This is a genomic window from Rhizobium sp. C1 (genome assembly GCF_021026335.1).
In the GTDB taxonomy this organism is placed as follows: Bacteria; Pseudomonadota; Alphaproteobacteria; order Rhizobiales; family Rhizobiaceae; genus Ensifer_A.
This window is the reverse complement of the sequence record NZ_JAJNCY010000001.1, coordinates 845,531-1,071,005: the sequence shown is the minus strand read 5'-3', so window position 1 is coordinate 1,071,005 and position 225,475 is coordinate 845,531. Positions and strand designations below refer to the sequence as shown.

At 60.6% G+C, this 225,475-nt stretch carries 211 protein-coding genes, 3 tRNA genes, 2 pseudogenes and 1 riboswitch (2 of these 217 cut by a window edge); of the genes and pseudogenes, 128 read left to right on the top strand and 88 right to left on the bottom strand.

What is annotated here, in order from left to right:
• The 6 genes from argC to rplM form a co-directional block, all read right to left on the bottom strand.
• Positions 1-153 carry the 5' end (the start) of an N-acetyl-gamma-glutamyl-phosphate reductase gene (argC, locus tag LQK83_RS05295; RefSeq protein WP_230836186.1) on the bottom strand. Its footprint begins 780 nt before the window's first position, so only the first 153 of its 933 coding nucleotides appear in the window; its start codon is at positions 151-153; its stop codon lies off the left edge, out of view.
• A gap of 130 nt (positions 154-283) precedes the next feature.
• Positions 284-631: a flagellar basal body rod C-terminal domain-containing protein gene (locus tag LQK83_RS05290; protein ID WP_230836185.1), complete on the bottom strand. Its 348-nt coding sequence runs from the start codon at positions 629-631 to the stop codon at positions 284-286.
• Between the two features lie 94 nt (positions 632-725).
• On the bottom strand, positions 726-1,061 hold the full coding sequence (locus tag LQK83_RS05285) for an antibiotic biosynthesis monooxygenase family protein (RefSeq protein ID WP_230836184.1): 336 nt from the start codon (positions 1,059-1,061) through the stop codon (positions 726-728).
• Positions 1,062-1,074: 13 nt separating this feature from the next.
• Positions 1,075-1,698, bottom strand: a complete 624-nt coding sequence (locus LQK83_RS05280) for a hypothetical protein (RefSeq protein WP_230836183.1) — start codon at positions 1,696-1,698, stop codon at positions 1,075-1,077.
• A gap of 138 nt (positions 1,699-1,836) precedes the next feature.
• The gene (rpsI, locus tag LQK83_RS05275) at positions 1,837-2,307 is read right to left on the bottom strand and encodes a 30S ribosomal protein S9 (protein ID WP_112695409.1); all 471 of its coding nucleotides are present in this window, start codon (positions 2,305-2,307) and stop codon (positions 1,837-1,839) included.
• Between the two features lie 2 nt (positions 2,308-2,309).
• The gene (rplM, locus tag LQK83_RS05270; protein ID WP_112695410.1) at positions 2,310-2,774 is read right to left on the bottom strand and encodes a 50S ribosomal protein L13; all 465 of its coding nucleotides are present in this window, start codon (positions 2,772-2,774) and stop codon (positions 2,310-2,312) included.
• Positions 2,775-3,188: 414 nt separating this feature from the next.
• On the opposite strand from rplM, the gene LQK83_RS05265 reads away from it, so the two are divergent.
• Complete coding sequence (locus LQK83_RS05265) at positions 3,189-3,587, top strand: hypothetical protein (protein WP_230836182.1); 399 nt, start codon at positions 3,189-3,191, stop codon at positions 3,585-3,587.
• Positions 3,588-3,626: 39 nt separating this feature from the next.
• On the opposite strand, the gene LQK83_RS05260 is transcribed toward LQK83_RS05265, so the two are convergent.
• On the bottom strand, positions 3,627-4,052 hold the full coding sequence (locus LQK83_RS05260) for a PaaI family thioesterase (RefSeq protein WP_230836181.1): 426 nt from the start codon (positions 4,050-4,052) through the stop codon (positions 3,627-3,629).
• A gap of 79 nt (positions 4,053-4,131) precedes the next feature.
• Here LQK83_RS05260 and LQK83_RS05255 point away from each other — a divergent pair, with 79 nt between their 5' ends.
• Positions 4,132-4,953, top strand: a complete 822-nt coding sequence (locus LQK83_RS05255) for an enoyl-CoA hydratase (RefSeq protein ID WP_230836180.1) — start codon at positions 4,132-4,134, stop codon at positions 4,951-4,953.
• Here LQK83_RS05255 and LQK83_RS05250 read toward each other — a convergent pair.
• The gene (locus LQK83_RS05250) at positions 4,929-5,903 is read right to left on the bottom strand and encodes a helix-turn-helix transcriptional regulator (protein ID WP_230836179.1); all 975 of its coding nucleotides are present in this window, start codon (positions 5,901-5,903) and stop codon (positions 4,929-4,931) included. The genes LQK83_RS05255 and LQK83_RS05250 overlap by 25 nt on opposite strands.
• Before the next feature lie 111 nt (positions 5,904-6,014).
• Between LQK83_RS05250 and LQK83_RS05245 the strand changes: the two genes are divergently transcribed.
• Together LQK83_RS05245 and LQK83_RS05240 are read left to right on the top strand one after the other, a co-directional pair.
• Positions 6,015-6,659 carry a glutathione S-transferase family protein gene (locus tag LQK83_RS05245; RefSeq protein ID WP_230836178.1) on the top strand — a complete coding sequence of 215 codons (645 nt, stop codon included), beginning with the start codon at positions 6,015-6,017 and terminating at the stop codon, positions 6,657-6,659.
• Between the two features lie 117 nt (positions 6,660-6,776).
• Positions 6,777-7,208 carry a VOC family protein gene (locus LQK83_RS05240; protein ID WP_230836177.1) on the top strand — a complete coding sequence of 144 codons (432 nt, stop codon included), beginning with the start codon at positions 6,777-6,779 and terminating at the stop codon, positions 7,206-7,208.
• Positions 7,209-7,210: 2 nt separating this feature from the next.
• Here the strand turns inward: LQK83_RS05240 and LQK83_RS05235 are convergent, their stop codons facing one another.
• Complete coding sequence (locus tag LQK83_RS05235) at positions 7,211-7,549, bottom strand: hypothetical protein (protein ID WP_230836176.1); 339 nt, start codon at positions 7,547-7,549, stop codon at positions 7,211-7,213.
• A gap of 101 nt (positions 7,550-7,650) precedes the next feature.
• On the opposite strand from LQK83_RS05235, the gene LQK83_RS05230 reads away from it, so the two are divergent.
• Positions 7,651-8,079 carry a CoA-binding protein gene (locus tag LQK83_RS05230; protein WP_230836175.1) on the top strand — a complete coding sequence of 143 codons (429 nt, stop codon included), beginning with the start codon at positions 7,651-7,653 and terminating at the stop codon, positions 8,077-8,079.
• A gap of 33 nt (positions 8,080-8,112) precedes the next feature.
• On the opposite strand, the gene LQK83_RS05225 is transcribed toward LQK83_RS05230, so the two are convergent.
• A complete protein-coding gene (locus tag LQK83_RS05225; RefSeq protein ID WP_230836174.1) occupies positions 8,113-8,553 on the bottom strand; it encodes a hypothetical protein in 441 nt (146 codons plus the stop codon).
• Positions 8,554-8,797: 244 nt separating this feature from the next.
• Between LQK83_RS05225 and LQK83_RS05220 the strand changes: the two genes are divergently transcribed.
• From LQK83_RS05220 to LQK83_RS05200, 5 genes are all read left to right on the top strand, one after another.
• Positions 8,798-10,081, top strand: coding sequence for an O-acetylhomoserine aminocarboxypropyltransferase (locus LQK83_RS05220; RefSeq protein ID WP_230836173.1), 1,284 nt, complete (start codon positions 8,798-8,800; stop codon positions 10,079-10,081).
• Positions 10,082-10,106: 25 nt separating this feature from the next.
• Complete coding sequence (locus tag LQK83_RS05215; RefSeq protein WP_230836172.1) at positions 10,107-10,451, top strand: cupin domain-containing protein; 345 nt, start codon at positions 10,107-10,109, stop codon at positions 10,449-10,451.
• A 64-nt stretch (positions 10,452-10,515) separates the two neighbouring features.
• The gene (locus LQK83_RS05210) at positions 10,516-10,917 is read left to right on the top strand and encodes a MarR family winged helix-turn-helix transcriptional regulator (protein WP_230836171.1); all 402 of its coding nucleotides are present in this window, start codon (positions 10,516-10,518) and stop codon (positions 10,915-10,917) included.
• Positions 10,918-10,963: 46 nt separating this feature from the next.
• Positions 10,964-12,259, top strand: a complete 1,296-nt coding sequence (locus LQK83_RS05205; RefSeq protein ID WP_230836170.1) for an MFS transporter — start codon at positions 10,964-10,966, stop codon at positions 12,257-12,259.
• A gap of 72 nt (positions 12,260-12,331) precedes the next feature.
• Complete coding sequence (locus LQK83_RS05200; RefSeq protein WP_230836169.1) at positions 12,332-12,739, top strand: low affinity iron permease family protein; 408 nt, start codon at positions 12,332-12,334, stop codon at positions 12,737-12,739.
• Between the two features lie 10 nt (positions 12,740-12,749).
• On the opposite strand, the gene LQK83_RS05195 is transcribed toward LQK83_RS05200, so the two are convergent.
• Together LQK83_RS05195 and LQK83_RS05190 are read right to left on the bottom strand one after the other, a co-directional pair.
• Entirely contained in the window at positions 12,750-13,451 is a 702-nt protein-coding gene (locus LQK83_RS05195) for an LrgB family protein (RefSeq protein ID WP_230836168.1), read from the bottom strand.
• Positions 13,435-13,857: a CidA/LrgA family protein gene (locus LQK83_RS05190; RefSeq protein WP_230836167.1), complete on the bottom strand. Its 423-nt coding sequence runs from the start codon at positions 13,855-13,857 to the stop codon at positions 13,435-13,437. The genes LQK83_RS05195 and LQK83_RS05190 overlap by 17 nt, the downstream gene beginning before the upstream one ends.
• Before the next feature lie 97 nt (positions 13,858-13,954).
• Here LQK83_RS05190 and LQK83_RS05185 point away from each other — a divergent pair, with 97 nt between their 5' ends.
• Positions 13,955-14,848: a LysR family transcriptional regulator gene (locus tag LQK83_RS05185; RefSeq protein WP_230836166.1), complete on the top strand. Its 894-nt coding sequence runs from the start codon at positions 13,955-13,957 to the stop codon at positions 14,846-14,848.
• Here the strand turns inward: LQK83_RS05185 and LQK83_RS05180 are convergent.
• Both LQK83_RS05180 and LQK83_RS05175 read right to left on the bottom strand, forming a co-directional pair.
• Positions 14,840-16,084, bottom strand: a complete 1,245-nt coding sequence (locus tag LQK83_RS05180; RefSeq protein WP_230836165.1) for a cytochrome P450 — start codon at positions 16,082-16,084, stop codon at positions 14,840-14,842. The genes LQK83_RS05185 and LQK83_RS05180 overlap by 9 nt on opposite strands.
• Positions 16,085-16,087: 3 nt before the next feature.
• Positions 16,088-16,477 (bottom strand): acyl-CoA thioesterase, encoded by a 390-nt coding sequence (locus LQK83_RS05175; protein WP_230836164.1) that lies wholly within the window; start codon positions 16,475-16,477, stop codon positions 16,088-16,090.
• 208 nt (positions 16,478-16,685) lie between these two features.
• Between LQK83_RS05175 and LQK83_RS05170 the strand changes: the two genes are divergently transcribed.
• Together LQK83_RS05170 and LQK83_RS05165 are read left to right on the top strand one after the other, a co-directional pair.
• Positions 16,686-19,124: a beta-glucosidase gene (locus LQK83_RS05170; protein ID WP_230836327.1), complete on the top strand. Its 2,439-nt coding sequence runs from the start codon at positions 16,686-16,688 to the stop codon at positions 19,122-19,124.
• A gap of 285 nt (positions 19,125-19,409) precedes the next feature.
• The gene (locus tag LQK83_RS05165; RefSeq protein ID WP_230836163.1) at positions 19,410-20,603 is read left to right on the top strand and encodes an extensin-like domain-containing protein; all 1,194 of its coding nucleotides are present in this window, start codon (positions 19,410-19,412) and stop codon (positions 20,601-20,603) included.
• Positions 20,604-20,945: 342 nt separating this feature from the next.
• Here LQK83_RS05165 and LQK83_RS05160 read toward each other — a convergent pair whose 3' ends face one another.
• The 3 genes from LQK83_RS05160 to LQK83_RS05150 are packed head-to-tail and all read right to left on the bottom strand — an operon-like array spanning position 20,946 to position 22,687.
• Positions 20,946-21,644, bottom strand: coding sequence for a retropepsin-like aspartic protease family protein (locus LQK83_RS05160; protein WP_230836162.1), 699 nt, complete (start codon positions 21,642-21,644; stop codon positions 20,946-20,948).
• Positions 21,641-21,865, bottom strand: a complete 225-nt coding sequence (locus LQK83_RS05155) for a DUF1289 domain-containing protein (protein ID WP_230836161.1) — start codon at positions 21,863-21,865, stop codon at positions 21,641-21,643. Before LQK83_RS05155 ends, LQK83_RS05160 begins: the two co-directional genes overlap by 4 nt.
• A gap of 39 nt (positions 21,866-21,904) precedes the next feature.
• On the bottom strand, positions 21,905-22,687 hold the full coding sequence (locus LQK83_RS05150) for an adenosylcobinamide-GDP ribazoletransferase (RefSeq protein WP_230836160.1): 783 nt from the start codon (positions 22,685-22,687) through the stop codon (positions 21,905-21,907).
• 131 nt (positions 22,688-22,818) lie between these two features.
• Here LQK83_RS05150 and cobT point away from each other — a divergent pair, with 131 nt between their 5' ends.
• Together cobT and LQK83_RS05140 are read left to right on the top strand one after the other, a co-directional pair.
• A complete protein-coding gene (cobT, locus tag LQK83_RS05145; protein WP_230836159.1) occupies positions 22,819-23,835 on the top strand; it encodes a nicotinate-nucleotide--dimethylbenzimidazole phosphoribosyltransferase in 1,017 nt (338 codons plus the stop codon).
• Between the two features lie 2 nt (positions 23,836-23,837).
• On the top strand, positions 23,838-24,227 hold the full coding sequence (locus LQK83_RS05140; protein WP_230836158.1) for a diacylglycerol kinase: 390 nt from the start codon (positions 23,838-23,840) through the stop codon (positions 24,225-24,227).
• An 8-nt stretch (positions 24,228-24,235) separates the two neighbouring features.
• On the opposite strand, the gene LQK83_RS05135 is transcribed toward LQK83_RS05140, so the two are convergent.
• Positions 24,236-25,702 carry a sensor histidine kinase gene (locus LQK83_RS05135; RefSeq protein ID WP_442966703.1) on the bottom strand — a complete coding sequence of 489 codons (1,467 nt, stop codon included), beginning with the start codon at positions 25,700-25,702 and terminating at the stop codon, positions 24,236-24,238.
• Between the two features lie 255 nt (positions 25,703-25,957).
• Between LQK83_RS05135 and LQK83_RS05130 the strand changes: the two genes are divergently transcribed.
• From LQK83_RS05130 to LQK83_RS05120, 3 genes are all read left to right on the top strand, one after another.
• Positions 25,958-26,569: a glutathione S-transferase gene (locus LQK83_RS05130; protein WP_230836156.1), complete on the top strand. Its 612-nt coding sequence runs from the start codon at positions 25,958-25,960 to the stop codon at positions 26,567-26,569.
• A gap of 9 nt (positions 26,570-26,578) precedes the next feature.
• Positions 26,579-27,208: a uracil-DNA glycosylase family protein gene (locus LQK83_RS05125; RefSeq protein WP_230836155.1), complete on the top strand. Its 630-nt coding sequence runs from the start codon at positions 26,579-26,581 to the stop codon at positions 27,206-27,208.
• Positions 27,209-27,369: 161 nt separating this feature from the next.
• Entirely contained in the window at positions 27,370-27,858 is a 489-nt protein-coding gene (locus LQK83_RS05120) for an Lrp/AsnC family transcriptional regulator (protein ID WP_230836154.1), read from the top strand.
• A gap of 55 nt (positions 27,859-27,913) precedes the next feature.
• On the opposite strand, the gene zigA is transcribed toward LQK83_RS05120, so the two are convergent.
• Positions 27,914-29,113 carry a zinc metallochaperone GTPase ZigA gene (gene zigA / locus LQK83_RS05115; protein ID WP_230836153.1) on the bottom strand — a complete coding sequence of 400 codons (1,200 nt, stop codon included), beginning with the start codon at positions 29,111-29,113 and terminating at the stop codon, positions 27,914-27,916.
• A gap of 232 nt (positions 29,114-29,345) precedes the next feature.
• Here zigA and LQK83_RS05110 point away from each other — a divergent pair, with 232 nt between their 5' ends.
• Positions 29,346-31,169: a hypothetical protein gene (locus LQK83_RS05110; RefSeq protein ID WP_230836152.1), complete on the top strand. Its 1,824-nt coding sequence runs from the start codon at positions 29,346-29,348 to the stop codon at positions 31,167-31,169.
• Between the two features lie 26 nt (positions 31,170-31,195).
• Here LQK83_RS05110 and LQK83_RS05105 read toward each other — a convergent pair whose 3' ends face one another.
• From LQK83_RS05105 to LQK83_RS21820, 5 genes are all read right to left on the bottom strand, one after another.
• On the bottom strand, positions 31,196-31,585 hold the full coding sequence (locus LQK83_RS05105; RefSeq protein WP_230836151.1) for a hypothetical protein: 390 nt from the start codon (positions 31,583-31,585) through the stop codon (positions 31,196-31,198).
• Positions 31,582-32,451, bottom strand: coding sequence for an NAD(P)-dependent oxidoreductase (locus LQK83_RS05100; RefSeq protein WP_230836150.1), 870 nt, complete (start codon positions 32,449-32,451; stop codon positions 31,582-31,584). The genes LQK83_RS05105 and LQK83_RS05100 overlap by 4 nt, the downstream gene beginning before the upstream one ends.
• A gap of 65 nt (positions 32,452-32,516) precedes the next feature.
• Positions 32,517-33,335, bottom strand: a complete 819-nt coding sequence (locus LQK83_RS05095; protein ID WP_230836149.1) for a sugar phosphate isomerase/epimerase family protein — start codon at positions 33,333-33,335, stop codon at positions 32,517-32,519.
• Between the two features lie 109 nt (positions 33,336-33,444).
• A complete protein-coding gene (locus tag LQK83_RS05090; protein ID WP_230836148.1) occupies positions 33,445-35,079 on the bottom strand; it encodes a hypothetical protein in 1,635 nt (544 codons plus the stop codon).
• 36 nt (positions 35,080-35,115) lie between these two features.
• Positions 35,116-35,313, bottom strand: coding sequence for a hypothetical protein (locus LQK83_RS21820; RefSeq protein ID WP_442966702.1), 198 nt, complete (start codon positions 35,311-35,313; stop codon positions 35,116-35,118).
• Positions 35,314-35,505: 192 nt separating this feature from the next.
• On the opposite strand from LQK83_RS21820, the gene ybaL reads away from it, so the two are divergent.
• Positions 35,506-37,284 (top strand): YbaL family putative K(+) efflux transporter, encoded by a 1,779-nt coding sequence (gene ybaL, locus LQK83_RS05080; RefSeq protein WP_230836147.1) that lies wholly within the window; start codon positions 35,506-35,508, stop codon positions 37,282-37,284.
• 7 nt (positions 37,285-37,291) lie between these two features.
• Here ybaL and LQK83_RS05075 read toward each other — a convergent pair whose 3' ends face one another.
• The 5 genes from LQK83_RS05075 to LQK83_RS05055 all read right to left on the bottom strand — a co-directional run bounded on the left by LQK83_RS05075 (position 37,292) and on the right by LQK83_RS05055 (position 41,083).
• Positions 37,292-38,125: a class I SAM-dependent DNA methyltransferase gene (locus LQK83_RS05075; RefSeq protein ID WP_230836146.1), complete on the bottom strand. Its 834-nt coding sequence runs from the start codon at positions 38,123-38,125 to the stop codon at positions 37,292-37,294.
• Positions 38,126-38,175: 50 nt separating this feature from the next.
• Positions 38,176-38,442 (bottom strand): usg protein, encoded by a 267-nt coding sequence (locus LQK83_RS05070; protein ID WP_109857835.1) that lies wholly within the window; start codon positions 38,440-38,442, stop codon positions 38,176-38,178.
• 149 nt (positions 38,443-38,591) lie between these two features.
• The gene (locus tag LQK83_RS05065; protein WP_230836145.1) at positions 38,592-39,422 is read right to left on the bottom strand and encodes an ABC transporter permease; all 831 of its coding nucleotides are present in this window, start codon (positions 39,420-39,422) and stop codon (positions 38,592-38,594) included.
• Entirely contained in the window at positions 39,419-40,201 is a 783-nt protein-coding gene (locus LQK83_RS05060) for an ABC transporter permease (RefSeq protein ID WP_230836144.1), read from the bottom strand. Before LQK83_RS05060 ends, LQK83_RS05065 begins: the two co-directional genes overlap by 4 nt.
• 111 nt (positions 40,202-40,312) lie before the next feature.
• Complete coding sequence (locus tag LQK83_RS05055; RefSeq protein ID WP_230836143.1) at positions 40,313-41,083, bottom strand: lysine/arginine/ornithine ABC transporter substrate-binding protein; 771 nt, start codon at positions 41,081-41,083, stop codon at positions 40,313-40,315.
• A gap of 372 nt (positions 41,084-41,455) precedes the next feature.
• On the opposite strand from LQK83_RS05055, the gene LQK83_RS05050 reads away from it, so the two are divergent.
• A complete protein-coding gene (locus tag LQK83_RS05050; protein ID WP_230836142.1) occupies positions 41,456-43,534 on the top strand; it encodes an OmpA family protein in 2,079 nt (692 codons plus the stop codon).
• 12 nt (positions 43,535-43,546) lie between these two features.
• Here the strand turns inward: LQK83_RS05050 and LQK83_RS21600 are convergent, their stop codons facing one another.
• Together LQK83_RS21600 and LQK83_RS05045 are read right to left on the bottom strand one after the other, a co-directional pair.
• Entirely contained in the window at positions 43,547-43,678 is a 132-nt protein-coding gene (locus LQK83_RS21600) for a hypothetical protein (protein WP_269065230.1), read from the bottom strand.
• Positions 43,679-43,920: 242 nt separating this feature from the next.
• Complete coding sequence (locus tag LQK83_RS05045) at positions 43,921-49,167, bottom strand: hypothetical protein (protein ID WP_230836141.1); 5,247 nt, start codon at positions 49,165-49,167, stop codon at positions 43,921-43,923.
• Positions 49,168-49,882: 715 nt separating this feature from the next.
• On the opposite strand from LQK83_RS05045, the gene LQK83_RS05040 reads away from it, so the two are divergent.
• A complete protein-coding gene (locus LQK83_RS05040; protein ID WP_230836140.1) occupies positions 49,883-50,251 on the top strand; it encodes an Hpt domain-containing protein in 369 nt (122 codons plus the stop codon).
• Between the two features lie 106 nt (positions 50,252-50,357).
• Here the strand turns inward: LQK83_RS05040 and LQK83_RS05035 are convergent, their stop codons facing one another.
• Positions 50,358-51,380, bottom strand: coding sequence for a flagellar biosynthetic protein FliO (locus LQK83_RS05035; protein ID WP_230836139.1), 1,023 nt, complete (start codon positions 51,378-51,380; stop codon positions 50,358-50,360).
• A gap of 453 nt (positions 51,381-51,833) precedes the next feature.
• Here LQK83_RS05035 and cckA point away from each other — a divergent pair, with 453 nt between their 5' ends.
• Entirely contained in the window at positions 51,834-54,455 is a 2,622-nt protein-coding gene (gene cckA / locus LQK83_RS05030; RefSeq protein ID WP_230836138.1) for a cell cycle histidine kinase CckA, read from the top strand.
• A gap of 31 nt (positions 54,456-54,486) precedes the next feature.
• On the opposite strand, the gene xth is transcribed toward cckA, so the two are convergent.
• Positions 54,487-55,272 (bottom strand): exodeoxyribonuclease III, encoded by a 786-nt coding sequence (gene xth, locus LQK83_RS05025; RefSeq protein WP_230836137.1) that lies wholly within the window; start codon positions 55,270-55,272, stop codon positions 54,487-54,489.
• A gap of 27 nt (positions 55,273-55,299) precedes the next feature.
• Positions 55,300-55,632, bottom strand: coding sequence for an iron-sulfur cluster insertion protein ErpA (gene erpA, locus LQK83_RS05020; protein WP_230836136.1), 333 nt, complete (start codon positions 55,630-55,632; stop codon positions 55,300-55,302).
• 202 nt (positions 55,633-55,834) lie between these two features.
• Here erpA and LQK83_RS05015 point away from each other — a divergent pair, with 202 nt between their 5' ends.
• From LQK83_RS05015 to LQK83_RS04865, 30 genes are all read left to right on the top strand, one after another.
• The gene (locus LQK83_RS05015; protein ID WP_230836135.1) at positions 55,835-57,052 is read left to right on the top strand and encodes a deoxyguanosinetriphosphate triphosphohydrolase; all 1,218 of its coding nucleotides are present in this window, start codon (positions 55,835-55,837) and stop codon (positions 57,050-57,052) included.
• A gap of 65 nt (positions 57,053-57,117) precedes the next feature.
• Positions 57,118-58,878, top strand: a complete 1,761-nt coding sequence (argS, locus tag LQK83_RS05010) for an arginine--tRNA ligase (protein ID WP_230836134.1) — start codon at positions 57,118-57,120, stop codon at positions 58,876-58,878.
• A 59-nt stretch (positions 58,879-58,937) separates the two neighbouring features.
• Entirely contained in the window at positions 58,938-62,165 is a 3,228-nt protein-coding gene (locus LQK83_RS05005; RefSeq protein ID WP_230836133.1) for an SPOR domain-containing protein, read from the top strand.
• 85 nt (positions 62,166-62,250) lie between these two features.
• Complete coding sequence (gene nagZ / locus LQK83_RS05000) at positions 62,251-63,267, top strand: beta-N-acetylhexosaminidase (RefSeq protein WP_230836326.1); 1,017 nt, start codon at positions 62,251-62,253, stop codon at positions 63,265-63,267.
• Positions 63,268-63,295: 28 nt separating this feature from the next.
• Positions 63,296-64,132 carry a segregation and condensation protein A gene (locus LQK83_RS04995; protein WP_230836132.1) on the top strand — a complete coding sequence of 279 codons (837 nt, stop codon included), beginning with the start codon at positions 63,296-63,298 and terminating at the stop codon, positions 64,130-64,132.
• 2 nt (positions 64,133-64,134) lie between these two features.
• The gene (gene scpB / locus LQK83_RS04990) at positions 64,135-64,839 is read left to right on the top strand and encodes an SMC-Scp complex subunit ScpB (RefSeq protein ID WP_230836324.1); all 705 of its coding nucleotides are present in this window, start codon (positions 64,135-64,137) and stop codon (positions 64,837-64,839) included.
• A gap of 38 nt (positions 64,840-64,877) precedes the next feature.
• On the top strand, positions 64,878-65,999 hold the full coding sequence (locus tag LQK83_RS04985) for an ABC transporter ATP-binding protein (protein ID WP_442966701.1): 1,122 nt from the start codon (positions 64,878-64,880) through the stop codon (positions 65,997-65,999).
• Positions 66,000-66,065: 66 nt separating this feature from the next.
• The gene (locus tag LQK83_RS04980) at positions 66,066-66,260 is read left to right on the top strand and encodes a twin-arginine translocase TatA/TatE family subunit (RefSeq protein ID WP_230836131.1); all 195 of its coding nucleotides are present in this window, start codon (positions 66,066-66,068) and stop codon (positions 66,258-66,260) included.
• Between the two features lie 35 nt (positions 66,261-66,295).
• Positions 66,296-67,066, top strand: coding sequence for a Sec-independent protein translocase protein TatB (tatB, locus tag LQK83_RS04975; protein ID WP_230836130.1), 771 nt, complete (start codon positions 66,296-66,298; stop codon positions 67,064-67,066).
• Positions 67,063-67,911 (top strand): twin-arginine translocase subunit TatC, encoded by an 849-nt coding sequence (gene tatC / locus LQK83_RS04970; protein WP_230836129.1) that lies wholly within the window; start codon positions 67,063-67,065, stop codon positions 67,909-67,911. The genes tatB and tatC overlap by 4 nt, the downstream gene beginning before the upstream one ends.
• 94 nt (positions 67,912-68,005) lie before the next feature.
• A complete protein-coding gene (gene serS, locus LQK83_RS04965; protein ID WP_230836128.1) occupies positions 68,006-69,289 on the top strand; it encodes a serine--tRNA ligase in 1,284 nt (427 codons plus the stop codon).
• Positions 69,290-69,293: 4 nt separating this feature from the next.
• Positions 69,294-70,055 (top strand): 5'/3'-nucleotidase SurE, encoded by a 762-nt coding sequence (surE, locus tag LQK83_RS04960; RefSeq protein ID WP_230836127.1) that lies wholly within the window; start codon positions 69,294-69,296, stop codon positions 70,053-70,055.
• Entirely contained in the window at positions 70,055-70,714 is a 660-nt protein-coding gene (locus LQK83_RS04955) for a protein-L-isoaspartate(D-aspartate) O-methyltransferase (protein ID WP_269065229.1), read from the top strand. The genes surE and LQK83_RS04955 overlap by 1 nt, the downstream gene beginning before the upstream one ends.
• Before the next feature lie 314 nt (positions 70,715-71,028).
• Positions 71,029-72,279 (top strand): peptidoglycan DD-metalloendopeptidase family protein, encoded by a 1,251-nt coding sequence (locus LQK83_RS04950; protein ID WP_230836126.1) that lies wholly within the window; start codon positions 71,029-71,031, stop codon positions 72,277-72,279.
• A gap of 439 nt (positions 72,280-72,718) precedes the next feature.
• Positions 72,719-73,993, top strand: a complete 1,275-nt coding sequence (gene eno, locus LQK83_RS04945; RefSeq protein WP_230836125.1) for a phosphopyruvate hydratase — start codon at positions 72,719-72,721, stop codon at positions 73,991-73,993.
• Between the two features lie 144 nt (positions 73,994-74,137).
• Positions 74,138-74,446: an FtsB family cell division protein gene (locus LQK83_RS04940; protein WP_230836124.1), complete on the top strand. Its 309-nt coding sequence runs from the start codon at positions 74,138-74,140 to the stop codon at positions 74,444-74,446.
• Between the two features lie 158 nt (positions 74,447-74,604).
• Positions 74,605-75,636, top strand: a complete 1,032-nt coding sequence (gene pdhA / locus LQK83_RS04935; RefSeq protein WP_230836123.1) for a pyruvate dehydrogenase (acetyl-transferring) E1 component subunit alpha — start codon at positions 74,605-74,607, stop codon at positions 75,634-75,636.
• A gap of 117 nt (positions 75,637-75,753) precedes the next feature.
• Positions 75,754-77,136 (top strand): pyruvate dehydrogenase complex E1 component subunit beta, encoded by a 1,383-nt coding sequence (locus LQK83_RS04930; RefSeq protein ID WP_230836122.1) that lies wholly within the window; start codon positions 75,754-75,756, stop codon positions 77,134-77,136.
• A 14-nt stretch (positions 77,137-77,150) separates the two neighbouring features.
• Positions 77,151-78,506, top strand: coding sequence for a pyruvate dehydrogenase complex dihydrolipoamide acetyltransferase (locus tag LQK83_RS04925; RefSeq protein ID WP_230836121.1), 1,356 nt, complete (start codon positions 77,151-77,153; stop codon positions 78,504-78,506).
• 93 nt (positions 78,507-78,599) lie between these two features.
• Positions 78,600-78,854 (top strand): hypothetical protein, encoded by a 255-nt coding sequence (locus LQK83_RS04920; protein ID WP_230836120.1) that lies wholly within the window; start codon positions 78,600-78,602, stop codon positions 78,852-78,854.
• Positions 78,855-78,861: 7 nt separating this feature from the next.
• Entirely contained in the window at positions 78,862-79,500 is a 639-nt protein-coding gene (locus tag LQK83_RS04915) for an SGNH/GDSL hydrolase family protein (RefSeq protein ID WP_230836119.1), read from the top strand.
• 86 nt (positions 79,501-79,586) lie between these two features.
• Positions 79,587-79,847: a YdcH family protein gene (locus LQK83_RS04910; RefSeq protein WP_109857805.1), complete on the top strand. Its 261-nt coding sequence runs from the start codon at positions 79,587-79,589 to the stop codon at positions 79,845-79,847.
• A gap of 47 nt (positions 79,848-79,894) precedes the next feature.
• The gene (gene lpdA, locus LQK83_RS04905; protein ID WP_230836118.1) at positions 79,895-81,340 is read left to right on the top strand and encodes a dihydrolipoyl dehydrogenase; all 1,446 of its coding nucleotides are present in this window, start codon (positions 79,895-79,897) and stop codon (positions 81,338-81,340) included.
• Between the two features lie 143 nt (positions 81,341-81,483).
• Entirely contained in the window at positions 81,484-81,741 is a 258-nt protein-coding gene (locus LQK83_RS04900) for a GlsB/YeaQ/YmgE family stress response membrane protein (protein ID WP_230836117.1), read from the top strand.
• Positions 81,742-81,781: 40 nt separating this feature from the next.
• Positions 81,782-82,750, top strand: coding sequence for a lipoyl synthase (lipA, locus tag LQK83_RS04895; protein WP_230836116.1), 969 nt, complete (start codon positions 81,782-81,784; stop codon positions 82,748-82,750).
• A gap of 26 nt (positions 82,751-82,776) precedes the next feature.
• Positions 82,777-83,058, top strand: a complete 282-nt coding sequence (locus LQK83_RS04890; RefSeq protein WP_230836115.1) for a type II toxin-antitoxin system RelE/ParE family toxin — start codon at positions 82,777-82,779, stop codon at positions 83,056-83,058.
• 8 nt (positions 83,059-83,066) lie between these two features.
• Positions 83,067-83,363 carry a HigA family addiction module antitoxin gene (locus LQK83_RS04885; protein ID WP_269065228.1) on the top strand — a complete coding sequence of 99 codons (297 nt, stop codon included), beginning with the start codon at positions 83,067-83,069 and terminating at the stop codon, positions 83,361-83,363.
• A 59-nt stretch (positions 83,364-83,422) separates the two neighbouring features.
• A complete protein-coding gene (locus LQK83_RS04880; protein ID WP_230836113.1) occupies positions 83,423-83,878 on the top strand; it encodes a type II toxin-antitoxin system RatA family toxin in 456 nt (151 codons plus the stop codon).
• A gap of 27 nt (positions 83,879-83,905) precedes the next feature.
• On the top strand, positions 83,906-84,229 hold the full coding sequence (locus LQK83_RS04875; RefSeq protein WP_230836112.1) for an HlyU family transcriptional regulator: 324 nt from the start codon (positions 83,906-83,908) through the stop codon (positions 84,227-84,229).
• Positions 84,230-84,495: 266 nt separating this feature from the next.
• Positions 84,496-85,250, top strand: a protein-coding gene (locus LQK83_RS04865) for an IS5 family transposase (protein WP_442966710.1) whose coding sequence is annotated in 2 segments (ribosomal slippage) — positions 84,496-84,826 and positions 84,826-85,250 — 756 coding nt in all. Because the reading frame shifts where the segments join, the coding sequence is not laid out codon by codon here.
• Positions 85,251-85,273: 23 nt separating this feature from the next.
• Here the strand turns inward: LQK83_RS04865 and LQK83_RS04860 are convergent.
• On the bottom strand, positions 85,274-87,262 hold the full coding sequence (locus LQK83_RS04860) for a bifunctional 2',3'-cyclic-nucleotide 2'-phosphodiesterase/3'-nucleotidase (protein ID WP_230836110.1): 1,989 nt from the start codon (positions 87,260-87,262) through the stop codon (positions 85,274-85,276).
• 180 nt (positions 87,263-87,442) lie between these two features.
• Complete coding sequence (locus LQK83_RS04855; RefSeq protein WP_230836109.1) at positions 87,443-87,904, bottom strand: Lrp/AsnC family transcriptional regulator; 462 nt, start codon at positions 87,902-87,904, stop codon at positions 87,443-87,445.
• Positions 87,905-88,063: 159 nt separating this feature from the next.
• Here LQK83_RS04855 and ald point away from each other — a divergent pair, with 159 nt between their 5' ends.
• From ald to LQK83_RS04825, 6 genes and pseudogenes are all read left to right on the top strand, one after another.
• Positions 88,064-89,182: an alanine dehydrogenase gene (gene ald / locus LQK83_RS04850; RefSeq protein ID WP_230836108.1), complete on the top strand. Its 1,119-nt coding sequence runs from the start codon at positions 88,064-88,066 to the stop codon at positions 89,180-89,182.
• Between the two features lie 412 nt (positions 89,183-89,594).
• Entirely contained in the window at positions 89,595-90,227 is a 633-nt protein-coding gene (gene clpP / locus LQK83_RS04845) for an ATP-dependent Clp endopeptidase proteolytic subunit ClpP (RefSeq protein WP_109857794.1), read from the top strand.
• Positions 90,228-90,505: 278 nt separating this feature from the next.
• Complete coding sequence (gene clpX / locus LQK83_RS04840; protein WP_230836107.1) at positions 90,506-91,783, top strand: ATP-dependent Clp protease ATP-binding subunit ClpX; 1,278 nt, start codon at positions 90,506-90,508, stop codon at positions 91,781-91,783.
• 372 nt (positions 91,784-92,155) lie between these two features.
• Positions 92,156-94,502, top strand: a pseudogene (gene lon / locus LQK83_RS04835) (endopeptidase La); the annotation flags it as partial.
• 277 nt (positions 94,503-94,779) lie between these two features.
• Complete coding sequence (gene hupB, locus LQK83_RS04830; protein WP_230836105.1) at positions 94,780-95,052, top strand: DNA-binding protein HupB; 273 nt, start codon at positions 94,780-94,782, stop codon at positions 95,050-95,052.
• 172 nt (positions 95,053-95,224) lie between these two features.
• Positions 95,225-95,369: riboswitch (FMN riboswitch) on the top strand.
• A 94-nt stretch (positions 95,370-95,463) separates the two neighbouring features.
• Positions 95,464-96,369, top strand: coding sequence for a DMT family transporter (locus LQK83_RS04825; protein WP_230836104.1), 906 nt, complete (start codon positions 95,464-95,466; stop codon positions 96,367-96,369).
• A gap of 51 nt (positions 96,370-96,420) precedes the next feature.
• On the opposite strand, the gene LQK83_RS04820 is transcribed toward LQK83_RS04825, so the two are convergent.
• Entirely contained in the window at positions 96,421-96,657 is a 237-nt protein-coding gene (locus LQK83_RS04820) for an Lrp/AsnC ligand binding domain-containing protein (RefSeq protein WP_112627460.1), read from the bottom strand.
• A 161-nt stretch (positions 96,658-96,818) separates the two neighbouring features.
• Here LQK83_RS04820 and LQK83_RS04815 point away from each other — a divergent pair, with 161 nt between their 5' ends.
• Both LQK83_RS04815 and LQK83_RS04810 read left to right on the top strand, forming a co-directional pair.
• A complete protein-coding gene (locus LQK83_RS04815) occupies positions 96,819-97,112 on the top strand; it encodes a hypothetical protein (protein WP_230836103.1) in 294 nt (97 codons plus the stop codon).
• 87 nt (positions 97,113-97,199) lie between these two features.
• Positions 97,200-97,772, top strand: a complete 573-nt coding sequence (locus LQK83_RS04810; RefSeq protein ID WP_230836102.1) for a hypothetical protein — start codon at positions 97,200-97,202, stop codon at positions 97,770-97,772.
• A 77-nt stretch (positions 97,773-97,849) separates the two neighbouring features.
• Here LQK83_RS04810 and LQK83_RS04805 read toward each other — a convergent pair.
• Positions 97,850-97,925: transfer RNA gene (locus tag LQK83_RS04805), tRNA-Val, on the bottom strand.
• A 218-nt stretch (positions 97,926-98,143) separates the two neighbouring features.
• Between LQK83_RS04805 and LQK83_RS04800 the strand changes: the two genes are divergently transcribed.
• The 25 genes from LQK83_RS04800 to dnaE all read left to right on the top strand — a co-directional run bounded on the left by LQK83_RS04800 (position 98,144) and on the right by dnaE (position 125,696).
• A tRNA-Asp gene (locus LQK83_RS04800) sits at positions 98,144-98,220 on the top strand.
• 441 nt (positions 98,221-98,661) lie between these two features.
• Positions 98,662-99,027: an NADH-quinone oxidoreductase subunit A gene (locus LQK83_RS04795; RefSeq protein WP_109857788.1), complete on the top strand. Its 366-nt coding sequence runs from the start codon at positions 98,662-98,664 to the stop codon at positions 99,025-99,027.
• Complete coding sequence (locus LQK83_RS04790; protein WP_109857787.1) at positions 99,018-99,602, top strand: NuoB/complex I 20 kDa subunit family protein; 585 nt, start codon at positions 99,018-99,020, stop codon at positions 99,600-99,602. Before LQK83_RS04795 ends, LQK83_RS04790 begins: the two co-directional genes overlap by 10 nt.
• Before the next feature lie 17 nt (positions 99,603-99,619).
• Complete coding sequence (locus tag LQK83_RS04785; RefSeq protein WP_230836101.1) at positions 99,620-100,222, top strand: NADH-quinone oxidoreductase subunit C; 603 nt, start codon at positions 99,620-99,622, stop codon at positions 100,220-100,222.
• A gap of 18 nt (positions 100,223-100,240) precedes the next feature.
• Positions 100,241-101,434 (top strand): NADH-quinone oxidoreductase subunit D, encoded by a 1,194-nt coding sequence (locus LQK83_RS04780; RefSeq protein ID WP_230836318.1) that lies wholly within the window; start codon positions 100,241-100,243, stop codon positions 101,432-101,434.
• A 2-nt stretch (positions 101,435-101,436) separates the two neighbouring features.
• On the top strand, positions 101,437-101,694 hold the full coding sequence (locus LQK83_RS04775; RefSeq protein ID WP_230836316.1) for a hypothetical protein: 258 nt from the start codon (positions 101,437-101,439) through the stop codon (positions 101,692-101,694).
• A gap of 16 nt (positions 101,695-101,710) precedes the next feature.
• Positions 101,711-102,733, top strand: coding sequence for an NADH-quinone oxidoreductase subunit NuoE (nuoE, locus tag LQK83_RS04770; RefSeq protein ID WP_230836100.1), 1,023 nt, complete (start codon positions 101,711-101,713; stop codon positions 102,731-102,733).
• 10 nt (positions 102,734-102,743) lie between these two features.
• Positions 102,744-104,048 carry an NADH-quinone oxidoreductase subunit NuoF gene (nuoF, locus tag LQK83_RS04765; protein ID WP_230836099.1) on the top strand — a complete coding sequence of 435 codons (1,305 nt, stop codon included), beginning with the start codon at positions 102,744-102,746 and terminating at the stop codon, positions 104,046-104,048.
• A 105-nt stretch (positions 104,049-104,153) separates the two neighbouring features.
• Positions 104,154-104,771 carry a helix-hairpin-helix domain-containing protein gene (locus LQK83_RS04760; RefSeq protein WP_230836098.1) on the top strand — a complete coding sequence of 206 codons (618 nt, stop codon included), beginning with the start codon at positions 104,154-104,156 and terminating at the stop codon, positions 104,769-104,771.
• A gap of 120 nt (positions 104,772-104,891) precedes the next feature.
• On the top strand, positions 104,892-106,973 hold the full coding sequence (nuoG, locus tag LQK83_RS04755) for an NADH-quinone oxidoreductase subunit NuoG (RefSeq protein ID WP_230836097.1): 2,082 nt from the start codon (positions 104,892-104,894) through the stop codon (positions 106,971-106,973).
• 11 nt (positions 106,974-106,984) lie between these two features.
• A complete protein-coding gene (nuoH, locus tag LQK83_RS04750; protein ID WP_230836096.1) occupies positions 106,985-108,028 on the top strand; it encodes an NADH-quinone oxidoreductase subunit NuoH in 1,044 nt (347 codons plus the stop codon).
• Positions 108,029-108,030: 2 nt separating this feature from the next.
• A complete protein-coding gene (gene nuoI, locus LQK83_RS04745; RefSeq protein ID WP_112627649.1) occupies positions 108,031-108,522 on the top strand; it encodes an NADH-quinone oxidoreductase subunit NuoI in 492 nt (163 codons plus the stop codon).
• Positions 108,523-108,658: 136 nt separating this feature from the next.
• Positions 108,659-109,273, top strand: a complete 615-nt coding sequence (locus LQK83_RS04740; protein ID WP_230836095.1) for an NADH-quinone oxidoreductase subunit J — start codon at positions 108,659-108,661, stop codon at positions 109,271-109,273.
• Between the two features lie 33 nt (positions 109,274-109,306).
• On the top strand, positions 109,307-109,615 hold the full coding sequence (gene nuoK / locus LQK83_RS04735) for an NADH-quinone oxidoreductase subunit NuoK (RefSeq protein WP_230836094.1): 309 nt from the start codon (positions 109,307-109,309) through the stop codon (positions 109,613-109,615).
• A gap of 7 nt (positions 109,616-109,622) precedes the next feature.
• The gene (gene nuoL, locus LQK83_RS04730; protein WP_230836093.1) at positions 109,623-111,614 is read left to right on the top strand and encodes an NADH-quinone oxidoreductase subunit L; all 1,992 of its coding nucleotides are present in this window, start codon (positions 109,623-109,625) and stop codon (positions 111,612-111,614) included.
• Positions 111,614-113,125, top strand: a complete 1,512-nt coding sequence (locus tag LQK83_RS04725) for an NADH-quinone oxidoreductase subunit M (RefSeq protein WP_230836092.1) — start codon at positions 111,614-111,616, stop codon at positions 113,123-113,125. The genes nuoL and LQK83_RS04725 overlap by 1 nt, the downstream gene beginning before the upstream one ends.
• Before the next feature lie 19 nt (positions 113,126-113,144).
• Positions 113,145-114,587: an NADH-quinone oxidoreductase subunit NuoN gene (nuoN, locus tag LQK83_RS04720; RefSeq protein WP_230836091.1), complete on the top strand. Its 1,443-nt coding sequence runs from the start codon at positions 113,145-113,147 to the stop codon at positions 114,585-114,587.
• Positions 114,587-115,363 carry a biotin--[acetyl-CoA-carboxylase] ligase gene (locus LQK83_RS04715; protein ID WP_230836090.1) on the top strand — a complete coding sequence of 259 codons (777 nt, stop codon included), beginning with the start codon at positions 114,587-114,589 and terminating at the stop codon, positions 115,361-115,363. The genes nuoN and LQK83_RS04715 overlap by 1 nt, the downstream gene beginning before the upstream one ends.
• 2 nt (positions 115,364-115,365) lie before the next feature.
• Positions 115,366-117,036 (top strand): ribonuclease J, encoded by a 1,671-nt coding sequence (locus LQK83_RS04710; protein ID WP_230836089.1) that lies wholly within the window; start codon positions 115,366-115,368, stop codon positions 117,034-117,036.
• A gap of 28 nt (positions 117,037-117,064) precedes the next feature.
• Positions 117,065-117,469, top strand: coding sequence for a methylmalonyl-CoA epimerase (gene mce / locus LQK83_RS04705; protein ID WP_230836088.1), 405 nt, complete (start codon positions 117,065-117,067; stop codon positions 117,467-117,469).
• Between the two features lie 160 nt (positions 117,470-117,629).
• A complete protein-coding gene (locus LQK83_RS04700) occupies positions 117,630-117,905 on the top strand; it encodes a DUF1467 family protein (protein WP_230836087.1) in 276 nt (91 codons plus the stop codon).
• 572 nt (positions 117,906-118,477) lie between these two features.
• Entirely contained in the window at positions 118,478-119,800 is a 1,323-nt protein-coding gene (gene proS / locus LQK83_RS04695; RefSeq protein ID WP_230836086.1) for a proline--tRNA ligase, read from the top strand.
• Between the two features lie 19 nt (positions 119,801-119,819).
• Positions 119,820-121,124, top strand: a complete 1,305-nt coding sequence (locus LQK83_RS04690; protein ID WP_230836085.1) for a lipoprotein-releasing ABC transporter permease subunit — start codon at positions 119,820-119,822, stop codon at positions 121,122-121,124.
• Between the two features lie 16 nt (positions 121,125-121,140).
• Entirely contained in the window at positions 121,141-121,824 is a 684-nt protein-coding gene (locus LQK83_RS04685) for an ABC transporter ATP-binding protein (RefSeq protein WP_230836084.1), read from the top strand.
• A 365-nt stretch (positions 121,825-122,189) separates the two neighbouring features.
• Positions 122,190-125,696: a DNA polymerase III subunit alpha gene (dnaE, locus tag LQK83_RS04680; protein ID WP_230836083.1), complete on the top strand. Its 3,507-nt coding sequence runs from the start codon at positions 122,190-122,192 to the stop codon at positions 125,694-125,696.
• Here dnaE and LQK83_RS04675 read toward each other — a convergent pair.
• The 4 genes from LQK83_RS04675 to LQK83_RS04660 all read right to left on the bottom strand — a co-directional run bounded on the left by LQK83_RS04675 (position 125,624) and on the right by LQK83_RS04660 (position 129,346).
• Positions 125,624-126,961: a L,D-transpeptidase family protein gene (locus tag LQK83_RS04675; RefSeq protein ID WP_230836082.1), complete on the bottom strand. Its 1,338-nt coding sequence runs from the start codon at positions 126,959-126,961 to the stop codon at positions 125,624-125,626. The two genes, dnaE and LQK83_RS04675, sit on opposite strands and share 73 nt — an antisense overlap.
• Before the next feature lie 79 nt (positions 126,962-127,040).
• Complete coding sequence (locus LQK83_RS04670) at positions 127,041-128,336, bottom strand: DNA polymerase IV (protein WP_230836081.1); 1,296 nt, start codon at positions 128,334-128,336, stop codon at positions 127,041-127,043.
• A 55-nt stretch (positions 128,337-128,391) separates the two neighbouring features.
• A complete protein-coding gene (locus LQK83_RS04665; RefSeq protein ID WP_230836080.1) occupies positions 128,392-129,036 on the bottom strand; it encodes a hypothetical protein in 645 nt (214 codons plus the stop codon).
• Between the two features lies 1 nt (position 129,037).
• Positions 129,038-129,346, bottom strand: a complete 309-nt coding sequence (locus LQK83_RS04660; RefSeq protein ID WP_230836079.1) for a DUF3572 domain-containing protein — start codon at positions 129,344-129,346, stop codon at positions 129,038-129,040.
• A 225-nt stretch (positions 129,347-129,571) separates the two neighbouring features.
• Between LQK83_RS04660 and LQK83_RS04655 the strand changes: the two genes are divergently transcribed.
• Both LQK83_RS04655 and LQK83_RS04650 read left to right on the top strand, forming a co-directional pair.
• Entirely contained in the window at positions 129,572-129,943 is a 372-nt protein-coding gene (locus tag LQK83_RS04655) for a response regulator (RefSeq protein WP_230836078.1), read from the top strand.
• Between the two features lie 10 nt (positions 129,944-129,953).
• Positions 129,954-131,327 carry a PleD family two-component system response regulator gene (locus tag LQK83_RS04650; RefSeq protein WP_230836077.1) on the top strand — a complete coding sequence of 458 codons (1,374 nt, stop codon included), beginning with the start codon at positions 129,954-129,956 and terminating at the stop codon, positions 131,325-131,327.
• Positions 131,328-132,166: 839 nt separating this feature from the next.
• Here LQK83_RS04650 and rpmG read toward each other — a convergent pair.
• The 6 genes from rpmG to topA form a co-directional block, all read right to left on the bottom strand.
• Positions 132,167-132,334: a 50S ribosomal protein L33 gene (gene rpmG, locus LQK83_RS04645; protein ID WP_023512792.1), complete on the bottom strand. Its 168-nt coding sequence runs from the start codon at positions 132,332-132,334 to the stop codon at positions 132,167-132,169.
• Between the two features lie 88 nt (positions 132,335-132,422).
• Entirely contained in the window at positions 132,423-133,622 is a 1,200-nt protein-coding gene (locus LQK83_RS04640) for an MFS transporter (RefSeq protein WP_230836076.1), read from the bottom strand.
• Positions 133,623-133,629: 7 nt separating this feature from the next.
• Entirely contained in the window at positions 133,630-134,352 is a 723-nt protein-coding gene (locus LQK83_RS04635; protein WP_230836075.1) for an NUDIX hydrolase, read from the bottom strand.
• Positions 134,349-134,792 carry a DUF983 domain-containing protein gene (locus LQK83_RS04630; RefSeq protein ID WP_230836074.1) on the bottom strand — a complete coding sequence of 148 codons (444 nt, stop codon included), beginning with the start codon at positions 134,790-134,792 and terminating at the stop codon, positions 134,349-134,351. The genes LQK83_RS04635 and LQK83_RS04630 overlap by 4 nt, the downstream gene beginning before the upstream one ends.
• A 36-nt stretch (positions 134,793-134,828) precedes the next feature.
• On the bottom strand, positions 134,829-137,180 hold the full coding sequence (gene rnr, locus LQK83_RS04625; protein ID WP_442966709.1) for a ribonuclease R: 2,352 nt from the start codon (positions 137,178-137,180) through the stop codon (positions 134,829-134,831).
• A 27-nt stretch (positions 137,181-137,207) separates the two neighbouring features.
• The gene (topA, locus tag LQK83_RS04620; protein WP_230836072.1) at positions 137,208-139,886 is read right to left on the bottom strand and encodes a type I DNA topoisomerase; all 2,679 of its coding nucleotides are present in this window, start codon (positions 139,884-139,886) and stop codon (positions 137,208-137,210) included.
• Positions 139,887-140,155: 269 nt separating this feature from the next.
• Between topA and LQK83_RS04615 the strand changes: the two genes are divergently transcribed.
• Positions 140,156-140,371: a hypothetical protein gene (locus tag LQK83_RS04615; protein ID WP_230836071.1), complete on the top strand. Its 216-nt coding sequence runs from the start codon at positions 140,156-140,158 to the stop codon at positions 140,369-140,371.
• Here the strand turns inward: LQK83_RS04615 and dprA are convergent.
• The 4 genes from dprA to LQK83_RS04595 all read right to left on the bottom strand — a co-directional run bounded on the left by dprA (position 140,365) and on the right by LQK83_RS04595 (position 144,080).
• The gene (gene dprA / locus LQK83_RS04610) at positions 140,365-141,504 is read right to left on the bottom strand and encodes a DNA-processing protein DprA (RefSeq protein ID WP_230836070.1); all 1,140 of its coding nucleotides are present in this window, start codon (positions 141,502-141,504) and stop codon (positions 140,365-140,367) included. The genes LQK83_RS04615 and dprA overlap by 7 nt on opposite strands.
• Before the next feature lie 17 nt (positions 141,505-141,521).
• On the bottom strand, positions 141,522-142,160 hold the full coding sequence (gene plsY, locus LQK83_RS04605; protein WP_442966700.1) for a glycerol-3-phosphate 1-O-acyltransferase PlsY: 639 nt from the start codon (positions 142,158-142,160) through the stop codon (positions 141,522-141,524).
• A 99-nt stretch (positions 142,161-142,259) separates the two neighbouring features.
• The gene (gene glnA / locus LQK83_RS04600; protein WP_230836068.1) at positions 142,260-143,669 is read right to left on the bottom strand and encodes a type I glutamate--ammonia ligase; all 1,410 of its coding nucleotides are present in this window, start codon (positions 143,667-143,669) and stop codon (positions 142,260-142,262) included.
• Positions 143,670-143,741: 72 nt separating this feature from the next.
• Positions 143,742-144,080, bottom strand: a complete 339-nt coding sequence (locus tag LQK83_RS04595) for a P-II family nitrogen regulator (RefSeq protein ID WP_109857753.1) — start codon at positions 144,078-144,080, stop codon at positions 143,742-143,744.
• Positions 144,081-144,409: 329 nt separating this feature from the next.
• On the opposite strand from LQK83_RS04595, the gene LQK83_RS04590 reads away from it, so the two are divergent.
• Positions 144,410-145,888 carry an NAD(P)H-hydrate dehydratase gene (locus LQK83_RS04590; protein ID WP_230836067.1) on the top strand — a complete coding sequence of 493 codons (1,479 nt, stop codon included), beginning with the start codon at positions 144,410-144,412 and terminating at the stop codon, positions 145,886-145,888.
• A 33-nt stretch (positions 145,889-145,921) separates the two neighbouring features.
• Here LQK83_RS04590 and LQK83_RS04585 read toward each other — a convergent pair whose 3' ends face one another.
• The 6 genes from LQK83_RS04585 to LQK83_RS04560 form a co-directional block, all read right to left on the bottom strand.
• Complete coding sequence (locus LQK83_RS04585) at positions 145,922-147,145, bottom strand: molybdopterin molybdotransferase MoeA (protein WP_230836066.1); 1,224 nt, start codon at positions 147,143-147,145, stop codon at positions 145,922-145,924.
• Positions 147,126-147,635, bottom strand: a complete 510-nt coding sequence (gene moaC / locus LQK83_RS04580) for a cyclic pyranopterin monophosphate synthase MoaC (protein WP_230836065.1) — start codon at positions 147,633-147,635, stop codon at positions 147,126-147,128. The genes LQK83_RS04585 and moaC overlap by 20 nt, the downstream gene beginning before the upstream one ends.
• Positions 147,632-148,447 (bottom strand): indole-3-glycerol phosphate synthase TrpC, encoded by an 816-nt coding sequence (gene trpC, locus LQK83_RS04575; protein ID WP_230836064.1) that lies wholly within the window; start codon positions 148,445-148,447, stop codon positions 147,632-147,634. Before trpC ends, moaC begins: the two co-directional genes overlap by 4 nt.
• Before the next feature lie 22 nt (positions 148,448-148,469).
• Entirely contained in the window at positions 148,470-149,486 is a 1,017-nt protein-coding gene (trpD, locus tag LQK83_RS04570; protein ID WP_230836063.1) for an anthranilate phosphoribosyltransferase, read from the bottom strand.
• 27 nt (positions 149,487-149,513) lie between these two features.
• Complete coding sequence (locus tag LQK83_RS04565; RefSeq protein WP_230836062.1) at positions 149,514-151,406, bottom strand: SurA N-terminal domain-containing protein; 1,893 nt, start codon at positions 151,404-151,406, stop codon at positions 149,514-149,516.
• Positions 151,407-151,554: 148 nt separating this feature from the next.
• Entirely contained in the window at positions 151,555-153,513 is a 1,959-nt protein-coding gene (locus LQK83_RS04560) for a putative bifunctional diguanylate cyclase/phosphodiesterase (RefSeq protein ID WP_230836061.1), read from the bottom strand.
• Between the two features lie 256 nt (positions 153,514-153,769).
• Here LQK83_RS04560 and LQK83_RS04555 point away from each other — a divergent pair, with 256 nt between their 5' ends.
• The 6 genes from LQK83_RS04555 (at position 153,770) to LQK83_RS04530 (ending at position 158,719) form a co-directional block, all read left to right on the top strand.
• Positions 153,770-153,973, top strand: a complete 204-nt coding sequence (locus tag LQK83_RS04555) for a DUF3126 family protein (RefSeq protein WP_109857746.1) — start codon at positions 153,770-153,772, stop codon at positions 153,971-153,973.
• Between the two features lie 183 nt (positions 153,974-154,156).
• Positions 154,157-154,513 carry a phasin family protein gene (locus LQK83_RS04550; RefSeq protein ID WP_230836060.1) on the top strand — a complete coding sequence of 119 codons (357 nt, stop codon included), beginning with the start codon at positions 154,157-154,159 and terminating at the stop codon, positions 154,511-154,513.
• A gap of 275 nt (positions 154,514-154,788) precedes the next feature.
• Complete coding sequence (gene clpS / locus LQK83_RS04545; protein WP_230836059.1) at positions 154,789-155,145, top strand: ATP-dependent Clp protease adapter ClpS; 357 nt, start codon at positions 154,789-154,791, stop codon at positions 155,143-155,145.
• A gap of 9 nt (positions 155,146-155,154) precedes the next feature.
• Positions 155,155-157,575: an ATP-dependent Clp protease ATP-binding subunit ClpA gene (gene clpA / locus LQK83_RS04540; protein WP_230836058.1), complete on the top strand. Its 2,421-nt coding sequence runs from the start codon at positions 155,155-155,157 to the stop codon at positions 157,573-157,575.
• Between the two features lie 77 nt (positions 157,576-157,652).
• Positions 157,653-158,381, top strand: coding sequence for an AzlC family ABC transporter permease (locus LQK83_RS04535; RefSeq protein WP_230836057.1), 729 nt, complete (start codon positions 157,653-157,655; stop codon positions 158,379-158,381).
• On the top strand, positions 158,378-158,719 hold the full coding sequence (locus tag LQK83_RS04530; protein WP_230836056.1) for an AzlD domain-containing protein: 342 nt from the start codon (positions 158,378-158,380) through the stop codon (positions 158,717-158,719). Before LQK83_RS04535 ends, LQK83_RS04530 begins: the two co-directional genes overlap by 4 nt.
• A 66-nt stretch (positions 158,720-158,785) precedes the next feature.
• Here LQK83_RS04530 and LQK83_RS04525 read toward each other — a convergent pair whose 3' ends face one another.
• Genes LQK83_RS04525 through LQK83_RS04510 form a run of 4 tightly spaced genes read right to left on the bottom strand, consistent with a single transcriptional unit; the run spans position 158,786 to position 161,602 of the window.
• Positions 158,786-159,208 carry an HIT family protein gene (locus tag LQK83_RS04525; RefSeq protein WP_230836055.1) on the bottom strand — a complete coding sequence of 141 codons (423 nt, stop codon included), beginning with the start codon at positions 159,206-159,208 and terminating at the stop codon, positions 158,786-158,788.
• Between the two features lie 29 nt (positions 159,209-159,237).
• Positions 159,238-160,410: a GNAT family N-acetyltransferase gene (locus LQK83_RS04520; protein ID WP_230836054.1), complete on the bottom strand. Its 1,173-nt coding sequence runs from the start codon at positions 160,408-160,410 to the stop codon at positions 159,238-159,240.
• The gene (locus LQK83_RS04515) at positions 160,410-161,135 is read right to left on the bottom strand and encodes a glycerophosphodiester phosphodiesterase (protein ID WP_230836053.1); all 726 of its coding nucleotides are present in this window, start codon (positions 161,133-161,135) and stop codon (positions 160,410-160,412) included. The genes LQK83_RS04520 and LQK83_RS04515 overlap by 1 nt, the downstream gene beginning before the upstream one ends.
• Positions 161,135-161,602 (bottom strand): RidA family protein, encoded by a 468-nt coding sequence (locus LQK83_RS04510; RefSeq protein ID WP_230836052.1) that lies wholly within the window; start codon positions 161,600-161,602, stop codon positions 161,135-161,137. Before LQK83_RS04510 ends, LQK83_RS04515 begins: the two co-directional genes overlap by 1 nt.
• Positions 161,603-161,787: 185 nt before the next feature.
• Here LQK83_RS04510 and LQK83_RS04505 point away from each other — a divergent pair, with 185 nt between their 5' ends.
• The 14 genes from LQK83_RS04505 to lpxB all read left to right on the top strand — a co-directional run bounded on the left by LQK83_RS04505 (position 161,788) and on the right by lpxB (position 175,952).
• Positions 161,788-162,639 carry a cell envelope integrity EipB family protein gene (locus tag LQK83_RS04505; protein ID WP_442966699.1) on the top strand — a complete coding sequence of 284 codons (852 nt, stop codon included), beginning with the start codon at positions 161,788-161,790 and terminating at the stop codon, positions 162,637-162,639.
• Between the two features lie 187 nt (positions 162,640-162,826).
• Positions 162,827-163,597 carry a 30S ribosomal protein S2 gene (rpsB, locus tag LQK83_RS04500; RefSeq protein WP_112695540.1) on the top strand — a complete coding sequence of 257 codons (771 nt, stop codon included), beginning with the start codon at positions 162,827-162,829 and terminating at the stop codon, positions 163,595-163,597.
• A gap of 198 nt (positions 163,598-163,795) precedes the next feature.
• Entirely contained in the window at positions 163,796-164,719 is a 924-nt protein-coding gene (tsf, locus tag LQK83_RS04495; RefSeq protein ID WP_230836050.1) for a translation elongation factor Ts, read from the top strand.
• A 145-nt stretch (positions 164,720-164,864) separates the two neighbouring features.
• Complete coding sequence (gene pyrH, locus LQK83_RS04490) at positions 164,865-165,587, top strand: UMP kinase (protein ID WP_230836049.1); 723 nt, start codon at positions 164,865-164,867, stop codon at positions 165,585-165,587.
• A 58-nt stretch (positions 165,588-165,645) separates the two neighbouring features.
• Positions 165,646-166,206, top strand: coding sequence for a ribosome recycling factor (gene frr, locus LQK83_RS04485; protein ID WP_230836048.1), 561 nt, complete (start codon positions 165,646-165,648; stop codon positions 166,204-166,206).
• Positions 166,207-166,251: 45 nt separating this feature from the next.
• The gene (locus LQK83_RS04480; RefSeq protein WP_230836047.1) at positions 166,252-166,998 is read left to right on the top strand and encodes an isoprenyl transferase; all 747 of its coding nucleotides are present in this window, start codon (positions 166,252-166,254) and stop codon (positions 166,996-166,998) included.
• The gene (locus LQK83_RS04475; RefSeq protein WP_230836046.1) at positions 166,995-167,828 is read left to right on the top strand and encodes a phosphatidate cytidylyltransferase; all 834 of its coding nucleotides are present in this window, start codon (positions 166,995-166,997) and stop codon (positions 167,826-167,828) included. Before LQK83_RS04480 ends, LQK83_RS04475 begins: the two co-directional genes overlap by 4 nt.
• Before the next feature lie 48 nt (positions 167,829-167,876).
• A complete protein-coding gene (gene rseP / locus LQK83_RS04470; RefSeq protein ID WP_230836045.1) occupies positions 167,877-169,010 on the top strand; it encodes an RIP metalloprotease RseP in 1,134 nt (377 codons plus the stop codon).
• Positions 169,011-169,199: 189 nt separating this feature from the next.
• On the top strand, positions 169,200-171,515 hold the full coding sequence (gene bamA, locus LQK83_RS04465) for an outer membrane protein assembly factor BamA (protein ID WP_230836044.1): 2,316 nt from the start codon (positions 169,200-169,202) through the stop codon (positions 171,513-171,515).
• Positions 171,516-171,566: 51 nt separating this feature from the next.
• Positions 171,567-172,625 (top strand): UDP-3-O-(3-hydroxymyristoyl)glucosamine N-acyltransferase, encoded by a 1,059-nt coding sequence (gene lpxD / locus LQK83_RS04460; RefSeq protein ID WP_230836043.1) that lies wholly within the window; start codon positions 171,567-171,569, stop codon positions 172,623-172,625.
• Positions 172,622-173,083 carry a 3-hydroxyacyl-ACP dehydratase FabZ gene (gene fabZ, locus LQK83_RS04455; RefSeq protein ID WP_230836042.1) on the top strand — a complete coding sequence of 154 codons (462 nt, stop codon included), beginning with the start codon at positions 172,622-172,624 and terminating at the stop codon, positions 173,081-173,083. The genes lpxD and fabZ overlap by 4 nt, the downstream gene beginning before the upstream one ends.
• Before the next feature lie 2 nt (positions 173,084-173,085).
• Positions 173,086-173,904: an acyl-ACP--UDP-N-acetylglucosamine O-acyltransferase gene (gene lpxA, locus LQK83_RS04450; protein ID WP_230836041.1), complete on the top strand. Its 819-nt coding sequence runs from the start codon at positions 173,086-173,088 to the stop codon at positions 173,902-173,904.
• A gap of 6 nt (positions 173,905-173,910) precedes the next feature.
• The gene (locus LQK83_RS04445) at positions 173,911-174,792 is read left to right on the top strand and encodes an LpxI family protein (protein WP_230836040.1); all 882 of its coding nucleotides are present in this window, start codon (positions 173,911-173,913) and stop codon (positions 174,790-174,792) included.
• The gene (gene lpxB / locus LQK83_RS04440; protein WP_442966698.1) at positions 174,789-175,952 is read left to right on the top strand and encodes a lipid-A-disaccharide synthase; all 1,164 of its coding nucleotides are present in this window, start codon (positions 174,789-174,791) and stop codon (positions 175,950-175,952) included. Before LQK83_RS04445 ends, lpxB begins: the two co-directional genes overlap by 4 nt.
• Before the next feature lie 123 nt (positions 175,953-176,075).
• On the opposite strand, the gene LQK83_RS04435 is transcribed toward lpxB, so the two are convergent.
• Both LQK83_RS04435 and gltA read right to left on the bottom strand, forming a co-directional pair.
• Complete coding sequence (locus tag LQK83_RS04435; RefSeq protein WP_230836038.1) at positions 176,076-176,528, bottom strand: GNAT family N-acetyltransferase; 453 nt, start codon at positions 176,526-176,528, stop codon at positions 176,076-176,078.
• A 91-nt stretch (positions 176,529-176,619) separates the two neighbouring features.
• The gene (gene gltA, locus LQK83_RS04430) at positions 176,620-177,906 is read right to left on the bottom strand and encodes a citrate synthase (protein WP_230836037.1); all 1,287 of its coding nucleotides are present in this window, start codon (positions 177,904-177,906) and stop codon (positions 176,620-176,622) included.
• Positions 177,907-178,492: 586 nt separating this feature from the next.
• On the opposite strand from gltA, the gene LQK83_RS04425 reads away from it, so the two are divergent.
• A complete protein-coding gene (locus LQK83_RS04425) occupies positions 178,493-180,670 on the top strand; it encodes a ComEC/Rec2 family competence protein (protein ID WP_230836036.1) in 2,178 nt (725 codons plus the stop codon).
• On the opposite strand, the gene lexA is transcribed toward LQK83_RS04425, so the two are convergent.
• The 3 genes from lexA to LQK83_RS04410 form a co-directional block, all read right to left on the bottom strand.
• The gene (gene lexA / locus LQK83_RS04420; protein ID WP_230836035.1) at positions 180,664-181,374 is read right to left on the bottom strand and encodes a transcriptional repressor LexA; all 711 of its coding nucleotides are present in this window, start codon (positions 181,372-181,374) and stop codon (positions 180,664-180,666) included. The genes LQK83_RS04425 and lexA overlap by 7 nt on opposite strands.
• Positions 181,375-181,583: 209 nt before the next feature.
• Positions 181,584-181,673, bottom strand: a tRNA-Ser gene (locus LQK83_RS04415).
• Positions 181,674-181,898: 225 nt separating this feature from the next.
• Positions 181,899-183,164, bottom strand: a complete 1,266-nt coding sequence (locus LQK83_RS04410) for an MFS transporter (RefSeq protein WP_230836034.1) — start codon at positions 183,162-183,164, stop codon at positions 181,899-181,901.
• Between the two features lie 532 nt (positions 183,165-183,696).
• On the opposite strand from LQK83_RS04410, the gene LQK83_RS04405 reads away from it, so the two are divergent.
• Genes LQK83_RS04405 through LQK83_RS04390 form a run of 4 tightly spaced genes read left to right on the top strand, consistent with a single transcriptional unit; the run spans position 183,697 to position 187,722 of the window.
• Positions 183,697-184,743 carry a septal ring lytic transglycosylase RlpA family protein gene (locus tag LQK83_RS04405; protein ID WP_442966697.1) on the top strand — a complete coding sequence of 349 codons (1,047 nt, stop codon included), beginning with the start codon at positions 183,697-183,699 and terminating at the stop codon, positions 184,741-184,743.
• Between the two features lie 49 nt (positions 184,744-184,792).
• Entirely contained in the window at positions 184,793-185,959 is a 1,167-nt protein-coding gene (locus LQK83_RS04400; RefSeq protein WP_230836033.1) for a D-alanyl-D-alanine carboxypeptidase family protein, read from the top strand.
• A 42-nt stretch (positions 185,960-186,001) separates the two neighbouring features.
• The gene (tmk, locus tag LQK83_RS04395; RefSeq protein ID WP_230836032.1) at positions 186,002-186,694 is read left to right on the top strand and encodes a dTMP kinase; all 693 of its coding nucleotides are present in this window, start codon (positions 186,002-186,004) and stop codon (positions 186,692-186,694) included.
• Positions 186,691-187,722: a DNA polymerase III subunit delta' gene (locus LQK83_RS04390; RefSeq protein WP_230836031.1), complete on the top strand. Its 1,032-nt coding sequence runs from the start codon at positions 186,691-186,693 to the stop codon at positions 187,720-187,722. The genes tmk and LQK83_RS04390 overlap by 4 nt, the downstream gene beginning before the upstream one ends.
• Before the next feature lies 1 nt (position 187,723).
• On the opposite strand, the gene LQK83_RS04385 is transcribed toward LQK83_RS04390, so the two are convergent.
• Complete coding sequence (locus LQK83_RS04385) at positions 187,724-188,515, bottom strand: sulfite exporter TauE/SafE family protein (RefSeq protein WP_269065268.1); 792 nt, start codon at positions 188,513-188,515, stop codon at positions 187,724-187,726.
• Between the two features lie 166 nt (positions 188,516-188,681).
• Between LQK83_RS04385 and metG the strand changes: the two are divergent.
• The 3 genes and pseudogenes from metG to LQK83_RS04370 form a co-directional block, all read left to right on the top strand.
• Positions 188,682-190,244: pseudogene (gene metG / locus LQK83_RS04380) on the top strand (methionine--tRNA ligase); the annotation flags it as partial.
• 17 nt (positions 190,245-190,261) lie between these two features.
• Entirely contained in the window at positions 190,262-191,041 is a 780-nt protein-coding gene (locus LQK83_RS04375) for a TatD family hydrolase (RefSeq protein WP_230836028.1), read from the top strand.
• 4 nt (positions 191,042-191,045) lie between these two features.
• Complete coding sequence (locus LQK83_RS04370; RefSeq protein ID WP_230836027.1) at positions 191,046-191,876, top strand: MBL fold metallo-hydrolase; 831 nt, start codon at positions 191,046-191,048, stop codon at positions 191,874-191,876.
• Here the strand turns inward: LQK83_RS04370 and LQK83_RS04365 are convergent.
• From LQK83_RS04365 to uvrA, 3 genes are all read right to left on the bottom strand, one after another.
• Positions 191,866-192,813 (bottom strand): phosphoribosylaminoimidazolesuccinocarboxamide synthase, encoded by a 948-nt coding sequence (locus LQK83_RS04365; RefSeq protein WP_230836314.1) that lies wholly within the window; start codon positions 192,811-192,813, stop codon positions 191,866-191,868. The two genes, LQK83_RS04370 and LQK83_RS04365, sit on opposite strands and share 11 nt — an antisense overlap.
• A 181-nt stretch (positions 192,814-192,994) precedes the next feature.
• Complete coding sequence (locus tag LQK83_RS04360; RefSeq protein WP_230836026.1) at positions 192,995-193,798, bottom strand: DUF72 domain-containing protein; 804 nt, start codon at positions 193,796-193,798, stop codon at positions 192,995-192,997.
• Positions 193,799-193,812: 14 nt separating this feature from the next.
• Positions 193,813-196,734: an excinuclease ABC subunit UvrA gene (uvrA, locus tag LQK83_RS04355; RefSeq protein WP_230836025.1), complete on the bottom strand. Its 2,922-nt coding sequence runs from the start codon at positions 196,732-196,734 to the stop codon at positions 193,813-193,815.
• A gap of 351 nt (positions 196,735-197,085) precedes the next feature.
• Between uvrA and LQK83_RS04350 the strand changes: the two genes are divergently transcribed.
• Positions 197,086-197,604 (top strand): single-stranded DNA-binding protein, encoded by a 519-nt coding sequence (locus LQK83_RS04350; RefSeq protein ID WP_230836312.1) that lies wholly within the window; start codon positions 197,086-197,088, stop codon positions 197,602-197,604.
• Between the two features lie 51 nt (positions 197,605-197,655).
• On the top strand, positions 197,656-198,087 hold the full coding sequence (locus LQK83_RS04345; RefSeq protein WP_230836024.1) for a VOC family protein: 432 nt from the start codon (positions 197,656-197,658) through the stop codon (positions 198,085-198,087).
• A 5-nt stretch (positions 198,088-198,092) separates the two neighbouring features.
• Here LQK83_RS04345 and LQK83_RS04340 read toward each other — a convergent pair whose 3' ends face one another.
• Entirely contained in the window at positions 198,093-198,716 is a 624-nt protein-coding gene (locus LQK83_RS04340; RefSeq protein WP_230836023.1) for a MarC family protein, read from the bottom strand.
• A 192-nt stretch (positions 198,717-198,908) separates the two neighbouring features.
• Between LQK83_RS04340 and gyrA the strand changes: the two genes are divergently transcribed.
• Positions 198,909-201,713, top strand: coding sequence for a DNA gyrase subunit A (gyrA, locus tag LQK83_RS04335; protein WP_442966708.1), 2,805 nt, complete (start codon positions 198,909-198,911; stop codon positions 201,711-201,713).
• A 99-nt stretch (positions 201,714-201,812) separates the two neighbouring features.
• Here gyrA and LQK83_RS04330 read toward each other — a convergent pair whose 3' ends face one another.
• Positions 201,813-202,544, bottom strand: a complete 732-nt coding sequence (locus LQK83_RS04330) for an EF-hand domain-containing protein (RefSeq protein ID WP_230836022.1) — start codon at positions 202,542-202,544, stop codon at positions 201,813-201,815.
• Positions 202,545-202,774: 230 nt separating this feature from the next.
• On the opposite strand from LQK83_RS04330, the gene LQK83_RS04325 reads away from it, so the two are divergent.
• Positions 202,775-202,969 (top strand): YqaE/Pmp3 family membrane protein, encoded by a 195-nt coding sequence (locus LQK83_RS04325; RefSeq protein WP_112627362.1) that lies wholly within the window; start codon positions 202,775-202,777, stop codon positions 202,967-202,969.
• A 93-nt stretch (positions 202,970-203,062) separates the two neighbouring features.
• Here the strand turns inward: LQK83_RS04325 and LQK83_RS04320 are convergent, their stop codons facing one another.
• Positions 203,063-203,725 carry a DsbA family oxidoreductase gene (locus LQK83_RS04320; RefSeq protein WP_230836021.1) on the bottom strand — a complete coding sequence of 221 codons (663 nt, stop codon included), beginning with the start codon at positions 203,723-203,725 and terminating at the stop codon, positions 203,063-203,065.
• 104 nt (positions 203,726-203,829) lie between these two features.
• Positions 203,830-205,629 (bottom strand): extracellular solute-binding protein, encoded by a 1,800-nt coding sequence (locus tag LQK83_RS04315; protein WP_230836308.1) that lies wholly within the window; start codon positions 205,627-205,629, stop codon positions 203,830-203,832.
• 288 nt (positions 205,630-205,917) lie between these two features.
• Between LQK83_RS04315 and LQK83_RS04310 the strand changes: the two genes are divergently transcribed.
• A complete protein-coding gene (locus LQK83_RS04310; RefSeq protein ID WP_442966696.1) occupies positions 205,918-206,556 on the top strand; it encodes an invasion associated locus B family protein in 639 nt (212 codons plus the stop codon).
• Positions 206,557-206,656: 100 nt separating this feature from the next.
• Here LQK83_RS04310 and hspQ read toward each other — a convergent pair whose 3' ends face one another.
• Entirely contained in the window at positions 206,657-206,986 is a 330-nt protein-coding gene (gene hspQ / locus LQK83_RS04305) for a heat shock protein HspQ (RefSeq protein ID WP_230836305.1), read from the bottom strand.
• A 227-nt stretch (positions 206,987-207,213) separates the two neighbouring features.
• Here hspQ and LQK83_RS21815 point away from each other — a divergent pair, with 227 nt between their 5' ends.
• Positions 207,214-207,498 (top strand): helix-turn-helix domain-containing protein, encoded by a 285-nt coding sequence (locus tag LQK83_RS21815; RefSeq protein WP_442966695.1) that lies wholly within the window; start codon positions 207,214-207,216, stop codon positions 207,496-207,498.
• Here the strand turns inward: LQK83_RS21815 and tgt are convergent.
• The 5 genes from tgt to coaD form a co-directional block, all read right to left on the bottom strand.
• The gene (tgt, locus tag LQK83_RS04300; protein ID WP_230836020.1) at positions 207,379-208,509 is read right to left on the bottom strand and encodes a tRNA guanosine(34) transglycosylase Tgt; all 1,131 of its coding nucleotides are present in this window, start codon (positions 208,507-208,509) and stop codon (positions 207,379-207,381) included. The genes LQK83_RS21815 and tgt overlap by 120 nt on opposite strands.
• A complete protein-coding gene (gene queA, locus LQK83_RS04295) occupies positions 208,506-209,588 on the bottom strand; it encodes a tRNA preQ1(34) S-adenosylmethionine ribosyltransferase-isomerase QueA (RefSeq protein WP_230836019.1) in 1,083 nt (360 codons plus the stop codon). Before queA ends, tgt begins: the two co-directional genes overlap by 4 nt.
• Before the next feature lie 98 nt (positions 209,589-209,686).
• Complete coding sequence (locus LQK83_RS04290; RefSeq protein WP_230836018.1) at positions 209,687-210,196, bottom strand: peptidylprolyl isomerase; 510 nt, start codon at positions 210,194-210,196, stop codon at positions 209,687-209,689.
• Between the two features lie 103 nt (positions 210,197-210,299).
• Positions 210,300-210,869, bottom strand: coding sequence for a peptidylprolyl isomerase (locus tag LQK83_RS04285; RefSeq protein WP_230836017.1), 570 nt, complete (start codon positions 210,867-210,869; stop codon positions 210,300-210,302).
• A gap of 21 nt (positions 210,870-210,890) precedes the next feature.
• Positions 210,891-211,388 (bottom strand): pantetheine-phosphate adenylyltransferase, encoded by a 498-nt coding sequence (gene coaD / locus LQK83_RS04280; protein ID WP_230836302.1) that lies wholly within the window; start codon positions 211,386-211,388, stop codon positions 210,891-210,893.
• Between the two features lie 364 nt (positions 211,389-211,752).
• Here coaD and LQK83_RS04275 point away from each other — a divergent pair, with 364 nt between their 5' ends.
• Entirely contained in the window at positions 211,753-211,890 is a 138-nt protein-coding gene (locus tag LQK83_RS04275) for a hypothetical protein (RefSeq protein WP_230836016.1), read from the top strand.
• Positions 211,891-212,154: 264 nt separating this feature from the next.
• Positions 212,155-212,292 carry a hypothetical protein gene (locus tag LQK83_RS04270; protein ID WP_162718473.1) on the top strand — a complete coding sequence of 46 codons (138 nt, stop codon included), beginning with the start codon at positions 212,155-212,157 and terminating at the stop codon, positions 212,290-212,292.
• Between the two features lie 84 nt (positions 212,293-212,376).
• Here the strand turns inward: LQK83_RS04270 and mfd are convergent, their stop codons facing one another.
• Together mfd and LQK83_RS04260 are read right to left on the bottom strand one after the other, a co-directional pair.
• On the bottom strand, positions 212,377-215,880 hold the full coding sequence (mfd, locus tag LQK83_RS04265; protein ID WP_230836015.1) for a transcription-repair coupling factor: 3,504 nt from the start codon (positions 215,878-215,880) through the stop codon (positions 212,377-212,379).
• A 31-nt stretch (positions 215,881-215,911) separates the two neighbouring features.
• The gene (locus LQK83_RS04260) at positions 215,912-216,217 is read right to left on the bottom strand and encodes an FAD assembly factor SdhE (RefSeq protein WP_230836014.1); all 306 of its coding nucleotides are present in this window, start codon (positions 216,215-216,217) and stop codon (positions 215,912-215,914) included.
• A gap of 92 nt (positions 216,218-216,309) precedes the next feature.
• Here LQK83_RS04260 and recG point away from each other — a divergent pair, with 92 nt between their 5' ends.
• Positions 216,310-218,415, top strand: a complete 2,106-nt coding sequence (gene recG, locus LQK83_RS04255; protein WP_230836013.1) for an ATP-dependent DNA helicase RecG — start codon at positions 216,310-216,312, stop codon at positions 218,413-218,415.
• A gap of 16 nt (positions 218,416-218,431) precedes the next feature.
• Here the strand turns inward: recG and LQK83_RS04250 are convergent, their stop codons facing one another.
• The 5 genes from LQK83_RS04250 to pcsA all read right to left on the bottom strand — a co-directional run bounded on the left by LQK83_RS04250 (position 218,432) and on the right by pcsA (position 224,519).
• Positions 218,432-219,115 carry a DUF502 domain-containing protein gene (locus LQK83_RS04250; RefSeq protein WP_230836012.1) on the bottom strand — a complete coding sequence of 228 codons (684 nt, stop codon included), beginning with the start codon at positions 219,113-219,115 and terminating at the stop codon, positions 218,432-218,434.
• Between the two features lie 194 nt (positions 219,116-219,309).
• Positions 219,310-221,136 (bottom strand): glutamine--fructose-6-phosphate transaminase (isomerizing), encoded by a 1,827-nt coding sequence (gene glmS / locus LQK83_RS04245; protein ID WP_230836011.1) that lies wholly within the window; start codon positions 221,134-221,136, stop codon positions 219,310-219,312.
• 104 nt (positions 221,137-221,240) lie between these two features.
• A complete protein-coding gene (gene glmU, locus LQK83_RS04240) occupies positions 221,241-222,605 on the bottom strand; it encodes a bifunctional UDP-N-acetylglucosamine diphosphorylase/glucosamine-1-phosphate N-acetyltransferase GlmU (protein ID WP_230836300.1) in 1,365 nt (454 codons plus the stop codon).
• 85 nt (positions 222,606-222,690) lie between these two features.
• A complete protein-coding gene (locus LQK83_RS04235; protein WP_230836010.1) occupies positions 222,691-223,767 on the bottom strand; it encodes a BMP family ABC transporter substrate-binding protein in 1,077 nt (358 codons plus the stop codon).
• 20 nt (positions 223,768-223,787) lie between these two features.
• Positions 223,788-224,519, bottom strand: coding sequence for a phosphatidylcholine synthase (pcsA, locus tag LQK83_RS04230; protein ID WP_230836009.1), 732 nt, complete (start codon positions 224,517-224,519; stop codon positions 223,788-223,790).
• A gap of 165 nt (positions 224,520-224,684) precedes the next feature.
• On the opposite strand from pcsA, the gene LQK83_RS04225 reads away from it, so the two are divergent.
• A protein-coding gene (locus LQK83_RS04225; RefSeq protein ID WP_230836008.1) for a UbiH/UbiF family hydroxylase crosses the window boundary here: on the top strand, positions 224,685-225,475 show its 5' portion. The gene runs 421 nt beyond the window's last position; only the first 791 of its 1,212 coding nucleotides appear in the window; it begins with the start codon at positions 224,685-224,687; its stop codon lies beyond the right edge, outside the window.

Genomic DNA, 225,475 nt, shown 5'->3' with positions numbered 1-225,475 from the left:
TGCCGAGTTCAGCATGTCCTCGCGCATCGCGGCATTGCGCCGCTCGGCTTCCGGAATGGAGAGCATCTGAAGATCGCGGCGCTCGGCCAGACGCTGGCGGATCTGCAAGCCCGTCGTGCCGTGTTCGCCATCAATGAAGATCTTCGGTGCCATCTTGTCCGTCCTGCGCTTGAAGAAACCGTTGCGGCGCAATAGCACCGCGTCGGCCTGATATATAGCGCCTTCTACAGGGCGACAATGGCGCTCATGTGAATGGATGCATGGCGAATGAGAATGATTGCGGCTACCGGTGGTCGCCGTCGTTGTCGCGTACCATGGTTGAGAGCGCCTCCCACATGTCGGCGCCAGCTTCGAAGACCGAGACATTGGCCTTGTAGGCTGTGGTCGTTTCGATCATGTCCACGGCTTCCTGCGCCAGATCGACATTGGAACTGTCAGGCGAAGTGCCCGTGCCCGACTTTGCCGTCGAAGCAGTGACCCCGCCGCCCGCATTGCTCTTCGTGCTTGTCACCAGCCGGTCATAGCCGGGCGTGAGCGCATTCGCCACGTTGTTCGCGGTCGAGGCGGCGCGCTGCTGCTGTGCGAGCATGCCCGAAAGAGCGGTGTTCATGGCGGCGGAAATGGAACTCATGGCTGACATCCGGAGCTTTGATCCGTATCATGATAGCCAATCTCCGTAAGCAAATACTGAAGCCGATACGAGGCATTTGAGCGAAGCCGGCGTCTCAGTCTGCCCTGCTGAACCCGTAAGCGCGCTCGACCCGGGCGATCCGCATTTCGTATGTTCGATACCAGTCCTGCCGCCCGAGCTTCTGTGCGACGAGATGATCGACATTGCGCTTCCAGGCCCGGATTGAGTCTTCATCCTTCCAGTACGAGTTCGTAATCCCGAACCCATCCGCGCCACGCGCGCTCTCCACGCCGAGAAAACCCGGCTGCTCATGCGCCAGGCGCTCCATGGCATCCGCCATCTCGCCATAGCCACGATCGCCTTCGGTGCGCTGCGAGGAGAAGCAGACCACATAATAGGGCGGCTCGGGAAGCTGGGCGTGATTGGTCATCCGCTCTCGCCGGTCACTTGAGGAAAGCATCGGCCGCCGCGCGTTGCTGCGGCGAGGGCATGACGCCCAGATAGGTCAGCATCTCGTCGCGCAGTTCGGGCTCGCTGCGCAGCCGCTCGTATGGAACGACGAGATAGCCGTAGTTGTTTTCATGCAGCCACGTATAGGTCATGCCATAGACCAGCCGCGCGCCGGCCTCGCCATAGGACTGGGCCCAGTTGCGCCGCGCGCGGGTCGCCTCGATCTTCTCGAAGGGGCGACTCACGACGACGATGCGGCAGTCCGGCTCGATCTTCATGATGACCGGCAGCATGAAGGATTGCAGCGCGTGCTTGAGCACAATGAAGCGGTGCCCCGCTTCTGCGGCCTTCTGCCGCTGCTTGGCGATCCAGCCTGCGAAGAAGGGCTCGAAGGCGCTCGCCCGCGGTGTCGGCTGCAGCGTGTCTTCATCAATGCAAAGGCCGAGCACCTGCTTGTATTCGGCCGGCTCATAGGCATTCGGCGTGCGCTCGTCGACGGTGTGAACATGCGGTGGGCAGGAATAGGCCCCGCATTTGTCGAGATAGCCAGCCACCGATGTGGAGCCCGAACTCCAGGAAGCCAGAACGAGGATGATCTTGACGTCTTCCGCCTGCACGCGTGCGAATCTCCATGGGTACTCATGAGAATTTCGCAGTTGAACCTTTCGTCAGGCCATTCCCGCACAAAGAAAAGGCATAACAAAAAAAGGGCCGCCCTGGGGCAGCCCTTTCGAAAGTCGAATGTTTGAAAGCGATTAGCGCTTGGAGAACTGGAACGAACGGCGGGCCTTGGCCTTACCGTACTTCTTACGTTCAACAACGCGGCTGTCGCGCGTCAGGAAGCCGCCCTTCTTCAGAACCGCGCGCAGGCCCGGTTCGAAGTAGGTGAGCGCCTTAGAGATGCCGTGACGAACGGCACCGGCCTGACCGGAAAGACCACCGCCAGCAACCGTGGCGACGATGTCGATCTGGCCGCCGCGGGCAGCAGCAACGAGCGGCTGCTGCAGGATCATCTGCAGAACCGGACGTGCGAAATAGGCGCTGTAGTCCTTGCCGTTGACGATGATCTTGCCGGAGCCGGCCTTGACCCATACGCGAGCAACAGCGTCCTTACGCTTGCCGGTGGCATAGGAGCGGCCCTGAGCATCGACCTTGCGGACGTGTGCCGGAGCAGCAGCAGCCTCGGAAGAGCCTGCGAGGGACTTGAGAGCAGAAAGGTCAGCCATGATCAGGCGCTCCTGGTGTTCTTGGAATTCAGCGCGGCAACGTCAAGCGTGACGGGCTGCTGTGCTTCGTGCGGATGGTTGGTGCCGGCGTAAACGCGCAGGTTCTTCATCTGGCGACGGCCGAGCGGGCCGCGCGGGATCATGCGCTCAACTGCCTTCTCGATGACGCGTTCCGGGAACTTGCCTTCGATGATCTGGCGAGCCGTACGCTCCTTGATGCCGCCCGGGTAGCCGGTGTGCCAGTAGTACTTCTTGTCGGTGTACTTCTTGCCGGTCAGGACTGCCTTTTCGGCATTGATGACGATGACGTTGTCGCCGTCGTCAACATGGGGGGTATAGGTGGCCTTGGTCTTGCCGCGGAGGTGCATGGCAATGATGGTGGCGAGGCGGCCGACGACAAGCCCTTCGGCGTCGATCAGGATCCACTTCTTCTCCACCTCGGCAGGCTTCTGCATGAAGGTAGACATATCGGGTCTCTTTCGTTCGATCTCCGGAAACCGGAGCGTTTCTTGTTGCTTGAATTGGCAGCAAGCCACCAATAATGAAAGCGGCCCCATTCGGGACCGCGTTTCTGTGCGGGCTTATATCTGTGGGCGGAGGAGGCGTCAACACGGGTTAATCTGAGGAGTGAAAAAATAAATAAATAAAATCAATTGGTTAAATATAAGGTATTATATTACCACATAATTGGTCTGATTTCCCGCTGAATTGCTGACTATTTTGTTCAATTTCAAAGGGCGTAGCAGCCGCATTTTTCATCCAGGTCTGCCGCCCGACGCAGGCCTTTCAAATACAGAATATATTCGAGACGTCAGGTTCAAGAACGGGACTTGATCCGTTAGGAGTTTCTGGCGTTACAGGCGGATATTGGGAGAGTTTTCGTGCCTAGTTCAATCTGGAAGACCTTTCTCATCAGCCTGACGCTCGTCTTCGCGATGAGTTCTGCAGGCCGTGCGGCGCAGCTCTTTACAGGGCGATGGCACAATTCCGAAGGGCAGCCTGTGTCGATTGGAGTTGTCCAAGACGGTGAGACGGTTGCGCTCTTTAGTGAGGCTGGCTGGGCAATGTTATTGCTCGCCCCGGATTCCGGCGGAATGCTGGCGTCAGGCCAAGGCAAATGGAGCTTCAACGATAGCTCGTCCGCCACGGTAGACGTCACAATCGGATATCGCGACGACCGCCTGTATCTCTCCATTGTGTCAAAGGATGAGAGTGGTCACTCCGCGTATAAGATTATTCTGGATCGGATCGAACTGAGGCTTCCCAACCGAAGGATTTGAAGGCTTCTGGACTAACCCCGATTGTGTTCCAGGTTCTGTCTACTTTCCGGGCTGCGAATAGGTCGCCGTGGCGTGCGCGATGAGTTCGCGGGTGTCCACGCGTTCGATGGCGATTTCGATCACCGACAGTCTCTTGCCGATCTTCAGCACGCGGCCCACGCCGTCGAGCGGGACCGGATCGGGGCGGCTGAGGAAGTTGATATTCATGTTCGCCGTCACCGCCATGGCGACCGGACCGATATGGGCGAGCAGCGTGACATAGGCGCCGACATCGGCGAGCGCGAACATGGCCGGTCCGCTCACCGTGCCGCCGGGGCGCAGATGCATTTCGTTCGGCGTGAACCGCAGGGTCGCGGTGCCGGAAGCCACGTTGATGACCTCGAAGATGCGCCCCTGGCTGTGCACCTGCGGGAATTCCCGCTCCAGAAATTCGTTGATCTGCTCGGCCGTCAGCACGGGTGTCATTGCGGTCTCCTCCGGTTTATAACAGAAATGCATAAGCGATTTTTGTTCAACTATAAACAATTATATCCGGAGGAACCCTATGGCAGACGTCGTATCCCTGAAAGCCGATGGCGCTCCGAGCCCGCTGATCATCGAGGAGGCAGACGGGATCTTGCGGCTGACGCTGAATTCGCCGCCGGCCAACGCGCTCTCCATTGCGATGATGGAAACGTTGAAGGCGGAGATCCTTCGGGCAGGGGCCGACAAGGCGGTCCGCGTGATCATCCTCGCCGCACGCGGCAAGGTCTTCTGCGCCGGCCATGACCTGAAGGAAATGACTGCGCATCGCGCCGATGCCGACCGGGGCCGGGCCTTCTTCGAGAAGACCTTCGCACTTTGCGCCGACCTCATGCTGACGATCACCCATTGCCCGAAGCCGGTCATCGCCGAAATCGAGGGACTGGCAACGGCCGCCGGTTGCCAGCTCGTCGCGACCTGTGACCTCGCCATCTGCACCGACAAGGCCACCTTCTGCACGCCGGGCGTCAATATCGGTCTGTTCTGCTCGACGCCGATGGTCGCGGTTTCGCGCGCCGCGCATCGCAAGCAGGCGATGGAAATGCTGCTGACGGGCGAGACGATCGACGCCAGCAACGCCAAGGATTTCGGCCTCGTCAACCGCATCGTGCCGAAGGAATATCTGCGCCAGGTCGTCGACAAATATGCCGCCGTCATCGCCTCCAAATCGCCGCTGACGCTCAAGATCGGCAAGGAAGCCTTCTACCGCCAGATCGATATGCCGCTGGAGGAGGCCTATGCCTATACCGGCCGCGTGATGACGGAAAACATGCTGGCCCGCGATGCGGAGGAGGGCATCGGCGCCTTCCTCGACAAGCGTCACCCGGAATGGACCGGCGAATAAATCGCCACCATCTTCGCGGCCATCTCGGCCACCATCTCACGCAGCTCCTGTGGCTCGAGCACTTCGATCTCGGGCCCCAGCCGCAGGAATTCGGTCGCCGCCTGCCGCGTCGAGCCGGTGGGGACGGTCGCCTCACGCCAGCCGTCGGGGCCCGGCTCGCCCATCTCCATCCGACGGTTCGCATAGCCGCTGTTGAAATAGGGCAGCATCTGCGCGCCCCATTTCGACAGCCGGACACGGGCGACATTCGGATGCATCTCCGCATCCAGCCGCTCGGTGCTTTCGCCCCAGTGGGCGGCCAGATCGAAATCGCGCGGCGGCTCGAAGGTCTCGTCTGTAACGATCAGGTCGAGGATGCGGGCGATGCGATAGTTGAGCATGGCATCCCTGGAGCGTGCGACAAGATACCAGGCGCCGCCTTTCAGCACGAGACCAAGCGGCTGCGTCTCGATCGTCTTTTCCTTGCGCCAGGTCTGATAGCGCATGCGGATAACCTTGTGATTCCACACCGCATCCGTAATCGCTTCCAGATGCGCCGGCTGCTCGCCTTCGCCAAACCACGCCACCGTGTCGAGATGAAACCGGCTGCGCATGGCCGACGCACTCTTGCGCAGGTCTTCGGGCAGGGCGACCGCCAGTTTCTTCTCCGCACTCGCCATCACCGCGCCGAGCCCGAGATCGGCGGCGGGGCCGGGGAGGCCGCTCAGGAACAGCGCCTCCGCCTCCTTGGTCGAAAGCCCGTTCAGCCGCACGCGATAGCCATCGAGCAGCCGATAGCCGCCGTCCGGCCCGCGCTCGCTATAGACCGGAATGCCGGCCAGCGAGAGCTGGTCGATGTCGCGATAGATCGTGCGCAGCGACACACCGTTTTCCTCGCTGAGTTCGGTGGCCGTCACGAGTCCACGCGCCTGCAGCGTTGTGAGGATGTTGATGAGGCGGCTGGCGCGCATGGTTCAGGGCTTCCGATTTTTTGTCATCATGCGCCGACTAATATGACATATTCTGACAGGTATGGGGCGCTAGCCTGACATGATCGTCAATCAAGCGAGGAGAGAGACACCATGACAAGCACCGACCGCGTCACGCTTCACTACATGCCGCAAACCCGCGCCGCCGGCACGCGCATCATTCTGGAAGAACTCGGCGCGCCCTATGACCTGCATGTCATGAATATGAAGGCGGGAGAAAACCGCGAGCCCGGCTATCTGTCGATCAATCCGCTCGGCAAGGTGCCGGCCATCGAGCATCGCGGCAAGCTGGTGACGGAACAGATCGCGATTGCGATTTATCTCGGCGATCTCTTCCCGCAGGCTGGTCTGACGCCGGCCGTGGACGTTCCTGATCGTGGCCCCTATCTGCGCTGGCTCGTCTATTATGCCGCCTGCTTCGAGCCGGCGCTCATGGACAAGTTCCGCAATGTCGATCCCGGCCCGATCACGCAGTCGGTCTATGGAAGCTATGATCTGATGCTCGACACGCTGGAGGGTGCGCTGTCCAACGGACCTTATATTCTGGGCGACCGCCTCAGCCTCGCCGATATCCAGTGGGGCGTAGCGCTTCGATGGACAATGATGTTCGGCATCGTGCCCGAGCGCCCGCGCTTCGTCGAATATCGTGATAGCCTCATCGCGCGTCCGGCCTTCGCCAAGGTCTGGAACGAGGATGCCGTGTTGGCGGAGCAGCATGCGGCCGAGGCGCGGGCCTGACGTGACACAGACGAACAGGGCAGCGGACGATGGCGATCTGCCCGCCGTCGTTCTGCCGTCTTGCAAGATGAGACTCTTCGCTCTATGGTTCACGCATGTGAACAGAAGGAGAACGAATTGTCTCTTGATCCGCGTATTTCCCTCATCACCCTCGGGGTGGAGGATGTTGAGCGCTCGACGGAGTTCTACGAGCGGCTGGGCTGGAAGAAGAGTTCGGCGTCTCAGGATGCCATCACCTTCATCCAGTTGAAGGGGACCGTGCTCGCCCTGTTTTCGCGCGCCTCGCTGGCAGAGGATGCGCATGTGGAGAATACTCCGAAAGGTTTTTCCGGCGTCACGCTCGCCCACAATGTGTCCAGCGAAACCGGTGTGGATGCCGTCTACAAGTTCGCACTGTCCTGCGGCGCCACGCAGGTCAAGCCGCCGGAGAAAGTCTTCTGGGGTGGCTATTCAGGCTATTTCGCCGATCCCGACGGCCATCTTTGGGAAGTCGCCTACAATCCCTTTGTGCAGCAAGACGCGTCTGGCCATCTGGTCCTGGCGGATTGAGCTTAAGGGCGGCAGAAGACGGAAAAGATATCATCGCAGGGGTCCGGTTCATCGATGCAATGCAGAACCGGGCACTGGCCGTTTGCCGAGGGGATGGTGACCTCTTCGGGAACCTGATGCGGGCCGCAATAGGCGCCGCTGCGAACATAGCGGTCATAAAGCGGCAGGTTCGCGACACGCTTGGAAGGGTAACGGAAAATCGCGGCCTTTTCGCGCGCTAGAATCCCTTGAATGCGTTCGCAGCGCATTCCGGTCGAATTATAGCGTGAGATCGCGCCGGCCTCTCCGGCGGCCAGCGATGCGGCAAGGGCGGCGGTCGCGGCAAGCATGAACTTTATCATGGGGCGGCCCTTTCAAAGACAGTCTCGAATTTCGATATGAACGAAATGAGGCGCCAAAGTGTTCCTGAAGCGTGACAGAAACTCCACCGTCAGAGGCAGACATGACCCACGATCATTATCCCGATACGCTCATCCGTGACATCCTGACCTCGACAAGGACCATTGCGCTTGTCGGCGCGTCGCCCAAGCCGGAACGCCCGAGTTATCGCGTGATGGCGACGCTTCTGAAGCATGGCTACACGGTGATCCCGGTCAATCCCGGTCAGGCGGGCAAGGATATTCACGGCCAGACTGTGGTCGCCCGGCTTTCCGATATCGATGTTCCCGTCGACATGATCGACGTCTTTCGTGCACCCGCGGAGATGGACAGCGTGGTGGATGACGTTTTCAGCATGAAAACGCTTCCGAAATATATCTGGGGCCAGCTCGGTGTGCGCAACGACGCGGCTGCCGCGCGCGCTGAGGAGAGGGGCGTGACGGTCATTATGGACAGGTGTCCGGCGATCGAGATCCCCCGGCTTGGTCTGTGAAAGGGGCAGCCCCTGAAAACGGCCGTCTGACGATCAATCTGTCTGGAATTCGGGATGCGCGCGCAGCTCGCTCATCGTTTCATGGTTGGGGCAGAAATGCGTATAGTTCTCGCGCATCGTCCCCGCATTGAGTTCTGAGCGGCATCGCGCCTTGTCCTCGCAAAGCGCGCATGAGGCCTGCAGGCCGCGATAAAGGCCGGGCTCGTCGTAATGAACGGCGTCCGGATCGATATTCAGCGCGCGCATCAGATATTCCATGTCATCTGCGGCGGCGGCACCATTCCGGATGACGGCCAGCAGCATCTGGGTGTTGACGCCGACATCGGTTGCGAGTTCGGATAACCCATGTTCACCCAGCGCAGAAAGCTCGCCGAGTTCGCGCGCGATCTCCTGACGCTCCTGCCACCATGTCCGAACACGGCCCCGCAGACTGTGAAAAACATTGTATTCCTGCTTGGCCATGGTGTGCGGCATAGGCGTCTCCCCGGGATTTTCATTCGGACATGATCCCAGATGCGGAACTGTCCCGCCTTGATCCTGATCAAGATCAGGCATGTTGAACGAGGCGCGGCCGCTCCATTTCAGCAGGGCCGCCCCGACTTGCTGTCGCTTTCCAATTCTGCCGGCTGTTTTAGACAATAAATCCTCGCGACGCGTGAAATGACCTGCTACCCGTTACGCATCGGTTTCAAGAAACGTCTCTTTGGGAGGATCAAGCATGACCGTCACCACTCCGGGATTTTCCACGCTTGCCGTTCACGCCGGGGCCAAACCTGACCCGACCACGGGCGCGCGCACCACACCGATCTACCAGACGACCAGCTTTGTCTTTAACGATGCGGATCATGCCGCAGCGCTCTTCGGGCTGCAGCAGTTCGGCAATATTTACACCCGCATCATGAACCCGACCCAGGCGGTTCTGGAAGAAAAGGTAGCGGCCCTTGAAGGTGGTACCGCGGCACTTGCGACGGCGTCCGGCCATGCCGCGCAGCTTCTGATCTTCCATACGATCATGCAGCCGGGCAAGAATTTCGTCGCGGCCAAGCGCCTCTATGGCGGCTCGATCAACCAGTTCGGCCATGCTTTCAAGAGCTTCGGCTGGCAGGTGCGCTGGGCCGATCCCTTCGATCTCGCCGAACTCGAGCGCCAGATTGATGCCGATACCCGTGCCGTCTTCATCGAAAGCCTTGCCAACCCGGGCGGCACCTTTGTCGATATCGCCGCGATCGCCGAAGTCGCTCACAGGCACGGCCTGCCGCTCATCGTCGACAACACGATGGCGACGCCTTACCTCGTGCGCCCGCTGGAACATGGGGCAGACATCGTCGTGCATTCGCTCACCAAGTTCATGGGCGGCCACGGCAACTCCATGGGTGGTATCCTCGTTGATGGCGGCACGTTTGACTGGTCGAAATCCGGCAACTATCCGATGCTCTCCGAGCCGCGCCCGGAATATAACGGCATGATCCTCCATCAGGTCTTCGGCAATTTCGCCTTCGCGATCGCCGCCCGCGTTCTCGGCCTCCGCGATTTCGGCCCGTCGATCTCGCCCTTCAACGCCTTCCAGCTTCTGACCGGCATCGAGACGCTGCCGCTGCGCATGCAGCGCCATTGCGAAAACGCCCTGCAGGTCGCAAGCTGGCTGAAGGCCCATGAGAAGGTCAGCTGGGTCTCCTATTCCGGCCTGCCGGACGACCCGAACAATGCGCTGCAGAAGCGCTACGCGCCGAAGGGCGCCGGCGCGGTCTTCACCTTCGGCCTGAAGGGTGGTTATGCCGCCGGCAAGACCTTTGTGGAAGGCCTCAAGCTCTTCTCGCATCTCGCCAATATCGGCGACACGCGTTCGCTCGTCATCCACCCGGCTTCGACCACGCACAAGCAGCTGACGGAAGCCCAGCAGATTGCCGCCGGCGCGGGTCCCGATGTCGTTCGCTTGTCGATCGGCATCGAGGACGTCGCCGACATCGTCGCCGACCTCGAACAGTCGCTGGCGGCTGTGTGAAACCACGAAGTCGCCGGAGAGTGACATGACGAAAGCCTATAAGTTCGACCTTTCGACAATCGAGCCGGAGCAGGGCGCACCCACGCCCGACCGGCTCATCTCCGGCGATCCGCGCTTCATGACCTGGAATTTCGAAGAGGCTGACGGCGGCATTTATGCCGGCGTCTGGCAGGCAACGCCCGGGAAGTGGCGCGTCGTCTATGAGGAGTGGGAATATTTCCACATTCTCGAGGGTCATTCGATCCTGACGCAAGAGGGCGGCGAAGCGGTGCATCTCAAGGCCGGCGACAGCATGATCGTTCGCCCAGGCTTCAACGGAACATGGGAAGTCGTCGAGACGACCCGCAAGGACTACGTCATCCGCCTTTAGGCCCCGGCCAGGCCGCGAAATGCCGCGGCTTGCATTCGTTAAATTGCAGGTATATACCCGCATCATGACTCATTCGTGTTACTGCATCGCGTTGCGCAAACTCTCCCGTCGTCTGACCGCTGTCTACGACGAGGCGTTTGCGCCGTTGGGCATCACGGTGTCGCAGTTCAGCCAGTTGCGCCATATCCGGCACAAGCAACCGGTCTCGCTGACGGAACTGGGCGCGCTTCAGGATCTGGATCGTTCGACGGTCGGACGCAACACGAAAGTCCTGCATCGGATGGGCCTCGTGTCCATGGCGGCATCCGAAGAGGATCAGCGTGAAACCGTGCTGTCCTTGACTGACGAGGGCAGGGCGCTCCTGAAGCAGGCAACGCCGATCTGGAATGACGTGCAGGCCCGCATCGAGACCAAGCTCGAAGCTGCGGAATTCGATCGCCTCCTCGGGGCGCTTGGGGACTTGTAATTTTTGCGCAGATGCGGGCATATACCCGCATAACAGGAGAGACGAGATGTCAAAGCGCGCGGCTGCATTTCTGGCGGCAAGAGGCATACACTATGGTTGGCTGGTCATCGGCATCACCTTCCTGACCATGCTGGCCACGGCCGGTGCGATGGGCTCCGCCGGCGTTCTGATCCGCCCGCTGAGCGCCGAATTCGGCTGGACGACGGAACAAATCTCCGCCGCCATGGCGATCCGCCTCGTTCTCTTCGGCCTGCTCGGGCCGTTTGCCGCGGTCTTCATGAACCAGTTCGGCATCCGCGCGGTCGTCGCGACCGCCGCCGGTCTGATTTCGCTCGGCATTCTGTGTTCGCTCTTCATGACGCAGCTCTGGCAGCTTATGCTCTTCTGGGGCCTTTTTGTCGGCATTGGCACGGGCCTTACGGCACTGGTTCTCGGCGCGACGGTCGCCACGCGCTGGTTCGAGGCACGCCGCGGCCTCGTCGTCGGTCTCATGACCGTGAGCAATGCGACGGGGCAGCTTATCTTCCTGCCGGTTCTCGCAAGCCTCACCGAGCATTACGGCTGGCGCACCGCGCTCTCCCTCATGGTGATCGTGCTGGCGCTTTCCATCGTGCTGATGCTCACCTTCATGCGCAACTATCCGGCGGATGTCGGCCTGGCTCCCTTCGGCGGCAAGGCGATCGAACCGCCGCCCGCCCGGGCGGCCTCCTTTGGCGAATTGATCATGTCGCCGCTCGTGGTCCTCAAGGGCGCCATCGGCAAGCCGGTCTTCTGGGCACTGTTCTTCTCGTTCTTCGTCTGCGGCCTCAGCACCAACGGGCTCGTGCAGACGCACTGGATCTCGATCTGCGGCGATTTCGGTATTCTGCCGGTTGCGGCTGCCGGACTGCTGGCAACCATCGGCATTTTCGATTTCATCGGCACGCTGGGCGCCGGCTGGCTCTCCGACCGTTTCGACAATCGCTGGCTGCTCTTCTGGTTCTATGGCCTGCGCGGCCTGTCGCTGATCGCGCTCTCCATGTCCGGCTTCGACTATGTCACGCTGTCGCTCTTTGCCGTCTTCTACGGTCTCGACTGGGTTGCGACCGTCCCGCCGACGGTCAAGCTGACGGTGGCGAATTTCGGTCGCCAGCAGGCCAACATCGTGTTCGGCTGGGTTTTTGCCGCCCACCAGATTGGCGCGGCCACGGCCACCTTCGGCGCGGGCTTTATCCGCACCGACTATGCGACCTTCATGCCGGCCGTCTATATCGCCGGCTTTGCCTGCCTGATTGCGGCGCTCGTGGTTCTCGGCATCAATCGCGGCCGCAAGCCGGGAACGCTATCGAGTCAGCCCGCCTGATACGCTTGCGCATTGGAACAAGCTAATAAACAAAACGTTTCTCCCTGGACCTATACCGGGGAGAAACACAACATGGCTGATGTCACAAAGCTGTTTTCGAAATTCGCAACAAAGACCTCGAAACTTGCCGGCAAGCCAGCGACATTCGTTCTTGCGGTGACGCTGGTCGTTGCTTGGGCGGTCACAGGACCGCTCTTCGGTTTCTCGGATGTGTGGCAGCTCGTTATCAACACCTCGACAACGATCATCACATTTCTCATGATCTTCGTTCTTCAAAACTCCCAGAATCGCGACAGCGAAGCGATTCAGGCAAAGCTCGATGAGCTGATTCTTGTCGGGGCAGCCCATAATCGCCTTATCGGCGCGGAAAAGCTGGATGAGCATGAGCTCGACAAGCTCAAGAAGGAGATCGAGGCGCAGGCCGAAGAGATTGGCGAAGAACCTGAGGAACTTGCTGAAAAGATCGGCCTGCGCCGCTAGCCGCAAAGGCTCAGCGCAGCAGAATGCTGAGTACCGGCGCGAAGAGCACGTTCACCAACCCGACCAGAACCATGACGAGGCTGGCAATCGAGCCTTCTTCGTTGCCGATCTGATTGGCGCGCGCAACGCCTGCACCGTGCGCGCCCATGCCGAAGAGCGCGCCCCGTGCCATCGCGGATTTGAGCGGCAGGACATTCATCAGAAGATCGCCCAAAGCAGCGCCCAGGACGCCGGTGACGACCACGAAGATGGCCGTCAGATCCGGGACGCCGCCGATATCCTTGGAAACGGTCATGGCAAAGGGTGTGCTGAACGAACGCGCCATGAGGCTGAGCCGCAGGGTGCCGTCAATGCTCAGCAGACTTGCAAGTCCCCAGGCGGAGATCATGGCCGTGGTGCTGCCGACGACGACGCCGAAAGCGAGCGCCGGCCAATAGCGTCGGATCGTGGCGCGTTGCTCGTAGATCGGCACGGCAAAGGCGACCGTCGCCGGCCCAAGCATGGCAACCAGCCAATGCGTGACGTGAATATACTGCGTGTAGCTCTGCTTCAGGACCAGCGCGAGCGCGATCAGAACCACCGGAGCGATCAGCAGCGGCGACAGCCAGGGGCTCGGCCAGCGCCGATAGACCTGACGTGCCGCGAGATAGACACCGATCGTGGCGGCAGGCCAGAACATGCTGGCCAGAATGGTTTCAATGAGCGCGGGCATGGCTTTCTCCAAACCGCATCATCAGGCGGTAGCTGACATCGACGGCAAGCGCCGTCACGATCATGACCGTGGCCGCGCCGACCAGAATCACGGCAAAAATCTTCAGGCCGAGCAGGCCGAGGAATTCGCGGTGGTCGAGGACGGCCAGAACCGCCGGAATGAAGAAAAGCAGCATTTCAGCCAGAAGAAATTTCGCGCCGCTGCGCAGGCTGACAATGTTGATGCGGCCGGTTGCAAGCAGAGCCAGAACGAAAAACAGCCCGATGACGCTGCCCGGAACCGGAAGATTGAAAAGATGGACGACGGCTTCGCCGGCCTGCCAGATGAGAATGAGCAGGGCGATCTGCATCACGGCGCTGACATGCATCATCCGGCGGACGGAGAGTGTGATCTGGCGCGTTGTCATCGGGGTGGCTCCTTGTTTCGTGCTGGAAATATATGTTGCACTGCGATATGAGTAAAATGAATTGATGTCATAAAGATAAGTCTTTATTGGAATAGATATGGATCTGCGAGTGCTGCGCATCTTCACCGAGGTCATCCGGCAGGGCGGCTTTTCACAGGCCGGCAAGACGGTCTTCCTCACCCAATCGGCCATCAGTAAGTCCGTGCGGCAACTGGAGGAGGAACTCGGCTTTCCGCTCATCGACAGGTCGGGCCCCAAGCCGGCGCTCACGGATGCGGGGCGGGTGGCCTTTCGCCACGCCCAGACCATGCTCACCCAGCGCGAGGACCTTCTGACGGAGCTTTCGGAACTGAAGGGATTGAAGCGCGGCGCCCTGCGCCTTGGTCTGCCGCCTATCGGCAGCGATATCCTGTTTGCGCCGATCTTCGCGGAATATCGCAGCCGCCACCCGGACATCGAAATTCAACTGGTCGAGCATGGCAGCCGGCGGCTGGAGGAAATGGTGCTGGCAGGCGAAGTTGATCTCGGCGCGTCACTGCTGCCCGTCCCGGGTGCGCTCGACTGGCAGGAGGTCACGCGCGAGCCGCTTCACGTCCTCATCGCCGAAAACCATCCACTGGCCGGACGGCGTGAAATTGCGCTGGCGGAATTGAAGGAGATGCCGCTCATCTTCTTCGACAGCGGCTTTGCGCTCAATCCCATCATCCTGGAGGGCTGTCGCGAGGCGGGGTTCGAACCGGCCATTGCGGCGCGCAGCGGCCAGATCAATTTCATCGTCGAACTGGTCGGCGCGGGCCTCGGCGTCGGCTTCTTGCCGCGCCTGATCGCAGACCTGCGCGTACGCCCGGGCGTGGTCCACATTCCCGTTCATTCGCCCGCAATGAACTGGCATATGGCTTGGGTTTGGCGTCGTGGCGGCTATCTTTCCTTTGCCGCCAAGGCCTGGCTGGATCTCGCGCGCGAGATCACCATGCCCGACGCGTCACCATGAAAGCCGCAAGGTTTCCAGACCGTGGAAGTGATAGACATCCTTGACCTGCGGCTCTTCTGCAAGGCGTAAGCCGGGAAGCCGGTCGAAGAGGATGGGCAGAACTGTGTTCATCTCCAGCCGCGCCAGCGGCGCGCCGATGCAGAAATGGATGCCCGCCCCGAAGGAGAGGTTCTGGCCCTCGTCGCGTTCCGGCTTGAAGCTCAGCGGCTCGCGAAACTTCGCGGGGTCGAGATTGGCAGCGGCGAGAATCAGTCCGATCTTCTCGCCCTTTCTGAAACTCAGCCCCTGTACTTCGACATCCTCCAGCGCCCAGCGCTCGAAGATATGCACCGGCGCCGAGATGCGGAAGCATTCCTCCACCAGCCGCTCGGTCGCGGTCTCGTCACGTGTCAGCGACTTCGGGTCGAGCCCGCTCTGCAGAATGATGTTCACCGCATTGCCGATCTGGTGGACGGTCGCCTCATGGCCGGCATTCAGCAGCACGATGGTCGTGGACACCAGCTCCTCTTCGGTCAGATATTGTCCGTCGCGCGCCGGCTGCAGCATGAGGCTCAACAGATCGTCCTGAGGGTTGGCACGCTTCTCGGCCGCGAGTTTGACGACATAATCGGCGAATTCCTTGGCGGCCCTGTTGGCACGCGCCTCGTCCTCCGCCGTGCGGCCGAACTGGTACATGCGGACATAGTCATGCGACCAGTCGAGCAATTGACGGCACATGTCATCCGGTACGCCAATCATGCGGGCAATCACCGTCACCGGCACGATTTCGGCAAAGGCGGAGAGCAGCTCGACTTCGCCCTTCGGCCCGAACCCCTCGATCAGCTGATGCGCAAGCGCCGCGATCTCCGGACGCAGCTTCTCGATATGGCGCGAGACGAAGGCGCGGTTGACCAGGGTGCGCAGCCGCGTGTGCTCCGGCGGCTCAAGCTCCAGCAGCGATTTCGATTCGGCGCGGTCGAAATCCGCAAGCTTCGGATCTGCCGCCCCGAGCCCTGCGTCTTCGCGGCTCATGATATGTGTGATCTGCCGGCCGAAGCGCCGGTCGCGCAAAAGCGCGTTCACCGCGTCATAGCGCGTGAAGTACCATTGCTTCTGTTCGCGCCAGTAAAACGCCGGACCGATGTCGATCAGCGCAGCGTAGGCCGGATTGGGGTTGCGGTAGAAACCGGGATGACGGGCATCGAGCGAGACTTCGGCGGTTGCCGGATCGATGGACAGAAATTCTTGCACGGTCATGTCTCAGACTTCCGGCGGAACCGGCGTCGGCTTGCCGTCCTTGTCCAGTGCCACCATGATGAAGATGGCATCCGTCACGCGCTCCATCCGGTCACTGAGATAGCGCTGGGCCCAGGCTTCGACCTGCAGGGTGATCGAAGTGCGCCCGACCGACTGGATGTGGGAATAGATGCACAGCGTGTCGCCGATCTTCACCGGCATGGCGAAGGCCATTTCCTTGACGGCGGCGGTGACCACGCGGCCCTTGGCGCGCTCGGCCGCACGAATGCCGCAGGCAAGGTCCATCTGGGCCATCACCCAGCCGCCGAAAATGTCGCCGGCAGCATTGGCATCGCCCGGCATGGCCAGCGTTCTCAGCGTCAATTCACCCTTCGGTCCGACCGTATCCGACATCTCATTCTCCGCGATTCTTCAAGGGTTTGAGCATTGCTTGACACCGCCTCCAAGTCAATTTCGAGGCATCGCCTTCCGCCACAAGATTGAAATGGCAGGTTGATACGGTTAAACAGTCCATCCCTAAAACGTTTCAGCTGAACGCTGGAACCGACAGCCGCGCAAGCGGCAGGAGGTAGCCTTGGCCGTTGATAACCTGCTGGCAAAGATGACACTTGAAGAGCAGGTCGCCCTGCTGTCGGGCGCTGATTTCTGGACCACCGCTGCGATCCCGCGGCTTAAAATTCCGAAGATCAAGGTGACGGACGGCCCCAATGGCGCACGCGGCGCCGGCTCGCTGGTCGGCGGCATCAAATCGGCCTGTTTTCCTTGCGCGATCTCCATCGGTTCGAGCTTTGATCCCGCGCTGGCGCGCGCCATCGGCAAGGCGCTGGCGGAGGAGGCGAAGTCGAAATCCGCGCGCGTACTTCTTGCTCCAACGGTCAACATCCATCGCTCCGGTCTCAATGGCCGCAATTTTGAATGTTATTCCGAAGACCCGTTTCTGACCGCCGAAATGGCTGTCGGTTATATCGAAGGCGTCCAGGGCGAGGGGATCGCCGCAACGATCAAGCATTTCGTCGGAAACGAATCGGAGATCGAGCGCTTCACCATGTCCTCGGACATCGGCGAGCGGGCCTTGCGGGAACTCTATTTTCCGCCGTTTGAAGCGGCGGTCAAGCGCGCAGGTGTGCGCGCCATCATGTCCTCCTACAATCGCCTCAACGGCACCTTCACCAGCGAGCATCACTGGCTGCTGACGCAGGTTCTGCGCGTCGAATGGGGCTTTGACGGCGTCGTCATGTCCGACTGGTTCGGATCTCATTCGACGGTTGCGTCGGTGGCGGCAGGCCTCGATCTCGAAATGCCCGGCCCGACGCGCGATCGTGGCGAAAAGCTTGTGGCGGCAGTCAAGAACGGCGAGATCGACGCCTCCAGGGTGAAGGACTCGGCAGGCCGCATTCTCGACCTGCTCCGCTGGACCGGCGCCTTCACCGACTCCGAAATGCATCCGGAAATTGCCGAGGACCGTCCGGAGCATCGCGCGCTCATCCGGCGCGCCGGCGCCGAAGGCACGGTTCTCCTCAAGAACAACGGTGTTCTGCCGCTCAGCAAGTCCGATCCGGGAACGATTGCCATTCTCGGGCCGAATTCTGCCGAGGCGCGGATCATGGGCGGCGGGTCCGCGCAGATCAATGCGCATTATTCGGTATCGCCCCTTGAGGGAATCAAGAAGGCGCTGACGGGCTCCAACGCGATTTTTCACGTCAAGAGTGTCTCCAACAACCGTCTGGTCACGCTGCACCGCGGTCCTGTCCATATCGATTATTTCAACTCTATCGACCTGTCGGGCCCGCCGGTTCACGCCGAGGATATTGATCTGTCCGAACGCTTCTGGATGGACCCGATCAGCAAGACTTTCGATATCAACGCCTTTTCCGCGCGGATTGTCTTCAGCTACACCCCCGAGGCCGACGGCGAGCATGTCTTCGGGCTCGTGTCCGCCGGCCGCTCGCGGCTGAAAGTGGGCAGCCAGCAGGTGATCGAAAACTGGGACAGCTGGCAACGCGGTTCGAATTATTTCACCGCCGGAAATGATGAGGTTCGCCGCGCCGTGACCCTGGAGGCGGGTGTGCCCGTGCAGGTCGTCGCGGAGTTTCGCTCCCCGGTGCCCGGCGACGGCGGTCTGCGTCTCAACGCAATCCGCATTGGCGTCGAATTGCCGCTGGGCGAGGCGGAGTTTGAAGAGGCGCTGAAAAAGGCGGAAGCCTGTGACACGGCCATCATCTTTGCCGGGCGAGAGGGTGAATGGGACACGGAAGGCAACGATCTGCCGGATCTGCGCCTGCCGGGGCGTCAGGATGAACTGATTGCCCGTGTCGCCGCCGTCAACCCGAAGACAATCGTCGTCCTTCAGACCGGTGGCCCGGTGGAAATGCCGTGGATCGAGGACGTGGCTGCCGTCATGCAATGCTGGTATCCGGGACAGGAGGCCGGCAATGCGATTGCCGACGTGCTTTTCGGCTTCGCCGAGCCCGGCGGACGGCTGCCGCAGACCTTCCCCGTGAAGCTCGAGGACAATTCCGCGATCACCGGCGATCCGCTTGTCTATCCGGGTAAGGATGGTCATGTGGAATACCGTGAAGGCGTGTTCGTCGGATATCGCCATCATGACACGCGCGGGATCAAGACGCTCTTTCCCTTCGGTCACGGTCTTTCCTATACGACCTTCGCCTGGGGCCGCCCGAAGATCAGCGCCGAAACGATCGGTTCCGACGGGGTCAAGGTGACGCTGAACGTGACGAACACTGGCAAGCGGGCAGGGGCGGATGTCGTGCAGCTTTATGTGCGCGCGCTTGCACCCAAGGTCGAGCGGCCCGACAAGGAGCTGCGCGCCTTCCGCAAGGTCAGGATCGGTGCCGGCGAGGCAAAGCAGGTCGATCTGTGCATAACGCTGCGCGATCTCTGCCGCTTCGATGAAGAGGCGCGCTGCTTCGTGGCCGATGCCGGTGAATACGAGGCGGTCATTGCGGCGAGCGCCGAGGATATCCGCCACACCTGCCGCTTCCATCTGGACCATGACTGGAAACTTCCCGTCAGCGGCTGAGACCTGACGCTCCTCCCCGGGCGGGCGTACCGCGCCTGTCCGTCTGCCTGTTCGGCTGTTTCCAAAGGCCCCGACACGCTGCAGTAGCGATGCCGGCAGCAGGCCTTTGCCATTCTCCTCGTTATCTCCGGCCAGTGACAGAAAGGTATCGTTTACCATTCGTTGCTAGCCTTTTTACTCATACGAAGGCGGTATCGGCGAAGACCCGCTGCGCCTGAATGATGCTCGCAAGAACCTCGGTCACAGACATCGGCGGCGTGTTGCGAGCCCGCGTCTGGAAGAGAGATGAGTATGGTGTTCTCGACTTCTATCGCGCGAAACGCGGCGTCTGTGGCGCTGATCTGCCTCGTCCTGCCGGGCTGCTACGATCCCGATCCCATGTCGGTCGCCGATATCGGCGCGCGGGGCAAAACCCACGCCGTCCCATTGGCGCCGGTCAAGTCAGCCTCGCGGACCATGAGCTATCCGGTTCTGGAGGGGCCGGTCGGCAAGCTTCAGCGCAACCAGCAAACCGCTAGCCTCGAGCGGGAGGCTGTCCAGAATCCGGATATGATTTCTTCCGGAGCTCAAGCGGATTCGCAGGCCATGCAGCCCTTGCCAGAGACAAACGCATCGGAGGCGCAGCCCAAGGCGAACGAAGTCGACATGGACAAGCTTTTCGGCTTTTCCGGTCAATCATCCCAAGGTGAGACGACTGAGGAAGGGGAAACTGCCCGGCAGGGACAGGCTCCCCAACTGGTCGAAGGCGATGTCGACGCGCCGGTGGTCGATGGAATAGGAACCGACAATCTCCGTCAGGTCTCATCGAGCCGCAGCCTTCCGGTTGACGAAGCCGTCGCGCGGCCTGCCGAGGTGAAGGAGCAAAAGGTCGCCTATATCCCGCGCTTCAATAACCCGATCTCCGTTCCCGAAAGCCAGGGTGGCATGCCGGTCTCGGAAAAGAGCTGCCGTCAGCTGCTTCAAAAGCTGGGCGTCGGCTATACCGATATTCCGGCGATCCATGATGGCCCAAGCTGCGGCATCGACTATCCGGTTCAGGTCCAATCGATCAACGGCGTTCGCATTCTGCCCGCTGCCAAGCTCAACTGCGGGATGGCTGTCACGTTTGCCCGCTGGGTCCGCGACGACCTGGTGCCGACGGCGCGCATCCGCTATTTTTCCGGGGTCAACACGATCCGGCAGATGTCGTCCTATTCCTGCCGCCCAATGAATTCCAGGCGCGGCAATCCGTGGTCCGAGCATGCCAAGGGCAATGCTATCGATGTGGGGCAGATCATCCTGAACAACGGCGAGGGAATTGATGTGCGCAAGCCGGGCTTCTTTTCCTTCCGGCAGAAGGGCCTGCTGAATTCGGTGCGAGCCGATTCCTGCAAGTATTTTAATACGGTCTTGGGTCCGGGAGACCCTTACCACGGTGACCACTTCCACTTCGATCTGCGCAGCCGCAAGTCCGGCCGGCGTTATTGCAGTCTCGACTGAACCCTCACAAAAAAAGAGGCCGGAAAAACCGGCCTCAAAGTGTGCTTGTGACGATGGGGGCGCCAAAGCGGTGCAAACACCGATTCCGGAGCGGGGCCGGAAGAAAACTCGAAAGCGTTTGCAAGAGTTCAATATTGGCTCAATGCTGCAATTGAATGACAGAGATGACGTTAATAGGTTCAATCTGCGGAAATTTCTTTTTCGATCCCATGTAATGACAGGAGGGACTGTCCCGTTATACCATAGCGCGAAGATGGGTCAGTTCTCTCGCAAAGGGTCCTTCCCCCGGTACAGCACGGAAGTGGCGACCACCGAAGGCCCTGATATCTGCAGGTCTGCAGATCAGTCCATCAGGCGCATTTCGTTGGGTTGAATGCGGACCGCAGACAGTGACGACAGATAGTTCATGCCGAGCAGGCTGGTGTCGAGACGCCCCTCCTGCGCTACGGCAGCCGCGATATTCTTACGCACGATCGGGCCAATCGCCAGCTCCGGAATGGTGACCGGGGCAGCCTCCGCCGTTCCGTTCGCCGTCGTCACGGGCATCGAAAATCGTAGCGTCTCCGGTTTGAGGCCGATCTTTTTCGCGTCTTCCCAGGTCAGCGTAACCTGACTTGCGCCCGTGTCTATCAGCATGGGCAGACGCTTGCCGTCGACTTCGGCATTGACCGCGAAGTGGCCGCCTTCTGTCCTGCGGATCACCACTTCGCTCTCGCCGTTAATGCCTGTCAGCACAACAGAGTGACCGGGCATCAGTTCTGCCAGAATACGTCGCCCGGCATGCTTTGCCTCGTCGCCGTAGACATAGACTCCGACAAAAAACAACGCGATCAGGGTCCAGATAGCGAGATAGGTCAGGTTTCGGCCGATATGTCGCCGTGTGGTGACGATGCCAGCCCCGATCATGATGGCGATGGGCATAAGGTAGATGAAATTCCCGAAGTCGTCGTTGCTCATTCCCAAGATCGGGGCGCCGCCGTGATTGAGCAGCAGCACCGCAAGACCGATCCCCAGAATGGCAAGAACGACGAAGAGCTTCATGATGAGGCAGATCCGCGCTCTGAAAGCATCCGCCGCCGGGTCACCCGTCGCGGCTTGCGCTCGACGGTCTCCAGCCGGCCCGGCAACTGCTCCATCAGGCTTCGCCGTTCAACATCCGTCATCTCGATCCAGCCGGCGATTTCGTCGCGCGTACGCCCGCAGCCGAAACAGTAGCCGGTCTTGTCATCGATGGAGCAGACGAGAATGCAGGGTGATTCCATGAGGGGCTTCTTGATGGCTATAGAACTTATATTGGCGGATCAGGTCGTAATCACAAGAGCGACATAAAGCGCGATCTCGCAGATTTGTTCGCTCGCGCCCAGTGTATCTCCCGTATGTCCCTGAATTTTGCCACGAACAAGGCGAGCCAAAAGCCAGCTCGCAAGCATGGCGGCGAGCGCTCCGGCAAGAGCGACACCCCAGCCATAGGCGTGGATCGTCGCTACACCATAGATAAGCAGTCCGCTCGATAGCGCCACGATCACGGCCGAGCCCGACGGCTGCCCGACGGCGGCAGCAACCCCGCCGACGCGCGCGGGTGCAAGCGCCGACCAGTGCCACACCATGGCGGCGCGCGCCGCGGCGTTCACGGCGACCATGGCCAGTCCCGCCGCAACCGGGCCATGGGGCGCAAGCCCGGCCAGAGCCTCGGTCCGCAAGCCGAGCGACAGGATCAGCGCGAGGCCGCCATACGCTCCGAGCCGGCTGTCCTTCATGATCTCGAGCGCGCGCTCGCGGGTCCGCCCGCCACCAAGTCCATCGGCGCAATCGGCCAACCCGTCCTCATGCAGGCCCCCGGTCAAACCGATCTGCAACGCCAGCGCCAGAAGGGCGGAGAGTTCCGGCTTGACGCCGAGATGCAGCAGCAGGCCAAGGAGCAGGGCAGGCGGCAGGGCGATCAGTGCGCCGGCGATCGCGAAAGCGCCGCTGGTGCGGCGCATGGAGCCGTCATGACCTGCGAAAAAGCGGCCCGGAAACGGTATGCGACTCAAGAAACCGAGCGCGCGGATGATGTCTTTCAGGATGTCCTCCAGTCTGATCAAGCCTTGCTCCCGAAAATCCCCAGTGTGAGCGACGGCGCACGTCGCTTTTGCCGTTGCCTCGCAGCAGCCGGAACAATATGAAAGCGGCATCAATGCCTGCCCGAAACTGAAATGACAAGGATACTGGGTCCATGAGCGTGAGTGGATTGCCGTTCGATGATTTTCGCGAACTTCTCAACAACCTTCCAGGCCCTGATGTCCGCGCGCTGGAGGCAGCCCGCAAGCGCGATGCGCAGCTGACCAAGCCGCTGGGTTCGCTGGGCCGGCTCGAAGAGATCGCCTTCTGGCTCGCCGCCTGGTCGGGCCGTTCGCCGCAGGTCACGCGGCCGCTGGTCGCCATTTTCGCCGGCAATCACGGCGTCACGCGTCAGGGCGTTTCGCCATATCCGCCGGAAGTCACCGAGCAGATGGTGGCGAACTTCACCGCGGGCGGTGCGGCCATCAATCAAATCTGCGTGACGCATGATCTCGGCCTCAAGGTGTTCGACCTCGCGCTGCAGATCCCGACCGGCGACATCACCCAGGAAGCTGCTCTTTCGGAACGCGACTGCGCCGCCACCATGGCCTTCGGCATGGAAGGCATCGCCGGCGGCACCGATCTCCTGTGCATCGGTGAGATGGGGATCGGTAACACGACGATTGCGGCCGCTATCTTCTATGCGCTCTATGGTGGAAAGGCAGAGGATTGGGTCGGCCCGGGCACGGGAGCGGCCGGCGAGGGGCTGCAGCGCAAGATCGATGCGGTCGAACGCGCCATCGCCTTCCACAAGGATCATCTCAGCGATCCGCTCGAGGTTCTGCGCCGCGTCGGCGGCCGCGAGATTGCCGCCATGGCCGGTGCCATCCTGGCAGCCCGCGTACAGAAGATACCCGTCCTGATCGACGGTTATGTGGCGACGTCGGCCGCGGCCATCCTCAAGGCGGCCAATCCGACGGCGCTTGATCACTGCCTCATCGGCCATGTGTCCGCCGAGCCCGGCCATCTGCGCGCCATCGAGCGTCTTGGCAAGACGCCGCTGCTGGCGCTCGGCATGCGGCTGGGCGAAGGCACCGGTGCTGCACTTGCCGCAGGCATAGTCAAGGCGGCCGCCGCCTGTCACTCCGGCATGGCGACCTTCGAAGGCGCCGGCGTTACCAACAAGGCGTAAGGATGCACGGAACCGGCAAGCCGCCTTTCATCAAGGAGACGGGGTTTCGCCACTTCGTCTCGGCGGCGCGCTATTCCTGGCAGGGGTTCCTGCGCCTTCTTCACGAAGCCGCATTCCGTCAGCAGCTGGGCGGTCTCGTCCTGGGCTCCGCCCTCCTGATCGCCATCGGCACCGATTTCAGACAAATTCTGATCTTTGCCGGGCTGATGGTGCTGCTCTTCGCTTTTGAGGCGATCAACACCGCGATCGAAGAACTGGTCGATCATCTGTCGCCGGAGTTCTCCGTTTTCGGCAAGCATGCCAAGGATCTCGGTTCTCTGGCCTGCGCCTGCCTGATCGGGCTCAATGCCGCCTATCTGGTTTATCTGATTGTGGAAGCTTATCTGCGCTGAAGTGCAGATCAGGCGAAGGAGCGTTTGCGCCGATCGTTGGAATGCGCTTCCCGGACAGCAGGGACCGTCTGCAGCACCCGCTTCGGCGGCAGGATGGCAATGACTTCGGTTCCCTCGCGCAGCTTGGAGCGCAAGACAAACTCGCCGTCATGCTTTGAGAGGATGGCCTGAACGATAGGCAGGCCGAGCCCGGTTCCCTGCTCGGCGCTCTTGATGGCGATCGATCCCTGGCCGAAGGCCGAGAGCACGACGGGAATTTCCTCCTCGGGAATGCCGGGACCGTTATCGCGGATCGCCACATACTGTCCGCCGCCAGCCGTCCAGCCAAGCTTGACCGCCACTTCGCCACCCTGCGGCGTAAATTTCACGGCATTGGACAGAAGATTGAGGATCACCTGCCGGATCGACTTCTCGTCAGCCCAGACGGGCGGCAGGCTCGGTTCGAACTGTTCGGTGATGCGGATCTGTTTCGAGCGGGCGCGAAGCTGGACCATGCCGATGCAGTCCTCGGTGATCTCCGCCAGCATCACCGATTCCTCGTGCAGTTCGTAGCGCCCCGCCTCGATGCGGGAGAGATCGAGGATTTCGTTGATCAGGTTGAGCAGATGCTGGCCGGAGCGATGGATGTCGCCGACATATTCCTTGTAGATGGGGTTGGACATCGGGCCGAGAACCTCGTTGTCCATCACTTCCGAAAACCCCAGAATGGCATTCAGCGGCGTCCTCAGTTCGTGCGACATGGAGGCGAGAAATCGCGATTTCGCAAGGTTCGCCTCTTCGGCGCGGCGGCGGGCCTCGTCGGAAATCGCGTTTGCAACCTCAAGCTCTGCTATGAGATTGTCCTTCTCTGACTGGTAGGAGAGCAGCTGTATGCTGGTGCGACGCAGGCGTCCGCTGAAGAAGATGAAGAACACCATGGCCGCGGTGAACATGGCGATCAGGCCGATATCCATCGGCTCGCGGTCGCGCCAATACTGATAGACGATGGCTGCGACCGTTGGAATGAAGGTGGCAAGCACTGCGCCGTTCAGCATTGATGTCGTGAGCGCGGTCGCACTCAAAACGATCAGCAGCGCCGCCCCCTTGAAGGTCAGTGCGGACGCGGGCTCGCAGGTACTGCAGCCCTGGCTCGCGAAAAACGCCCAGCAAAGTCCGATCACGAATTGGAAGCCGAGCAGACGTCGCATCCACCGCGCTGCGGTTTCGTCCGTGACGAGCTGGCGGCTCTTGACCTGCTGGAGCGTAAAGATGTGCAGCGCGTGCAGGATCAGCGTCGCCATCATCCAGACGATGGTGTATTTGCCCATGTCGAAGGCAAGGCTGAAAGCGCCGATGCCACAGGCGAGAATGGGCACGGCTGCCGCACTGTTGAGGCTTGCATCGATGTAGAGGGTCAGGGTCTCGCGCTGGAATTGCGAGGAGCCGGAATCGCCGTTCTGCAGCCTGGCGCGGGTCTCCCGGAGCGTCCTGTTCATGCCTGCGTTGCGGCTCGCCTTGGACAAGTCCACGACGTTTTTGTCCGGAGATGTGCTGACGCGCTCGGGCATGGACTGGTACGACTTCAGACGCAGAAACTATGACCAAATTCTAACCGCAAAGAGTTAAGAAGTTGCTTCTGGAAAGGATTCATTTGCCATCTTTGACCATGCGCGAGCGCCGCCCGACTGGCGCCGTATTCCACGAGATGGCAGTATCCGCATTCGTTTTTACCACAGGAGGAGAAGGTTCCCGTGAGACTGTTTGATGGAGGCAAGGCGCCCAATCCGCGCAGGGTGAGGATGTTTCTGGCCGAGAAGGGCGTCAAGGTGGAGCTTGTGCCGGTGGACATGGGTGCGTTGGGTCACAAGTCGGCGGATATCACCGCGCGCAACCCGTTTCAGCGCCTGCCGGTCCTGGAACTCGATGACGGCTCCAACCTGTCGGAGTCCATCGCCATCTGCCGTTATTTCGAGGAGCTTTATCCCGATCCGCCGCTCTTCGGGCGTGATGCCCGCGAAAAGGCCTTCGTGGAAATGTGGAACCGCCGCGTCGAACTCGGTTACCTCATGTCCGTGGCCGCCGCCTTCCGCCATATCCATCCCGCCATGAAGGACTGGGAAGTGCCGCAGCTGCCCGAATGGGGCGAGATCAACAAGCCGAAGGCGATTGACTTCCTGCGGCTGATGGATCGGGAACTGGAAAGCCGCCCCTTCGTTTCGGGTGAAAACTTTACAGTGGCCGACATCACCATGTTCATTGCCTTCCAGTTCATGAAGCCTGCCCGCATCCAGTGCCCGCCGGAGCTCGGCAACGTCCTGCGCTGGTATGACAGTGTGGCGCAGCGGCCTTCGGCGGACGCATGAGGTCCGTCCTTGAGTGAATGCGAAGTCCAGCGCCTTCTTGACGCCATTGCCGGTTGCCGGATCTGTCGCGACGCGCCGCTTCGTGGCGAGGCCCACCGGCTTCCCCATGAACCGCGGCCGGTCGCGGTTCTGTCTGCAAAGGCCAAGATCCTGATCGCCGGCCAGGCGCCGGGGTTGCGCGTTCATGAGACCGGCATCACCTTCAACGATGCATCCGGCAATCGCCTGCGCGACTGGCTCGGCGTGACGCGTGAGGAGTTCTACGACACCGACCGGTTTTCCATCGTGCCGATGGGCTTCTGCTTCCCGGGCTACGACGTCAATGGCGGCGACCTGCCGCCGCGCAAGGAATGTGCGCCGCACTGGCGCTCCGCCGTCATGGCCGTCATGCCACAGATCGAGCTCATCCTGGCCGTGGGACATCATGCGCAGAGCTGGCATCTTGGCGCGCATGTCAGGGAGAACATGACCGAGACGGTGCGCCACTGGCGCGATTATCTCGAGCCGGACTCCGGCATTACGATCCTGCCATTGCCGCATCCCAGCTGGCGCAACACCGGCTGGATCAAGCGGAACCCCTGGTTCGAGAAAGAACTGTTGCCTGTCCTGAAAGAGCTTGTGCGCCGCAAGATAGGCTGAAACAATCGGTCCATCCATTGCCGGATTCGCTTGTGAGCGGCCTTCCGGCGCCAAAGCGTATCGCGACCGGGCTGTCTGCCGAAGCGTCGCGCGCACCATAATCCTTTCTTTAGCCGATGGTGCTAGTCTGGAAGGATTACGCATGTTGAAAGGAAAGACCATTGGATCGTCTGGATCGCAAAATCCTTCGCCTGTTGCAGGAGGATTCCACGCTTGCCGTTGCAGATATTGCAAAGAAGGTGGGGCTTTCGACGACGCCATGCTGGCGGCGTATCCAGAAGATGGAGGAAGACGGCGTCATCAAGCGCCAGGTTGCCGTTCTTGACCCGGTCAAGGTCAATGCCAAAGTCAATGTCTTCGTGTCGATCCGGACCAACGCCCATTCCATCGAATGGCTGAAGCGCTTTTCCGAAGTGATTGCCGAATTTCCTGAAGTGGTCGAATTCTACCGCATGAGCGGCGATGTCGACTATCTGTTGCGCGTCGTTGTGCCGGACATTGCGGCTTATGACGCGTTCTACAAGCGGATGATCGCCAAGATCGAAATCCGCGATGTCTCTTCAGCCTTCGCGATGGAGCAGATCAAGTACACGACCGAACTGCCGCTCGACTACATGTCGCTGGAGTCCTCGAAGTCCAACGAGGACTGAACCCGAACGAGAAGACGCGGAAGCCTTGCTCCGCGTCATTCAGGCTGATCCGCAATCAGCGCGCATACCAGTCCGCAAAGGGATCGGGCAGCTTTTTCCAGCGCTCCGGCTGATAGGATGTGTCGGGGACAAGGCAGGCGTCGAGCATCTCTGTGATCTCCTCCTCGTCCATCGGGTCGGTGCCGATGAACACAATTTCCTGTCGACGGTCACCCCAGACCGGGTCCATATAGGGCGCCATGCGCTCTTCGAAGCGGCTGTCGCGCGGCCATTGATCCTTGGGTACGGCAGACCACCAGAGCCCCATCTTGCCGGTACGCACCAACGCACCCGCCTGGCTCAGCTCTCCGACATAATGGGGTTTTGTCGCCAGCCAGAAAAACCCTTTCGCGCGCACCACGCCCGGCCATGACCGGTCGAGAAAGGCCATGAACTTGTCCGGATGGAAGGGCCGACGGGCTCGGTAAACAAAGGAGCGTACGCCATATTCTTCGGTCTCCGGAATATGGTCCTTGAAGCCATGCATCTCCTTGAACCAGAGCGGGTTCTGCTCGGCCCGCGCCAGATCGAAGAGGCCGGTTCCCATGATCTCGCCCAGATCGACCTTTGCGAAATCGGTCTCGATGATCCGCGCATCGGCATTGAGCGAGCGGATGATGGCCCGCGCGGCCGCACGTTCGTCCGGACTCGCCGTCCCCACCTTGTTGAGGATGATGACATCGGCGAACTCTATCTGCTCGACCAGCAGGCCAACAAGGGTCCGGTCGTCGCCTTCGCCGGCCGTCTCGCCCCGGTCGGCGAGAAAATCGGCAGAGCCGTAATCCTTCAGAAGATTTGCGGCATCAACCACGGTCACCATCGTGTCGAGCTGCGCCACATCGGCAAGACTTACGCCATTTTCGTCGCGGAATTCGAAGGTCGTGGCGACCGGAAGCGGTTCCGAGATGCCGGAGGATTCGATCAGCAGATAGTCGAAACGACCCTGTTCCGCGAGCGAGCGAACCTCGCGCAAAAGGTCGTCGCGCAGCGTGCAGCAAATACAGCCATTGCTCATCTCGACCAGCTGTTCGTCGGTGCGTGAGAGGTTCGCCCCGCCATCGCGGACCAGCGCGGCGTCGATATTCACCTCACTCATGTCGTTGACAATGACCGCGACCTTGCGGCCCTCGCGATTGTTGAGAATATGATTGAGCAGGGTCGTCTTCCCGGCACCGAGAAAGCCGGAGAGAACAGTGACGGGCAGCTTGTCGTGCATGAGAACCTCAATGGTGGCTGGCTTAGTAATGTTATAATATTACATACAGTCATTATGGGAGCGGCGCAAGCCTGCTTATTTCGGGTTGTAACCCGATGTTAAGGCTTATGCGGCACTTTGCGTCGGAATGTTTCAGGTCAAACGATCTCGCTCCAAGGCGAGGCCGGCTCAGGGCAGGCCGCTCCGCCGATTTTAAACGCGCCTGATGATCAGAATCCCGGAACACATGGACTTGAACGCTGACGTGATTGAAAAATCGGCTTCCGAAGCGATCGTTTCGAAGCGTGCGGTAATCTGGAAGACATTCGCTGTTGTCGCAACGCTGATGCTACTTTCGATTGCTTTTGATGCTATCGATGGCGTGCCGTATCTGCAGGATGTCGATGACCTTCTCAGAGCGGTCCAGATCCGGCAATGGTTTGACGGCAAGGGCTTCTACGATTTGGCGATAAACGGCGTCGCCATGCCAGAGACCTACATTTCGCCGTGGTCGCGGATTGTCGATCTTCCTTATTTCCTCATAGCGCTGGTGATGGAGCGGTTAATGTTGCCTGCCGACGCTCTGAAGGCTGCCTATACGATCTGGCCGCCGGTAATGGCCGTCGGCTTCGCTGGCTCTTCCAGCTATGTCATGGCGCGCTTGTTACCCGATGGCGCGCGCGCCAGATTCTTCGCCCTGCTGGCAGCAGTCCTTTTGATGACCTATGCGGTCCTGGAGTTCGCGCCGCTGCGCATCGACCATCACAACATGCAGCTCCTGGCATTGTCCGCGATGTTGGCCGGAGTGTCAGTCTGGTCGTTTGGTGGTGGCGCGCTTGCTGGCGTGGCCGTCGCCGTATCCCTAAGGATCGGGCTTGAAACTCTGCCGCTGATTGCGGCCTTCTGGGCGGCGCTCGGCCTTCTTTGGATTGCCAGGGCGCCGGGCTCGGTTCCGGTTTTCAGAGCCTATTCTCTTATCGTCGCACTGTCTTCACCGTTGCTCACGCTTGCTCTTGCGGGGCCGTCCGTCTTGCTGAATGTCGAGAGCGACATATTCTCCTTGCCGTATAATGTCGCCGTTTTCGGCTTCGGCATCGTCTCGTTCGCGATGACATACCTATGCCGCGAGAACCGGGGGCCGTTCATTCGCCTGACTGGACTCACTGTCTCCGGTTTGCTTGTCCTATCCGGCGTTATCTATCTGTGGCCATCCTTGCTGGCCGGGCCCTATTCGATGATCGACCCGCTGTCGCGCGAAATGTGGCTGGAGCATGTGACGCAGGAACACAGCATTCTCTATGCCGTCAGGAATGGAGACATGACGATCCTGATGATGATCGTCGAGCAGACCTGCATCGTGATTTTTTCGGCCCTTTATTCAATCCGGCTAGCCCGATCCGGCCGGCCGTTCGCTCTCGTCGTGTTCGCAGTGGGATTGTGCAGTTTTCTGGCCGATTTCTACGCCTTGCGTTTCATACGCTTTCCGGCCGCCACGCTTGCTCTGTTCGTGCCTGCGCTCATCGCCGAGTTCAGCGCCGGCTCCGTCAGCCGGCAGAAGCTCTATATGGGGGTGTTTGCCGCTGGTTTTGCAGTTTTTTCAGCGGCCTATGTCTCCGTTTCACATCTTATGCCGACCAATGTAGAACCGGATCAATATGCTCCAGTCGATTTTCTGATCTATGACAAGTGTCCGGTCAGCGACTACCGGCTGTTACCGGGGCTGCCACCCGGGCGCTACATGACGTCTTCCCGTATCGGGCTGGCGGCGCTCGAGGAGGATGCGCGTTCGATTCAAGTATCGAATATCAGCTATCACCGGGCTGCCCCCGGCATCAGGAAGATGCTTGAGGCATTCTACGGCAGCGATGCTGAGGCCAGAAAGAAGGCGCTTGCTCCTTTTGATTACATCGCATTCTGCGCTTACGTAGAGGAGACCCGCAAATTGTTCACGCCGCCGCCGGGCACTCTTTTCGAGGCAATGGCTGATGGCAAGCCTTGGCCGGGCTTGGAGCCCATTCCCGTCAAAGGTGCTACGCGCTTGCATGTCTATCGGCTCGATCACGCGTCGTTGCGTTAGAAAATAGCACAAAGGGAGCCGGTTCGTCAGTCTTTTCCCGGGCGAAACACGAGACGCAGCGATTTCCAGGCCGGATAGTCCTGGCGATATTGCGTCGCGTTGTCGATCCGCGCACATCGGCTCGCCGCTACCAGAACCGCAGCAACCGTGGCCGAGCGTTTGAGATCGCCGCCCGGCGGATCGCTCAGTTGCGGCGGTCCGTCGAGATTGCCATCCGGGCGAAAGTTCAACAGCAGAGAAACCGCGGGGTAGGGCGGCGCATAGTCCCTGGGAGCCTCGAAGCAACGCGCCATCGCTGCGCTGACCTCACGGGTCAGCCGGTCCGCCAGATCAATGCCGGACGCCGCGGCGTCCGCCGCGCAAGCCATCAAGGCGACGCCCAGCAGGCCGGACCGCAGCGCAGGGTGCCGGGTCATTTTTCCAGCCGCGCCAGCAGCGAGGACGTGTCCCAGCGATGACCACCCATGGCTTGAACATCGCCGTAGAACTGATCGACCAGCGCGGTGATGGGCAGCTTTGCGCCGTTGCGGCGCGCCTCGGACAGGACGATCCCAAGGTCCTTGCGCATCCAGTCGATGGCGAAGCCGAAATCGTAGCGGCCTTCGTTCATCGTCTTGAAGCGGTTCTCCATCTGCCAGGAGCCGGCGGCACCCTTGGAGATGACCTCGATGACCTTTTCGATGTCGAGGCCGGCGCGCTTGCCGAAATGGATGCCCTCTGCAAGCCCCTGAACGACACCTGCAATGCAGATCTGGTTGATCATCTTCGTGAGCTGCCCGGCGCCGGCAGGCCCCATCAGCCCGACCATCCGCGCATAGGCCGAAATCACCGGCTTCGCCTTTTCGAATGTCGCCTCGTCGCCGCCGCACATGACGGTGAGCACGCCATTCTCCGCGCCAGCCTGGCCGCCGGACACCGGAGCGTCGATGAAGCCCAGCCCCTTGTCGAGGCAGGCCGCTTCCAGCTCGCGCGCGACTTCTGCCGATGCGGTCGTGTTGTCGATGAGGGTCGCGCCGGCATTCATGCGCGAAACACAGCCGTTCTCGCCCAATGTCACCGAGCGGAGATCATCGTCATTGCCGACGCAGGTAAAGACGAAATCGGCATCGCGGGCGGCATCTGCCGGCGTGCGAAATGCCGCACCTCCAAACTCGGCCGCCCATTTCTCCGCCTTGGCGAAAGTGCGATTATAGACGGACACGTCGTGCCCGCCCCTGACCTTGAGATGGCCGGCCATGGGATAGCCCATGACACCGAGACCGATGAAAGCGACTTTGGCCATGCGATGCGACTCCGATGCTCAATTTGTGTGAGCACCGTTGTAGAGCATCGCAGGCCGAAATCAAATTACTGAGCAAGCCCTTGCTGCTGGAGCCAGGCCAGCGACGCTTCGATGCGCGACACGTCGCGCAGTTCCAGCATCAGGTGCGGCTGGACGTCGAGCGCTGCGAGCGCGCCGAAGACGGCATGCCAGTGGATCGAACCCTTGCCGATCTCCCAGTGCCGGTCGGCATAGCCATCGGCATCCTGAAGGTGAACATGGCGAAGCATCCCGCCAGCCGCGTGAACATAGTAATCGACCGGCGGCGCGCCCGTCGAACCGTGCGCATAGTGCGCATGTCCGGTATCGATGGAGACCTTCACGGCGTGAGAATTGAAGCTCTCGGCAAGGCGCACACGCGCATGAGGATCCTTGTCTTCGATATTCTCAAGCACCAGCGTCACGCCGAGCTCTTCGGCTCGACGCACCGCCGCGCCGAGCGTTTCGTGCGTCAGCGCGACGACCCTGTCAAAGGCATTGGGATAGTTCGGCAGATTGTTGAAGTCCCAGGTGGTGAAGGGGCTGTGAACCACCATGTAGCATGCGCCGAGCTCCGCACAGGCGTTCAGCCCCTGATCCATGCGCCGGGCTACAAGCGTACGGACGTCCGGGTCCATCGATGCGATTGTGAAGCCCCAGAACGGGCCGTGAATGCCGATCCGCCCCTTGAAGTCGCCGAGTGCGTCCAGAGCCTGCCTGCAAACGGGCATCCAGTCTCCGTTCAGGATCTCGACTTTGGTGAAGTCCTGTATCTCGATGTCGCGATCCTTGTCCTTCAGGAAAGCAAGATGGTTTTGAATATCGGCGATCATCATCGCTGCGCCGATGACGGGAAGTCCAGACATGGGGGGTCTCTGTCGGTTGGTTGCAGGTGGCCGCACCATGGTCGACAAATGTATCGGGAAGATAACAGAACGGCCGGCAGCAGTGCCCGTTCAAGCGTCTGCATCGGTTTCAGCCCGCAGCCACCACCATACCGTCTTTGTCGTCGTCGAGATGCCACGACTCCGGCCCCAGGCTCTTGGAGATATCTTTCCAGAGTAACCTCAGCCTGCGGACATGCAGGTCGTCGCTGATCCAGTTTGCCAGATGTTCCATGGCCTTTGTGTTGATGTCAGCGCTGGCGCCCAGCTTGCTTCGCGCCCAGAGCGAGAATTCTTCGACCGAGCCGGATTTCATCTTGCCGTCGTCGCCAGTAATCAGGGGAGCCAGCTTTGAAATTGTTGCGGCGCCCGTCATCGAGGATGTCGTGGCCAGAAGAATGGCGGCGGCGATCTCGTCAAACTGTTCCGGTGCGTCCTTGCTGCGGATGGCGCGTTCGAGGTCGAAGATCGTTCTGATATTGATTTCCCGGAAAAGCAGGAACTTCTCGATCCCGATAATGTGGCAGAGTTGCGCCTGCGCGATCCAGTCAAAGACCTGATAGAACCCGTAGGGCGTCTCGATGTAAAGCATGATCGGGTTGTAGGTCGCCAGATTCTGGACGTCGAAAATGCCGGCCTGCTCAAGCCGGATACGCGTCCAGAAGTCGATGCCGTCGATGACGTCGAGCGGAACGGAGCGTGTGATTGCGTTAAACCGGTTATCCTCGCTCTTGATCCAGTTCATGAAGGAGCCGGCGCGGATGAAGAGATAGCGTGACGCGCTTTCGGGAAAAAGGCCGAAAAGAGGAGCCATGGCGATCCACGCCCATGAGAGCGTATCCTTTGTATTCTCGTTGCCACCGGTGTTCGTGCTGCCGCAGGTCGTGCTCGCGATTTTCCCTGCGAGAAAATCGCAGCCCTCTCCCAACATATTGCCGGGGTGAGGAAAGGCCCGGAACAGCAACGCCACGAAAACGACCGACGCGAATATCTCCACCGCCTGCTTGAGGAAGGAATAGCCGGTCAGGTCGAACACCGACATGCGCCGCAGGAATTCCCGCATGGCGGACACATATCCACCGATAAACGCCAGCGCCATGACCGTGCGCATTTGCTCCTCGAGCGCGGAAGCCCTGTTCGGAGCCAGGCCCGTGCCTCCGGTGAAGAAAACGCGAATGCAACGCCCCCAATGACACGAAGGCGGGATGCTGCCGGATAGACAGCTCAGGGCAAATAGAAAGCCCAGAAACGCCAGAATTCCGAAGCCGGTCGCCATGATCATCAGGCGCCGATTGGTTTTGAGCTTCAGGAACTTGGGTCGGCTGAAAAGCAAGATGGCGATTTTCTCGCCAGTTTCATCGAGTGTGCCGTCGCCGGTGCGAGATGCTGCATTCGATTTGCCTTTGGCGAGGTGAGCGAATTCTACGTCGTCAATGTCTGAAACATATTTCGACCTGACGAATTCGAAGCTCGGATTATTTCCGAGATTGGTTCTGGTCGCGCGCGACGCACCTGGTTCGCTGCTGGAAAAGGACGCCTCGTAATCCATTAGAAGCCGTAGCCGGCGGAACCGGAGTTCATGCAAGGCATAGACAATGAGGTAAGGCACCCCAAACGCCAGAAGAATCGCCGCGAATGCAACTGTCCCGTTCTGCGACACGAGCTCAAAGACAGACATGATAGCCCCCCGGATATCTAACACGGAGGCTAATGCCAAAATTTGCAATTTTCAAGTTTTATATGTTATTTTTTGCAACTTAAGCTACGTGTTGCTGAAATCCGTTGTTCTGGCGGCGTGGCCGTCCCCGCCACGCCTGACCTGCACCAGCACAAGCCCGCCGTCCTGACGGCTCTCCAGCGTCACGCCGCCGTCCTCCAGAGCCTTGCGCAGCAGGGTCGGCGTCGAGCGGTGGACGGCGTGGGCATCGGCTTCGTAATCCCTGACGGTGCCACGCGACACAGCGGCACGCTCTGCCAGATCTGCCTGCGTCCAATCGAGAAATGCCCGCGCGGCACGGCACATTTCCGGTGTTAGGACCGCGTGTTTTTCGTCATCATGCATGTGGTTGAACTATGTCCAAGAAATACCCATATCTATCGATATAGACCAAAATTATCATTTTTCCAGCCGCCCGCCAAGATGGAGACGCTCATGCCGCACGCCACGCCCCTTATTTCAACCTTGGTCGGGGGCTTCGTGCTGGCGTTTATTCTCGGAGCGATTGCGCATCGCTTCCGTCTTCCGCCGCTGGTGGGCTACCTCGTCGCCGGCATTCTGGTCGGCCCCTATACGCCCGGCTTCGTGGCGGATCAGAACCTTGCGCCAGAGCTTGCCGAAATCGGCGTCATTCTCCTCATGTTCGGCGTCGGTTTGCACTTTTCACTGAAGGATCTCTTGTCCGTGCGGGTCATTGCCGTGCCGGGAGCGATTGTGCAGATCGGCTTCGCCACGCTTCTCGGCTGGGGCATGGGTTATCTCATGGGCTGGCCGACAGGCGGCAGCCTTGTCTTCGGTCTCGCGCTCTCGGTGGCCTCCACGGTTGTTCTCCTCAAGGCGCTGCAGGAGCGGCGCATGGTGGAGACCGCAAAGGGACGCATTGCGGTGGGCTGGCTGATTGTCGAGGACCTGGCGATGGTTCTGGCGCTCGTTCTCATTCCGGCTGTGGCCTCTGTGGGCAGTGGCGAACGTTTGTCCGATCCGCTGGCCGTGGCGCTGGTCGAAATGAGCGGCATGGATATCGGCATTGGCGGGTTAATAGGGCTGACGCTGCTCAAGGTGGCGCTCTTCGTGGCGGTCATGTTGGTGTTCGGACGCAAGGTCATTCCGGCGATTCTCCATCGCATTGCACATACCGGCTCGCGCGAACTGTTCCGCCTTGGCGTCCTGGCCATCGCGCTCGGCGTCGCCTTCGGGGCGTCCCAGCTCTTCGGTGTGTCGCTGGCGTTGGGCGCCTTCTTTGCCGGCATGGTTCTGTCCGAAAGCGAGCTGTCGCACAGTGCCGCGCGCGAAAGCCTGCCGCTGCGCGACGCGTTCTCTGTGCTCTTCTTCGTCTCGGTCGGCATGCTGTTCGATCCGACAATCCTGCTGCGCGAGCCACTGGCGATCCTCGCCACCGTCTTCATCATCGTCATCGGCAAGTCGGCTGCAGCCTTCCTGATCGTGGTCCTGTTCCGAAAGGGTATCTCGACGGCGCTAACCATTTCGGCGAGCCTTGCGCAGATCGGCGAGTTTTCCTTCATTCTGGCCGAACTCGGCGTCGGGCTGAAACTGCTGCCGGAGGAGGGGCGCGACTTCATTCTCGCGGGCGCGATCATCTCGATCGTCCTCAACCCGCTGATGTTCTACCTGACCGAACGCCTGCGCCCGCGCTTTGAGGATGTCGCGGCCCGGCGCGCCGCGCGCAAAACGCCCCAGACCGAGACCGCAGCCCCCGCGGAACCGGTCGAGCAGGCGACCGAAGAGGAGGATACCCGAGCGCCCGTCCAGCACGACGGACACTGCGTCCTGGTCGGCTATGGGCGTGTGGGCCGGATCGTGGCGGCCAACCTCAAGACGGCGAAGATTCCCTTCGTCGTCATCGAGGAGTCTGACACGCTGGTCAGCGACCTGCATGCGGAAGGCATTGACGCGATTGCAGGCCATGCCGCCTCGGCCGGCCTTCTATCGCTTGCCAATATCGCGCGTGCCCGAAGCCTCGTCGTGGCCATCCCCGATGCGTTTGAGGCGGGCTATATCGTGGAAAGCGCCAAGAAGATGAACGGCCGTCTGCTCGTCATTGCCCGCGCCCATTCCGATGCCGAGGTCGAGCATCTGACCAACCTGGGAGCCGACACGGTGATCATGGGCGAGCGCGAGGTCGCCAACGGCATGCTGAAGCGTCTCGACCAGATCCTTCACTCTGAGATGGCAGAGCCCGGACCGGTGGTGTGAGACGGGCTCACTCGCCCTTCAACCGTGCCACCACAAGATGTCCGGGCGAAGGCTCGCCATTTTCCATGCGGACATTGATATCCGTCATCGACACAAGCTCGAAGCCGGTCGCCGAAAGGCGCTCCGTCACATAGCCTTGCGAATGGACAAAGCGCTGGCTCGCGCCGACCTTGTAGCCGAGCGGGCCGACCTCTGCTTCCGGACGGGTCTCCGAGGAAAAGACGAAAAGTCCGCCATCTTCCAGATTTTCAGCGACGCCGAAGAACAGGGGCTCCAGCGCACCGATATAGGGCAGCACATCGGCAGCCGTTACGAGAGCAAACGGACCATCCTCGTTGTCGTCGAGATAGTCGACGCCTTCGGCCACATAAAGCGTTTCGTAGAGATCCTTTTCATGGGCGATTTCGACCATGTTTTCGGAGAGGTCCAGACCGACGATCTCGCCATTGACCATATCGCGCATCGCGCCGCCGGTGAGGCCGGTGCCGCAGCCAAGGTCAAGCATGCTGTCGAATGGACCAAGCCCCAGTTCCTGCAGCTTCTGCCGGATCATCATCGGCACGCAATAGCCGAGCTGGTCGACAAGAATGTCCTCGAAGGCTTCCGCATGCTGATCGAACAGCGTCTCGACATAGGCATCGGGCGCCTTGATCGGCGTCTCGCCGCGACCGATTGCCGCCAGACGCACGGCTGCGCCGCCATGGTCTTCCGGGTCCAGCGCCAGAACCTGCGCGTAAGCCTTTTCGGCTGCGTCCAGGTCGCCGGCTTTCTCGAGCGCGAGTGCGCGGTTATAGGCCTCTGCGAGGGCCTCTTCGTCGATTTTTGCAGGTGCTTTTGCCATGAGGCGCTTTTAGGGCCTGCCTCACGTTCCCGCAACCTGAATTTCACCGATCAGTTGATGATGAACTCGCCGGAGAGTGCCCTCCATTCGGTGGCCGAGATCAGCTTGCGATGGACGTAACGGACGGAGTGCAGCGGTCCGTCCAGTTTTTCCCGCCAGAACTTCAGGAAGTTCTTCATTTCCGGAAAGTCCGGAGCCAGATCGTAATGCTGCCAGAGATAGCTCTGCAGCACGCTCGGGTGGTCGGGCATCCGGTAGAGGATCTCGGCCGTCGTCAGTCCATAGCCTTTCAGTTGCAGTTTCATTTCTTCGTTCATGACAACCCCATGTCTTTGATGACGAAATGATGACGCATCCAGTCTGCGCCTGGATGGTTGACCGCCCCTTAACTGCTTGCTCCCTGTCAAGGTTTTATCGTTATAATTCATGAGGCTAGCAGCCTCATGAAGAGATTGCTGCCAAGGCTTTACCGTTTCAGATGCCGCGTCAGCCGGGCTTCCAGCACGTTCCAGAGGTTGCGCAGAATCTCGACGATGACGAGATAGAAAATCGCCGCCCACAGATAGGTCTGGTAATCGAAGGTTCGCGAAAAGGCATATTTCGTCTCGCCCATCAGATCGTAGACGGTCACGATGGCCACGATGGCGGACGCCTTCACCATGAGGATGATCTCGTTGCCATAGGGACGCAGCGCCACGATGAGCGCCTGCGGCATGATGATCTTCCAGAACGAGATGCGAGTATTGATGCCCAGCGAGGCGGCTGCCTCGCGCTGGCCGCGCGGCACGCTCTCGATCGCTCCGCGCAGGATTTCCGCCTGATAGGCCGCGGTGTTGAGCGCGAAGGAGAAAAAGGCGCAGTTCCACGCATCGCGGAAGAAGGACCACAGACCCACGGCTTCCAGTTGCGGCCTGAAGCTTCCAAGCCCGTAATAGATCAGGAACACCTGTGCCAGCAGCGGTGTGCCCCGGAAAAGATACACATAGACATAGGCGATGCCGGACAGGACCCGGTTCGTCGACATGCGGGCAAAGGCGAGGGGAAACGATAGAACGGCGCCCGCGACGATCGAGGCGGCGACGAGCCCAAGCGTCACCTGCAGGCCGCTGATATAGCGCGGCCCGTATTTGGCGAATTTATCCCAGTCCCAGCCGAAATACATCATCAGGGCAATGCCGCCGAACAGCAGGATCCAGAGGGCCATGAAGAGCATTCCGGCAATCCGCGCTCCACTCAGCGGCTTGGCTGCAGCTGGCGGAGCGGGCAGGGGCGGAAGAAGCGTGGTGATATGACTCATCGCGCGGCCTCCGAACGGCGCGCCCAAATTTCGATGCGCGAGAAGAAGAACGACGAGATGATGGCCAACAAAAGGAAGAGCAGACAGGCAATCCCGAAAAACAAGAACGGTTCCTTTGTCGATTTCGCTGCGACCCCGGTCTCGCGCAGGATATCGCTGAGCCCGATGACCGAAACGAGCGCTGTGTCCTTGAGCAGTGACATCCAGAGATTTCCGAGGCCGGGAAGGGCAATGCGGACCAGCTGCGGGATGATGACGAGCACCATCGTCTTGGCCGGGCGGATGCCCAGCGCCGCGCCTGCCTCATATTGTCCGCGCGGGATGGCCTGAAAGGCAGACAGCAGCACTTCAGAACAATAGGCGGAGAAGACGACGCTGAGCGCGATCATGCCCGCGAAGAAGGCGTTGATTTCAAAGCGCTCGTTCATGCCGGCCGCCGTCAGTCCCTTCTCTATGAGGATTTGCAGCCCGTAATAGACGATGAAGAGCGTCAGCAGCTCCGGCAGCCCGCGGAAGATGGTTGTGTAGATATTGGCGGCAAGCCGTGCATAGGCGTCGTCCGAGCGCTTCCCCAGCGCCACCAGAAACCCGAGCAGCAATCCGAAGGGCAGGGTCAGAAGCGCAAGGCTTGCCGTCACATAGACACCGGAGGCGAGCTTGTCTCCCCATCCGGTATCGCCGCAGGAAAGAATTCCCTTGCCAGCGAAAAGTGTGAAGACGCCCACCGGGCCGCAGAATGGATCAATGACATTTAGGATCGCCGACACCATGTCGCTCATCCGGACTTTCCCCTGCCGCTGCCGTGCAGCGATCTTGTTATCTTTAGGATACTCAAGCAAAACGGGCGGAAGGACAAGCCTCCCGCCCGCTGAATTTCAGATCGTCAACGATCACTGGCCGTATACGTCGAAGTCGAAATACTGGTCCGCAATCTTCTTGTAGGTTCCGTCAGCGCGGATCGCGGCAATCGCCTTGTTCAGCTTTTCACGCAGCGCATCGTCGCCCTTACGCACGGCAATACCCATGCCTTCGCCGATGATCTGCTTGTCATTGGGCAGCCGTTCCAGGATCTTGCAGCAATCTCCGTCCTTGCCCTTGACCCATTCGCCCAGAACGACGGCGTCATCGATGACGGCATCAAGACGGCCCGACGACATGTCGAGCTTGTATTCTTCCGATGTCGGGTAGAGCTTCAGCTGAGCGTCGGGCATATGCTTTTCGGCATAGTTGGCGAATGTCGTCGAGGTCTGTGCGCCGAGCGTCTTGCCCTTCAGATCGGCAGCGCTCTTGATCGGGCTGTTTTTCGGAACGGCCACGGCCGGTGGCGTGTTGAAGATCCTGTCGGAGAAATCGACCAGCTTCTTGCGCTCGTCGGTGATCGACAGCGAGGACATGATCATATCGAATTTCTTGGCCTGGAGCGCGGGGATGATACCGTCGAAGTCCTGGCTGACAAAGGTGCACTCGACCTTCATCTGGGCGCAGATCGCCCGGCCGAGATCCATTTCGAAGCCAAGGAACTTGCCGCTGGCATCCTGATATTCGAAGGGCGGGTAGGTGGAGTCCGTGCCGATGACGAGCTTGTCGGCGGCCTGCGATGCGCCGGCGAAAAGCGTCAGCGCCAGTGCTGCAGCGGTTGCGATTTTGCGGGAAAATGCCATGGTCATCCTCTCTGTTGGTTGGCGTCTTTTGTTATCTCTTTGGACGCCGGATATCTGCGAGGCCGGAATATCGGGCCTGTCGTGCGGCAGCTCTGCCTCGACGAGGGCCCTATCGGTCAGGTGAAAACTTCCTTTCACCTTGCCGGCGATATTCGGACTCTTTCTGAAAAAAATGCAACAGGAATATGCACGCCCGCTGCAAATTGCTCGTGCTTTCTCAGCCGCTTCGCCGACATGGCCCTGCCGAAAGATGAACATTGCGTTCAGCGCCCGTTCATGGCGGCGGCATAGCCTTCACGATCATCTGGAACGAAAACGTCACATTCACGTTCCAGTTTTCGATTGAAATTACCGGCGCCCAAAGGAAAACCGATGAAAGCCAGGAAACACCTTCTCACTCACGTCTTCGTGTCGCTCGCAGCGTTCCCCGTGGCGCTTCCTCCGGCCTACGCGGCAAATTCGCCCGTGTTGGGGGCTTGGTCGCAGCCCAGCGCGCCTGCTGGCGCCGGATTGAACCTTCACGATATGGCGAGCCAGCCGGTTGCCGTCCGGAACGTCGCCCAGGCCGAAGAGCCGAAGCCCGAGCCGCCGCCGGGCGAAGACGGCCAGCCTGAGCGCAAGAAGAAGCCGGAGGCCCCTGGCGAAAAGCCGCTGGCAGAGCCGAAGCCCGAGCCGCCCAAGCCGGAAGCACCGAAACCTGAACCGCCGAAGGCTGAGCCGCCAAAGCCCGAACCCAAGGCTGAAGCGCCGAAGCCCGTAGCGCCAGAGCCGCCAAAGGCAGAGGCCCCCAAGCCTGCCGCGCCGAAGGCAGAGGCACCGGCTCCGGTCGATGAAGCTCCGAAGCCTGAAAAGAAGCGCCCGCCGGAGCCGGACGCGCAAGCCAAGCCTCCAGAGGAAAAGCCCGCCGCTCCGGCTCCCAAGCCTGCAGCCGAGGCCCCTAAACCTGTGCCTGAAGCCAAGCCGGCTGAAAAACCGGCCGCTGAAGCGCCCAAGCCTGCTGAGCCCAAGCCTTTAGAAAACCCGGCCGAGAAGCCTGCGGCCGAGGCTCCCAAGCCGCCTGCCGAGCCGAAACCCGCTGCGCCGAAGCCTGACGCGCAGAAGGCTCCAGCACAGGCAGCACCCGACGCCAAGCCGGCACAGAAGCTGGCACCGGCTGCGGAGACGCCCGCTCAGCCGGGCGACGCGGCGAAGCCTCAGCCTGCTGGCGAAGCCCCTGCACCTGCTGCCACGACCAGACAGGCCCCGGCTGCCGCACCGGCAGGCCAGCAGGCGCCTGCGCCTGACAGTGCCAAGCAGGCTCCCGTGCTCGACAGCGCGAAGCCCGCGCCGACCGTCGCGCCCGCCGCCCAACCGAATGCCGTCCAGCCGCCGGCTCCTGGCAGCGCACCGGCGATCGCTCCGCCACCACCGCCGCCGGCTCCCGGTAGTGCGCCGACGGCCCCGCCGCCGCCGCCGCCGAAGTCTGACGCCGATGCTCAGGCTCCGCTCGGCAAGGCACCGCCGCCGCCCCCGCCGCCGCTTGCGCCCAACTCGGCCGGGTGGGATCGTGGTCAGCGCATGCAGGCCCCACCGCGTTACGATGCGCCGTCCGATGCGCGGCTGGAGGGCCGGGTCGATGGTCGCGATGTTCTCAACATTCTCGGCCAGATGATCGTACGCGGCGGCGACAGCGATCGCTTCAGCCGTGGGGCCGAGGACACCTATTATGACCAGCTGCCCGGCGGCCGGACGCGCGAAACGATCGAGCGCCCCAATGGTGTGATGATCGTGACGATCCGGAACCGTTATGGCGACGTCATCCAGCGTTCGCGCATCGGTCGCGATGGCCGTGAGACGGTGCTGTTCTACGATCCCGATCTGCAGCAGCGGCCCGACCGCGAACGGGTCTTCCGCGATCCGTCGCTCGACCTGCCGCCCATGCAGCTCGACATCCCGGTCGATGAATACATCATCGACACGTCGAATGCCCGCAACCCGGACTACTACGACTTCCTGCGCGAGCCGCCGGTGGAACGGGTCGAACGTGTCTATTCGCTGGATGAGGTCCGCTACTCGGCCCGTATCCGCGACAAAATGCGGCGCATCGACCTCGACACGATCCACTTTGCCACCGGCAGCGCGGATGTATCGATGAACGAAGCAGCTTCCATGAAGCGGATCGCCGATGCGATGAAGAAGATCATCGACAAGAACCCGGGCGAAACCTTCCTCATCGAAGGTCACACCGATGCTGTCGGCGCGGATCAGGCGAATCTCGTTCTCTCCGACCGCCGCGCGGAATCGGTCGCGATCGCCCTGTCCGAGCTTTACAACATCCCGCCGGAAAACCTGGTGACCCAGGGCTATGGCGAGCGGTTCCTCAAGGTTCAGACCAGCGGTCCGTCTGCCGAAAACCGCCGCGTGACGATCCGGCGCATCACGCCGCTCGTCCGCCCGGTTGCCAACCGGTAAAGCAAACCTCTCTCAATCGACATCGATCCCCGGCAGCTGCCCGCTGCCGGGGTTTTTCATGCGTTGCACATAGCGCAGATGAAATGCGCCGGCGGGCGACCTGCCATTGTCTGATTGAAAGTAATCTCCCGGTTTTGTTTCCATGTCAGCGCGCCTCGGGTTGCGTCTGCACCGATGTCTTCCTCGGCCGGAAGTTTGCCCGCCCTCATGCTGATATGCGCGTGAAAGAGCGCGTCTCGACGCATCCCGGATATTGCACCCGAGCGGCTGCCGTTCCCGCGCATGCCCAGGGTTCAAATGAATTGCCCCAGCAAATCGGTCAAAGAAAAACCCCGGTAGCGAGGCCGCTGCCGGGGTTCGATACGTGTTGGGCCTGAAGACCTTGCTTACCGCAGGCGACCCGCAGCGTGGGCCAGCATCGTGTAGACCTTGCCGGTATCGGAGGTCAGGTACGACTGCGTGATGGTCTTGTCCGGATCGTTGCGGGCGACATCGGACAGCAGGTTTTCGAAATCGGCGATGTAGCGGTCCACGGCGGCGCGGAACTCGCCTTCGCGCTCATACTTGTGCTTGATCTCGTCGAACGTCTCCTGACCCTTCAGCGTGTAGAGGCGACGCGTGAAGATGTCGCGCTCGCCGCGCTGGTAGCGACGCCACAGGTCGACGGAGGCGTCATGGTCGATCGCACGGGCGATGTCGACCGAAAGCGAGTTCAGGCTTTCGACGACATGACGCGGGTTGCGGGCGGCCGGTGCCGGCTGGGCGGCTCGACGCTCGAACTGCGCCTCTTCGCGAGCTGCGCCCTTGAGGAGATCGCTGATCCAGCCACCCTGCTGCGGAGCGGGCTGCTGCGCCTGCGGCTGTACGGCGGCGCGCGGTGCCGGCGCGTCAATCACGGCTGCGGGCTGGCGGGCGACCGGCGCTTCCTGGCGCACGGGCTGAGCCGGGGCCGGCTGATAGACAGCGGCCTGCGGCTGGTAGGCCGGAGCGGCAGCGGTTGCGACGGCAGCTGCCGGACGTGAAACGGTCGACAGTTCCTGACCGCGCGAGATGATGCGCGAGAGGTCCTGCAGCGCCTTGATCTGCTCGGACACGGCCTTGCGCATATTGGCCGCGCTTTCCTTGGCTTCTTCCGGAAGATCGAAGGCACCGCGCTTGACTTCGGCGCGGGTCATGTCGAGTTCGCGGCGGATGTCGGTCGCTGCCTTGCGGACTTCTTCCGTCGCGCCCGAGAAGCGGCCGACAGCCTCTTCGACAGCCGACTTCATGGCGTCGCGCATACGCTGGCTAGTCGCCTCCGACTTCATGCCCGTTTCGGCGAGCAGGCGGTCGATGTCCGAAACCGTTCCGGTGATGCCGCCGCGCAGGCTCGCGGCAATCTCGTTGGCGCGGCGTTCGGCTTGGCTGAGCGCGCCGTTGAGGGCACGGCCGGCTTCCTCGGTCGCTTCGGTCAGTGACTGGCGCAGCGTCTGGGCAGCTTCCTGCGAGCGTAGTTCTGCGGCCGAAAGAACGCGATCGGCATCCGCATAGGAGCTGGCAAGGCTGGAGCGCAGATTGGTGGCAATGTGACCCGTCCGCTCTTCGACTTCCGCCATGGCATCGCCCACCAGAGCGCCGAGCGAACGCATGGTGCGCTCGATTTCCTCGGAGCGGCCGATCAGGCCGATGGAGAGATCGCGCAGCGCCTGCTGACGCTCTTCCAGCGTCGAGGCAAGGTTCGACTGGGCGGCCGACACCAGTTCGGAGGCCTGGCTGAGGACGCGGGCATGGTCGTCGAAGCGGCCCGAAATACCGGCGATCTGGCCGAGCGTGTTATTCGACAGATCGACCAGCTTTTCCGACTTGCCTTCGAGAAGGCGGGTCGCGGCTGTCATCACATCCGCAGCCTTGGCGGCTTCGGACCCTATACGGCTTGCCGTCTGATCGAGGCGGCTGTCGGCGGCCGAAAGCGTGGTTGCCGACACGTCGAGAACTTCCGCCAGATTGCGGTTCGATGCCTGCAGCTGGTTGATGAGGCTGGAGACATTGTCGCGCAGGCTGGTTTCGGTCGCGTTGAGGGCTTCGGTCGTTTCCGTCGTGCGCTGGCTGATGGCGTCGAGCGCTTCGCCGGTCCGCGAGGTGAGGGCGGCGATGAGCGCATCGTTTTCCTTGCGGATCTGCGCGGCGCTGTTTTCGGCGGCACTGGAGATGCGTGCAGCGGCGGTCGCGCTGGCATTGGCCAGGAGATCGGCTGCCGGCTGAGCGCGCGTTTCGATGAGCTTCGACATCTCTTCGGCGCGACCGGCGAGCATCGAGTTCAGTTCGCGGGTGCGCTCATCCAGCGTGTTGCGGATGGTTTCGTGGCGGGCGGCCAGCGCGCGCTCGGCATCGCTGAGGCCGCGGGCGATGGACTCGCCGCGCTGGGCAAGTTCCTGGTCGGCCTGAACGACACGACCGGTAAGTTCGTCGGCGCGCTGTGCCGCCTGGCTTGCCAGCGCTTCGGCCCGTTGGGCAGCCTCGCGGGCCAGCTCTTCGGCGCGGGCGACTGCAAGCTGCGCCAGTTCCTCGGCGCGGGCAGCCGTCTCGCTGGTGAAGCGGTTTGTCGTTTCGGCAAGATTGGAGGTAACCTTATAGGCTTCCTGACCGATGATATTGGTCACTTCCGTTGCCGCAGCGGAGAGCGAGGAGACAAGGCCTGACGTTTTCTGATCGATGGTCGAGGCCAGCCGCTCGCCGGCTTCGCTGGCAAGGCTTGCCACCTTTTCGCTTGTGGTGCGGACTCGCCCTTCGAGAGCCGAGAGCGAGGTCTCGATCTTGCCGCCGGATTCACTGAGATGCGACGCGATATTATCGAGAGCGGTATCCATACGCCCGCTGACCGTGGCTGCCAGCTGATCGATTTCGCGCGTTGCATCGGAGAAGCGGCCGGCCACCGTGCCGGTCGTGCCGAGCACACTTTCGTTGAGGCGGGCCGCGCTCTGTTCGACGGCGTCGCGCAGAGCATGTTCGCGCTCTTCCAGCGACATTTCCAGCATGCCGGTCGCCGCGGCGATCGAGGCGCCGATGGCGGTTGCCTGTTCGTTGAGCGTGTCGCCAAGCTGACCGATCCCATTCGAGATCGTGTCGGCGATGTTTCCGTGGCTCGCCGAGAACATGCGGCTCATCTCGTTGATGCCCGAGTTCACGGTGACGTCGAATTGGGCATGGCCGCCCTGCAGCATGGCCGCGAAGCGCTCCTGACCGTTGCTGATAGTGCCGGAAAGCGTGTCTTCGTGATTACGCAGAACGCCTTCGAGATTCTCGATATTGGCCGACATCGTCTGCGCGGAAACGGCAACCGTCTGCGACAGCAGATCTTCCGCCTTGGCATGGCCGGCCGTGAAGATCGTGGCCGTCTTTTCGAGATTGTCGGTAAACATCGCCTCGGCGCGGTCGATGCTCGTCTGGATCGCGCTGGCCGTCTCGTCGAGACCGGACGTGAAGAGCGTTTCCGTACGCGTGATCGTGGCTTCGAAACGGGTGACGGCCTCGCTGGAGCCTTCCGCGAAGGCCGCGTTGACGCGCTCGAGGCCGGCCTCGATTGCGCCCGCCGCACGGCCGGTGCTTTCGGCGAAGGTCGTCTCCATGCTGGCGATGCGGTCGTCAAGCGTACTGCGCAGCGTGTCGGAGGCAATGCCGATAGACAACTGCAGGCTTGCTTCGCCTTCATCCAGCGCGCCGGCAATGCTGTCGGCGCCGCGCGTGATGACGCTTTCGATCGAATTGCGGCGCTCCTCGAAGGCGCGGTCGAAGGCTTCCTCGTGCGCAATCAGCGAGTTGGAAAGCTGCGACGTGCCTTCCGTCATGATCGTGGCGATGCGTTCCTCGCCGCCCATCAGCGCTTCTTCGAGCGATGCAGCGCGGATGTTGAACTCGGTGCTCAGATGGTTGCGCGCCTGGTCGATCCCTGTGAAGATGCGCTGCTGGCCTTCCGAAAGGGCCGTTTCGAGCGACGCTGCACGGGTGCTGAATTCGGAAGTGAACTGGTTGCGGGCTTCGTCGAGGCCGCCGAAGAGGGCAGTCGAGCGTTCGGCGAGAACATTGTCGATCCGGACATGCACCTCGTTGACCGACTGGCTGAGCGACTGGCTGTGCTGGCTGATCGTGTTCTCGATCATCTCCTGGCCCGTGCTGAGCGTGGTGGCCAGCGCGAAGGACTGGTCGGACAAAGCAGAACTCAGCCGCTCAATGCTGGTGCCAAGCAGGCCCTGCATGGCGTCCTGATGCGTTCCGACAGTACTTGTCACGCGTTCCAGGCTGTCGTTCAGCTTGTGGCCCAGCTCGGCCGCGCGGCGGTCGAAGGCTTCGCTGAAGGCCGAGAAGCGGTCATCAAAGGCGGTGCTGACGCTGCCGATGGTCGATTCCAGCTTTTCTTCGAAGAAGCCCGTACGCAGATCCATATCCATGACCGCCTCGTCGGCGGCCGACTTGAGGTTCTGGCGGAAGGATGCGCCCTTTTCGTCCAGCGCGGTGTTGAGCGAGGCAATTAGGTCGTCGAGCCCGGTGACGATCGCGCTCTGCCCGACGGCGAGGCTGTCATTGATTTCCTGCGTGCGGGAGATCAGCGTTTCATTCAGTTGACGCGTCCGTTCGGCCAGCGCCGCATTCAGCTTGGTCGTGTTCTGGTCGAGCGTCGAGGCGCGGGTTTCGAACTGCGACAGGAGCTCATTGCCGCGGTTGGTCAGGGCAAAGCTCAGTTCTTCAAGACGCGTGTCGAACTCGTTGGCCAGCGCAAAGCCGGCGGAGTTCAGCGTTGACAGCAACGTATCCGACTGGGTGGCAAGCATCGTGCCGATCGTGCTTGCAGCCGTTTCGGACTTCTCCATCAGGAGAGCTGCGCGGGTGTCGATCATCGAGGCGAAGGCTTCGCCCGTGATCGCCATCTGCGCCGTCAGTGATTCGGCAGCGCCCCGCATGTCGGAGGCGAGGCTGTCATGCGCGCCGGAAATCGAAGAGCGCAGGCGTTCCGAATGATTGATGATGGCTTCGCGCTCGGCGCTCAGTTCGTTGACGAGCGTCCGCACACGCACCTCGTTTTCCGAATAGCTGCGCTCCAGCGCGTTCACTTCGGAATGGACGAGCGTTTCCAGTTCGGTAGCGCGGGCGATCGTGCGTTCGATGCCTTCGCTCATAGCCGAGACTTCGCGACGAACGGCCTGGCCGATGGTCATGATGCGCTGCGAGGCCATGGTTTCCGGCTCGCTGAGCCGCAGCGCGACTTCAGCCATGGAGCGGGCGGCGGAGCGCATTTCCTGCGCACGGCCCAGAATGAGACCGAAACCGATGATCAGCAGAACCGGGATAATGACGATGCCGGCAAGCGTGAGAAAGCCGGGGCTGGTGATCGTGCTGGCGACATTTTCAGCGCCTGCCTTTGGCGTCGAAAGGGCAAGATAGCCCAGCGCGATCGAAATGACGATCCAGACCGAGGCAAACAGCATGGCGCTGCGGATGACGCTGCGGCCGGCGCGCGTGTCGAGAGAGCGAAGCAGCGACGAGGAGGTACGGCCCGATGGATCGTTGGCGGGAGCGAGGTAAGGCGACTTCGGCGCCGGTTCCGGGCCGAGCTCGCGTGCGAAATCAGGCCGGGCTTCGGAGGCGGACTCTGAGCTCATGGACCTTGCAGATCTCCCTTCACCCGAGCGCGCATAATTGCTCGCCGGCTGCGAAGCGGCCTTCGGCTTGGCGGTCTCGTCAAAGTCGATCTGGAGGGCTTTCTCCAAAGCGTCAAACGCAGCCTGTTCAACAGGTTCGTTGCCCTTTTTTGTCGCCATGCTTTTTACGCCTCGTTACGCACTCTACTCGATGACGGATGAAGAAGCTGCCGCATCCCGATCCGCCAAGCCTTGCACAAGCTTCGATGAATAGCCTTTTCTTGTCTTCGGGTTAACCCGCCTGACCGGCTCTATCCACCGTAACCTGACGTCGCGGTCAGGGTCCTTGGCGCACCTTATCATGTACGCCTTACGCTTGACCACCTGTCATCATTCGGGACAGGGCGGCTAGCGCCTTATCCACGTCCTTCCGACCCTGTCTTCATGCGGGACGCCATGCGCCCGCACTCTACGACCGTATCGTTCCGGCACAATAGCTTAAATGCCGGTCAAGAGAGGAGTCCTTATTAGTGCGGGGCTTTCGCCGTGCGCTGCCGATCCTCGCAGCCGATCACCAATTCTCCACCAATTCCGGACGTTTAGAGGATGTTAACCATGATTTTAGTTTTCCGTCCAGTTTCCGCCCATTTTTAATCCGATGGCGATTTTCCGTTGCTTTCATGCGCTTGCACCCGCGGATCGGGTTCAAACTATAACGATAAAAGGAAAACAGGTCATGGCATCTTATAGCATTGCGTTCGCCGCCCCTGAAGCGCCGAAGGGCTACAGCCCGTCCGCCTCCAAACCGATCGATCTCGTTCACCTGGCGCGCCAGACCATGGGCGATCGCACGGTTGAACTGGAGGTTCTCAAGATTTTCGCCCGCCAGGCCCGTCAGTGCCTCGCCGAACTGTCGTCCGCCGATCAGAATGGTCGCGTCGCAACGGCGCATCGCCTGAAAGGGGCCGCCGAAGCCGTCGGCGCTTTCCCGCTGTCGAAATTCGCCGAAGAGATGGAAGCCGGCGCATGTGATGCAGCCCATCTCGCCAAGATGACGGCGGTCATCACCGAGACCGAGAATTTCATCAACCGGCTTTGCCGCTAAGCCTTCGCCGACAGCCAAGGTCGACTGACAAAAAAGTAAGGGCGCGCTGCGATGGCAACGCGCCCTTCCTGTTTGATCTGATGAGGTCACGCAGCCTGGGGCGAACTCAGGGCGTTTGCTTCTGCTTGCGGCGCGTCTGCAGCTCTTCCAGAATGCGCGCGACTTCCATCTCAAGCGCGGCTTCAGTGCGCGGCTTTTCAGCTGCAACCTCGCGCGCCAGCGGCAATTGCTGTGCGGCGGCGGCGGATGCACGGGCCGAGGCGGGCCCGACACCCGGTGCCGCGGCAGCAACAGTGCGCTGTGCGCTGCGTGGCGTTACTGCCGGCTGGCGGTCATTGGCTTGCATGCGTTCGCTCAGCAGGCGCTCGAAGGTCGAAACCTGACGGCGCGAGGCTTCCGCCTGGCGCGCTGCCTGCAGCGACGCTGTCGCAGCAGCATCATTCAGGATGCGCGAGCGCAGCATTTCGATAATCGATTCTGCATTCGCTTCTGCGACCGCTGCGGCAGAGGGCTTGGCAGGCTCGGGTGCAGGTGCAGATGCAGATGCCGGCATTGCGGCGGGCTCGGGATGATAGGCCGGAGCCTGTGCCGATGCCGGGAATTCCTTTGCATCGAAGGCTGCGCTGGCACCGTAATTATAGGTGTCTTCGTCCGCCACCTCGGGAAGTTGTTCATGGTCCCAGTTGTTGGCGGGCTGTTGAACGGGCTGCGTCCGGGTCGCTTGCGGCTGGCGCTGCGGTGCCGCGCGGCGCTGCTGGGTCTCGCCCACCGCTTCCTGCGATTCGCTCCGGCGTTGCAGGGCTGCTGCCGCAGCGACCGCAGCCGTTGCTGCCGTGGGTTCCTCGAGTCCGATGCGGCTTTCGATCACCACATCTGTCGGACCGCCGATCAGAACAAGGTGCTCCACATTGTCGCGACGGATCAGCACCACGCGCCGGCGGGTATCCACCACAGCTGCATCGATCACGGCGAGCCGCTTGGCGCGCTCACGTCCGGTCATGCCGAGAAGGGGCGATACGGGGCGCTCGCGCAAATATTTCAGGACACCCGCATAAGCGATCAGTCCGAGGCCAACGACGGCGACCGCGATCACGAAATTCGTCGCCGTTTGCCCGTTCAAGAAGTCCATTTGTCCCTAACCCCTAATCGCACACCCATGGGACTCATATCGCCGCACCCGCGACAGGCGGTGAGCAAGGACGACATGGTACGCAAAACCCCGATAAAACCGGTCCGAAAAACCGGCATGAAACGCTTAAAGCCCCGCCAGACATGCATGCGTGGCGCTGTCATCTCAACCCGAATGTTGCTATGTATGCCGCCGCCTGCATGAGACCGCGCAAGACCTCCAAACCGGTTGATTCCTGCGCTAAAACAATTTGAAAAGCTTTTGTTTTAAAAGCAAGCGCCCGGCCCAAAAAGACCGGTGGAGAACTGGGCCCGCTTCCTGAAAAGCGCCGCCGCGGTTTCGGGGCGGTCTTGAACTTGGCGGGCAATCCTAGTGAATTGGGTGAGGTTCCGTGTTGATTCCTTCCTGATATGATCGGAGAGGGCTGAAAGCGGTGCAGACAAAGGGGCATTGATGACGCAGTACAAGCAGGCGGACGATTATGATCCGCCGATCGTGAACAGACCCGCGGGCGCGGGAACCTGGCTGCGCATCGTCGTGCTTGCGGCAGCGTTGACGCTGTCGGCGCTCGCCTTTGTCGTCTTTAAGGACCAGCTGGAAAACGAAATCGTGCTGGGCATCCTCGGCGTCTTCGCCATGTGCGGCATCTTTTTCGTCGTCTCCGCGATCATCGGTTTCATCGAGGTCATGCCAGCGCCGCGCACAGAGGCCTATGCCAATGCATTCCTTGATTCGCATCCTGACGGCGCGATCGTCACGGACCGCAAGGGCAGGGTGATCTATGCCAATCGTGCCTATGGCGAATTGACGGGCGCGCGTTCCGTTGCCGCGACGCAAACGCTGGAAACGCTGCTTTCGCGTGATCCCGATTCGAATCAGGCGCTGTTTCGCCTTGCCAATTCGCTGCGAGAGGGCAAGGGCGGCTTCGAGGAGTTTCGTCTGCGCAAGCCTCTCGGCCTGTCGGCCACCACAAAGACGGACGGCCACTGGTATCGCCTCAAGGCGCGTGTTCTCCCGGTCGTCGATGGCGACAAGCATCCGCTTTACATATGGCAGATCAGCGACATCACGGCCGAGCGCGAGAAGCAGGAACGCTTCTTCCGCGAGCTGCAGAACGCCATCGATTATCTCGACCATGCCCCCGCCGGCTTCCTTTCGGCCGGAAGGCGCGGGGAAATCTTCTACATCAACGCAACGCTCGCCGGCTGGCTTGGCGTCGATCTCACCACCTTCCAGCCGGGGAACCTGAGCCTGTCGCAATTGATGGCGGGGCAGGGACTGGCCATACTCCAGTCCGTCCAGGCCGAGCCCGGCCGCGAACGGACCGAAACGATCGATCTTGACATGCGCAAGACGAACGGGCAGGGCCTGCCGGTCCGCCTCGTTCACCGGGTATCCGCGACCATCGACGGCGCACCGGGCGACAGCCGGACCATCGTGCTGGAGCGCACTGGTCTTGGAGACGCCCAGCAATCCGGTTCCATCGCCTCCGCCCGATTTAACCGCTTCTTCAACAACACGCCGATGGCAATCGCCTCGGTGGATGGAGCCGGCAAGATCCTGCGCACCAATGCGCCCTTCATGACGCTCTTCTCGGATATCGTCTCCCGGGACGAGGTGGAGAAGGGCGCACCGCTGGAGCGCATCGTCCACGAGGGCGACCGCCAGATGCTAACCGATGCGTTGGCTGCTGCACGCGATCGCCAAGGCAATATTGCGCCCTTCGATTCGCGCCATCCGGCCCAGGAAGGCCGCCATTTCCGCTTCTATGTGAATGCCGTCATCGACCAGAGCGATGAAGCCCCGGAAGAGGCTGCCATCGTCTACGCCGTGGAAAACACGGCGCAGAAGGAACTCGAACAGCAGATGGCCCAGACGCAGAAGATGAACGCGGTGGGCACACTGGCCGGCGGCATCGCGCACGACTTCAACAACGTGCTGACAGCGATCCTCCTCTCTGCCGACCACCTGCTCCTGCAGGCGCGCCAGTCGGATGCGAGCTTCGCCGACCTGATGGAAATCAAGCGCAACGCCAATCGCGCCGCCGTTCTCGTGCGCCAGCTGCTCGCCTTCTCGCGCAAGCAGACGATGCGCCCGACGGTGCTGAACCTGACCGATGTGGTGGGCGACCTGCGCATGCTCGTCGATCGCCTGACCTCATCCAACGTCAAGCTCGAAATCGATTATGGCCGCGACCTCTGGCCGGTGAAGACCGACCTGTCGCAGTTCGAGCAGGTCTTGATCAATCTCTGCGTCAACGCCCGCGATGCGATGCCGAATGGCGGCACGATCACCATCCGCACCCGCAACATCAACGGCGCAGACGTGCCGGCGATGAACCTGCTCGGTATGCCGGCGGAAGACTTCGTGATGGTCGAGGTGGAGGATACCGGCACCGGGATCGCCCCCGAGATCATGGATAAGATTTTCGAGCCCTTCTTTACCACTAAGGAAGTCGGCAAAGGCACGGGTCTCGGCCTTGCCATGGTCTACGGCATCGTTCGCCAGTCCGGCGGCTACATCTATCCGGAATCGGAAGTCGGTAAGGGCACGAAGTTCAAGCTCTTCCTGCCGCGTCATATCCAGGAGGTTCAGGCCCAGCCGGCAGCACCGGCACTCGGCGCGCCAGCGGACGGCTCTGCACCTGCACCCGAACACAAGGTTCTCGGTGCCTCTGCCAACGAGCAGGAGATGGACCTGACCGGCAACTCGGCGGTCGTTCTGCTGGTCGAGGACGAAGAGGCGGTGCGCCGCGGCGGCAAGCGCATGCTGGAAACGCGTGGCTATACTGTCCACGAGGCGGGTTCGGGCGTCGAGGCGCTCGACATCATGGACGAGCTCGACGGCAAGGTCGATATCGTCGTCTCGGACGTCGTGATGCCGGAAATGGATGGCCCGTCCTTGCTGCGCGAGCTGCGCAAGAAATATCCGGACATGAAGTTCATCTTCGTCTCCGGCTATGCCGAAGACGCGTTTGCCCGCAACCTGCCGCAGGACGCCAAGTTCGGCTTCCTGCCCAAGCCCTTCTCGCTCAAGCAGCTGGCCCAGGCCGTGCGGGAAATGCTGGATAGCTGAGACGCGAATGTCGTCTCAGATCAGATCGGTCTCAAAAATCGAAATAGCCCGCGACCGGCACATGGTCGGAGGGCTTTTCCCAGGCGCGGACATGTTTTTCCACCGCGACCGACTTCAGCCGGTTGGCGGCCTCCGGCGAGAGCATCAGATGATCGATGCGGATGCCGTTGTTCTTCTGCCAGGCGCCGGCCTGATAGTCCCAGAACGTATAGACCGGCACGCCATCGCTGGAGGCGCGGAGCGCATCGGTGAAGCCAAGGTTCTCGATGCGGCGGAAGGCCTGCCGTGTCTGCGGCAGGAAGAGGGCGTCGCCCGCCCAGGCTGCAGGGTCATAGCAATCATGCGGCTCGGGGATGACGTTATAGTCGCCGGCCAGAACCAGCGGTTCTTCCAGCGCAAGCCGCGACTTCGCAAACGCTTCGAGCCGCGCCATCCAGGCCAGCTTGTAAGGGTATTTGACCGGATCGTCCGGCGGGTTGCCGTTGGGCAGATAGATCGAGCAGACGCGCAGCGCGCCCTTCTCGGTCGAGAATACGGCCTCCATGAAACGCGATTGCTCGTCCGCATCGTCACCCGGCAGGCCGCGCGTCACCTCGTCGGGCGAGACTTTCGAGAGGATCGCAACGCCGTTGAAACCCTTCTGGCCGTGCGTCTCGACATGATAGCCAAGCGCTTCGATCTCGAGCCGCGGGAAGTTCTCGTCCACCGACTTGATTTCCTGCAGGCAAACGATGTCCGGATCACTTTCCTTCAGCCAGGCGCAGAGATTTTCGATACGGGCGCGGACGCCGTTGATGTTCCAGGTGACAATCTTCATGGCGTCCGCTTGTTATGCGAGGAGGTATCAGATGGCGAAGCTGGTGCCGCAGCCGCAACTGGCCACCGCATTCGGGTTCTTGATCTGGAAGGATTGGCCGAGCAGGTTGTCGACGAAGTCGATCTCCGAACCTTCCATATAGACGAGCGACATCTGGTCGATCAGCACGCGCGCGTTGTCGCGCTCGATGACGATATCGTCATCTTGCCGGTCTCCTGTCAGGTCGAATTTGTAGGAAAAGCCGGAGCAGCCGCCGCCCTCGACGGAGATGCGCAGCGCGTTCTTGTCGGTCTCGGACGCGATGATCTTGGCGATTCGCTTGGCCGCGCTTTCGGTCATGGTTACGTTGACTTCGGTCATGTTTTCATCCTTGGCCGGGGTCAAGGTCCGGCGGTTGGTTGGAATCCCGCATAAAATGGGGGCAATTTCGATCGCGATCAATCTCTTCCTGTGCGTTCGGTCAAGTTTTTCGCGAGGCCGCCCGCAAATTCGGCGCGAACTTCTTTCAAGCCCGGCTTCAGAAGGCTATGTAGGCCGAAGATTGAACAGTTGCAGAGCGAAAATGACTTTCGACAGGAACAGGCTTGGTTTCGGTTACGGCGAACGCGCCATCTATGCCGCAGACCCGTGGACGACACGCGGACGACTTTATCCCGAGACACCGAGCCCGACGCGCAGCGATTTCCAGCGCGACCGCGACCGTATCGTTCACACGACCGCCTTTCGTCGTCTGAAGCACAAGACGCAGGTCTTCATCGCCAATGACGGCGATCACTATCGTACGCGCCTGACCCACACCATCGAAGTCGCCCAGATCGCCCGGGCGCTTGCCCGCGCCATGAAGCTCGACGAGGATTTGGCGGAAGGCGTGGCGCTCGTCCACGATTTCGGCCACACGCCGTTCGGTCACACCGGCGAGGATGCGCTCGACGAGTGCCTGAAGCCCTATGGCGGTTTCGACCACAATGCCCAGTCGCTTCGCCTCGTCACCAAGCTTGAGCGCCGTTACGCCGAGTTCGATGGTATCAACCTGACCTGGGAAAGCCTCGAAGGGCTCGTGAAGCACAATGGCCCCTTGATGGACAGAGAGGGCAACGGCACGCGGGGCCCGGTCCCGCAGCCGATCCTCGACTATTGCGCGCTGCACGATCTGGAAATTTCGAGCTTCGCCAGCCTTGAGGCCCAGGCTGCCGCGATTGCCGATGACATCGCCTATAATACGCATGACATTGATGATGGTCTGCGCTCCGGCTATCTGACTTTCGAGATGCTGGAAGAGATCCCGTTCCTTGCCGGCCTGATGGCTGAGGTAAGGGGGCTCTACCCCGCGCTCGACCCGTCGCGTTTCACGCATGAGATCATGCGCCGCCAGATCACGCGGATGATCGAGGACGTGATTTCCGTCGCGCAGCAGCGGCTGGCAGAACTTCAGCCGCAATCGGCGCAGGATATCCGCAACGCCGACCGGATGGTGATCGAGTTCTCCGACGCGATGCGCGAGACGGACAAGGCGATCAAGAAGATGCTCTTCACGCGCATCTACCGCCATCCGGAAATCATGCGTATCCGCAAGGGTGCCGCCGATATCGTCGCCGACCTCTACAAGGCCTTCATGGACGACCCGAAGCTGATGCGGAAGCACCATTGGTACGACCACATTTCGGAGCTGCCGGAAGCCGCCAAGGCCCGTCAGGTCGGCGACTATCTGGCCGGCATGACGGACACCTATGCTATTGCGACGCACCGCCAATTGTTTGACCACACCCCGGATTTGCGATAGCGACGGCCGCAATTGAACCATCCCGCACGAGCCTGTGCAGCGGTTTTCCGCAGGAAACGAGACCCATGAATATCTTTCACGACTTCGCCAACAAGATCAAAGCTGTCCTGAATGACATCGATGTCTTCAAGGAAAAGGGCGCCGGTGTCGATCTCTCGCGCATCACGGTCGAAGCCCCGCGCGATCCGGCCCATGGCGATGTCTCGACCAATGTGGCGATGCTGCTCGGCAAGCCGCTCGGTATGAACCCGCGTGACTTCGCGAACCTCGTGGTGGAAAAGCTGCAAGCCGATGCGGATATCGCGGATGTCAGCGTTGCCGGTCCAGGCTTCATCAACATCCGTCTCGCAGCCGGCTACTGGCAGAAGCTGCTGGCCGCCATGGTGTCGTCCGGCGAGAGTTTCGGCCGCTCCGACCTCGGCAAGGGCCGCAAGGTCAATGTCGAATATGTCTCGGCCAACCCGACCGGCCCCATGCATGTCGGCCATTGCCGCGGCGCGGTTGTCGGCGACACTCTGGCGAACCTGCTGGCCTTCACCGGTCACGAGGTGACGAAAGAATATTACATCAACGACGCCGGCTCGCAGATCGATGTGCTCGCCAAGTCCGTTTACCTGCGCTACCGCGAGGCGCTGGGCGACAAGGTGGGCGAAATCCCGGCCGGTCTCTATCCGGGAGACTATCTCGTACCTGTCGGCAAGGCGCTGGCGGATGAATATGGCACGAAGCTGCGCGCCATGCCGGAAGACCAGTGGATGCCGATCGTCAAGAACACGGCGATCGACGCCATGATGGCGATGATCCGTGAGGACCTCGCGGCGCTGAATGTCCATCATGACGTCTTCTTCTCGGAGCGGACCCTGCATGACGGCAATGGCGGCCCGATCCTCTCGGCGATCAATGACCTGACCTACAAGGGCCATGTCTACAAGGGCAAGCTGCCGCCGCCGAAGGGACAGGTTCCGGAAGATTGGGAAGATCGCGAGCAGACGCTGTTTCGCTCGACGGATGTCGGCGACGATATCGACCGTCCGCTGATGAAGTCGGACGGCACTTTCACCTATTTTGCCGCCGACGTTGCCTATTTCAAGAACAAGTACGATCGTGGCTTCAACGACATGATCTATGTGCTGGGCCAGGACCATGGCGGCTACGTCAAGCGGCTGGAAGCGGTTGCCAAGGCGGTCTCCGGCGGCGCTGTCCATCTGACGGTTCTGCTCTGCCAGCTCGTGAAGCTTTTCCGCGATGGCGAGCCGGTGAAGATGTCGAAGCGCTCCGGCGATTTCGTCACGCTGCGCGACGTGGTGGATGAAGTCGGCCGCGATCCGGTCCGCTTCATGATGATCTATCGCAAGAATTCCGAACCGCTCGACTTCGACTTCGCGAAAGTGACTGAGCACTCGAAGGACAATCCTGTCTTTTACGTGCAGTATGCGCATGCGCGCTGCGAATCAATTTACCGGCAGGCGCGAGAAGTCTATCCGGATCTCGACCTTGCAAATCTGAAGTTTGATGACAAGATTGCGTCACTGATCGATGATCCGGCTGAGTTGCAGCTGGTGGCAAAACTTGCCGAATACCCCCGGATTATCGAGGCTGCAGCGGTTTCGCAGGAGCCTCACCGGGTCGCATATTACCTGTATGACCTTGCGGGTGTGTTCCACGGACACTGGAATAAGGGCAAGGAAAATACCGGCTTACGGTTTGTTAACGATAAAAACCGAGAATTGACCGTGGCCAGGCTGGGATTGGTGAGGGCAGTGGCATCCGTTTTGAAGTCGGGACTCGGGATTACCGGGACGGCAGCACCTGACGAGATGCGGTGACCGTCGCCATTTGCCCATAATGTCCTGGCAGGTAACGCAAGCTTTTGCGAGTGGACAATATGGCAGATAACAGACGCGCCGGTGAACGGACAATCTTTCGCGGGGACGTAGAAGGAAACGATACTCTCGCGGAGATTTCCAGGGCGCTGGAGACGGAACGCCGCACGCCGATCGCCGTCGGGGCGGGTTTCACGCCGCCCGCCGGTGGGCAGGCGTCGAACATTCCTGCCATGGCTGATCTCGAAGATGAATTGTTGCGCGAGTTTGCGCTTTACGAAGGTCCGCGTGAATCCGTTGGGCGCGAGCCTGCCGCCCGCGAGCCGATGCGGAAGCTTGAGCCGACCTTCGAGCCCGCTGTCCGCGCCCCGGCTTCGGTCGCGCCGCCCGTGACTGTTGCACCTGTTGTAAATGAAGATGATGACGACACGATGCCGCCGATGGATGCCGGCAGCGTGTTTCGTGCGACCCGGCCCGCGCCAATCGTGCGCACACCGGCCGTTGTATCCGAGCCTGTTCGTGAGGTCGCTCGCGTAGAGCCCGTGCCGCCGGTGGTTTTTGCGCCCGAGCCGGATGCGGACGTCGACATTGTTCCGGACGCTGCTTTTGAGTCCTCGCAGGAGGCCAACGAAGAACCCGTCGAGTTCGCCGGCCCGATCCCCGATCTCGCCGAGTGGGATTTGCTGGACGAAGTGGCGTCGGAAACGGTAGCCGGCGACCCGGCTGTCGCCGTTGCCGTTATGGAAGCGGAGCTGGAGCAGTCGCTGGGCGTGCTGGATCTGGTGCCCGACGCGGCTGTCGCGCCCGTTTCTGACGATGCTGAGCCCGTCTTTGACGGGCCGGTTCCCGATTTTGACTTCGATGAAGAGCCGGCTCTCGCCAGCTCGGTTCCGGAACTCGCGCTCGACGATATGGACCAGGACGCCGGTGAGCCCGTCTTTGCCGGTCCTGTTCCGGATTTCGATTTCTCCGAGCCCGAAGCTGACGCTTCCGCCGAACCCGAAGCTCAAGAACTTCATGCTGTTGCGGATATGGAAGCGGAGTTGGAGCAGTCGGTGGGCGCGCTCGATCTGAAGCCGGATGCGGCTCTCGAGCCTGTATCGCCCTTCGCTGCCTGGAAGAACGATCGCCTCGCTGCCCTTGAGACGACCACGCCGGCTTGGCTCTCCGCCGGCGCGCTGGCGCCGAAATGGGTCGCCCCTGCTGATGTCGCGGCTGTTGCTGAAGCCGCGCCGCAAGCTGTTGCTGCGGCCGAGGCGCCGGTTTTTGTCGAGCCCGTTCCCGCTGAGCCTGTGTATGTTGAGGCAGCGTCCGTTGAGGCCTTGTCGAGTGAAACCCTCGCCCTAGACAAGAGTGAGGCTCCTTCCGCTTCTGCAGAGCCTGAAAATGATCTGTTCAGCGATTTCGAGTTCGATCTGGAGGCCGACGATCTTGTCGCCGCCCCTGCTGCAACCGCTCAGGAGCCGCCTGCGACCGAAGTCGTTGCGCTCGCGAGCGAGGAGCCTCATGATGAGGGCGAGCCCGAGCCCGCCTTCGTCCATGAGCCTTATGTCTCGGTGGAACCGGACCTACATGCCTTCTCAGTGAAGCCGGATGCCTTTACCGCCGCCGGGCCGGTTGCTGCCGCTCTCGGCACGCCTGCCGCCGTTGCCGTCGATCCGGTTGCCGAACTGCCGGGCTGGCTGACCTCCGGCCGCAAGTCGGTTGAGCCGATCGCCGCAACGCCCGCACAGAAGGAAGCGGATTTCGACTTCAAGGACTTCGAATTCGATTTTGACGAGGATGCGATCGAGGCTGAAGTCTCGCGCGCGGTCATGACCGAATTGCAAGCCGCACCGGCCAAGCCGCCGGTCGATGAAATGCCTTTCGATCCGAGCGCGATTGCCGAGATCGAAGATACAATGCCGGCCTCTTTCGGAACGATGGATGTGCCGCAGGTTCCCGAGCAGGATGGCGAGATGCCTCCGAAGCCGGTGTCCGACTTCGATTATGACATCGAGGCGGAGATGGCGGAGCTGTTCGCGATGGGGAGCAAGCCCAGGGAGCAGTCCGCGAGCGCCCTTGCTGACGGTCAGCGCGACGGCGAAGACGACGGTCTCGACAACGGCCTTGCCAATGAGCTCATCCGTTCCATTCATGAAACGCCCGCCATTCCTGCCGGCCGCGCCTTCGATATGACGGATATCGATGCGCAGCCGAAGGGGTTTGTGGCGCGATATGCCCGCGTCGCCGCAGCTGCCGCCATCGTTGCATTCGCCGGCCTTGGCGCCGTCATGCTGTGGCGCTCCGGCGATGTTCCGGGCGTTGCCGGCGATGGTACGCCGCGCGTGATCATGGCCGACAAGTCGCCCATCAAGGAAGTTCCCGATCAGCCGGGTGGCAAGCAGGTGCCGAACCAGGACAAGGCGGTCTATGAGCGCGTTGCCGGCAAGTCGCCTGAAGTGGTCAAGCAGGGCAGCCTGATTGCCAACGCCGAAGAGCCCGTGAACGTGTCCGAGAAAACCCTTGGCGATGATGGCGCGATGCCGTCCGACGCGCAGGCGCCGGGCGTGGCCGATGCATCCGATGCCGACGCGCGCCTGCCCGCAACGCCGTCCCAGCCGGGGGGCGATGGCGACAAGTCCAAGGAATCTGTCAGCCCGCGCAAGGTCAAGACCATGATCGTTCTGCCGAACGGCACACTGGTTGCGCGCGAAACGACGGCTCCGGCCGAACCACCGAAGTCGTCTGCCGCAGACGCCGTAATGACGGCCCCGGCTGCAACGGCCAATGTCGAGGCCTCGCAGCCGGCCTCGACGATCGCTCCGGCCAATGGCGCGCCTGCCACACAGGCAAGCCAGCAGGCGGCGGCCAAGCCGATGACGGCCCCGATCCCGACCGCGCGTCCCGCCGAACAGCCGGTAAATGTCGTCGGAACGGTCACGCAGCGTGGCAATGTGGCCGGTCAGCAGACCGCTGCGGCTGAAAAGCCGGCGGCGCAGGCCGCAGCCAAGTCCTCTCAGCCGACACAGCAGCCGGTAGCTCCCGCTGCCTCCAGCACGCCGGCCGGCGCCTATGTGATCCAGATCGCTTCGCTGCCGTCGCAGGAGGAGGCCAGGAAGTCCTATTCCAATCTCTCGGCCAAGTTCTCTTCGGTGATCGGCGGCAAGAGCATGGATATCAAGCCGGCCGAAATTCCGGGCAAGGGCACCTACTATCGCCTTCGCATTGTCGCTGGCAGCAAGGACGAGGCGATTGCGCTTTGCTCGCGCTACCGCGCGGCTGGCGGAAGCTGCCTCGTGTCCCGCTGACTCGTGTCCCGCTGACAAAAAACGCCTGAAACAATAAAACCATCGCCGCCTGCAAGGGCGGCGATGTCTGCTTGATGGATTGATGATGACAGATACGCGCGCTCTGATTCTCGGCTGTTCCGGCCTCCTGCTTACGGATGAGGAAAAGGCCTTCTATCGCGAGGTCCAGCCCTGGGGTTTCATCCTCTTCGGCCGCAACATCGAAAGCCACGATCAGATCAGACGCCTGACGGACGATCTGCGTGACACGGTCGCCGGCCGTCATGCGCCGGTGCTGATCGATCAGGAAGGCGGGCGCGTGCAGCGCATCAGGCCGCCGCTTGCCGACAAATATCCGTCCGGGGCGGATCTCGGCGCGATCTACACGAAAGACAGGGAGAAGGGGTTGCGCGCCGCCTGGCTGATGTCGCGGCTTCACGCCTTCGATCTCCTGAAGCTCGGCATCGATGTCGATTGCCTGCCTGTTCTCGACGTACCGGTCGAAGGCGCTCATGACGTCATCGGCAGCCGCGCTTACGGCCACGATCCGGAAACCGTGACCGCCATGGGCCGCGCTGCCGCGCAAGGGCTCAAGGACGGGGGCATGCTGCCGGTCATGAAACACATGCCGGGTCACGGCCGCGCAGGCGCCGATTCGCATCACAATCTGCCGGTGGTCGACGCTTCGCGCGAAAGTCTTAAGGCGCATGATTTCGCGCCGTTCAAGGCGATGCGCAGTGAACTGATGGCGATGAGCGCCCATGTCGTGTACACCGCCATCGATCCGGAACGTCCGGGCACGACCTCGAAGACCGTGATTGACGAGATCATTCGCGGTTACATCGGCTTTGACGGACTCCTTATGTCCGACGACACTTCGATGAATGCGCTTGCCGGAACAATTGGGGAGCGGGCGCGTGACATTGTTGCGGCGGGCTGCGATATCGTGCTTCACTGCAATGGCGTGATGACGGAAATGCAGGCTGTTGTCGCCGAAGCGCCGATCCTGCGCGGCAAGGCCAAGGCCCGCGCCGATGCGGCCATCGCGGGCTTCGCCAAGCCTGACGCTTCGGACGAGGCCGCCTTGCGCGCCGAGTTCTTCGCAATGATCCCCTCTGCCTGAGGGGCGGAACAGAGGGGCCAGTTGAGACATGGCCGAAGGGCAGAAGCAGGCCTCCGGGCCGCTTGAGAAACTGTGGGACGCGGATGCGGAGCGCGGGGTCACTGAACCCGCGCTGCTGATCGACGTCGCCGGTTTTGAAGGCCCGCTCGACCTGTTGCTCCATCTGGCGCGCACCCAGAAGGTCGATCTGTCGCGCATCTCCGTTTTGGCGCTGGCCGAGCAATATCTGGTCTTCGTTGAACAGGCGAGGGCGATCCGCATCGAACTGGCAGCCGACTATCTCGTGATGGCGGCCTGGCTTGCCTATCTGAAATCCCGTCTTCTCATCCCGCAGGCGCCGAAGGATGGTGAACCGACGGGCGAGGAAATGGCGGCGAGCCTGGCGTTCCGCCTGAAGCGGCTGGAGGCGATGCGCAACGCCGCCGAAAAGCTCATCAACCGCGACCGGTTGGGCCGCGACGTCTTCCCCCGCGGAGCGCCGGAACTGATTCCGGTCGAGCGCCGCTCCGCCTTCGAGGCGAGCCTTTACGATCTGCTCACGGCCTATGCAGTGCTTCGCCAGCGACAGGCGGTCACCAATGTCGTGATCGCCCGGCGCAAGGTCTGGTCGCTGGTCGAGGCCAGAACATTGCTGTCCCGCATGGTCGGCGAGATATCGGACTGGGTGTCGCTGGACATCTATCTCGCCCGCTACGCCGCTGACCCTCAGGAGCGCAGAACCATGATCGCCAGCGCCTTCGCCGCCTCGCTGGAAATGGCGCGGGAGCGCAAGATTGAGATCCGTCAGGACGGCGCCTTCCAGCCGATCTTCATGCGGCCCGGCGAGAAGGCGGCGGAGCTCGCAGAAGGGAGCGCCAAGGCATGACCATGGCCGAAACCGCCGACCTGATCGACGTGAACGAAACCGGCGCCGATGATCCGCGCTTCGTCGAGGCTTGCCGCATGGCCGAAGCGCTCGTTTTCGCCTCCGCGCAGCCGGTGTCCGAAACATTCCTGACCGAACGCCTGCCACGCGGCGTCGATGTTGCACTGGTCATGGCAACACTGAAGAACGATTACGTCGCGCGCGGCATCCATCTCGTCCGCATCGAGGGCCACTGGGCCTTCCGCACTGCGCCGGATCTCTCGTTCGCCCTTCGCTCCGACGAGCGCGAGCCAAAGAAACTCTCCCGTGCCGCCTTGGAAGTACTTGCGATCATCGCCTATCACCAGCCGGTGACGCGTGCGGAGATCGAGGATATTCGTGGCGTCCAGACCTCGCGCGGCACGCTCGACGTGCTGATGGAAGCGGGATGGGTGCGCTTCCGCGGCCGCCGGCGTACACCCGGTCGTCCGGTGACCTTCGGCACGACGAGAGACTTCCTCGACCACTTCGGTCTGGAGGAGGTTCGCGATCTGCCGGGGCTGGAGGAGCTGCGCGGGGCAGGGCTGCTCACCGGCCGCATGCCACCCAACTTCAACATTCCCTCTCCCATGTCCGACGACGAACTGACGGAAGACGAAGACCCGCTGACCCAGCTCGATCTCGAGGAACTCGGCCTCTTGACACCCGGCGGTAAAGAAGAGGAATAAGGTCCGCTTTTATCGGCCCGCCACGGCCTGCAATCCGGATGCTGCCCTTGTCGAAACTGCCCGAAAACTCCCGAACCGCATCCGATGGGCGCAGTCGCCGAACCGCAGGCGTGACCTTCGCCGCGCGTCTCGCCTTTTATGACATCCACCACAGCTATCACAACAAGGAGACCATCCGCGGCATTTCGCTCACGGCGGAGCCCAGCGAAGTGCTCTGCCTTCTCGGTCCCTCCGGCTCGGGCAAGACCACACTGCTGAGGATCGCTGCGGGCATTGAGCTGCAGTCCGCCGGACGTGTTCTCTTGAATGACCGCGAGATCGCCGGGCCGTCGACTATCCTGCCGCCGGAGCAGCGCGGCATCGGCCTGATGTTCCAGGACTTCGCCCTCTTTCCGCATCTCACGATCCTCGAAAACGTGCGCTTTGGCCTCACGGCTCTGCCAAAGAAGGCGGCAGTCGAGGAGGCCATGGCGGCGCTCGCCCGTGTTGGTCTCGACCATGCGGCCGAGAAATATCCGCATGCGCTTTCTGGCGGTGAGCAGCAGCGTGTGGCGCTTGCCCGCGCGCTTGCCCCGCGTCCGGCGGTCTTCCTCATGGATGAGCCCTTCTCCGGTCTCGATTCCCGGCTGAAGGACAGCGTCCGCTCCGAAACTCTGGCAATCCTGCGCGAGACCCGCGCAACCGCCGTCGTCGTTACGCACGACGCGGAGGAGGCGATGCTGATGGCCGATCGCATCGCGCTCTTGCGCGATGGCCGTCTTGTGCAGTCCGGCCCGTCCGAGGAGCTTTATCGTCGCCCCGTAAGCCTTTTTGCGGCCGGCTTCTTTTCCGACATGAACATCTTTGATTCGGTGGTGCTGAGCGGTGCCGTTGAAACGCCGCTCGGCCGCACACCCGTCACGGGTTTTTCGGACGGAACGCGCGTAAAAGCTGCGGTGCGTTTGTCGGACGTAAAGCCGAGCGGCGAGGGCGGTCGGATCCCCGCAAGAATTTTGTCGCGCCGGTTTCTCGGCGTGGTTGAGGTCCTTCGGCTGGCGGTCCCCGGTCTCGAAGAGCCCGTACGCGCGCGAATTCGTGCCGACCAGTTGCCGCAGGGCTTGCGCGACATATCGCTAGACGTTAACGAACGCGACATAATGGTGTTTGAAAAAGACGCTTGAACGTCTTACATCGTTTGGGGAACAAATAAGCCTTCGGTGTTCGGAGGTGTCAGGAAGGAGATTCCGATGGGTTCTTTTAGCATGGTGCATTGGCTGATCGTTCTGGTCGTCGTGCTTCTGTTCTTCGGTCGCGGCAAGATCCCGGAATTGATGGGTGACCTCGCAAAGGGCATCCAGAACTTCAAGAAGGGCATGTCCGAGGAAGATCCGGCGGACAAGGCCAAGACGGTCGAACACAAGGCCGACGAAGCCACCAAGTAATATCAGCGCCGACGGCGCTTGTCTGAGGTAGTTCAATGCTGGACATCGGCTGGACCGAGCTCTTGGTCATCGCCATCGTTTTGATCGTGGTGGTCGGGCCGAAGGACCTGCCGCCAATGCTGCGCGCATTCGGCAAGATGACGAAGCGCCTTCGCATCATGGCTGGCGAGTTTCGTCAGCAGTTCGATGAGGCGCTTCGCGAGGTCGAGCTGGACGATGTCCGTCAGACATTCTCGGATGCGCAGAAGCTGAACCCGGTCAATTCGCTCAAGGACGCATTGAACCCGTTGCGCCAGATGGGCAATGATATCCGCAGCGACATTCAAAACGCTGCGAAACCGGAGCCGGCCACGCTTGGCGAGCCCTGGAGACCGGAGACCGAGGTGAAAGCGCCCGGCGAACCGCCGACCTTCCCGGCGGCGTCCCCCGCGACGCCGGCAACCCCGGCATCCGCCGAAACGCCGGCCTCGCGTGATGCCACCTCGGAACCCAGGAAACCTGCCCGCAAGCCGCGGACCCCCAAGGCTTCTGCCGCCGGCGAGGCCGTCGCAGCAGAAGCGCAGGCGTCTGTGCCGGCTGTGGATGGGGCTGCCGCGTCCAAACCGAAGGCGGCACAGCGCAAGAAGGCTGCGGTGGCCACCGAGCCTGCTGCCGCCTCGGCAGAAACCGCCAATGCGCCGGTCAAAAAGGCCACCCCGCGCAAGGCAGCCGCACCGGTTGTCAATGCCGTTCCCGCCGCCGCAACATCCACCAAGACAGCGACACCGAAGAAGCCCGCCAAGGCCAAGAAGACGGATGATGCATGACTGACGACATCGACGACAAGCCGCAGCCGCTGCTCGAGCATCTGATCGAACTGCGCTCGCGCCTCATCAAATCGCTCGCCGCCTTCTTCGTCGCCTTCCTGGTCTGCTTCTTCTTTGCGCGCGACCTCTTCAATCTGCTCGTGATTCCCTACAAATGGGCCGTCGTCTGGGCACATCTGGATATGAAGAAGGCCGAGTTCATCTACACCGCGCCGCAGGAATTCTTCTTCACGCAGCTGAAGGTGGCGATGTTCGGCGCCATGGTTCTGGCCTTCCCGGTTATTGCCTCGCAGCTCTATCGCTTTGTGGCGCCTGGCCTCTACAAGAATGAACGCGCGGCCTTCCTGCCGTTCCTGATAGCGTCTCCCGTTCTTTTCCTGCTCGGCGCGGCGCTGGTCTATTTCTTCTTTACGCCGATGGTCATGTGGTTCTTCCTGCGAATGGAAGTGTCCGGCTCGGAAAGCCAGGTGGCAATCCAGCTGATGCCGAAGGTCTCGGAATATCTGAGCCTGATCATGACGCTGGTCTTCTCCTTCGGTCTGGTCTTCCAGTTGCCGGTCGTGACCTCGCTGCTCATCCGCGCTGATATCCTTAAGACGCAGACACTGGTCGAGAAGCGCAAATACGCCATCGTGCTGGCCTTCGTGGTTGCGGCCGTGCTGACGCCGCCGGATCCGATGTCCCAGATCGGCCTTGCACTGCCGACAATCCTTCTCTACGAAATCGCAATCTATGCCGGACGACTCATCGAAAAGGGTCGCGGCAAGGAGAAGGCTGCGGAAGACGAGCAGGCGACGGGAAGCGACGTCGCATCCTCCTCCGCGTCTGAAGACGGCGGGGCGTGACGACCGGCCCTGCCACGATATCGGGGCGGGGCTTTCTTGAAGACGAAGCTACCACCCTTTGGGAAACTGACCCGTCTTCGAAGGCTTGGACGAAATGCTCGACATCAAATGGATCAGGGACAATCCGGCAGCGCTCGATGCTGCTCTGGCGAAACGTGGCGCTGATGCTCTTTCGGCTTCCGTCATCGCGCTCGATGAGAAGCGCCGCTCCCTCGTCCAGTCCGTTCAGGACATGCAGTCGCGCCGAAATTCGGCCTCCAAGGAAATCGGCGCCGCCATGGCGCAGAAGAACACCGAGCTTGCCGAAAAGCTGAAGGCCGAAATGGCGACGCTGAAGGAAACGCTTCCCGATGCCGAAGAAGAAGAGCGCAAGGTCAGCGCCGAGCTTACCGACATGCTCTCGCGGATTCCGAATATTCCGCTGGACGACGTCCCGGTCGGCAAGGACGAGCATGACAACGAGGTCAAGCGCGTCGTAGGCGATAAGCCCCTCTGGAACCATCCTCCCCACGAGCATTACGAGATCGGCGAAGCGCTCGGCTACATGGATTTCGAACGTGCCGCCAAGCTCTCGGGCGCGCGCTTCACTGTCCTGACGTCGCAGCTTGCCCGTATGGAACGCGCGCTAGGCCAGTTCATGCTGGACCTGCACACGCGCGAGCATGGCTACACGGAAGTCTCTTCGCCGCTGATGGTGCGCGACGAGGCCATGTATGGTACGGGCCAGCTTCCGAAGTTCGCGGAGGACCTCTTTCGCACCACCGACGGGCGCTGGCTGATCCCCACGGCCGAAGTGACGTTGACAAACCTTGTCGCCGGGGAAATCCTCGATCAGGACAAGCTGCCGCTGCGCTTCACGGCGCTCACCCCGTCCTTCCGTTCGGAAGCCGGTTCTGCTGGACGCGACACGCGCGGCATGCTGCGCCAGCATCAGTTCTGGAAATGCGAACTCGTATCGATCACCGATGCGGAAAGCTCGATTGCCGAACACGAACGAATGACCGCTTGCGCCGAAGAAGTGCTGAAGCGCCTCGGTCTGCATTTCCGCACGATGACGCTCTGCTCCGGCGACATGGGCTTCGGCGCGCGCAAGACCTACGATCTTGAAGTCTGGCTGCCTGGCCAGAACACCTATCGCGAAATCTCGTCCTGCTCGGTCTGCGGCGACTTCCAGGGGCGTCGCATGAATGCGCGCTACCGCAACGCCTCCGACAAGACGCTGAATTTCGTCCATACGCTCAACGGTTCTGGCACGGCTGTAGGCCGATGCCTGATCGCGGTGATGGAGAACTATCTGAATGAAGATGGTTCGATCACCGTGCCGGAGGCACTGCTTCCCTACATGGGCGGCATCACCCGCATCGAGAAGGCTTCCTGACCCGATGCGCATCCTGCTGACCAATGACGACGGCATTCACGCTCCGGGGCTCGCTGCCCTGGAGCGGATAGCCCGCACGCTGACCGACGATGTCTGGATCGTGGCGCCGGAAACGGACCAGAGCGGTCTGGCGCATTCGCTGACGCTCAACGATCCGTTGCGCCTGCGCAAGGTTTCTGATCGGCATTTTGCGCTACGCGGCACGCCGACCGATTGCGTCATCATGGGCATTCAGGAAGTCATGAAGGGCAAGCCGGATCTGGTTCTTTCCGGCGTGAATTCCGGATCGAACATAGCCGACGACGTGACCTATTCGGGCACGGTCGCTGGCGCTATGGAGGGCGCTCTGCAGGGTGTCCGCGCAATCGCGATGTCGCAGGCCTACATTTTCGACGGGGAACGCAAGGTTCCGTGGGAGGTTGCCGAAAGTCATGGCCCGGCGCTTCTCCAGACGCTGATCGGCGTTACTCTTCCGGCCTTTACCTTCCTCAACGTCAATTTCCCCAATTGCCGTCCCGAAGAGGTCAAGGGTGTCGAGGTGACGAGCCAGGGCAAACAGACGTTCGGACTGGCGGCTGAGCAGCGTCGCGACGGCCGCGGCTTTCCTTATTACTGGCTGCGCTTCGACGGTCGCAAATCGGATCTGAAGGCCGGAACGGATGTCAATGCGCTGGCCGAGGGGCGCATTTCGGTTACGCCGCTGAAAATTGATCTGACCGATCATGAGGCCCAACACGCGCTGACGGCAGCGCTTGCGGGGGTATGATGGCGGTGGAGAACGGTCTCGGCGATCGGGAAGAATTCGCTGCACTGGTGATGCGTCTGCGCGCCGACGGCATTTCCAACGCCAGCCTTTTCAATGCCGTCGAACAGGTGCCGCGCGGGCTCTTCGTGCCGCCGGCCTTCGCGCGCGAGGCGTGGTCGCGCCACACGATTCCGATCGAATGCGGCGCCTTCGCCGAAGGTGTCGATCTGGCGGCGAAAGTCGTCCATTTCATGAACCTTCACCCCGATCACCGCGTACTCGAGATCGGCACAGGCAGCGGCTATACGGCCAGCCTGATGGGCAAGCTCTGCCAGCGAGTCCTCACCGTCGACCGATACCGGACGCTGGTGGAAAACGCCCATAGTCGCTTCGGCAAGGTGGGCGGCGGCAACATCTTTTCGCGTCAGGCCGATGGCATGAACGGACTGCCGGGCGAGGGGACTTTCGACCGGATTCTGGTCACAGCTGCATTCACGACGATGCCGCGCATCTTTGCCGAACAGGTCGTGCCGGGCGGCGAAATGCTGGCTCCGATGATCCTTGAAGACGGGCGCTGCGTCATGATCCGGTTTGCCAAGGTCGGCGTCCGCTTCGAGCGCACCGAACTCTTTGAAGTGCCTTATCTTCCGCTTGAACCGCACATGGCCAATGCGCTTTGAAATGCACTTTGCGAGGCTCTCGCGGCCTTGTGTTATTTAACAACCCCCGAAAAATAATGACCGTCTGAGGGTCATCCTTAACCCCCCGGTAACCCTAACACGGTTTAATGGCCTCACGAGAGTTTCTTGTAGAGACGGGGCCAGTAATGCGTAACAGAATTGCGTCAGCGTACAAAAATCCGGCAGTTCGGTTCATTGCGATTGCGCTTTTGGCCGGGACTGCAGCAGGTTGCAGTTCCGATGCGACCCGCTTTGACAGCTTCTATCATTCGGCGGACAATATCAGTACGGGTTCGATCCGTGGTCAGAATTCCATGTCTGGTCAGGCTCCGACCCCCAGCGCCAGCGTCGCCTCTGCCGGCAATCTTCCTCCGCGCTCCGATCTCTCGGACTCGATGAGTCAGCCGCTGCCGCCCGCGCAGAATAACAGTCAGATGTATGGGTCTCCCATGCCGATGGCGTCCAATGCGCGCGCCGTCACCAATTCGCCGGTTCAGTCTGCGGCGCTCGGTGCCCCGCTGCCGCCGGCCACCCCTGCTGCGTCTGCGCCGGTCCGCCATACGGCAAGTGCGACTGCGGCCAAGGGGCAGACGAATATCCGCATGATCAAGGGGCCGGATCCGATCTCGACGGGCACGGTGTCTGCGTCGCATACGGAGCAGGACAAGCAGGTTGCCTCGGCGGAGCCGAAGTCTGCTCAGGCCAATTCCATCCAGCAACCCGCCAGAATTCCGGTTCCGACCAAGGTGCCGCATCAGGAGGCGATTCTGCCGGGTGCTCCGCAGCCCGAGAAAAAGAAGATTGCTGCGGCAGAGGCCAAGGATGGCGCCAAGGGTAACACGCACAAGGTCGCCTCTGGCGAGAGCCTGATTGCGATTGCCAAGAAGAACGGCGTCACCGTCGAAGCTCTGCGCGCGGCAAATGGCCTGACAAGCAATGCCGTGCGGGCCGGTCAGGAGCTCAAGATCCCGGCTGCGACTGCAACCAAGGTCGCCGCCGAGAAGCCAGCAGGCGAAAAGGTCACCGCTGACGACATGACGACGGCGTCGGTTGCCCAGAGGCCCGATGCGCCGCTGAAGCCGAAGGCCGCGAGCCAGCCCGCCGCAGCGGCTGCGCAGGCGACGTCGAAGGAAAGCGTTTCCTCGGCCGCCGAGTCGCAGGTTGCCTCCATCGCGCCGGCCGAGACGGGTATCGGTAAATATCGCTGGCCGGTGACAGGCGCCGTCATTGCCGCCTATGGCGCGAATGTCGATGGACAGCGCAATGACGGTATCGACATCTCGGTTCCGGAGGGAACGCCGGTCAAGGCTGCTGAAAACGGCGTCGTCATCTATGCCGGCAATGGCCTCGAAAAGCTGGGTAACACGGTTCTGATCCGCCATTCCGACGGTAAGGTCACGGTTTATGCCCATCTGAAGTCCATCGACGTCAATCGCGGCGACAAGGTCAACCGCGGTCAGGTCGTCGCCGACTCGGGCATGTCCGGCAATGCCTCCCGTCCGAAGCTTCACTTCGAGGTCCGCAAGAACTCTGCTCCCATCAATCCTATGTCTTTCCTAGAGTAACCGACTTTCCTCGAAAAGTATTGCGTATCGAGGACTGCGTGAAGGGCTCGGCGACAATGCCGGGCCCTTTGCTATTGGGCGCGGCGGTGCGGCTGTGGGTTGAACGCCATCTGATAATCGATGGAGCGGGTGTTGCAACGAATGAAGCCGCCAGGCGGGGGACCTGGCGGCTCTCTAAAGGGGGCGTTGGGGGTACCGCCCAGAGGTAGGGGACCTCTTATGCAGCAGCGGTTGTTTATTGGGGGCAAAACCGCTGTGCAAGACCGATCATGCCGCCCAAATCATGAATTTGCGTAAACCTTACTTGCGAAATTTCGCAATGGCTAAAAAGTCGGAATTTTCCGCAGCCGCCAAATCGTCGCGCCGGGAAGCTTCCCTCTCAGCCGACGATGTTCTATGAGAAGCGCGGATTAAACTCCTCAGCCATAGGGAAACGAACATGACTGCCATTGTTGATATTATCGGCCGCGAGATCCTCGACAGCCGTGGCAACCCGACTGTTGAAGTCGATGTCATCCTTGAGGATGGCAGCATGGGCCGTGCGGCTGTTCCGTCGGGTGCTTCGACGGGCGCACACGAAGCCGTTGAGCTTCGCGATGGCGGCAAGCGCTATCTCGGCAAGGGCGTTGAAAAGGCGGTAGCTGCCGTCAATGGTGAGATCTTCGACGCTGTCGGTGGCATGGATGCCGAAGACCAGATCGCGCTCGACCAGGCCATGATCGAGCTCGATGGCACGCCGAACAAGAGCCGCATCGGCGCAAATGCCATCCTGGGCGTATCGCTGGCCGCTGCAAAGGCTGCGGCTGACGCTGCCGGCCTGCCGCTCTATCGCTACCTCGGCGGCGCTGGCTCGCGTCTGCTGCCGGTTCCGATGATGAACATCATCAATGGCGGCGTTCATGCCGACAACCCTATCGACTTCCAAGAGTTCATGATCATGCCGGTCGGTGCGGAAAATATCCGTGACGCCGTCCGCATGGGCTCGGAAGTCTTCCATACGCTCAAGAAGGAACTGGCGTCCCAGGGCCACAACACCAACGTTGGTGACGAAGGCGGCTTTGCCCCCGGTCTCGAAAGCGCCCCGGCTGCCCTCGACTTCATCATGAAGTCGATCGAAAAGGCCGGCTACAAGCCGGGCGATGACATGTTCATCGGCCTCGACTGCGCCGCGACCGAATTCTTCAAGAACGGCAACTACGTTTACGAAGGGGAAGGCAAGACCCGCAGCCCGGAAGAGCAGGCGCATTACCTCGCCGATCTCGTTGCCCGTTATCCGATCATCTCGGTTGAAGACGGCATGTCGGAAGACGATTGGGAAGGCTGGAAGATCCTGACCGATCTTATCGGTTCCAAGTGCCAGCTCGTCGGGGACGACCTCTTTGTGACGAACTCCGCCCGCCTGCGCGACGGCATCAAGATGGGGGTTGCCAACTCGATCCTCGTCAAGGTCAACCAGATCGGTTCGCTCTCCGAAACGCTCGACGCCGTCGAAACCGCCCACAAGGCCGGCTATACCGCCGTCATGTCGCACCGCTCGGGTGAAACGGAAGATTCGACGATTGCCGATCTCGCCGTTGCCACCAACTGCGGTCAGATCAAGACCGGCTCGCTGGCCCGTTCGGACCGGCTCGCCAAGTACAACCAGCTGATCCGCATCGAGGAAGGCCTCGGCAGCCAGGCGAAGTATGCCGGCCGCTCGATCCTCAAGGCCTGATTGGCCTCAGAAGGCTGTTTGACCTGAACGAGGCTGCGGCACATGTGCCGCAGCCTTTTTTGTGCCTGCGCCGACGTGGTCAACAGAGCGTTAATCTCTCCATCCTAATGTGAGTCCAAAGAGTATCGCGTCGCGGGTATTTCGATGTTGACCAAGCAGTACAGGAAGCGGCGGTTCGGCCGTTTCATCTTGCCGGCGATTACGGCTGCGTTCCTGGCCTATTTCGGCTATCATTCCGTTCATGGTGAGTTCGGCCTGAAGGCAACCGAGAGGTTTCTGCAGCAAAAGGCTGAGCGCCAGCAGAAGCTGGCCGAACTGCAGCACAGGCGGAAGGCGCTGGAGCGGCAGGTCGCGGCGCTCAGCGATGGGTCGATACAGAAGGATATGCTGGACGAGGAGGCGCGTGAGCAGCTCAATATGTCGCGCCCGGATGAAATCGTTATATTCCACTGATTTCGCCTTCATAACCGAAATCGGGTTAATTCTTTTTTGTCTGTTTAAATCAAAGAATTACAACGGATGCTAGCTATGCGTTTAGGGCATTGCTGTTTTCCCCGACTTTGCCTATGGTGTCTCCCAAGGAAAAACATCAAGCCTGGGGAGGTTACTGCATGGCTCCGCGTAAACCCGCGTCTGCTGCTGCCCGCAAGTCTGCCAAGTCCGACACTGCGGAAAAGATTTCCGAATTCAACAAAGAGCAGGAACTGACCGCGTATCGCGAGATGCTCCTTATTCGCCGTTTCGAAGAAAAGGCCGGCCAGCTTTACGGCATGGGCTTCATCGGCGGTTTCTGTCACCTCTATATCGGCCAGGAAGCTGTCGTTGTCGGCATGCAGATGGCGCTGAAGGATGGCGATCAGGTCATCACCGGTTACCGCGATCACGGCCACATGCTGGCTTGCGGTATGAGCGCCCGTGGCGTCATGGCCGAACTCACCGGTCGCGAAGGCGGTCTTTCCAAGGGGAAGGGCGGCTCGATGCACATGTTCTCCAAGGAGAAGAACTTCTACGGTGGTCACGGCATCGTGGGCGCGCAGGTCTCGCTCGGCACCGGCCTCGGCTTTGCCAACCACTACCGCGGCAATGACAACGTCTCGCTCGCCTATTTCGGCGACGGCGCTGCCAACCAGGGCCAGGTCTACGAGAGCTTCAACATGGCCGCTCTCTGGAAGTTGCCCGTCATCTACATCATCGAGAACAACCGCTACGCCATGGGCACCGCCGTGAACCGCGCCTCGTCGCAGACCGACTTTTCGCAGCGCGGTGCCTCCATCGGCATTCCGGGCCTGAAGGTCGACGGCATGGATGTTCGTGCCGTCAAGGCTGCTGCGGACTACGCGGTCGAGCATTGCCGTTCCGGCAATGGCCCGATCATCCTCGAGATGCAGACCTATCGTTACCGCGGTCACTCCATGTCCGACCCGGCTAAATATCGTTCGAAGGACGAAGTGCAGAAGATGCGCTCCGAGCATGATCCGATCGAGCAGGTCAAGGCACGCCTGATCGAGAAGGGCTGGGCCACGGAAGATTCGCTGAAGGACATCGACAAGGAAGTCCGCGAGATCGTGGCGGATGCCGCCGATTTCGCCCAGGCCAATCCCGAGCCGGCCGTATCGGAACTCTATACCGATATCCTGCTTTGACAGCGGTTCCCGCCTTCGGGAGTGAGGGCGGGAATTTCGCGATACCGCGCGCCGCGACACGCTGGCGCTGATCGAGATTTTTAAGGCCGAGCGCCTGAAACGAATTGGGTGAGGACCATGCCGATTGACATCCTGATGCCTGCACTGTCTCCGACGATGGAGGAAGGCACGCTCTCCAAGTGGCTGAAAAAGGAAGGCGACAAGGTCGTCTCCGGCGACGTGATCGCCGAAATCGAAACCGACAAGGCAACCATGGAAGTGGAAGCCGTCGATGAAGGCGTGATCGGCAAGCTGCTGGTCGCTGCCGGCACCGAAAACGTCAAGGTCAACGCGCCGATCGCAGTCCTGCTGCAGGACGGTGAAAGTGCCTCAGACATCGGTTCGTCGGCTGCCCCGAAGGCTGCGCCTGCTGCCGAGCCCGCTCCGGCTGCTGAGCCTGCACCTGCGGCATCCGCTCCTGTTCCGGCCGCGCCGAAGACGGAAACCGCCTCCGATCCGGCCATCCCGGCTGGCACCGAAATGGTGACGATGACGGTGCGTGAAGCCCTTCGCGACGCCATGGCCGAAGAAATGCGTGCCAACCCGGACGTTTTCGTCATGGGTGAGGAAGTCGCCGAATACCAGGGCGCCTATAAGGTAACCCAGGGGCTCCTGCAGGAATTTGGCCCGAAGCGCGTCATTGACACCCCGATCACCGAGCACGGCTTTGCCGGTATCGGTGTCGGCGCTGCCATGGCCGGCCTTCGCCCGATCGTCGAATTCATGACCTTCAACTTCGCCATGCAGGCGATCGACCAGATCGTCAACTCGGCGGCCAAGACGCTCTACATGTCGGGTGGCCAGATGGGCGCACCCATGGTGTTTCGCGGTCCGAACGGCGCTGCTGCCCGCGTGGCGGCCCAGCACAGCCAGGACTATGCTGCCTGGTACAGCCACATTCCGGGCCTCAAGGTCATCCAGCCCTACACGGCGGCCGACTTCAAGGGCCTGCTCAAGGCTGCTATCCGCGATCCGAACCCGGTCATCTTCCTCGAAAACGAAATTCTCTACGGCCAGACCTTCGAAGTGCCGAAGCTGGATGACTTCGTCCTGCCGATCGGCAAGGCGCGCGTTCATCGCGCCGGCAATGACGTGACGCTCGTCTCCTGGGGCATCGGCATGACCTATGCCGTCAAGGCCGTTGACGAACTGACCAAGCTCGGCATCGACGTCGAACTGATCGACCTGCGCACCATCCGCCCGATGGACCTCCCGGCGATCATCGAATCGGTCAAGAAGACCGGCCGTCTCGTCACCATCGAGGAAGGCTTCCCGCAGTCATCGGTCGGTGACTTCATCGCCAACCGCGTCAGCCGCGAGGCCTTCGACTATCTGGACGCCCCGGTCATCACGATCGCCGGCAAGGACGTGCCGATGCCGTATGCGGCCAACCTTGAGAAGCTGGCTCTGCCGAATGTCGGCGAAGTCGTCGATGCCGTGAAGGCCGTTTGCTACAAATAAGGGAGGGCGAGGACATGCCGATCAATATCACGATGCCGGCCCTTTCGCCGACCATGGAAGAGGGCAACCTCGCCAAGTGGCTGGTCAAGGAAGGCGACACGATCAAGTCCGGCGATGTCATCGCCGAAATCGAAACCGACAAGGCGACGATGGAAGTCGAAGCCGTCGATGAAGGCACGATCGCCAAGATCGTCGTTCCCGCCGGCACCGAAGGCGTCAAGGTCAACAGCCTGATCGCCATCCTCGCCGCCGAAGGCGAAGATGTGAAGGCTGCGGCTGCCGGTGGCGCATCCGCTGCCCCCGCGCCGAAAGCTGAACCGGCTCCGGCCGCTGCTGCACCCGCAGCCGCCCAGGCGCCTGCTGCTGCTCCGGCCGCAGCACCCGCTGCTGCCGTGTCCTCGGCTGCTCCTTCGGGCAATCGTCCGTTCTCCTCGCCGCTGGCCCGCCGTCTGGCGAAGGAAGCAGGTCTCGACATCTCGGCGATTTCCGGCACCGGCCCGCACGGCCGCGTCGTCAAGTCCGACGTCGAGAAGGCTGTCAGCTCCGGAACCGGCAAGGCAGCGCCCGCTGCCGCCGCTGCTCCGGCCGCCGCGCCTGCTGCTGCCGCCTCGGCTGCACCGCTTGCCAAGCAGGCTTCGGAAGAAGCCGTTCTCAAGCTGTTCGAGCCGGGTTCCTACGAACTCGTGCCGCATGACGGCATGCGCAAGACGATTGCCAAGCGCCTCGTTGAGTCCAAGCAGACGATCCCGCACTTCTACGTCACGGTGGATTGCGAGCTCGACGCGCTTCTGGAACTGCGCGGCCAGCTGAACCATTCGGCACCCCGCAAGGACGACCGCGCCGCCTACAAGCTCTCGGTCAACGACATGATCATCAAGGCGCTGGCTCTGGCACTGCGTGACGTTCCGGACGCCAACGTGTCCTGGACCGATACGAACATGGTCAAGCACAAGCATGCCGATGTCGGCGTTGCCGTCTCGATCCCCGGTGGCCTGATCACGCCGATCATCCGACGCGCCGAAGAGAAGAGCCTGTCCACCATCTCCAACGAGATGAAGGACTACGGCAAGCGCGCCAAGGAACGGAAGCTGAAGCCCGAGGAATATCAGGGCGGCACGACTGCCGTGTCCAACATGGGCATGATGGGCGTCAAGCACTTCGCCGCTGTCGTCAACCCGCCGCATGCGACCATCCTCGCAGTCGGCGCTGGTGAACAGCGCGTCGTCGTGAAGAACGGCGAGATGGTCATCGCGCAGGTCATGACCGTCACGCTCTCCACCGACCATCGCTGCGTCGATGGTGCGCTGGGCGCCGAACTGCTGGCCGCCTTCAAGGGCTATATCGAAAACCCGATGTCGATGCTGGTTTGATCTCGGCATGTCCGCCGATGAGGCGGACGTGACTTTGCGTCGGATTGGCCCCATTTATAGAGGGGCCAATCTTTTGACAGCGAGGGTAAAGCGATGACGAAAGAACCGGGTGACATGATCCTGCCGATGCTGCGCGAAATGCGCAAGGAGACGCAGGAGGGATTCGAAGACGTTCGCAGCGAGTTCAAGGATGTCGGTAAGCGTCTCGACAAGCTTGACGAGGGGCAGAAGAATTTTCGCAACGCGCTTTCCGCGGATAGTCTGATATCCAAGTTTGTCATCGGCGATTTCGAGGAGCGGCTAGCTGCTCTTGAGCGCAAGTTCGACGATATCATGAAGGCGAAATGACCAGGACATGAAAACCATCCTCGCCTACGGAGACAGCCTGACCTGGGGCCACGATGCGGAACACTTGGGTCGGCACGCCCATGAAGACCGCTGGCCATCGGTTCTTCAGAAGGCGCTCGGTCATGGCGTTCGCGTGATCCCGGAAGGGCTGGGCGGGCGCACCACGGCCTATGAAGATCAGTTGGCAGATTGCGACCGCAATGGCGCGCGCATCCTGCCAACGCTACTTCATACGCATTCGCCGATTGATCTGGTGATCCTGATGCTCGGCACGAACGACCTGAAGCCCTCGGTCGTCGGCACAGCGCACGGCGCGGCGAAGGGCATGGGCCGTCTGGTGCAGCTCATTCGTCATCACGCCTGGCCGTTTGAATATGAGACGCCGGAAATCCTGATCGTCTCGCCGCCGCTGGTGCGCGAGACGGCGAACAGCGATTATGCAGCCGCTTTTGCCGGCGCGATCGAACAGTCGAAGATGCTCGCGACCTTCTATAGCGACATGGCGGACGAAATGGGCTGCGGCTTTTTCGATGCCGCCGCAGTTTCTGTGGCGACACCGATCGACGGTGTCCATCTGGATGCAGAAAATACACGAGCCATCGGACGGGCGCTGGAGCCCATCGTCCGCATGCAGCTCGGAATGTGATTAAAGGGAGTTGATCAGGGTCAAGGGTGAGGGGCAGCGTTGCGGTTAGCCTGACAGTGTCAAAGTTTTCCTGAAGGGGGCCGGACATGTCGAACACGCCGCACGAACTGCATGATGAATTTCCGGAATATGCCGCCAAGATCCGCCATTTGCGCGAGGTTGACGGCCACTTCTATCGGATCTCGAACGAGTATCACGACGTGAACCGGGCCATTCATCGCGCCGAAACCGATATCGAGCCTGCTGATGACTTCCATGTGGCTGAGATGCGCAAGAAGCGCATGCAGTTGAAAGATGAAATCTACGCGATGCTGGTCGGCCACGAACAGGTCGAACCCATCGTATGAGGCGGGCGGGATCTCCGCTGCCTCGACAAAAGAGGAGTGGAGACCCCATGTCGAATGCATATGACCTGATCGTGATCGGTTCCGGCCCCGGCGGCTATATCGCCGCCATCCGGGCTTCCCAGCTGGGGATGAAGGTGGCCGTGGTCGAGCGCGAGCATCTGGCCGGCATATGCTCCAACTGGGGCTGCATCCCGACCAAGGCACTGCTGCGCACGGCGGACGTCATGCATACGGCGACGCATGCCAAGGATTACGGCCTTGTGCTGGAAGGCGCGATGAAGCCGGACATCAAGGCTATCGTTGCCCGCTCGCGCGGCATCGCAGCCCGCATGAACAACGGCGTGGGCTTCCTGTTCAAGAAGAACAAGGTCGACATTATCTGGGGCGAAGCCAAGATCACCAAGCCCGGCGAAATCGTCGTCGGAAAGAGCACCAAGCCGGTCGTTCAGCCGCAGGGCCCTGTGCCGAAGAACACGCTGGGCGAGGGCACCTATACCGCCAAGCATATCATCATCGCGACCGGCGCACGCCCACGCGCGCTGCCTGGCATCGAGCCCGATGGCAAGCTGATCTGGACCTATTTCGAGGCGATGAAGCCGGAAGAAATGCCGAAGTCCCTGCTCGTGATGGGCTCGGGCGCCATCGGCATCGAATTCGCCAGCTTCTACCGCACCATGGGCGTCGACGTGACCGTGGTCGAAATCATGAAGCAGGTCATGCCGGTCGAGGATGAGGAAATCTCCGCCTTCGCCAAGAAGCAGCTTGAAAAGCAGGGCATGAAGATCATGCTCGAAGCCAAGGTTGCGAAGGTCGAGAAGGGTGCAAATTCCATCACCGCCACCGTCGAGAAGAAGGACGGCTCGGTCGAGAAGATCACGGCCGACCGCATGATCTCCGCCGTCGGCGTGCAGGCCAATGTCGAAGGCATCGGCCTCGAAGCCGTCGGTGTGAAGACCGATCGCGGCTTCATCGTTATCGACGGCTACGGCAAGACGAATGTGCCGGGCATCTACGCGATCGGTGACGTTGCAGGTCCCCCAATGCTCGCCCACAAGGCCGAGCACGAAGCTGTCATCTGCGTCGAAAAGATCGCCGGCGTGCCGAACGTTCATCCGATGGACAAGAACAAGGTCCCTGGCTGCACCTACTGCAACCCGCAGGTCGCCTCTGTCGGCCTGACGGAAGCCAAGGCCAAGGCCGAAGGCCGCGACATCCGCGTCGGCCGTTTCAACTTCGCCGCCAACGGCAAGGCCGTGGCGCTGGGTGAAGATCAGGGCATGGTCAAGACGATATTCGACAAGAAGACCGGGGAGCTGATCGGCGCACACATGGTCGGCGCGGAAGTGACCGAACTGATCCAGGGCTTCGTCGTGGCCATGAACCTCGAGACGACGGAAGAAGACCTGATGCACACCATCTTCCCGCACCCGACCATCTCGGAAACGATGAAGGAAAGCGTGCTCGACGCCTATGGCAAGGTTCTGAACGCCTGATATTGCAGGTCTCTCGTCGGTGACATCGGCGAGGGGCTTGGCAAGGCCCGGTTTAACAACAATAAATGGCTGTGCTGGCCGTGGGTTCTTGAAAGAGCGCTGTCAGCCTATATGTCAGGTTGGAACAAACTCGGAGAGAGACAATGCATGATGCATTTCAAGTCGGCTGGTTGATGGCAATCATCATCGGCGGTTTAGCAGGCTGGCTCGCCGGCAACTTCATGAACATGCCGCACGGCATCATCATGAACATCATTCTCGGCGTTGTCGGCGCTGTCGTCGCCAATGCCGTCCTCGGCGTTTTCGGCATCGTCATCTTCGGCGGCTGGCTCGCCTACCTGATCGCCGGCTTCATCGGGGCCTGCATCCTGCTCTTCGTGGTCAAACTCATTCGAGGTTGACAACTGCCGGGGTTGAATTCCGGAAAGGACTGAAATTCACATGGTCACCATTCTCGACAACGTTGCTGGCGACGCAAAGCGCGTCCGCCACCCGGAAAAGGCGCACAAGCCGGATACCGAAATCCTGCGCAAGCCGGACTGGATCCGTGTGAAGGCGCCCGTGTCGAAGGGCTATCAGGAAACGCGCGAGCTCGTGCGTTCCCACAAGCTGGTGACCGTGTGTGAGGAAGCCGGTTGTCCCAACATCGGCGAATGCTGGGACAAGAAGCACGCGACCTTCATGATCATGGGTGAGATCTGCACCCGCGCCTGCGCCTTCTGCAACGTGGCCACGGGTCGTCCGCTGCCGCTGGACATGGAAGAGCCTGCCAACGTCGCCAAGGCCGTCAAGCAGATGGGCCTCAGCCACGTCGTCATCACCTCAGTGGACCGCGACGATCTGGAAGACGGTGGCGCCGAGCATTTCGAAAAGGTCATCTGGGCCATTCGCGAAGCCTCGCCCCAAACGACGATCGAAATCCTGACGCCGGACTTTTTGAAGAAGCCGGGCGCGCTGGAGCGGGTCGTGGCCGCCAAGCCCGATGTCTTCAACCACAATCTCGAAACCGTGCCAGGCAACTATCTGACGGTGCGGCCGGGCGCACGCTATTTTCATTCCATCCGCCTCTTGCAGAGGGTGAAGGAACTCGACCCGACCATGTTCACCAAGTCCGGTATCATGGTGGGCCTCGGGGAAGAGCGCAATGAAGTTCTCCAACTGATGGACGACCTGCGCACCGCCGACGTCGATTTCATGACCATCGGCCAATATCTCCAGCCGACCCGCAAGCACCACAAGGTGGAAGCTTTCGTGACGCCGGAAGAGTTCAAGTCCTACGAGACCGTCGCCTATTCCAAGGGCTTTCTGATGGTCGCCTCGTCGCCGCTGACGCGTTCGTCGCATCATGCGGGGGACGACTTTGCACGGCTGAAGGCCGCGCGGGAACGGAAGCTTCAGGCGGCGGAATAGGGCGCTTTGATTTTCGGGTCTGTTTCATGATACGATCCTTCAAGGATAAGCAGACCGAAAAACTCTTTGAGAGCAGTAGTTCGCGCCGAATTCCGGCGGACATCGAGGAGCGGGCGCGGCGCAAGCTGATGTCTCTCCACGCAGCTCATATGCTAGACGATTTGAGAGTCCCGCCTAGCAACCGGCTGGAGCGCTTGAAGGGCGATCGGGAAGGGCAATACTCGATCAGGATAAATGATCAATGGCGCATCTGCTTTCGTTTCGAGGACAGCGATGCGTTCGACGTTGAAATTTGTCATTATCATTGAGGCCGCCAATGTTGTTCGTCCCCGTTGAACCCATTCACCCTGCAGAAATTCTTCGGGAAGAATTCATGGCAGACTACGGCCTGACAGTAGCTGGTTTGGCCAACGATCTGGGGATTAACTCGGGTCGGTTGGCGGAATTGTTAAATGGGCATAGTCCGCTCGACGCAGAGCTGGCGCTGCGGCTCTCGCGCTACTTCTCGAACTCTCCGGAATATTGGCTGAACCTCCAGAGAGCCTATGATTTGGCGATTGCGCTGAAGCAGTCGAACGGGCTCGAGGATATCAGGCCTATCGAGGCCGCCTAACGTCGAAATCTTACCGCGCGTTAGTTGATTTTACCGGCCCGCAACCGTATTTCCCGATCATGCCCCAATTCGAAACCCGCCGCCCCGTTCCGCAATCGCCCGACCAGATGTTCGCTCTGGTGGCGGATGTCGAGAAATACCCAGAATTCCTGCCGCTCTGCGACGGGCTCGCCGTGCGCAGCCGCAAGGAGCGGGATGGCAAGGCCTTGCTGGTGGCCGATATGACCGTGGGGTACAAAGCGATCCGCGAGACGTTTACGACGCAGGTCCTGCTCAATCCGGCCGGGCGCGCTATCGATGTGAAATATCTCGACGGGCCGTTCAAATATCTCGACAACCGCTGGCGCTTCAACGAACTGCCAGATGGCGGTTCCGAGGTGCATTTCTTCATCGACTACGAATTCAAAAGCCGTATCCTCGGCGCCGTCATGGGCTCCATGTTCGACCGCGCCTTCCGCATGTTTGCCGAAGCCTTCGAGGAACGGGCCAGGAAGATTTACGCCACGCCCGCCTGACGGCCGCGTGAACGAAAGGGAATGCAGATGAGCTTCTTCTCCAAAATCGCCTCGATCTTCAGCGGCGGCCAGCCCTCCGGCGAGACCAAGGGCGCTGCCAAGGAGCATATGCGAGAGATCGCCGGGCTCAGGGTCTTCGCGACGCCGATGCGCGAGGGCGCGCAATTCCGTCTGGCGGGCCGCATTGAGAAGGATCAGGACGGCGTAACACTGACGCGTGAATTCGTCCGAGCGGACTTGTTCTCAACGGAAGACGACGTAGTCGAGGTGACGTTCCGCAAAGCGGAGCAGATTATCAGTCAAAACGGCAAGGCGCTCTTTGCGGATGGTGCGCCCACTGGCCGCGCTTGAATCGGCGTCACCGCAAGGTGACAGATTATAAAATTGAACTTGGAACGAAAAACGGCGCCCGAAGGCGCCGTTTCCCTTTTTGTGGTGCTAGAGCAATTTCAGCAAAAGTGGAAACCGGTTTTACGTCCGAAATTGCGTAAAAACAAAAAGATAGAGCGTTTCAATGTTTCCATGAAACGGTGAAACGCTCTAGGATCAAAACTCAATCAGCCAATTGAAGTATTGTTATATTTCTGATTCAAAAGCCTTGAATGGAGGCTTTGATGATGAAGAGCGGGTTTTGGCTGAATGACGAGCAGTGGTCGGTGATTGCGCCTTTGCTGCCAAGGAATGCCGCTGGTGCGCGTCGCGTTGACGACCGCCGTGTGATTAGCGGCATCATCCATGTGCTCCAGTCTGGCTGCCGATGGCAGGATTGTCCGTCGCAGTACGGACCCCCAACGACGATTTACAACCGCTTTCATCGATGGTCGGGCCGGCGGGTCTGGCACCGCATTCTGGCGGCCCTTGTCGCGATGGATGGAAGCGAATTCCATGCGATCGACAGCACCACCGCCAAAGCTCATCGCTCCGCAGGCGGAGGAAAAGGGGGGCGGACGCGCAGGCGATTGGCAGGTCTCGCGGCGGTCGCACCACTAAAATCCACGCGGTAGTCGATGCAAAAGGTCGACCGCTGGCATTCGAGATCACGCCTGGCCAGTTGGGTGATGTGCGCGCTGCTCTGGCATTGATTGCACCCTTGCCGCCAGCAAAGCAGCTGGCCGCAGATGCCGCCTATGATAGCAACGGATTGCGCCAGTTTCTCACCGAACGCGGAACCTTGCCGGTCATTCCGAACAACCCCACACGCCGACGCTTTCACCCTTTTGACAAGCTCGCCTACAAAGCCAGAAACATCATCGAGAGAATGTTCTGCAGGCTCAAAGATTGGCGGCGCATCGCCACACGATACGACAAACTCGCCGCCAACTTCTCATCCGCCGTCGCTATCGCTGCAATCATCATATGGTGGGCAAGATGATTGAGTCTCGACCCTAGGCTCGATCAGAGCACGAGGCGATACTTGGCAAAGCCGTTTTCGCCAGCACCTGCGTCCTCGATCTTCGCACCCTTGACGTCGCCGGCATACTGCTTGCCCTTCGGACCAGTCTCGAAGACGGCCGTCGTGCCCGGCATGGCCTTGAAGCGCCAGTTGCCATCGGCAGACGGGTTGATCGTGCCTTCCTGAACGATATAGCGCACGATGACGTCGCGGTTCGTATCGGGAGCGACGAAGACGATCTTGTCGCTCGTGATGTCCGGGAAATTGCCGCCGCCGCCGGCGCGATAGTTGTTCGTCGCAACGACAAACTTCTGCGCCGGATCGATGGGCTTGCCTTGGAACTGCAGGTTGACGATACGGCCGGGACCGTCGGAAACCTTCTTGCCGTCCTTGTCATACATCGCCGGCTGTGACAGGTCGATTTCGTAGGTCACGCCGTCGATGACGTCGTAGTTATAGGACGGGAAGTCGTTGTTCAGCAGCGGCGCGTCCTTGGAGCCTTCCTTGACCTGGTTGAACATGCCTGCCGACATTTCCAGCCAGCCTTTGACCTGCGCCCCGGTTATCGCCACGGCGCGAACCGTGTTCGGGTAGAGATAAAGGTCGGAGACATTCTTGATGGCAATGTCACCGGCAGGGACATCGGTGTAATAGTCCGGGCCGTTTCGACCGCCGGCCTTGAACGGTGCGGCAGCGGAGAGAAGCGGGAGATCCTTGTAGGGTGTCTCCTTCAGCATGTCCTTGATGTACCAGGTCTGCGCGTTGGAAACGATCTGCACGGACGGATCGTCAGCCACAAGCGCGAAATAGGAGTAGAGCGGGGCAGACGTCTTGCCGACCGGCGTGCGGACATAGGCCAGCGTTGCTTCGTGCTCTTCCTTGACGGCTGCGACGATTTCCGGCTTGTCGGTCACGTCGGCCACGATCTTCTTGTTCTCGTCGCGGTGATAGATCGGGCGCGCCTCGGTGGTGAAGTCTACAACCTTCCAGCCCTTGCCATCCTTCTCGATCAGCAGGTCGATAAGGCCCATATGCGAGCCCCAGAAGCCGCCCATGACGGCCGGCTTGCCGAACAGCGTACCCTTGACAGCATCGACATTCTGCATGCCGTCCCACGTCTTCGGGCCGGGGAAGACGAGATGCTGGTGGCCGGTGAAAACGGCGTCGATACCGTCGACGGCGGCGACGTACAGCGATGCGTTTTCCATGCCTTCTGTCGGCTTGGCGGCATCAATGCCGGAGTGGGACAGCGCAATCACGATATCCGCGCCCGCTTCCTTCATGGCCGGAACCCAGGCCTTGGCGGCGGAAACGATATCGCGCGTCATCGCCTTGCCTTCGAGGTTTTTCTGGTCCCAGACCATGATCTGCGGCGGCACGAAGCCGATGAAGCCGACCTTCACGGTGCTTTCATTGCCCGCGCCGTCCTTGATCTTCTTGTCGAGGATCACATAGGGCTTGAAGAACAGTTCGTCCTGCTTCGGATCGGAAGCGAGCTTGCCCTTGGTCAGGTTCGCGCAGACGATCGGGAAGTTCGCGCCGTTCAGCACGTTGAACATGAAGTCGAGGCCGTAGTTGAACTCGTGGTTCCCGAGCGTGCCGACATCGTATTTCAGCACGTTCATCGCCTTCATGACCGGATGCATGTCGCCGGCCTTCATGCCCTTCTTGTAGGCCATGTAATCGCCCATCGGGTTGCCCTGCAGCAGGTCACCGTTGTCGATGAGCATGGAGTTGCCGGCTTCGGCGCGGATCTTGTCGATCAGCGTCGCCGTCCGCGTCAGGCCCATCGTGTCGTTGGGCTTATCCGCATAATAGTCATACGGCATGATGTTGACGTGGATATCGGTCGTTTCCATGATGCGAAGATGCGCCTGGTTCGCGGCGGCGCGCGCTGCAAAGGGATGCAGCATGATCATCGCAGCGCCTGCAGCGGCGCCACCCAGGAGCGAGCGGCGTGTCATGATAAGTTTCGGGTGTTCGAGCGTCATGGAAGGTCTCCGGTAATTGCGCGGGAGCGATATGAGTCTGCACCCGATAGGCGCGCCCCTCGAGAGCGCGCCGCATCTTGGCGACAGTTGACGACAGCAAGATGTCAGCATTCCAAAAGTTTGACCAGATGGAAAAACATTAACCATGGATCGATGTAGGCCGGAAAAAACGGCTGCCAATTACAGCCCTGCATTAGGCCGGTCTATGATTTCCCGGAGCGCGAAGGACGAGTTGATCTTGACGACATGGGGCAGGGCGGAGAGCCAGTCCCTGTGGATACGTTCGTAGTCCTCAAGGTCCTTGGCCGCGACGCGCAGGATGTAGTCGTATTCGCCGGACATCAGATAGCAGACGACCACATTGGGACATCTGCGGACGGCTGCCTCGAACTCGGTCAGCGTCTTGGCAAACTGTCCAGATAGCGAGATGTGGACGATGACCATCATCTTGTACCCGATTGCCTTGTTCGAAAGGCGGGCGTGATAACCGGAGATCACGCCCGTCTTCTCAAGAATATCAAGCCGCCGGGAGCATGCAGAGGCGGAGAGGCCGACACGCTGGGCGAGATCCGCGTTGGACATCCGCCCATCCTTCTGCAGTTCGCGGAGAATGGCGGAATCGATCGTATCCAGGTCAGCCAATGCAAGTTCCTTCGAAGAAATAGATATTTGCGCAACAATATTCGAAAAATGTGTTTCACGCAAAAACCTTTCGCAAGGACCTGCGACAGACTTTCGCTTTTAATCGGCGCATTATCGACCCGCGTTCAGCGGGCGTGAAACAAGTCGAGAGGAACAAGCATGATCGTCGGTTGCCCCAAGGAAATCAAAAATCACGAGTACCGTGTCGGACTGACGCCGGGTGCTGCGCGCGAATATGTCGCCCATGGTCACCAGGTGTTGATCGAGACCGGTGCGGGTGCAGGGATCGGCGCGGATGATGCGGCCTATGAGGCTGTGGGTGCGAAGATCGTTGCAACGGCCGCGGAGATTTTCGCCAAGGCTGACATGGTCGTGAAGGTCAAGGAGCCGCAGCCGGTTGAATGGGCGCAACTCCGCGAAGGTCAGATCCTTTACACCTATCTCCACCTCGCGCCTGATCCGGAACAGACAAGGGGCCTGCTCGCCTCGGGCGTGACCGGCGTTGCCTATGAAACCGTCACGGATGCCGCCGGCGCGCTGCCGCTTCTGGCTCCGATGTCGGAAGTCGCCGGCCGTCTGTCGATCCAGGCCGGAGCAACCGCGCTGCAGAAGGCCCATGGCGGGCGCGGCGTGCTTCTGGGTGGTGTGCCCGGGGTGCGTCCAGGTAAAGTCGTGGTCATCGGCGGCGGTGTGGTCGGTTTGCATGCGGCCAAGATGGCTGTCGGGCTTGGCGCGGATGTCACAGTGCTCGATCGTTCGCTGCCGCGCCTGCGTCAACTCGACGACATTTTCCACGGCTCCATCCACACGCTCTACTCTTCGATCGACAATCTGGAACGCGAGGTCTTCTCCGCCGATCTCGTCATCGGTGCGGTCTTGATCCCCGGAGCTGCCGCGCCGAAGCTCGTCAGCAAAGCGATGCTCTCCTCCATGAAGCCGGGCTCGGTGATCGTCGATGTCGCTATCGACCAGGGTGGCTGTTTCGAGACGTCGCATGCGACGACGCATTCCGATCCGACCTATGTGGTCGATGGCGTCGTTCACTACTGCGTTGCCAACATGCCGGGTGCGGTGCCTTACACATCGACTCACGCGCTCAACAACGCGACCCTAGTCCACGGTCTGGCGCTGGCAGACAAGGGCCTGAAGGCGATTGCGGAAGACCCGCATCTGCGCAACGGGCTCAATGTCCACAGGGGCAAGATCACCAACAAGGCGGTTGCCGAAAGCCTTAGCCTCGAGCTTGTCTTGCCCGTCGATGCGCTGAAGGCCGCGTAAACGCAGATCTTTGATTGACATCATCTATGAATTCGAACCGGCGTCTCCACCTCCCTCTGGAAGTGGGCGGCGCCGGTTCCTATATGCGGCTCATCCGACAACGCATTGAACTTCCCGAGAGATTTGGCGGTCCGCTCCGGCTTCGAGAACCGGAGGGCGATCTCCTGTTGGCAAGTTACCGGTGTCGGTTGCGTCTGAACCGATCGACTTCACGAAGTTTTTATCGTGTTTCAATTGGCCTGTGGGCAGTTTGCTTTCGTAACGCCGTATTAAGGAGCAAGCGTCCATGAAATTCGTCATTCTGCATGTGTGTCTTGAAGTTCGCCCTTCTGACACTCTATGTAGGGAATGAGAAATTTCGATGATTCCCGGATCAGCTGCGAAATCCGGACCCAACGTTTGAAGGTAGAAGATGAGCAATCCTGTTGATACCGCAATGGCCCTGATCCCGATGGTCGTCGAACAGACCAATCGCGGCGAGCGGTCCTATGACATCTATTCGCGGCTTCTGAAGGAACGCATCATCTTCCTGACGGGTCCGGTCGAGGATCACATGGCGACGCTCGTTTCGGCGCAGCTTCTCTTCCTCGAAGCTGAAAACCCGAAGAAGGAAATCGCGCTCTACATCAATTCGCCGGGTGGCGTCGTTACCGCCGGCATGGCGATCTACGACACGATGCAGTTCATCAAGCCGGCCGTATCGACGCTCTGCATCGGTCAGGCCGCCTCCATGGGCTCGCTGCTTCTCGCTGCCGGCCACAAGGACATGCGCATCGCGATGCCGAACGCCCGCATCATGGTTCACCAGCCGTCGGGTGGTTTCCAGGGGCAGGCCTCCGACATTGAACGCCATGCTCGTGACATCATCAAGATGAAACGTCGCCTCAATGAAATCTACGTGAAGCACACCGGCCGCACTTACGAAGAAGTCGAAACGGCACTTGACCGCGACAACTTCATGGATGCGCAGGAAGCGAAGAACTGGGGTCTGGTTGACCAGGTCTTCACCTCGCGCGAAGAGATCGAAGGCCCTGCCGGCGCCTGAAGGGCGCTTGTGGGCCGGCGCCATTCTTGACAAGGATCAAGGCCGGCGTCAGCCTAAAGTGCAGGATATGGAATTAATGCTATGTTGAATTTTTGTGACATAGCATCCAGTGAGACTGGGGGAAACGTTGCAAGCTGCCGGATAAAGTGATTTGTTCGGATTAGCGAGTACCCCCGAAAACCCTTTCCGATGCGGCACGAGGCGCAGATCCAAAGGGTGAAAAAAGTTCCGTGTATTCCCTGAGCGGGTAACGCCGGTATGCTTGGAAGGAAAGTGACATGAGCAAGGTCAGCGGTAGCAGCGGCGGCGACTCGAAGAATACCCTTTACTGCTCTTTCTGCGGCAAGAGCCAGCATGAAGTACGCAAGCTGATCGCCGGACCGACGGTCTTCATCTGCGACGAATGCGTCGAACTCTGCATGGACATCATCCGTGAAGAGAACAAGACCTCGATGGTCAAGTCGCGCGATGGCGTGCCGACCCCGCAGGAAATCATCAAGGTTCTGGATGAATACGTCATCGGCCAGCAGCAGGCCAAGCGCATCCTGTCGGTGGCGGTGCATAACCACTACAAGCGTCTGGCGCATGCCTCGAAGAATGGCGATGTCGAACTGGCAAAGTCCAACATCCTGCTCGTCGGCCCGACCGGCTGCGGCAAGACCTATCTCGCCCAGACGCTCGCCCGCATCATCGACGTTCCGTTCACCATGGCGGACGCCACGACGCTGACGGAAGCCGGCTATGTCGGTGAAGACGTCGAGAACATCATCCTGAAGCTGCTTCAGGCTGCGGATTACAATGTCGAGCGCGCCCAGCGCGGCATCGTCTATATCGACGAAGTTGACAAGATTTCCCGCAAGTCGGACAACCCGTCCATCACGCGCGACGTGTCGGGCGAGGGCGTTCAGCAGGCGCTTCTGAAGATCATGGAAGGCACGGTTGCTTCCGTTCCCCCGCAGGGCGGCCGCAAGCATCCGCAGCAGGAATTCCTGCAGGTCGACACGACGAACATCCTGTTCATCTGCGGCGGCGCCTTTGCAGGCCTCGACAAGTTGATCTCTGCCCGTGGCGAAAAGACCTCGATCGGCTTTGCCGCAAGCGTCAAGTCGCCGGAAGACCGCCGCGTCGGCGAAGTCCTGCGCGAACTGGAGCCGGAAGACCTGGTCAAGTTCGGCCTCATCCCGGAATTCATCGGTCGTCTGCCAGTCCTCGCAACGCTCGAAGACCTGGATGAAGACGCCCTGATCCAGATCCTGTCCGAGCCGAAGAACGCCCTGATCAAGCAGTATCAGCGCCTGTTTGAGATGGAAGACGTCGAATTGACCTTCCACGAGGACGCTCTGCGCGCCATCGCCAAGCGGGCCATCGTCCGCAAGACCGGCGCCCGCGGCCTTCGTTCGATCATGGAAAAGATCCTGCTCGACACGATGTTCGAACTGCCGGCCATGGATGGCGTTCGCGAAGTTGTCATCTCCGACGACGTTGTCGAAGGCAAGGCGCGCCCGCTTTACATCTATGCAGAGCGCAGCGAAGAAAAGGCCAACGTATCGGCGTAATTGCCGAAATAGATCGCATGCAATCGAAAAGCTCGGGGCTGCGCTCCGGGCTTTTTTCATGGGTTTAACGTCGTTAAATCGTCGTAATCCGGGGCTTTTTAAGTTGCGTACTACGTTAAGTGTGGCGATAGTAGAGCTCGAATCCGCGTGGGAATACAGCGTATCGCGGGACTGTTTTGAAAGCCGGCAAGCCTCGCGACAGCACAAGCGGGCAAGCTTGGTGTCGAGGCGGGACAAAGGGTTGAGCGAACGTTGATCGTCTTGAAAAGACGTCCGTCAGACTCCACTTAGAGAGCGGTAATGAAAAGCATCGGGGCTCCCCGCCCGGTGCAGAGGGTGGCCCAGACGGGAACCCGATGGAAAGGAACTCACATGACCAAGAAGACGTTGCCTGCAGACAGCATTGCCTACCCGGTATTGCCGCTGCGTGACATTGTCGTCTTTCCGCACATGATCGTGCCGCTCTTCGTCGGCCGTGAAAAATCCATCCGCGCTCTGGAAGAGGTGATGGGTTCGGATCGCCAGATCATGCTGGTAACCCAGATCAATGCGAGCGACGACGACCCGAAGCCCTCCGCGATCTATACCGTCGGTACGGTCGCCAATGTTCTCCAGCTGCTGAAGCTGCCGGACGGCACCGTCAAGGTTCTCGTCGAAGGCCGCGCGCGCGCTGAAATCGACGGCTATACCGAACGTGACGAATTCTACGAAGCGATGGCCCATGTTCTCGCCGAACCGGCAGAAGATGCCGTCGAGATCGAGGCCCTGTCGCGCTCGGTCGTTTCCGAGTTTGAGAACTATGTGAAGCTCAACAAGAAGATTTCCCCGGAAGTGGTCGGCGCTGCCAGCCAGATCGAGGACTATTCCAAGCTTGCTGACACCGTTGCCTCGCATCTTTCCATTAAGATCACCGAGAAGCAGGAAATGCTGGAAACGGTGAGCGTCAAGACCCGCATGGAAAAGGCGCTCGGCTTCATGGAAGGCGAAATCTCCGTCCTCCAGGTCGAAAAGCGTATCCGCTCGCGCGTCAAGCGCCAGATGGAAAAGACGCAGCGCGAATATTACCTGAACGAGCAGATGAAGGCGATCCAGAAGGAACTCGGCGACGGCGAAGACGGCCGTGACGAGATGGCCGAACTGGAAGAGCGCATCAAGAAGACGAAGCTTTCCAAGGAGGGCCGCGAAAAGGCGGATGCCGAACTGAAGAAGCTGCGCCAGATGAGCCCGATGTCGGCCGAAGCTACCGTTGTGCGCAACTATCTCGACTGGCTGACCGGTCTGCCCTGGGGCAAGCGCTCCAAGATCAAGACCGACCTCAACTATGCCGAGGACGTGCTCGCTGCCGATCACTTCGGTCTCGACAAGGTCAAGGAACGCATCGTTGAGTACCTTGCTGTTCAGGCGCGCGCCAAGAAGATCAAGGGACCGATCCTTTGCCTCGTCGGCCCGCCCGGCGTCGGCAAGACGTCGCTTGCACGCTCGATCGCCAAGGCTACCGGCCGCGAATATGTTCGCATGGCGCTCGGTGGTGTGCGCGACGAGGCCGAGATCCGCGGTCATCGCCGCACCTATATCGGCTCGATGCCCGGCAAGGTCATTCAGTCGCTGAAGAAGGCGAAGAAGGCCAACCCGCTCTTCCTGCTCGATGAAATCGACAAGATGGGCCAGGACTTCCGTGGCGACCCGTCTTCCGCTCTGCTCGAGGTGCTGGATCCGGAACAGAACGCTACGTTCATGGATCACTATCTGGAGGTCGAATACGACCTTTCGGACGTGATGTTCATCACCACGGCGAACACGCTGAACATCCCGGCACCGCTAATGGACCGCATGGAAATCATCCGCATCGCCGGCTACACGGAAGATGAGAAGCGGGAAATTGCCCGTCGTCACCTTCTGCCGAAGGCGATCCGCGACCATGCCCTGCAGCCGGCCGAGTTCTCGGTCTCCGACGACGCGCTGATGGCGGTCATCCGTCAGTACACGCGCGAAGCCGGTGTCCGCTCGCTGGAACGCGAACTGATGAAGCTCGCCCGCAAGGCGGTGACGGATATCCTGAAGGGCAAGGCGACGTCGATCGAGGTGGCGCCCGAGAACGTGTCCGATTATCTCGGCGTTCCGCGCTTCCGCCACGGCGAGGCCGAACGCGAAGATCAGGTCGGTGTTGTCACGGGTCTCGCCTGGACGGAAGTCGGCGGCGAACTGCTGACGATCGAAGGCGTGATGATGCCAGGCGGCAAGGGCCGGATGACGGTGACCGGCAACCTGAAGGACGTGATGAAGGAATCGATTTCGGCGGCCGCGTCGTACGTGCGCTCGCGGTCCATCGATTTCGGCATCGAGCCTCCACGCTTCGACAAGGCTGACATCCATGTCCACGTTCCGGAAGGTGCGACCCCGAAGGACGGCCCGTCCGCCGGTGTTGCCATGGCAACAGCCATCGTTTCGATCATGACCGGAATTCCCGTGTCAAAGGATGTCGCCATGACGGGTGAAATCACCCTTCGCGGCCGGGTACTTCCGATCGGCGGTCTGAAGGAAAAGCTGCTTGCGGCTCTTCGCGGCGGCATCAAGAAGGTGCTGATTCCGGAGGAAAACGCCAAGGATCTGGCGGACATTCCGGACAACGTGAAGAACGAGATGGAAATCGTGCCCGTATCGCGCATGGGTGAAGTTCTGCAGCACGCGCTTGTGCGCCAGCCCCAGCCCATCGTTTGGGAGCCCGATGCCAATGCGGCAGTCGTTCCCGCCGATTCGGGTGAAGAAAGCGGTGTAGGCGTCGCCCATTGACGCGATCCGGCCTCAATTGCGCCGGAATGAAGCTGATAAGAACGCGAGGCCGGCAGAGATGCCGGCCTTTTTTAACGAAAACCGCGCGCAAAGCCCTGCAAAACAAGGGATTGGGCGCATTTTCGGTTGCGGCTGACGCGCTCCTGCGTATTCTGCCCGCGATGACCAATCGAATCGTTTCATACCAGTAAGAAAGGGGTGGAAACATGAACAAGAACGAGCTCGTATCCGCAGTTGCGGAAAAGGCTGGCCTGTCTAAGACCGACGCTGCATCGGCTGTTGACGCTGTATTCGACGCGATCCAGGGCGAACTGAAGAACGGCGGCGACGTCCGTCTCGTCGGCTTCGGCAACTTCTCCGTCTCCCGCCGCGAAGCTTCCACCGGTCGCAACCCGTCCACGGGTGCTGAAGTTGCCATCCCGGCTCGCAACGTGCCGAAGTTCTCGGCCGGCAAGGGCCTGAAGGACGCTGTCAACTAAGACGAGCTTTCGGCCTGCCACCCGCCAGTTTGACTGGAACAGGCAAGCAAAGTTTCGGAGACCCGGTGCTTTGACAGCGCCGGGTCTTTTGCATTTGCGCCAAGGCGAGCAGACAGGAATTCTTGCCGCCATTGGGATTTCGCCTTATGAAGTCCAGGCCGGCATGTCCGGCAATCGTTCTCAGGGCGGGGTGAAACTCCCCACCGGCGGTAACGGGGTAACCCGAAGCCCGCGAGCGCTGCCTTCAGGTTGGCAGGTCAGCAGATCCGGTGCGAGGCCGGAGCCGACGGTCACAGTCCGGATGAAAGAGAATGGGTCCCGCCTTATTCGCCACGCCGCTTGGCTCCCGTTGGCGAAGACGATGGAATCTCATGCCCTGATTTGTGTTGGCCCGGTCTTGGGAAAGTGAACATGAATCAGCTTGAAAATCTTCGGCTCAGATATCCGGCCATTGCCGCCGCCGCGATCATGGTGCTGGCAGGCGTCGCCTTTGCCGCCATCAACGTGCTGACGCAATGGGTGACAATGAAGCTGGGCTTTGGCTCTGTTTCCACCGCCTTCTGGCAATATGCCATCGCACTCCTTTTTTCACTGCCTTATTTGTGGCGAGTCGGCGTCGGCGCGATGCGCACGAGATTTCCGGCAAGCCATATCATCCGCGTTGCGTTCTCGGTCTTCGGTGTTCAGGCCTGGGTGATGGGGCTGGCGCATGTGCCGATCTGGCAGGCGATCGCGCTGGTGATGACATCGCCCTTCTTCATCATTCTGGGGGCCCGGATCTTCCTCGGCGAGCGGGTCGGGCCGGCACGCTGGGCTGCGACCGCGACCGGCTTTGCCGGTGCCATGATCATCCTGCAGCCGTGGTCGGACACCTTCACCTGGGCAGCGCTTCTCCCCGTGCTCGCAGCACTCCTGTGGGGCGCCACCTCGCTCTACACGAAGAGCCTGACGCACGACGAATCACCTGAAACCATCACAGTCTGGTTGCTGCTTCTGTTAACACCGGTGAACGGCGCCTTCGCACTCGCCTCCGGCTTTGAACTTCCGACGGGCTCTGCTCTGGCGATCTTCGTCGCCCTCGGTCTGCTGACAGCTGTCGCGCAGTATCTGCTGACGCTCGCCTATGCGACGGCGGACGCGGCCTATGTCCAGCCTTTCGACGATCTGAAACTGCCGCTCAACGTGCTGGCAGGGTGGGTTGTCTTCGGCTACGCGCCTGCCGGAACGCTCTGGCTCGGTGCCATCCTGATCCTCGGCGCCTCGCTCTTCATCATGACCTACGAATCGCGCAGGGAGAGGGCCGTTGCCGCGGAATGATGGAAACGAAAACGGGGGCCGAAGCCCCCGAAAAATGTCGATCAGTGATTCTCAGAACGCGTGAAACGTGATCGTCGTCAGCGTCCGCTCGACATCCGGGATGTCGACGAAGATATCATTGACGTAACGGCCGATATCCTGCCCGTCGGGCACATAAATCTTCGCGATGAGATCGTAGTCGCCGCTCGTTGAATAGAGCTCGGAGACGACTTCCTTCTCATAGATCTTGTTGGCGACTTCGTAGGTCTGGCCGGGCCGGCAGCGAACCTGGGTAAAAATGCAGCGCATGTCGCCTTCCTCCGTGTTGATTCTTTTGACGTGATACGACCTTAGCCAAAGCCCTGGTGCATTTGAAGTGTCGCACGCTTGCCTTTCTGTTGCGTGATACAGCAAAATGTCGTTCGTTTTGACCCTAAAGATCGTTGATTGCTGAAGGATAACCGATGTCCATGCCGCCCGAAGAGTTTTATGGCGCAAGCCAGGCCAAGACGGCGGAGCGGGAGCATTCGCGATCTCTGATGATCTCGCGGATGACTTCAGCACTTGTCTTTCTTCGCACAGGCTTTATCGGCGCCTTCCTGGCGATCGCGGTGATTCACCTTTTAGGTCCCGGTGTAGGCTTGGCCGGCAATGGCTATGATCTGGGCGGCTCGTTCTGCGGCTTCGTGCTCGGCACGCTCATCGAAATCATTCGTCGCAGCCGAGGCCGGACATCCCCGGAAATGCCCGCCGGGAAACTCTGAGTTGATGAAGGTCAAAGTCGCGCGAGCGGCTTGGGCTTATCTGCATCAGTGGTGACGCATTGCGGAGACAACAGGGAATCGCCCGACATGACCCTTCTGGCATTCATTGCAGCGGTTTTGGCGCTTCTGCTTGCCCCAGGCCCCACGAACACCCTGATGGGCGTCGCGGGAAGCCAGGGCGGGATTGTTAGAGCCGCGCGGCTGATTCCGGCCGAACTTGCCGGATATCTCACCACTATCCTGCCGCTCACGCTCATCGGTTCGCCATTCTTCGCGGAATTTCCCGTCGCGGCCCTGATTCTGAAATCGGCCGCCGCCGTGTGGGTCATGTTTCTCGCTATCAAGCTCTGGGGCAGGGCGCAAGCGACAGATGGTATAGGAAGCGTGAGCGCAGGGCGGGTCTATATGACCACCGCGCTGAACCCGAAAGCGCTGGTCGTCAGCTTCATTCTCCTGCCGCCGTTCAGCGATCCCGCTTTTTTCCCGCGCCTTTCCGCTTTCTGCGCTCTGGTCATGGCGGCTGCACTTGTCTGGGCAGGCGCCGGCAATCTGCTGAGCGGTGGGAAGCCCGGAAACAGGACCCGGCTCGTCGAAAGGATCGCGTCGGTCTGGCTTGCAGCCATTTCCGTCTTGCTGATCGTGACGGTTCTCAAGAGCTGAATTCCAACAACGCAGATGCAAAAGATGCGAACGCGTCCAGCGCGTTACAAAGCAGTGTTCATGTTGTTTGGAAAGAATGGTGGGCGATGAGAGACTCGAACTCCCGACATCCTCGGTGTAAACGAGGCGCTCTACCAACTGAGCTAATCGCCCGCCGCGTTGGTGGGGGTGATCTATTCGCAAAGACTGTGATCCGCAAGAGGGCGAGACCCATTTTTCGCATTTTTTTTGACGAAGCCCCGCCATTCAAAGCCTCTGTCAAAAAATTGTCGTCGGAGCGATTTTTTGTTTTGAATTCTGCTTGACACTCACCCGTCTACCCCTTAGACACCCGCTCACCGAACGAAGCGGCGACGCGGTTCGGGAAATGCGCGGGTGTAGCTCAGTCGGTTAGAGTGCCGGCCTGTCACGCCGGAGGTCGCGGGTTCGAGCCCCGTCACTCGCGCCATTCTTTTCCTATACAGATAGTTACGAGAATGCGTTCACCTTGAGGGTGAACTGGTCTTTCGATGAGGAAAGGCCTTTGGCGCTCATGCGATGCCAGGCGACTCAGCTTGAAAGCAAGGCCATTGTTTTTCGTATTGTGGCGTGTTTCGCCCGGCCCAGGTGGTTGGCCAGATGGTGGTAATGTATCATTGCTGCGGCACTGATCGAACATTTCTCTCGAATTGACCGTCGTCATATTGCGCTGCGAAACCGTGCTGCGGCATCTGTGTCGTGAATTGGTAAAGTTGATCATGTTAATCGTTGTTTTGCGGTTCAAATCGCTTGCACCGCAAGACGGGCTGCGCTAGTCACGATGACGTTGCAACGAAGACCTACGCCCTGTCGGCAATTGCCCGGCGCGCCCGACGCGACCGCACCTGAGGACAGGCTAAGGACGGACAGAATGACAGATCTCCTCAGTTCCTATCTCCCGATCGCGATCTTTATTGGCGTATCGCTGATTATCGGCATCTCGCTGCTGATCGCGCCCTTCGCACTTGCGTTCAAGGCGCCTGATTCGGAAAAGCTTTCCTCGTTTGAGTGCGGCTTCAACGCCTTCGACGACGCGCGCATGAAGTTCGACATCCGCTTTTATCTCGTTTCGATCCTGTTCATCATCTTCGACCTGGAAGTCGCGTTCCTGTTTCCGTGGGCCGTGTCGTTCAGCAGCATCGGCTGGGTCGGTTTCTGGTCCATGATGGTCTTCCTCGGCGTCCTGACGATCGGCTTCATTTATGAATGGAAGAAGGGAGCACTCGAATGGGAGTGACATCCGGCAACACCACGCTCGTCGCACCGCAGCCGAAGGGGATCATTGATCCCTCGACCGGCAAGCCGGTGGGCGCAAACGACAAGTTTTTTGGCGAAATCAACAACGAGCTGGCCGACAAGGGCTTCCTCGTCACCGCCACCGACGAGCTGATCACCTGGGCCCGCACGGGTTCTCTGATGTGGATGCAGTTCGGTCTCGCATGTTGCGCCGTTGAAGGCCTGATGCAGGCGTCCGGCCCGCGCTACGACATGGAGCGCTTCGGCGTTGCGCCGCGCGCTTCACCGCGCCAGTCGGACGTCATGATCGTGGCCGGCACGCTGACCAACAAGATGGCGCCCGCGCTCCGCAAGGTCTATGACCAGATGCCCGAGCCGCGTTACGTAATTTCGATGGGCTCCTGCGCCAACGGCGGTGGCTACTATCACTATTCCTATTCGGTTGTGCGCGGTTGTGATCGCGTCGTGCCGGTCGACGTTTATGTTCCGGGCTGTCCCCCCACAGCCGAGGCTCTGCTCTACGGCGTGCTGCTTCTTCAGAAGAAGATCCGGCGCACCGGAACGATCGAGCGCTAAGGCTGAAGGGTTAAGCAATGAGCGAAGCACTGAACACGCTTGCGGCACGGATCGGCGAACAGAAGGGTTCGCTGGTTCTCGCGTCGGAAGTTGCCTATGGCGAGCTGAGCATTACGGTCGCGCCGGAGAACCTCATCGAGGTTCTGCGCTTCCTGCATGATGATTCCGCCTGTCGTTTCATCAACGTGACGGACATCTGCGGCGTCGATTATCCGGGCCGGGATGAGCGTTTCGAGGTGGTCTACCATCTGCTGTCGCCGTCGAAGAATCAGCGTATCCGCATTAAGGTGCCGACCACCGAAGACAAGCCGGTGCCGACCGCCTGCGATATCTATCCGGGTGCGAACTGGTTCGAGCGCGAAACCTACGATATGTACGGCATCCTGTTCTCGGGCCATCCGGATCTGCGCCGCATCCTCACCGACTACGGTTTCGAGGGTTATCCGCTGCGCAAGGACTTCCCGATGACCGGCTATGTCGAAGTGCGCTACGACGACGAGGCAAAGCGGGTTGTTTATGAACCCGTGCAACTGCGCCAGGAGTTCCGCAATTTCGACTTCCTCTCGCCATGGGAAGGCACGGATTACGTGCTGCCGGGCGATGAGAAGGCAGCGAAGTAAGGGGCGGAAGACATGACCATGACGAAAGAACATTCCGTCCGCAACTTCACGATCAACTTCGGCCCCGAGCACCCGTCGGCCCACGGCGTTCTGCGTCTGGTGCTCGAGCTTGACGGTGAAATTGTCGAGCGTGCCGACCCGCATATCGGTCTGCTGCATCGCGGCACCGAAAAGCTGATCGAAGCCAAGACCTATCTGCAGGCTGTTCCTTACTTTGACCGTCTCGACTATGTCGCGCCGATGAACCAGGAGCACGCCTACTGCCTCGCGATCGAGAAGCTTCTCGGTATCGAGGTTCCGAAGCGCGGCCAGCTGATCCGCGTTCTCTTCTCGGAAATAGGCCGCATCCTGTCTCACATCATGAACGTCACGACGCAGGCCATGGACGTCGGCGCGATGACGCCGCCGGTCTGGGGTTTCGAAGAGCGTGAAAAGCTGATGGTGTTCTATGAGCGTGCCTGTGGCGCGCGCATGCACGCAGCCTATTTCCGTCCGGGCGGCGTCCATCAGGACATCCCCCATAAGCTCGTTGAAGACATTGCGGCGTGGTGCGATCCCTTCCTCAAGGTTCTCGACGATATCGAAGGCCTGCTGACCGGCAACCGCATCTTCAAGCAGCGTAACGTCGATATCGGCGTTGTTTCGCTCGAAGATGCCTGGAAATGGGGTTTCTCCGGCGTCATGGTGCGTGGTTCGGGCGCTGCCTGGGATCTGCGTCGCGCGCAGCCTTACGAGTGCTATTCGGAACTCGATTTCGACATTCCGATCGGCAAGAACGGTGACTGCTACGATCGTTACCTGATCCGTATGATCGAAATGCGCGAAGCCGTGAAGATCATGAAGCAGTGCTGTGCACGCCTGCTCGGCAGCGAAAAGGTCGGTCCGGTCTCGTCGCTCGACGGCAAGGTCGTTCCGCCGAAGCGTGGCGAGATGAAGCGTTCGATGGAAGCGCTGATCCACCACTTCAAGCTCTACACCGAAGGCTTCCACGTTCCCGCCGGCGAAGTTTACGCTGCCGTCGAGGCCCCGAAGGGTGAGTTCGGCGTCTATCTCGTTTCGGACGGCTCGAACAAGCCGTATCGTTGCAAGATCCGCGCTCCCGGCTTCGTGCACCTTCAGGCGATGGATTTCCTGAGCAGCGGCCACATGCTGGCCGACGTGACGGCAATCCTCGGCTCACTCGACATCGTGTTCGGTGAGGTTGACAGATGATCATGTCTCGGATCGTTCTGGCGGCTCTCATCATCGGCATCTCGTCTGCGGCATCCGCCCAGACGGTGGTGGGAGGCAATACGGGCAAGAACGCGCCCGTGCCGCCTTCGACGATGAAGGACTTGCTCGCTCAGGGCTACGAGATCAAGGCAGCCGTGCCGAACGGCGCCAAGTTCGTGATATTTATGCAGAAAGACCAGTCGGCCTACGCTTGCGAATTCGTGTCCGTCACGAATACCAAATGCGGTGCCATCAACTGACAAGGCGTGAAAGAGAATGTCCGTTCGACGACTAGCCGATGACAATGTCCAGCCGCAGAGCTTCGCCTTCAACGAAGCCAACAAGGTCTGGGCGGCCGAGACGATCAACAAGTACCCCGCTGGCCGCCAGCAGTCGGCGGTCATTCCGCTGCTGATGCGCGCCCAGGAGCAGGATGGCTGGGTGACGCGTGCGGCGATCGAAACGATCGCGGACATGCTGGAAATGCCCTATATTCGGGTACTTGAAGTCGCGACCTTCTATACGCAGTTCCAGATCAAGCCGGTCGGTACGCGTGCTCACGTGCAGGTCTGTGGCACCACGCCCTGCATGCTGCGCGGCTCGGAAGAGCTGATGGCAGTCTGCAAGAAGAAGATTCATCCCGAGCCGCTTCACACCAACGAGAGCGGTACGCTGTCGTGGGAAGAGGTCGAATGTCAGGGCGCCTGCGTCAACGCGCCGATGGTCGTCATCTTCAAGGACACCTATGAGGACCTGACGCCGATCCAGCTCGAATATATCATCGACCGTTTCGAGGCGGGCAAGGGCGGCGATGTGACCCCTGGTCCTCAGATCGACCGCGTCTACTCGGCACCCGCCGGCGCCCCCGTCACGCTGACGACCGACACGCCGGCACCGAAGTTTGCTGATCGTGCTGAGGCACCGGCTTCTGCGGCAGCCGCACCGGTTGCTGCTGCCGCACCGGCAGCACAGGCTGCTGAAGCGCCGGCTGCGAAGGCGGAAGCCAAGCCATCGCTGGATGATCCGAACCGTCCGGCTGCGGTCGAGAAGCCGGCGACGCCGGACGACCTCAAGATGATCTCGGGCGTCGGACCGGTCATGGAAACCAAGCTTCATGATCTCGGCATCTATACATTCGCTCAGATTGCCAAGTGGACCGAAAAGGAAATCGCCTGGGTTGATGGCTACCTGGCGTTCCGCGGTCGTATCCTTCGCGACGACTGGATCAAGCAGGCCGATGCGCTGGCGCGCGGCGGCGAAGAAGAATATGTGCGCGTTTTCGGCAAGAAGCCGCGTTGAGAGGTGAGACATGCTTAAGGACGAAGATCGCATTTTCACCAACCTTTACGGTCTCAAGGACAAGTCCCTGAAGGGCGCGATGTCGCGCGGCCACTGGGACGGCACCAAGCAGATCATCGAAAAGGGCCGTGACTGGATCATCGACGAAATGAAGGCTTCCGGTCTTCGTGGGCGCGGTGGCGCAGGCTTCCCGACGGGTCTCAAGTGGTCGTTCATGCCCAAGCAGAGCGACGGCCGCCCGCATTACCTCGTCGTCAATGCTGACGAATCCGAGCCCGGTACCTGCAAGGACCGCGACATCATGCGCCACGATCCGCATACGCTGATCGAAGGCTGCGTGATTGCCGGTTTCGCCATGGGCGCCAATACGGCCTACATCTACCTGCGTGGCGAATACATGCGCGAGCGCGAAGCCCTGCAGGCGGCCGTCGACGAGTGCTATGACGCCGGCCTCCTCGGCAAGAACAACAAGAACGGCTGGGACTTCGACGTCTATCTGCATCACGGTGCAGGCGCCTATATCTGCGGCGAAGAAACGGCACTGCTGGAAAGCCTGGAAGGCAAGAAGGGCCAGCCGCGCCTGAAGCCGCCGTTCCCCGCCAACATGGGCCTCTATGGCTGCCCGACCACGGTCAACAACGTAGAGTCCATTGCCGTTGCTCCGACCATCCTGCGTCGCGGTGCCTCCTGGTTCTCGTCGATCGGCCGTCCGAACAATGTCGGCACCAAGCTTTTCATGGTCTCCGGCCACGTCAACAAGCCCTGCACCTTCGAAGAAGCAATGGGCCTGTCCTTCCGCGAGATCATTGAGACGCATTGCGGCGGCATCCGCGGCGGCTGGGACAACCTGCTCGCCGTCATTCCGGGTGGCGCATCATGCCCCGTCGTCAAGGGCGACGACATGAAGGATGCGATCATGGACTTCGACGGCATGCGCGAGGTCAAGTCCTCGTTCGGCACCGGCGGCATGATCGTCATGGACAAGTCGACCGACATCATCAAGGCCATCTGGCGTATCGCCGCCTTCTTCAAGCACGAGAGCTGCGGTCAGTGCACGCCGTGCCGTGAAGGCACCGGCTGGATGATGCGCGTTCTCGAGCGCATGGTGAAGGGCAACGCGCAGAAGCGCGAAATTGACATGCTGTTTGAAGTCACGAAGCAGATCGAAGGTCACACGATCTGTGCATTGGGCGACGCTGCCGCCTGGCCGGTCCAGGGTCTGATCCGCAATTTCCGTCCGGAAATCGAAAAGCGGATCGACCAGTATACGGCCAACGCCATGGCGCACGGCGCGGTTCTGGAGGCTGCCGAGTAAGCTTCCATGAACGCCCAGCGCAACGATCATCGTGACGACATGTCCGCTCCGCATGATGCGGTAGCGAATCTTGTTCGAGCGACGAACGAGGCGATGGAGGCATTCATGAAGACTGACTGGACGAAGGACGGTGACAGGCAAGAGGGCGTTGCGCTCAATCCGCTGATGGCCAATCCGGCCATCATGATGGCAGCGGCAACAGCTTACGGGATCCGGATGACCGGGCAGTGGGCGAGCCTCTTCCTCAATGCGATGCAGGATCAGGCAGACCGCGCGAGTGCGCAGGCTGCCGAAGTGGAAGCTGCGGAAGCACAGCCGGTGACGGAACCGGTTAAGGCGAAGGCAGTTGAACCGGAGGTGGTCGCTCCGGTCGTCGTGGAAGCGCAGCAGAGCGGTCCTTTGTCTGCAGCGCCAACCGTAGACGAGGTGATCGAGAAGCGGGCGCGCAAGGCGGCGAAGGTCGCCAAGGTTCGCAAGTCGGCCGAGAAGGCTGCGGTCGCGAAGGCGCCGGTTTCGGCCGGCGACGACTTGAAGCGGATTTCGGGCATCGGCCCGAAGCTGGCCAATGTGCTGACGGGTCACGGAGTGGTGACATTCGCGCAGCTGGCCGAAATGAATGAAGCAGCGCTTGCTGCGCTCGACGCGGAACTCGGTCTTGAAGGTCGGATTCTGCGGGACGACTGGGCGGGGCAGGCGCGGAAGATACTGGCGACCGGACACTGAGCCGCAAGGCAGGTTCAAGGGCGTGAAATGAAATAGGCGAGGGTGGTCCGAAGGACCTTCCGGACCACGACAGAAACTCTGGCTTGATGCGCGACTGGGCGCGGAAGCGGGAAGGCGGATATGGCGAAGCTGAAAGTCGACGGTAAGGAAATCGAAGTTCCGGATCATTTCACGCTGTTGCAGGCGTGCGAGGAAGCCGGGGCCGAGGTGCCGCGCTTCTGTTTTCATGAGCGGCTGTCGGTTGCCGGCAACTGCCGCATGTGTCTGATCGAGGTCAAGGGCGGCCCGCCGAAGCCTACGGCCTCCTGCGCCATGGGTGTGCGCGACGTCCGTGGCGGCCCGAACGGTGAACTGCCGGAAATCTTCACCAACACGCCGATGGTCAAGAAGGCCCGCGAAGGCGTGATGGAATTCCTGCTGATCAACCATCCGCTGGACTGCCCGATCTGCGACCAGGGTGGCGAATGCGACCTGCAGGACCAGGCCATGGCCTTCGGCATGGACGGTACGCGCTATAATGAAAACAAGCGCGCCGTCGAAGACAAGTATATCGGACCGCTCGTCAAGACCGTGATGAACCGCTGCATTCACTGCACGCGCTGCGTTCGCTTCACGACGGAAGTCGCCGGCATTTCCGAGCTCGGTCTCATCGGCCGTGGCGAAGACGCCGAAATCACCACCTATCTCGAGCAGGCCATGACCTCCGAACTGCAGGGCAACGTTGTTGACCTCTGCCCGGTCGGCGCACTGACCTCCAAGCCCTTCGCCTTCACGGCCCGCCCATGGGAACTGAACAAGACCGAGACGATCGATGTCATGGACGCGCTCGGCTCCGCCATCCGCGTCGACACGCGTGGCCGCGAAGTCATGCGCATCATGCCGCGCGTCAACGAAGACGTGAACGAGGAGTGGATCTCCGACAAGTCGCGCTTCGTCTGGGACGGCCTGCGTACGCAGCGCCTCGACAAGCCTTACGTCCGCAAGGACGGCCGTCTGGTTCCGGCAACCTGGGGTGAGGCATTTGCCGCCATCAAGGACGCCGTCTCCAAGACCAATGGCTCGAAGATCGGCGCGATCGCCGGGGATCTCGCTTCGGTCGAAGAAATCTATGCGCTCGGCGAACTGATGGCCGCTCTTGGCTCCAAGAACGTCGATGCCCGTCAGGATGGCGCATTTGCTGATCCGTCGCTCGGCCGCGCGTCTTACATCTTCAACCCGACCGTTGCCGGCATCGAGAAGGCTGACGCCTTCCTGCTCGTCGGCTCCAACCCGCGCTTCGAAGCGGCCGTTCTCAACGCCCGCATCCGCAAGCGCTGGCGCCAGGGCGGCGTCGCCGTTGGCGTGATCGGTCAGGACGGCGAATTCCGCTACAAGCATGAATATCTCGGTGCCGGTACGGATACGTTGGCCGCTGTGGCAGACGGTTCGAATGCATTTGCTGAAAAGCTGAAGGCCGCCAAGAACCCGATGATCATCGTCGGCCAGGGCGCGCTCAAGGGTGCAAACGGTGCGGCCGTGCTCGCTGCTGCGGCGAAGATCGCTGCGGATTGCGGCGCTGTCACCGACGAGTGGAATGGCTTCGCCGTTCTCCACACGGCAGCCTCGCGCGTCGGCGCACTCGACCTCGGCTTCGTGCCGGGCGAGGGCGGTGCGGATGCCGCAACGCAGCTGGCTTCCATGGACGTTCTCTTCCTGCTCGGCGCTGACGAACTTGACTTCGCCGCGAAGAAGGCTGGCTTCACGGTCTATATCGGCAGCCATGGCGATGCTGGCGCATCTGCTGCTGACGTTATCCTGCCGGGTGCGGCCTATACGGAAAAGTCCGGCACCTGGGTCAACACTGAAGGCCGCGTCCAGATGAGCACACGCGCCGGCTTCGCACCGGGTGATGCCCGCGAAGACTGGGCGATCATTCGCGCGCTCTCCGACGTGCTCGGCAAGAAGCTGCCGTTTGATTCGCTGGGCGCTCTGCGTGCAAAGCTCTATGCGAGCCACCCGCATTTCGCCGAACTCGATGCGATCAAGCCGGGCACGGCCGCTGAAATTGCTGCACTGGCGAAAAAAACCGGTGCTCTGGAGAAATCCGCATTTGCAAGCGCGGTCAAAGACTTCTATTTGACGAACCCGATAGCGAGGGCTTCCGCCGTCATGGCTGAATGCTCCGCGCTGGCGGCCAACAACTTCAAGGTTGCCGCGGAGTAAGGGCAGGGATCATGGAACAGTTTTTCTTCACCTATGTCTTGCCGGCGCTGATCATCGTGGGGGAATCCCTCCTCATGCTCGTCGCGCTGCTGCTCTTCATCGCCTATATCCTGCTCGCCGACCGCAAGATCTGGGCTGCGGTCCAGATGCGTCGCGGACCTAACGTGGTGGGTCCGTGGGGACTTTTCCAGTCCTTCGCCGACCTTTTGAAATTCGTGCTGAAGGAGCCGATCATTCCGGCCGGCGCCAACAAGGGCGTTTTCCTTCTCGCGCCGCTGGTTGCCGTGACGCTGGCGCTTGCTACCTGGGCCGTCATTCCGCTGAATGCCGGTTGGGTGATCGCCAATATCAATGTCGGCATCCTCTACGTCTTCGCGATTTCGTCGCTGGAAGTCTACGGCATCATCATGGGTGGCTGGGCTTCGAACTCGAAGTATCCCTTCCTCGGCGCGCTGCGTTCGGCTGCGCAGATGGTGTCCTATGAAGTCTCGATCGGCTTCGTGATCGTCACCGTCCTGCTGACCGTCGGTTCGCTGAACCTGTCCGACATCGTCATGGCGCAGAACACCGGCCTCGGAACCAAGCTCGGCCTGCCGCCGTCGCTGCTCGACTGGAACTGGCTCGCGCTCTTCCCGGTCTTCATCATCTTCTTCATCTCGGCGCTCGCTGAAACCAACCGTCCGCCCTTCGATCTTCCGGAAGCGGAATCGGAGCTGGTCGCCGGATTCATGGTCGAATATGGCTCCACGCCGTACATGATGTTCATGCTGGGCGAATATTCGGCCATCGTTCTGATGTGCGCGCTGACGACGATCCTCTTCCTCGGCGGCTGGCTGCCTCCGGTTGATGTCTGGTTCCTCAACTGGGTCCCGGGTGTCATCTGGTTCATCCTCAAGGCTACCATGGTCTTCTTCATGTTCGGCCTGGTGAAGGCGTTCGTGCCCCGCTACCGTTACGACCAGCTGATGCGTCTCGGCTGGAAGGTCTTCCTTCCGCTGTCGCTCTTCTTCCTGATCGTGACCGCATTCGTACTCAAGCTGACGGGATGGGCGTGACCATGGCCTCTGCTACCCAATTCGTTAAGTCGCTCTTCCTGCGCGAATTCATCAGCGCGATCGGTCTGACCATGCGCTACTTCTTTGCGCCCAAGGCCACCGTGAACTATCCCTTCGAAAAGGGCCCGGTTTCCCCGCGCTTCCGTGGCGAACATGCCCTGCGCCGTTATCCGAACGGCGAAGAGCGCTGCATCGCCTGCAAGCTCTGCGAAGCGATCTGTCCCGCTCAGGCCATCACTATCGAGGCCGGTCCGCGCCGCAATGACGGCACGCGCCGCACGGTTCGCTACGACATCGACATGGTGAAGTGCATCTATTGCGGCTTCTGCCAGGAAGCCTGCCCGGTCGACGCCATCGTCGAAGGCCCGAATTTCGAATTCGCGACCGAAACGCGCGAAGAACTCTACTACGACAAGGCCCGTCTTCTCGACAACGGCGACCGCTGGGAGCGGGAAATCGCGGCCAATATCGCAATGGACGCACCGTACCGGTGATCCGCATCTGACATGAAACGTGCGCCGCCGCTTGGGCGGCCGCGCAAAAGGGGCATGGCGCGCCGGCAATCGGTGCGTCTCACCGGATGGGCCGGCGACGGCCGTCACCCTCCGGAAAGCTGAAAAAGGCATCGACATGGGTCTTCAGGCTCTATTCTTTTATCTGTTCGCCTTCATCGCCATCGCATCGGCGTTCATGGTGATTTCGGCGCGGAACCCGGTTCACTCCGTCCTGTTCCTGATCTTGACCTTCTTCAACGCGGCCGGGCTCTTCCTGCTCACCGGCGCCGAATTCCTGGCGATGATCCTCCTCGTCGTCTATGTCGGCGCGGTTGCGGTTCTCTTCCTCTTCGTCGTAATGATGCTGGATGTGGATTTCGCAGCGCTTCGCACCAAGGCGCTGGAATATGCGCCGATCGGCGCGCTGATCGGCATCATTCTCGCGCTGGAACTGATCTTCGTCATCGGCGGCTCGACCATCTCGCCGCAGATCGCCAAGACGGCTGCCATGCCGATCCCCGCTCTGACGGAACGCAGCAATACGCAGGCGCTCGGTGACGTGCTCTACACGCACTACGTCTACTTCTTCCAGATCGCCGGACTTGTTCTGCTTGTGGCCATGATCGGCGCGATCGTGCTGACGCTGAAGCATCGGACGAACGTCAAGCGGCAGAACATTTCGGCCCAGGTAGCCCGCACACCCGAGACGGCGGTTTCGATCGTCAAGGTGAAGCCGGGGCAGGGCATCTGAGGCAGGCGACCGGACATTTAAGGAAAGACAATCATGGAAATCGGTATTTCCCATTATCTCACGGTCAGCGCCATCCTCTTTACGCTGGGTATCTTCGGGATTTTCCTGAACCGCAAGAACATCATCGTCATCCTGATGTCGGTCGAGCTCATCCTGCTCGCCGTCAACATCAACATGGTGGCCTTCTCGACCTTCCTGCATGATATTGCAGGCCAGGTCTTCGCTCTGTTCATTCTGACCGTCGCGGCTGCGGAAGCCGCCATCGGTCTTGCAATTCTCGTCGTCTTCTACCGCAACCGCGGCTCTATCGCGGTCGATGACGTCAACGTCATGAAGGGCTGATCGAACCATGGACATGCTCTACAAAGCCATCGTCTTCCTTCCGCTGATCGGCTTCCTGATTGCAGGCCTCGGTGGCAACACGATTGGGGCGAAAGCGTCCGAATTCGTCACGACGAGCCTCATGGTCGTCGTCGCCGTTCTGTCGTGGGTCGTTTTCTTCAACGTGGCGCTCGGTCATCACGAAGAAGTCGTCAAGGTTCAGGTTCTGCACTGGATCCAGTCCGGCGGTCTCGACGTGTCCTGGGCCTTCCGCATCGATACGCTGACGTCCGTCATGTTCGTGGTGGTCAACACGGTTTCGTGCCTCGTGCATCTCTACTCGATCGGCTACATGCACCACGATCCGCATCGGCCGCGCTTTTTCGCCTATCTCTCGCTCTTCACCTTCGCGATGCTCATGCTCATCACGTCGGACAACCTGCTGCAGATGTTCTTCGGCTGGGAAGGTGTGGGTCTGGCGTCCTACCTGCTCATCGGCTTCTGGTTCAAGAAGCCGTCGGCCAGCGCTGCCGCCATGAAGGCCTTCATCGTCAACCGCGTTGGTGACTTCGGCTTCGTTCTCGGCATCTTCTCCGTCTTCGTTCTGTTCGGCTCGATCAATTTCGATACGATCTTCGCAGCCGCGCCGAATTACATTCCGGCCGCAGGCCAGGGCAAGGTCGTTATCAACCTGTTCGGCATGCAGCTTGACCAGGCGCACGCGATCACCGCGACCTGCCTGCTGCTTTTCCTCGGCGCCATGGGTAAGTCGGCACAGTTCCTGCTGCACACCTGGCTTCCGGACGCCATGGAGGGCCCGACACCGGTTTCGGCGCTCATCCATGCGGCAACCATGGTCACCGCCGGCGTCTTCCTTGTCGCCCGCATGTCGCCGCTCTTCGAACTGTCGCCGGATGCACTGACTGTCGTCACCATCATCGGTGCCATCACGGCCTTCTTCGCCGCGACCGTCGGTCTCGTTCAGAACGACATCAAGCGCGTGATTGCCTATTCGACCTGCTCGCAGCTCGGTTACATGTTCGCAGCGCTCGGCGTCGGCGCTTATGGCGCGGCAGTCTTCCACCTCTTCACGCACGCCTTCTTCAAGGCCCTTCTGTTCCTTGGCGCCGGTTCGGTCATCCACGCCGTCTCCGACGAGCAGGACATGCGTCACATGGGTGGTCTCAGAAAGCATATTCCGAAGACCTATTGGGGTATGATGATCGGTACGCTCGCACTCACGGGTGTAGGTGTTCCCTTTACCCCGCTTGGCACGGCCGGCTATTACTCGAAGGATGCGATCATCGAGGCAACCTTTGCTGCAGGAACATCCGTCGGCCACTTCGCCTTCTGGATGCTGGTCATCGCAGCCTTCTTCACGAGCTTCTACTCGTGGCGTCTGGTCCACATGACCTTCCATGGCAAGCCTCGTGCATCGCATGATGTCATGCACCACGTTCACGAGTCGCCGTTCGTGATGCTCTTCCCGCTGCTGGTCCTTTCGATCGGTGCGCTGTTCGCGGGCTGGGTGTTCCATGGCTACTTCTTCGGCGAGGAATACAGTGAATTCTGGAAGGGCGCGCTCTTCACCTCACCGCACAACGAGATTCTGAAGCTGGCGGAAGAAGTTCCGACCTGGGTCAAGCTCAGCCCGTTTATCGCCATGGTGCTCGGCTTCGTGCTTGCCTACTGGATGTACATCGTGTCGCCGGGCATCCCGAAGGTTCTGGCCCAGCAGCATCGTGTTCTCTACGAGTTCCTGCTGAACAAGTGGTACTTCGACGAGCTCTATGACGTCCTGTTCGTCCGCACCGCAAAGTGGATCGGTAACTTCCTTTGGAAGCAGGGCGACATCCGCGTCATCGACGGCCTCGGCCCGAACGGTGTTGCTGCCCGCGTCATTGATGTGACCGGCCGCGTGATCCGGCTCCAGTCCGGCTACCTTTACCATTACGCGTTCGCGATGCTGATCGGCATTGCCGCGCTTGTCACCTGGATGATGATCGGGAGTGCCCTCTGATGACCGATTGGCCAATTCTGACCGTCGTCACCTTTCTGCCGCTCGTCGGCGTGCTGCTGCTGCTTTTGACCCGCGACGACTCCCCATCGGGCCGCCGGAATGTTCTGACCATTTCGCTGCTGACCACGCTGGTGACCTTCGTCGTATCGCTCTTCATCTGGATCGGCTTTGACAACGCCAATCCCGGATTCCAGATGGTCGAGAAGCATGCCTGGCTCAATACGGGCATTTCCTATGCCGTCGGCGTTGACGGCATTTCGATGCTCTTCGTCATCCTGACGACCTTCCTCATGCCCTTTTGCGTACTTGCCAGCTGGTTTGCCGTCGAGAAGCGCATCAAGGAATACATGATCGCCTTCCTGATCCTCGAAGTCCTGATGCTCGGCGTCTTCGTGTCGCTCGACATCGTGCTCTTCTACGTGTTCTTCGAAGCAGGCCTGATCCCGATGTTCATCATCATCGGCGTCTGGGGTGGCAAGGATCGCGTCTACGCATCTTATAAATTCTTCCTCTACACGCTGCTCGGTTCGGTCCTGATGCTGCTTGCCATCATGGCCATGTACTGGAACGCCGGCACGACCAGCATTCCCGAACTGCTGAGTCACAAGTTCCCGGCAGGCATGCAGACCTGGCTCTGGCTCGCCTTCTTTGCCTCCTTCGCGGTGAAGATGCCGATGTGGCCGGTCCATACCTGGCTTCCCGATGCACACGTTCAGGCACCGACGGCCGGCTCCGTCATCCTGGCCGGCATCCTGCTGAAGCTCGGCGGCTATGGTTTCATCCGCTTCTCGCTCGCCATGTTCCCGGTTGCGTCGGAGCACTTTGCGCCCTTTGTCTTCGCGCTCTCTGTCCTGGCAATCATCTACACGTCGCTCGTCGCTCTCATGCAGACCGATATCAAGAAGCTGATTGCCTATTCTTCGATCGCGCACATGGGCTATGTCACCATGGGCATTTTCGCGGCCAACGTTCAGGGCCTGCAGGGCGCCATCTACCAGATGCTCTCGCACGGTATCGTCTCCGGCGCGCTCTTCCTCTGCGTCGGCGTTGTCTACGACCGCCTGCATACCCGCGAAATCGCGGCCTATGGCGGTCTGGTCAACAACATGCCGAAATATGCGGTTGCCTTCATGGTCTTTACCATGGCGAATGTTGGTCTTCCGGGAACGTCGGGCTTCGTTGGCGAATTCCTGACGCTGATGGGGGCCTTCCGCGCCAACACCTTCGTGGCTCTCTTCGCTGCGACAGGTGTCATCCTCTCGGCCGCCTATGCGCTCTGGCTCTATCGCCGCGTCATTTTCGGTGCGCTGGAAAAGGATACTCTGAAGAGCCTGCTGGATCTCTCGGCACGCGAAAAGCTGATCCTTTATCCGCTGGCGATCCTCACCATCTTCTTCGGCGTCTATCCGGCTCCGGTCTTCAATGCGACCGCTGCTTCCGTGGACATGCTGCTGAAGAACTATACTGCTGCAATCGAAGCCGCGCATTCTGTCGCGGTCACGATGAACTGACGACGGGATTTACGAGATCATGACCGCAGAAACGCTAATCGCCAGCCTGCAGCTTTCGCTTCCGGAGCTGGTTCTCGCTGTCGGCGCGCTGATCCTTCTGATGATCGGCGTCTTCTCCGGCGACAAGTCCGCAGGCACGGTGACGGGGCTTTCGATCCTGTTGCTGGTCGCCGTTGGCGCGCTCGTCGTGTTCAAGAGCGCCGATGGGACCGCCTTCGCCGGCGCCTATCGGTCGGACGCTTTCGCACGTTACATGAAGCTCCTGTCATTGGCCGGCGCTGTCGTCGCGTTGATCCTCGCTTTCGGCAACAGCCGTTCGGAGCCGGACCAACGTTTCGAGTATCCGGTTCTGATGGTGCTGGCGACGCTCGGCATGATGCTGATGATTTCGGCCAACGACATCATCTCGCTCTACCTCTCGCTTGAACTGCAGTCGCTGGCGCTTTACGTGGTGGCCGCGATCAACCGTGACAGCCTGAAGTCGACCGAAGCCGGCCTGAAGTATTTTGTTCTGGGCGCACTGTCCTCGGGCATGCTGCTTTACGGCATGTCGCTCGTCTATGGGTTCACCGGCCAGACCGGCTTCTCGGAGATTGCCGGCGCGCTGACCGCCGAACATCGTTCGCTGGGCCTCGTCTTCGGTCTCGTCTTCGTGCTTGCCGGTATTGCGTTCAAGATCTCGGCCGTTCCATTCCACATGTGGACGCCGGACGTGTATGAAGGCGCACCGACCCCGGTCACGGCCTTCTTCTCTGCTGCCCCGAAGGTTGCCGCCATGGCGATCCTCATCCATCTCGTCGCGATCGCCTTCAAGCCGATCATGCATGACTGGCAGCAGATCGTCGTGTTCATCTCGATTGCATCCATGGCGCTCGGTGCCTTCGCCGCAATCGGTCAGACGAACATCAAGCGCCTGATGGCTTATTCCTCGATCGGTCACATGGGCTATGCCCTGGTTGGCATCGCTGCGGGTAATCAGGAAGGCATCTCGGGCGTTCTGATCTATCTGCTGATCTACTCGGTCATGTCGCTCGGCGCCTTCGCCTGCATTCTCGCGATGCGCGTGAAGGACGGCGGTGCTGTCGAGGGTATCGACGATCTGGCTGGTCTTTCGAAGACCAACCCAGTGATGGCGCTGGTGCTGACGCTTCTGATGTTCTCTTTGGCTGGCATCCCCCCGCTTGCAGGCTTCTTCGCGAAGTATTTCGTGTTCATGGCCGCCATCAAGGCAAACCTGCTGACGCTCGCCATCCTTGGCGTCTTGTCCTCGGTTGTCGGTTGCTACTACTACCTGCGCATCGTCAAGGTCATGTGGTTCGACGACGTCAAACGCGAGTTCACGCGCCCCGCCGGCGAACTGAAGCTGATCTATGGCCTGTCGGGTCTCTTCGTCATCGGCTACCTGCTGATCGGCGGCCCGCTGGGTGCTGCAGCTGAAGCTGCTGCCCGTTCCTTCTACTGATGGACGGGATTGGAATTGGCCGAAAGCCGGAAAACGGCTTTCGGCAGATCGAACTGAACGAGACACCTTCGACCAATCTCGAATGTCTCGAACGTGCGCGTTCCGGCGATCCAGGGCAGCTTTGGGTCACCGCGCGCAGGCAGACCAGCGGTCGGGCGCGCCGCGGGCGGTCCTGGGTCTCCGAGCCTGGTAATCTCTACGCCTCCCTGCTTCTCATCGATCCCGCGCCGTTTGATCGTCTGGCAAGTCTGCCGCTGGTCGTCTCTCTGGCCGTCTATGATGCGATCCGCCGCGAGCTTCCTGCCGATGTGGATGTCCGCATCAAGTGGCCGAACGATGTTCTCGTCGAGGGCTGCAAGGTGAGCGGCATCCTTCTTGAGGGGGAAACGCTCCCCGGCGGTCATCACGCTCTGGTCATCGGATGTGGTGTTAACATTGCACACAAGCCGGCCGAGGCGCTTTACCCGGTAACGTGTCTTGCGGAACGGGGCGCGACCTGCAGCCCCGAAATCCTGTTTGCCCGCCTTTACGAGGCGATGGAGCGTTTGCTGAAGATCTGGGATCGAGGCGAGGGTACGTCTACCCTCGTCAGCCAGTGGCGTGCGGTTGCCAAGGGCATCGGAGAGCCCGTCACTGTGAACCTGCCCGACCGATCACTGCAGGGCATTTTTTCGGGGATTGATGCGCAGGGTATGCTATTGCTCGACCTGCCCGATGGAACGCGGCAGGCAATTGCTGCAGGCGATGTGTTTTTCATGGGCCAAGAAAGAAATTGAGAATGGCGAATTCTGACGAACTGATCTTCCTTCCGCTGGGCGGCGTTGGCGAAATCGGCATGAACCTCGCGCTTTACGGCTTTGGCCCGCCGGCGAAGCGGCAGTGGATCATGGTCGACTGCGGCGTGACCTTTGCAGGGCCGGACCTTCCTGGCGTTGACCTCGTTCTGCCCGACATCGCCTTCATCAAGGAGCGACGCAAGGATCTGAAGGCGATCATCATCACACATGCCCATGAAGACCATTATGGCGCGCTCTCCGATCTCTGGCGCGAGTTGAATGTCGCCGTCTATGCCTCGCCCTTCACGGCTGGCATGCTTGAGGCCAAGCGGGAGTTCGAGGCAAGCCGCGGCGAAGTGCCGATCAATATCTTCAAGGCTGGCGACCGCATTAATGTCGGTCCCTTCGAGATCGAGGCCGTGGCCGTCACCCACTCGATCCCCGAGCCGATGTCGCTTTTCATCCGCACACCGCTCGGCAATGTCGTCCATACCGGCGACTGGAAGATTGACATGCATCCTTCCGTGGGACCGGTGACGGATGAAACGCGGTTTCGTGCGCTGGGCGACGAAGGCGTTCTCGCTTTGATGTGCGACAGCACCAATGCGATGCGCGAAGGCATTTCTCCCTCCGAAAAAGAGGTTGCAGAAAGCTTGACCAAGATCATCGAAGAGGCAGAGGGCCGCGTTGCAATCACCACATTCTCCTCGAATGTCGGCCGCATTCGCTCTATCGCGGAAGCAGCGGAGCGCGCAGGACGCGAGGTTCTGCTTCTCGGCAGTTCGATGAAGCGGGTGACCGATGTGGCCCGGGATTGCGGCCTGATGGAAGGCGTGAAGCCCTTCATCGGCGAGGATCAGTTTGGCTATATCCCGCGTGACAAGGTGGTCGTGATCCTGACAGGTAGTCAGGGTGAGGCGAGGGCGGCGCTGGCCAAGCTCTCTCGCGACGAGATGCGCAATGTTGCATTGGCTCCCGGCGATCTCGTTGTCTTTTCGTCGCGCACGATCCCCGGCAATGAAAAACCGATCCTCGACATCTGCAACGCCTTGATCGACCAGGGGATCAAGATCATCGGTGACAGCGACGCTCTGGTGCATGTGTCGGGCCATCCGCGCCGCGCCGAATTGCGCCAGATGTATGAGTGGATCCGTCCCAAAATCCTCGTCCCCGTCCACGGCGAAGCGGCGCATCTGAACGCGCAGGCGGAGCTCGGCGCCAGCGCCGGCATCGAAACGGTGCAGCAGGTTCGCAACGGCGACATGCTGCGTCTGGCACCTGGCCCGGCCGTGATTATCGATCAGGTTCATCATGGCCGCATTTACAAGGATGGCGCGCTGATCGGCGACTACGACGAAGTGGGAATTGGCGAACGCCGGAAACTTGCCTATGTCGGCCATGTAGCCGTCAGCGTGCTTCTGGATTCGCGCTACGACTTCGCGGGTGATCCGGACGTGGTGAGTATCGGGCTTCCCGCCTTCGATGACGAGGGCGATGCCATGGATGACGCGATCTATGATGCGGTGCTCGGTGCCGTGGAAAGCATTCCGCGCGCCCGCCGCAAGGATCTTGAAGGGCTCAAGGAGTCGGTCCGCCGGGCGGTGAGGGCCACCGTCAACCAGAGCTGGGGCAAAAAACCGGTCGTGACCGTGTTCCTGAACCGCGTAACCTGACAGACTGCGAAACAACGGAGGAGAAGACATGCTGGGAAGGGTCAATCACATCGCAATCGCCGTGCCTGACCTTGCCGCGGCGACCGCCGTATACCGCGATACGCTGGGCGCTCACGTATCGCAGGCACAGGCTCTGCCGGAACATGGCGTGACGGTGGTCTTTGTGGAGCTCCCGAACACCAAGGTGGAACTCCTGGAGCCGCTCGGAGAGAATTCCCCTATTGCGGCCTTCCTCGCCAAGAACGCGGCCGGCGGCATGCATCACATCTGCTATGAAGTGCCCGACATCATCGCGGCGCGCGATCAACTGGCAGCCGGCGGGGCGCGTGTTCTCGGAGACGGAACCCCGAAGATCGGCGCCCATGGCAAACCGGTTCTGTTCCTGCATCCCAAGGATTTTCAAGGCACACTGGTCGAACTGGAACAGGTGTGACGCTTTGGCGCAGAGCAATTTTGCGCTCTGTCCCTCTCAAGTATTTGATCTTGAAAAAGGCTTTGAAACCGGCGGGTCCGTGAACGCGCTTTTCAGAACGCCGCGTTGGGAGTAAATCAGTTCGGTCGCGCTCGTCTCTGGGCGCTCGGGAGGAAAGAGCGTGAACTGGTTCTTTGGCTTTGCTGTCTATTTCATCATCTGGTGGCTGACCCTGTTCCTGATCCTGCCCTTCGGCTTCCGCAGCCAGCAAGAGGAAGGCCAGCGTGTGCTCGGGACCGTGGCAAGCGCGCCGGCCCATCATCGCGCTTGGCGAACCTTCCTGCTGACGACGATCGTGGCGGCTGCCATCTTCGCCGGCTGGTTCGTGGTCTCGATGTATTTCGGCTTTACCTTCGATTCCATTCCGCAGTTTTACCCGGATTACCGATCGCTTTGAGCGCTTCATCGCTGCCCCATAGCAAGTCCTGCAGGCTTGGGTCCGACGTCACATGTCTGGACAATGACGGAAAGCTGCGAAGCGCGCGCCTTGGGGGCAACGCAGTTTCTCTTTGTCTGTGCGGGCGAATGAAAGCAAAAAAAAACAAGGCCTTTTGAGCCTTGTTTCCAAATTCTTCGCGTGACCCTTAGCCGTTTCCGGCGGCAGCGACAGAGCGCGCCTACGATCTGATCCTCCCAAGACTTGACCGCGAAATTAGCAGAGTTTCTTCATCTCTGCCTGTTTTGTAGGCTGAAACTAGCGAATAGATTGCGCCTTGTCATCAGGTTTTTTTGCATTTTTGACACAGTTGTCAGGATTTTTGCTATTGACAACGAAATTTCACATTCCCGTCATGCGCGTCTTGCCGTTACGTAAGATGCCGCAATCGGATGTCCCCTTGTGTACGATCGGGCGGAGCTGAGGCTGGCGGGTTTTCATCCGGCCCGGAAGCGTTTAAGAACGCTTCGAATTCGACAACAGCAAGCCCGATTCTCCAGCTTTTGGAGATGACTTTTCGTCTGGAAACCGTCATGCGTCTCTCCCGTTTCTTTCTGCCCATTCTCAAGGAAAATCCCAAGGAGGCCGAAATCGTCTCCCATCGCCTGATGCTGCGCTCGGCGATGATCCGTCAGCAGTCCGCAGGCATCTACTCCTGGTTGCCGCTCGGCAAGCGTGTGCTGGACAAGGTCTGCAGGATTGTTCGCGAAGAGCAGAACCGCGCTGGCGCGATCGAGCTTCTGATGCCCACTTTGCAGTCAGCTGAGCTCTGGCAGGAAAGTGGTCGTTATGATGACTACGGCAAGGAAATGCTACGCATCAAGGATCGTCAGGACCGTGCGATGCTCTACGGCCCCACGAACGAGGAAATGATCACCGACATTTTCCGCTCGTATATCAAGTCGTACAAGCATCTGCCGCTGAACCTCTATCACATCCAGCTGAAGTTCCGCGACGAGATCCGTCCGCGCTTCGGCACGATGCGCTCGCGCGAATTCCTGATGAAGGACGCGTACTCCTTCGATCTGACGAAGGAAGGCGCGATCCATTCCTACAACAAGATGTTCGCCGCCTATCTGCGCACCTTCGCGCGTCTGGGCCTGCGTGCTATCCCGATGCGTGCGGATACCGGTCCCATTGGCGGCAACCACAGCCACGAGTTCATCATTCTGGCCGAAACCGGCGAATCGGAAGTCTTCTGCCACAAGAACTTCGTCAATTTCGATATTCCCGCCGAAAACACCGATTTCGACGACGTGGCGGCACTGCAGGGTATCTTCGACCAATGGACCTCGGCCTATGCCGCAACGTCCGAAATGCATGACGCAGCGGAATTCGACGCTATTGCTGAAGGCGATCGTCTTTCGGCCCGTGGCATCGAAGTCGGCCACATATTCTATTTCGGTACAAAATATTCCGATCCGATGGGCGCAAAGGTGCTTGGTCCGGATGGCAAGGAACATGCTGTCCACATGGGCTCGTACGGGATCGGCCCCACCCGCCTCGTTCCCGCCATCATCGAAGCCTCCCATGACGACAACGGAATCATCTGGCCGCGGTCCATTGCCCCCTTCGATGCGATGATCATCAACATGAAAAGTGGTGACGCCGCCTGCGACGAGGCCTCTTCGCGCATTTACGAAAGCCTCGCGAATGCCGGGAAGGACATACTGCTGGATGACACGGACGAACGGGCGGGCTCGAAATTCGCAACGGCTGATCTCATCGGCGTTCCGGATCAGGTCATTGTTGGCCCTCGCTCGGTCGCCAGTGGCGAAGTGGAATTGAAGGATCGCAAGACCGGCGAGCGTCAGACACTGACGATCGAGGCGGCGATCAACAAACTCATCGGCTGACAGTCGATACGGAGACGACATGGCGAAAGGCGATAGCGGCGCAAGCGCAACGGCAAACCGGATCACCAAAACGGGGCCGTTTTCCGCCTTCGAACGCATGGTGGCCTGGCGCTATCTCCGCGCCCGGCGCAAGGAAGCGTTCATTTCCGTGATCGCCGGCTTTTCCTTCGTCGGCATCATGCTGGGCGTCGCCACCCTCATCATCGTCATGGCGGTGATGAACGGCTTCCGCACCGAACTGATCTCCCGCATTCTGGGCGTCAACGGGCATATGATCATTCAGCCCGTTGATACGCCTCTCAGCAACTACAATGATCTGGCGAAGAAATTCTCTGCCGTGCCCGGGGTGAAGATGGCCATTCCGCTGGTCGAGGGCGAGACGCTGGCTTCCGGCAAGAACGGCGCGGGGTCCGGTGCGCTGGTGCGAGGCATCCGCGCCGAAGATATCACCAAGCTGAAATATGTCGCTAATAACATCAAGGCAGGGGACCTCGTCGGCTTTGCGTCCGGCGACGGAATCGCCATCGGCTCCAGGCTCGCCGCCACGCTCGGAGTGAGTGCAGGCGATACCGTGACCCTTATATCACCGGAAGGTGACGTGACGCCGATGGGCGTCAACCCGCGTGTGAAATCCTACAAGGTGGCGGCGGTTTTCGAGATCGGCATGTCGGAATATGACTCCAGCATCATCTTCATGCCGCTGGAGCAGGCGCAGCTCTATTTCAACTCGGAAGGTATCGTTCAGTCGATCGAACTCTTCGTCGACAATCCCGATAAGATCGATGAATTGCGGGAGCCGGTCGAAAAGGCGGCGGGGCGTCAGATCTTTATCACCGACTGGAGACAACGGAACTCGACCTTCTTTTCTGCTCTGCAGGTCGAGCGAAACGTGATGTTCATGATCCTGACGCTGATCGTGCTGGTGGCGGCTCTCAATATCATTTCCGGCCTGATCATGCTGGTGAAGGACAAGGGGCACGATATCGCCATCCTGCGAACGATGGGCGCAACCTCCGGCTCTGTCATGCGCATTTTCTTCATGACGGGGGCAGCGATCGGCACTGCGGGCACATTTGCCGGCGTCATTCTCGGCGTTGTCGTGTGTCTCAATATCGAGCGGATCCGGCAGTTTTTCTCCTGGCTGTCCGGCACGACGCTTTTCAATCCCGAACTTTATTTCCTGAGCCAGCTGCCGGCCCAAATGAATCTTGGAGAGACATTGTCGGTCATCGCCATGGCATTGGCGCTGTCCTTTCTGGCGACGATTTTCCCGGCCTGGCGCGCCGCCAAGCTGGATCCCGTCCAGGCGCTGAGATACGAATAAGAAGGTCCCAAACCCGATGAAGCAGCAAGCAGTCCTGGAACTGAAGAATATTCGGCGCAGCTACGGGCAGGGCGATCAGGAGCTTTCGATCCTGAAAGGGGCCAATTTCACGCTTCGCAGCGGGGAGACCGTGGCGCTCGTTGCGCCCTCCGGCACCGGCAAGTCGACGCTTCTACACATTGCGGGCCTGCTTGAACGTCCCAGCGAGGGCGATGTCATGGTGGGCGGCCATTCCTGCGCAGACATGTCTGACGACGAGCGCACCGCCGTGCGGCGCGCCGAGATCGGCTTCGTCTACCAGTTCCATCATCTCCTGCCCGAGTTCAGCGCGCTGGAAAACATCATGATGCCGCAGCTGATTGCGGGACTCTCGCGCAAGGATGCCGCCGAGCGCGCCGAACAGCTGCTCGCCTATATGCGCATCGGCCATCGCGGCACCCATCGTCCTGCCGAGCTTTCCGGCGGCGAACAGCAGCGCGTTGCGATCGCTCGTGCGGTTGCCAACGCACCGCAGATTCTGCTTGCAGACGAACCGACCGGCAATCTCGACCCCGACACGGCCGGTTATGTTTTCGATGCGCTGACGGCACTCGTCCGTCAATCAGGTCTTGCGGCCATGATCGCGACCCACAATCACGAGCTCGCCTCCATGATGGATCGCCGCATCACCCTTGATGAGGGCAGGGTTCTGGAGTTCTGAGCCTCGGCTCGACTTTCCAATTTTCCACCTTATATCCGCCGGCCGCCGTACGGCCCCCCCAAAAAAAAGCGGCGGATTCTTCCGTGATCTCAGTCACTTCCGAAAATCTTCGGCAGGGGCGCTTGACTCTTTGAACATAATGAGAACATAGTATGAACATAAGTGGAAAGGAGCCCGCTATGACTGACATCCTTCGTGATATCGCCGCATTCGCATCCATGACCATGTTCGTCGCCACCATGTCTCTCATCCTCATGGCCATGTGATTTTCGGGGACGCTGCCGCCCCGTCCGGCATTACGGCTGGACAGGACACCTCCTGATTTCCCACAATGCATTCTTGATTCAGGACATGGAGAATGAGCGATGGGCGATCTGGCGACAGGTAAGCCGGCAGCGGTGGAAACTTCGGGACCGAAAGCCGGGCCCGGTTTCGTGCACCTTCGTGTGCACTCCGCCTATTCGCTTCTCGAAGGGGCTTTGCCTCTCAAGAAAATCCTGTCGATCGCCGCTGCCGACGAGCAGCCGGCGATCGCAATCACCGACACCAACAATCTCTTCGTCGCGCTCGAATTTGCGCAGAAGGCAATTTATGACGGTATCCAGCCGATTATTGGCTGTCAGATGTCGATCGACATGCAGGACGCGACGGAGAATGACCGCCGTAGCGGTGTCCAGGCTTCGCTGACGAGATTGCCGTCGCTCATCCTGCTTGCCTCGACCGAGGCGGGGTACGACCGGCTGATGGAACTGGTGAGCCGCGCCTATCTCGATGGCGAAGGCAACCAGGCTGCTCGAATCCGGTTGTCTTGGCTGGAGGAGGGGACTGACGGATTGATCGCCTTGACGGGGGCGTCGACCGGGCCCATCGACATGGCCCTTAAGGAAGGACACGCGCCTCTGGCAGAGCAGCGGCTTCTGGCATTGTCGCAGCTGTTTCCGGAACGTCTTTATATCGAGTTGCAGCGGCAGGAAGGCTATAGCCGTCGGCACGAGCAGAAGATGGTCGATCTGGCCTATCGGCATGATCTGCCGCTGGTTGCGACCAACGAAGCCTTCTTTCCTGCTCGCAAAGACTTCGACGCCCATGATGCGTTGATGGCGGTGGCCCACAACGCCATGGTCTCGGACGACAATCGCTTTCGCCTGACGCAGGATCACTATCTGAAAAGCCGCGCTGAAATGTGTGCGCTTTTCGCCGATCTGCCGGAAGCCCTGGAGAACTCGGTCGAGATCGCGAAGCGCTGTTCCTTCATCCTTCAGACCCGCAAGCCGATCCTGCCGCGCTTCACCGGCGCGACGGACGACGCGGAAGAGGCCGAGCGGGCGGAATCGGCGGAATTGAAGCGGCAGGCTATTGAGGGTCTTGCCATGCGCCTCGATACACTTGGAATGGCGCCAGGCTATACGCGCGAGGAGTACGAGGAACGACTGGCCTTCGAACTCAGCATCATCGAGCGCATGAAGTTTCCCGGCTACTTCCTGATCGTTGCCGACTTCATCAAGTGGGCTAAACAACATGATATTCCGGTCGGTCCGGGCCGTGGTTCGGGTGCCGGTTCACTTGTGGCCTATGCGCTGACGATTACCGACGTCGATCCGCTCCGTTTCTCGCTTCTCTTCGAACGCTTCCTCAACCCGGAACGCGTCTCGATGCCCGACTTCGATATCGACTTCTGCCAGGACCGGCGCGAAGAGGTTATTCGCTACGTCCAGCAGAAATACGGCCGCGAGCAGGTGGCCCAGATCATCACCTTTGGGTCGCTTCAGGCGCGCGCCGCCCTTCGAGACGTCGGTCGTGTCCTCGAAATGTCCTACGGTCAGGTCGACAGGATCTGCAAGCTGGTGCCGAACAATCCGGCCAATCCTACGCCACTTTCCAAGGCGATCGAGGAGGAGCCCAAGTTTCAGGAAGAGGCCGATCGCGAGCCCGTTGTCGCGCGCCTGCTCGATATCGCACAGAAGATCGAAGGCCTTTACCGCCACGCCTCGACGCATGCCGCCGGCATCGTGATCGGGGACCGGCCGCTTTCGCGCCTTGTACCGATGTATCGCGATCCCCGCTCCGACATGCCCGTCACCCAGTTCAACATGAAATGGGTCGAGCAGGCCGGTCTGGTGAAATTCGACTTCCTCGGCCTGAAGACGCTGACGGTGTTGAAGACGGCCGTGGATTTCGTCGCCAAGCGCGGCATATCGGTCGATCTCGCGGCTCTGCCGCTGGATGACAAGCCGACTTACGACATGCTCTCGCGCGGCGAGACGGTGGGTGTGTTCCAGGTTGAAAGTGCCGGGATGCGCAAGGCGTTGATCGGCATGCGCCCCGACTGCATCGAGGACATTATCGCACTGGTGGCGCTTTATCGTCCCGGTCCGATGGAGAATATCCCGGTCTATAACGCCCGTAAGCATGGCGAGGAGGAAATCGAATCGATCCATCCGAAGATCGACCATCTGCTCAAGGAGACGCAGGGCGTTATCGTCTACCAGGAGCAGGTGATGCAGATCGCCCAGGTTCTGTCCGGCTATTCGCTCGGCGAAGCCGACCTTCTGCGCCGCGCCATGGGCAAGAAGATCAAGGAGGAGATGGACAAACAGCGGGCGCGCTTTGTGGACGGCGCGGTCAAGAACGGCGTGTCCAAGGCGCAGGCCGATATCATCTTCGATCTTCTGGCGAAATTCGCCAACTACGGCTTCAACAAGTCGCACGCCGCAGCATACGCGATCGTCTCCTACCAAACCGCCTACATGAAGGCGCATTACCCGGTCGAGTTCCTGGCCGCGTCCATGACTCTCGACATGCAGAACACCGAAAAGGTCAATGACTTCCGCCAGGATGCGCGCCGCCTCGGCATCGAGGTTGTGCCCCCATCGGTTCAGACCTCGTTCCGCCATTTCGAAACGGGCGAAAATCGCATCTATTATTCGCTGGCGGCTCTGAAGGGTGTGGGGGAAGCGGTTGTCGATCACATCGTCGCGGTCCGCGGCGAGAAGCCTTTCGCGTCACTGGAAGATTTCTGCCTGCGCATCGACGCCAAGCTTGTGAACCGGCGCGTTCTGGAAAGCCTGATCCATGGCGGTGCATTCGATTGCTTCGGTCATGACCGCGCGGTTCTTGCCGCCGGGATTGACCGGATCATCGGCTATGCCCAGCGCGAGAGCGAAAACCGTGCGAGCGGTCAGAGCGATATGTTCGGTGGCGGGGCCGGGGGAGAGGAGAAGCTGAGCTTCCCGAGCGTCACGCCTTGGCTTCCTTCCGAACGGCTTCTGCGGGAGTTTCAGGTTCTCGGCTTCTACCTTTCGGCACACCCGCTGGATTCCTATGCGGAGGTCTTGGCCAAGATGCGCGTCCAGAATTTCGCTGACTTCGCCGCCGCGGTAAAGCAGGGGGCGAGTGCGGGGCGTCTGGCCGGAACGGTGACGTCAAAGCAGGAGCGCAAGACGCGTACCGGCAACAAGATGGGCATCGTGAACTTCTCCGATGCTTCCGGCCAGTTTGAGGCCGTGATGTTTTCCGAGACCCTCAACCAGTATCGCGACGTTCTGGAAGCCGGCAAATCCTTCGTCATGACGGTCGCCGCCGACGAACGTCCTGAGGGCATCGGCCTTCGCATCCAGACGCTGAATTCTCTGGAGGAGAAATCCGTCCAGATGCAGAAGGCGCTACGTGTCTATGTCCGCGACAGCGGCCCGTTGAAGGCGGTTGCGCCGCATCTGAATGCAAAGGGAGATGGCCTCGTCTCCTTCATCGTCATCAAGGAGGCGGGCAGGCGGGAGATCGAGGTGGAGTTGCCCGGCCGTTACCGGATTTCGCCCGAGATCGCCGCAGCGCTCAAGGCGGCGCCCGGGATCCTGGATGTCGAATTGGTCTGACGGCGGGCGATTTCCGGCGCGGCTTGAACCTTGTCGGTCGGCTCGGTCAGCGTAATGAAGTTGGTGCCGAGGCCGGTCTCGCTCAGGCTCTCGACATCGGTCACGGTGATCGAGGAGCCTTCGCCGAGCAGTTCTCCAAGCTTTAGCCTGGCCTCTTCGCTCATATGGACACGGTCTAGGGCATTGGCGACCGAGTCTTCGGCACCTGCATCCGCATCCTCGGTGATACCGAGACGCTTCTTCGCGGCATCGGGAATTCGGTTGGAGAGGGTGAAGCCATACCATTCGGCAAAGCCTGTGCGGGGGTCCACGTTGCGGGCTTCGATGAAATGCGTCCCGAGCGCCTTCGGTTCGTTATCAATGGTGACCGGCGCGCGGTAAATTTCAGCAAAGTTCCGCCGGACCACGAGGATCCCGTTTTGGGGTAGTGGTCGGCCGGCTTTTGCAAACAGTGCCGCCACCAGAGCGTCATCCGCCATCACGCCGTCGGGCAGGCCGTTATCCTTGCGGAATTTGGCGATGGCCGCATTGGTCTGCGTTCCCGCAGCACCGTCCACGACGCCGGCGTCATAACCGAACTGGTTGAGCAACGCCTGTACCTCGGGCATGACGCTGCGATGGTCTGCGCGCGTGATCAGCACGTAGATCGGCTCGCGCGGCTTGTCAGGTCGCATGGTCATCTTCGATTGCGAGGCCGCATCATTCATGGCCAGTTCGGTGCCGGGAACAAGGTTCTGCGCCGACACCGGCGTCATGGCCACGTCACTCATGAAGGCCGGGCCAACAGGGGAAACAGCGGGGCGCGGCAGCATGGCGCTGCGAACGCGCTCCGGCGTGACCGGCGCGTCCGTGATGATGACATGTGCCCCGCGCTCCGTCATCTTGTAGAGTTCCTGCGCAAAGGCGGCAGGCATGCGCACGCAGCCATGCGAGGCAGGGTAATTCGGAACACTGTTGGATTCGTGCAGCGCCACGCCCGACCACGTAATGCGCTGCATCCACGGCATCGGCGCGTCGGAATATTTGTTCGAGCGATGAAATTTCTGCTTTTCCAGGACGGAAAAAATGCCGGTCGGCGTGTCGTGACCAGGCTTGCCGGTCGAAACCTTCGACGTCGCGACGACTTTGTCGCCGTCATAGACTTTCAGCGACTGCAGGTTCCGCGAAACCAGAATCTGGAGGACCTGTCCATCACCCGCCACCGCCTGTGTGGCGCTCAGGATCGCCATGACAAAACCAATGGAGAGAGTACGGCCGTTGAGCATGGCAGATGTCCGAAATCTTGAGGGAAGCTAAATTTTATCCCTCAGTTCTTAATGAATGCTGTCTTTGGCGCGGAGATTTTCAGCGCGAGCGCTCATCTGTCGGGCGAAATGTATAGCCGGTCTCGACGCTGCGATTGCCAAACTTGTCCCGCAGCGCGTCGATGGCCGCTTCGGCCTTGGCACGCCGTGCCGCTTGCTCGTCTATGAGGTCCATGGGGTCTGCGAGCGTGGCCTGGCCGAGCGAGGTCACGCCGATGCCGATCAGGCGGAACTTCGTGCTTCCCGCTTCCTTTTCGAGCAGGGAAAGGCCGGTTCGGAAAATGCGGTCCGCCAGCTGGGTCGGGTTGTCGAGGCTGAAACTGCGGGTTCGGGACTTGAAGTCCTGGGTCTTCAGTTTGAGAACGACCGTCTGCCCGGCAACACCGCTCCGCTTCAGACGCCGCGAGACCTTTTCGGACAGGGCTCGCAAATGTCCAGTCAACGTTTCAAGATCGGCGATATCCTCGGAAAACGTCGTCTCCGCCGAAATGCTTTTGGCGTCGCCGTCGCTATGCACCTGCCGGTCGTCCAGCCCTTGTGACAGCTTGAAGAGCCGCTGACCCATCGTGCCATACCGCCGCATCAAGGCGGCTTCGTCCATCTGCTGCAATTGCCCGATCTCGCGAATTCCGTCCTGAGCGAGCTTTTCCGCGAAGGCCCGGCCGACGCCCCATATCAGCGTCACCGGCTTGGGCGCCAGGAAGGACAGGGCCTCCTCCCGCCCGATGACGCTGAAGCCCCGCGGCTTGCGCATGTCGGAGGCAACCTTGGCCAGGAATTTGCAATAGGAAAGCCCGACAGAGACCGTCACCCCAACCTCGTCCTCCACGCGTTGCGCGAAGCGTGCCAGGAGCCGGGCAGGGGGCTCGTGATGGTGGATCAGCTCTGTCCCCTTCAGATCGAGAAACGCCTCGTCGATGGAAAGCGGTTCGACTAGCGGGGTCAGGTCCTGCATCATCTGGCGGATTTGCCGGCCCACGCGGCTATATTTCTCCATGTCCGGCTTGATGACGACCGCGTCCGGACAGGCCTCCAACGCTTTGAACATCGGCATCGCCGAGCGCACGCCGCGTATGCGTGCAATGTAACAGCAGGTCGAAACGACGCCGCGTTTGCCGCCGCCGACGATGACGGGCTTGTCGGCGAGATCCGGGTTGTCGCGCTTCTCGACGCTGGCATAGAAGGCATCGCAGTCGATATGGGCGAGATGCAGATCGTTCAGTTCCCCGTGCCTGACCAGACGCGGGCTCCCGCAGGCCTTGCAACGCTCCGCCCGGCCTGTGATCGGCTGGAAGCAGTCACGGCAAAAGCCTGGCAGGATGGTGTCGCCCGTCATGAGTCTCTGGAACAAAAATTGAACATCGCGACGTTAGGCGAAATCGCGACGGCGCTCAAGCGCCAAAGCCGCCCGAGAAATGCGTCCTGATGATGGGCGACGCCTCGGCCCAGTCACGCACGATACGTGCCGCTTCCGGCGGTTTCGGCCCCATGGCATGAACGGCGGATGGTGGCGCAAGGCTGAGGAGCAGACAGTCGGGGATATGCTCGGAGACCGAGGCAAGGTTATGCGACATGTCGTCAACGAAAACGACGGGTGCGGTCTGCTCCGCGCGGATCATGGAGGCGATCGGGCCCTTGGCTGTTTCCACTGCGACCATCGGGAAATTGAGCCCCAGCGCATCAAGATGCAGCCGCCGCGCTGCGGTGAACTTGGGAGGCATGGCCGTCAGGAAAACAATGTCGGCCTCTTCCGCCAGCAAGGGAAGCGCGGTCAGAACGTGTTCGAACGGCTTCTGCCAGATGTGCTGCTCCTCGAAGAAGTCGTGCAGCGACTGCCTGACATCCTCCTCGCTGACAGGCGTCTCGTCTTCGAGGCGCACGATATTGCCTGTGAGGCGGAAGGAGCGCGGAACGAATTTGAGGCCGCGCGACTGCAGGAAGCGCTCATAGGGCTCGATGAATTCGAGGATCACATCGTCGACATCGCTGATGATCAGCGGCCGCCCGGTAAGGCGGATATGGCTGAGGTCCGTCATGTCAGGCCCCCGTGCCGCCGTAATAGGGCCCGCTCAAGGCTTGCCATGCGGCCGCGATGGACGCCGGAGGAATGCCTGAATGGGCGCTGAAGGCCATCAGGCTCGGCTCATGCGCCATAACAAACTCCATGAGGGCGGCGGAAAAGCCGGGCGAACGGGAGAACTGGCGAAGCGAGGAGGCTTCCAGCCCGCTCAGTGACAGGAAACGCGTCAGCATGTCGGGTTCTTCGCCGAGCCAGGCGAGGATGGCGACCGCAATCTCCTCCGGTTGATGTGCCGGACCGGCATTCTTGGCGGGTTTGAGATGCATGGGCGACCCCGGGTTACGAATTATTCAAACAAATCTGAGTAATGTTCCGAGGAACAACTTCAGGAATCGTGGCGTTCGCGATGGACAAGACGATTCTACCGCATGCGTGCGGCGGCGGAAACAGTTTCTCGCGCCTTCTGCAAGGAATGCGATGTGCTTTATCGGCCGGGGCAGACGCCGCCGTCTGCTGGTGTGAAGTTTGAATGGAAGGCGACGGATAGAAGCATGGTCAAACGCGTGATGATCGTCGAGGATAACGAGCTCAACATGAAGCTCTTCCGCGATCTTATCGAGGCATCGGGATATCAGACGATCCAGACCCGCAACGGCATGGAAGCGCTTGATCTTGCCCGTCAGCACAAGCCCGACCTGATTCTGATGGATATTCAACTTCCGGAAGTCTCTGGTCTTGATGTCACGCGCTGGCTGAAGGAAGACCCGGAATTGCACACCATCCCGGTCATTGCCGTCACCGCCTTCGCCATGAAGGGCGACGAGGAGCGGATCAGGCAGGGCGGCTGCGAGGCCTATGTCTCCAAGCCCATCTCGGTGCCGAAATTCATCGAGACCATCAAGACTTATCTCGGCGACGCCTGAAGGGGTAGACATGACGGCCCGTATTCTTGTCGTTGACGATATTCCGGCGAATGTGAAAATGCTGGAGGCCCGTTTGTTGGCCGAGTATTTCGACGTGATTACGGCCGAGAATGGCTTTGCCGCACTTGATCTCTGTGAAAAGACGCAGGTGGATCTGATCCTTCTCGACATCATGATGCCCGGCATTGACGGCTTTACCGTTTGCGAACGGCTGAAGGCAAACGCCAAGACGGCGCATATCCCGGTTGTCATGGTCACCGCGCTCGATCAGCCGTCCGACCGGGTGCGAGGGCTGAAGGCCGGAGCCGACGATTTTCTGACCAAGCCGGTCAACGATCTGCAGCTCATGTCCCGCGTCAAGAGCCTGCTCCGCCTGAAGGCCCTTTCAGACGAACTCCGAGTCCGTCTGGAAACGGCCCGCAAGTTCGGCATGGTGGGAGAGGAGACGGTGGCTGAAGGCGACGCGAGCGAGCCGGGTCAGGTTCTGCTTGTCGACCCGCGCGCATCCTCGCAGGATCGCATCTCCAAGTCATTGCGGCCGATCGCCGACGTGACGGCCATCTCGGATGCCCAGGCGGCGCTCTTCTACGCCGCTGAAAATCCTACCGAATTGGTGATCGTAAACTCAAACCTGGAGGATTACGATCCGTTGCGCCTGTGTTCCCAGCTGCGCTCACTGGAACGGACTCGCTTCATTCCCATCCTGCTGATTGCCGATCATGATACGGAAGGCCTCGTTGCCCGCGCGCTCGAACTGGGCGTGAACGACTACATCGTACGCCCGATCGATCCGAATGAACTCGTGGCGCGCAGCCTGACGCAAATCAGACGCAAGCGCTACAATGAGCAGCTGCGCGCCAGCGTCGAGCATACGATCGAACTGGCCGTGACTGATGGCCTGACCGGGTTAAGCAATCGCCGCTATCTCGACAATCATCTGAAGCTGCTTTTCGACCGCGCTCGTGTCCGCGGCAGGGCGCTTTCCGTCTGCCTGACGGATATAGACCGCTTCAAGTTGATCAACGACACTTACGGCCACGACGCTGGCGACGAAGTTCTCAAGGAACTTGCCGTCCGCATCCGTTCTACCGTGCGCGGAGCGGATCTCGCCTGCCGCTTTGGCGGTGAGGAATTTGTGGTTGTCATGCCGGACACCTCGCTGGACATGGCCGCGACGATAGCCGAGCGTCTGCGCAGCGCGATTGAAGGCAAGCCGTTCCGTCTCTCAGCCACCGGGCTGGAACTGAACGTCACAGCCTCGCTGGGAATTGCGTCTATTTCTGAAGCAATCCAGAATCCGGGCCAATTATTGAAGGCGGCGGATCAGGCGCTCTACGAGGCCAAGAATGCCGGTCGTAACCGTGTTGTCGCAGCCGCTGCCTAAGACTTTCCACAACTTTCGTGTCACGAGGATCTAAGGCTCCCGTAACGTAAGGCTACCATGTTGGAAAACCGCGGAACGTTCGACGTCTTTTTCGATGCGCGCTCCGCCTGCCGGCTTAAGCATATGTTTTATTGCGTTAATTTAGCCGGAGTAGATACGGTTCATTCCCTTGTGAATTACTCTCTCCAAATATAAAGATTGCAATCCATAACGAAATATCGACGTTTTTGAATGGTTTGCCGAGAGGAATCCTTGAGAAGATCCGCTTAAAATTAACCTTCAAATTATTGTCCGTCCCGCCCTAGTTAAGAAATCGTTGATTTTTTTTAAAAACCGGGCGATCTTTTCCTCAATGACGGATGTCACAAGACATTCAGTTGCCCCATGATGTCAGGTCCGCCGCATCTCCTGGGTCGTGGGGTTGGCTGACCAGCGCGCGGTCAGAGCGGTTTCCTCGTGCCGCCGCCGTCTGCTGGTCAGCCGCCGTCATTCAAAATCTTCGAAATCGGGTTTAATTGCTGTGCTGTCAGGCTTAAATGCTGATGATGCTCATGCGTCTATCGCGCTGGGATCGTGCTTGGCGTTGGCGCAGTTGCCGAGTCTGCAACACCCACGTCATCAGCAGTGACGCCACGCTCAAGATGTGCAGGGGCTTGAGCAGCCCCGCAAAAACAGAGAATCTGTTTCGGTGCCGGGGGTCGCATGGAAGGCAAAGGGAGAGCCGTATGGGCGCTTTCTTTTTGCCGGAAGCGCACCGTCCGTCTGAAACGCTCCAGGGGGTCGCACAAAATGAAACGGGGCCTTTCGGCCCCGATCTGAAACAGAATGGATCAAGCAGATTACTTGATCTTCGTTTCCTTGAACTCGACGTGCTTCTTGACGACCGGATCGTACTTCGTCTTCGTCATCTTGTCCGTCATGGTACGGCTGTTCTTCGTGGTGACGTAGAAGAAGCCCGTGTCGGCAGTCGACAGAAGCTTGATCTTGATGGTTGTTGCTTTCGCCATTTTTCAGTGCCTCAATAAAAAGCGTCGCCGAAGCGGTGTATCCGGCTTGGCGAAATCTGGCGCGAAACTACAAATCGCGCCCGAAAAGTCAAGCCTTTTTGGGCCGGAAAATCATTCGCACCCCGGAAAGCACGAAATAGAGGCCGAAGAAGAAGGCAATCGCCCAGGCGAAACCTTGCTGGCCATAGCCATATTTCGCGCTCGCATCCATGGCTGCGCCGATCACCTGCGGACCTGCTACCGTCCCTACAGCATAGCAGAAGATGAAGGCGGCATTGGCCGCCACAAGATCCGCGCCGGTCAGTCTCGAACCCAGATGGCTCAGGCCCACCGTGTAAAGCCCGGCCACGGAGCCACCCCAGAACAGCAGGACGACCGCCAGCAGCTCCCAGCTGTCGGACAGCAGCGGTAGAATAAACGCTCCGATGAGGCCGCAAAAGGCCATGATAAACAACAGAATGCGCCGATCCTTCAGCCGGTCCGAGATCAGCCCGAGGGGGATCTGGAAGAGCATGTTGCCGATTCCCATCAGCGTCAGCAGAAGGGCCGCCTGCGCCTCGGAGAAGCCGCTGCGGGTTGCGTAGATGGGAAACAGCGAGAGGCCGCCCGCTTCGACCGCGCCGAAGACGAAGACCGCCGCCGTGGCTGTCGGCACCAGCAGAATGTAGCGCATGAAATGCAGCTGGGGCTTCTCGTCAATCACCGGACATTCGCCGCGGGCAACGAACACGGGAACGGCCGCGATCAGCAGAACCACTGCGCCAAGGAGGAAAGGCAGCAATCCCTCACTGCCGATTCGCGCGAAGATCAGCGGCCCGAGCGCGAAGCCAACAGATAGAACGGTGGCATAGACCCCGAGCGCCAAGCCGCGCTTCTTGGGTGGCGCTGAGGCGTTGATCCAGAACTCCGACAGGATGAAGAGCGTCGTCGTGGCGCCGTGGAAGACGATTCGCAGCGGGAACCAGAGCCAGAAATTCGTTGCGAAATAGAAGCCCGGTGCACTCAATGCTGCCAGCAGCACCGCGACGATCATTGTCGAGGGTACGCTGAAGCGATGCGCAAGCCTGGTCGTGACCGGGGCCGCCATCATGGCGGCAATGCCGGCCATGGCGGAGTTCAGCCCGATCAGTGTGGACGGCACGCCGCGCTTTTCCAGAATCATTGAAAGGAGTGGCAGACCCAGACCGATAGCCACGCCGACCGCCGTCACCGAAGCCGTGGCGGCGATGAAGGAGGGCCACCTGATATTGTCCTGGTCTTGTGAACTCTTCTGCACTGGCAATTCCATGAAATGTTCAGATCTCTTCGCGGACGAACTTGCCGCTGCGCATGTAATAGAATGGAACTGGCAGGTCGAGATTCAATTCCGGCGAAATTTTCAGCATGGCGCTGATGTCGGCGAGGATCGCCAGCGTGATTCCGGGCATCTTGAGGTCGCCGATCGCGTCCACATCCACCCATTCCAACGTTTCAAGTTCGGGGCTTGGCCGCAATAGGCTGAGATCCAGCCGCAGCTCCTCTGCAAAGAGGGCGAAGAAACGCGTGTCGAAGCGCCGTGAGCGTCCGGGAGGCGTGATCGCCCGCCCGACCAGCCTCAACGGGCCGATATTCGGCGTAAAGGGCAGGGTGGCCTTCAGCCTGCCATGCGGCGTGCCGATGGTCAGGCCCACCTCTTCGTAGGTCTCGCGAATGGCGGCCACCGCAAGCGCCCGCATGCGGGCATCGGTCATGCGTGCACCGGACTTGTAGGCAAGCTTGCGGGCCACATGCTCGGCAATCACGCCCGAAACGGCCACGCGCGAATCGGCCGGATCACGCCGCCCGCCGGGAAACACATAGAGGCCCGGCATGAACTTGTGCTTGTCGCTGCGCCGCCCGGACAAGACCTGCGTCTTGCCCTTATCGCGCCTCAGCAGAAGCAGGGTTGCCGCGTCGCGCGGCCGCAAGGTCGGATGGCCGCCTTGCGCGGCAAGCATGGCGGCATCCGGAAGATAGGCTACGCCCGGTGCGTCCGTCATCTCCGGTCCTCCGGCTCCTCTGTTGGGTCGTTGGGGTCTATGCCCCCGAAACCGTGCATACGCAGCGCCCATTGCAGACCGATGACGCCGCCCTTGATGGGCTGGATGATGGTCACCGAAAACAGGATCGTCAGCGGAACCCATATGAGGAATTGAGCCCACAGGGACTTGGGCATGAAATCGTCCGTCAGCATATAGGCGGTCAGCAGGACGTGTCCGACGACGACAATGACGATATAGGGCGGGAGGTCGTCGGCACGCTGCGGCGTGAAATCCGTACCGCAGGCCGCGCAGGCATCCACCGGCTTCAGAAAGGCCTTGAAGAGCCGTGCAGAGCCGCAGGCCGGGCAGGTGTTGAGCAGTCCCCGCCTGATCGCCGGCCAGACCGGACGATGCGCATCCTCGACCACGATCTCGCTGACGTCGCTGCTCGAACTCATCAAACTGCCTCCCATCGGCCCGAAGACCCGGCCACGTTAGCGGCGGCCACGCGGCGGCCGTGTCCCCGGCCGCTTGACCGACTTGCGGCCAGACTTGTGAAATGAGCGGGCTCCCGTCGGCATCCGCCGACCCTCGCTCAGAATTTCGAACCGCAGGGAACCGGCCAAAGGAATGGCCTCGGCCAGCCGCACCTCGACATTGTCGCCCAGACGATAGCCAAGTCCGGTTTTCTCACCTGTCAGCGCCTGATGGGCTTCGTCATATATGAAATAATCCATGCCCAGTGTCGAGACCGGCACGAAGCCGTCCGCGCCGAACTGCGGCAGCGAAATGAACAGGCCAGACTTGGTGACGCCGGAAACGCGCCCATCGAAGCTTTCCCCGATGCGGCCTGCCAGATGATGCGCAATCAGGCGGTCCACAGTGTCGCGCTCAGCCTTCATGGCGCGGCGCTCGAAGGTCGAGATTTCGGCGGCGATGTCGTCGAGGACTTCCTCTTCCTCCATCGTCAGCCCGCCTTCGCCAAGGTTCAGCGCCTTGACGAGACCGCGATGCACGATCAGGTCCGAATAGCGTCGGATCGGCGAGGTGAAATGCGCATATTTCATCAAGTTGAGGCCGAAATGCCCGAGATTTTCCGGGCTGTAGATCGCCTGGCTCTGCGAGCGTAGCACCATCTCGGAGACCATGGTCTCAACCGGCGTGCCACGCGCCTTGTCGAGGATCTGGTTGAAATGGCTCGAGCGCAGGTTGCCGCGTGCCAGAGACATTTCGAGCGTGCCCAGGAACTCGCGCAGCACTTCCTGTTTGGCGAGCGATGGCGTGTCGTGAACACGGTAGAGCAGGGGCTGACGCGCCTTCTCCAGCGTTTCAGCCGCCGCGACGTTCGCCTGGATCATCATCTCTTCGATCAGCCGATGCGCGTCGAGACGCGGCGGCACGAAGACGCGATCGACGGTGCCATCGCTCTTCAGAAGAATCTTCCGCTCCGGCAGATCGAGTTCCAGCGGTTCGCGGCGATCGCGTCCGATCGTCATGATGCGATAGGCATGCCACAGCGGCTTGAGGATCGTGTCGAGCAGCGGCCCGGTCTTCTCGTCCGGTGCGCCGTCGATCGCCGCTTGTGCCTGCTGGTAGGAGAGCTTGGCCGCGCTCTTCATCATGATGCGGTGGAAGGTGTGCCCCGCCTTGCGACCCGCCTTGGAGAAGGTCATGCGAACCGCGATCGCCGGCCGGTCCTCGCCTTCGCGAAGCGAGCAGAGGTCGTTCGAAATCCGCTCAGGCAGCATCGGCACGACGCGGTCCGGGAAATAGACCGAGTTGCCACGCTTCAGCGCCTCGCGGTCCAGTGGCGAATTCGGGCGGACATACCACGAGACGTCCGCAATCGCGACCGTGACGATCACGCCGCCCGGATTGTCCGGCGATGGGTCATCTTCCGCATAGACCGCATCGTCATGGTCCTTGGCGTCTGCCGGGTCGATGGTGATGAGCGGGAGCTTCCGCCAGTCCTCACGCTTCGACATGGAGGCGGGCTTGGCGGCTTCCGCCTCGGCCATGACCTTGTCGGGGAAAATATAAGGAATGCCGTGGGCATGGATGGCGATCATAGAGATCGCTTTTTCCGAAGCCACCGAACCGATGACCGAGAGAACCTTGGCGCGCGCCAGCCCGTAGCGGCCGATGCGCAGCGTTTCGATCTCGACCAGATCGCCGTCCTGCGCATTATTCGTGTAATCCGGATCGACCACCAGCTCTTCGCCACGCCGGTCGATCGGCAGCACGCGCCCGCCACCGCCGGGCGTCACCTTGAAGACGCCCATGCCGGCATTCTTGCGCTTGTCGAGGACCTTGATGATCCGCGCCGTATAGGCCGGGCCGCCGCGATCGGTGGCGGGGAAAATCTTCGCGAGCACGCGGTCGCCGAGACCGGCAACCGGGGCCTTGTCGCGCCCCGAGCGTCCGGCATTCGAGGACTGGCGGATGGCCACCGCTGGCGCCACGCCCATCTCGTCCAGCCATTCGGCGGGACGGGCGATCAGCTCGCCGTCCTTGCCGCGAACCGTGATGTCGAGAACCGTGACCGGCGGCAGCGCACCCGGACGCACAAGTGACTTGCGGTTTCTCTCGACCATCCCTTCGTCTTCGAGATCGCGCAGCATGTCTTTGAGCGCAATCCGGTCGTCACCCTTGATGCCGAAAGCCTTGTAAAGCTCGCGCTTGGACGCCTTTTGCGGATGATCGGCGATGAAACGCAGCACGACTTCGCGCGACGGCAATTGCCCGTAGACGAAATCCGCAGCGGGCGCAGCGGGTTTGCCGCCACGCTTGCGCGTCCGGTTTCCGTTGCCGCTTTCGGATGCGCCGTGCTCGCCGGCACCATCGATTTCATCGTGCCGCTTGCGTGTCACGGGTCAGCCCTTCTTGGCCTTTGGGGCCGCTTTTGCCTTCGCAGGCGTCTTTGCCGCAGTTTTGGCGGGCGCCTTTGCCTTGGTCGTCTTTGCCGCTGCCGGCTTGTCGGCTGCTGCAGCCTTGGTCGCCTTCGCCTTGGAACTTTTCGACTTCGGCGCGGGTGCCTTGCCGGCCTTCTCCGTAATGAGCGCCAGGGCCTCTTCGACCGTCACCGACTGCGGGTCCTTGCCGCGCGGCAGGGTCGCATTGACCTTGCCCCAGTTCACGTAAGGTCCGTAACGGCCCTCGCGCACCGTGATCGCACCGCCGCTCGGATGGTCGCCGAGCTCCTTGAGGGCAGTGGCCCCGGCCCGCGCGGGCTTGCCGCCTCGCGCCTGCTTCTCGGCGATCAGTGTCACGGCACGATTGAGGCCGACCGTGAAGACATCCTCGACCGACTCGAGATTGGCGTAAGCGCCATCATGCAGCAGGAAAGGACCATAGCGACCGATACTGGCGGAAATCGGCTTGCCGGTTTCGGGATGAATGCCCACTTCGCGCGGCAGCGAGAGAAGCGACATCGCGCGTTCTAGCGTCGTCGTGTCCGGCTTCCAGCCCTTGGGGAGGCTCGCGCGCTTGGCGTCCTTGCCATCGCCGCGCTGGACGTAAGGCCCAAAGCGGCCAGAACGCAGCGATACTTCCTCTCCCGTGTCGGGATCGGTGCCGAGCACGGTCGGGCCGTCAGCGGTTGCCGCGTCATCGCCGTTCGCATCGGCCGACAGCTGGCGCGTATAATTGCACTCCGGATAGTTCGAGCAGCCGACAAAGGCGCCATACTTGCCGAGCTTCAGAGACAGATTGCCTGTGCCGCAGACCTGGCAGATGCGCGGATCTGATCCATCCTCGCGCTTCGGGAAGACGAGCGGAGCCAGCGCCTCGTTCAGCGCATCGAGCACGTTGGTGACGCGCAACTCCTTCGTGTCCTCGATCTGGGCAAAGAAGTCGTTCCAGAATTCGCGGAGAACCTTCTTCCAGTCGAGCTCACCGGCCGAGATTTTGTCGAGCTTTTCTTCGAGATCGGCCGTGAAGTCGTATTCCACATACTTCGCGAAGAAGTTCTCGAGAAACGCCGTCACGAGACGGCCCTTGGCATCCGGGATGAGCTTGCGCTTGTCGATGGTCACATATTCGCGGTCGCGCAGCGTGGCAATCGTCGCGGCATAGGTGGAGGGGCGGCCGATGCCGAGCTCTTCCATCTTCTTGATGAGCGAGGCTTCCGAATAGCGCGGCGGCGGCTCGGTGAAATGCTGGGAGGCATTGACCTTCTGCTTGTCGAGCTTTTCGCGGGCGTTGATTTCCGGCAGGCGGCCATCGTCCTCGCCATCTTCCGAAGGCTCGTTTTCCTCGCGCTGATCGGTATAGGCGGCAATGAAGCCATCGAAACGGATGACCGAGCCGACGGCACGCAGGCCCGCCTTGCGGCCCGCATTGTCAGCCAGGATTTCAACCGTGGTGCGCTCGATTTCGGCGCCGGCCATCTGGCTCGCGATACCGCGCTTCCAGATCAGCTCGTAGAGACGCAGCTGGTCGCTGTCGAGGAAGCGGCGCACCTTGTCCGGCGAACGCGAGAAATCCGTCGGACGGATCGCTTCGTGGGCTTCCTGTGCGTTCTTGGCCTTGGTGGAATAGAAGCGCGGCTTTTCCGGGCAGTAGCGGGCGCCGAACTGATCGATGATCGCTGCACGGGCGGCATCAATCGCCTCCGGAGCCATCTGCACGCCGTCCGTACGCATATAGGTAATGAGACCGACCGTCTCGCCGCCGATGTCCATGCCTTCATAAAGCTTCTGCGCGACCTGCATGGTGCGCGACGCCGAGAAGCCGAGGCGCGAGGAGGCGGCCTGCTGCAGGGTCGACGTGGTGAAGGGCGGGCCGGGATTGCGCTTGACGGGCTTTGCCTCGACCGACTCGACCGCGAAGGCTGCGCCTTCGAGCAGCGCCTTCAGGTCGTTGGCCTGTTCACCATTGCCGATCGACTTGGTCTGGAGCCGCTTGCCATCGGCGGAAACCAGACGCGCTTCAAATTCATCGCCGCGTGGCGTCTTCAGAAGCGCCGAGAGGTTCCAGTATTCTTCCGAAACGAAGCGCTCGATCTCGGACTCACGGTCGCAGACGAGGCGCAGTGCCACCGACTGCACGCGGCCGGCAGACCGCGCGCCGGGCAGCTTGCGCCACAGGACCGGAGAGAGGTTGAAGCCCACGAGATAGTCGAGCGCGCGGCGCGCCAGATAGGCGTCCACCAGCGGGATATCGATGTCGCGCGGCTGCGCCATCGCATCGAGAACCGCCTTCTTGGTAATGGCGTTGAAGACAACGCGCTTGACCGGCTTGGAGCCGAGCACCTTCTTCTTCTTCAGAAGATCGAGCACATGCCACGAAATCGCTTCTCCCTCGCGATCCGGGTCGGTTGCGAGAATGAGGCCGTCGGCATCCTTCAGTGCGTCGGCGATATCCTTGACGCGCTTGGCAGAGGCTGAGTCAACCTCCCACGACATTTCAAAGTCCTGGTCGGGAAGAACCGAGCCGTCCTTCGCCGGCAGATCGCGCACGTGCCCGAACGAGGCGAGAACCTTGTAGCCGGAGCCCAGATATTTATTGATCGTCTTGGCCTTCGCAGGCGATTCCACCACGACTACGTTCATCATACTATCCAGATCCGCTCGGGCCGCTTTGGTGCGGGAACACGCAAAGAAGGGGCGGACGCACTTGAGGTCGCAATTTTACACCCCGACATGGACAGGGAAATCGTCGCGGTCAAGGGGGCGAGGGCAATTTTCGATCCTGCTAAACCGTATGCAACCATAAATAGATTTAACGGTTGTTGCAATTATAGATAAATTCACTATGCTCAGGTTTAGTTATCGTTCGCGCGATAGCCAATGCATTTTAATGGGAAAAGAGAGCGTAGGACATGAATTCGATCCATCGAAACAATGGAGCCGACGCCGAGAAAACCAAAGAAAATATTGCCTATCTCCGGCAGATGCTGGGAGAGTTGCGGCTTGTCGCCAAGAGCGAAGGTGCCGACCTTCTCTGCTATCTGATCGAAATGGCCTATGTGGAAGCGGGCGACATCCAGTCCGGACGCAGCCGACTCACGCCCCGCGCATCGACGCGCGCTCAATAGTCGAGGCTGACGAGGCCGCCCTTGTGGCGGACAAGACGTCCGGCAAGATCCAGCTCGAGCAGAACGAGATAGACAGCCTGGGGCGAAAGGCCGGTGTGTCGCACGATATCATCGATTTCCGCCGGCGTCGGCCCAAGCGCACTGACGATGCGGAAGCGGTCGTCGTCATCCGGCGGCTCATAGCTGTCTGATGGGCGTTCCGCATCCGGTTCGCGTGCATCGGCAGCCGAAAACAGATCGGTCTCCACGAGAGGTCGTAGCGCTTCGATCACATCCTCCGGCGTGGTGACGATTGTTGCGCCGTCTTTCAGCAGTTGGTTGGTCCCATGGCAGCGTGGATCGAGCGGCGAACCGGGCACGGCAAAGACCAGGCGCCCGAAATCCGCAGCGCGTGCCGCAGTAATCAGCGAGCCGGAGCGCGATGCCGCTTCAATGACCACTGTACCCAGCGATATTCCGGCAATCAGACGGTTGCGTCGCGGGAAGTCGCGCGCCCGGGCCTCCCAGCCGAAGGGCATTTCGCTGACGACAAGGCCGCCGCCATCGCAGATCGCTTCGTAAAGCGGGAGGTTTTCCGGCGGGTAGGGCTTGTCGATACCGCCCGCAAGTGCCGCAAGCGTTCCCGTGGCAAGGCTTGCGCGATGGGCTGCCGTGTCGATGCCGCGCGCCAGCCCGGAAATCACGTTGAAGCCGGCGCGGCCTGCCTCTGCTGCAATCATCGCCGCGAACTTTGCTCCTGCTACGGAGGCATTGCGCGAGCCGACGATGCCGAGCGCTGGCGGATGAAAGGCGGAAACGTTACCCCTGACGGCCAGAAGCGGTGGTGCGCCGTCGATCTGCCTGAGTGCCGATGGATAATCTGGCTCGCCGATACCGATAAATTGAGCACCATGCCGACGCGCCGCCTCCAGTTCGGCCAACGCTTCCTGTTCGCTGGCAACGCGAATGGCGCGAGAGGAGCCGCCACGTGCCGAAAGCTCGGGCAACATGGCAAGCGCTGTCTCGGCGGTGCCGAAATGGTTGATCAGATCGCGGAAGGTTACAGGGCCGACATTGTCGGAGCGGATGAGGCGAAGCCAGGCGATGCGCTGCTTGTCAGTCAGTCTGATGCCCTTCGCAGCGCGTTCCGCCATTGAATATCCCCGTTGTGCTATCCCTTCTGGCCTATCCGGCTTTCGGTGCCGGCCAGAAGTCTTTCAATGTTCTGTTTATGCTTGATCCAGGTGATGACCGTCATGACGGCAAGCGCCACGGCAACCCTGTGATCCCCCGCAAACCACTCTACAACCGGAACGACGAGAGTTGCAACCAAGGCGGAAAGCGACGAGTAGCGGGTGATCTTGGCGCAGCCGAGCCAGAGCACGGCAAAGACCAGCACCATGAGCGGAGCAAGGCCCAGCAGCACGCCGATATAGGTGGCCACGCCCTTGCCGCCTTTGAATTTCAGCCAGACCGGGTAAAGGTGGCCGATAAACGCTGCGAAGCCCGCCGCAATCCCGGCCTCAAGCGAGATGAAATGCGCAGCGACGACAGCCGCAGCCGTCGCCTTCAGCGCGTCGAGCAACAGGGTCGCCGCCGCCAGTTTCTTGTTGCCGGTGCGCAGCACGTTGGTGGCGCCGATATTGCCGGAGCCGATCTTGCGCACGTCGCCAAGCCCCGCCGCGCGGGTCAGGATCAGGCCGAAGGGGATCGAGCCGAGCAGATAGCCAAAGACAACGGAAAGCAGGATGGGAGGTGTGAGCGTGTCCACGGGCGAGCACCATATGAAGAAATCTTGTGCTCGGGTCATACCGCCATCCGGCGAAGACTTAAAGCGGCAGCCGCCTCGCCAAACAAAAAAGCGGAGGATTGCTCCCCCGCTTTTCATAACGTTTCGCTGACCGGATGATCAGATCGAATAGTACATGTCGAATTCGACCGGGTGCGGCGTCATTTCGAAACGCATCACTTCGACCATCTTCAGTTCAATGAACGCATCGATCTGGTCGTCGTCGAACACGCCGCCGGCAGTCAGGAACTTGCGGTCCTTGTCGAGGCTTTCGAGTGCTTCGCGGAGCGAACCGCACACGGTCGGGATCTTCTTCAGCTCCTTCGGCGGCAGGTCGTAGAGATCCTTGTCCATGGCCTTGCCGGGATGGATCTTGTTCTTGATACCGTCGAGGCCGGCCATCAGCATGGCGGCGAAGCCGAGATAGGGGTTCTGCGCCGGATCGGGGAAGCGGACTTCCACGCGCTTTGCCTTCGGCGAGGAGCCGAACGGGATGCGGCACGAGGCGGAACGGTTGCGCGCCGAATAGGCAAGCAGAACCGGCGCTTCATAACCCGGAACGAGACGCTTGTAGGAGTTCGTCGTCGGGTTGGTGAAGGCGTTGATCGCCTTGGCGTGCTTGATGATGCCGCCGATGTAATAGAGGCAGGATTCCGACAGGCCGGCATATTCGTCGCCTGCAAAGGTCGGCTTGCCGTCCTTCCATATCGACTGGTGCACGTGCATGCCCGAGCCGTTGTCGCCGAAGATCGGCTTCGGCATGAAAGTAGCCGTCTTGCCGTAGGCGTTTGCGACCTGATGCACGACATACTTGTAGATCTGCATCTTGTCGGCGTTGCGCACCAGCGTGTCGAACTTCACGCCAAGCTCGTGCTGGGCGGCGGCCACTTCGTGGTGATGCTTTTCGACGACGACGCCCATTTCGGCGAGGATCGTCAGCATTTCCGAGCGCATGTCCTGCAGGCTGTCGACCGGCGGAACCGGGAAATAGCCGCCCTTAACGCGCGGACGGTGACCGAGGTTGCCGGTCTCGTAATCGGTGTCGTCGTTGGACGGCAGTTCCGAGGAGTCAAGCTTGAAGCCGGTGTTGTAAGGGTCGGCCTTGTACTTCACGTCGTCGAAGACGAAGAATTCAGGCTCCGGGCCGACAAAAATCGTGTCGCCGATACCGGACGCCTTGAGATAGGCTTCGGCCTTCTTGGCCGTGCCGCGCGGGTCGCGGTTGTAGGGTTCGCCGGAGACCGGGTCGAGAATGTCGCAGACGATCGCCATGGTCGACTGAGCGAAGAACGGGTCCATATGGGCCGTCTCCGCGTCGGGCATGAGCACCATGTCGGACTCATTGATGGCCTTCCAGCCGCCGATCGAGGAGCCATCAAACATGACACCGTCGGCAAACATGTCTTCATCGACGCAGGACACGTCCATGGTCACATGCTGCAGCTTGCCCTTGGGATCCGTGAAGCGCAGGTCAACGAACTTGACGTCGTTGTCCTTGATTTGCTTCAGAATATCGTTCGATTTCGCCATTTGAGTTTATCCCTTTTTGATGACGACAGGTGTTTCCAGTCCCTAAAGTCTCGACCCGTTTCCGGGGCGAGGTCAGATGGCGTCGATGCCCGTTTCGCCGGTGCGGATACGGATGACTTCCTCGATATTGGAAACGAAGATCTTTCCGTCGCCGATACGGCCGGTCTGCGCCGCCTTGCGGATCGTCTCGATGACGGTTTCCGCATTCTCATCCGCCAGCACCACCTCGACCTTCACCTTGGGGAGAAAATCGACGACATATTCGGCGCCGCGATAGAGTTCTGTATGGCCCTTCTGACGGCCGAAGCCCTTGGCTTCGGTCACAGTGATCCCCTGCAGGCCGACTTCCTGCAGTGCTTCCTTCACTTCGTCGAGCTTGAAGGGCTTGATGATCGCTTCGATCTTTTTCATGAGAAAGTACTTCTCCGCTTCTCCCGTTGACGTGGGGCATTAGTCCCCGCGCCCCACTCGATGCAGATATCATGCCAATTGCCTGATGTTGCGGCAAAATTCGGTTGATATCGCATCGCTCGCAAAGAGTTTTCACCCAAATCGGCATAAAAGACCAGTACCATTCGGTGAATTCTCGGCGAAAATGCGGGAGGCAGATGTCGGGCGGCGAAAATAGGACCGGCCACTCGAAGACGTGCGGGTGTTGTAGTGCATGAAAAATATTCAAATGCACAAAAATAGTTCAATTGCTCTGCGGCGCAGGGCCGAAGTCGGGTGGCAGGCGTTAGATGAAGCAGGAATTTGAACGAATTCTCATCGGTCCGCGTGAGATGGGGCAGGTGGACGTGGATGCCGCCGCCTCGGGCATAAACCCGTTTCGCCTCATGCAAAACGCGGGGGAGGCTGTGGCGGCGCTTGCGCTCGCACATTATCCTTCGGCGCTGAGGTTCGTTGTCCTCTGCGGTCCGGGCAATAATGGCGGAGACGGATATGTCGCCGCCGCCTCATTGCTGCGCTCTGCGGCAAGCGTGGCCGTTTACGGTCTCGGCGTCGAAGACCTCAAGGGTGATGCCGCGCTTGCACGTGCTGCCTATGAGGGCGCTGTGGAGCCGCTTGCCGCCTATGCTGCCCGCTCCGGCGACGTGGTGATTGATGCCATTTTTGGCGCGGGCCTTGCGCGCGAGGTGCCTGCGGATGTGGCAAGAATTGCCGCCGAGGTGAGCGTCTTGCGGTCACCGGTCATCGCCGCCGACATTCCCTCCGGCGTCGATGGGGAAACCGGCGAGGTGAGGGGTAGTGCCTTTGCCGCAAGCCACACGGTCACCTTCATGGCCCGCAAGCCAGGTCATCTCCTTTTGCCGGGACGCGAACTCTGCGGCCGGCTGCATGTTTTTGATATCGGCATTCCGAAGCGTCTGGTTGCCGCCCGCGCGGGCAGGCTCTGGGAAAACGGGCCCGGCCTGTTCTCCGCAGCCCTTTCCGGCCCGACCGCCGATAGCCACAAATATGCCCGAGGCCATGTTGCCGTCTTTTCCGGCGGGCCCACGACGTCGGGCGCTGCCCGTCTTTCCGCCGCGGCGGCGCTGAAGGCGGGGGCGGGCGCGGTCACGCTGGTTTCCCCGCCGGAAGCATTGGCCGTCAATGCCGCCCATCTCGATGCCGTCATGCTGCGCGAAGCTGACACCCGAGCGATCCGTGCCATGCTGAGCGACCATCGCGTCAGCGCTTTCGTGGTTGGGCCCGGCTATGGCGTGAGTCCTGCGCTGAGAGAACTGGCGCTTTCGCTCCTGACCAAGCCCACCGTTCTGGATGCGGATGCCTTGACCGCCTTTGCCAACGAGCCGAAGTCGCTCTTCGAGGCGATCCGCGCCGAAGGCGCAACGGTGGTCATGACCCCGCATGAGGGAGAGTTCGGCCGGCTGTTTCCCGATCTGTCAACGACCAGTGGGTCAAAGGTCGAGCGCGCCCGCAAGGCTGCCGCGCGTTCGGGGGCGGTGATTGTCTACAAGGGCTCGGACACCGTCATTGCCGCACCCGATGGCCGCGCTGCCATCAACGCGAATGCGCCGGCCGATCTGGCAACAGCCGGCTCCGGCGACGTGCTTTCCGGCATCACCGCAGCCATGCTGGCGCATTCTGCGCCGGCCTTCGAGGCTGCCTGCGCTGCCGTGTGGATTCACGGGCAGGCTGGGCAGATTGCGGGAAGGGGTTTGACGGCCGAGACCCTGGTCGATGTTATCCCGCAAGCCATTCCGGAAAATGACTGACAGGATTTGCCGCCGGGACAGAGGACGTCGAAGTCAGAGAATATCGGGATCGCGAATGACGATGGCGCGGGCGGGTTCGCCTGCGGCGAGCGCTGGCGCGAAAGGTTCCCGGATCACGAGGCAGCCCGATTGCGCCAGCACGTTCATCATCGACGAATCCTGCTTTGCGAACGGCTCTGCGACCAGCCTGCCCTTCGAATCGCGGGTGAGCTTTGCCCGAAGATGATCGCGTCGCTTGTCGTTTTCCTTCAGCGCCTGCGCCACGATGACATCGGCTTCGCGTTTCGGCGCGGGCGAGCCGGCGAGCCGCGAAAGCAGCGGCTCCAGAAACAGCAGGCTGCAGACCAGGCTTGAAACCGGATTGCCGGGGAGACCGATGACGATCATGTCGCCGAGCGTGCCCACCATCAGCGGCTTGCCGGGGCGCATTGCGATCTGCCAGAAGTCGAGCTGCATCCCGGCATCTTTCAGCGCCTTCTGCACAAGATCGTGGTCGCCGACCGAGGCTCCGCCCAGCGTGACCAGCACATCGAGCCGCGCCGCCTTGGCCTGCGCGATCCGCTCCGCCAGATCGGTCACCGTGTCTTGGGCAATGCCGAGATCGACAGCTTCCGCGCCGCAGTCCCGGGCGAGCGCGGACACGGCGAAAGTATTGGAAGCAATGATCTGGCTCGGCGCGCGGGGTGCGCCCGGGCGCACCAGTTCGTCGCCTGTGGCCAGCAGGCCGACGCGGGCGCGCCGACGGACCGGCAACCGCGCGTGATCCATCGCGGCGGCGACCATCAGACGGGCCGGCGTCATGACAGCTCCCGCCGTCAGAATGGTGTCACCCTCACGGAAATCCTGCCCTTTCGGACGAATATGGCGGCTCGGTTCGGGCAAAAAGGACATGCCGACCGTGCCGTCCTCATGCCGGATGGCGTCTTCCTGCAGCAAGACTGCATCCGCACCCTCCGGCACGGGTGCGCCCGTGAAGATGCGTACCGTCTGCCCCGGTCCGACCTTGCCGGCAAAGGCATGGCCTGCTGCGGATTCGCCGATCAGCGTCAGCCGCGCCTCGGCATGTGTATCCGCCGTCCGGATGGCGTAACCGTCCATGGCGGAGGCGTCGAAGGGCGGCTGGGTCAGACGGGCCTTGAGGTCATCCAACAGGACGCGACCCCCGCAGGCGTCGAGCGGCAGCGTCTCGCTCTCTTCAATGGGTTTCGCAAGCGCCAGAAGCCTGGCAAGGGCGGTGTCAACCGGCAACAATGTCATCGCCCATTCCGCCTTCATAAACGTAAGCGCCGGACTTGCCGCCCGATTTCGTCAGCAGCCGTATCGGCCCGATCTCCATGCCCTTGTCGGCGGCCTTGGCCATGTCGTAGATCGTCAGGCAGGTGATGGAGCAGGCTGTCAGCGCCTCCATTTCGACCCCCGTCTTGCCGGTCAGCTTTGCCGTTGCAACGACACGGTAGCCCGGCACGGCAGAGGCTTCCTCGATCTCGACCGTGACCTTGGTCAGCATGAGCGGATGACATAGTGGAATAAGGCTCGATGTCTGCTTGGCGGCCATGATGCCGGCAATGCGTGCGGTGGCCAGCACATCACCTTTCTTGGCAGAGCCCGAGCGGATCAGCGCCAGCGTCTCGGGCTTCATGCGGATGAAGCCTTCGGCGGTTGCGCTGCGCTCGGTATCGTCCTTCGCGCCCACATCCACCATGTGGGCGTCGCCCATTTCATTGATATGGGTGAGCTCGCCGCTCATTCGGCAGCCACGCTTTCCGCGCGGCCGGTCAGAAGCAGGCGGGTGGCGGCAGCCACATCCGTCTGTCGCATCAGGCTTTCGCCGACAAGGAAGGTCGAAATGCCGCTGGTCTTCAGGCGCAGGCAGTCGTCATGGGTGAAAATGCCGCTCTCGCCGACAAGCACCTTGTCATCGGGAACCATGCGGGCCAGGCGCTCGCTGACGTTGAGGCTGACTTCGAAGGTTCTCAAGTTGCGGTTGTTGATGCCGAGAAGCGGCGAGGTCAGCTCGAGCGCGCGTTCGGTTTCCGCCTCATCGTGCACCTCGACCAGCACATCCATGCCCAGCGAAAACGCTTCGTCTTCCAGACGGCGCGCGTCATCGTCCGTAAGGCTCGCCATGATGACAAGGATAGCATCCGCACCCCAGGCGCGCGCTTCGTGCACCTGATAGATGTCGAACATGAAATCCTTGCGCAGCGCCGGCAGCGAGCAGGCGTTGCGTGCCGCCGTGAGAAACTCTGGCGCGCCCTGAAAGCTCGGCGTGTCGGTCAGCACCGACAAGCAGGCTGCGCCACCCACTTCATAGGCGGCGGCCAGCGCCGGCGGGTCAAAATCGGGCCGGATCAGTCCCTTGGACGGGCTCGCCTTCTTGATCTCAGCAATGAGGCCAAACGCCCCGGCGTCCTGCTTGGCCTTCAACGTTCTGGCAAAGCCGCGCGGTGCTGGCTGATCGGCTGCCCGCGCCTTCAGATCCGCCAGCGGGACGCTTGCCTTGGCAGCAGCGATTTCCTCACGCTTGTAGGCTTCGATCTTCTTCAGGATATCGGTCATCTGTTCATCCTCGCATGGCCGCTTATTCAGCGGAGTTGGAGACGTCCACCAGCTTTTCGAGCGCGCCAGCGGTAGCCCCGCTTTCAAGCGATTCAATGGCAATCGTCATACCGGACTTGATGTCCTCAGCCGCACCGGCGACCACGAGTGAGGCGGCCGCATTGGCGAGCGCGATATCGCGATAGGCGTTTTTCTCGCCCGCGAGCACCGCGCGCAAGGCCCGTGCATTCTCCTCGCCATCGCCGCCGCGAATATCTTCGATCCGCGCAGCAGACACGCCGAAATCCGCAGGCGTCAGCTTGAAGGCGCGGATCTTGCCGTCCTCAAGTGCCACGACATCTGTCGTCCCGGTCGTCGTGATCTCGTCGAGACCGCTGCCATGGACGACCCAGACGCTTTCCGAACCCAGTTCACGCAGTGTTTCGGCAATCGGATGCAACCAGTCCGGCGAGAACACGCCGACCAGCTGACGCTTCACGCCAGCGGGATTGGCGAGGGGGCCCAAGATGTTGAACACCGTCCGCGTCCCGAGCTCGGAGCGGGCCGGCCCCACATGGCGCATGGCCGAATGGTGAAGCTGTGCGAACATGAAGCCGATGCCGGCTTCGCGAACGCAGGCCGAAATCGCCTGCGGTCCGATGTCGAGCTTGACGCCAAGCGCCGTCAGAGCGTCGGCAGCTCCGGACTTGGACGACAGCGCCCGGTTGCCGTGCTTGGCCACAGGTACGCCTGCACCCGCCACGATCAGCGACGCCAGGGTCGAGATATTGTAGGTCTTCATGCCGTCGCCGCCGGTGCCCACAATATCGATGGCATTGGCCGGGGCGTCCACGCGCAGCATCTTTTCGCGCATGACGGAGACGGCTCCGGCGATTTCCGGAACCGTTTCGCCGCGCACCCTCAGCGCCATCAGGAAACCGCCGATCTGGGCGAGCGTCGCCTCGCCGCTCATGATGATTGAGAAGGCATCGCGCGCTTCATCAATGGTCAGGCTTTCGCCCGTGGCGACTTTTGCGATGTGTTGCTTCAAGTCAGGCATGAAAACTCTCCCGGCCTAACGCCCGTTTCACCGCGACATCGCCTGCTGGGCGAGCGTCCGATTGATCGCGACACCGTATTGCGCCTGCAGTTTCGTCACCATTTCATCCAGCATGTCGTCGCCCGCCGAATTGGCCAGCTGCTCGATCTGACGGTTGTCTCCGGCAAGCGGATCCGCATTCGTGTCGGTTCCCGTTGCCGTGACCTGCAGCACGATCTTCTCGCTCTTGTCGGCTGTCCAGGCCGTCGCGACATGGCCCTCCGGGCCGCCAAACGCCGCGGCAACCGCCTGCGGGCTCAACACGGCGTCTTCGGTATTGCGCTTGATGCCGGTCTTTTCCTCGACATTGACGCCGAGAGCGGCGGCGATATCGTTCAGCTGTTTGCCGTCCTTCAGGTCCTTGACGATCGCTTCGGCCTTGGCGTCGACTTCCTTCTGGGTCTGCTCGGCAGTCCAGTCGGCCAGTACGCGATCGCGCACTTCCTCCAGCTTGCGGTCGCGCTCGGGAACGATGCCCTTCACCTCGAACCACACATAGCCGTCCTGGCCTATGCTGATCGGCAGAGCGTCAACGCCCTGTTCAGTCTTGAAGACCTCGCCCAGCAGCTTCTGCTGCGCCGGCAGGTCCTTGACAGGCTCGCCCTTCATGTCCTTGCCTGACGCATCGACGGCGTCGACGGTGACAGGCTTCAGCTTGAGCTGGTTTGCCGCCTCTTCGAGCGTGGCGCCGGAGGCGCGCAGATCCTCGTAGCGGTCACGCACATTCAGAATGTCCTGGGCCGCCTGAGACAGGCCGAGGTCCCGGCGGATCTTGTCCTTGACCTGTTCGAAGGAGCTCTGGACATCCGGCTTGATGTTGGTCGCGCGCAGGATGACGGGGCCGAAGGCGCCGTCCACCACGCCGCTGACCCCACCGTCGGCGGGAATCGCAAAAGCCGCCTCGGCGATCTTTGGATCGGGAACCTTTGCCTTGTCGAAGTTGCCGAGCAATACGTCGGCCGGCTTGCGGCCCGTCTCCTCGATCAGCTTGTCGAAGGTGACTTCGCCCGACTTCAGGCGCTGTTCCGCCTTTTCGGCGGCCGCCTTGTCGGGGAAGGAGAGCTGCTCGATCGTCCGCGTTCCGGGCGTCAGATAGCGGCTCTTGTTCTTCTCGTAATCCGCCTTTACCTGTGCGTCCGGAATGGCGGCGGCGTCGATGATGTCAGCCGGTTCGAGCTTCATATAGGTAAACTTGCGGTATTCCGGCGCGCGATAGGCGGCCTTGTGCTCGTCATACCACTTGGAAAGCACATCGTCCGCCGGCGGCTTCACCGGCTCGACATTGGCTGAGGAGACGAGGACATAGCGGATGTCGCGCGTCTGGGCGCGATACTGCGCCATGGCGTCTGTGAGCGTCTTCGGGGCCTTGAATCCGTCGGCAATCGCATCGACCAGCTGGCTGCGGATCGCCACCTTCGTCTGGCTCTGGATATAATCGGCCTCGGTAAAGCCGGCATTGCGCAGGGTGGCGGCAAAGACCTGACGGTCGAACTGGCCATTCGCGCCGCGGAAGGCCGGCTCCTTGGCGATTTCATCCGCCAGACGTGCATCTGACAGGCCGAGTTTCATCTTGATCGACAGTTCGTCGAGTGCAGCGCCTGCCGCAAGCTGGCTGAACACCTGCGATTCGATCCCGAAGGCGCGCGCCTGCTCGGGCGAAATTCGCTGACCGATCTGACGCGAGATGCCCGCGATCTGTCGCTCATAGGCCAACCTGAACTCATGCGCACCCACCTTCTGGTCGCCGACCGTAATCACCGCATCCGGCGTGCTGGCCACGAGAGAGCGCGAAACGCCCCAGACCCCGAAGGAGCCGACAAGCAGCACGAAGAAGATTTTGGCGACCCAGGTTTGCGCGCCGCGCCTTAGAAGATCGAGCATTGACGAAGGTGTCCTCGCATTGATCCGGGCCGTTCAGCCCGAGATGAACCGGTTTTTTGCGTGTTCCATAAAAGAAAAGCAAGGCAACGGGAAGCCTTTACGCGGCAATCTTGCAGCGCACCGTCGAATTTGCGATCGGCTGTTTGTCTTAGGCGATACGCTTCGCCGTCTCGAGCTTGATGACGTCCTTGGCCAGAAGTTCGCGCTGGGCGAGCCAGAGGGCGGCGTCTGCCGGGGTGAGCGCCTTGGAGAAAAGGAAGCCCTGGGCCTGGTTGCAGCCCAGTTCGATCAGTTTTTCCGCCTCTTCACGGGTTTCGACGCCCTCCACCAGAATGTCGAGATCCAGCGCCTTGCCGAGCGTCAGAAGCGCCGTGACGAGCGCCTGGTTGTGACGGTTATGGGCAATCCCGGTAATGAAGTTGCGATCGATCTTGAGGCGATCGATGCGCATGTCGATCAGATAGGACAGGGAGGAGTGACCCATCCCGAAATCGTCCACGGCGATCTTGAAGCCCGCCTTCTTGAGGCGCACCAGCTGATGGTTCGAGCTCTTCGTGTCGAAAAGCGTTTCTTCCGTAATTTCGATCTCGAGCCGGCTCGGATCGATATTGTATTCGGCTGCGACCTCGATGAACATGTCGGCCGGCGAGACGTTGGCGAATTCGCGCGGCGAGATGTTGACGGCGACCGGGATGTCGAGCCGACCGGCATCTTCGATGGCGCGCAGGAATTCGCAGGCCTTGATCAGCATGAACCGGGTGACGTGGTGACCCATATGCGCATTGGCCGCCACCTCGCCGATTTCCTGCGGGTTGACGTGGCCGAGAACAGGGTCATACCAGCGCATCAGCGTTTCGAAGCCGATGACCTCGCCATTGATGAGCGACACCTGCGGCTGGAAGACTGCCCGCACATCGCCGTTGGCGATTGCCCCGGGAAGCGTCGCCTCTATCAGGCGCTGGCGGTTCAGGCGCTCGCGAAGCGTGCTGTTGAAAACCGAAACAAGCCGCCGCCCACGCTCCTTCGCGTCGTAAAGTGCCATGTCCGCAGCGGCGAACAGACCGTCCGGCTCGTGTGCATGTTCCGGCGCAAAGGAGACGCCGGCGCTGGCGCCGCTTCGGGTCTGAAGGCCGCCGTCGATCACCGGATCGCGAAAACCTTCAACGACCCGGGTCGCGAAAACGCGCGATCGCTCTGCCGCGCCCTTGCCGCAGATTACCGCGGCAAACTCGTCGCCACCGAGACGCGCCAGAAGATCCCCCGGCTCCGCAAGCGTATTGAGTTTTCGCGTGAAGGCGAGAAGCAGCTTGTCGCCGGCGCGGTGTCCATAGGTGTCGTTGACCGCCTTGAACCGGTCGAGGTCGAAAAGCACCAGCGCCAGCTCGGTGTCGCCTCTGAGCTCGGAGAGGCGCGAATTCAGCGCCTCGTTGAATGATGCGCGGTTCGAAAGGCCGGTCAGAGCGTCCTGGCGCGCCAGAACCTCGAGCTGCTTGTTGGAATCGACGATATGGGCATTGGCGCTGTAGAGCGACTTTGCCAGTGCGCGCGCCTCAAGCGCGCTGCGGGTGCGCGACAGAAACTGCCGCTCGGCTTCGAACGTGTTTCTGACGATGATTACCGTCAGCACCACGGCATTCGCGCCGATCAGGAACCCTGTCGACGTGCCCGAAAACAGCATGATCGTGTCGAGCGCGAAAAGCGGCGGCGTCAGAAACGCCAGTGCAGCAATCGCATAGGCTGCATCCTGAATGAGTGTGCCTGCGGTAATGCCCGTAATGATGAAGATGACATAACTGTCATGGCTGTCGGCGATATTGGACAGTGCAATCGGCACGATCGACCAGCAAACGCCGCTTGTCAGCGCCCCGAGCGCGAGAAAGTTCAGCACCAGTTGCGGGTTCGTCTTGAGTGTCTCGCGACGCCTGATCACGATAACATAACCGAAGCGCACCGCATTGATCAGCAGGACCGCGATCAGCCAGTAAAGAACAGGCTGGCTCGGCCGGTCGAGGACCAGCAGGGCTGCCAACGAAATGGCAATGAAGCTGTTCATGGTCAGCGATAGAAACAGGCCAGACAAAGCCGATTTGGCTTGTGCGACCTTCATTGCATTCTCAAATCTGTTTGCGTCTGACAAAAAATTGCCCGCCATCTTAAAAATCGGTTCCAAACATAAAGAGCCACTTATAAAAATGCATTAATACAGCCTCCGTCTGGATTGTGCAAAACAACATTCAGGATTGTGGCGGCGACGATGTTCGCGCAATGGCTTGCGCGGGATTTCCGGCCGGGGTTTACAGCCTCCGCTCGGGTATGCCAAAAGCCCGCAGGCAAAATCCCCAGCAATCAAGAAGGATCATGTTGTGAAACCGGAAGAAATCCGCAAGCTCGAGGCTTATCTGAAGCGCAATCTCAATCCGGCCCTCGTCGTCAAGGCGCGTCCGCGCAAGGACGATTCCGCCGAAGTCTATCTTGAGGACGAATTTCTCGGCGTGATCTACAAGGACGAGGAAGAGGGCGAGCTATCCTACAATTTCTCCATGGCGATCCTCGATATCGATCTCTGATCTGCCGAGACAGGGATTGCGGTGCGTTCTTCAGATCGCGCCGCAGCATTCCCGAAATCACAATAAATTCATAAATTTGATATATTTATCCGAGCATATATCGGGTAAGAATTCGCTCGCCGGTTGACTTTATTGTGCGCTGCATTCAAAATGCAGCCTGTTCTCGAACTCAAGGGTGAAGCGATGTTCAATTTTGATGAAGCCAGCCACAAGAGCAAGGAAGCCATGGACACGATGCTGAAGAACTATTCGGCCGTGACAAAGGGTTTTCAGGCTATTGCGGCTGAAGCGGCGGATTTCTCCAAGAAGTCCTTCGAGGATGGCGTGGCTCACGTCGAGAAGCTTGCAGGCGTCAAGAGCATCGAAGCTGCTGTCGAGCTGCAGACGTCTTTCGTGAAGTCTTCTTTCGAGAAGATGGTCGCTGAAGCGACGAAGATGAGCGAAATGTACGCGGAAGTCGCCAAGACGGCCTACGCGCCTTACCAGAATGCCATGAAGCAGGCCGACGTTCCTGCTCCGCAGTTTAACGAAGCTGCCTGATAGCCAAGCCGTTAAAGCGACTTTTCTACGATTTTCTGGAACCGGCCCCCTCTTGGGCCGGTTTTTGTTTTTGTGTCCGGTCAACGAGTTTGCCGTGGGGCGCTCACGAAGAAATGTAGGGGCCGTGTGTGCCAGAAACATCATTTCCCGTTGCGGACCGCCGGGAAGGCCTTAAAATAGCAGAACGGCGCACTTAGATAGGAGCTTCGCCTCCAAGGCCGGCGCGTAAAGTTTGCAGGCCGCAAGAATGAAATGCCGAAGGAGTTTATCTGGAAATGATCGTCATGCCGGTCCATATGCAGGCTGAAGGTGATGATGACAACAGGACGGGCGGCAATCGCGGCACCGCCGTGATCACGCGAACCAAGCCCAAGACAAAGCGCCCAAGTCTTTACCGGGTCCTGCTTCTCAACGACGATTATACCCCGATGGAGTTTGTGATCCACATTCTGGAGCGTTTCTTCCAGAAGGATCGGGAGGCCGCGACCCGCATCATGCTGCATGTCCACAACCACGGCGTCGGCGAATGCGGAATTTTCACCTATGAGGTGGCGGAAACAAAGGTGACGCAGGTGATGGATTTTGCCCGGCAGCACCAGCATCCGCTGCAATGTGTCATGGAAAAGAAGTGAGGGAAAATCGTGCCGACATTTTCGCCAAGTCTGGAAAAAGCGCTCCATCAGGCCCTCACGTTTGCCAACGAGCGCCATCATGAATACGCAACGCTGGAGCATCTGCTTCTCGCGCTGATCGAGGACACGGATGCCGCCGCCGTCATGGGCGCCTGCAACGTCGATCTCGACGCGCTGCGCAAGACCGTCATCGACTATATCGATACCGAACTCGGAAGCCTGGTCACGGGCTACGAAGAGGATTCCAAGCCGACCTCGGGTTTCCAGCGCGTCATTCAGCGCGCCGTCATCCACGTCCAGTCCTCCGGCCGCGAGGAAGTGACGGGGGCAAACGTGCTTGTGGCCATTTTCGCCGAGCGCGAAAGTCACGCCGCATTCTTCCTGCAGGAGCAGGAAATGACCCGCTACGACGCGGTCAACTATATCTCGCACGGCATCGGTAAGCGTCCCGGTTCTAGCGAAGTCCGCGCGCCGCGCGGCGTCACCGAGGAAACCGAGAACGGCCCGACCGCCCAGCGCGGCGGCAACGAGCATGAGGAAGGCGAGGGCAAGAAGAAGCAGGACGCCCTGAAGGCCTATTGCGTCAACCTCAACGAGAAGGCCAAGGTCGGCAAGATCGACCCGCTGATCGGCCGTCACGACGAGGTCAACCGCACGATCCAGATCCTCTGCCGCCGCTCCAAGAACAACCCGCTTTACGTGGGCGATCCGGGCGTCGGCAAGACAGCGATTGCCGAAGGTCTCGCCAAGCGCATCGTAGAGAAGAAGGTTCCGGAAGCGCTTGAAAACGCGACGATCTTCTCGCTCGACATGGGAACTCTCCTCGCGGGAACCCGCTATCGCGGCGACTTCGAAGAGCGTCTGAAGCAGGTCGTCAAGGAGCTGGAAGATTATCCCGGCGCCATCCTCTTCATCGATGAAATCCATACGGTGATCGGCGCTGGCGCTACGTCGGGCGGGGCGATGGACGCATCGAACCTGCTGAAGCCGGCGCTGTCGTCGGGTGCAATTCGCTGCATCGGTTCGACCACCTACAAGGAATATCGTCAGTTCTTCGAAAAGGACCGTGCACTCGTCCGTCGCTTCCAGAAGATCGACGTCAACGAGCCATCGATCGATGATGCCATCGACATCATGAAGGGTCTGAAGCCGTATTTCGAAGATTACCACAAGCTGAAATACACGAACGACGCCATCAAGGCGGCGGTCGAGCTTTCGGCGCGTTACATCTCCGACCGCAAGCTGCCGGACAAGGCGATCGACGTCATCGACGAAGCCGGCGCCGCGCAGATGCTGCTGCCCGCCTCGCGCCGCCGCAAGACGATCACCGACAAGGAGATCGAGGCCACGATTGCGACCATGGCTCGGATCCCGCCGAAGACCGTGTCGAAGGACGACGAGGTGGTTCTCGCCAATCTCGACAAGGAACTGCGCTCGGTCGTCTACGGTCAGGACAATGCGATTGATGCGCTGTCGTCTGCGATCAAGCTGGCACGTGCGGGTCTCCGTGAACCGAACAAGCCGATTGGCTGCTATGTCTTTGCCGGTCCCACGGGCGTCGGCAAGACAGAAGTCGCCAAGCAGCTCGCCTCGTCGCTCGGCGTGGAACTGCTGCGCTTCGACATGTCGGAATATATGGAACGGCATACCGTTTCGCGCCTGCTGGGCGCACCTCCCGGCTATGTCGGCTTCGACCAGGGCGGTCTCCTGACCGACGGCGTTGACCAGCATCCGCATTGCGTGCTGCTGCTCGATGAAATCGAGAAGGCGCATCCGGATATCTTCAATATCCTGCTGCAGGTCATGGACCATGGTTCGCTGACCGACCACAACGGCAAGAAGATCGACTTCCGCAACGTCATCCTGATCATGACGACCAATGCGGGCGCTGCTGAAATGGCGAAGTCGGCGATAGGCTTCGGTTCGTCGAAGCGGACGGACGAGGATGTCGAGGCGATGAACCGCCTGTTCACGCCGGAATTCCGCAACCGTCTCGACGCGACGATCCAGTTCGCGCCGCTGCCGCCGCAGGTCATCCATCAGGTTGTTCAGAAGTTCGTCATGCAGCTCGAGGCCCAGCTCTCGGAACGCAACGTGACCTTCGAACTGACCGACGAAGCGACCGACTGGCTGGCCAAGAAGGGTTACGACGACAAGATGGGCGCCCGCCCGCTGTCGCGCGTCATCCAGGAAAACATCAAGAAGAAGCTCGCCGACGAAATTCTCTTCGGCAGGCTCAAGAAGGGCGGCGTGGTCCGCGTCTCCGTCGATGGCGCCGAGCTGAAGCTCGATTTCATCCCGGAAGGCGCCAAGGTCGAGCCTAAGCCGGAAGCCGAGGAAGAGGCCGCTGCAAAGGCAGCGGTGAAAGCTCCCGCCAAGCCGAAGGCATCGCGTGCGAAGAAGAACGCGCCCTCCGACATCAACGTCTGATCATCATCCGGACGCGGCTCGAAAGGGCCGCGTCTTTCCCGCCTCCTCATCCCCGGATTTCCTGACATGAGTGAACAATGACGGACATGCTCGCCGAGCGGTCCCGCCGCTACTGGTTTGTTCAGGGAATGAAGGGGCTTTTCTCTCTTCCCGGCTTTATCCTGATGTCCGCCTTTGTCGGCTTCACGGCGCTGGCCTTCCAGTCGGGTCTGACGCGCGCGGAGGCGACATTTCTCACCTTCTTCGTCTGGGCGCTGCCGTCGCAGATGATCGTCGTTGGCGCGATCTCGTCAGGAATGGGCGTCGTCGCCGCCTTCCTTGCCGTTAGTCTTGCGTCAATCCGCATGACGCCGATGGTCGCCGCACTTGTACCCGAGATCCGCGAGAAGAAGACCTCGTCGGCGCTTCTCATCTTCCTGTCGCATTTCGTTGCGATCACCGCCTGGGTCTATACGCTGAAGAAGGTGCAGGATATCCCGCGCGACGGCCGGATCGCCTTCTTTGCCGGGCTCGGCATGACGCTGACACTCGCCAATACCGCCATCGTCTTCGGCCTTTATGGCGTCGTCTCCGAACTGCCGCCAATTGCCGCCGGTACGCTCTATTTCCTGACGCCGATGTATTTCGTCATGTCGATCTGGGAATCGGCGCGCCAGCCGGTCGTCTACTGGGCGCTGGCCCTCGGCATGATCGTCGCCCCGGCCTCGCATTATCTTGCGCCGCAGATCGACATGCTGCTGACCGGTCTGGTCGCCGGCACCTTCGCCTATGTCATAGACAGATCGAGGCGGAGGCGAGCGCCATGACCGCACAGGAGATCGGCGTCTTCGCCTTTATCTTCATCGCTGGTACGCTTGGCACAGACATCTGGCGCTGGCTCGGCGTTTTCGGCGGCAAGCAACTTTCGGAGGAGAGCGAGGCGCTGGTCTGGGTTCGCTCGGTCGCCACCGCTCTTGTCGCGGGTGTGATTGCCAGCCAGGTTCTCTATCCCGGCGGCGTACTCGCCGGAACGCCGATCACGTTGCGGATCGGCGCGGCCGTCGCCGGCTTTGCGGTGTTCCTGCTCCTGAAGAAGAACATGGTCGCAGGCATTGCCGTGGCGTTGACAGTTCTCGCCGTGGGCCTGCACTTTCTCGGCATCTGAAAAGGTCAAATCCGTGAGGCAAGACGGGCAAGCTCATCTCCCTTTTTGACAGCCGTGACGCAGAAATCAGAGCGCCGCCTTCAGCTTCTCAGCATTGGCTTTCAGAACCTCCATGTCCTCCATCTTCCCCGTATGCGGCTTCAGCGCCACGCCTTCGAAGCGCGGGATGATGTGGAAATGCAGATGATAGACGGTCTGGCCCGAGGCCGGTTCGTTGAACTGCACGAGCTGGATGCCATCGGCCGCAAAGGCCTTCCTGGCGGCAACGGCGATCTTCTGCACGACCGGGATGGTCTTCGACAGCACCGCCGGATCTGCATCGAGCAGATTGCGCGACGGTGCCTTCGGGATGACGAGCGTGTGGCCGGGCGATTGCGGCATCACGTCCATGAAGGCCAGCGTATCGTCATCCTCATAGACCTTGAAGGATGGAATTTCGCCGCGCAGGATCTTGGCGAAGATATTGTTGTCGTCATAGGTCGCGGACATGTCGTGTCTCCCTGTCGTATATGCCGATCTTACGGCTGTTCCTCGCCCTTGCGGAAAGGGCTGTGTTCGGAAAGATATTCGCCGGTCTCGGCAATCGCCTCGCGCTCGCGCTCCAGATAGTCGGCGACGGCGTTGCGCAAACCGGGGTGGGCGATGTAATGCGCCGAATGCGTTGTCACCGGCAAATAGCCGCGCGCCAGCTTGTGCTCGCCTTGCGCACCGGCCTCGACGCGGTCGAGCTTGCGGGCAATGGCAAAGTCGATGGCCTGATGATAGCAGACCTCGAAATGCAGGAAGGGGTGATCCTCGATGCAACCCCAATGCCGCCCGTAAAGCGCATCCTCGCCAATGAAATTGATTGCTCCGGCCACGTAGCGGCCCTCACGCTTCGCCATGACCAGCAGAATGTCATCCGGCATGCGCTCACCGATCAGCGAATAGAATTCGCGGGTGAGATAGGGCCGTCCCCATTTGCGGCTGCCCGTATCCATATAAAAGGCGAAGAACTGGTCCCAGATATCTTCGGTCAGGTCGCTGCCCGTCAGCCAGTCGATGCTGATCCCGTTTTCGAGCGCCGAGCGCCGCTCCTTGCGCAGGTTTTTGCGCTTGGAGGAGGAGAGTTCCGCCAGAAAATCCTCATGAGAGGAATAGCGCTTGTTGAGGAAATGGAACTGCTGGTCGGTGCGATGCAGGTAACCATCGCTCTCGAGAACCGACAGATCGTCCTCCTGCAGGAAGGTCACATGCGCCGAGGACAAACCCAACCGGTCTGTCTCCTCGCGCAGCGCCTTTGAAAGCTGCTTCTTCAGTTCCGTACGCCCGTCAGCCACGAGCAGGCGAGGGCCGCTCGCAGGCGTAAAAGGAACCGTGCACTGAAACTTCGGATAGTAGCGCCCGCCCGCCCGCTCATAGGCGTCCGCCCAGGCATGGTCGAAGACATATTCGCCCTGGCTGTGCGACTTGCCGTAGCAGGGAACGGCGGCAGCGATCTTCCCGTCGTCACCGGTTAGCGCGATATGCCTCGGCTGCCAGCCGGCCCGCGTGACCGCAGAGCCGGACTCTTCCAGCGCCGAGAGATAGGCATGCGAAACGAAGGGATTATAGGGAATTCGCCCGCCGCGATGCGCACCGTCGAGCCGATCCCACTCCGCCCTGGGGACGGAGGAGATCTTCTCGATGATGCGGAGGACGGGGTCTTTCATCAGGCAGCTTTTGTCTCGCGCGGATCGAAGCCTTCGAAGGTCATCTGGTCGGCATTCTCGAAAGTCTGCTTGATCGCAGCTTCGTCGCGCACCGTCCAGGTGATGATCGGAACGCCTCTTTTACGCAGGCCCTCGGTGAACGGATTGGGCAGATGAGCATAGTGGTAGGAGGTGAAATCAAGGCCGATTTCCATCTCGTTGACCTGCCGCTCCCAGATCTCCGGCTTGTCGCCATAGGCCGTGAGGCCGACCGGGTAGGGCACGCCGATCTCCTTCAGCTCCTTCAGAAGCCAATGGTCGAAGCTCATCAGCGCAACCTGGCCCTCATAACCTTCCAGCACTTCGAGTACCGATTCGACAAAACCCTCGTCGTCGCCCTCGCGGCCCTTGAGTTCGATGACCAGCGGCACCTTGCCTTTGACGAGGTTCAGCATGTCCTTGAGCTTCGGCACACGATCCTTCGTGCCGCCGATGGTCATCAGCGAGAGTTCGGCAGAGGTCTTGGCCCGCACATCGCCCGGCATATTGCAGAGCCGCTCGAGGTCATCGTCGTGAAACACGACCGGCACGCCGTCAGACGCGTATTGCAGATCGCATTCGATCGCAAAGCCAGCATCAACGGCGTGCTGGAACGCCGAGAGCGTGTTTTCCCAGACCGTCTTGTTCATGTCGTGATAGCCGCGATGCGCAATCGGGCGTTCGGTCAGCCATGCAAAGTCCGACATCAGGCGATTTCCAGAATGGCGTCGATCTCGACCGAGGCATTGAGCGGCAGGCAGGCCATGCCGACGGCGGCGCGCGCATGCTTGCCGGCTTCGCCGAGCACGTTGACCAGAAGGTCGGACGCGCCGTTGATGACGAGATGCTGGCTGGTGAAGTCCTGTGCAGAAGCCACAAAACCGTTGATCTTGATCAGCCGCTTGACGCGGGAGAGGTCCCCGCCAAGCGCGGCAGAGGCCTGGGCGAGAATGTTGATGGCGCAGAGTTCGGCCGCGCGCTTCGCGGCATCGAGTTCGACATCCTTGCCGACGATGCCGGTGACCGCGACCTTGCCGCCTTCCATGGGAAGCTGGCCGGAAAGATAAAGCGTGTTGCCCGAAATCACGTAAGGCACATAGTTTGCCGCCGGGGCTGCTGCGACGGGGAGCGTGATCCCCAGGTCGTCGAGTCGCTTGGAAATTTCGTTGGTCATCACTCACTCCAAATCTTGACGGTCATCATTGCCGCAGCAATCCGTTTATCCTGTGTCCCGGCAATCACCATTGCCTGATTCCGACGCTCCGTCTTCATCATGAAGGTAATTTGACGCTCGCCTTTTTAAAGACCACTCTTTATAGCATCCAGGAAAATCATGCGGCTCTGGTCCGGAGGAATAGAATGTTTCGGCGACACCTTGCAAAGGCTTTTTGGGCAAAGGCTTTTTGCGCAAGTGCGGCGATCACGGCCCTTGGACCTTTGCCCGCGACGGCAGGCGCCGCCGACGGTCTTGCCGCCCATCGCGCCATCTACGATCTGGTCCTGAAACATTCCTCGGAAAATTCCGGGATCGACGATATGTATGGCCGCATGGTCTATGAATTCACGGGCTCGGCCTGCAAGGGTTTCAACGTCAAGTTTCGCTTTGTCACCGCTGTCGACATGGGTGGCGAGAAGCGCCTGACGGACCAGCAGACGACCACGTTCGAGGACCTGCCGAAAGGCCAGTTCCGCTTCGAAACCAAGTCCTATTCCGATGAGAAGCTGAGCCAGAATGTCCGCGGCGAAGCGCAACTCGGGAAATCCGGGCTCGAGGTTAGTCTGAACCAGCCCGACCGCCGCAAGCTCGAACTCGCCAAGAGCAGCTTTCCGACGGAGCAGATGATCGAGGTGATCGACAAGGCCCGCGCTGGCGTCCACTTTTTCGAAACCCGCGTCTTCGATGGTTCTGACACCGGCGACAAGTCGCTCTACACCACGACCATCGTCGGCGATCTGGTGAAGCCGGATACGGCAAAGCCGGATACGGATGGAGAGAACCCCGGTGTGCTTGCCAAGGAAGCTTATTGGCCGGTCACGGTCGCCTATTTTGACGACAAGACCGGCAAGGACCAGCTGCCGACCTATCGGGTGTCGTTCAAGCTTTATGAGAACGGAATCACGCGCGATCTCGTCATGGACTACGGCGACTTCGTTCTGTCTGGCAAACTTGCCGAACTTGACCTTCTCAAGAGCGACTCCAGCTGCAAATGATGTTCGCAGCCGTGAAAAATAGGCCTTTGTCCGCGGCGGGGCTTGTGTTTTCCGCGACTCCATTATAAAGGCCGCCCATTCCACACGTGGGGCTAGGGACTTTCCGGGAGAAATCCGGATGTTCCGCCGGTGGCGCTTGAAGCGTCGTTGTCCCACGGAGGTTCAACCGGAAAAGGACACGATAAGCATGGCATTGCCTGATTTTTCCATGCGTCAGCTTCTTGAAGCTGGCGTTCACTTCGGCCACCAGACCCACCGCTGGAACCCGAAGATGAAGCCGTATATCTTCGGCGACCGCAACAACGTTCACATCATCGACCTCGGCCAGACCGTTCCGATGCTGCACACGGCCCTCAAGGCTGTCAGCGACACGGTTGCCGGCGGTGGCCGCGTTCTCTTCGTTGGTACGAAGCGCCAGGCTTCCGAGATCATCGCTGACGCTGCCAAGCGTTCGGCCCAGTACTACGTCAACTCGCGCTGGCTCGGCGGCATGATGACGAACTGGAAGACGATCTCCAACTCGATCCAGCGTCTGCGCAAGCTCGACGAGATCCTGAACGGCGAAGCCCAGGGTTACTCGAAGAAGGAACGCCTGAACCTCGAGCGCGAACGCGAGAAGCTTGACAAGGCCCTCGGCGGTATCCGCGACATGGGCGGCACGCCGGACCTGATGTTCATCATCGACACCAACAAGGAAAAGATCGCCATCGACGAAGCAAAGCGTCTCGGCATCCCGGTTGTTGCGATCATCGACTCGAACTGCGATCCGGACCAGATCGACTACCCGATTCCGGGTAACGACGACGCTTCGCGCGCCATCGCTCTCTACTGCGACCTGATCGCTCGCGCTGCCATCGACGGCATCGCTCGCCAGCAGGGCGCTTCGGGCCGTGACCTCGGCGCTTCGGCTGAAGCTCCGATCGAGCCGGCTCTGGCAGAGGCAGAAGGCGAAGCCTGATAGGCCTATATTGACGGCGCGGGTTTGCCCGCGCCCGACAGGGGCTTTTGAAGTCCGGGGCCGCCAGCATCCCATGTCTGGCGGCTTTCGTTTTATCTCGGCCCGGTTCTTCATCACCCTGTAACAATTCGCGGGCGATTTAAGCCCAAAATGAAATGGTGCGCGATTCCGCACCGCTGGAAATAAAAGAGGCGAGACATGGAAATTACCGCTGCAATGGTCAAGGAACTGCGCGAAAAGAGCGGCGCAGGCATGATGGACTGCAAGAAGGCGCTTGCCGAAACGAACGGCGACATGGAAGCCGCGATCGACTGGCTTCGCGCCAAGGGCATTGCCAAGGCTGACAAGAAGTCTGGCCGCACGGCTGCCGAAGGCCTCATCGGAATCGCTTCCGCCGGCCACAAGGCTGTTGTCGTTGAAGTGAACTCCGAAACCGACTTCGTGGCCCGTAACGACGCCTTCCAGGACCTCGTCCGCGGCATCGCTCAGGTCGCTCTCTCCACCGACGGCACCGTTGAAGCCGTTGGCGAAGCCGTTTATCCGGCAACCGGCAAGTCGGTCACCGACTCGATCAAGGACGCAATCGCCACGATCGGCGAAAACATGGCGCTCCGCCGCTCCGCCGCTCTCGAAGTCGAGCATGGCGTTGTCGCGACCTACATCCACAACGCTGCCGGCGACGGCATCGGCAAGCTCGGCGTTCTCGTTGCCCTGAAGTCGGTCGGCGACAAGGCCGTCCTGACCTCGATCGGCCGCCAGGTTGCCATGCATATTGCTGCTACGAACCCGCTCGCGATCCGCGCCGAGGAAGTCGATCAGGCTGCAGCCGACCGCGAACGCGCGATCTTCATCGAACAGGCCCGCGCTTCCGGCAAGCCGGACTCGATCATCGAGAAGATGGTTGACGGCCGCATGCGCAAGTTCTTCGAAGAAGTCGCTCTTCTCTCGCAGGCTTTCGTCGTCAACCCCGACCTGACCGTCGGCGCTGCCGTCAAGGAAGCTGAAAAGGAAGCCGGCGCTGCCATCGAAGTTGTCGGCATGGCCCGCCTGCTGCTCGGCGAAGGCATCGAGAAGGAAGCCTCCGACTTCGCAGCTGAAGTGGCTGCAGTCGCCAAGGGCTGATCGAATTCCGTTAAGGAAAACTGAGGGGCATCGCGTGACAACGCGGTGCCCTTCGTGTATGCGGCGATAGGTTATGTCAATGCCGCGTCCTCGCCGCGCCGATGCCAGCCGATCGCGCTGCATCGACTAAAATCACGGAGCGTTCATGTCGTCCTCACCCCTCTACAAGCGCGTTCTTCTGAAGGCCTCGGGCGAAGCTCTGATGGGCGATCAGGGCTTCGGGATTGATGTGAACGTCGCCGACCGGATTGCCGCGGATATCGCGGATGCCCGCAAGATGGGTGTTGAAGTGGGCGTTGTCGTGGGCGGTGGCAATATCTTCCGTGGCGTTGCCGTAGCCTCCAAGGGCGGCGACCGGGTCACCGGCGACCACATGGGCATGCTCGGCACGGTGATCAACGCCTTGGCACTGGCAACTTCGCTGCGCAAGCTGGATATCGACACCGTCGTCCTCTCGGCGATTGCCATGCCGGAAATCTGCGAAAGCTTCTCGCAGCGCGCAGCACTTTATCATCTGTCGCTCGGCCGCGTGGTGATCTTTGCCGGCGGCACGGGCAATCCCTATTTCACCACCGACTCCGCCGCAGCCCTTCGCGCGGCCGAGATCGGCGCGCAGGCCCTTTTCAAGGGAACCCAGGTCGACGGTATCTATTCCGCCGATCCTAAAAAGGTTCCCGATGCAACTCGCTTCGACCGGTTGACCCATAAGGAAGTCCTCGATAGGGGACTGGCAGTCATGGACGTTGCGGCAGTTGCGCTGGCGCGGGAAAACGCCATACCGATCGTCGTTTTCTCGATCCACGAGCGCGGCGGCTTTCCGGCAATCTTGACCGGTGGCGGCCGTGGGACCATCGTAACGGACAACTGATAGACGTGAGGTTCGATTCCATGTCGACCTCGCGCAGCAAGAATATGGAGTGAAGACCATGGCAGGCGGTGCCGATCTCAACGATATCAAACGCAGGATGGAAGGCGCCGTGACGGCGTTCAAGAGCGATATCGCTTCGCTCCGGACCGGACGCGCCTCTGCAAATCTTCTGGATGCCGTGATGGTGGAAGCCTATGGTTCGCGCGTACCGCTGAACCAGGTCGCCAACGTCACCGTTCCCGAGCCGCGCATGCTGGGCGTTTCGATCTGGGACAAGCAAATGGTAGGCGCAGTCGATCGCGGCATTCGCGAATCCAACCTCGGCCTGAACCCGATTGTCGATGGCCAGAACCTGCGCATCCCGCTCCCGGAGCTCAACGAGGAGCGCCGCAAGTCGCTCGTCAAGCTCGCCCATGAATATGCCGAAAAGGGCAAGGTCGCTGTGCGTCACGTGCGCCGCGACGGCATGGACGCTTTGAAGAAGGCCGAGAAGGATGGGGATATCGGCCAGGATGAAAGCCGTGTTCAATCCGACAAGATCCAGAAGATGACCGACGACACGATCGTCGAGATCGACAAGGTTCTGGCCGAGAAGGAAAAGGAAATCATGCAGGTCTAAGGCTCGTCCTTGGATCTTTGGGGGCGCTCGAATTTGGACGGGGCGATGGATAACGCGGGGCAGGCAGGGGTTCCCAGGCATGTCGCCATCATCATGGATGGCAACGGCCGCTGGGCCAAGGCAAGAGGCATGCCTCGCGGTTTCGGTCACCGCAAGGGCGTCGAGGCCGTGCGCGAGGCGGTGAAGTCCGCCCGCCATTTCGGTATTTCCTATCTTACACTTTATGCCTTCTCTTCGGAGAACTGGCGCAGGCCGGCCGATGAAGTCAGCGACCTGATGGGGCTGCTCAAGCTTTTTATCAAGCGCGACCTGGCCGAGCTTCATGCCGCCGATGTGCGCATCCGCATCATCGGCGAGCGGGAGCGGCTTTCTGGCGATATTCTGCAACTGCTTCTGGAGGCGGAGGAGACGACGAAGTCCAACAAGGGCCTTGTTCTGGTGATTGCCTTCAATTATGGCGCCCGTGACGAGATTGCCCGCGCCTGCCGCCGTATCGCGCAGGACGTCGCGGCTGGAAGGATCGACCCGGAAGACATTTCTGCGGAAATGGTCAATGACCGGCTCGATACGGCCGGCATCCCCGATCCGGATCTGATCATCCGCACAAGCGGCGAGGAGCGTCTGTCAAACTTTCTGCTCTGGCAGGCGGCCTATAGCGAACTGGTCTTCGTGCCGGAGCTCTGGCCCGATTTCGACAGAAGCGTTTTCCGCAACGCGCTGGACATGTTCGCCGCCCGGAACCGCCGCTTCGGCGGGGTCGAAAGTGCGGAGAAAGCCGTCGGTTCGCCATGAGCGAGGAACTGCGGCTCAGAATCGTTTCCGCGATCGTCCTTGCCATCGTTGTCCTCGCCGCGACCTGGCTCGGGGGCATCTATTTCGCCGTTCTGGCGATCGTCATCGCCATTCTGGTTTATTACGAATGGACGCGTATCACAGACGCGCGCAGCCGCGACCCCGAAGCCTACTGGGTTGGGTGGGGCGCGATCGCCCTGATCGCCTTCGACGTTCTGGTCGAAGAGGGCACGGATGCCTGGAATGAATATCTCTGGGGGGCTGTGGCGCTGCTCTTCATCTATGCCCTGATCCGCGCAAAGAACCGCTGGAACCCGGCGGGCGTGGTCTATGCAGGACTGACCGGCGTGTCGCTTGCGGAAATCCGCGGTGACGATTTCACCGGCTTCATCGCCATGATCTTCATCTTCGCAGTTGTCTGGGGCACGGATATCGCCGCGTATTTTACCGGTCGCGCGATCGGCGGCAAGAAGCTGGCGCGGTCCATTTCTCCGGGCAAGACCTGGTCGGGAGCGATCGGCGGGGCTGTGGCCGCCGTCATCTGCGGCGCGCTCGTCGTGCTCTGCTACATGAAACAGGTTTCATTGTGGACGGTGGCTCTGGCCTTTCTTCTGTCTGTCTTCAGCCAGGTCGGCGACCTTTTCGAGTCCTTCATGAAGCGGCGCTACAAGGTGAAGGATTCCAGCCATCTGATTCCCGGCCATGGCGGCGTAATGGACCGGATCGATGGCCTCGTGTTCGCCTGTTCCGGCGCCTTCATCCTGAAAATGCTGTTGTCATCTTGGAATCACGGTGTCGGGACATTTATATTGGGCGCAGTTTCACAATGATGCACGAAGGCCGCGCGTTGGCGGGCATTTCGTTACGGAGGACTTCCGATGAACGCGCTTGAAACAGTGGCCGGATTTATGGGCGGCTACATTGTGCCCTTCATCCTCGTCCTATCGCTCCTCGTTTTCGTACATGAAATGGGTCATTACTTGGCGGGTCGCTGGTCGGGTATCCGTATTCTCGCCTTCTCGATCGGCTTCGGGCCCGAACTGCTGGGCTGGACCGACAGCCACGGAACCCGCTGGAAGATTTCGATTATCCCTCTGGGCGGCTATGTGCGCTTCTATGGCGACGACGACGCCTCCAGCCGGCCCGACTTCGAGGCGCTCGAAAAGCTGAGCGACGAAGAGCGCAGCAAAACCTTCAATGGTGCAAAACTTTGGAAACGTGCGATCACGGTCGCAGCCGGACCGATCGCAAACTTCCTCCTCGCCATCGCCATCTTCGCCGTGATCTTCTCGATCTACGGCAAGCCGGTCAGCGATCCGATCGTCTCGCAGGTCAAACCCGGCAGCGCGGCCGAGCAGGCCGGCTTTCAGGCGGGTGACCGCATCGTCTCCGTTGACGGCAGCCCGGTTGCGACCTTTTCCGATCTCCAGCGCTATGTGAGCATGCGCCCCGGTTTGCGCATCGACGCCAAGGTCGAGCGCCAGGGGAAGATGCTCGATCTGTTCGTCACGCCGGTCTCCACCGAGATCGACGATAATTTTGGCAACAAGATCCAGGTTGGCATTATCGGCATCATGAGCAATGCGCAGACCGGCAATTTCCGCGTCGAGCGTCTGAATCCGGTCCAGGCGGTGGGTGAGGGCGCCCTGCAAAGCTGGCATGTCGTAACCGGAACCTATGACTACATTTCCAACATGATCGCCGGCCGCATGAAGGCCGACCAGCTCGGTGGACCGATCCGGATCGCCCAGGCCTCGGGCGAAATGGCGTCGGTCGGAATTGGTGCTCTCCTTCAGCTTGCAGCGGTGCTTTCCGTTTCAATCGGACTTCTGAACCTGATGCCGGTGCCGGTGCTTGATGGCGGCCATCTTCTGTTCTATGCAATTGAGGCCGTGAGGGGACGGCCGGTGGGACCCGCAGCGCAGGAGATCGCGTTCCGTATCGGGCTTGCCATGGTCCTTTCCCTGATGGTGTTCGCCACGTGGAATGACATAGCTCGGCTTATCAGCTGATTTTGTTTTGGAAATCCTTTGTTTACCCTGTTTGAAACGAGGCGTGTCGATTGAGCCACGGTTTGAATTGAAGTAAACAGAATTTAACCTCCGGCCTTGCTTGTATGGGAAAAGCCGTTAAAACGGCAAGCATGACCGGAGTCGTTCTTTGGGCTGTCTACGGCCAAGGTAAAAAAGGTAAAGTTTGAAATGAAGGCTGGTTCAAGATTTTTGAACGCTGTATCGGCAGTTGCGTTGTCTGCCGGCGTTGCAGGTGCGGGCGTTGTCGTGTCGCTGCCCGATGATGCAGCAGCAGCGGTCATTCGCCGTGTCGAGGTTCGTGGGGCAAACCGCGTCGGTGCACAGACAGTCAAAGACAATTTGACGATCCAGCCTGGCAAGGATTTCAGTCCGTCCGATATCGATGCTTCCGTAAAGCGCCTTTATTCGACGGGGTTCTTCTCGGATGTGCGCATCAACGTGTCCGGTGGGACGCTTGTTGTGAACGTGAACGAGAACCAGCTGCTGAATGCCGTGGTGTTCAACGGCAACAAGAAGCTCAAGGATGAGAAGCTGGCTGCTGCTGTGCAATCTCGGCCGCTCGGTCCGTACAGCCAGACGATGATCGACTCCGACATTCAGGCGATCAAGAAGGCCTATGCTGCGATCGGCCGCTCTGATGTGACGGTTACGACGCAGACCTATAACGTTGGCAATGGCCGCGTGAACCTGGCCTTCGATATCAATGAAGGCGAGCGTACGAAGATCGCCCACATCAATTTCGTTGGCAATCGCGCCTTTGGTGATCAGCGCCTTCACAGCGTTCTCGCCACCAAGGAATCTGGCATCCTTTCCTTCATCACCCGTCAGGATATTTACGATCCGGCAAAGATGAAGGCTGACGAAGATGCTCTGCGTCAGTTCTACTACAACCATGGTTACGCCGACTTCCGAATCGTTTCCGACGACGTTCAGCTGAATGAGAAGACGAACGAATACACCATCACCATGACATTGGATGAGGGTGAGCAGTATAAGATCGGCAATGTAAACGTCCAGTCGACGGTTCCGGGCATCAATGGCGATGACCTGAAGTCGCTGGTCGTCAGCCGTCCGGGTGATCTCTACAAGGCCCGCGATATCGAAAAGTCGGTCTCTGCGATTTCTCGTCGCGTTTCGTCTGCCGGTTACCCCTTTGCGCGCGTCACTCCGCGCGGCAACCGTGATGTGGCCAACCACACGATCTCTGTGGATTATCTCGTTGACCAGGGCGAGCGCGCCTATGTCGAGCGCATCGAAATCCGCGGCAACACGATCACGCGCGATTACGTCATCCGTCGCGAGTTCGATCTGGCTGAAGGCGACGCCTTCAACCAGGAAGCCATTCTTGAGGCCAAGCGCCGTCTCGAAAAGCTCGGTTACTTCTCTTCGGTCAATATCTCGACCGCTCCTGGCAGCTCGCCGGACCGAGTCGTGATCATCGTTGACGTTCAGGATCAGCCGTCCGCCTCGTTCGGTATCGGTGCAGGTTATGTGACCGGCGGCGAGGGCTTCGTTCTCGAAGCCTCTATCGAAGACAAGAACTTCCTTGGCCGTGGCCAATACATCCGCGTGGCTGCCAGCGGTGGTCTGAAAACGCGTAACTATTCGTTGTCCTTCACCGAGCCCTATTTCCTCGGCTACCGCCTCGCTGCCGGTTTCGACGTCTACAAGACAACGGACTCGAGCCAGTCGAACTACACGTTCGACACCGAGGGCTTCAACCTTCGCATGTCGGCGCCGATCACGGATGAGCTGACTGCCTCCGCGACCTACGCTTTTGCGAAGATCAACTACAAGAGCAGCAATACGGCAGCGCTGTCTGCTCCCTATCAGAATGTTGTGGCCAACGGTCCGTGGTATCGTTCCTCGATTTCCACTGCGCTGTCCTACAACTCTCTGGACGATCAGAAGCAGCCGCATGAAGGCTTTATCGGAAATATCACACAGGAAATTGCAGGTCTTGGTGGTAACTCGCGTTACTACAAGCTGAGCGGTAAGGTTCGCTATTACCACACCCTGTCCGACGAAGCCGATATCATCGGTTCGTTGAGCCTGGGCGGTGGCGTGATGCGCTCTCTGAAGAGCAACGCGTATGTCTTCGACCAGTTCAAGATTGGCTCGAACGAAATTCGTGGCTTCTCGTCGACCGGTATCGGTCCGCGCATGTCCAATGGCGACGTTCTGGGTGGTCTGAACTACATGACGGCTTCGGCTGAAGCCACGTTCCCGTTGCCCGGTATTCCGGAAGATTACGGTCTGCGTGGTGCAGTCTTCGCCGATGCTGCGACGCTGTTCGGGAACTCTGTCGACCTCGGTGGTCAGACGGCTAACGGCATCAATCAGTCCTGGCGTGCGTCTGTCGGCGCCAGCTTGATCTGGGCTTCGCCGTTCGGTCCGTTGCGTGTTGATTACGCGATCCCGGTCAAGAAGCAGTCTTTCGACCAGATCGAAAGAATCAAGTTCGGCATCCAGACGAATTTCTGATAAAGCCTGTCCGGAACAAAAAATACGGTTATCCGTTCTGGGGCTTGGCCTATGGAAAGAGACATGTTTTTCCCGCGTCATGAAGGTGTGACGCTGGGAAAGCTTGCGGAGCGCATCGGCGCTTCGCTCACTAAATCAGAATATTCTGATGTACTGATCCGCTCGGTCGCGCCTGTTTATCGCGCGGTCGAGGGCGATCTGTGCTATATGCTGTCGCGTAGGAACAAGGCGGAACTTGAGACGTCGAAGGCCTCCGCCATCATTTGTGATGCGGCGCTTCTTTCCCTGATCCCCGAGCATATTCCGGCATTGGTCGCGAAGAACCCCCATGCTGCGTTTGCTCTTGCCGGGCAGATCCTCCACCCGTCAGCCGTTCGTCCGGAGACCATATCGGAAGGTGAGGGCGTTTCGCCTTTGGCTTCCGTTCATCCGACAGCTGTTCTGGAGGCCGGCGTTACGGTTGAGCCCTATGCAGTGATCGGGGCGCATGTCGCAATCGGTTCGGGAACACGCATTGGACCGGGCGCGATGATTGGTAACGGCGTCAAGATCGGGCGCGAATGCATGATTGCTGGTGGAACGAGCATATTGTGCGCGTTGATCGGCAATCATGTGATCATCCACAATGGCGCTCGGATCGGCCAGGACGGTTTCGGTTATGCACCGGGCCCATCCGGCATGATCAAGATCGTGCAGATCGGCCGCGTCATCATTCAGGATCACGTCGAAATCGGTGCCGAGACGACGATCGACCGCGGAACCATGGACGATACGGTCGTCGGCGAGGGTACCAAGATCGACAATCAGGTGCAGATCGGTCACAACGTTCGCATCGGTCGTCATTGCGCGCTCGTCAGCAAGGTGGGCGTCGCGGGCAGCGCGAAGATCGGCAATGGTGTGCAGATCGGCGGCGCGGCTGGCATCAACGGTCACATTACCATTGGTGACGGAGCGCAGATCGCCGCCATGAGCGGCGTGATGGGCGATGTGCCGCCGGGCGAAAAGGTCGCCGGGCAGCCGGCGCGCCCCATCAAGGAATTTTTCCGCGAGATCGCGGAGCGCGCGGCGCGGTCGGGCGGGCGAAAGACAAAAGGCGGAGAGAGCCTATGAGCGAAGACGTGAAGTCTCAACTGGCAACAGCGGAAATTCTCGAACTGATGGCGCTGCTGCCGCATCGCTATCCATTCCTTCTGGTGGACAAGATCATCGAGATCGATGGCGACGATTCTGCCATCGGTATCAAGAATGTCACGGCCAATGAACCGCAGTTCATGGGCCATTTTCCCGGCGAGCCGATCATGCCGGGCGTTCTCCTGATTGAAGGCATGGCGCAGACTGCTGGTGCGATTTGCGCCCGCAAGCAGGGCGGCGGGGCAAAGCTGGTCTATTTCATGACCATCGACAACGCGCGTTTCCGCAAGCCGGTTCGTCCAGGCGACCGCGTCGAATATCACGTGACCAAGCAGAAGCAGCGCGGCAATATCTGGAAGTTCCATTGTGACGCGAAGGTCGATGGGCAACTGGTGGCCGAAGCCGATATCGGCGCCATGCTGCATAACAAGGACTGAAAATGAGCAAGATCGCAAGCAGCGCCAGAATTCATCCGATGTCGGTCGTCGAGGATGGCGCCGAGATCGGTGAAGGCGTTGTTATCGGGGCATTTTGCTGCGTGGGACCGAAGGTCGTACTGGGCGCGAATGTCGAACTGGCGAGCCACGTCGTCGTCACCGGACGGACCACAGTTGGCGAAGGCACGAAGATCTTCCAGTCTGCCGTGATCGGTGGCGATTCCCAGAGTGCCAAGCATAGCGCTGTCGATACGACGCTGGAAATCGGCCGCAACTGCATCATCCGCGAAGGCGTGACCATGAACACCGGAACGGTTGAGCATGGCGGCCGCACGGTGGTCGGCGATAACTGTCTGTTCCTGACCTATTCCCACGTCGCACATGACTGCCGCGTTGGCAATCATGTCATCATGTCCAATAATGTCATGCTGGCCGGTCACGTGACTGTCGGCGACCATGCCATTATCGGTGGCGGTGCGGCCGTGCACCAGTTCACCCGGATCGGCCGCAACGCCTTTATCGGCGGCCTGTCGGCGGTGTCCTATGATGTCATCCCCTACGGTATCCTGAATGGCAATCCGGGTCTGCTCGAAGGGCTAAACGTTGTCGGCATGAGCCGGGCCGGCATCGACCGCAGCGTCATCCATCGCGTCCGTCATGCTTACAAGGCGATCTTCGAGGCGGAAGGTTCGGTGCGCGACAACGCCGCGGCGATCCGCAGCGAGTACGAAGACTGCCCGCAGGTGGTCGACATCCTGGATTTCATCGCTGCCGAGGCCGACCGCGCGCTGTCGACTCCATCGCGCCGCCGCAAGGGCTGAGGCGCTATGGTCGCCGGCCAGACAAATGCGTCCGGCAGGTTGGCGATCATCGCCGGCGGCGGCCTTCTTCCACATTATCTGGCTGCGGCCGCCAGGCGGAACGGCGAAAATCCGTTGATTATTCAGTTGCTGGAAGAAGCCGCTCCGGAATGGTCCGGATTCCAGGTCGAGCGCGTGTCCGTCGGGAACGTCGCCGGCCTTCGTCAGCTGTTCGCGCGTCATGCGATCTCGCGCGTCGTTCTCTCCGGCTCCGTCAGCCGCCGGCCCGATTGGCGGCAGATTCGCCCCACGCTCGGCTTTCTCTCCCGGCTGCCATTCGTGTTCAGGACACTGCGGCGGGGCGGCGACAACGCCGTTCTGGAAATGGTGATCGATCTTCTGGAGGCACTCGGCTGCCAGGTGGTCGGCGCGCATGAGATCGCGCCCGATCTCCTTGCTGCGCCCGGACCTGTCGGTACGCTGCTGCCGGATGCGGAAGCGAAGGAAGATATGCGCGTCGCCATCGACGCCGCCCTGCAACTGGGCCGACTCGATATCGGCCAAGGGGCGGTGGCCGTCGGGGGCAGGGTTGTCGCGCTCGAGGGGCCGGAGGGGACCGACGCGATGCTGGGGCGCGTCGCCGAATTGCGCGCCAGCGGCCGCATTTCACAAAGACGTAAGGGCGTGCTGGTCAAGCTTGCCAAACCGCAGCAGGATGAGCGCGCCGATTTGCCGGCGATTGGTCTTGCAACCTTGAGAAATGCCTCGCTGGCTGGCCTTTCCGGCGTTGTCGGCGAAGCTGGACGGTCGCTCATCCTGGATCGCCCCGATCTTGTGCGAATCGCCGACGAGACCGGCATGTTTGTCTTTGGCGTGGAAATTCCCCGCCTGGCGTCCGTGGAGGCGTGATGAGCAGACCTCTTAAACTGGCGGTGATCGCCGGTGAAGTCTCAGGTGACATTCTGGGCGCGGATCTCGTCGCGGCGCTTCGTCGCTCCGGTCGTGCCGTCGAACTTGTCGGCGTTGGCGGCGATCGGCTTCAGCGTGAGGGGCTTTCGTCGCTGTTCGACTTTTCCGAACTCTCGGTCATGGGCATTGCCGATGTGCTTGCAAAGCTGCCCTCACTTGTGAGCCGGATTCGCCAGACTGCCGCCGCAGTCATCGCCGCGCGTCCGGATGCCTTGTTGATCATCGACAGCCCCGACTTTACCCACCGCGTCGCCAGGCGCGTCCGAAAGGCGTTGCCCGCACTGCCGATCGTTCAGTATGTTTGTCCCAGCGTCTGGGCGTGGAAAGAGTATCGCGCCGAAGCTATGCTCGCTTATGTCGATCTGGTTCTGGCGGTCCTGCCTTTCGAACCTGCCGTCATGCGGCGCCTTGGGGGACCGAAAACGGTCTATGTCGGTCACCGGCTTGCAGCCGACGAAGATATTCTGAAGGTTCGGGCTGCACGGCAGGCGCGTGTCCCCGGAACGCCGCCGACCATTCTGCTCCTGCCGGGCTCGCGAAGCTCGGAAATCAAGCGACTTGCCGACGTAATGGGCGAGGCCGCAGCACAGATCGTGGCTCGTCATCCGGACGCGAAATTTCTGTTGCCGGCTGTCGGGCGCCAGCAAAACCTTATCCGGCAAAAGATCGCCGGCTGGAGCGTCACGCCAGAATGCGAAGTCGGTGAGTCGTTCAAGTGGCACGCGTTTTCGCGCGCAGATGCGGCCATTGCCGCGTCGGGCACGGTGATTCTCGAACTGGCCATGGCGGGTGTGCCGGCCGTTTCGATCTACCGGGTTGATCCGATCATCAAGCTGTTGATGAGCAGGATTCGCATCTGGAGCGCCGCGCTGCCCAATCTGATTGCCGATTATCCAGTCGTCCCGGAATACGTCAATGAACTCCTGCGCCCGGGCTCACTCGTCCGCTGGGTCGAGCGGCTGATGGCTGATACGCCGCAACGCGCTGCGATGCTTTCCGGCTACGCGGACGTCTGGTCCAGGATGAATGTCGAGAAGCCGTCCGGCGAGCTGGCGGCTGCCGCCGTTCTGGACCTTCTGGACCGCCAGTCCGCCCATTGACTGTGTGCCGCACGGCGGCTCCAGGATCAGGCCGTCAATCCTGGCCCCGTTGCACGATCATCTTTTCCATCAGGATGGCGCGCGATGTCCGACGCTCGCCGTTATACGTGCTTTCTTCGCCGGTCAGCTGAAAGCCCATTTTGTCCAGAAGCCGATCACGGGGTTACTCTCCACCACCGCTAGCCTGACCCTTCGTGCGTTAAGCGCATCGCGAGCGAAACATTCTGCCGTGAGCCATAAGGCCTTGCCCAAACCGCGTCCCTGCAGGGGTTCGCGAATCGCCAGAAGACCGACGAACACCGTGCCGGGCGCAGGATAGTCAGCAATCATGTCGACAAGTCCAACGATCCATTCGTCGTTTTTCGCAAGAAAGGCATGTTTCTTGTTGCGAGGATGGCCGGGCGGAATCGCGTTGAAAAAGGCATATGCTGCATCTCGCCTTTTCGCGACGCCGTCTGTATCCGCCGAATATCGGCGCAGTTCTTCAAAGACAGCATCGACATCATCCAGAGTGTCGGGATCGACGGGCAAGAGGGATATATCCGCCTTGTCCAAGGTATCTTTCTGAACTTTCATCGCGAGGCTCCCGTCGACTTCGGCGGACCAATGCTGAACACAAAAAAAGCCGGCACAATGGCCGGCTTCTGATGCTGTTGATCGAGGGCGCTTAGCGCTTCTCGACCTTTACATAGTCGCGCTTGGCTGCGCCCGTGTAGAGCTGGCGCGGACGGCCGATGCGCTGCTGCGGGTCTTCGATCATTTCGTTCCACTGCGCGACCCAGCCGACGGTGCGGGCGAGCGCGAAGAGAACGGTGAACATGGTCGTGGGGAAGCCGAGCGCACGCAGCGTGATGCCCGAATAGAAGTCCACGTTCGGGTAAAGCTTCTTCTCCACGAAGTAGGGGTCGTTGAGCGCGATCTTTTCGAGCTCGAGGGCAACCTTCATCAGCGGATCGTCGCCATGGCCGGTGGCTTCCAGCACTTCATACATCGTCTTTTGCATGATGCGGGCGCGCGGGTCGTAGTTCTTGTAGACGCGGTGACCGAAGCCCATCAGGCGGAACGGATCGTTCTTGTCCTTGGCCTTGGCGATATATTCCGGAATGCGGTCAACCGTCCCGATTTCCATCAGCATGTTGAGAGCCGCTTCATTGGCGCCGCCATGGGCCGGGCCCCAGAGGCAGGCAATGCCGGCCGCGATGCAGGCGAACGGGTTCGCACCCGACGAGCCGGCGAGACGAACGGTCGAGGTCGATGCGTTCTGCTCGTGATCCGCATGCAGGATGAAGATGCGATCCATGGCACGGGCCAGAACCGGGTTCACCTTGTATTCCTCACACGGCACTGCGAAGCACATGTGCAGGAAGTTGGCGGCGTAATCGAGATCGTTCTTCGGATAAACGAAGGGCTGGCCGATATGGTACTTATAGGCCATGGCGGCGATCGTCGGCATCTTGGCGATCATGCGCAGCGAAGCAACCATGCGCTGGTGCGGATCGGTGATGTCGGTCGAGTCGTGGTAGAAGGCCGACAGAGCGCCAACCGTGCCGACCATGACAGCCATCGGGTGGGCGTCGCGGCGATAGCCGGTGAAGAAGCGGCTCATCTGCTCGTGAACCATCGTGTGGCGCGTCACGCGCGTGTCGAAGTCCTTCTTCTGCGCAGCGGTCGGGAGTTCACCGTAAAGCAGCAGGTAGCAGGTTTCGAGGAAGTCGCCCTGCTCGGCCAGTTGCTCGATCGGATAGCCGCGATGCAGCAGAACGCCTTCGTCGCCATCGATATAGGTGATCTTGGATTCGCAGGATGCCGTCGAGGTGAAGCCGGGGTCATAGGTGAACATGCCGGTATTCTTGTAGAGAGCGCCGATGTCGACGACGTCTGGCCCGATCGTGCCCTTTCGGACCGTCATGTCCGCCTTCTTGTCGTCGAGTGAGAAAACCGCATTATCGGCCATGTTTGCCTCCGGGAGTTCGATGATAGCCACGGCGAATGCCGTGGGCACTGAATGAGACTATGGCGAATTTGCTATCCGATTTATGAAGCCCTGCCAAGCACTCCTTGGGGTGAATTGTGCACGCGCGAAATCAACTTTCGGAAGTTTTCTTGTTGGCCTGTCGCATTTTCAAAGAAGCGTTTTCCTTTCAATCGATTAAAAACAAGGCACTGAAAATTCGGCGCTTTTTTTCCTTTCTGAAACGGCACTTGCGTCCAGCTCGTTCAGGTTGCAAACTCTTGCGGTGACGGGGGTCTGGGGCGGCAGCGTGGAGGTGGATAACGACATTCTGGATCTGGATGATGCGCCGCAGCGACGGCGCACGGGTCAGGTTGCGCCGAAAGCTTTGAGCCCCGTCTGGTACCGCTCCTCGGGCCCGGAAAGCCAGTGGCGAAGGTGGCATCCGGGCCGCATCAGGTCGCGCTTGACCAGCGCCTTCATGACTGCTTTCGAAGAGGAGGTGGCCTATGGTCATCTCTTTCTTTTATATCCTGTTTTCATGATAATGGGGGCGGTGTGGTGGTTTTCGCAGCCATTGGAACCGCCCGTGATCCGGCTTTGCGCCTGGGCGGCGGTCCTGTTGCCGATGGCCTTTCTCACCCGCCACGCCGCGCCTCATATTCAGCTTCCGATACGGTTTGCCATCTTTGCACTGGCAGGTGCCATGGCAGCCTGGTTCCAGACGGCGCGGTCTGAAACGGTTGTGATAGACAGTCCGATCTCCACGATGATTACGGCGCGGGTTATCGATGTTGAAATGCGCGAGGCGGGCCGTTGGCGCTATACGGTCGAGATACTTCAAACCGAGAAGCCCCGACTCAAACGTCCGCCGAATGCGGCGCTTCTGGGTGTGCGCGGGCAGGGGGCAGCCTTCCCGCCCGGCACGGTGATCAAGGGGCTCGTCCGCCTGCAACCGCCCGCCGGGCCGGCGATGCCCGGATTGAACGACTTCGCCTTCAGCAGCTATTTCAACGGCATCGGCGCTATTGGCGGTTTCATGGGGGCTCCTCATGCGGTCGACGCTCAGCAACCGGAGCGTGGAACCTTCGACGCGCGGTTCGAGGATTGGCTTTCGGCTCTGCGCAGCGCGATCAACCAGAGAATATTGTCCGTCCTGCCCGGCGACATCGGCGCCTTTGCCAGCGCACTCGTGACCAACGACACCGCCGCCTTTTCCAAGGAGGCCCTGGAAGCGCTGCGCATCTCGGGCCTCGCCCATGTCTATTCCATTTCCGGTCTGCACATGGTGCTCGCCGCGGGGATTTCCTTCGTCGGCCTGCGCATGATCTTCAGCCTGTTTCCCGGATTTATACAGACCCGCCCGGCCAAGGTCTATGCTGCGCTGGGCGCGATTACGGCAAGCGGTCTTTACCTGCTGATATCTGGAATGCCGGTTCCCGCCGTGCGGTCCTTCATCATGCTGGCGGTGGGCATGGGAGGGGTGATCGCCGCACGAACCGTGTTAACGCTTCGAAGCGTTGCGCTCGCCACATTCGCCATCGTGATCGTGTCGCCCTCCAGTGCATTAGGTCCGAGTTTCCAGATGTCGTTTGCCGCTGCTGCCGCGCTCATCTCCGGCTATTCGCTCTGGCGGCTGCGGCCCGCAGAGTTCCGCCGATTCAGCGGAATTCCTTTTTACGCAACCGTGCTCCCCGCCATTCGCGCGGTCGGCGGCGTCATGCTCACGTCGGAAATCGCAGGCATCGCGACCGCGATCTTTTCCGTGACGCATTTCCAGCGTCTGACACTGCTGGGTACGCTCGGTAATGTCGCGGCCATGCCCTTCATCTCATTCATCGTCATGCCTGCCGGCTTTCTGGCCGTTCTCCTGATGCCCTTCGGTCTGGATTACTATCCTCTCATTGTCATGGGATGGGGCCTTGAGGGAACGATGGCCGTTGCACGTCTGGTCTCGTCGCTCGGCGGCGACATCGGAACAGGGCAGATGGCGTCCTGGGTTCTGCCTGCGGCAAGTCTAGCCTTCGTTCTGGCAATCCTGCCGCATAGCAGGCTGTTCAGGCTGATCGGCGCCGGTCTTTTCGTCAGTGTGCTGGTTCTGATCATCGCCTGCGGATCGGCACGGCGGCCCGACCTCGTCGTAGCAGAGACCGCCGATCTGGTTGGTATCCGGTCAGCGCATAGACTGGCCCCAAATTCGACCCGCCCTCCGACATTCATCATGGATCAATGGGTTCGGGCGCTGGTGGCGCAGGAAGTCGCGAAGCCGGAACAGGCCGCCAAGCTTGTTTTGGAGCGCGAAGGCCCACGAAAACCGCTGACCGAGGCCGACGAATGGACGGTGGAAGACGCCATGGAGGCGGCAGGCAAGGCCGTTGCACCGGGAAATTTTCGCTGCTCGGGCCGAGACTGGTGCATCGGCAAACTCGCCGACGGGCTTCTGGTCGCAACCTTCAGCGATTTCGCCTTTCAGGGACCGGCATGCCGCCAGGCCCAGATCGTCATTGCCGCCGCGTTCTTGCGCCAACCCACCTGCGAGAAAGGCGAGGCTCAGCTGTTTGACCGTAACGCGCTGCGGCGACGTGGCGCGCTGGCATTTTATCTGGAAAGGCCACCCGGCAAGTCACCCGATCTGTCCCGAGCCGACATCGCCACATCCTATCGCGTCGTCGGGGCCCTGGAGGGCCGGGACAGGCCATGGCTTCACCATCGCTATTACGACTGGAGAAGCAATTCCTACCACGCCCCCTTCCAGCCAGATCAATGATAGCGGCGGATCAAGCCGACCAGCTTTCCCTGTATCTTGACGCGATCGGGCCCAAAAATGCGCGTTTCATAGGCCGGGTTAGCAGCCTCCAGCGCAATGGAAGCACCCTTGCGACGAAACCGCTTCAGCGTCGCTTCCTCATCATCGATGAGAGCCACCACAATTTCGCCGGGGCTCGCATTGGATGTGTTGCGGATAATCACCGTGTCGCCGTCGAGAATCCCGGCGTCGATCATCGAGTCGCCTTTTACCTCCAGCGCATAATGCTCGCCATTGCCGAGCATCTGCGATGGCACGGCAATTTCATGCGTGTTGTTCTGGATCGCCGAAATCGGTACGCCGGCGGCGATACGTCCCATGACGGGTACCGTGACGCTCGCATCGTCATTGGCGGGCAACTGCACCTTCGGCGGTTCGGGCGCCTTGCCAAGGCTTCCTTCGATCACGCTTGGCGAAAAGCCGCGGCGTGGTTGCAGGCTGGCGGTATAGGCCTCTGGCAGCTTGATGACTTCCAGCGCCCGCGCCCGGTTCGGTAGTCTGCGAATGAAGCCGCGCTCTTCGAGCGCCGTGATCAACCGGTGAATGCCAGACTTGGATGCCAGATCCAACGCATCCTTCATCTCGTCGAAAGAAGGTGGAATTCCGGACTCCTTCATCCTCTCATGAATGAAAAGGAGCAGTTCCTGTTGTTTGCGAGTCAGCATGGGTGCACCCCGAGGGAATCAAATGAAACAAATCCAGAACAGACACTATATGTTCCAGTTGTGTTCCGCAAGGTGCTAAGCTTCGATTAAAAATGGTGATGTTGTGATGAAAAAAATGAGGCACGACTGACAGGCGCCCCAGGGCCGCAATTTGGACACCCGCCGTGTGTGCGCAGCTCGATGCGGTGAGGGCTGGACAAGGTAAGGCTTGGCGGATGGGGTGGGATTCGAACCCACGGTACGGTCTCCCGCACGCCGGTTTTCAAGACCGGTTCCTTAAACCACTCGGACACCCATCCTCCGATCGAACGGTCGGGCCATGAACTTCCGGTCAGTTGAGCCGGGTACACCTGCGCGAAACCGCTGCCGGTGGTTCGCGGCAGCACATACGATCTTGAGCGGCTTTTAACATTTTTGTCTCCCACGTCAACGTGTTCCGCCAATGGTCGGTTGCCGTCGCCAAATCTCTCGGCGTTCAGGGAAGAATGGCGAAGCATGATCCGCCATTCTCCATGGGGCAAGTGTCAGGCGCTCTTTTGGATCACGGTCGTGACGGGGTGCGGCGGTTGGGAATCCGGAATGCCGAACTCGACATTGCGTTTCTCGTAGCCGAAGCCCGCCAGCAGCGCCACGGCGGCCGCGACGGCGATTGCCACGCTGAACAATGCCAGGGCGTAATCGCCGTTCCAATGCGCGGCGAGTGTCGTCTGCAGGGTGGCATTGCCTGAGGCGAGCAGATTGCCGAGCTGGTAGGCAAAGCCGGGAAATGTGCCGCGAACCTCATCGGGTGACAATTCGTTCAGGTGAACCGGAATAACGCCCCAGGCGCCCTGGACGAAGAATTGCAGCACGAAAGCACCTGCCGCCAGAAGCACAGGTCCCGGCGCATAGACCCAGAACCATGCCGCAGGAATTGCAAGCAACGCTGCAATCACGATCGCCTTGCGCCGGCCGATGCGCTGCGAGAGGCTTCCGAAAAACAGGCCGCCGCAGATCGCGCCAATATTGTAGACGATGGCGATCGCTCCGGTGGTGTGGCTGTCATAGCCGCGCTGCGCCTCTAGGAAAGTCGGGTAGATGTCCTGGGTGCCGTGGCTGAAGAAGTTGAAGGCCGTCATGAGGATAACCGTCCAGATGAACAGCGGCACATTGTTTTTCAGAACCGTCATGAAGGGTTTCTGAACCTGTTGCTGACGCTTCAAAAACGCCGGCGATTCCTCGACATTGCGGCGGATATAAAGAACAAGCAGCGCGGGCAGGGCGCCGACGAAGAACATGCCGCGCCAGCCGATAATCGGATAGAGCAGAAAGAAGACGATGGAGGCAAGCAGGTATCCCGCCGGATAACCTGCCTGTAACAGGCCTGAAACAAGGCCGCGCGCCTGCGGCGGAACCGTTTCCATGGTCAATGAGGCACCGACGCCCCATTCGCCGCCCATTGCGACGCCGTAAAGCAGGCGCAGCACGATGAACATCGTCAGCCCCGTCGAAAAGCCGGAGAGCAATTCGAGCAGCGAATAAAGAAGAACATCGACCATGAGGGTGAGACGACGGCCGTAGCGGTCGGAGGCCAGCCCGAAGAGGAGCGCACCGATCGGCCGCATGGCGAGCGTGAGAAAGATAGCGATCGATACGGCAGGAATACTCGTATTGAATTCCTTCGCGATGTCCTTGATGACAAACACAAGGATGAAAAAATCGAAGGCATCGAGCGTCCAGCCTAGAAAGCTGGCAATCACTGTATTCCGCTGCGATGGTGTGAGAATACGAAGACTTTGCATGGGTGTCATGAGGAGCTCCTCCCACCGGCGGGGCCGAAAATCGGGAACCGTCGAATACGTTATTGTAAGGCCTCCTTATTACGGGCGGAAAGGTGATTTGTTCCGTGGCGCGGGTGAACTTTTTGTCGCAGCCCGCGCTTCTGTCGGTTGCCTTTGGCTGAGGTCGATCGAGAGCGCATTTTCAGCGCGGCATGCAGGAGTGTCGGGGATGCGCCGGAGCATGATGTGGCGGCCGGTGCGGCAATGTATGCCGGCGTGTTGGCGCTGTTGCCAACCACAAGGGCTCCCTTGGCCGCGCCGGGGTTCCGCTATGCTTCTCTCTGCAGCAGTATATCGCAAGCAAAGTAACGATTGGTTAACCATAACGCAAAAGATAGCGCCTCTGTTGCTCCTTTGCTTGGGCAATTGGCCCTTTTCCTGTCATGATTAAGGAACAGTTAGATTAAAAAGCGGCATAAGCCGGTGGCGCGGGACAGAGTGCGTCGTCGACTGACCCGCAAACGTTTTTGTACTGAGTAGCGTTGCAAGGGGACAATCAGGTATGGTGGATCGCCGCGTCAAAACGGGACTGCGTCTGCTTACGCTTTCTTTGGCCATGGGGTCGCTTGCAGCATGCGGGACGACGACCGCAACGAAATCCTCATCCAGGCACGGCAAGGAATATTTTGCTGAGTCGAAATATGGCGTGAAGGCCAGCCCGCGCGTTGTATTTCATGGTCCGGTCCCCAAGGGCGGCGGGCGCGACATGGTCGGCAAGCCCTATGTCGTGAAGGGGCAGGTCTATTACCCCAAGGAAGACCGCAACTATGACCGCGTCGGCTTTGCCTCCTGGTATGGCTCCGCGTTCCACGGTCGCTATACGGCGAACGGCGAAATCTATGACACCAGCGCCCTGACTGCGGCCCACCCGACATTTCCGCTGCCGAGTTATGCGCGTGTCACCAACATGACTAATGGCGCCTCGATCATCGTCCGCGTCAACGACCGCGGGCCCTACGAGCGCGGCCGCATCATCGACCTTTCCAGCAAGACGGCCGAAATGCTCGACATGAAGGGCCATGGCACGGCGAAGGTGCGCGTTCAGTATGTCGGCCGCGCGCGCATGGACGGACAGGATCAGGCCTTCCTCATGGCCTCCTATGTTCCGAAAGGTAGCCGCTTCATGCCGAGCCAGGTTGCCCCTGGCGTGATGGTCGCGTCCAACGATACGAGATTGCCTCCTGGTGCTCTTCCGCGCTCCATGACGTCGATCTCGCCTTCGGTTCCGATGCCCAGGGCGATGCCGGTGGTCGCGCCCGTCCAGAAGCGCGCACCGGCGCTGGCTCTCGGTGAGCCGATGGAAGCGCCGATCCCGTTCCAGGTCCAGTCTTCCGGCTTCGTTCTTCTGCCCGAGGTCGGTCCGGTGCCGCGCATCCGCCCCGGTTCGATGGAGCTTGCTTCCGGCCGGCAGCGGAGTCTTGCCTCCGGCTATGTCAATACCGAAGAACATACTGGCGCTAACGCACCTTTCCGGGCATTGGTCGCAGAGACGTATGAACTGAATGCGGACAAGATTCGCGCATCCTATATCGGCGATAACGGCGGCTGAGGCGGAGCGACTTCGGGCCGTCTTGCAGAAATGTAACGGGGCGGCAACGATGAAAAACCGGGCAAAGGCTGCGACCCTCCTGACGTTTGTCGTCGGGCTGTTGTGGTGCGGGCTCTGTGCTGCGCTCGCCGGCGAGCCTATTGCGACCAAGGCCAAGCAGGCCTTCATGATCGAGGCCGAGACCGGCACGATCCTTCTGAACAAGAAGGCGGATGAGCCTGTTCAGTCAGCTTCCCTAATGAAGCTGATGACGGCGGAATATGTCTTTCATCTTCTCAAAACCAATGAGTTGACGCTCGATAGGGAATTTCCGGTTTCGGAATATGCCTGGCGCACGGGCGGCGCGCTGTCGCGTACGTCCACCATGTTCGCGGCCCTGAAGTCGCGCATCCGCGTTGAGGATCTGCTCAAGGGAATGATCGTCCAGCAGGCCAACGATGCCTGCATCATTCTCGCCGAGGGCATTTCCGGCAGCGACGCCGCCTTCACGGAAAAGCTCAATGCGCGGGCAAAGGATATCGGTCTGAAAAAATCGAACTTCGCCAATTCCTCCGGTCTGCCGGATGAACGCAACCGCATGACGATGCGCGACCTGGTGATTCTGTCGCGCGACCTTCACGGTAATTATCCCGATTACTTCCCTTATTTTGCCATTCGCGATTTCGAGTGGAACAAGATCAAGCAGCGTAACAGGTTCCCGCTTTTTGCCAGCGTAGAAGGCAGCGATGGTTTCGCGACAGGCTATTCCGAAGAGGACGGCTACGGGATCGTTGCCACCGTCGAGCGCAACGGCGTACGGCTCTATCTGGCCATGAGCGGATTATCGAGCCCGAAAGAGCGCGAGGACGAGGCACGAAATGTGCTGGAATGGGGCCTGAGCGCCTTCGAGAAGCGGCAGATTTTTGCGGCCGGAGAGGTGATCGGCGACGTGCCCGTCTATGGCGGCGCTGATTCGCATGTGGCCGTTGCCGCAAAAACGCCGGTTTCGATCTTTCAAGACAAGAGACTGCCGGATCGCCTGACCGCGCGCATTGCCTATGACTGGCCTTTCAGGGCTCCGGTGGAAAAAGGCGCGAAGGTCGGCGCGCTCAGGCTGTACAATGGCGAGGAAGTGCTTCAGGAAGTGCCTGTGTATGCGCAGAACGACGTGCGCGGCGGATCGCTCACGGCACGTGCTCTTGACGCGGTGTGGGAGCTCCTGTTCTTCTGGCTCTGATGATTGCATGGCGGGCGATGAAAGTCCGATCGGGAAAAGGCTTTGGCGGCAAACAACGGATTGTTCGTGACATTTGAAGGCGGCGAGGGCGCCGGTAAGTCGACGCAGATTCGGCTGCTGGCGGAGCGTTTGCGCAGTGCCGGTTACGATGTGATCATGACCCGTGAACCGGGCGGCTCGCCAGGCGCCGAAGCCGTGCGCCATGTCATTCTTTCCGGTGCGGCAGAGGAATTCGGTGTGCGCATGGAGGCGATCCTGTTTGCCGCCGCCCGCAACGATCATGTCGAAGAGCTGATCAAACCGGCGCTCGCCGCAGGCTCGGTCGTACTCTGCGACCGCTTCATGGATTCGTCGCGCGTCTATCAGGGCGTCACCGGCAATCTGCCGCATGATTTCGTCGCCAATCTCGAGCGTGTTGCAATCGATGGCACCATTCCCGATTGTACGATCATCTTCGATCTTCCTGCCGAAGTCGGTCTTGCGCGGGCACGCAAGCGTCTCGATGCGATGGATGCAGACGCATCGCCTGACCGTTTCGAAAAGGAAGAACTCGAGACGCACAAGACGCGGCGTGAAGCATTTCTGGACATCGCGGCGGCCGAGCCTTTCCGCTGCCGCGTGGTCGATGCCTCCGGCCACGTGGAGGCGATCGCGGAAGCGGTTTACAGCATCGTGGAACCCATGCTGCCCATTCGGACCCGCGCCACCAGCAGCCGGGCGAGTGCTGCCCGATGAGCCATGCCGAAGACGGCATTCTGGACGGCGCACGCCCTCCGGCGGAGAGCCTGTCTCTCTTCGGTCATGATGCGGCGCTGGGCTTCCTTGGCCGCGCCTACAAGTCGGGAAAGAGCCACCATGCCATCCTGATCGAGGGACCTGAAGGGATCGGCAAGGCGACGCTCGCCTTTCGGTTTGCCAATCATGTACTGGCCTACCCGGACCCACAGTCCGCGCCTGAAGCGGTTTCGCCACCCGATCCGGCCTCTGTCCATTTTCGTCAGGTCGCGTCGGGCGCGTCGCATAACTTGATCCATCTGACCCGGCCCTTTGATGAAAAGGCCGGCCGGTTCAAGAGCGCGATCACCATCGATGAAGTGCGGCGGGCAGGGCGATTCTTTGCGCAGACATCGGGGTCGGACAATTGGCGGATCGTCATTGTCGATACGGCCGACGACCTCAACCGAAACGCCGCCAACGCCATCCTGAAGATGCTTGAGGAACCGCCCAGGCGCGCCATGTTTCTGGTGCTGTCACACGCGCCGGGCAAGCTCCTGCCGACGATCCGTTCGCGCTGCCTGCCGCTGCCTCTGCGGCCGCTTTCCGACCCCGATCTGGAACGCGCGCTGAAGGGGCTCGGCTTCGAGATCAATCCGCAAAGCCGCGACGCCCTGTTTACTCAGGCTGGCGGCAGTGTGTCCGAAGCGCTGAAGCTGGTGAATTACGGTGGGCTGGATATCCTCAATGCCTTCGAAAAGGTGCTTTCCCAGGCGCCGGGCGGCCAGCAGAGGCAGGACCTGATCAAGCTCGCCGACGCGCTATCAGCAAAAGGCGGCGAGACGATCTTTACATTCTTTACCGACAATCTGATCCGGCGTATCGAGAGTGATGCCCGCTCGGCGGCGTTGAACGGCGACATTGCCGGTGCCGCGCGCCTATCGGAGCTGTCTTCCGCGCTGAAGGAGCGGATCAATACATCCGTGGCCTACAATCTGGATCGCAAGCAGATCGTGATGAACGCGGTCGAATCCTATCTCTTCGGCTGATTCAGAAGAGCATCTTGAGGCCGGCGGCAGCCAGTACGGCCGCAAGTACCGGGCGCAGGTACTGATCGGGCAGGCGGGGCGCCAGAACGCTACCGCCGATAACGCCGGGGATAGAGCCCAGCAGTAGCGCTGCCAGCATCAATGGTTTGACCTCGCCAAGATACCAGTAGCCCGCACCGGCAATCAGCGTTAGCGGTACGGCATGGACGATGTCAGATCCGACCAGATCGCTAAGTTTTAGGTACGGATAGAGGATCAGCAGGATCGTGACGCCCATGGCGCCTGCGCCCACCGACGAGGCCGTGACCAGGACACCCAGCGTAAATCCGAGGATGGTCGTGGCGATGGCGCGCTGCCGTTCGGTCAGCGGCACGCGCTCACGCTGGATATTGAGCGATAGACGCACGATCAGGGGCCGCAAGGCGAGCACCACCGCAACGAGGACCAGAACAACACCCAGGATCAGCGTCAGCAGTTTTGTCTGGGCGCCGTGATCGACGCCTGAGATGAAGTAGAGCGTCAGCGCGGCGGCGGGAACGCTGCCGACGGCCAGGTTCCGGACGATCTTCCAGTCGATCGTCCCTTTCCAGCCATGAATACCGGTTCCCACGATCTTCGTTGCGGCTGCAAAGAGGAGGTCCGTTCCGACCGCCGAGGCCGGATGCACGCCAAAGACCAGAACCAGGATCGGCGTCATCAGCGAACCGCCGCCCACGCCCGTGAGGCCGATCAGAAAGCCGACGACAAGGCCGGAGAGCGAATAGAGAAGATCGAAACTGTCGGTCGGGCCCAGCGGCTCACCCTCCGGAGACGTTGCCGGCGGGGAGCCGGCCTCTGCATTTATGCGGCACTGGATAGCGCCAGCGGGTCAGGCATGTCAACGTATGGTATGCCCACCTCAAAACGGTGGTTTCGTTTGAGCGGAAACTGGTTTAGAAGCCAAGCCAACGTTTCAATGCAGATATCAAGACATGACCGAACAAGAGCGCTTCTATATCACGACCCCGATCTTCTATCCCAACGGCGCACCGCATATCGGGCACGCCTATACGGCGATTGCGACCGACGTGATGGCACGCTTCCAGCGCCTGGAGGGCCGCGAGGTTCGTTTCCTCTCCGGCACGGACGAACATGGCCAGAAGATGCAGCAGACGGCGGAGAAAGAGGGCATCACCCCGCTCGCGCTCGCCGACCGCAACTCGGCCGTCTTCCGCGACCTCCTGAAGCGCCTGAACTGCTCGAACGACGACTTTATCCGCACGACCGAAGAGCGTCACCGCATTGCCGTGCAGGCACTGTGGAAAAAGATGGAAGAGCGAGGCGACATCTACCTCGCCACCTATGGCGGCTGGTATTCCGTGCGCCAGGAAGCCTATTTCGACGAGAGCGAAACGACCGTTGGCACCGATGGCGTCCGCCGCGAACCGCTCGGTTCGCCGGTCGAATGGGTGGAAGAGGAAAGCTATTTCTTCAAGCTCTCCGCCTACGGCGACAAGCTCCTGGCCTATTACGAGGCGCATCCGGAATTCATCGGCCCGTCCGAGCGCCGCAACGAGGTCATCTCCTTCGTCAAGTCCGGCCTCAAGGACCTCTCGATCTCGCGCACGACCTTCAACTGGGGCATCCCGGTTCCCGGCAATCCGGCCCATGTCATGTATGTCTGGGTCGATGCGCTGACCAACTACATCACAGCGGCCGGCTACCCGGACGAAAACGCTCCGCTCTGGAAGTTCTGGCCTGCGATCCACATCATCGGCAAGGACATCATCCGTTTCCACGCCGTCTACTGGCCCGCCTTCCTGATGTCGGCCGGTGTCGATCTGCCGAAGCGCGTCTACGCCCACGGCTTCCTTCTCAACAAGGGAGAGAAGATGTCGAAGTCGGTCGGCAATGTCGTCGATCCGTTCAACCTGATCGACCATTTCGGCCTCGACCAGATCCGCTATTTCTTCATGCGTGAAGTCTCCTTCGGGCAGGACGGCAGCTATAGCGACGACGCAATTGCCACCCGCATCAACTCCGACCTCGCCAACGGCATCGGCAACCTTGCCAGCCGCTCGCTGTCGATGATCTTCAAGAACTGCGATGGCAAGATCCCGGAATGCGGCCCGCTGACGGACGAAGACAAGGCGATGCTCGCGCATATCGACGGCGTGATCGACGTGGCGCGCACCGAGATGGGCAATTTCGCCATCCACAAGGCTGTCACCGCGATCATCGCCGCCGTTGCCGAGGGCGACCGCTACTTTGCCGGCCAGGAGCCCTGGGCGTTGAAGAAGACCGATCCGAAGCGCATGGAAACCGTGCTTTACGTCACCGCCGAAACCGTGCGCCAGATCGCGATCCTTCTGCAGCCCTTCATGCCGACTTCGTCGGCGAAGCTGCTTGATCTCGTCGCCGTGCCTGCCGATAAGCGCGGCTTCGATGCCCTGGGCAGTGCCGGCCGCCTCGTTTCCGGCACGGCAATAGACCAGCCGACACCCGTCTTCCCGCGTTATGTCGCGCCGGACGCCACGGCCTGAACGGAGAACTTGCGCGGATGCTGATCGACACCCATTGCCATCTCGATTTCGCCGACTTCGCCGATGAGCGCGACGCGCTGGTCGCGCGGGCTGGCGAAGCCGGCGTCAAGCAGATGGTGACGATCTCCACACGGATCGGCAAGTTTGATCAGGTGAAGGCCATTGCCGAAACCTATGCGAATGTCTTTTGCTCGGCCGGCACACACCCGAACAATGCCGCCGACGAACCGGATCTGCCGATGGAGGCTTATCTCGAGGCGGCGCGTTACGAGAAATGCGTCGCCATCGGCGAAGCCGGGCTTGACTATCACTACGACTATGCCACGCCCGAGGTTCAGAAGGCGGTTTTCCGTCGGCAGATCGGAGTCGCACGCCAGACCGGCCTGCCGCTTGTCATCCACGCCCGCAGCGCCGACGAAGACATGGCGGCGATCCTGCGGGAGGAGATGGAGAAGGGGACCTTCTCCTTCATTCTCCATTGTTTCTCTTCGGGCCCCGAGCTTGCCCGCGTCGGCGTCGATCTTGGCGGCTACATCTCATTCTCTGGCATCCTGACCTTCCCGAAGTCGCAGGATCTGCGCGACATCGCAGCGACCGTTCCGCACGACCGGCTTCTGGTCGAGACGGATGCGCCCTATCTTGCGCCCAAGCCGTTTCGCGGCAAGCGCAACGAGCCCGCTTACGTGGCCCATACTGCAGCTGTTCTGGCCGAAACGATCGGCCTCAGCATTGAGGAAGCCGCGCGGCTGACGACGGAAAATGCCTTTCGCTGCTTTTCCCGGATGACGAGGATCTGACGGCGTGGCGGTCGTGCGACGGTTCACCATTCTTGGCTGCGCCTCTTCGCCCGGCGTCCCGCGCATCAATGGCGACTGGGGTGCCTGCGATCCACTCAATCCGAAGAACCGCCGGACCCGTGCGGCGCTTCTCGTCGAGCAGATCGGCGATGACGGCGGCAAGACCACCGTCGTTATCGACACCGGCCCGGATTTTCGCGCCCAGATGGTGGCTGCCGGTGTTGCGCGTATCGACGCCGTCATCTACACGCACGCTCACGCCGATCATCTGCATGGCATTGACGACGTGCGCGGATATTTCCATGCGCAGCGGCAGCGCATTCCCATCCACGCGGACGCGGCCACAATGGAGCGCATTCGCACCGGCTTTGGCTATTGCGTCGAGACACCGGCCGGCAGTAATTATCCGCCGATTATCGAACCCTTTCTGATCGAAACGCCCGATAGTCCCGTCACCATCACGGGTGCCGGCGGGCCCATCACCTTTCTGCCCGTGCTTCAGGTGCATGGCGATATCATGTCGCTCGGCTTCCGCGTGGGGGACTTCGCCTATTGCAGCGACGTCAGCGATTTTCCTGAGGCCTCTTGTCACAAGCTCAAGGGACTCGATGCGCTGGTGATCGATTGCCTGCAATACAGGTTCCATCCAAGCCATCTGTCGATGGAACAGGCGCTTTCCTGGATCGAGCGCTTTGCGCCGCGCCGCGCGATCCTCACCCATATGCACATCCCGCTCGATTACGCGACCGTGATGGCGGAAACACCGCCGCATGTGGAGCCCGCCTATGACGGGCTCCAGGTGGAGTATGATGTGACCGAAAGCCTTAACGGGTGAAATAGGGCGCGAGATTTTTCCGGACGCGATCCAGAACGGGGGCTTCGACCGTCGAAGGATCGAAGGCCTTGCCGGTGATCGCCTCGAACGCCTTCATATAAACTGCAGATGTCTCGCGGATCAGTTCGGCCGGAATTTCCGGGATATCGTCCTTGTAAGGATCGCAGCGTTCATTGACCCAGGCGCGGACGAAATCCTTGTCGAAGCTTTCCGGCCGCTCGCCCGCTTCGAATCGGGCCGGGTAGCTTTCGGCGATCCAGTAGCGGCTCGAATCCGGCGTATGGATTTCATCGGCCAGAATGATCTTGCCGTTCTCGTCGGTGCCGAATTCATATTTCGTGTCAACGAGGATAAGCCCTCGCTCCGCCGCCATCTGCTGGCCGCGCGCGAAAAGCTTCAGCGCATAGTCCTTCAGCGTCGCCCACTGCTCGGCGGTCAAAAGACCGCGGCTGACGATCTCGTCCGGTGTCAGAGGCTCGTCATGGCCGCCGTCGAAAGCCTTGCTGGTCGGCGTGATGATGGCCTCCGGAAGCTTCTGGTTCGGCTTCAGCCCGTCGGGGAGCGTGATGCCATACATCGCGCGCTGGCCCATCTTGTAGAGCGTGAGGATCGAGGTGCTGGTGGTGCCGGCCAGATAGCCGCGCACGACGATTTCGACCGGCAGGATGTCAAGGCGCTTGCCGATGACGACATTCGGATCGGGGTAGTCGATGACATGGTTCGGGCAGATGTCGCCGGTCTTGTCGAACCAGTAACGCGCGATCTGCGTCAGGATCTGCCCCTTGTAGGGTATGCAGGTGAGGATACGGTCAAAGGCGCTCAGTCGGTCCGTCGCGATGATCACGCGGCGATCGCCGGGCAGATCGTAGTTTTCACGCACCTTACCCTTGTAGTGGTTCGGCAGTTCGGGGATCGTGGCGTCGGCAAGGACGGGCATATCGGCCATGGGACTAGCTTCCGGGTTTCGCCGGTTGCCCGGCAGCGCTTGAAATGCGGTTCTCGCCAACGCTCTAACGGTCCGAAGGCATCAGTTCAAGCATTGCCTCCGGAACACGCACAATCATCCGCACTGGGCATCCGTGCCGCGCATCCGCTCCGGCGCTTTCGCCATGCGTATCTCAACCAACCCGCTTCTGCATCTCCATGGCTCCGAAGGGCGCGTTCACCTTTCCGCCAGTAATGAAATAGGCGAACACATCGCGCGGCGCAGGTGAGGGTGCACCGTCAGGCGCAAGCTCCGGCAGATCCCCGGGCAGGCGACCGGACGCGTAGGATTTCAGCCGATCCGCCCATGATGCGAAGGCGTCGTCCGGGTAGCAATGCGGGTTCTCGTCCTCGCCCTTCTGCAGGCGCAGATAGACGAAATCGCCTGTAATGTCGGCGATCATCGGATACTCCGCATGATCGGCGACCACGCAGGCGGTCTTATGCTTCCTCAAGAGATCCACAAATTCCGGCACAACGAAAGACGGATGCCGAACTTCGACAACATGCTTCAGTCGGATACCGTCCTGCTCTTTCGGAAGCAGCGACAGAAACGCGCCGAAATCGTCCGAATCGAATTGCTTCGTCGGCATGAACTGCCAGAGAATGGGCCCCAGTTTTGGTCCCAGCTCCGTGATCCCTGAGGACACAAACTTCATGACCGACTCGCCACCCTCGGCAAGCACACGTCGGTTCGTGCAGAACCGGCTCGCCTTCAGCGAGAAGACGAAATCTTCTGGTGCTTCAGCCGCCCATTTCGCGAAGGTCGCGGGCTTCTGGCTGGAATAATAGGTGCCGTTGACCTCGATGGCGCGGAGCTTGCTGCTGGCGTAGGAGAGCTCATCCTTCGCCTTCAGCTTCTCCGGATAGAAATGGTTCTTCCAGGGATCGAAGGTCCAGCCGCCAATGCCCGTGCGGATCGTTCCGGTCTCAGCCATTGGCTTTGCTCTTCTTATTCAGCAGCCTGATTGCGCCGAACCGGCCGGCGCGCCAGCAGTTCCTTGAGGAAATGCCCGGTATGAGAGGCCTCGACCTTCACGATATCCTCCGGCGTGCCTTCCGCCACGATCCGTCCGCCGCCATCGCCGCCTTCCGGACCGAAATCGAGAATCCAGTCGGCCGTCTTGATGACTTCGAGATTGTGCTCGATGACGATGACCGAATTGCCTTGGTTGACCAGTTCGTGCAGCATTTCCAGAAGCTTGGCGACATCGTGGAAATGCAGGCCGGTGGTCGGCTCATCGAGAATGTAGAGCGTACGCCCGGTCGAACGCTTCGACAGTTCCTTGGCCAGCTTCACGCGCTGCGCCTCGCCGCCCGAGAGCGTGTTCGCCTGCTGGCCGACCTTGATATAGCCGAGGCCGACATCGAACAGCGCCTGCAATTTGTCGCGCACGGATGGCACCGCATCGAAGAACTCGACGCCTTCCTCGACCGTCATGTCGAGCACGTCGGCGATCGACTTGCCCTTGAAATGCACATCCAGTGTCTCGCGATTGTAGCGCTTGCCATGGCAGACGTCGCAGGTGACGTAGACATCGGGCAGGAAATGCATTTCGATCTTGATCACGCCATCGCCCTGGCAGGCCTCGCAGCGGCCGCCCTTGACGTTGAACGAGAAGCGGCCCGGCTGATAGCCGCGTGCCTTCGCTTCAGGAAGGCCGGCGAACCAGTCGCGGATCGGCGTGAAGGCGCCGGTATAGGTCGCCGGGTTCGAACGCGGCGTGCGGCCGATCGGCGACTGGTCGATATCGATCACCTTGTCGATATGTTCGAAGCCGTCGATGCGGTCATGTTCTGCGGGATGTTCGCGCGCACCCATGATGCGCCGCGCTGCCGCCTTGTAGAGCGTTTCGATCAGAAAGGTCGATTTGCCGCCGCCCGACACACCCGACACAGCCGTGAACACGCCGAGCGGGATCGACGCCGTGATGTCCTTCAGATTGTTGCCGCGGGCACCATGAACCTTGATTTCCTTGCCCTTCTTCGGCTTGCGCCGGGTTTCGGGTACGGCAACGCCCAGTTCGCCGGTCAGATACTTGCCTGTCAGCGATTTGGGGCTCGCCATGATTTCGGCAGGCGTGCCTTGAGCGATGACCTGACCGCCATGGATGCCGGCCGCTGGCCCGATATCCACGACATAGTCGGCCGTCAGGATCGCATCCTCATCATGCTCGACCACGATCACCGTATTCCCGATGTCACGCAGATGCTTCAGCGTGTCGAGAAGGCGCGCATTGTCGCGCTGGTGCAGGCCGATAGACGGTTCGTCCAGCACGTAAAGGACGCCCGTCAGCCCGGAGCCGATCTGCGAGGCAAGCCGGATACGCTGGCTTTCACCACCCGACAGCGTGCCGGAATTGCGCGACATGCTGAGATATTCGAGGCCCACGTCGTTGAGGAAGCGCAGACGCTCGCGGATTTCCTTCAGGATACGCACCGCAATCTCGTTCTGCTTGGCTGTCAGCAGAGAAGGCAGGTCCTCGAACCAGTTGCGCGCATTGCGGATCGACATCTGCGTGACTTCGCCGATGTGCAGCCCGCCGATCTTCACCGCAAGTGCTTCAGGCTTCAGGCGGAAGCCGTTGCAGGCCGGGCAGGGGCTGTCGGCCATGAAACGCTCGATCTCCTCGCGTGCCCAGGCGCTGTCGGTTTCCTTCCAGCGGCGCTCCAGATTGGTCACCACGCCTTCGAATGTTTTTTCGGTCGTGTAGGCGCGCGAGCCATCCTTGTACTCGAACTTGATCTTCTCCTTCGTGCCGAAGAGGATCGCCTTTTGCGCCTCCTCCGGCAGATCAGACCATTTCTGTCCGAGCTTGAAACCGTAATGCTTTCCAAGCGCTTCCAGCGTCTGTCCGTAATAGGGCGACGAGGACTTGGCCCAGGGCGCGATCGCGCCGTCGCGGAGCGTCCTGTGCGGCTCCGGCACGATCAGCTGGGCATCGATCTTCTGCTGGAAACCCAGACCGTCGCAGGTCGGGCAGGCGCCGAAGGGATTGTTGAACGAGAACAGCCGCGGCTCGATTTCCGGAATGGTGAAGCCGGAGACAGGGCATGCGAATTTCTCTGAAAAAAGAACGCGTTCGTGCGTTTCGTTGAGAGACTTGTTGGCCGAACCGCCGGCGGATGTTTCTTCAGGAGGGAGCGGCTTGTCGGCGAATTCCGCAATCGCCAGACCATCAGCGAGCTTGAGGCATGTCTCCAGACTGTCTGCCAGGCGCGACGCCATGTCGGCGCGCACAACCGCGCGGTCGACCACGACATCGATATCATGCTTGTATTTCTTGTCGAGCGCGGGTGCGTCTGCGATCTCGTAGAACTGCCCGTCAATCTTGACGCGCTGAAAGCCCTTTTTCATGAGCTCCGCCAGTTCCTTCTTGTACTCACCCTTGCGCCCGCGCACCATTGGCGCGAGAATGTAGAGGCGTGTGCCTTCCGGAAATGTGAGAATCCGATCGACCATCTGGCTCACCGTCTGGCTCTCGATCGGCAGGCCTGTGGCAGGCGAATAGGGCACACCGGCGCGCGCGAAGAGCAGGCGCATATAGTCGTAGATTTCGGTGACCGTCCCGACCGTCGAGCGCGGATTGCGCGACGTCGTCTTCTGTTCGATCGAAATGGCTGGCGAGAGACCGTCGATCTGGTCGACATCCGGTTTTTGCATCATTTCGAGGAACTGGCGTGCATAAGCCGAGAGGCTCTCCACATAGCGCCTCTGGCCTTCCGCATAGATCGTGTCGAAGGCAAGCGACGATTTGCCGGAGCCCGAAAGACCGGTCATCACGATCAGCTTGTTGCGCGGCAGATCGAGGTCCACCCCCTTCAGATTGTGCTCGCGCGCGCCGCGAATGGAAATCGTCTTCAATTCACTCATGGGATCCACCGGCTAGAAGGGGAGATGATGCCTTATGCCGAATTTACGGCCGGCCTGTCGAGGCGGATCGGCGCTTCCCGCGACCTTGCCCCAATTCATTTCCCGAATCTGTTGACAATCCATAACAAGTTCAATAGAACAAATAAAGAACATTCTTCGGGAGGCACGATTTATTCGACAGCATTGAATGAGGGCAGGACCCTGCCAGTTCATGGCAGCATGTGCGGGCTGACGGGAAATGAGCTGTGGATTGGCTTTGCGGGCGTGGGCAAAGCCGCTCTGCAGGGTTTAAGGTGGCGGAACTTTCGGGCACATGGCCCGGCAACGATCTTCAGAACAGGGTTTGGTAGTATGGCTGGCAGCGTGAACAAGGTTATTCTCATCGGCAACGTCGGAGCCGATCCCGAAATCCGCCGCACGCAGGACGGCCGTCCGATCGCCAACCTGCGTATTGCCACGTCCGAACAGTGGCGCGACCGCAATTCCGGCGAGCGCAAGGAAAAGACCGAATGGCACAGCGTCGTTGTGTTCAACGAAGGCCTTTGCAAGGTCGTGGAGCAGTACGTCAAGAAGGGTGCCAAGCTCTATATCGAAGGCGCGCTGCAGACCCGCAAGTGGCAGGACCAGAACGGCAATGACCGCTACTCGACGGAAGTGGTGCTGCAGGGCTTCAACTCGACGTTGACGATGCTCGATGGGCGTGGTGAAGGCGGCGGTCGCAGCCAGGGCGGCGATTTTGGCGGTGATTATGGTGGCGGCAACGATTACGGTTCGTCGGCACCCGCGCCGCGCAGCGGTGGCGGCGGACGCGGCTCGTCACAGCCGGCCGGCAATTTCTCGCGTGATATGGATGATGATATCCCGTTCTGATGATCTGCGCTGATCGGCTGGTTTCAGAGAGAAATTCAGGAGTGGCCTGCCATGGCACAGCGTATTTCCAATGTCGCGCTCATTGTGCGCGATTACGACGAGGCGATCGCCTTCTACTGTGGTGTCCTCGGCTTCGAGTTGCAGGAGGACACCTACCAGCCGGAACAGGACAAGCGCTGGGTGGTCGTGCGCCCGCGCGACGTCCCCGGCAACAGCGGGACCGGCATTGTGCTGGCCCGTCCCTCCAATGCTGCGCAGGAGCCCTTTATCGGCCAGCAGGGCGGCGGCCGGGTCTTCATGTTTCTGGCGACCGACGATTTCAACCGTGACTTCGCTGATTATCGCGCCAAAGGCGTCGCCTTCGTGCGCGAGCCGCAGGTCATGCCATACGGGAAAGTGGCGGTCTTTGCAGACCTCTACGGCAATCTCTGGGATCTTGTGCAGTTCAGCGATGGTCATCCGCTGGCCGTTTCGAGCCGCTGATTGGTTCAGAGCACGGACTTCAAGCCGTCGATCACGAACTGCACCGAAAGGGCGGCCAGCAGCACACCGAGGAGGCGCGTCAGGATGGCGCGGCCCGAGCGGCCGAGGAAGCGGTCGATGCGGCTGGCAACCGTCAGTGAGACAAGAACCAGGATGATGCAGATGCCGATGACCCCGATCAGTTCGATCCGGTCGACCGGCGTGTGAAACGAGCCGGCCAGCAGGATGGTTGCCGAGATCGCGCCCGGGCCGGCAATCAGGGGCAGGGCGAGCGGAAAGACCGAGAGGTTGTGTACATGGTCCTCGACCACTGCCGTCTCCGACGTCTTCTGCTTGCGCGCCTCGCGGCGGTCGAAGATCATCTCGAAGGATATCGCGAAAAGTAGAAGCCCGCCGGCGATACGGAACGCACCGATGGAAATGCCCATGGTGTTCAGAATCGCCTCGCCGGCGATCGCAAAGACGGTGAGGATGCCGAAGGCGATGAGCGTGCCGCGTAGCGCCGTGCGGCGGCGCTCAAGAGAGGTCATGCCGTGGGTCAGCCCCAGAAAGATCGGGGCAAGGCCCGGCGGATCGATGGTCACGACCAGCGTCGTGAACGCGTTGACCAGTTGCTCATATCCCGCCATGTCATCCCCTTTTGGGCCTTTTCGCCTCGCATGGCGCAGCCTTTGTCCCGACCTTGATCGCAGATTGCCGAAAGTTTCAAGCTTTTCCGCAAAATGGACGCAAAACCTGTTGAGAACGGCCCCGAAAATTGGCGGTTCGCGGCGCTTTCCGCTATAAAAAACCACTGATTCCGAACAGAGAATGTGACCGAATTGACAGCGCAAATGACACCCGGCGGCAGGGGCCCGAGCGAAATCGAGCCCATTTCCATCATCGAAGAAATGCAGCGTTCCTATCTCGATTACGCGATGAGCGTGATCGTGAGCCGCGCGCTGCCCGACGTGCGCGACGGCATGAAGCCGGTGCATCGCCGAATTCTTTACGGCATGTCCGAGCTCGGCGTTGACTGGAACAAGAAATACGTCAAGTGCGCCCGCGTCACCGGCGACGTCATGGGTAAATATCACCCGCATGGCGATGCCGCGATCTACGATGCGCTGGCCCGCATGGCGCAGGACTGGTCGCTCCGCCTGCCGTTGATCGACGGCCAGGGCAATTTCGGCTCGGTCGACGGCGACCCGCCGGCAGCCCAGCGCTACACCGAATGCCGTCTGCAGAAGGTCGCGCACTCGCTGCTCGATGATCTTGACAAGGACACGGTCGATTTCCGCGACAACTATGACGGCACGCTGTCCGAGCCGGTGGTCATCCCCGCCAAGTTCCCGAACCTGCTGGTCAACGGCGCCGGCGGCATCGCGGTCGGCATGGCGACGAACATTCCGCCGCACAACCTGTCCGAAGTGATCAATGGCTGCATCGCCGTCATGGACAATCCGGCCATCGAGCTGTTGCAGCTCATGGAACATATTCCGGGTCCGGACTTCCCGACGGGCGCGCTGATCCTCGGCCGCGCCGGCATCCGCTCGGCCTATGAGACGGGCAGGGGCTCCGTCATCATGCGTGGCCGTGCCCGCATCGAGCCGATGCGCGGCGACCGCGAGCAGATCATCATCACCGAAATCCCGTATCAGGTGAACAAGTCGACGATGATCGAGAAGATGGCCGAACTGGTGCGCGAAAAGCGCGTCGAGGGCGTCTCCGACATTCGTGACGAATCCGACCGCGAGGGCTATCGCGTCGTCATCGAGCTGAAGCGCGATGCCAATGCCGAAGTCATCCTCAACCAGTTCTACCGCTACACGCCGCTGCAGACCTCTTTTGGCTGCAACATGGTGGCGCTGAACGGCGGGAAGCCGGAGCAGATGACGCTGATCGACATGCTGAAGGCCTTCGTGTCCTTCCGCGAAGACGTCGTCAGCCGTCGCACCAAGTACCTACTGCGCAAGGCGCGCGACCGCGCGCATGTCTTGGTCGGTCTGGCCATCGCCGTTGCCAATATCGACGAAATCATCAACCTCATCCGCCGCGCACCCGATCCGCAGACGGCGCGCGAGCAGTTGATGGAGCGTCGCTGGCCGGCCCATGACGTCGAGGCGCTGATCCGCCTGATCGACGATCCGCGCCACAAGATCAACGAGGACCTGACCTACAATCTTTCCGAAGAGCAGGCCCGTGCGATCCTCGAACTGCGCCTCGCCCGCCTCACGGCGCTCGGCCGCGATGAAATCGGCGACGAGCTGAACAAGATCGGCGAGGAAATCACCGATTACCTCGATATCCTGTCGTCGCGCCTGCGCATCCAGACCATCGTCAAGGACGAACTCATCGCCATCCGCGACGAATTCGGCACACCGCGCCGCTCGGAGATTGTCGAAGGCGGTCCGGACATGGAAGACGAGGACCTTATTGCCCGCGAGGACATGGTCGTCACCGTCAGCCATGCCGGCTATATCAAGCGCGTGCCGCTGACCACCTATCGCGCCCAGCGCCGCGGCGGCAAGGGTCGCTCCGGCATGGCGACGCGCGACGAGGATTTCGTCACGCGGCTCTTCGTCGCCAACACGCATACACCGGTTCTGTTCTTCTCCTCGCGTGGCATCGTCTACAAGGAAAAGGTCTGGCGCCTGCCGATCGGCACGCCGCAGTCGCGCGGCAAGGCCATGATCAACATGCTGCCGCTCGAACCCGGCGAACGCATCACCACGATCATGCCGCTGCCCGAGGACGAGACGACGTGGGAAAACCTCGACGTCATGTTCGCCACGACCCGCGGCACCGTTCGCCGCAACAAGCTCGGCGATTTCGTCCAGGTCAACCGCAACGGCAAGATCGCCATGAAGCTCGAGGAGGAGGGTGACGAGATCCTCTCCGTCGAGACCTGCACCGATCGCGACGACGTGTTGCTGACGACAGCACTTGGCCAGGCGATCCGCTTCCCCGTCGATGACGTCCGCGTCTTTGCCGGCCGCAACTCTATCGGCGTGCGCGGCATGACGATGGCGGAAGGCGACAGCCTGATCTCGATGACGATCCTCAGCCATGTGGATGCCGATCCGGCGGAACGTGCCGCCTATCTCAAGCGCTCGGCGGCAGAACGCCGCGCCATGGGCGTGGAAGAAGACGATATCGCCCTGGTCGGCGAGGAGGCAGGCGAGGTCACGGAACTCTCGGAAGAGCGCTATCAGGAACTCAAGGCCCGCGAACAGTTCGTGCTGACCGTTTCGGAACGTGGCTTCGGCAAGCGGTCCTCGTCTTACGACTTCCGCATCTCCGGCCGTGGTGGCAAGGGCATCCGCGCCACCGACACATCCAAGACCGGCGAAATCGGCGTTCTCGTCGCCGCCTTCCCGATCGAGGAAAGCGACCAGATCATGCTCGTCTCGGATGGCGGCCAGCTGATCCGCGTGCCGGTCAACGGCATCCGCATTGCCAGCCGCGCGACGAAGGGCGTCACGATCTTCTCGACCGCTGCGGATGAGAAGGTCGTCTCGGTAGAGCGCATCAGCGAGCCGGAAGGTGACGATGAGGCGGAGGCCTTAGCCGAAGAGGGCGCAGCTGTGGGGGGCAGCGCGGCGCCTGGTTCCGGCGAGCCTTCTGAAGGCGAAGTGAGCGAATGAGAAACAGAAAGGCCGGCTGCAACGCCGGCCTTTCTGTTTGCATCGGCTGCCGGCGTGGTAGTCGCCGAAAAATGCAGGAACAATACCAAGCGACAATGATTACCGGGTTGGCAGGGGCCCCCTGGGGTCGACCAATGTGGCGTCTCTGATCTCTTCAGGCGAGAGTACGCCGTCGCCGTTCCGATCGATCCATCGATAGGCCTTTTCAACGGCCATGAGAAATTCGGCCTTGGAGACCGATTTGTCGCCATCGGCGTCCAAGGTTTCGAGACGGTCCGCGGGAATGAGCCCGCCCGAAGGCGAGAAGCTCGAAGTGCCGCTCTTCGAAGCCGCCGCAGCGAGGATTTCCGTCAACGTGATCTTGCCGTTCCCATCGCCGTCATATGCGAAATCGGCCGCTTCAGCTTTCTCCAGAATCTCTGCGGCCTGTTCCTTGGTCGGGGAGATGGAAATTCCGGTGTTGGAGCGCAGGGGCGAATTTGCGCTTGCAGCGTAGAAAATATCGAGATCGCTTTTGGTGATCTGGCCATCGCCATCGACGTCTTTGCGGAGCAAGCCCGAGACAAACTGGGCCCGCATTTCGGCTCGCGCCAAGGCATCTCGCCTCTCGAAAAACTGGCGGTCTATGGAATCCTGCCCACCGGAAACCCCGGTGAAAATGCTCGCCATACGCTGCTTCACCTCAACAAGGTTCCCGCCGCGCTGGCTTGCTATCATGCGGATCAACCAAGGTTCCGCCGATGGGGAGTTGCCGCCGGTGGAGGGCGAGGGGGCGTTCTGGATGGTCAGAACGGATGCGGTGAGCAAGAGCACGCGAAGCATTTCAATCATTCCTTCTCTGCTAAAGTTCAGGCGAGACAAGAACACGCTGTGATTGAAGAATGATGAAGCCGGTGTGGAAAATGCTCTTGAGTTTCAAAGCGGCCAAAAGCGCCCTTCCCAGTCTTCGGCCAGCACCGCGCAGGGAAGGGGTGCGGGCGTCCGTTTGATGAAGTGCGACTATTGCCATTCATTGTGCGGCTCACCAGATAAAGTCTGTCGATTGAACCGAAAGGAATGACATGCGCCTGCTGATTGCCCTGATCCTCCCCTGGCTCACCTTCTTCACCATCGGCAGACCCATCGCAGGCATCATCTGCCTGATCCTGCAAATCACGCTGATCGGCTGGCTGCCGGCCGCGATCTGGGCGGTTTATGCGCTCGGTCAGTACAATACGGACAAGAAGATCGAAAAGGCGCTGGGTCAGCGAGGCTAATCTTTGAGACGCGAATGAAGCGTCACGAGACGCTGACACGAAAAAGGCCGGTTGAGCACCGGCCTTTGAATGCATAAGAGGCGAAGTCTCCGATCAGCCTTCCTCGCCACTCTCATCATTCGACAATTGCAAAATCGCCCCCGCCAGCGTTTCCGGCATCTGCGCACCGGAAACCCCATACTTGCCGTCGAGGATGAAGAAGGGTACGCCGGTCACGCCCATTTTCTGCGCGGCATCGATCTCGCCGAGTACGGTGTCCTTGTCGGCATCGCCTTCGAGCAACCTGGCGATCACGTCCCCATCCATGCCGGCTTCGCGAGCGATTTCGACGAGCACCTTATGGTCGCCAACATTGCGGCCTTGCGTGAAATTCGCCTTGAAGAGCAGGTCCGCGACCTTGTTCTGGATGTCGCGGCCGTGCTGCAGGGCCCAGTGGAGCACGCGGTGCGCATCAAGCGTGTTCGGACCGACCTTGATCGCGTCGAAATCATACTCGATCCCGGCTTCCTTGCCGTATTGGGCGATCTGCGCATGCGCGCTGTCGACCTTATCCTTGCCGCCAAATTTGGAGGCGAGCCATGCCTGATGGTCGATGCCTTCCGCCGGAATATCCGGGTTCAGACGATAGGGCCGCCATGTGATCGCGACATCGGCCTGACCTGCGGTCATGGCAAGGGCCTGCTCCAGCCGCGCCTTGCCGAGATAACACCACGGACAAACAACGTCGGAGACGATATCGATGGAAACGGTTCTCAAGACGGCGATCCTTTTGGATTTGAAGGGGTTTCGACAGAGCCTATAGCGGCTTTTCATCCCAAAATGTACAAAAACGAGGAAACAGTCTGTTTCAAGTTTGGATTTTATTGCGCCTGGGCGGTGCCATCCCACCAGGTGGGCAGCGAGTAGCCATAGAGCGGCGTCACCGGCGGGTGCATCAGGTTCTTGCGATGCGCCACCCATTGCTGGGCGATGTGGTAGAGCGGCACCACGTAGTAGCGCGACATCAGTACACGGTCGAGCGCGCGGACGGCCGTGACGAAATCCTCCTGTCCGCGAGCGCTGACGATCGCATTAAGGATGCGGTCGATGCCGGGATCGGCCACACCTGCGAAACTATCGGTACCCTTGATGTCCCGGCTTTGCGAGCCCCAGCGGCCGACCTGTTCGATCCCGGGCGAGAGCGAGGAGGGGAAGGACTTGAGAATCACATCATAGTCGAAGGATTGGCTGCGCTGCTGATAGGAGCTGTCATCGACAGTGCGGACGGCGGCATCCACCCCAAGGGCGGTCAAAAAACGCTGATAGGCGAGGGCAATCTTTTCCTGATCCGGGTTCTGCGTCATGATCTCGAAGGCGAGCTGACGGCCATGGACATCCACCATGCTGCCATTCCGGATGGTGTAACCGGCAGCCTTCAAAAGATCGACGGCGTGGCGCAGAACCTTCCGGTCGCGGCCCGATCCGTCCGTGACGGGAAGCTTGTAACTTCCGTCTATAAAGGCCGGCTCCATGGCCTTTTTCATGTCACCGATCAGAGCAAGCTCCTGCGGACTTGCAGGCCGGCCATAGCTCGACAGGTCGGAGTTCTGCCAGAAGCTCTCCGTGCGGTCATACACCTCGCCGAAGAGATTGCGGTCGACCCATTCGAAATCGAAGGCGAGCGTGAGCGCCTCGCGAACGCGCTGATCCTGAAACAGTGGCCGCCGCGTATTGAAGACGAATCCGAACATGCCGGATGGCAGCTTCGGCTTGAATTCCTCGCGCACGATCTCCCCATTGCGGACGGCCGGGAAATTGTAGGAATCGCGCCAGTGAGTCGGACTGCCGTCGGCGTAGAGATCCACATCGCCCTTCTTGAACGCCTCGAAAAGCGTCTGGTCCTGAAGGTAGTAATTGACGGTCACACGGTCGTAATTCGCAAGGCCGCGCATGGCGGGAATATTCTTGCCCCAGTAATCGGGATTGCGCTTGTAGACGATCTTCTCGCCGGGCTTCACGGTGTCGATGACATAGGGACCGGAGCCGATCATCGGCGCCAGACCGCTCTGCTCGAATGTCTTGGGATCAATCAGATGTTTCGGCAGGATCGGCGACATCGCCAGCAGCAGCGGGAACTCGCGGTCGGCATCCTTGGTAAAGGTGAAGCGGACGCTGTTATCGCCAACCTTCTCCATTTTTTCGACCTTCTTCAGGCGATTGGAGAAGGGCGGGCGGCCATGGTCGCGCAAAAGCTCGAAGCTGAAGATGACGTCGTCCGCGGTGACTGGCTTGCCATCGGACCAGCGGGCGCGCGAATCAAGATTGAACTGCATGAAGGTCCGGTCTGCATCCATCTCGATCGATTTGGCCAGCAGTCCGTAAAGGGTGAAGGGCTCGTCGGCCGATCGCATCATGAGCGATTCGAAGACGAGATTGCCGAATTGCGGATCCCAAAGGCCACGCGCCGTCGTGCGCATGCCCTTCAGCACGAAGGGATTGAGGCTGTCGAAGGTGCCGACGACCCCATAGGTGATCGAGCCGCCGTCCGGGGCCTTCGGATCGGCATAGGGCAGGTGATCGAAGTCGGCGGGCAGGGCGGGGCTTCCATGCATGGCCAGCCCGTGCACCGGCTCCGCACGTCCGCTTGCGCCGGTCAGAATACCCGCGCCCGTGAAAAGCATAGCAGTGAAGGCAAGCAGCAATCTCAAATACAGGCCCTTCCAGAAAATCGACGATTCGCCGGCGAGGTTATCACGCAATGGGTCCAAAACGCGGCTCGCACTGTTCAACGGGCGTAAAAATCGGATTGCGGGGCTGGAAAAACGGTATTCACTTCTGTAACAGGAAGTGAAACTGCGCGGGTCATTCAAATGCCTCATTTGGCACACAGACACCGCGACAAGATTTTAGCGAGCGGGGCGCGCGGCGCCCGGGCTTGTGGAACGATGACACCGGGAGACCAAAACCGAATGACTATTTCTCTGAAGAAGTTCGCCGTTGCTGCCATTGGTGGCCTGTCCATGCTTGTTGCAGGCACTGCCGTAAACGCGCAGGACGCCGCTCCAGAAGGCGCACCGCCGGCGCTTCCGCAGGGCTGGTTCAAGGTCTGCACCAAGCAGGAAGACAATGACGTCTGCATCGTTCAGAACCTGCAGCAGGCGGCCAATGGCCAGCTTCTGACGGCTGTCGGTCTCATCACCGTATCCGGCAAGGTAAACCGCAAGCTGATTCAGGTTTCGGTTCCGTCCGCCCGCGCCATCGCACCGGGTATCCTGATGCAGATCGACGGCGGCAAGGGCCAGAAGCTCGATTACGCCGTCTGCATGCCCGACAAGTGCATAGCGGAAGCTCCGCTGACCGACGGCCTGATTGCCGCGCTGAAGAAGGGCAACGAAGTCGTCTTCACCTCGATCAACTTCCAGCGCGCTCCCAACCCGATCAAGATTTCGCTTGAAGGCTTCGGTACGTCCTTCGACGGCGCACCGGTCGAGCAGTCGAAGCTTGAAGAAACCCAGCGTGCGCTGCAGGAAAAGACGCTGAAGGAAGCTGAAGCCCGCCGCAAGAAGCTGGAAGACGCCCAGAAGGCTGCGACGCAGAACCCGAAGTAAGCTTCGCCAGAATAATATCAGAAAGCCCGGAATTCACATTCCGGGCTTTTTTGTTTGTCGGACTCGAAAGCTGACACACCAAACCTGTCGTCGGCGCATCTTAATGGGCAACGATCGCTTTCGGTCTGTAACGACCCGGATCAGCGGCCTCGAAGATCTGGGTGATCTGCGGATGCCTCAGCGGTGTTCCGCTGTCATCCGGCACGAGGTTCTGCTCCGAAACATACGCGACATATTCTGTCTCATCGTTTTCCGCGAGCAGATGATAGAACGGCTGCTCACGGGTAGGACGAACCTCGGCAGGGATGGAGTTCCACCATTCCTCCGTGTTGGCATATTCCGGATCGACATCAAAGATCACGCCCCGGAAGGGAAAGATCCGGTGGCGCACGACCTGCCCAATCTGATATTTCGCGATACCTTGTTTCACTGTCATATTCCTTTCATAGGAATATTTGGTGCAAATCTCGCAAAGTGCAAGAGGTCCGGTGTCTGCGGCATGCCGCGAAGGGTTTCTGAAGCGTCTTTTGCATCAGTCCAATGAGTTTGTTCCATAATCTATCTTATCTGATTTATATATGGCGTGGGGGTACGCGCTATACCGAAGTGCGACTTTTGAAGTGTGGCAGGATGTTGAAGATGGAAAGGACATCCTGAATGAAGACCCGATACAGTCACCTCACCCTTGCCTATAGGCGTCAGATCGAACGCTGGCGGTTGATGAAAATGAGCGCTACGGAGATCGCTGAGCGGCTTGGACGCCGCTGGATCATACCAGCGAGCACCGCGAACGGACAGGCGGCCATGCGCCGGTCGCAGCGTTTAAGCCGGGTCGATGTCACCCCTCGCCCAGTTTTCCATCGTTTCCGCATAGAAGTCGGTGAAGCGGTTCTCGGCAATTGCGGCGCGAATGCCCTGCATGAGCTCCTGATAATAGGCTAGATTGTGCCACGAGAGCAGCATGCCGCCTAGCGCCTCGTTGGAGCGCACGAGATGGTGGAGATAGGCGCGGGAATAGTCGCGCGAGGCCGGGCAGGACGACGCCTCATCCAGCGGGCGCAGATCTTCTGCATGGCGAGCGTTGCGGATGTTTACCTTGCCGCGCCGCGTGAAAGCGAGGCCGTGGCGACCGGAGCGGGTCGGCATGACGCAGTCGAACATGTCGACGCCGACAGCCACCGATTTCAGGATATCTTCCGGCGTGCCGACGCCCATCAGATAGCGCGGCTTCTCGGACGGCAGCACCGGCAGCGTCGTTTCGAGCATCTGTAGCATGACCGCCTGCGGCTCACCGACGGCAAGTCCGCCGATGGCGTAGCCCTTGAGGTCGAGCGCCTTCAGCGCTTCGGCCGAGCGGATGCGCAGGTCCGGCTGGTCGCCGCCTTGCACGATCCCGAACATCGCCTTGCCGGGCTGGTCGCCGAAGGCAACCTTGCAGCGCTCGGCCCAGCGTATTGACATTTCCATGGCGCGCTCGATTTCCTTGCGCTCGGCAGGCAGCGCCACGCATTCGTCGAGCTGCATCTGGATATCGCTGTCGAGCAGGCCCTGAATTTCGATCGAGCGTTCCGGCGACATGTGGTGCAGCGAGCCGTCAACATGGCTCTTGAAGGTCACGCCCTGCTCGTCGAGCTTGCGCAGGCCGGAAAGCGACATGACCTGGAAGCCGCCGCTGTCAGTGAGGATCGGCTTTTCCCAGCGGATGAGATTGTGCAGGCCCCCGAGGCGGGCGACTCGCTCGGCGCCGGGCCGCAGCATCAGGTGATAGGTATTGCCGAGTATGATGTCGGCGCCCAGATCACGGACCTGGTCGAGATACATGGCCTTGACCGTGCCGACCGTGCCGACCGGCATGAAGGCCGGCGTGCGGATTTCGCCGCGCGGCATCGAAATCTGGCCAAGGCGCGCCTTGCCGTCGGTGTTCTTGAGCTGGAATTGAAAGGCTTGGCTCATTTGCTATTCCTGAAAAGCAGGCTCGAATCCCCGTAGGAATAGAAGCGGTAGCCGTTTTCGATCGCGTATTCATAGGCCGCATGCATGGTCTCGAAACCGGCAAAGGCGGAGACGAGCATGAAGAGCGTCGATTTCGGCAGGTGGAAATTGGTCATCAGCGCATCGATGGCGCGGAAGCGGTAGCCGGGCGTGATGAAGATATCTGTCGCGCCGGACCACGCCTCGATGACGCCATCCTCGCGGGCGGCACTTTCGAGAAGGCGCAGTGATGTCGTGCCGACCGAGACGATGCGGCCGCCCCTCGCCCGCACGGCATTCAGAGCCGCTGCGGTCTCAGCACTGACAGTACCGCGCTCCTCATGCATCTTGTGGTCGGCGGTGTCGTCGGCCTTGACCGGCAGGAAAGTGCCCGCCCCCACATGCAGCGTCACGAAATGCCGTTCGATACCGCGCTTTTCAAGCGCGTCGAAAAGACGGGGCGTGAAATGCAGGCCCGCGGTGGGGGCGGCGACCGCGCCGTTCTCGCGGGCATAGATCGTCTGGTAGTCGGTCTTGTCCTTCTCGTCTTCCGCGCGCTTGGCGGCGATATAGGGCGGCAGCGGAATATGGCCGGCAGAGAAGATAGCCTCGTCTAGCGCCGGGCCGGAGAGATCGAAGAGAAGCGTTACTTCCGCCTCATCGCGCGCCTCGACGGTCGCGTCGAGCGTGCCGAGCATGCAGGTCTTGCCGGCATGGCCAAACTGGATACGGTCGCCGCGCTTCAGACGTTTGGCCGGGCGGGCGAAGGCCTTCCAGCGAGCCCCATCGACGCGCATGTGGAGCGTGACGGAAATGCTCGCCCCCTCGCCGCCTTCGCGTGTCCGGAAACCTTCGAGCTGCGCCGGGATCACCTTGGTGTCGTTAAAGACCAGCGCATCGCCGGGCTGGAGCAAATCCGGCAGGTCAAGCACACCCTTGTCGCAGAGGACCGGATCTGCATCTGCGTTGACAACAAGCATGCGCGCACTGTCGCGCGGATCGGCTGGTCGCAGCGCAATGTTTTCCTCAGGCAGGTCGAAGTCGAACAGGTCTACACGCATGGTCTTTATGAATTTTCGGGCATCTTACGGAGGCCCTTAAACATGAAAACGCCCCGGCAGCAAAGACCGGGGCGCCAATTTGATGTCGCCGGAGGCGATCAGGCGTCTGCAGCAACCTTCATCGACACAATGGTGTCGGGATTGCGAACCGGCTCGCCGCGTTCGATCTTATCAATATTGTCCATGCCTTCGATGACCTGGCCCCAGACCGAGTACTGGCGGTTCAGCCACGGAGCGTCGGTGAAGCAGATGAAGAACTGCGAATTGGCGGAGTTCGGGTTCTGCGAACGGGCCATGGAGCAGGTGCCGCGCACGTGGCTCATGTTGGAGAATTCGGCCTTCAGGTCCGGCTTTTCGGAGCCGCCCATGCCGGCACGGGCCGGGTTGAAATCCTTGCCGCCGGTCTTGCCGAACTTCACGTCGCCGGTCTGGGCCATGAAATCTTCGATGACGCGATGGAAGACGACGCCGTCATAGGCGCCTTCGCGGGCCAGTTCCTTGATGCGTGCGACATGGCCGGGGGCCAGATCCGGCAGAAGCTGGATCACGACCTTACCCTTGGTCGTTTCCATGACGATGGTGTTTTCCGGATCCTTGATCTCGGCCATGGGGTCTCTCCTTCAGTCTGATGTGTTGTGGTGGTCGGTTCAGCGTTGATGCATCTGCACCTGTCGTGGCTGCAAACTGCGGCGCACGACAGCGCGTTATGCCTTAGGGCTTGCCAACCGTTGCCTTGATGATCTTGTCGGGATTGCTGACTTCGCCATTGCTGCCCTCGCCGCGCTTGATCTTGTCGACGGCTTCCATGCCGGAAACGACCTTGCCGACGACCGTATACTGGCCGTTCAGGAAAGAGCCCGGGGCGAACATGATGAAGAACTGCGAATTGGCGGAATCCGGGTTCTGCGAACGGGCCATGCCGACCGTGCCGCGCTCGAACGGCACCTTGGAAAATTCAGCCTTCAGGTCAGGTAGGCTGGAACCGCCCATGCCGGCCATCTTCGGCTGATAGCCCTTCGTTGAATTGCCGAACTTCACGTCACCCGTCTGAGCCATGAAGCCATCGATCACGCGGTGGAAGACGACGCCGTCATACTCGCCCTTCTTGGCCAGATCTTCCAGGCGCTTGACGCTGTTGGGGGCGACATCTGGCATGAGCTTGATGACAACCGGGCCATCCTTGAGCTGCAGCGTCAGATATTCATCGGCAGCGCGTGCGACCGAGGCCGAGAAGGCGGCGATCGAAACGAGGCCGGCGGCGAGGATGTGAGACAGTTTCATGGATGCTCCGTGACGTGAAAATCAGCTGCGCGCCGTCTTGGCGGTCAGCGCCTTGAGGACGGCGGCAGGAACGAAGGCGCTGACATCGCCGCCCATCAGGGCGATCTGCCGCACCAATGTGGCGGTAATGGGCCGCGAAGTGGCGCCTGCGGGCACGAACACCGTCTGGATGTCGGGCGCCATCTGGCTGTTCATGCCGGCCATCTGCATTTCATAATCGAGATCGGTCCCGTCGCGCAGACCACGGATCAGCACCGAAGCGCCTGCCTGGCGTGCCGCATCGACCGCAAGATTGGCAAACGAGATAACCTCGATACGCCCCTCCGCCGCCGGCAGTGCCGCCATAACGGAACCGCGGATCAGGTCTGACCGTTCCTCGAAGGTAAAGAGAGGTGCCTTGCCAGGGTGAATACCGATGCCGACGATCACCCGCTCACACAGGTTGAGCGACTGCAGAAGTACATCGAGATGACCATTGGTCATCGGATCGAATGAACCTGGATAGAAGGCGACGGTCATCATGGTCCCAAGGCTGTTCGCCGCCTTTTGTCACGGATGCACTTCGGCTGCAAGCAAAATGGCCGGCATACGCGTCTTCCAGAACATGAACAGCGTGTGAATGCGCCATTCAAGAACGTTTCAGCCGAGACCTCATAATCTGTCAACCATGCCGGATCAAGGAACCAATTTGAAGCTCCGGCGTTGAGGATTTGGAAATGCTTGCCGTGTTGATGATAGGCGCAGCACTCGCCGCTCTTGGACTTGAACTACTTCTCGAAAGCCATTTCGGGACAGAATTGAAAGAGAGGCTGGTCAATTTTGTAACTGCGTCAACCCGGCGAACCGTTCGATAAACCGGACCGGAACCTGAAGGAGAATTGAAATGCTCATCATGTCTGCCCTCGCCGGATTGATCGCCGCCATGTTCACAGCGTCCTTCGCTGCAACCTTTGTTGCAATGCGTAACGAAGATGTGAGCAGCAAAGACGCGCAAAACGGGTATAATCGCCCCGTGTTCTGATTTTTCGAAGGCCTCCAGCCTGAGTGATGAAGCCGGATGGGTTCCCTGCCCCATCCGGCTTTTCTTTTTTGAATGTTTTGGCGGCTGTGGTCCGGTATCAGGTCGGGACTTTTTCGTAGTGCGTGAAAGGAAAATCTTCGATCCTGAACAATTCTGAACGCCAGATGAACGAGCTGTTCAAGCTGGTTTCAGTTGCGATGCAATAAAACTGTCACCAATGGCGCTGGTATCAACCGTTTGGCGCCCAGACAAAGAGGTGACGAAATGTTTGCAGTTCACATGATCCTTTCCGTTATCGTTCCCGTAGGACTGATCGCGACGATCGCTATCATTGGCGAACAGCGCAACGTCCGCCGCATCAGCGCGCGCAACATGAAGTTCGCTGCCGGCGCTGCAAAGTAAGTTTGAAAGTTGAGTGACCCCAGTCTTTTAACCGGATGGTTCCCCTGACCATCCGGTTTTTTCTGCGTTGCAGCGAGGCGGGGCTCAACCCTTCGCGAAGCCCGCGAGCTGGGTCATGATCTGCGCGGCAGCAACCAGTCGGCGCTCCGGCTGCGGCAGGTCTCGCATGAGGAAGACGCTCTGGTCCTGACGGATCTTTGCCATCGAGCCCTGCTTGGCGATATAGCCGACAAGCGCTGCAGGGTTCGGGAATTCCTTGTTGCGGAACTGGATGACGACGCCCTTCGGCCCCGCATCGAGCTTCTCGACATTGGCAACCCGGCAAAGACCCTTGATATAGACGACCTTGAGCAAATGCTGGACTTCCATAGGGAGCGGACCGAAGCGGTCTATGAGTTCCGCACCGAAGGCGTCGATCTCCGACGGTTCGGAGAGTTCGCCGAGGCGGCGGTAAAGGCCGAGGCGGAGATGCAGGTCCGGGACATAGTCTTCCGGGATCATAACAGAGGCTCCGACCGAAATCTGCGGCGACCAGCCGGTATCGGCAATCTCGTCGATCCCCTTCACTTCGGCGACGGCCTCTTCCAGCATCTGCTGGTAAAGCTCGAAGCCCACTTCCTTGATATGGCCGGATTGTTCCTCGCCCAAGAGATTGCCCGCCCCGCGAATGTCGAGGTCGTGGCTGGCCAGCTGGAAGCCGGCGCCCAGCGTGTCGAGTGATTGCAGGACCTTGAGACGACGTTCTGCCGTCTGCGTGAGCACCTTGTTGACCGGCAGAGTGAAGAGCGCAAAGGCCCGCACCTTTGAGCGACCGACGCGGCCGCGCAGCTGATAAAGCTGGGCGAGACCGAACATGTCGGCGCGATGCACGATCATCGTGTTGGCAGTGGGCACGTCGAGGCCGGATTCAACGATCGTGGTCGAAAGCAGCACATCATACTGGCCGTCATAGAAGGCGTTCATCACGTCCTCCAGCTCGCCGGCTGCCATCTGGCCGTGGGCCACGGCAACCTTCAATTCCGGGACGTTTTCGGTCAGGAATTCGTGGATTTCCGACAGGTCGGAAAGACGCGGGCAGACATAGAAGCTCTGGCCGCCGCGATAATGCTCGCGCATGAGCGTCTCGCGGATGACGAGACCGTCAAAGGGCGAGATGAAGGTACGCACGGCCATGCGGTCGACCGGCGGTGTGGTGATGAGCGAAAGTTCGCGCACGCCGGTCATGGCGAGCTGCATGGTGCGCGGGATCGGCGTGGCGGAGAGCGTCAGCACATGGATGTCCGACTTCAGCTCCTTCAGGCGCTCCTTGTGCTTGACCCCGAAATGCTGCTCTTCATCGATGATCAAAAGGCCGAGATTGGCGAACTTGATGCCGCTACCGAGCAGCGCATGGGTGCCGACCACGATATCGGTCTTGCCGCTCGCCAGTTCTTCTTTCGTCAGCGCCAGTTCCTTCGACGTGACGAGACGCGAGGCCTGGTTGATGCGGATTGGCAAGCCCCGGAAGCGCTCAACAAACGTCTTGTAATGCTGGCGGGCAAGAAGCGTCGTCGGCACGACGACGGCAACCTGAACGCCGTTCATCGCCGCAATGAAGGCGGCGCGCAGTGCCACTTCCGTCTTGCCGAAGCCGACGTCACCGCAGACAAGGCGGTCCATCGGCTTGCCGGCTCCGAGGTCCTCGCGCACGGATTCGATCGCCGTCAGCTGATCGTCGGTTTCATCATACGGGAAGCGGGCGGCGAATTCGTCATAGACGCCATCGGGCGCGGCCAGCACCGTGGCATGCCGTGTCAGCCGCTCGGCGGCGATGCGGATGAGATGGCCGGCCATATCCAGCAGGCGCTTCTTGAGCTTGGCCTTGCGCGCCTGCCAGGCGACCCCGCCGAGCTTGTCGAGCGGCACTTCCGTCCCTTCGCCGCCGAACCGGGAGAGAAGATCGATGTTTTCGACCGGCAGGAAGAGTTTCGCGCCCTCGGCATATTGCAGCTCGAGGCAGGCATGCGGCGCGCCGGCTGCCTCGATGGTGCGCAGGCCCACAAAGCGGCCAATGCCGTGTTCGGCGTGAACGACGATGGCACCCTCGTCCAGCCCCGCGACTTCCGAAATATAGTCCGCTCCGCGCTTGCGGCGCTTGGCCCGGCGCACCATGCGGTCGCCGAGAATGTCCTGTTCGCCGACGATAATGACATCGGCTGCTTCGAAGCCGCTTTCCAGCGAGAGAACGGCTGCAGCCGCCTCGCCCTTGTCGAGCGTCTTCAGCTCCGAAAAGGCCTTGATCGGCTTGATGCGCGCAAGACCATGTTCGCCCAAGACCTGCAGCAGGCGATCGAGCGAGCCTTCCGACCAACCAGCGATGACGACCTTACGCCCCGCCGCGCGCTTGTCGGCGATGTGCTTGACGGCGAGTTCGAAGACATTGACGCGCTCGCCCGTCTCCTCCGTCCCTTGCGCCTTGGCCCAGCGCGGACCGGGCCGCGCATCGGGCGACATGACCCTGCGGCCGGCAAGCTCGTCTTCAGCAAAGGGCGTGATGCGGATCGCGCCGCGCGCGGCGAGCATTTGCGACAGGCGGTCAGCATTCAGATAAAGCCGTTCCGGCGGCACGGGCTTGTAGGGCGCGGATTGCGCCGTCTTGCCCTTGCCCGGTTCGCCGGCGGCCTTGCGCGCTTCGTAATAGTCTTCAATGAGATTGGAACGCTCGCGCGCGGCCTCCTCCAGCGTATGGTCGGTGACGATGCGGAAGTTTTCGATCTGGTCGAAAACGGTGTCCAGCTCTTCGTAATAGAGCGGCAGCCAGTGCTCCATGCCTGCATAGCGGCGGCCTTCGGAGACCGCCTGATAAAGGGCGTCGTCGCGCGTCGCAGCACCAAACATCGAAAGGTAGTTGGTGCGGAATCGGCTGATCGTTTCAGGTGTCAGCGTCACTTCGCTCATCGGATTGAGGTCGAGTGAGCGCGCCTGCCCCGTCGTGCGCTGGCTTGCCGGGTCGAAATGCCGGATCGTTTCCAGCGTATCGCCGAAAAAGTCGAGCCGCACCGGCTCCGCCTCGCCTGGCACATAGACATCGAGAATGCCGCCGCGCACGGCGAATTCGCCGACCTCCCGTACCGTCGACACGCGCTCGAAGCCGTTGCGCTCGAGACGGGCGGCAATGTCTTCCATGCGGATGACCTGGCCGGGACGCGCCGAAAAGGCCAGCGCCTCGATGACCTCGCGCGGCGGCACCTTCTGCAATACCGCATTGGCGGTGGCCAGCAGGATCGCGGCATGCGGCTGCTTGGCATGACGTGCCAATGCCGCCAGCGTCGAAAGCCGCTCGGCTGCGACATCCGCACCCGGCGACACGCGGTCATAGGGTAAGCAGTCCCACCCGGGCAGCGTCAGCACCGGAATGTCCGGCGCGAAGAAGGAGAGCAATTGCGTGAGATCGGCCAGCCGCTGACCGTCCGAGACGAGATAGGCAATGGCAGCACCCGAGCGCGCCATGTCGGCGAGGATCATGGCCTCCATGCCGGGCGGCACGGCGGCGATGGCAGCCGGGCCGTCTGCGGCCAGAAGCTTTTTCACGTCCAGCGGAGATGTCATGGGGCTTGCTCGTTTAATGGAATCAACAAGATCAGGATTGCGGCTTCAGAATCGGATCGAAGTCGGGGCGGTAGGAGGCGATGCGCTCGAAGAGCGGCGTCTGATAGACCGCCGGCACCGGTTTTTCGCCGGTGATGTACTTCACAAGGTCCGCATCCTCTTCCGCCATAATGCGTTCGAGTTCGTCGAGTTCCTCTTCCGACAGCGTCGCGATATGGTCATCGGCGAACTGGCCGAGGATCAGGTCCATCTCGCGGATGCCGCGATGCCAGGCGCGAAAGAGAATGCGCTTGCGGCGCGGCGAGATGTCGGCGCTCGAACGTGTGGTACCGGTCATGCTTCGTTCCTCTGTGTGGCCGTCTCTATAGTCCTTGGAAATCGCCTTGTCAGCCTTGCATTTACGCGAATTTGAAGGGCATGGTTCGGACCATGAGACCCGCAATCCTCGATCCGCTTTTTGCGCCACTGTCCACGCTGCCCGGCATAGGGCCGCGCACCGGAGAGCTTTATGCGAAGCTTCTGGATCGCGAAAATATCTACGATTCCAGGGTCTTGGACATCATTCTTCATGTTCCGTCTTCACTGATTGACCGGCGTAACCAGCCGGGCATTGCGCTTGCTCCTGAAGGCGCCATCGTCACGATCAAGGGTTTCGTCGACCGCCACCAGCCACCGCCGCGCGGCAACGCCTCCGCCCCCTACCGCGTTTTCATCCATGACGACACGGGCGAACTGGCGCTCACCTATTTCCGGACCAAGGGTAATTGGTTGGAGAAAGCCCTGCCCGTTGGCCAGGATGTCATCGTCTCTGGCAAGGTTAACTGGTTCAATGGCCGCCCTTCCATGGTCCATCCCGATTATGCAGCGACGGTCGAAGACATTGACAAGCTGCCGCTGGTCGAGCCGGTCTACCCGATGACCGCGGGCTTGTCGCCCAAGGCGCTTCGCAAGACAATCGAGGCGGCCGTCGAGCGCCTGCCCGATCTCCCCGAATGGCTCGATGCCTCGCTGACCGCCAAACACAGCTTTCCCTCGGTCAAGGAGAGCTTCGAGCGTCTCCACCATCCGCGCGACGCCGCCGACCTCGACTTGCAGGCGCCAGCTCGCCGCAGGCTCGCCTATGACGAATTTCTCGCCGGGCAGATCTCGCTGGCGCTGGTTCGCCAAAGGCTGCGCAAGGCGGCCGGCATTCCGGTTCATGCAACGGGTGAACTTTCCTTGCGGATCCGCCGCGCCATGCCCTTCTCGCTCACGGGAAGCCAGGAGTCCGCCGTTAAAGCCGTGCTGGAAGACATGGCCGGCGACCAGCGGATGCTCAGGCTTTTGCAGGGTGATGTCGGCTCGGGCAAGACGGCTGTGGCGCTCATGGCGATGGCGGCGGCGGTCGAGGCCGGCGGTCAGGCCGTGCTGATGGCGCCGACCGAAATTCTGGCGCGGCAACATCTTGAAACGATACAGAAATATACTTTGAATACAGATATTTCCGTTATTCTCCTGACGGGCAAGATGAAGGCGGCAGAGCGTCGGGAGGCGCTGGAAAGGATCGAAAGCGGAGAAGCGAAGATCGTGATCGGCACGCATGCGCTGTTTCAGGATAACGTGAACTATGCAAATCTCCTGCTGGCCGTCGTTGATGAGCAGCATCGCTTCGGGGTGCATCAACGGCTGCGCCTCACAGCCAAGGGGCTGTCACCGCATATGCTGGTGATGACGGCGACGCCGATCCCGCGTACGCTCGTGCTCGCGGCTTTCGGCGACATGGATGTCTCCAAGCTCACCGAAAAGCCGGCAGGCCGCAAGCCGATCCAGACCGCGGTCATTCCCATGGAGCGCCTGAGTGATATCGTCGAGCGGCTGCGTGCTGCCACCGCTGAGGGAAAAAAGGCCTACTGGATCTGCCCGTTGGTGGAGGAGTCCGATGTTTCCGATCTCATGTCGGCGGAGGAGCGGCACGCGGTTCTGACCAAGGCGCTTGGCCAGCGCATCGGCCTCGTCCATGGCCGCATGACGGCCGCGGAGAAGGACGAAGCCATGGCGCTCTTCAAGAGCGGCCAGACCCGCCTTCTCGTTGCCACCACCGTCATCGAGGTCGGCGTCGATGTCCCGGACGCGACGATCATGGTCATCGAACATGCCGAACGCTTCGGCCTCGCCCAGCTGCATCAGTTGCGCGGCCGTGTCGGCCGTGGCGACGAGGCCTCGACCTGCCTGCTCCTCTACAAGGGGCCGCTGAGTGAGAACGGTCGCGCCCGGCTCAACATCATGCGGGAGACAGAGGACGGCTTCCTGATTGCCGAGGAAGACCTGAAGCTGCGTGGCGAAGGCGAGCTTCTCGGCACCCGCCAGTCCGGCACGCCCGGCTTCCATCTGGCTAGCCTTGAGGCCCATGGCGATCTGCTCGAGATGGCGCGCAAGGACGCGGCCTATATCCTGACCAAGGACCCGAACCTCGAAGGCGAACGCGGCGACCGCATTCGGGAACTGCTCTATTTCCACCGGCGCGATGAGGCGATCCGCTTCCTGCGCGCGGGATGAACTTCCCGACGCTGGCTCAGGCGGTTGCCTTGCTGGGCGTCTCGGCGCTCTGCTCCAGAACATAATCCGGCGTCACCAGACCGCCGGAAATCAGGAATTTGGTTGCATCCTCGACGCTCATATCCAGCATGCGTATCTTCGACTTCGGCACGAAGAGCAGGAAGCCTGCCGTCGGCACAGGGGTCGGCGGAATGAACACGGTGACAATTTCCTCCCCCGCCTCGGAAAGGCGAAAGGCGATCTCGCCTTTCACGTCGGACGAAATGAAGCCCATGGTCCACATGCCGGGTGACGGAAACTCCACCAGGCCAACCTTTCGGAACGAGGTCGAGTGCTCGTTGAGCACGGTCTCGAAGATCTGCTTCAGGCTCTTGTAAAGGGTCCGAACCAGCGGCATCCGGTGCAGGATGGACTCGCCGAAGCGGACGATGGACCGGCCGATCAGGTTCTTGGCCAGAAATCCGACCAGCGTGATGAAGATCATCGCAACCAGAAGACCGAAGCCCGGAATGGCGAAAGGCAGGAACTGTTCGGGGTTGTAACGCGCCGGGATGTAGGGGTTGACCCAGCTATCCGCCCATTGCACGAAGGACCATGTGAGCCAGATGGTAATGGCGAGCGGTGCGCAGATGATCAGTCCGGTCAGGAAGTTGTTTCTGATGCGGGTCGCGAGGAATTCGCGTTTCGGAGCTTCGGACATTGCGCGTCGCAAGCCTTTCAGAATGCTGGATCATTGACGGCAAATCATACCGCATTGCAAAAGAATGCCCCAAGCCGTAGCGGCGTGGCAAGCGCGGTCTTGACGATTTTCAGGCTTGTCGATTACAGGCCCGTGCGGCCCTGGACGCGGCCGACCGGCTACTCGGCGCAGGGTCGCCCCTGCGCCGAAGAAGGTCACTCGACCGTGACCGACTTGGCAAGGTTCCGCGGCTGATCCACATCGGTGCCCATGAAGACGGCCGTGTGGTAGGCAATCAGCTGGACGGGGAGCGAATAGATCATCGGAGAGATGATCTCGTCGACCTCCGGAAGCACGATGGTCGCCACGGTCTCCAGCGTGGAAGCGGCCGCGCCCTTCGCGTCGGTGATGAACACGATCCGGCCGCCGCGCGCCGCGACTTCCTGCATGTTCGACACCGTCTTTTCGAAGAAGCGGTCATGCGGAGCAATGACAATGACCGGCATGTCCTCGTCGATCAGTGCGATCGGTCCGTGCTTCAATTCGCCTGCAGCATAACCTTCGGCATGGATATAGGAGATTTCCTTGAGCTTCAGCGCGCCTTCCAACGCCAGCGGATAGCTGGTGCCACGGCCGAGATAGAGCACGTCGCGGCATTTCGACAGGTCACGGGCAAGCGTTTCGATCTGCGGCTGGATGGAGTTCAGCACCGCGCTCATGACGCGCGGCATCTCGATGAGGTGGCGGACGGCTGCGACCTCTTCCGCCTCGGTCATCGTTCCGCGCGCGCGCGCCGCACCGATGGCGAGCGCGGCAAGCGCCGTCAGCTGGCAGGTGAAGGCCTTGGTCGAGGCAACGCCGATCTCGGGCCCGGCCATGATCGGGAAAACGGCGTCGGATTCGCGGGCGATTGTGGATTCCTTCACATTCACGACCGCGCCGATCTTCAGGCCTTCCTGCTTGCAATAGCGCAGCGAGGCGAGCGTGTCGGCCGTCTCGCCGGACTGCGAGATGAACAGGGCCGCGCCAGTCTTCGACAGCGGCATTTCGCGATAGCGGAATTCGGAGGCCACATCGATTTCGACCGGCAGACGCGCCAGCCGTTCGAACCAGTATTTGGAGACGAGGCCGGCCAGATAGGCCGTGCCACAAGCCGAAATTGCCAGTCGGTCGATCCCTGAGAAATCGATCGCGCCCGTCACGTCACGTACCTTGGCCGTGCCGAAATCGATATAGTTGCCGAGCGCATGGGAAATGACTTCCGGCTGCTCGTAGATTTCCTTTTCCATGAAGTGGCGGTGATTGCCTTTGTCGACGACATAAGCCGTCGCTGCCGAAATCTGCTTCGGGCGCTCTACGGGGTTGCCGTCGAAGTCCATGATTTCGACGCCATTCTTGCTCAGGATCGCCCAGTCGCCGTCCTGCAGATAGGAAATCTGGTTGGTGAAGGGCGACAGCGCAATGGCGTCCGAGCCCATGTACATTTCGCCCTTGCCATAACCGACGGCGAGCGGCGGACCCGAGCGGGCCGCCATGATCGTGTCGGCCTCGTCAGCGAAGATAAGCGCCAGCGCATACGCGCCCTGCAGCCGCTTCAGAACGGACTGAACGGCAGCGCGCTTCGGCTTTCCGGAGGCGATTTCACGGGCCACGAGCTGCGCGACGACTTCCGTATCCGTCTGCGATGCGAAGACCGCACCGCCGGCGATCAGCTCTTCCTTGAGTTCGGCAAAGTTCTCGATGATGCCGTTATGAACGATAGCGACATTACCGACGAAATGTGGATGGGCATTGCCCACCGTAGGCGCGCCATGCGTGGCCCAGCGGGTGTGGGCGATGCCGATATTGCCGGAAAGCGGGTTCTCGTCGAGCACCTTTTCCAGATTGAAGAGTTTGCCTTCGGCGCGGCGGCGGTCGAGCTTGCCGTGATCGATCGTGGCGACGCCTGCGGAATCATAGCCGCGATATTCGAGGCGCTTCAGCGCTTCGACAAGGCGCCCCGCAACGGGTTCGCGACCGACAATTCCGACAATTCCGCACATGCGCTGCAAACTCCAGCAATTGATATCGAGGCGATTTCCTAGCGGATTCGGCCAAATGTGCAATCGGCCAGCAGGTCACTTTCGGAAACGCATGTTAATATAAATCAGCCCTTTGCGGCCTTGAGCGCCGCGCGAATGGCCTGAATGCGTTCACGGATCAGCTTCGCCCTGCCCGGTTTCGTTTCCTGCCGCGCGCGGCCGAGCGCCAGCGCATCGTCAGGGACATCGGATGTGATGACGCTGCCGGAGGCCACATAGGCCCCATTGCCGACTCTGACGGGCGCGACCAGAGACGAGTTCGAGCCGATAAAGGCGTTTTCGCCGATCTCGGTTTGATGCTTGTTCACGCCGTCATAATTGCAGGTGATCGTCCCGGCGCCGATATTGGCGCCGGCGCCCACGGTCGCATCACCGATATAGGTCAGATGATTGACCTTTGCGCCCTTGCCGATCTCGCCCTTCTTGACCTCGCAGAAATTGCCGACCTTGGAATCCGGGCCCAGATTGGCACCCGGACGCAACCGCGCAAACGGACCGACCGTGGCACCCGCCGACACATGGGCGCCCTCAAGATGGCTGAAGGCGTGGACGACCGCACCGCCCTCCACCGTGACGCCCGGGCCGAAAACGACATTCGGCTCGATCAGCGCATCCTGTCCTATCACGGTATCATGCGACAGAAAGACTGTTTCCGGGGCAATCATGGTCACGCCGGACAGCATGATCTCGAGGCGGCGGCGCTTCTGCCAGAGTGCTTCGAGCTCGGCCAGTTCAGCCCGTGTGTTGCAGCCGGCGAGTTCGTCCTCGGGGGCCACGATCGCCATGGCCTTGCCGCCATGGGCACGGGCGACCTCGACGATGTCGGTCAGGTAATATTCGCCCTTGGCATTGGTATTGCCGATCTTGCCCAGCAGTTCCAGCGCACGACGGCCGTTGATAGCCATCATGCCGCCATTGCACAGCGTAACCTTGCGCTCTTCCTCGCTGGCATCCTTATGCTCGCGGATTGCCAGCAGCTCCCCGTCCTTGGTCAGCAGCCTGCCGTAGCCCGTGGGGTCCGCGGCCTCGAAGCCGATGACGACAACATCATAGCCTTCTGTCAGGCCGGCGCGCGCTCGGCTCAACGTGTCAGGCTCGACCAGCGGCGTATCGCCAAAGACGACGACGACGTCATCATAACCGCGCGCAATTGCCGTTGTGGCGGCAAGCACGGCATGGCCGGTTCCAAGTCGCTCCGTTTGAACATGGCTTTCAACGGAAACGCCGTCCTGTGCGGCGGCAGCCTCCACCCTCGCCGCGTCCCGCCCGACGACCAGAGCCACATCGGCAATGCCGGCGGCTTTCAGATTGGCGGTGACATGGCCGATCATCGGCAAACCGCCGATGGGATGCAGGACCTTGCTCAACGAGGATTTCATGCGGGTGCTTTCGCCAGCGGCGAGAACAACGGCGAGGCAGGTGCGGGTCATGGCGATCATGGGCTCCGGGGGTAACGTGTATGCTGCCCGCTCTAGCAGACTCGTCCCCGATTGCAAAATCCGCAGCAGATGCGGCTTATTGCGCGGTCTTCGGGATCTCCCCGACGACGCCAAGAACAAGAAAATCCATCGACAGTAGAACGCTGTCGGGCGCGTTTTCGTTCTTCTTCAGCCAGGTCTTGCTCGCCTGGGTGCGCACCGGTCCATGGAAGGGCCTCAGCACGCCGCTTGCAATCTTCTGCTCGCTCGACTGGGCGAACTTGAGAATATCGGCCGGCATGTTGCGGTAAGGCGCCATGGTGAAGATTCCGGAGGAGAGCCCTTCCCAATTTACCTCACCGGCCCAACTTCCGTCGAGATAGGCCTTCACGCGGGCGGTGTCATAGGCACCCCAGTTGTAGACGATTGCCGTCAGCTGCGCGAGCTGACCGATGCGGCTCAGGTCGTTGCCATAGCCGAAAGCGCGCAGATTGCTGGTCTCGGCCACCTGCATGGGCGCGGTCGAATCCGTTTGCTGGGTGATAATGTCGATGCCGTCCGCTGCAGCGTCACGCGCGGCCTTGGCTTCCTTCTCCGGGGCGAACCAGCTTCCGGTCCAGTAAACCTTTGTCTTGAACCGCGGATCGATCGATTGCGCCCCAAGCTCGAACGCATTGATCCCCTGCATCACTTCAGGGATGGGAAAGGGGGCGATATAGGCCGCCTGCCCCGACTTCGACATCTTCGCCGCGATTCGCCCCGTCAGATAGCGTCCTTCATAGAAACGCGCATTGTAGACGGCGACGTTGCGCGTGGTCTTGAAGCCGCCAAGATGCTCGAAGCGAACCGCAGGATACTTGCCGGCGGCGGCCAGAACCGCGTCCATATAGCCGAACGCGGTGGCGAAGATCATGTTGCAGCCCGACGCGGCCAGCTTGTCGAAGACCGGCAGAGCGGCAGCGCTCTCGGGCACGTTCTCGCTAAAGCTCGTCTCGACGCGATCGCCGAACTGTCGCTCGACCTCCAGCCGGCCGCGCTCCTGGGCCTGCGACCAGCCGCCATCGGTTCTAGGGCCGGGATAGACGAAGCAGATCTTCGGCTTGTCGGCCGCCTGGGCCATGCTCACCGACAGGAAAAGCGCCGCCGTCGCGCCGGCTTTTGCAAACAAGCTCATCGATAAGCCCCTGTTTCCCATCAGTCATCCGTCCGTCCGAGCGACGGGAAGGCCTGCAAGACCGCCCCGATGACGTAAAGATAAAGCCCGCTGATCACCACACCCCAGACCAGCCATTGCGGCGATTCGAAATGCAGGAGCAGCGCGGCGACGCTCAGCACAGACCAGATCGCAAAGACAGTGAGGTTCAGGGGGCGCAGGCGCTTGACGCGAACCGGGTGAAGGAAGTTGATCGGCAGGAATGTCAGGAAGACCGACACCGCAACAACCGCAAATGCCGTGATCTCGCTCGCCTTGATGACGAAAAGCGTGAAGACGACCATGTTCCAGACGACCGGGAAGCCGGAAAAGAAGTTTTCCTCCGTCTTCATGCCCATGTCGGCGTAGTAGATGGCGCTCGACACCACGATCAGGCCGGCGGCCACAAAGGACCACGGCACACCGATCATATGGCTCTGATAAAGCGCAAAGGCCGGAAGCAGAACATAGGTGACATAGTCGATCACATTATCGAGTGTATCGCCCGACCAGTTCGGCAGCACTTCCTTCACGCGCACTTTCCGTGCGATCGGTCCATCAATGCCGTCAACGGCAAGCGCAAGACCGAGCCACCAGAACATGTCGACAAAGCGATGTTCGGCAGCGGCGACAACCCCGAGGAACGCGAGAAACGACCCGGAGGCCGTCAGGATGTGAACGGAGAAGGCGCGGATTTCCGCGTAGGGGACGCGCCGGTAATTGAAGATTTTCATTGATTCGCCGTTTCCACCTCAAGCAACGTCTGCATTGTCCTAAATCACGAGGACGATACAAGATGTCGCGGAAAATAAGTTTCCAGTCTTCGCAAAAAGCATGGCAGCGATGCGGCTGGCCCTCTATATATTTGGGCAATCTATGAAATCTGAAGGCTTATGACCATGGAACGCTTTGACATCGCCGTCGCCGGCAATGGCCTCGCCGGACGCATCGCGGCAATCGCACTGGCCAGACTGGGTTACTCCGTCGCAATCATCGGCCCCGCCGGCGAGAGCCAGGACGGCAGAACCACGGCGCTGATGGATCAGTCCATCGCCTTTCTCGAAGGCCTCGGCGTCTGGGGCGCCCTGTCCGGTCATGCCGCCGGCCTGAAGACGATGCAGATCATTGACGGCACGGGCAGGCTTTTCCGCGCGCCGACCGTTCCCTTCCGGGCCTCTGAAATCGGTCTCGAAGCCTTTGGCTACAATTTCCCCAATTCCGCCGCGCTGAACGTGCTTGGCAAGATCATTGCCGACAATGACAGGATCGAGTCCATCGAGGGCCGTATCGCCGGTGCAGACGTCCGGGATGATTGCGTCGTCATCAGTCTGGAGGATGGACGAACCATCGTGGCGGGTTTCGTTGCCGCAGCCGATGGGCGCAAATCCCTTCTCCGCGAGGCCGCTGGCATCACTGTCCGTCGCTGGTCCTATCCGCAGACGGCCGTGGTGCTGAACTTTGCCCACACGATCCCGCATGGCAATGTCTCGACCGAATTCCATACGCCGACGGGCCCCTTCACGCAGGTTCCCCTGCCCGGACAGCACTCCAGCCTTGTCTGGGTGCAGGCACCGGCGGAAGCCGAGGCGTTTCTGGCATTGTCTCATGAGGAGATCAGCCGCCGCATCGAAACGCGCATGCAGTCGATGCTCGGCAAGGTGACGCTGGAAGGAAACCCGCAGGCCTGGCC

What these genes read in the sequence shown, in the direction of transcription:
- LQK83_RS04595 (WP_109857753.1), bottom strand. Translation starts at nt 144,080, where the DNA reads ATGAAAAAGATCGAAGCGATCATCAAGCCCTTCAAGCTCGACGAAGTG.
- LQK83_RS05195 (WP_230836168.1), bottom strand. Translation starts at nt 13,451, where the DNA reads ATGCCCGCGCTCATTGAAACCATTCTGGCCAGCATGTTCTGGCCTGCC.
- LQK83_RS05165 (WP_230836163.1), top strand. Translation starts at nt 19,410, where the DNA reads ATGAGTATGGTGTTCTCGACTTCTATCGCGCGAAACGCGGCGTCTGTG.
- nuoL (WP_230836093.1), top strand. Translation starts at nt 109,623, where the DNA reads ATGGACATGCTCTACAAAGCCATCGTCTTCCTTCCGCTGATCGGCTTC.
- pyrH (WP_230836049.1), top strand. Translation starts at nt 164,865, where the DNA reads ATGTCGTCCTCACCCCTCTACAAGCGCGTTCTTCTGAAGGCCTCGGGC.
- LQK83_RS04515 (WP_230836053.1), bottom strand. Translation starts at nt 161,135, where the DNA reads ATGTCGGACTTTGCATGGCTGACCGAACGCCCGATTGCGCATCGCGGC.
- LQK83_RS04325 (WP_112627362.1), top strand. Translation starts at nt 202,775, where the DNA reads ATGCGCCTGCTGATTGCCCTGATCCTCCCCTGGCTCACCTTCTTCACC.
- rpsB (WP_112695540.1), top strand. Translation starts at nt 162,827, where the DNA reads ATGGCATTGCCTGATTTTTCCATGCGTCAGCTTCTTGAAGCTGGCGTT.
- LQK83_RS05045 (WP_230836141.1), bottom strand. Translation starts at nt 49,167, where the DNA reads ATGAGCTCAGAGTCCGCCTCCGAAGCCCGGCCTGATTTCGCACGCGAG.
- LQK83_RS04585 (WP_230836066.1), bottom strand. Translation starts at nt 147,145, where the DNA reads ATGACATTGTTGCCGGTTGACACCGCCCTTGCCAGGCTTCTGGCGCTT.
- argS (WP_230836134.1), top strand. Translation starts at nt 57,118, where the DNA reads ATGAATATCTTTCACGACTTCGCCAACAAGATCAAAGCTGTCCTGAAT.
- bamA (WP_230836044.1), top strand. Translation starts at nt 169,200, where the DNA reads ATGAAGGCTGGTTCAAGATTTTTGAACGCTGTATCGGCAGTTGCGTTG.
- LQK83_RS04630 (WP_230836074.1), bottom strand. Translation starts at nt 134,792, where the DNA reads ATGAGTTCGAGCAGCGACGTCAGCGAGATCGTGGTCGAGGATGCGCAT.
- LQK83_RS04775 (WP_230836316.1), top strand. Translation starts at nt 101,437, where the DNA reads ATGTCTCGGATCGTTCTGGCGGCTCTCATCATCGGCATCTCGTCTGCG.
- LQK83_RS04480 (WP_230836047.1), top strand. Translation starts at nt 166,252, where the DNA reads ATGGATAACGCGGGGCAGGCAGGGGTTCCCAGGCATGTCGCCATCATC.
- LQK83_RS04475 (WP_230836046.1), top strand. Translation starts at nt 166,995, where the DNA reads ATGAGCGAGGAACTGCGGCTCAGAATCGTTTCCGCGATCGTCCTTGCC.
- LQK83_RS04780 (WP_230836318.1), top strand. Translation starts at nt 100,241, where the DNA reads ATGACGAAAGAACATTCCGTCCGCAACTTCACGATCAACTTCGGCCCC.
- LQK83_RS04360 (WP_230836026.1), bottom strand. Translation starts at nt 193,798, where the DNA reads ATGGCTGAGACCGGAACGATCCGCACGGGCATTGGCGGCTGGACCTTC.
- tgt (WP_230836020.1), bottom strand. Translation starts at nt 208,509, where the DNA reads ATGAGCCAAGCCTTTCAATTCCAGCTCAAGAACACCGACGGCAAGGCG.
- LQK83_RS21815 (WP_442966695.1), top strand. Translation starts at nt 207,214, where the DNA reads ATGAAGACCCGATACAGTCACCTCACCCTTGCCTATAGGCGTCAGATC.
- LQK83_RS04435 (WP_230836038.1), bottom strand. Translation starts at nt 176,528, where the DNA reads ATGAAAGTTCAGAAAGATACCTTGGACAAGGCGGATATATCCCTCTTG.
- LQK83_RS04400 (WP_230836033.1), top strand. Translation starts at nt 184,793, where the DNA reads ATGAAAAACCGGGCAAAGGCTGCGACCCTCCTGACGTTTGTCGTCGGG.
- LQK83_RS05015 (WP_230836135.1), top strand. Translation starts at nt 55,835, where the DNA reads ATGACTTTCGACAGGAACAGGCTTGGTTTCGGTTACGGCGAACGCGCC.
- LQK83_RS04875 (WP_230836112.1), top strand. Translation starts at nt 83,906, where the DNA reads ATGAGCTTCTTCTCCAAAATCGCCTCGATCTTCAGCGGCGGCCAGCCC.
- rpsI (WP_112695409.1), bottom strand. Translation starts at nt 2,307, where the DNA reads ATGGCTGACCTTTCTGCTCTCAAGTCCCTCGCAGGCTCTTCCGAGGCT.
- hupB (WP_230836105.1), top strand. Translation starts at nt 94,780, where the DNA reads ATGAACAAGAACGAGCTCGTATCCGCAGTTGCGGAAAAGGCTGGCCTG.
- lpdA (WP_230836118.1), top strand. Translation starts at nt 79,895, where the DNA reads ATGTCGAATGCATATGACCTGATCGTGATCGGTTCCGGCCCCGGCGGC.
- ald (WP_230836108.1), top strand. Translation starts at nt 88,064, where the DNA reads ATGATCGTCGGTTGCCCCAAGGAAATCAAAAATCACGAGTACCGTGTC.
- mce (WP_230836088.1), top strand. Translation starts at nt 117,065, where the DNA reads ATGCTGGGAAGGGTCAATCACATCGCAATCGCCGTGCCTGACCTTGCC.
- pdhA (WP_230836123.1), top strand. Translation starts at nt 74,605, where the DNA reads ATGGCTCCGCGTAAACCCGCGTCTGCTGCTGCCCGCAAGTCTGCCAAG.
- LQK83_RS04820 (WP_112627460.1), bottom strand. Translation starts at nt 96,657, where the DNA reads ATGCGCTGCATTTTTACCCAGGTTCGCTGCCGGCCCGGCCAGACCTAC.
- xth (WP_230836137.1), bottom strand. Translation starts at nt 55,272, where the DNA reads ATGAAGATTGTCACCTGGAACATCAACGGCGTCCGCGCCCGTATCGAA.
- queA (WP_230836019.1), bottom strand. Translation starts at nt 209,588, where the DNA reads ATGCGTGTAGACCTGTTCGACTTCGACCTGCCTGAGGAAAACATTGCG.
- glnA (WP_230836068.1), bottom strand. Translation starts at nt 143,669, where the DNA reads ATGGCGAAATCGAACGATATTCTGAAGCAAATCAAGGACAACGACGTC.
- LQK83_RS04390 (WP_230836031.1), top strand. Translation starts at nt 186,691, where the DNA reads ATGAGCCATGCCGAAGACGGCATTCTGGACGGCGCACGCCCTCCGGCG.
- ybaL (WP_230836147.1), top strand. Translation starts at nt 35,506, where the DNA reads ATGCCGCACGCCACGCCCCTTATTTCAACCTTGGTCGGGGGCTTCGTG.
- moaC (WP_230836065.1), bottom strand. Translation starts at nt 147,635, where the DNA reads ATGAGCGGCGAGCTCACCCATATCAATGAAATGGGCGACGCCCACATG.
- LQK83_RS04940 (WP_230836124.1), top strand. Translation starts at nt 74,138, where the DNA reads ATGTTGACCAAGCAGTACAGGAAGCGGCGGTTCGGCCGTTTCATCTTG.
- LQK83_RS04410 (WP_230836034.1), bottom strand. Translation starts at nt 183,164, where the DNA reads ATGACACCCATGCAAAGTCTTCGTATTCTCACACCATCGCAGCGGAAT.
- LQK83_RS05135 (WP_442966703.1), bottom strand. Translation starts at nt 25,702, where the DNA reads ATGAACAGGACGCTCCGGGAGACCCGCGCCAGGCTGCAGAACGGCGAT.
- LQK83_RS04920 (WP_230836120.1), top strand. Translation starts at nt 78,600, where the DNA reads ATGACGAAAGAACCGGGTGACATGATCCTGCCGATGCTGCGCGAAATG.
- LQK83_RS04310 (WP_442966696.1), top strand. Translation starts at nt 205,918, where the DNA reads ATGACTATTTCTCTGAAGAAGTTCGCCGTTGCTGCCATTGGTGGCCTG.
- LQK83_RS04885 (WP_269065228.1), top strand. Translation starts at nt 83,067, where the DNA reads ATGTTGTTCGTCCCCGTTGAACCCATTCACCCTGCAGAAATTCTTCGG.
- LQK83_RS04235 (WP_230836010.1), bottom strand. Translation starts at nt 223,767, where the DNA reads ATGAGCTTGTTTGCAAAAGCCGGCGCGACGGCGGCGCTTTTCCTGTCG.
- LQK83_RS04725 (WP_230836092.1), top strand. Translation starts at nt 111,614, where the DNA reads ATGACCGATTGGCCAATTCTGACCGTCGTCACCTTTCTGCCGCTCGTC.
- LQK83_RS04690 (WP_230836085.1), top strand. Translation starts at nt 119,820, where the DNA reads ATGGCGAAAGGCGATAGCGGCGCAAGCGCAACGGCAAACCGGATCACC.
- LQK83_RS05160 (WP_230836162.1), bottom strand. Translation starts at nt 21,644, where the DNA reads ATGAAGCTCTTCGTCGTTCTTGCCATTCTGGGGATCGGTCTTGCGGTG.
- LQK83_RS04640 (WP_230836076.1), bottom strand. Translation starts at nt 133,622, where the DNA reads ATGGAATTGCCAGTGCAGAAGAGTTCACAAGACCAGGACAATATCAGG.
- LQK83_RS05245 (WP_230836178.1), top strand. Translation starts at nt 6,015, where the DNA reads ATGACAAGCACCGACCGCGTCACGCTTCACTACATGCCGCAAACCCGC.
- LQK83_RS04560 (WP_230836061.1), bottom strand. Translation starts at nt 153,513, where the DNA reads ATGAAGGTCGCACAAGCCAAATCGGCTTTGTCTGGCCTGTTTCTATCG.
- LQK83_RS04955 (WP_269065229.1), top strand. Translation starts at nt 70,055, where the DNA reads ATGGCGGTGGAGAACGGTCTCGGCGATCGGGAAGAATTCGCTGCACTG.
- LQK83_RS05225 (WP_230836174.1), bottom strand. Translation starts at nt 8,553, where the DNA reads ATGCCGCACACCATGGCCAAGCAGGAATACAATGTTTTTCACAGTCTG.
- clpP (WP_109857794.1), top strand. Translation starts at nt 89,595, where the DNA reads ATGAGCAATCCTGTTGATACCGCAATGGCCCTGATCCCGATGGTCGTC.
- LQK83_RS05040 (WP_230836140.1), top strand. Translation starts at nt 49,883, where the DNA reads ATGGCATCTTATAGCATTGCGTTCGCCGCCCCTGAAGCGCCGAAGGGC.
- LQK83_RS04900 (WP_230836117.1), top strand. Translation starts at nt 81,484, where the DNA reads ATGCATGATGCATTTCAAGTCGGCTGGTTGATGGCAATCATCATCGGC.
- lipA (WP_230836116.1), top strand. Translation starts at nt 81,782, where the DNA reads ATGGTCACCATTCTCGACAACGTTGCTGGCGACGCAAAGCGCGTCCGC.
- LQK83_RS04670 (WP_230836081.1), bottom strand. Translation starts at nt 128,336, where the DNA reads ATGACGGGCGACACCATCCTGCCAGGCTTTTGCCGTGACTGCTTCCAG.
- LQK83_RS05050 (WP_230836142.1), top strand. Translation starts at nt 41,456, where the DNA reads ATGAAAGCCAGGAAACACCTTCTCACTCACGTCTTCGTGTCGCTCGCA.
- trpD (WP_230836063.1), bottom strand. Translation starts at nt 149,486, where the DNA reads ATGCCTGACTTGAAGCAACACATCGCAAAAGTCGCCACGGGCGAAAGC.
- lpxD (WP_230836043.1), top strand. Translation starts at nt 171,567, where the DNA reads ATGGAAAGAGACATGTTTTTCCCGCGTCATGAAGGTGTGACGCTGGGA.
- LQK83_RS04590 (WP_230836067.1), top strand. Translation starts at nt 144,410, where the DNA reads ATGAAGCAGGAATTTGAACGAATTCTCATCGGTCCGCGTGAGATGGGG.
- nuoK (WP_230836094.1), top strand. Translation starts at nt 109,307, where the DNA reads ATGGAAATCGGTATTTCCCATTATCTCACGGTCAGCGCCATCCTCTTT.
- rplM (WP_112695410.1), bottom strand. Translation starts at nt 2,774, where the DNA reads ATGTCTACCTTCATGCAGAAGCCTGCCGAGGTGGAGAAGAAGTGGATC.
- mfd (WP_230836015.1), bottom strand. Translation starts at nt 215,880, where the DNA reads ATGACATCTCCGCTGGACGTGAAAAAGCTTCTGGCCGCAGACGGCCCG.
- LQK83_RS04505 (WP_442966699.1), top strand. Translation starts at nt 161,788, where the DNA reads ATGTTTCGGCGACACCTTGCAAAGGCTTTTTGGGCAAAGGCTTTTTGC.
- LQK83_RS04520 (WP_230836054.1), bottom strand. Translation starts at nt 160,410, where the DNA reads ATGAAAGACCCCGTCCTCCGCATCATCGAGAAGATCTCCTCCGTCCCC.
- fabZ (WP_230836042.1), top strand. Translation starts at nt 172,622, where the DNA reads ATGAGCGAAGACGTGAAGTCTCAACTGGCAACAGCGGAAATTCTCGAA.
- LQK83_RS04525 (WP_230836055.1), bottom strand. Translation starts at nt 159,208, where the DNA reads ATGTCCGCGACCTATGACGACAACAATATCTTCGCCAAGATCCTGCGC.
- LQK83_RS04375 (WP_230836028.1), top strand. Translation starts at nt 190,262, where the DNA reads ATGCTGATCGACACCCATTGCCATCTCGATTTCGCCGACTTCGCCGAT.
- LQK83_RS04890 (WP_230836115.1), top strand. Translation starts at nt 82,777, where the DNA reads ATGATACGATCCTTCAAGGATAAGCAGACCGAAAAACTCTTTGAGAGC.
- LQK83_RS04565 (WP_230836062.1), bottom strand. Translation starts at nt 151,406, where the DNA reads ATGCTCGATCTTCTAAGGCGCGGCGCGCAAACCTGGGTCGCCAAAATC.
- LQK83_RS04275 (WP_230836016.1), top strand. Translation starts at nt 211,753, where the DNA reads ATGCTCATCATGTCTGCCCTCGCCGGATTGATCGCCGCCATGTTCACA.
- LQK83_RS04665 (WP_230836080.1), bottom strand. Translation starts at nt 129,036, where the DNA reads ATGACGGACCTCAGCCATATCCGCCTTACCGGGCGGCCGCTGATCATC.
- LQK83_RS05035 (WP_230836139.1), bottom strand. Translation starts at nt 51,380, where the DNA reads ATGGACTTCTTGAACGGGCAAACGGCGACGAATTTCGTGATCGCGGTC.
- LQK83_RS04860 (WP_230836110.1), bottom strand. Translation starts at nt 87,262, where the DNA reads ATGACGCTCGAACACCCGAAACTTATCATGACACGCCGCTCGCTCCTG.
- LQK83_RS05055 (WP_230836143.1), bottom strand. Translation starts at nt 41,083, where the DNA reads ATGGCATTTTCCCGCAAAATCGCAACCGCTGCAGCACTGGCGCTGACG.
- LQK83_RS05005 (WP_230836133.1), top strand. Translation starts at nt 58,938, where the DNA reads ATGGCAGATAACAGACGCGCCGGTGAACGGACAATCTTTCGCGGGGAC.
- plsY (WP_442966700.1), bottom strand. Translation starts at nt 142,160, where the DNA reads ATGACCCGAGCACAAGATTTCTTCATATGGTGCTCGCCCGTGGACACG.
- nuoI (WP_112627649.1), top strand. Translation starts at nt 108,031, where the DNA reads ATGGCCTCTGCTACCCAATTCGTTAAGTCGCTCTTCCTGCGCGAATTC.
- LQK83_RS05060 (WP_230836144.1), bottom strand. Translation starts at nt 40,201, where the DNA reads ATGAGCGACATGGTGTCGGCGATCCTAAATGTCATTGATCCATTCTGC.
- LQK83_RS04660 (WP_230836079.1), bottom strand. Translation starts at nt 129,346, where the DNA reads ATGCATCTCAAACCCGCCAAGAATGCCGGTCCGGCACATCAACCGGAG.
- rseP (WP_230836045.1), top strand. Translation starts at nt 167,877, where the DNA reads ATGAACGCGCTTGAAACAGTGGCCGGATTTATGGGCGGCTACATTGTG.
- LQK83_RS04995 (WP_230836132.1), top strand. Translation starts at nt 63,296, where the DNA reads ATGGCCGAAGGGCAGAAGCAGGCCTCCGGGCCGCTTGAGAAACTGTGG.
- LQK83_RS04260 (WP_230836014.1), bottom strand. Translation starts at nt 216,217, where the DNA reads ATGACCGGTACCACACGTTCGAGCGCCGACATCTCGCCGCGCCGCAAG.
- tsf (WP_230836050.1), top strand. Translation starts at nt 163,796, where the DNA reads ATGGAAATTACCGCTGCAATGGTCAAGGAACTGCGCGAAAAGAGCGGC.
- LQK83_RS05285 (WP_230836184.1), bottom strand. Translation starts at nt 1,061, where the DNA reads ATGACCAATCACGCCCAGCTTCCCGAGCCGCCCTATTATGTGGTCTGC.
- LQK83_RS04915 (WP_230836119.1), top strand. Translation starts at nt 78,862, where the DNA reads ATGAAAACCATCCTCGCCTACGGAGACAGCCTGACCTGGGGCCACGAT.
- LQK83_RS04350 (WP_230836312.1), top strand. Translation starts at nt 197,086, where the DNA reads ATGGCTGGCAGCGTGAACAAGGTTATTCTCATCGGCAACGTCGGAGCC.
- LQK83_RS05235 (WP_230836176.1), bottom strand. Translation starts at nt 7,549, where the DNA reads ATGATAAAGTTCATGCTTGCCGCGACCGCCGCCCTTGCCGCATCGCTG.
- LQK83_RS05290 (WP_230836185.1), bottom strand. Translation starts at nt 631, where the DNA reads ATGAGTTCCATTTCCGCCGCCATGAACACCGCTCTTTCGGGCATGCTC.
- LQK83_RS05230 (WP_230836175.1), top strand. Translation starts at nt 7,651, where the DNA reads ATGACCCACGATCATTATCCCGATACGCTCATCCGTGACATCCTGACC.
- tatB (WP_230836130.1), top strand. Translation starts at nt 66,296, where the DNA reads ATGCTGGACATCGGCTGGACCGAGCTCTTGGTCATCGCCATCGTTTTG.
- LQK83_RS04790 (WP_109857787.1), top strand. Translation starts at nt 99,018, where the DNA reads ATGGGAGTGACATCCGGCAACACCACGCTCGTCGCACCGCAGCCGAAG.
- LQK83_RS05140 (WP_230836158.1), top strand. Translation starts at nt 23,838, where the DNA reads ATGCACGGAACCGGCAAGCCGCCTTTCATCAAGGAGACGGGGTTTCGC.
- LQK83_RS04270 (WP_162718473.1), top strand. Translation starts at nt 212,155, where the DNA reads ATGTTTGCAGTTCACATGATCCTTTCCGTTATCGTTCCCGTAGGACTG.
- LQK83_RS04980 (WP_230836131.1), top strand. Translation starts at nt 66,066, where the DNA reads ATGGGTTCTTTTAGCATGGTGCATTGGCTGATCGTTCTGGTCGTCGTG.
- LQK83_RS04685 (WP_230836084.1), top strand. Translation starts at nt 121,141, where the DNA reads ATGAAGCAGCAAGCAGTCCTGGAACTGAAGAATATTCGGCGCAGCTAC.
- gltA (WP_230836037.1), bottom strand. Translation starts at nt 177,906, where the DNA reads ATGGCCGATAATGCGGTTTTCTCACTCGACGACAAGAAGGCGGACATG.
- LQK83_RS04635 (WP_230836075.1), bottom strand. Translation starts at nt 134,352, where the DNA reads ATGACGGACGCACCGGGCGTAGCCTATCTTCCGGATGCCGCCATGCTT.
- LQK83_RS04985 (WP_442966701.1), top strand. Translation starts at nt 64,878, where the DNA reads ATGCTGCCCTTGTCGAAACTGCCCGAAAACTCCCGAACCGCATCCGAT.
- LQK83_RS05255 (WP_230836180.1), top strand. Translation starts at nt 4,132, where the DNA reads ATGGCAGACGTCGTATCCCTGAAAGCCGATGGCGCTCCGAGCCCGCTG.
- dprA (WP_230836070.1), bottom strand. Translation starts at nt 141,504, where the DNA reads ATGGCGGAACGCGCTGCGAAGGGCATCAGACTGACTGACAAGCAGCGC.
- LQK83_RS04530 (WP_230836056.1), top strand. Translation starts at nt 158,378, where the DNA reads ATGACCGCACAGGAGATCGGCGTCTTCGCCTTTATCTTCATCGCTGGT.
- LQK83_RS04880 (WP_230836113.1), top strand. Translation starts at nt 83,423, where the DNA reads ATGCCCCAATTCGAAACCCGCCGCCCCGTTCCGCAATCGCCCGACCAG.
- scpB (WP_230836324.1), top strand. Translation starts at nt 64,135, where the DNA reads ATGGCCGAAACCGCCGACCTGATCGACGTGAACGAAACCGGCGCCGAT.
- LQK83_RS04810 (WP_230836102.1), top strand. Translation starts at nt 97,200, where the DNA reads ATGACCCTTCTGGCATTCATTGCAGCGGTTTTGGCGCTTCTGCTTGCC.
- LQK83_RS05215 (WP_230836172.1), top strand. Translation starts at nt 10,107, where the DNA reads ATGACGAAAGCCTATAAGTTCGACCTTTCGACAATCGAGCCGGAGCAG.
- LQK83_RS05095 (WP_230836149.1), bottom strand. Translation starts at nt 33,335, where the DNA reads ATGTCTGGACTTCCCGTCATCGGCGCAGCGATGATGATCGCCGATATT.
- LQK83_RS04330 (WP_230836022.1), bottom strand. Translation starts at nt 202,544, where the DNA reads ATGATTGAAATGCTTCGCGTGCTCTTGCTCACCGCATCCGTTCTGACC.
- LQK83_RS04710 (WP_230836089.1), top strand. Translation starts at nt 115,366, where the DNA reads ATGGCGAATTCTGACGAACTGATCTTCCTTCCGCTGGGCGGCGTTGGC.
- dnaE (WP_230836083.1), top strand. Translation starts at nt 122,190, where the DNA reads ATGGGCGATCTGGCGACAGGTAAGCCGGCAGCGGTGGAAACTTCGGGA.
- LQK83_RS04550 (WP_230836060.1), top strand. Translation starts at nt 154,157, where the DNA reads ATGTTCAATTTTGATGAAGCCAGCCACAAGAGCAAGGAAGCCATGGAC.
- LQK83_RS05260 (WP_230836181.1), bottom strand. Translation starts at nt 4,052, where the DNA reads ATGACACCCGTGCTGACGGCCGAGCAGATCAACGAATTTCTGGAGCGG.
- LQK83_RS04815 (WP_230836103.1), top strand. Translation starts at nt 96,819, where the DNA reads ATGCCGCCCGAAGAGTTTTATGGCGCAAGCCAGGCCAAGACGGCGGAG.
- LQK83_RS04250 (WP_230836012.1), bottom strand. Translation starts at nt 219,115, where the DNA reads ATGTCCGAAGCTCCGAAACGCGAATTCCTCGCGACCCGCATCAGAAAC.
- LQK83_RS05205 (WP_230836170.1), top strand. Translation starts at nt 10,964, where the DNA reads ATGTCAAAGCGCGCGGCTGCATTTCTGGCGGCAAGAGGCATACACTAT.
- LQK83_RS04345 (WP_230836024.1), top strand. Translation starts at nt 197,656, where the DNA reads ATGGCACAGCGTATTTCCAATGTCGCGCTCATTGTGCGCGATTACGAC.
- nagZ (WP_230836326.1), top strand. Translation starts at nt 62,251, where the DNA reads ATGACAGATACGCGCGCTCTGATTCTCGGCTGTTCCGGCCTCCTGCTT.
- LQK83_RS04925 (WP_230836121.1), top strand. Translation starts at nt 77,151, where the DNA reads ATGCCGATCAATATCACGATGCCGGCCCTTTCGCCGACCATGGAAGAG.
- LQK83_RS04535 (WP_230836057.1), top strand. Translation starts at nt 157,653, where the DNA reads ATGACGGACATGCTCGCCGAGCGGTCCCGCCGCTACTGGTTTGTTCAG.
- pcsA (WP_230836009.1), bottom strand. Translation starts at nt 224,519, where the DNA reads ATGAAAATCTTCAATTACCGGCGCGTCCCCTACGCGGAAATCCGCGCC.
- LQK83_RS05175 (WP_230836164.1), bottom strand. Translation starts at nt 16,477, where the DNA reads ATGTCGGATACGGTCGGACCGAAGGGTGAATTGACGCTGAGAACGCTG.
- LQK83_RS05250 (WP_230836179.1), bottom strand. Translation starts at nt 5,903, where the DNA reads ATGCGCGCCAGCCGCCTCATCAACATCCTCACAACGCTGCAGGCGCGT.
- LQK83_RS04655 (WP_230836078.1), top strand. Translation starts at nt 129,572, where the DNA reads ATGGTCAAACGCGTGATGATCGTCGAGGATAACGAGCTCAACATGAAG.
- LQK83_RS04910 (WP_109857805.1), top strand. Translation starts at nt 79,587, where the DNA reads ATGTCGAACACGCCGCACGAACTGCATGATGAATTTCCGGAATATGCC.
- LQK83_RS05185 (WP_230836166.1), top strand. Translation starts at nt 13,955, where the DNA reads ATGGATCTGCGAGTGCTGCGCATCTTCACCGAGGTCATCCGGCAGGGC.
- nuoF (WP_230836099.1), top strand. Translation starts at nt 102,744, where the DNA reads ATGCTTAAGGACGAAGATCGCATTTTCACCAACCTTTACGGTCTCAAG.
- glmU (WP_230836300.1), bottom strand. Translation starts at nt 222,605, where the DNA reads ATGACCCGCACCTGCCTCGCCGTTGTTCTCGCCGCTGGCGAAAGCACC.
- LQK83_RS05070 (WP_109857835.1), bottom strand. Translation starts at nt 38,442, where the DNA reads ATGAACGAAGAAATGAAACTGCAACTGAAAGGCTATGGACTGACGACG.
- LQK83_RS05180 (WP_230836165.1), bottom strand. Translation starts at nt 16,084, where the DNA reads ATGACCGTGCAAGAATTTCTGTCCATCGATCCGGCAACCGCCGAAGTC.
- cckA (WP_230836138.1), top strand. Translation starts at nt 51,834, where the DNA reads ATGACGCAGTACAAGCAGGCGGACGATTATGATCCGCCGATCGTGAAC.
- LQK83_RS05075 (WP_230836146.1), bottom strand. Translation starts at nt 38,125, where the DNA reads ATGGCAAAAGCACCTGCAAAAATCGACGAAGAGGCCCTCGCAGAGGCC.
- rpmG (WP_023512792.1), bottom strand. Translation starts at nt 132,334, where the DNA reads ATGGCGAAAGCAACAACCATCAAGATCAAGCTTCTGTCGACTGCCGAC.
- serS (WP_230836128.1), top strand. Translation starts at nt 68,006, where the DNA reads ATGCTCGACATCAAATGGATCAGGGACAATCCGGCAGCGCTCGATGCT.
- recG (WP_230836013.1), top strand. Translation starts at nt 216,310, where the DNA reads ATGAGACCCGCAATCCTCGATCCGCTTTTTGCGCCACTGTCCACGCTG.
- LQK83_RS04930 (WP_230836122.1), top strand. Translation starts at nt 75,754, where the DNA reads ATGCCGATTGACATCCTGATGCCTGCACTGTCTCCGACGATGGAGGAA.
- LQK83_RS04740 (WP_230836095.1), top strand. Translation starts at nt 108,659, where the DNA reads ATGGGTCTTCAGGCTCTATTCTTTTATCTGTTCGCCTTCATCGCCATC.
- surE (WP_230836127.1), top strand. Translation starts at nt 69,294, where the DNA reads ATGCGCATCCTGCTGACCAATGACGACGGCATTCACGCTCCGGGGCTC.
- LQK83_RS04290 (WP_230836018.1), bottom strand. Translation starts at nt 210,196, where the DNA reads ATGGCCGAGATCAAGGATCCGGAAAACACCATCGTCATGGAAACGACC.
- LQK83_RS04340 (WP_230836023.1), bottom strand. Translation starts at nt 198,716, where the DNA reads ATGGCGGGATATGAGCAACTGGTCAACGCGTTCACGACGCTGGTCGTG.
- LQK83_RS04785 (WP_230836101.1), top strand. Translation starts at nt 99,620, where the DNA reads ATGAGCGAAGCACTGAACACGCTTGCGGCACGGATCGGCGAACAGAAG.
- clpX (WP_230836107.1), top strand. Translation starts at nt 90,506, where the DNA reads ATGAGCAAGGTCAGCGGTAGCAGCGGCGGCGACTCGAAGAATACCCTT.
- LQK83_RS05200 (WP_230836169.1), top strand. Translation starts at nt 12,332, where the DNA reads ATGGCTGATGTCACAAAGCTGTTTTCGAAATTCGCAACAAAGACCTCG.
- frr (WP_230836048.1), top strand. Translation starts at nt 165,646, where the DNA reads ATGGCAGGCGGTGCCGATCTCAACGATATCAAACGCAGGATGGAAGGC.
- LQK83_RS04675 (WP_230836082.1), bottom strand. Translation starts at nt 126,961, where the DNA reads ATGCTCAACGGCCGTACTCTCTCCATTGGTTTTGTCATGGCGATCCTG.
- LQK83_RS05105 (WP_230836151.1), bottom strand. Translation starts at nt 31,585, where the DNA reads ATGACCCGGCACCCTGCGCTGCGGTCCGGCCTGCTGGGCGTCGCCTTG.
- LQK83_RS04445 (WP_230836040.1), top strand. Translation starts at nt 173,911, where the DNA reads ATGGTCGCCGGCCAGACAAATGCGTCCGGCAGGTTGGCGATCATCGCC.
- LQK83_RS05155 (WP_230836161.1), bottom strand. Translation starts at nt 21,865, where the DNA reads ATGGAATCACCCTGCATTCTCGTCTGCTCCATCGATGACAAGACCGGC.
- LQK83_RS05170 (WP_230836327.1), top strand. Translation starts at nt 16,686, where the DNA reads ATGACACTTGAAGAGCAGGTCGCCCTGCTGTCGGGCGCTGATTTCTGG.
- LQK83_RS04285 (WP_230836017.1), bottom strand. Translation starts at nt 210,869, where the DNA reads ATGAAACTGTCTCACATCCTCGCCGCCGGCCTCGTTTCGATCGCCGCC.
- nuoG (WP_230836097.1), top strand. Translation starts at nt 104,892, where the DNA reads ATGGCGAAGCTGAAAGTCGACGGTAAGGAAATCGAAGTTCCGGATCAT.
- LQK83_RS04615 (WP_230836071.1), top strand. Translation starts at nt 140,156, where the DNA reads ATGAATTCGATCCATCGAAACAATGGAGCCGACGCCGAGAAAACCAAA.
- clpS (WP_230836059.1), top strand. Translation starts at nt 154,789, where the DNA reads ATGATCGTCATGCCGGTCCATATGCAGGCTGAAGGTGATGATGACAAC.
- nuoN (WP_230836091.1), top strand. Translation starts at nt 113,145, where the DNA reads ATGACCGCAGAAACGCTAATCGCCAGCCTGCAGCTTTCGCTTCCGGAG.
- cobT (WP_230836159.1), top strand. Translation starts at nt 22,819, where the DNA reads ATGAGCGTGAGTGGATTGCCGTTCGATGATTTTCGCGAACTTCTCAAC.
- glmS (WP_230836011.1), bottom strand. Translation starts at nt 221,136, where the DNA reads ATGTGCGGAATTGTCGGAATTGTCGGTCGCGAACCCGTTGCGGGGCGC.
- LQK83_RS04760 (WP_230836098.1), top strand. Translation starts at nt 104,154, where the DNA reads ATGAAGACTGACTGGACGAAGGACGGTGACAGGCAAGAGGGCGTTGCG.
- uvrA (WP_230836025.1), bottom strand. Translation starts at nt 196,734, where the DNA reads ATGAGTGAATTGAAGACGATTTCCATTCGCGGCGCGCGCGAGCACAAT.
- LQK83_RS04795 (WP_109857788.1), top strand. Translation starts at nt 98,662, where the DNA reads ATGACAGATCTCCTCAGTTCCTATCTCCCGATCGCGATCTTTATTGGC.
- topA (WP_230836072.1), bottom strand. Translation starts at nt 139,886, where the DNA reads ATGAACGTAGTCGTGGTGGAATCGCCTGCGAAGGCCAAGACGATCAAT.
- eno (WP_230836125.1), top strand. Translation starts at nt 72,719, where the DNA reads ATGACTGCCATTGTTGATATTATCGGCCGCGAGATCCTCGACAGCCGT.
- LQK83_RS05100 (WP_230836150.1), bottom strand. Translation starts at nt 32,451, where the DNA reads ATGGCCAAAGTCGCTTTCATCGGTCTCGGTGTCATGGGCTATCCCATG.
- LQK83_RS04650 (WP_230836077.1), top strand. Translation starts at nt 129,954, where the DNA reads ATGACGGCCCGTATTCTTGTCGTTGACGATATTCCGGCGAATGTGAAA.
- LQK83_RS04950 (WP_230836126.1), top strand. Translation starts at nt 71,029, where the DNA reads ATGTCTGGTCAGGCTCCGACCCCCAGCGCCAGCGTCGCCTCTGCCGGC.
- LQK83_RS05220 (WP_230836173.1), top strand. Translation starts at nt 8,798, where the DNA reads ATGACCGTCACCACTCCGGGATTTTCCACGCTTGCCGTTCACGCCGGG.
- LQK83_RS04365 (WP_230836314.1), bottom strand. Translation starts at nt 192,813, where the DNA reads ATGCCCGTCCTTGCCGACGCCACGATCCCCGAACTGCCGAACCACTAC.
- LQK83_RS04825 (WP_230836104.1), top strand. Translation starts at nt 95,464, where the DNA reads ATGAATCAGCTTGAAAATCTTCGGCTCAGATATCCGGCCATTGCCGCC.
- LQK83_RS05190 (WP_230836167.1), bottom strand. Translation starts at nt 13,857, where the DNA reads ATGACAACGCGCCAGATCACACTCTCCGTCCGCCGGATGATGCATGTC.
- LQK83_RS05065 (WP_230836145.1), bottom strand. Translation starts at nt 39,422, where the DNA reads ATGAGTCATATCACCACGCTTCTTCCGCCCCTGCCCGCTCCGCCAGCT.
- coaD (WP_230836302.1), bottom strand. Translation starts at nt 211,388, where the DNA reads ATGACCGTCGCCTTCTATCCAGGTTCATTCGATCCGATGACCAATGGT.
- LQK83_RS04315 (WP_230836308.1), bottom strand. Translation starts at nt 205,629, where the DNA reads ATGCTTTTCACGGGCGCGGGTATTCTGACCGGCGCAAGCGGACGTGCG.
- tatC (WP_230836129.1), top strand. Translation starts at nt 67,063, where the DNA reads ATGACTGACGACATCGACGACAAGCCGCAGCCGCTGCTCGAGCATCTG.
- LQK83_RS04405 (WP_442966697.1), top strand. Translation starts at nt 183,697, where the DNA reads ATGGTGGATCGCCGCGTCAAAACGGGACTGCGTCTGCTTACGCTTTCT.
- nuoH (WP_230836096.1), top strand. Translation starts at nt 106,985, where the DNA reads ATGGAACAGTTTTTCTTCACCTATGTCTTGCCGGCGCTGATCATCGTG.
- LQK83_RS04715 (WP_230836090.1), top strand. Translation starts at nt 114,587, where the DNA reads ATGGACGGGATTGGAATTGGCCGAAAGCCGGAAAACGGCTTTCGGCAG.
- proS (WP_230836086.1), top strand. Translation starts at nt 118,478, where the DNA reads ATGCGTCTCTCCCGTTTCTTTCTGCCCATTCTCAAGGAAAATCCCAAG.
- erpA (WP_230836136.1), bottom strand. Translation starts at nt 55,632, where the DNA reads ATGACCGAAGTCAACGTAACCATGACCGAAAGCGCGGCCAAGCGAATC.
- lpxA (WP_230836041.1), top strand. Translation starts at nt 173,086, where the DNA reads ATGAGCAAGATCGCAAGCAGCGCCAGAATTCATCCGATGTCGGTCGTC.
- LQK83_RS04510 (WP_230836052.1), bottom strand. Translation starts at nt 161,602, where the DNA reads ATGACCAACGAAATTTCCAAGCGACTCGACGACCTGGGGATCACGCTC.
- nuoE (WP_230836100.1), top strand. Translation starts at nt 101,711, where the DNA reads ATGTCCGTTCGACGACTAGCCGATGACAATGTCCAGCCGCAGAGCTTC.
- LQK83_RS05210 (WP_230836171.1), top strand. Translation starts at nt 10,516, where the DNA reads ATGACTCATTCGTGTTACTGCATCGCGTTGCGCAAACTCTCCCGTCGT.
- trpC (WP_230836064.1), bottom strand. Translation starts at nt 148,447, where the DNA reads ATGACCGATATCCTGAAGAAGATCGAAGCCTACAAGCGTGAGGAAATC.
- zigA (WP_230836153.1), bottom strand. Translation starts at nt 29,113, where the DNA reads ATGCACGACAAGCTGCCCGTCACTGTTCTCTCCGGCTTTCTCGGTGCC.
- lexA (WP_230836035.1), bottom strand. Translation starts at nt 181,374, where the DNA reads ATGCTGACTCGCAAACAACAGGAACTGCTCCTTTTCATTCATGAGAGG.
- LQK83_RS21600 (WP_269065230.1), bottom strand. Translation starts at nt 43,678, where the DNA reads ATGGAAACAAAACCGGGAGATTACTTTCAATCAGACAATGGCAGGTCG.